The 230686-nt window shown below is 66.6% G+C and carries 203 protein-coding genes, 1 tRNA gene and 3 pseudogenes (2 of these 207 running past the window's edge); 122 read left to right on the top strand and 85 right to left on the bottom strand.

Going from position 1 to position 230686, the window contains the following annotated elements:
* From K4043_RS01535 to K4043_RS01525, 3 genes are all read right to left on the bottom strand, one after another.
* On the bottom strand, nt 1-834 hold the 5' portion of the coding sequence (locus K4043_RS01535) for an alpha/beta hydrolase-fold protein (RefSeq protein WP_123729255.1). Its footprint begins 174 nt before the window's first position; only the first 834 of its 1008 coding nucleotides appear in the window; the start codon lies at nt 832-834; the stop codon falls past the left edge of the window.
* An 82-nt stretch (nt 835-916) separates the two neighbouring features.
* Entirely contained in the window at nt 917-1672 is a 756-nt protein-coding gene (locus K4043_RS01530) for a hypothetical protein (protein WP_265307916.1), read from the bottom strand.
* 104 nt (nt 1673-1776) lie between these two features.
* Nucleotides 1777-2337, bottom strand: coding sequence for a TetR/AcrR family transcriptional regulator (locus tag K4043_RS01525; protein WP_265307915.1), 561 nt, complete (start codon nt 2335-2337; stop codon nt 1777-1779).
* Nucleotides 2338-2460: 123 nt separating this feature from the next.
* Between K4043_RS01525 and K4043_RS01520 the strand changes: the two genes are divergently transcribed.
* The gene (locus K4043_RS01520) at nt 2461-3081 is read left to right on the top strand and encodes an NAD(P)H-dependent oxidoreductase (protein WP_265307914.1); all 621 of its coding nucleotides are present in this window, start codon (nt 2461-2463) and stop codon (nt 3079-3081) included.
* Between the two features lie 113 nt (nt 3082-3194).
* Complete coding sequence (locus K4043_RS01515) at nt 3195-5357, top strand: glycoside hydrolase (protein WP_265307913.1); 2163 nt, start codon at nt 3195-3197, stop codon at nt 5355-5357.
* A 59-nt stretch (nt 5358-5416) separates the two neighbouring features.
* Here K4043_RS01515 and K4043_RS01510 read toward each other — a convergent pair whose 3' ends face one another.
* Nucleotides 5417-6862, bottom strand: coding sequence for an amidohydrolase family protein (locus K4043_RS01510; protein WP_265307912.1), 1446 nt, complete (start codon nt 6860-6862; stop codon nt 5417-5419).
* A gap of 125 nt (nt 6863-6987) precedes the next feature.
* Nucleotides 6988-7593, bottom strand: a complete 606-nt coding sequence (locus K4043_RS01505) for a glutathione S-transferase family protein (protein ID WP_265307911.1) — start codon at nt 7591-7593, stop codon at nt 6988-6990.
* A gap of 96 nt (nt 7594-7689) precedes the next feature.
* Here K4043_RS01505 and K4043_RS01500 point away from each other — a divergent pair, with 96 nt between their 5' ends.
* Entirely contained in the window at nt 7690-8688 is a 999-nt protein-coding gene (locus K4043_RS01500; RefSeq protein ID WP_265307910.1) for a WYL domain-containing protein, read from the top strand.
* A 74-nt stretch (nt 8689-8762) separates the two neighbouring features.
* Nucleotides 8763-9656 carry a LysR substrate-binding domain-containing protein gene (locus K4043_RS01495; protein ID WP_265307909.1) on the top strand — a complete coding sequence of 298 codons (894 nt, stop codon included), beginning with the start codon at nt 8763-8765 and terminating at the stop codon, nt 9654-9656.
* Here the strand turns inward: K4043_RS01495 and K4043_RS01490 are convergent.
* The 6 genes from K4043_RS01490 to K4043_RS01465 all read right to left on the bottom strand — a co-directional run bounded on the left by K4043_RS01490 (nt 9649) and on the right by K4043_RS01465 (nt 16960).
* Nucleotides 9649-9921: a hypothetical protein gene (locus K4043_RS01490; protein ID WP_019184750.1), complete on the bottom strand. Its 273-nt coding sequence runs from the start codon at nt 9919-9921 to the stop codon at nt 9649-9651. The genes K4043_RS01495 and K4043_RS01490 overlap by 8 nt on opposite strands.
* A gap of 97 nt (nt 9922-10018) precedes the next feature.
* Entirely contained in the window at nt 10019-10417 is a 399-nt protein-coding gene (crcB, locus tag K4043_RS01485; RefSeq protein WP_265307908.1) for a fluoride efflux transporter CrcB, read from the bottom strand.
* Complete coding sequence (locus K4043_RS01480; protein WP_260232189.1) at nt 10417-11718, bottom strand: replication-associated recombination protein A; 1302 nt, start codon at nt 11716-11718, stop codon at nt 10417-10419. The genes crcB and K4043_RS01480 overlap by 1 nt, the downstream gene beginning before the upstream one ends.
* A gap of 95 nt (nt 11719-11813) precedes the next feature.
* Nucleotides 11814-12452, bottom strand: coding sequence for an outer membrane lipoprotein chaperone LolA (gene lolA, locus K4043_RS01475; RefSeq protein ID WP_123729244.1), 639 nt, complete (start codon nt 12450-12452; stop codon nt 11814-11816).
* Between the two features lie 107 nt (nt 12453-12559).
* Nucleotides 12560-14524, bottom strand: a complete 1965-nt coding sequence (locus K4043_RS01470) for a DUF3857 domain-containing transglutaminase family protein (RefSeq protein ID WP_265308520.1) — start codon at nt 14522-14524, stop codon at nt 12560-12562.
* A gap of 78 nt (nt 14525-14602) precedes the next feature.
* A complete protein-coding gene (locus K4043_RS01465) occupies nt 14603-16960 on the bottom strand; it encodes a DNA translocase FtsK (RefSeq protein WP_121036781.1) in 2358 nt (785 codons plus the stop codon).
* 255 nt (nt 16961-17215) lie between these two features.
* On the opposite strand from K4043_RS01465, the gene trxB reads away from it, so the two are divergent.
* A complete protein-coding gene (trxB, locus tag K4043_RS01460; RefSeq protein WP_265307907.1) occupies nt 17216-18178 on the top strand; it encodes a thioredoxin-disulfide reductase in 963 nt (320 codons plus the stop codon).
* 118 nt (nt 18179-18296) lie between these two features.
* On the opposite strand, the gene K4043_RS01455 is transcribed toward trxB, so the two are convergent.
* The gene (locus tag K4043_RS01455) at nt 18297-19826 is read right to left on the bottom strand and encodes an N-acetylmuramoyl-L-alanine amidase (protein ID WP_265307906.1); all 1530 of its coding nucleotides are present in this window, start codon (nt 19824-19826) and stop codon (nt 18297-18299) included.
* A gap of 195 nt (nt 19827-20021) precedes the next feature.
* On the opposite strand from K4043_RS01455, the gene K4043_RS01450 reads away from it, so the two are divergent.
* The 4 genes from K4043_RS01450 to K4043_RS01435 all read left to right on the top strand — a co-directional run bounded on the left by K4043_RS01450 (nt 20022) and on the right by K4043_RS01435 (nt 22792).
* Nucleotides 20022-21158 (top strand): GNAT family N-acetyltransferase, encoded by a 1137-nt coding sequence (locus tag K4043_RS01450; RefSeq protein ID WP_265307905.1) that lies wholly within the window; start codon nt 20022-20024, stop codon nt 21156-21158.
* Nucleotides 21155-21904 (top strand): leucyl/phenylalanyl-tRNA--protein transferase, encoded by a 750-nt coding sequence (gene aat, locus K4043_RS01445; RefSeq protein ID WP_265307904.1) that lies wholly within the window; start codon nt 21155-21157, stop codon nt 21902-21904. The genes K4043_RS01450 and aat overlap by 4 nt, the downstream gene beginning before the upstream one ends.
* Before the next feature lie 86 nt (nt 21905-21990).
* Nucleotides 21991-22209: a translation initiation factor IF-1 gene (gene infA, locus K4043_RS01440; RefSeq protein WP_005409596.1), complete on the top strand. Its 219-nt coding sequence runs from the start codon at nt 21991-21993 to the stop codon at nt 22207-22209.
* Nucleotides 22210-22423: 214 nt separating this feature from the next.
* Nucleotides 22424-22792 (top strand): hypothetical protein, encoded by a 369-nt coding sequence (locus K4043_RS01435; RefSeq protein WP_265307903.1) that lies wholly within the window; start codon nt 22424-22426, stop codon nt 22790-22792.
* 77 nt (nt 22793-22869) lie between these two features.
* On the opposite strand, the gene clpA is transcribed toward K4043_RS01435, so the two are convergent.
* Both clpA and clpS read right to left on the bottom strand, forming a co-directional pair.
* Complete coding sequence (clpA, locus tag K4043_RS01430; RefSeq protein WP_265307902.1) at nt 22870-25149, bottom strand: ATP-dependent Clp protease ATP-binding subunit ClpA; 2280 nt, start codon at nt 25147-25149, stop codon at nt 22870-22872.
* 376 nt (nt 25150-25525) lie between these two features.
* Nucleotides 25526-25858, bottom strand: coding sequence for an ATP-dependent Clp protease adapter ClpS (gene clpS, locus K4043_RS01425; RefSeq protein WP_123729237.1), 333 nt, complete (start codon nt 25856-25858; stop codon nt 25526-25528).
* Between the two features lie 95 nt (nt 25859-25953).
* Here clpS and K4043_RS01420 point away from each other — a divergent pair, with 95 nt between their 5' ends.
* The 7 genes from K4043_RS01420 to K4043_RS01390 all read left to right on the top strand — a co-directional run bounded on the left by K4043_RS01420 (nt 25954) and on the right by K4043_RS01390 (nt 31081).
* Nucleotides 25954-26418 carry a hypothetical protein gene (locus tag K4043_RS01420; RefSeq protein WP_259260889.1) on the top strand — a complete coding sequence of 155 codons (465 nt, stop codon included), beginning with the start codon at nt 25954-25956 and terminating at the stop codon, nt 26416-26418.
* Nucleotide 26419: 1 nt separating this feature from the next.
* Nucleotides 26420-26881: an NUDIX hydrolase gene (locus K4043_RS01415; RefSeq protein WP_265307901.1), complete on the top strand. Its 462-nt coding sequence runs from the start codon at nt 26420-26422 to the stop codon at nt 26879-26881.
* Nucleotides 26878-28017, top strand: a complete 1140-nt coding sequence (mnmA, locus tag K4043_RS01410) for a tRNA 2-thiouridine(34) synthase MnmA (RefSeq protein ID WP_259260891.1) — start codon at nt 26878-26880, stop codon at nt 28015-28017. Before K4043_RS01415 ends, mnmA begins: the two co-directional genes overlap by 4 nt.
* The gene (hflD, locus tag K4043_RS01405; RefSeq protein WP_259260892.1) at nt 28014-28628 is read left to right on the top strand and encodes a high frequency lysogenization protein HflD; all 615 of its coding nucleotides are present in this window, start codon (nt 28014-28016) and stop codon (nt 28626-28628) included. Before mnmA ends, hflD begins: the two co-directional genes overlap by 4 nt.
* Before the next feature lie 164 nt (nt 28629-28792).
* Nucleotides 28793-29983: a methyl-accepting chemotaxis protein gene (locus K4043_RS01400; protein WP_259260893.1), complete on the top strand. Its 1191-nt coding sequence runs from the start codon at nt 28793-28795 to the stop codon at nt 29981-29983.
* Between the two features lie 156 nt (nt 29984-30139).
* Nucleotides 30140-30364, top strand: a complete 225-nt coding sequence (locus tag K4043_RS01395) for a hypothetical protein (protein WP_265307900.1) — start codon at nt 30140-30142, stop codon at nt 30362-30364.
* A 60-nt stretch (nt 30365-30424) separates the two neighbouring features.
* Entirely contained in the window at nt 30425-31081 is a 657-nt protein-coding gene (locus tag K4043_RS01390) for a crosslink repair DNA glycosylase YcaQ family protein (RefSeq protein WP_265307899.1), read from the top strand.
* Nucleotides 31082-31150: 69 nt separating this feature from the next.
* Here K4043_RS01390 and K4043_RS01385 read toward each other — a convergent pair whose 3' ends face one another.
* Nucleotides 31151-33934, bottom strand: a complete 2784-nt coding sequence (locus tag K4043_RS01385; RefSeq protein WP_259260896.1) for a bifunctional diguanylate cyclase/phosphodiesterase — start codon at nt 33932-33934, stop codon at nt 31151-31153.
* 147 nt (nt 33935-34081) lie between these two features.
* Between K4043_RS01385 and K4043_RS01380 the strand changes: the two genes are divergently transcribed.
* Both K4043_RS01380 and K4043_RS01375 read left to right on the top strand, forming a co-directional pair.
* Complete coding sequence (locus K4043_RS01380) at nt 34082-36187, top strand: PAS domain S-box protein (RefSeq protein ID WP_259260897.1); 2106 nt, start codon at nt 34082-34084, stop codon at nt 36185-36187.
* A gap of 4 nt (nt 36188-36191) precedes the next feature.
* Nucleotides 36192-37943 (top strand): EAL domain-containing protein, encoded by a 1752-nt coding sequence (locus K4043_RS01375; RefSeq protein WP_259260898.1) that lies wholly within the window; start codon nt 36192-36194, stop codon nt 37941-37943.
* Here K4043_RS01375 and K4043_RS01370 read toward each other — a convergent pair whose 3' ends face one another.
* The 4 genes from K4043_RS01370 to flgA form a co-directional block, all read right to left on the bottom strand.
* Nucleotides 37944-39167 carry an ATP-binding protein gene (locus tag K4043_RS01370; protein WP_265307898.1) on the bottom strand — a complete coding sequence of 408 codons (1224 nt, stop codon included), beginning with the start codon at nt 39165-39167 and terminating at the stop codon, nt 37944-37946.
* 85 nt (nt 39168-39252) lie between these two features.
* On the bottom strand, nt 39253-39591 hold the full coding sequence (locus K4043_RS01365; RefSeq protein ID WP_123729227.1) for a flagellar protein FlgN: 339 nt from the start codon (nt 39589-39591) through the stop codon (nt 39253-39255).
* On the bottom strand, nt 39588-39890 hold the full coding sequence (gene flgM, locus K4043_RS01360) for a flagellar biosynthesis anti-sigma factor FlgM (RefSeq protein ID WP_265307897.1): 303 nt from the start codon (nt 39888-39890) through the stop codon (nt 39588-39590). Before flgM ends, K4043_RS01365 begins: the two co-directional genes overlap by 4 nt.
* A 109-nt stretch (nt 39891-39999) precedes the next feature.
* Nucleotides 40000-40647, bottom strand: a complete 648-nt coding sequence (flgA, locus tag K4043_RS01355) for a flagellar basal body P-ring formation chaperone FlgA (protein ID WP_265307896.1) — start codon at nt 40645-40647, stop codon at nt 40000-40002.
* Nucleotides 40648-40752: 105 nt separating this feature from the next.
* On the opposite strand from flgA, the gene K4043_RS01350 reads away from it, so the two are divergent.
* The 65 genes and pseudogenes from K4043_RS01350 to K4043_RS01030 all read left to right on the top strand — a co-directional run bounded on the left by K4043_RS01350 (nt 40753) and on the right by K4043_RS01030 (nt 110569).
* On the top strand, nt 40753-41697 hold the full coding sequence (locus K4043_RS01350; RefSeq protein ID WP_259260901.1) for a chemotaxis protein: 945 nt from the start codon (nt 40753-40755) through the stop codon (nt 41695-41697).
* Between the two features lie 287 nt (nt 41698-41984).
* A complete protein-coding gene (flgB, locus tag K4043_RS01345; protein WP_123729224.1) occupies nt 41985-42380 on the top strand; it encodes a flagellar basal body rod protein FlgB in 396 nt (131 codons plus the stop codon).
* Between the two features lie 3 nt (nt 42381-42383).
* Entirely contained in the window at nt 42384-42791 is a 408-nt protein-coding gene (flgC, locus tag K4043_RS01340; RefSeq protein ID WP_088435081.1) for a flagellar basal body rod protein FlgC, read from the top strand.
* 26 nt (nt 42792-42817) lie between these two features.
* The gene (locus K4043_RS01335) at nt 42818-43504 is read left to right on the top strand and encodes a flagellar hook capping FlgD N-terminal domain-containing protein (protein WP_259260902.1); all 687 of its coding nucleotides are present in this window, start codon (nt 42818-42820) and stop codon (nt 43502-43504) included.
* A gap of 31 nt (nt 43505-43535) precedes the next feature.
* The gene (gene flgE / locus K4043_RS01330) at nt 43536-44759 is read left to right on the top strand and encodes a flagellar hook protein FlgE (protein WP_259260903.1); all 1224 of its coding nucleotides are present in this window, start codon (nt 43536-43538) and stop codon (nt 44757-44759) included.
* Nucleotides 44760-44794: 35 nt separating this feature from the next.
* Nucleotides 44795-45550: a flagellar basal body rod protein FlgF gene (locus tag K4043_RS01325; protein WP_259260904.1), complete on the top strand. Its 756-nt coding sequence runs from the start codon at nt 44795-44797 to the stop codon at nt 45548-45550.
* A 105-nt stretch (nt 45551-45655) separates the two neighbouring features.
* The gene (gene flgG / locus K4043_RS01320; RefSeq protein ID WP_123729220.1) at nt 45656-46441 is read left to right on the top strand and encodes a flagellar basal-body rod protein FlgG; all 786 of its coding nucleotides are present in this window, start codon (nt 45656-45658) and stop codon (nt 46439-46441) included.
* A gap of 22 nt (nt 46442-46463) precedes the next feature.
* Entirely contained in the window at nt 46464-47156 is a 693-nt protein-coding gene (gene flgH / locus K4043_RS01315) for a flagellar basal body L-ring protein FlgH (protein ID WP_259260905.1), read from the top strand.
* Between the two features lie 7 nt (nt 47157-47163).
* Entirely contained in the window at nt 47164-48348 is a 1185-nt protein-coding gene (locus K4043_RS01310) for a flagellar basal body P-ring protein FlgI (RefSeq protein ID WP_265307895.1), read from the top strand.
* A 1-nt stretch (nt 48349) separates the two neighbouring features.
* A complete protein-coding gene (flgJ, locus tag K4043_RS01305) occupies nt 48350-49567 on the top strand; it encodes a flagellar assembly peptidoglycan hydrolase FlgJ (RefSeq protein WP_265307894.1) in 1218 nt (405 codons plus the stop codon).
* 8 nt (nt 49568-49575) lie between these two features.
* Nucleotides 49576-51456, top strand: a complete 1881-nt coding sequence (flgK, locus tag K4043_RS01300; RefSeq protein WP_259260908.1) for a flagellar hook-associated protein FlgK — start codon at nt 49576-49578, stop codon at nt 51454-51456.
* The gene (flgL, locus tag K4043_RS01295) at nt 51453-52655 is read left to right on the top strand and encodes a flagellar hook-associated protein FlgL (protein WP_265307893.1); all 1203 of its coding nucleotides are present in this window, start codon (nt 51453-51455) and stop codon (nt 52653-52655) included. The genes flgK and flgL overlap by 4 nt, the downstream gene beginning before the upstream one ends.
* A gap of 360 nt (nt 52656-53015) precedes the next feature.
* Nucleotides 53016-54191 carry a flagellin gene (locus K4043_RS01290; protein ID WP_265307892.1) on the top strand — a complete coding sequence of 392 codons (1176 nt, stop codon included), beginning with the start codon at nt 53016-53018 and terminating at the stop codon, nt 54189-54191.
* Nucleotides 54192-54263: 72 nt separating this feature from the next.
* Nucleotides 54264-55505, top strand: coding sequence for a flagellin (locus tag K4043_RS01285; protein ID WP_265307891.1), 1242 nt, complete (start codon nt 54264-54266; stop codon nt 55503-55505).
* Between the two features lie 81 nt (nt 55506-55586).
* Entirely contained in the window at nt 55587-56819 is a 1233-nt protein-coding gene (locus K4043_RS01280) for a flagellin (protein WP_265307890.1), read from the top strand.
* A gap of 80 nt (nt 56820-56899) precedes the next feature.
* The gene (locus tag K4043_RS01275; RefSeq protein WP_265307889.1) at nt 56900-58129 is read left to right on the top strand and encodes a flagellin; all 1230 of its coding nucleotides are present in this window, start codon (nt 56900-56902) and stop codon (nt 58127-58129) included.
* Between the two features lie 451 nt (nt 58130-58580).
* Nucleotides 58581-59963 carry a flagellar filament capping protein FliD gene (gene fliD / locus K4043_RS01270; protein ID WP_123729211.1) on the top strand — a complete coding sequence of 461 codons (1383 nt, stop codon included), beginning with the start codon at nt 58581-58583 and terminating at the stop codon, nt 59961-59963.
* Between the two features lie 128 nt (nt 59964-60091).
* Nucleotides 60092-60508, top strand: a complete 417-nt coding sequence (gene fliS, locus K4043_RS01265) for a flagellar export chaperone FliS (RefSeq protein WP_123729210.1) — start codon at nt 60092-60094, stop codon at nt 60506-60508.
* Nucleotides 60505-60801, top strand: a complete 297-nt coding sequence (locus K4043_RS01260) for a hypothetical protein (RefSeq protein ID WP_123729209.1) — start codon at nt 60505-60507, stop codon at nt 60799-60801. Before fliS ends, K4043_RS01260 begins: the two co-directional genes overlap by 4 nt.
* Nucleotides 60798-61379 carry a PilZ domain-containing protein gene (locus K4043_RS01255; protein ID WP_123729208.1) on the top strand — a complete coding sequence of 194 codons (582 nt, stop codon included), beginning with the start codon at nt 60798-60800 and terminating at the stop codon, nt 61377-61379. Before K4043_RS01260 ends, K4043_RS01255 begins: the two co-directional genes overlap by 4 nt.
* A gap of 87 nt (nt 61380-61466) precedes the next feature.
* Nucleotides 61467-62099, top strand: a complete 633-nt coding sequence (locus K4043_RS01250) for a response regulator transcription factor (protein ID WP_259260918.1) — start codon at nt 61467-61469, stop codon at nt 62097-62099.
* A gap of 263 nt (nt 62100-62362) precedes the next feature.
* Nucleotides 62363-63772, top strand: a complete 1410-nt coding sequence (gene rpoN / locus K4043_RS01245) for an RNA polymerase factor sigma-54 (RefSeq protein ID WP_265307888.1) — start codon at nt 62363-62365, stop codon at nt 63770-63772.
* A 14-nt stretch (nt 63773-63786) separates the two neighbouring features.
* Nucleotides 63787-64167, top strand: a complete 381-nt coding sequence (locus K4043_RS01240; protein ID WP_123729727.1) for a response regulator transcription factor — start codon at nt 63787-63789, stop codon at nt 64165-64167.
* Nucleotides 64160-65656 carry a sigma-54 dependent transcriptional regulator gene (locus tag K4043_RS01235; RefSeq protein WP_265307887.1) on the top strand — a complete coding sequence of 499 codons (1497 nt, stop codon included), beginning with the start codon at nt 64160-64162 and terminating at the stop codon, nt 65654-65656. Before K4043_RS01240 ends, K4043_RS01235 begins: the two co-directional genes overlap by 8 nt.
* Nucleotides 65657-66067: 411 nt before the next feature.
* Entirely contained in the window at nt 66068-66430 is a 363-nt protein-coding gene (gene fliE, locus K4043_RS01230) for a flagellar hook-basal body complex protein FliE (protein ID WP_265307886.1), read from the top strand.
* 12 nt (nt 66431-66442) lie between these two features.
* Entirely contained in the window at nt 66443-68083 is a 1641-nt protein-coding gene (gene fliF / locus K4043_RS01225) for a flagellar basal-body MS-ring/collar protein FliF (RefSeq protein WP_123729203.1), read from the top strand.
* 10 nt (nt 68084-68093) lie between these two features.
* The gene (gene fliG, locus K4043_RS01220) at nt 68094-69080 is read left to right on the top strand and encodes a flagellar motor switch protein FliG (protein WP_123729202.1); all 987 of its coding nucleotides are present in this window, start codon (nt 68094-68096) and stop codon (nt 69078-69080) included.
* On the top strand, nt 69077-69715 hold the full coding sequence (locus K4043_RS01215) for a FliH/SctL family protein (protein WP_265307885.1): 639 nt from the start codon (nt 69077-69079) through the stop codon (nt 69713-69715). Before fliG ends, K4043_RS01215 begins: the two co-directional genes overlap by 4 nt.
* Complete coding sequence (locus K4043_RS01210) at nt 69712-71091, top strand: FliI/YscN family ATPase (RefSeq protein WP_123729200.1); 1380 nt, start codon at nt 69712-69714, stop codon at nt 71089-71091. The genes K4043_RS01215 and K4043_RS01210 overlap by 4 nt, the downstream gene beginning before the upstream one ends.
* 3 nt (nt 71092-71094) lie before the next feature.
* Nucleotides 71095-71553 carry a flagellar export protein FliJ gene (gene fliJ / locus K4043_RS01205; RefSeq protein ID WP_123729199.1) on the top strand — a complete coding sequence of 153 codons (459 nt, stop codon included), beginning with the start codon at nt 71095-71097 and terminating at the stop codon, nt 71551-71553.
* Complete coding sequence (locus K4043_RS01200; protein WP_265307884.1) at nt 71550-72713, top strand: flagellar hook-length control protein FliK; 1164 nt, start codon at nt 71550-71552, stop codon at nt 72711-72713. Before fliJ ends, K4043_RS01200 begins: the two co-directional genes overlap by 4 nt.
* Nucleotides 72714-72827: 114 nt before the next feature.
* Nucleotides 72828-73343, top strand: coding sequence for a flagellar basal body-associated FliL family protein (locus tag K4043_RS01195; RefSeq protein ID WP_123729197.1), 516 nt, complete (start codon nt 72828-72830; stop codon nt 73341-73343).
* Nucleotides 73344-73352: 9 nt separating this feature from the next.
* Nucleotides 73353-74360 carry a flagellar motor switch protein FliM gene (gene fliM, locus K4043_RS01190; protein ID WP_123729196.1) on the top strand — a complete coding sequence of 336 codons (1008 nt, stop codon included), beginning with the start codon at nt 73353-73355 and terminating at the stop codon, nt 74358-74360.
* The gene (gene fliN, locus K4043_RS01185) at nt 74357-74710 is read left to right on the top strand and encodes a flagellar motor switch protein FliN (RefSeq protein ID WP_123729195.1); all 354 of its coding nucleotides are present in this window, start codon (nt 74357-74359) and stop codon (nt 74708-74710) included. Before fliM ends, fliN begins: the two co-directional genes overlap by 4 nt.
* The gene (gene fliO / locus K4043_RS01180; RefSeq protein WP_123729194.1) at nt 74707-75108 is read left to right on the top strand and encodes a flagellar biosynthetic protein FliO; all 402 of its coding nucleotides are present in this window, start codon (nt 74707-74709) and stop codon (nt 75106-75108) included. The genes fliN and fliO overlap by 4 nt, the downstream gene beginning before the upstream one ends.
* A gap of 2 nt (nt 75109-75110) precedes the next feature.
* The gene (gene fliP / locus K4043_RS01175) at nt 75111-75893 is read left to right on the top strand and encodes a flagellar type III secretion system pore protein FliP (RefSeq protein WP_121036736.1); all 783 of its coding nucleotides are present in this window, start codon (nt 75111-75113) and stop codon (nt 75891-75893) included.
* A 39-nt stretch (nt 75894-75932) separates the two neighbouring features.
* On the top strand, nt 75933-76202 hold the full coding sequence (locus tag K4043_RS01170; RefSeq protein WP_019184809.1) for a flagellar biosynthetic protein FliQ: 270 nt from the start codon (nt 75933-75935) through the stop codon (nt 76200-76202).
* Between the two features lie 10 nt (nt 76203-76212).
* A complete protein-coding gene (gene fliR / locus K4043_RS01165; protein ID WP_123729193.1) occupies nt 76213-77004 on the top strand; it encodes a flagellar biosynthetic protein FliR in 792 nt (263 codons plus the stop codon).
* A 203-nt stretch (nt 77005-77207) separates the two neighbouring features.
* A complete protein-coding gene (locus K4043_RS01160) occupies nt 77208-79352 on the top strand; it encodes a bifunctional diguanylate cyclase/phosphodiesterase (protein WP_265307883.1) in 2145 nt (714 codons plus the stop codon).
* Between the two features lie 150 nt (nt 79353-79502).
* On the top strand, nt 79503-80633 hold the full coding sequence (gene flhB, locus K4043_RS01155; protein ID WP_123729191.1) for a flagellar biosynthesis protein FlhB: 1131 nt from the start codon (nt 79503-79505) through the stop codon (nt 80631-80633).
* A 23-nt stretch (nt 80634-80656) separates the two neighbouring features.
* The gene (gene flhA, locus K4043_RS01150; protein WP_265308519.1) at nt 80657-82738 is read left to right on the top strand and encodes a flagellar biosynthesis protein FlhA; all 2082 of its coding nucleotides are present in this window, start codon (nt 80657-80659) and stop codon (nt 82736-82738) included.
* Between the two features lie 149 nt (nt 82739-82887).
* Nucleotides 82888-84537: a flagellar biosynthesis protein FlhF gene (gene flhF / locus K4043_RS01145; RefSeq protein WP_265307882.1), complete on the top strand. Its 1650-nt coding sequence runs from the start codon at nt 82888-82890 to the stop codon at nt 84535-84537.
* The gene (locus tag K4043_RS01140) at nt 84524-85411 is read left to right on the top strand and encodes a MinD/ParA family protein (protein WP_123729189.1); all 888 of its coding nucleotides are present in this window, start codon (nt 84524-84526) and stop codon (nt 85409-85411) included. The genes flhF and K4043_RS01140 overlap by 14 nt, the downstream gene beginning before the upstream one ends.
* Nucleotides 85408-86154, top strand: a complete 747-nt coding sequence (locus K4043_RS01135; RefSeq protein WP_123729188.1) for an RNA polymerase sigma factor FliA — start codon at nt 85408-85410, stop codon at nt 86152-86154. Before K4043_RS01140 ends, K4043_RS01135 begins: the two co-directional genes overlap by 4 nt.
* A 16-nt stretch (nt 86155-86170) precedes the next feature.
* Nucleotides 86171-86563: a chemotaxis response regulator CheY gene (cheY, locus tag K4043_RS01130; protein ID WP_184997074.1), complete on the top strand. Its 393-nt coding sequence runs from the start codon at nt 86171-86173 to the stop codon at nt 86561-86563.
* Complete coding sequence (locus tag K4043_RS01125) at nt 86563-87177, top strand: protein phosphatase CheZ (protein ID WP_265307881.1); 615 nt, start codon at nt 86563-86565, stop codon at nt 87175-87177. Before cheY ends, K4043_RS01125 begins: the two co-directional genes overlap by 1 nt.
* A gap of 5 nt (nt 87178-87182) precedes the next feature.
* Complete coding sequence (locus K4043_RS01120; RefSeq protein ID WP_265307880.1) at nt 87183-89021, top strand: chemotaxis protein CheA; 1839 nt, start codon at nt 87183-87185, stop codon at nt 89019-89021.
* A gap of 79 nt (nt 89022-89100) precedes the next feature.
* Nucleotides 89101-89841 carry a flagellar motor protein gene (locus tag K4043_RS01115; protein ID WP_121036725.1) on the top strand — a complete coding sequence of 247 codons (741 nt, stop codon included), beginning with the start codon at nt 89101-89103 and terminating at the stop codon, nt 89839-89841.
* A gap of 1 nt (nt 89842) precedes the next feature.
* A pseudogene (gene motD / locus K4043_RS01110) lies at nt 89843-90715 on the top strand (flagellar motor protein MotD); the annotation flags it as partial.
* A gap of 140 nt (nt 90716-90855) precedes the next feature.
* A complete protein-coding gene (locus K4043_RS01105) occupies nt 90856-91638 on the top strand; it encodes a ParA family protein (protein ID WP_265307878.1) in 783 nt (260 codons plus the stop codon).
* Nucleotides 91635-92675: a chemotaxis protein CheW gene (locus K4043_RS01100; protein ID WP_265307877.1), complete on the top strand. Its 1041-nt coding sequence runs from the start codon at nt 91635-91637 to the stop codon at nt 92673-92675. The genes K4043_RS01105 and K4043_RS01100 overlap by 4 nt, the downstream gene beginning before the upstream one ends.
* Before the next feature lie 77 nt (nt 92676-92752).
* Entirely contained in the window at nt 92753-93061 is a 309-nt protein-coding gene (locus tag K4043_RS01095) for an STAS domain-containing protein (protein WP_123729183.1), read from the top strand.
* Nucleotides 93058-93423: a response regulator gene (locus K4043_RS01090; protein WP_038688521.1), complete on the top strand. Its 366-nt coding sequence runs from the start codon at nt 93058-93060 to the stop codon at nt 93421-93423. Before K4043_RS01095 ends, K4043_RS01090 begins: the two co-directional genes overlap by 4 nt.
* A 46-nt stretch (nt 93424-93469) precedes the next feature.
* Nucleotides 93470-95440, top strand: a complete 1971-nt coding sequence (locus tag K4043_RS01085) for a chemotaxis protein CheA (RefSeq protein WP_265307876.1) — start codon at nt 93470-93472, stop codon at nt 95438-95440.
* A 367-nt stretch (nt 95441-95807) separates the two neighbouring features.
* Nucleotides 95808-98066 carry a methyl-accepting chemotaxis protein gene (locus K4043_RS01080; protein WP_265307875.1) on the top strand — a complete coding sequence of 753 codons (2259 nt, stop codon included), beginning with the start codon at nt 95808-95810 and terminating at the stop codon, nt 98064-98066.
* A 194-nt stretch (nt 98067-98260) separates the two neighbouring features.
* Complete coding sequence (locus tag K4043_RS01075) at nt 98261-98737, top strand: hypothetical protein (protein ID WP_265307874.1); 477 nt, start codon at nt 98261-98263, stop codon at nt 98735-98737.
* A 5-nt stretch (nt 98738-98742) separates the two neighbouring features.
* Nucleotides 98743-100926 (top strand): methyl-accepting chemotaxis protein, encoded by a 2184-nt coding sequence (locus tag K4043_RS01070; protein WP_265307873.1) that lies wholly within the window; start codon nt 98743-98745, stop codon nt 100924-100926.
* 139 nt (nt 100927-101065) lie between these two features.
* Entirely contained in the window at nt 101066-101845 is a 780-nt protein-coding gene (locus K4043_RS01065) for a flagellar brake protein (protein ID WP_265307872.1), read from the top strand.
* Nucleotides 101846-102009: 164 nt separating this feature from the next.
* On the top strand, nt 102010-102504 hold the full coding sequence (locus tag K4043_RS01060) for a chemotaxis protein CheW (protein WP_123729178.1): 495 nt from the start codon (nt 102010-102012) through the stop codon (nt 102502-102504).
* 171 nt (nt 102505-102675) lie between these two features.
* Nucleotides 102676-103059 (top strand): hypothetical protein, encoded by a 384-nt coding sequence (locus K4043_RS01055; RefSeq protein WP_123729177.1) that lies wholly within the window; start codon nt 102676-102678, stop codon nt 103057-103059.
* 96 nt (nt 103060-103155) lie between these two features.
* Nucleotides 103156-105519 carry a methyl-accepting chemotaxis protein gene (locus K4043_RS01050; protein ID WP_123729176.1) on the top strand — a complete coding sequence of 788 codons (2364 nt, stop codon included), beginning with the start codon at nt 103156-103158 and terminating at the stop codon, nt 105517-105519.
* A 222-nt stretch (nt 105520-105741) separates the two neighbouring features.
* A complete protein-coding gene (locus K4043_RS01045; RefSeq protein WP_265307871.1) occupies nt 105742-107994 on the top strand; it encodes a methyl-accepting chemotaxis protein in 2253 nt (750 codons plus the stop codon).
* Between the two features lie 54 nt (nt 107995-108048).
* Nucleotides 108049-108912: a CheR family methyltransferase gene (locus tag K4043_RS01040; protein ID WP_265307870.1), complete on the top strand. Its 864-nt coding sequence runs from the start codon at nt 108049-108051 to the stop codon at nt 108910-108912.
* Nucleotides 108909-109505 carry a chemoreceptor glutamine deamidase CheD gene (gene cheD / locus K4043_RS01035; protein WP_265307869.1) on the top strand — a complete coding sequence of 199 codons (597 nt, stop codon included), beginning with the start codon at nt 108909-108911 and terminating at the stop codon, nt 109503-109505. The genes K4043_RS01040 and cheD overlap by 4 nt, the downstream gene beginning before the upstream one ends.
* A complete protein-coding gene (locus K4043_RS01030; protein ID WP_265307868.1) occupies nt 109502-110569 on the top strand; it encodes a chemotaxis response regulator protein-glutamate methylesterase in 1068 nt (355 codons plus the stop codon). Before cheD ends, K4043_RS01030 begins: the two co-directional genes overlap by 4 nt.
* A gap of 143 nt (nt 110570-110712) precedes the next feature.
* Here the strand turns inward: K4043_RS01030 and K4043_RS01025 are convergent, their stop codons facing one another.
* Together K4043_RS01025 and K4043_RS01020 are read right to left on the bottom strand one after the other, a co-directional pair.
* Nucleotides 110713-111207 (bottom strand): hypothetical protein, encoded by a 495-nt coding sequence (locus K4043_RS01025; protein WP_265307867.1) that lies wholly within the window; start codon nt 111205-111207, stop codon nt 110713-110715.
* Nucleotides 111208-111755: 548 nt separating this feature from the next.
* The gene (locus K4043_RS01020; protein ID WP_265307866.1) at nt 111756-112118 is read right to left on the bottom strand and encodes an energy transducer TonB; all 363 of its coding nucleotides are present in this window, start codon (nt 112116-112118) and stop codon (nt 111756-111758) included.
* A gap of 203 nt (nt 112119-112321) precedes the next feature.
* Here K4043_RS01020 and K4043_RS01015 point away from each other — a divergent pair.
* A pseudogene (locus K4043_RS01015) lies at nt 112322-112423 on the top strand (transcriptional regulator); the annotation flags it as partial.
* Nucleotides 112424-112484: 61 nt separating this feature from the next.
* Here the strand turns inward: K4043_RS01015 and K4043_RS01010 are convergent.
* From K4043_RS01010 to K4043_RS00990, 5 genes are all read right to left on the bottom strand, one after another.
* Nucleotides 112485-112991, bottom strand: a complete 507-nt coding sequence (locus tag K4043_RS01010) for a hypothetical protein (RefSeq protein ID WP_265308561.1) — start codon at nt 112989-112991, stop codon at nt 112485-112487.
* Nucleotides 112992-113455: 464 nt separating this feature from the next.
* Nucleotides 113456-113914 (bottom strand): hypothetical protein, encoded by a 459-nt coding sequence (locus K4043_RS01005; protein WP_265307865.1) that lies wholly within the window; start codon nt 113912-113914, stop codon nt 113456-113458.
* A 613-nt stretch (nt 113915-114527) separates the two neighbouring features.
* Nucleotides 114528-117113: a bifunctional aconitate hydratase 2/2-methylisocitrate dehydratase gene (gene acnB / locus K4043_RS01000; protein ID WP_265307864.1), complete on the bottom strand. Its 2586-nt coding sequence runs from the start codon at nt 117111-117113 to the stop codon at nt 114528-114530.
* A 49-nt stretch (nt 117114-117162) separates the two neighbouring features.
* On the bottom strand, nt 117163-117561 hold the full coding sequence (locus K4043_RS00995) for a type II toxin-antitoxin system VapC family toxin (protein WP_123729168.1): 399 nt from the start codon (nt 117559-117561) through the stop codon (nt 117163-117165).
* A gap of 7 nt (nt 117562-117568) precedes the next feature.
* Nucleotides 117569-117793 (bottom strand): AbrB/MazE/SpoVT family DNA-binding domain-containing protein, encoded by a 225-nt coding sequence (locus K4043_RS00990; protein ID WP_123729167.1) that lies wholly within the window; start codon nt 117791-117793, stop codon nt 117569-117571.
* Between the two features lie 200 nt (nt 117794-117993).
* On the opposite strand from K4043_RS00990, the gene bamE reads away from it, so the two are divergent.
* The 4 genes from bamE to K4043_RS00970 all read left to right on the top strand — a co-directional run bounded on the left by bamE (nt 117994) and on the right by K4043_RS00970 (nt 124322).
* Nucleotides 117994-118371, top strand: a complete 378-nt coding sequence (bamE, locus tag K4043_RS00985; RefSeq protein ID WP_123729166.1) for an outer membrane protein assembly factor BamE — start codon at nt 117994-117996, stop codon at nt 118369-118371.
* A gap of 245 nt (nt 118372-118616) precedes the next feature.
* Nucleotides 118617-121373: an aconitate hydratase AcnA gene (gene acnA, locus K4043_RS00980; RefSeq protein ID WP_265307863.1), complete on the top strand. Its 2757-nt coding sequence runs from the start codon at nt 118617-118619 to the stop codon at nt 121371-121373.
* Between the two features lie 244 nt (nt 121374-121617).
* The gene (locus K4043_RS00975; protein WP_265307862.1) at nt 121618-123294 is read left to right on the top strand and encodes a long-chain fatty acid--CoA ligase; all 1677 of its coding nucleotides are present in this window, start codon (nt 121618-121620) and stop codon (nt 123292-123294) included.
* Between the two features lie 158 nt (nt 123295-123452).
* The gene (locus K4043_RS00970) at nt 123453-124322 is read left to right on the top strand and encodes a crotonase/enoyl-CoA hydratase family protein (RefSeq protein ID WP_123729163.1); all 870 of its coding nucleotides are present in this window, start codon (nt 123453-123455) and stop codon (nt 124320-124322) included.
* 50 nt (nt 124323-124372) lie between these two features.
* On the opposite strand, the gene K4043_RS00965 is transcribed toward K4043_RS00970, so the two are convergent.
* The 5 genes from K4043_RS00965 to K4043_RS00945 form a co-directional block, all read right to left on the bottom strand.
* Nucleotides 124373-126547 (bottom strand): ATP-binding protein, encoded by a 2175-nt coding sequence (locus K4043_RS00965; protein WP_265307861.1) that lies wholly within the window; start codon nt 126545-126547, stop codon nt 124373-124375.
* A 1-nt stretch (nt 126548) separates the two neighbouring features.
* Nucleotides 126549-127688: a two-component system response regulator gene (locus tag K4043_RS00960; protein ID WP_123729161.1), complete on the bottom strand. Its 1140-nt coding sequence runs from the start codon at nt 127686-127688 to the stop codon at nt 126549-126551.
* A 201-nt stretch (nt 127689-127889) separates the two neighbouring features.
* Complete coding sequence (lysS, locus tag K4043_RS00955) at nt 127890-129407, bottom strand: lysine--tRNA ligase (protein ID WP_123729160.1); 1518 nt, start codon at nt 129405-129407, stop codon at nt 127890-127892.
* Nucleotides 129408-129533: 126 nt separating this feature from the next.
* Nucleotides 129534-130659, bottom strand: a protein-coding gene (gene prfB / locus K4043_RS00950; RefSeq protein ID WP_123729159.1) for a peptide chain release factor 2 whose coding sequence is annotated in 2 segments (ribosomal slippage) — nt 129534-130583 and nt 130585-130659 — 1125 coding nt in all. Because the reading frame shifts where the segments join, the coding sequence is not laid out codon by codon here.
* Between the two features lie 97 nt (nt 130660-130756).
* Nucleotides 130757-131626 carry a LytTR family DNA-binding domain-containing protein gene (locus K4043_RS00945; RefSeq protein ID WP_265307860.1) on the bottom strand — a complete coding sequence of 290 codons (870 nt, stop codon included), beginning with the start codon at nt 131624-131626 and terminating at the stop codon, nt 130757-130759.
* A gap of 164 nt (nt 131627-131790) precedes the next feature.
* Here K4043_RS00945 and K4043_RS00940 point away from each other — a divergent pair, with 164 nt between their 5' ends.
* The gene (locus K4043_RS00940) at nt 131791-133083 is read left to right on the top strand and encodes an acyltransferase (protein ID WP_265308518.1); all 1293 of its coding nucleotides are present in this window, start codon (nt 131791-131793) and stop codon (nt 133081-133083) included.
* On the opposite strand, the gene K4043_RS00935 is transcribed toward K4043_RS00940, so the two are convergent.
* The gene (locus tag K4043_RS00935; protein WP_265307859.1) at nt 133022-135901 is read right to left on the bottom strand and encodes a VIT domain-containing protein; all 2880 of its coding nucleotides are present in this window, start codon (nt 135899-135901) and stop codon (nt 133022-133024) included. The two genes, K4043_RS00940 and K4043_RS00935, sit on opposite strands and share 62 nt — an antisense overlap.
* A 148-nt stretch (nt 135902-136049) precedes the next feature.
* On the opposite strand from K4043_RS00935, the gene K4043_RS00930 reads away from it, so the two are divergent.
* Nucleotides 136050-137099 (top strand): DUF1176 domain-containing protein, encoded by a 1050-nt coding sequence (locus K4043_RS00930; protein ID WP_265307858.1) that lies wholly within the window; start codon nt 136050-136052, stop codon nt 137097-137099.
* 39 nt (nt 137100-137138) lie between these two features.
* On the opposite strand, the gene K4043_RS00925 is transcribed toward K4043_RS00930, so the two are convergent.
* The 11 genes from K4043_RS00925 to K4043_RS00875 all read right to left on the bottom strand — a co-directional run bounded on the left by K4043_RS00925 (nt 137139) and on the right by K4043_RS00875 (nt 149369).
* Complete coding sequence (locus tag K4043_RS00925; RefSeq protein ID WP_265307857.1) at nt 137139-137783, bottom strand: hypothetical protein; 645 nt, start codon at nt 137781-137783, stop codon at nt 137139-137141.
* Nucleotides 137776-139440, bottom strand: a complete 1665-nt coding sequence (gene recJ, locus K4043_RS00920; RefSeq protein WP_265307856.1) for a single-stranded-DNA-specific exonuclease RecJ — start codon at nt 139438-139440, stop codon at nt 137776-137778. The genes K4043_RS00925 and recJ overlap by 8 nt, the downstream gene beginning before the upstream one ends.
* A gap of 157 nt (nt 139441-139597) precedes the next feature.
* Nucleotides 139598-140518, bottom strand: coding sequence for a phosphoglycerate mutase (locus tag K4043_RS00915; RefSeq protein ID WP_265307855.1), 921 nt, complete (start codon nt 140516-140518; stop codon nt 139598-139600).
* 5 nt (nt 140519-140523) lie between these two features.
* On the bottom strand, nt 140524-140988 hold the full coding sequence (greA, locus tag K4043_RS00910; protein WP_183073734.1) for a transcription elongation factor GreA: 465 nt from the start codon (nt 140986-140988) through the stop codon (nt 140524-140526).
* Nucleotides 140989-140996: 8 nt separating this feature from the next.
* A complete protein-coding gene (gene carB, locus K4043_RS00905; protein ID WP_265307854.1) occupies nt 140997-144239 on the bottom strand; it encodes a carbamoyl-phosphate synthase large subunit in 3243 nt (1080 codons plus the stop codon).
* A 54-nt stretch (nt 144240-144293) separates the two neighbouring features.
* A complete protein-coding gene (locus tag K4043_RS00900; RefSeq protein ID WP_123729150.1) occupies nt 144294-144848 on the bottom strand; it encodes a hypothetical protein in 555 nt (184 codons plus the stop codon).
* Nucleotides 144848-145978 (bottom strand): glutamine-hydrolyzing carbamoyl-phosphate synthase small subunit, encoded by a 1131-nt coding sequence (gene carA / locus K4043_RS00895; RefSeq protein ID WP_265307853.1) that lies wholly within the window; start codon nt 145976-145978, stop codon nt 144848-144850. Before carA ends, K4043_RS00900 begins: the two co-directional genes overlap by 1 nt.
* A 229-nt stretch (nt 145979-146207) precedes the next feature.
* Nucleotides 146208-146948 carry a 4-hydroxy-tetrahydrodipicolinate reductase gene (gene dapB / locus K4043_RS00890; RefSeq protein WP_265307852.1) on the bottom strand — a complete coding sequence of 247 codons (741 nt, stop codon included), beginning with the start codon at nt 146946-146948 and terminating at the stop codon, nt 146208-146210.
* 53 nt (nt 146949-147001) lie between these two features.
* On the bottom strand, nt 147002-147256 hold the full coding sequence (locus tag K4043_RS00885) for a DUF6587 family protein (RefSeq protein WP_265307851.1): 255 nt from the start codon (nt 147254-147256) through the stop codon (nt 147002-147004).
* Nucleotides 147256-149115 carry a ferrous iron transporter B gene (locus K4043_RS00880; protein ID WP_265307850.1) on the bottom strand — a complete coding sequence of 620 codons (1860 nt, stop codon included), beginning with the start codon at nt 149113-149115 and terminating at the stop codon, nt 147256-147258. Before K4043_RS00880 ends, K4043_RS00885 begins: the two co-directional genes overlap by 1 nt.
* A complete protein-coding gene (locus K4043_RS00875) occupies nt 149112-149369 on the bottom strand; it encodes a FeoA family protein (RefSeq protein WP_123729145.1) in 258 nt (85 codons plus the stop codon). Before K4043_RS00875 ends, K4043_RS00880 begins: the two co-directional genes overlap by 4 nt.
* A gap of 114 nt (nt 149370-149483) precedes the next feature.
* On the opposite strand from K4043_RS00875, the gene K4043_RS00870 reads away from it, so the two are divergent.
* From K4043_RS00870 to K4043_RS00840, 7 genes are all read left to right on the top strand, one after another.
* Nucleotides 149484-150272, top strand: coding sequence for an enoyl-CoA hydratase-related protein (locus tag K4043_RS00870; RefSeq protein WP_123729144.1), 789 nt, complete (start codon nt 149484-149486; stop codon nt 150270-150272).
* Nucleotides 150273-150283: 11 nt separating this feature from the next.
* Nucleotides 150284-150670 (top strand): VOC family protein, encoded by a 387-nt coding sequence (locus tag K4043_RS00865; RefSeq protein WP_123729143.1) that lies wholly within the window; start codon nt 150284-150286, stop codon nt 150668-150670.
* A 168-nt stretch (nt 150671-150838) separates the two neighbouring features.
* Entirely contained in the window at nt 150839-151732 is an 894-nt protein-coding gene (locus K4043_RS00860; protein WP_265307849.1) for a hydroxymethylglutaryl-CoA lyase, read from the top strand.
* Complete coding sequence (locus tag K4043_RS00855; protein WP_265307848.1) at nt 151729-154317, top strand: EAL domain-containing protein; 2589 nt, start codon at nt 151729-151731, stop codon at nt 154315-154317. Before K4043_RS00860 ends, K4043_RS00855 begins: the two co-directional genes overlap by 4 nt.
* Nucleotides 154318-154369: 52 nt before the next feature.
* Nucleotides 154370-155140, top strand: a complete 771-nt coding sequence (locus tag K4043_RS00850; protein ID WP_123729140.1) for an SDR family NAD(P)-dependent oxidoreductase — start codon at nt 154370-154372, stop codon at nt 155138-155140.
* A gap of 68 nt (nt 155141-155208) precedes the next feature.
* Nucleotides 155209-155775: an elongation factor P-like protein YeiP gene (gene yeiP / locus K4043_RS00845; RefSeq protein WP_121036675.1), complete on the top strand. Its 567-nt coding sequence runs from the start codon at nt 155209-155211 to the stop codon at nt 155773-155775.
* Entirely contained in the window at nt 155765-156226 is a 462-nt protein-coding gene (locus K4043_RS00840) for a hypothetical protein (RefSeq protein WP_265307847.1), read from the top strand. The genes yeiP and K4043_RS00840 overlap by 11 nt, the downstream gene beginning before the upstream one ends.
* Nucleotides 156227-156285: 59 nt before the next feature.
* Here K4043_RS00840 and K4043_RS00835 read toward each other — a convergent pair whose 3' ends face one another.
* The 4 genes from K4043_RS00835 to K4043_RS00820 all read right to left on the bottom strand — a co-directional run bounded on the left by K4043_RS00835 (nt 156286) and on the right by K4043_RS00820 (nt 160690).
* Nucleotides 156286-157026, bottom strand: a complete 741-nt coding sequence (locus K4043_RS00835; RefSeq protein ID WP_265307846.1) for an MliC family protein — start codon at nt 157024-157026, stop codon at nt 156286-156288.
* Nucleotides 157027-157129: 103 nt separating this feature from the next.
* A complete protein-coding gene (locus K4043_RS00830) occupies nt 157130-158944 on the bottom strand; it encodes a DUF4105 domain-containing protein (protein ID WP_265307845.1) in 1815 nt (604 codons plus the stop codon).
* Nucleotides 158944-159240, bottom strand: coding sequence for a DUF2388 domain-containing protein (locus K4043_RS00825; protein WP_123729721.1), 297 nt, complete (start codon nt 159238-159240; stop codon nt 158944-158946). The genes K4043_RS00830 and K4043_RS00825 overlap by 1 nt, the downstream gene beginning before the upstream one ends.
* A 61-nt stretch (nt 159241-159301) precedes the next feature.
* Entirely contained in the window at nt 159302-160690 is a 1389-nt protein-coding gene (locus K4043_RS00820) for an FAD-binding oxidoreductase (RefSeq protein ID WP_265307844.1), read from the bottom strand.
* A 205-nt stretch (nt 160691-160895) separates the two neighbouring features.
* Here K4043_RS00820 and serA point away from each other — a divergent pair, with 205 nt between their 5' ends.
* Nucleotides 160896-162137, top strand: coding sequence for a phosphoglycerate dehydrogenase (gene serA, locus K4043_RS00815; RefSeq protein WP_123729136.1), 1242 nt, complete (start codon nt 160896-160898; stop codon nt 162135-162137).
* Nucleotides 162138-162179: 42 nt separating this feature from the next.
* On the opposite strand, the gene K4043_RS00810 is transcribed toward serA, so the two are convergent.
* Nucleotides 162180-162761, bottom strand: coding sequence for an NUDIX hydrolase (locus K4043_RS00810; RefSeq protein WP_123729135.1), 582 nt, complete (start codon nt 162759-162761; stop codon nt 162180-162182).
* A 186-nt stretch (nt 162762-162947) separates the two neighbouring features.
* On the opposite strand from K4043_RS00810, the gene K4043_RS00805 reads away from it, so the two are divergent.
* From K4043_RS00805 to mtnC, 5 genes are all read left to right on the top strand, one after another.
* On the top strand, nt 162948-164426 hold the full coding sequence (locus tag K4043_RS00805) for an amino acid permease (RefSeq protein WP_123729134.1): 1479 nt from the start codon (nt 162948-162950) through the stop codon (nt 164424-164426).
* Nucleotides 164427-164494: 68 nt separating this feature from the next.
* A complete protein-coding gene (locus K4043_RS00800; protein WP_121036665.1) occupies nt 164495-165919 on the top strand; it encodes an amino acid permease in 1425 nt (474 codons plus the stop codon).
* Between the two features lie 112 nt (nt 165920-166031).
* Nucleotides 166032-166673, top strand: a complete 642-nt coding sequence (locus K4043_RS00795; RefSeq protein ID WP_123729133.1) for a methylthioribulose 1-phosphate dehydratase — start codon at nt 166032-166034, stop codon at nt 166671-166673.
* 117 nt (nt 166674-166790) lie between these two features.
* Entirely contained in the window at nt 166791-167354 is a 564-nt protein-coding gene (locus tag K4043_RS00790; protein WP_123729132.1) for an acireductone dioxygenase, read from the top strand.
* 3 nt (nt 167355-167357) lie between these two features.
* Complete coding sequence (gene mtnC, locus K4043_RS00785; RefSeq protein WP_265307843.1) at nt 167358-168056, top strand: acireductone synthase; 699 nt, start codon at nt 167358-167360, stop codon at nt 168054-168056.
* A gap of 117 nt (nt 168057-168173) precedes the next feature.
* Here the strand turns inward: mtnC and K4043_RS00780 are convergent, their stop codons facing one another.
* The 6 genes from K4043_RS00780 to K4043_RS00755 form a co-directional block, all read right to left on the bottom strand.
* Complete coding sequence (locus tag K4043_RS00780) at nt 168174-170816, bottom strand: glycoside hydrolase family 2 protein (protein WP_265307842.1); 2643 nt, start codon at nt 170814-170816, stop codon at nt 168174-168176.
* An 89-nt stretch (nt 170817-170905) separates the two neighbouring features.
* Nucleotides 170906-172099 carry an AGE family epimerase/isomerase gene (locus tag K4043_RS00775; RefSeq protein WP_265307841.1) on the bottom strand — a complete coding sequence of 398 codons (1194 nt, stop codon included), beginning with the start codon at nt 172097-172099 and terminating at the stop codon, nt 170906-170908.
* Nucleotides 172096-173091: a carbohydrate kinase gene (locus K4043_RS00770; protein ID WP_123729128.1), complete on the bottom strand. Its 996-nt coding sequence runs from the start codon at nt 173089-173091 to the stop codon at nt 172096-172098. Before K4043_RS00770 ends, K4043_RS00775 begins: the two co-directional genes overlap by 4 nt.
* 7 nt (nt 173092-173098) lie before the next feature.
* Nucleotides 173099-174409 (bottom strand): L-fucose:H+ symporter permease, encoded by a 1311-nt coding sequence (fucP, locus tag K4043_RS00765; RefSeq protein ID WP_123729127.1) that lies wholly within the window; start codon nt 174407-174409, stop codon nt 173099-173101.
* Nucleotides 174410-174453: 44 nt separating this feature from the next.
* On the bottom strand, nt 174454-175497 hold the full coding sequence (locus K4043_RS00760) for a LacI family DNA-binding transcriptional regulator (protein ID WP_265308516.1): 1044 nt from the start codon (nt 175495-175497) through the stop codon (nt 174454-174456).
* 58 nt (nt 175498-175555) lie between these two features.
* On the bottom strand, nt 175556-177955 hold the full coding sequence (locus K4043_RS00755) for a GH92 family glycosyl hydrolase (RefSeq protein WP_265308515.1): 2400 nt from the start codon (nt 177953-177955) through the stop codon (nt 175556-175558).
* A gap of 655 nt (nt 177956-178610) precedes the next feature.
* On the opposite strand from K4043_RS00755, the gene K4043_RS00750 reads away from it, so the two are divergent.
* Entirely contained in the window at nt 178611-181676 is a 3066-nt protein-coding gene (locus tag K4043_RS00750; RefSeq protein WP_265307840.1) for a TonB-dependent receptor, read from the top strand.
* A gap of 162 nt (nt 181677-181838) precedes the next feature.
* Here K4043_RS00750 and K4043_RS00745 read toward each other — a convergent pair whose 3' ends face one another.
* The 15 genes from K4043_RS00745 to hisS all read right to left on the bottom strand — a co-directional run bounded on the left by K4043_RS00745 (nt 181839) and on the right by hisS (nt 195715).
* Entirely contained in the window at nt 181839-182573 is a 735-nt protein-coding gene (locus K4043_RS00745; protein WP_265307839.1) for a copper homeostasis protein CutC, read from the bottom strand.
* A complete protein-coding gene (locus tag K4043_RS00740; RefSeq protein ID WP_265307838.1) occupies nt 182570-183568 on the bottom strand; it encodes a N(4)-(beta-N-acetylglucosaminyl)-L-asparaginase in 999 nt (332 codons plus the stop codon). The genes K4043_RS00745 and K4043_RS00740 overlap by 4 nt, the downstream gene beginning before the upstream one ends.
* Before the next feature lie 33 nt (nt 183569-183601).
* On the bottom strand, nt 183602-184594 hold the full coding sequence (locus K4043_RS00735) for a glucokinase (protein WP_321160132.1): 993 nt from the start codon (nt 184592-184594) through the stop codon (nt 183602-183604).
* Nucleotides 184595-184748: 154 nt separating this feature from the next.
* Nucleotides 184749-186347, bottom strand: a complete 1599-nt coding sequence (locus K4043_RS00730; RefSeq protein ID WP_265307836.1) for a calcineurin-like phosphoesterase family protein — start codon at nt 186345-186347, stop codon at nt 184749-184751.
* Nucleotides 186348-186440: 93 nt separating this feature from the next.
* Nucleotides 186441-187067, bottom strand: coding sequence for a bifunctional phosphoribosyl-AMP cyclohydrolase/phosphoribosyl-ATP diphosphatase HisIE (gene hisIE, locus K4043_RS00725; protein ID WP_265308513.1), 627 nt, complete (start codon nt 187065-187067; stop codon nt 186441-186443).
* Between the two features lies 1 nt (nt 187068).
* The gene (gene hisF, locus K4043_RS00720) at nt 187069-187845 is read right to left on the bottom strand and encodes an imidazole glycerol phosphate synthase subunit HisF (RefSeq protein ID WP_152150670.1); all 777 of its coding nucleotides are present in this window, start codon (nt 187843-187845) and stop codon (nt 187069-187071) included.
* Nucleotides 187839-188573, bottom strand: a complete 735-nt coding sequence (gene hisA / locus K4043_RS00715; protein ID WP_265307835.1) for a 1-(5-phosphoribosyl)-5-[(5-phosphoribosylamino)methylideneamino]imidazole-4-carboxamide isomerase — start codon at nt 188571-188573, stop codon at nt 187839-187841. Before hisA ends, hisF begins: the two co-directional genes overlap by 7 nt.
* The gene (gene hisH / locus K4043_RS00710; RefSeq protein WP_265307834.1) at nt 188570-189172 is read right to left on the bottom strand and encodes an imidazole glycerol phosphate synthase subunit HisH; all 603 of its coding nucleotides are present in this window, start codon (nt 189170-189172) and stop codon (nt 188570-188572) included. Before hisH ends, hisA begins: the two co-directional genes overlap by 4 nt.
* Nucleotides 189169-190242 (bottom strand): bifunctional histidinol-phosphatase/imidazoleglycerol-phosphate dehydratase HisB, encoded by a 1074-nt coding sequence (gene hisB / locus K4043_RS00705; RefSeq protein WP_123729115.1) that lies wholly within the window; start codon nt 190240-190242, stop codon nt 189169-189171. The genes hisH and hisB overlap by 4 nt, the downstream gene beginning before the upstream one ends.
* Nucleotides 190239-191327, bottom strand: coding sequence for a histidinol-phosphate transaminase (gene hisC, locus K4043_RS00700; protein WP_265307833.1), 1089 nt, complete (start codon nt 191325-191327; stop codon nt 190239-190241). The genes hisB and hisC overlap by 4 nt, the downstream gene beginning before the upstream one ends.
* Nucleotides 191324-192619, bottom strand: coding sequence for a histidinol dehydrogenase (gene hisD / locus K4043_RS00695; RefSeq protein WP_265307832.1), 1296 nt, complete (start codon nt 192617-192619; stop codon nt 191324-191326). The genes hisC and hisD overlap by 4 nt, the downstream gene beginning before the upstream one ends.
* Complete coding sequence (gene hisG, locus K4043_RS00690; protein ID WP_121036643.1) at nt 192616-193527, bottom strand: ATP phosphoribosyltransferase; 912 nt, start codon at nt 193525-193527, stop codon at nt 192616-192618. Before hisG ends, hisD begins: the two co-directional genes overlap by 4 nt.
* A gap of 11 nt (nt 193528-193538) precedes the next feature.
* Nucleotides 193539-193859: a YerC/YecD family TrpR-related protein gene (locus K4043_RS00685; protein ID WP_259261016.1), complete on the bottom strand. Its 321-nt coding sequence runs from the start codon at nt 193857-193859 to the stop codon at nt 193539-193541.
* 168 nt (nt 193860-194027) lie between these two features.
* Complete coding sequence (locus K4043_RS00680; protein WP_265307831.1) at nt 194028-194294, bottom strand: hypothetical protein; 267 nt, start codon at nt 194292-194294, stop codon at nt 194028-194030.
* A gap of 23 nt (nt 194295-194317) precedes the next feature.
* Complete coding sequence (hisS, locus tag K4043_RS00675; protein ID WP_259261018.1) at nt 194318-195715, bottom strand: histidine--tRNA ligase; 1398 nt, start codon at nt 195713-195715, stop codon at nt 194318-194320.
* 141 nt (nt 195716-195856) lie between these two features.
* Between hisS and K4043_RS00670 the strand changes: the two genes are divergently transcribed.
* Complete coding sequence (locus K4043_RS00670) at nt 195857-196618, top strand: helix-turn-helix domain-containing protein (RefSeq protein WP_019183011.1); 762 nt, start codon at nt 195857-195859, stop codon at nt 196616-196618.
* 7 nt (nt 196619-196625) lie between these two features.
* Here the strand turns inward: K4043_RS00670 and thrC are convergent, their stop codons facing one another.
* From thrC to K4043_RS00645, 5 genes are all read right to left on the bottom strand, one after another.
* Nucleotides 196626-197918 carry a threonine synthase gene (gene thrC, locus K4043_RS00665; protein ID WP_265307830.1) on the bottom strand — a complete coding sequence of 431 codons (1293 nt, stop codon included), beginning with the start codon at nt 197916-197918 and terminating at the stop codon, nt 196626-196628.
* Nucleotides 197919-197949: 31 nt separating this feature from the next.
* Entirely contained in the window at nt 197950-198867 is a 918-nt protein-coding gene (locus K4043_RS00660) for a homoserine kinase (RefSeq protein ID WP_265307829.1), read from the bottom strand.
* A gap of 11 nt (nt 198868-198878) precedes the next feature.
* Complete coding sequence (thrA, locus tag K4043_RS00655; RefSeq protein ID WP_265307828.1) at nt 198879-201401, bottom strand: bifunctional aspartate kinase/homoserine dehydrogenase I; 2523 nt, start codon at nt 201399-201401, stop codon at nt 198879-198881.
* A 347-nt stretch (nt 201402-201748) separates the two neighbouring features.
* The gene (locus K4043_RS00650; RefSeq protein WP_265307827.1) at nt 201749-202696 is read right to left on the bottom strand and encodes a DMT family transporter; all 948 of its coding nucleotides are present in this window, start codon (nt 202694-202696) and stop codon (nt 201749-201751) included.
* Nucleotides 202697-202762: 66 nt separating this feature from the next.
* Nucleotides 202763-203452, bottom strand: a complete 690-nt coding sequence (locus tag K4043_RS00645) for an AraC family transcriptional regulator (protein WP_265307826.1) — start codon at nt 203450-203452, stop codon at nt 202763-202765.
* A 110-nt stretch (nt 203453-203562) separates the two neighbouring features.
* On the opposite strand from K4043_RS00645, the gene K4043_RS00640 reads away from it, so the two are divergent.
* The gene (locus K4043_RS00640; RefSeq protein WP_265307825.1) at nt 203563-204030 is read left to right on the top strand and encodes a GNAT family N-acetyltransferase; all 468 of its coding nucleotides are present in this window, start codon (nt 203563-203565) and stop codon (nt 204028-204030) included.
* A gap of 54 nt (nt 204031-204084) precedes the next feature.
* Here the strand turns inward: K4043_RS00640 and K4043_RS00635 are convergent, their stop codons facing one another.
* The 9 genes from K4043_RS00635 to K4043_RS00595 form a co-directional block, all read right to left on the bottom strand.
* Nucleotides 204085-204372: a hypothetical protein gene (locus K4043_RS00635; RefSeq protein ID WP_046272599.1), complete on the bottom strand. Its 288-nt coding sequence runs from the start codon at nt 204370-204372 to the stop codon at nt 204085-204087.
* A 159-nt stretch (nt 204373-204531) separates the two neighbouring features.
* A complete protein-coding gene (locus tag K4043_RS00630) occupies nt 204532-204981 on the bottom strand; it encodes a PA2169 family four-helix-bundle protein (RefSeq protein ID WP_019183020.1) in 450 nt (149 codons plus the stop codon).
* Between the two features lie 193 nt (nt 204982-205174).
* Nucleotides 205175-205888 carry a glycosyltransferase gene (locus tag K4043_RS00625; protein ID WP_265307824.1) on the bottom strand — a complete coding sequence of 238 codons (714 nt, stop codon included), beginning with the start codon at nt 205886-205888 and terminating at the stop codon, nt 205175-205177.
* Entirely contained in the window at nt 205885-206472 is a 588-nt protein-coding gene (locus tag K4043_RS00620) for a nodulation S family protein (RefSeq protein ID WP_265307823.1), read from the bottom strand. The genes K4043_RS00625 and K4043_RS00620 overlap by 4 nt, the downstream gene beginning before the upstream one ends.
* Nucleotides 206469-207218, bottom strand: a complete 750-nt coding sequence (locus tag K4043_RS00615; RefSeq protein ID WP_265307822.1) for a PIG-L family deacetylase — start codon at nt 207216-207218, stop codon at nt 206469-206471. The genes K4043_RS00620 and K4043_RS00615 overlap by 4 nt, the downstream gene beginning before the upstream one ends.
* Complete coding sequence (locus K4043_RS00610; RefSeq protein ID WP_123729101.1) at nt 207215-208207, bottom strand: acyl-CoA dehydrogenase; 993 nt, start codon at nt 208205-208207, stop codon at nt 207215-207217. Before K4043_RS00610 ends, K4043_RS00615 begins: the two co-directional genes overlap by 4 nt.
* A gap of 1 nt (nt 208208) precedes the next feature.
* Complete coding sequence (locus K4043_RS00605; protein ID WP_265307821.1) at nt 208209-209372, bottom strand: zinc-dependent alcohol dehydrogenase; 1164 nt, start codon at nt 209370-209372, stop codon at nt 208209-208211.
* Nucleotides 209373-209555: 183 nt separating this feature from the next.
* Nucleotides 209556-209795, bottom strand: a complete 240-nt coding sequence (locus K4043_RS00600; protein WP_265307820.1) for a hypothetical protein — start codon at nt 209793-209795, stop codon at nt 209556-209558.
* Nucleotides 209796-209886: 91 nt separating this feature from the next.
* Nucleotides 209887-210375: a YetF domain-containing protein gene (locus K4043_RS00595; protein ID WP_265307819.1), complete on the bottom strand. Its 489-nt coding sequence runs from the start codon at nt 210373-210375 to the stop codon at nt 209887-209889.
* Between the two features lie 155 nt (nt 210376-210530).
* Here K4043_RS00595 and K4043_RS00590 point away from each other — a divergent pair, with 155 nt between their 5' ends.
* From K4043_RS00590 to K4043_RS00550, 9 genes are all read left to right on the top strand, one after another.
* On the top strand, nt 210531-210902 hold the full coding sequence (locus tag K4043_RS00590; protein WP_265308560.1) for a hypothetical protein: 372 nt from the start codon (nt 210531-210533) through the stop codon (nt 210900-210902).
* Nucleotides 210903-211180: 278 nt separating this feature from the next.
* Nucleotides 211181-211257, top strand: a tRNA-Arg gene (locus tag K4043_RS00585).
* Nucleotides 211258-211440: 183 nt separating this feature from the next.
* Entirely contained in the window at nt 211441-212973 is a 1533-nt protein-coding gene (locus tag K4043_RS00580; protein WP_265307818.1) for an aldehyde dehydrogenase family protein, read from the top strand.
* Nucleotides 212973-213758 carry an SDR family oxidoreductase gene (locus K4043_RS00575; protein WP_265307817.1) on the top strand — a complete coding sequence of 262 codons (786 nt, stop codon included), beginning with the start codon at nt 212973-212975 and terminating at the stop codon, nt 213756-213758. The genes K4043_RS00580 and K4043_RS00575 overlap by 1 nt, the downstream gene beginning before the upstream one ends.
* A 50-nt stretch (nt 213759-213808) precedes the next feature.
* Nucleotides 213809-214093, top strand: coding sequence for a DUF4190 domain-containing protein (locus tag K4043_RS00570; RefSeq protein ID WP_123729095.1), 285 nt, complete (start codon nt 213809-213811; stop codon nt 214091-214093).
* Between the two features lie 7 nt (nt 214094-214100).
* On the top strand, nt 214101-214871 hold the full coding sequence (locus tag K4043_RS00565; protein WP_265307816.1) for a class I SAM-dependent methyltransferase: 771 nt from the start codon (nt 214101-214103) through the stop codon (nt 214869-214871).
* 9 nt (nt 214872-214880) lie between these two features.
* Entirely contained in the window at nt 214881-215936 is a 1056-nt protein-coding gene (locus K4043_RS00560) for a quinone-dependent dihydroorotate dehydrogenase (protein ID WP_123729093.1), read from the top strand.
* 8 nt (nt 215937-215944) lie between these two features.
* A complete protein-coding gene (gene murB / locus K4043_RS00555; protein ID WP_123729719.1) occupies nt 215945-216982 on the top strand; it encodes a UDP-N-acetylmuramate dehydrogenase in 1038 nt (345 codons plus the stop codon).
* Nucleotides 216983-217014: 32 nt separating this feature from the next.
* On the top strand, nt 217015-217902 hold the full coding sequence (locus tag K4043_RS00550; RefSeq protein WP_265308512.1) for a DMT family transporter: 888 nt from the start codon (nt 217015-217017) through the stop codon (nt 217900-217902).
* Between the two features lie 11 nt (nt 217903-217913).
* Here the strand turns inward: K4043_RS00550 and K4043_RS00545 are convergent, their stop codons facing one another.
* The gene (locus K4043_RS00545; RefSeq protein ID WP_265307815.1) at nt 217914-219080 is read right to left on the bottom strand and encodes a nucleotide sugar dehydrogenase; all 1167 of its coding nucleotides are present in this window, start codon (nt 219078-219080) and stop codon (nt 217914-217916) included.
* Between the two features lie 232 nt (nt 219081-219312).
* Here K4043_RS00545 and K4043_RS00540 point away from each other — a divergent pair, with 232 nt between their 5' ends.
* The 3 genes and pseudogenes from K4043_RS00540 to K4043_RS00530 all read left to right on the top strand — a co-directional run bounded on the left by K4043_RS00540 (nt 219313) and on the right by K4043_RS00530 (nt 224197).
* Nucleotides 219313-219663, top strand: a complete 351-nt coding sequence (locus K4043_RS00540; RefSeq protein WP_265307814.1) for a helix-turn-helix transcriptional regulator — start codon at nt 219313-219315, stop codon at nt 219661-219663.
* Complete coding sequence (locus K4043_RS00535; protein WP_265307813.1) at nt 219660-220967, top strand: HipA domain-containing protein; 1308 nt, start codon at nt 219660-219662, stop codon at nt 220965-220967. The genes K4043_RS00540 and K4043_RS00535 overlap by 4 nt, the downstream gene beginning before the upstream one ends.
* A 133-nt stretch (nt 220968-221100) precedes the next feature.
* Nucleotides 221101-224197: pseudogene (locus tag K4043_RS00530) on the top strand (discoidin domain-containing protein).
* Nucleotides 224198-224200: 3 nt separating this feature from the next.
* On the opposite strand, the gene K4043_RS00525 reads toward K4043_RS00530, so the two are convergent.
* A complete protein-coding gene (locus K4043_RS00525) occupies nt 224201-224836 on the bottom strand; it encodes a cupin domain-containing protein (RefSeq protein ID WP_265307811.1) in 636 nt (211 codons plus the stop codon).
* Nucleotides 224837-225161: 325 nt separating this feature from the next.
* On the opposite strand from K4043_RS00525, the gene K4043_RS00520 reads away from it, so the two are divergent.
* The 4 genes in view from K4043_RS00520 to K4043_RS00505 are tightly spaced (at most 33 nt apart) and all read left to right on the top strand, a layout consistent with a single transcriptional unit that may run on beyond the window.
* Entirely contained in the window at nt 225162-227144 is a 1983-nt protein-coding gene (locus K4043_RS00520) for a serine hydrolase domain-containing protein (RefSeq protein ID WP_265307810.1), read from the top strand.
* Nucleotides 227145-227177: 33 nt separating this feature from the next.
* Nucleotides 227178-228176 (top strand): dipeptide epimerase, encoded by a 999-nt coding sequence (locus tag K4043_RS00515; RefSeq protein WP_123729085.1) that lies wholly within the window; start codon nt 227178-227180, stop codon nt 228174-228176.
* Nucleotides 228173-230170: a serine hydrolase domain-containing protein gene (locus K4043_RS00510; RefSeq protein WP_265307809.1), complete on the top strand. Its 1998-nt coding sequence runs from the start codon at nt 228173-228175 to the stop codon at nt 230168-230170. Before K4043_RS00515 ends, K4043_RS00510 begins: the two co-directional genes overlap by 4 nt.
* A gap of 19 nt (nt 230171-230189) precedes the next feature.
* On the top strand, nt 230190-230686 hold the beginning of the coding sequence (locus tag K4043_RS00505) for a peptide MFS transporter (protein ID WP_265307808.1). The gene runs 802 nt beyond the window's last position; the window shows 497 of its 1299 coding nt (coding positions 1-497); its start codon is at nt 230190-230192; the stop codon falls past the right edge of the window.

The following is a 230686-nucleotide window of genomic DNA, read 5'->3' as shown; positions in this document are numbered from 1 at the left end:
GGGGGTGGCGCCACCAATGCGGCGCAGATGCGCGACTACGCGCGGATTGGTCATGTCTCGCACGCCGCGGTTGCCGGTGCGCTCGTCGCCACCGAGCATCACCGTGACCTGTGCCGGCTGGCCTTGGGCGTTGGCGATGAACTGGCGCTCCATGTCGCCCAGCGGGGCGCCCTGGCTCCACCACAGTGACGGGCTGGCGGACACGTAATGCTGGAACGCGGCCGGGCGGGTATACAGCGTGCTGACCACGAACAGGCCGCCGAGCGAATGGCCCCATAGTGACTGCTGCTGCAGATCGATGCTGGCGCGGCGCTGCACTTCCGGCTTGATCCGGCGCTCGATCAGATCCAGGAACGCATACGCACCACCACCGCTGGACTGCGACGTGCCGTTCTCGTCGTCAGCGGTATCGATCCACGCGGTGTAGTCGCGGGTACGCGCCGGCGAATCGATGCGCAGATCGTTGTCGTAGCCGATGAACACCAGCACCGGCGCGGCATGTGCGGCCAGATCGGTAAGCATCGCCTGGTCGAGCACCATCGCCGCGGCATTGCCATCCAGCATGTACAGCACCGGTGCCGGCGTCGCCGAGGCCTTGGCCGGCACGCCGACATTCACCCGCCAGCGGCGGGCCTTGTCGGGGCTGTCGAGCACGAAATGCTCGAAACGATAGCTCTGCGCCGGCTGATCCAGCACCGTCTCACCGACCTTCTGCTCGGGATTGCGCTGCTGCGCCGAGGCGGGCGACAACGCCGCCATGCCGATGGCGGTCGCCACGCCCAGCGTGCGCAACCACGGCGATACGGAAGAGATCAGCGACGACGAAACAATCATGACTACCCGGAGCGAGGGACGGTGCTATCGCGCCAGTGTAACTCAAATGAGAATGGGTATCACTGACGTTGCGCCACCCGGTTCAGCGCGCGCAATCGCCCGAGGCCTTGCGCGCGGCACCCACCGTTGCACCGCCCTTGCCACTGGCCGACATCCAGCCCTTCAAGGACATGCCGTCCGGCACGGACGCTCCCATCGGCGCTGCGGAGATCACCAGCTCGCGCGCGGTGCCGACCGGCTCAAGCTCGGCCAGGCGCGCCGCCTTGTCACCGTCGGTGCTGACGATGTCATCCGGCCCCGACGATGGGGTGCTCGTGGTGTTTCCCGTCTTGGCCACCCTGATCCGCAGCTCCCCGTCGGCCCCGTTACTTACCGTCACCGCGTACTGCTCCTTGCCATAGGCCCACGGAGTCTCGCGCTGCACCGTGGAGGCCTGCCCTTCGGCCGGCAGCTCCAGCGTGTCGCCCGCAATGCTCTGCGCCATCGCCATGCCGCCCATCACCGCCATGTACAGGCCATACGCACGCATCTGCTTCTCTTCCTGCGTCTTCGCCGCAGGCGCGCCGGGCCAGCTCGCGTCGAGATTCATATGCGCCTTGCCATTGCACAGCGTCAGCACCAGCGGCTCACCTTCACCCTCGCCGACCCGGATCAAGCTGTCGCCGTTCTGGAACTGCTGCACGCGGCCAAGCAGTGACGCGCCACTCGGCGGCACCTGGTTCACCTGGACAGTCGATGCATTCTTGAGGCGCTCACTCAACGACAGTGCTGCAGCGCTGGTGGGCACTGCCGCAGCGATAGCAGCAGTAAGTACTGCAACGGTGACAAAAGCGCGCATGGCATCCAGTCCAGAAGGGCGGGACATCATACGCGCCCGATCACGCCCGCTTCGCGGCCAGCGCATCGCAGCCGTGCCGCACTTCATGCCAGCCTGCGCAGCACTCAACCACGCATGACCATCGCCTCGATCGTCGCGGCAAGCTCCTGCTCGGCCTGTGCGGGCGTGATGTCACCGGCAGTCGCCGCAGAACAGAGCCCTTCGGCGGCACCCAGCATGCCCCACAGCCCGGCCTGACCCAGAGTACTTTCGGGCGCGAACGGAGACAGCAGCGCGCGACACTGATCGAGAAACACGACGTCATACTCGCGCTTGATACGCGCCAGCTCCGGTGAGCCGGCCAGCGCAGCAATCACGCCGGGAATCTCGCGCCCCTGCTTCATCACGCAGGCCACGTAGGCCTCGGCGATGACCTGCGCTTTCTCCGCGAGTGTCGGGCCGCTGCTGGCAAACAGCGTCTCCATCACCACGCCCTGCCGTGCGTCGAAATCACGATACAGCGCGGCCAACAGACCCGCCCGCGTACCGAAATGGTCATACACCACCGGCTTGGTGACCCCGGCCTGCTCGGCCAGCCGCCCCAGCGTCAGGGCGTCGGTGCCCTCTTCGCGTATCAGCCGCCACGCCGTCTCCAGCAACTGGCGAAGGCGGTCGTCGCGCGTCATCCGGCGCCGGGTCGGCACCGAGGCAGCAGGATCAGATGGGCTTGACATAGCTATATACCAATCGTAACTTACGAAGTGTAACTTACCGAAAGTATACAGCCTCCCCTATCCCCTTGGACTCCGATGCACACCCTGATCGTCACCGCTCACCCCCATCCCGACGCACTGACCCACACCGTGGCCCGCCACATCGCCGAGGGCATCACCTCGACAGCTGCCGGCGCCACGGTCGAACTGGCCGACCTGAGTGCCGAGGGCTTCGACCCGCGCTTCAATCAGGACGACATGCAGGGCCATCAACGCCTGGCGCCCTTTCCCGCTGATGTACTGGCCGAACAGGCCCGACTGGACCGCGCCACTGCATTGGTGCTGGTCTTCCCTGTGTATTGGTGGAGCATGCCGGCCCTCATGAAGGGCTGGATCGACCGCGTGTTTTCCAATGGGTGGGCTTATGACGACAGCAGTGGCCAGGGGGTGCTCAAGAAACTGGGGCATCTGTCCATTCACCTGGTCAGCCTCGGCGGTGCTGACGAACGCACGTGGCAGAAGCGTGGCTATACCGACGCGATGAAGACCCAGATCGAGACCGGCATCTTCGACTACTGCGGCGCGCCGGTGCTGTCGTCCACGCTGCTGCTGGAAACGGACTCGGGCGACGTGCAGGCCCACCTGCAGACTGCATTCGCACTGGGCGAATACATGGCAACCGCGTCCATGGATGCCAACGCATCTCACATTTCATGATTCACAGCAGCGCCATGCGCGCAACTGTGACGTACAGCCGACGCGAGCGCCGTCACGCGCTTTAGGCTTCGGCAACTGATCGGCACTACATGCCACATTCGCCAAGGTTCTGCATGAAGTACTTATCCGTTCTGTTGCTGCTGCTCTCCGCAACGCAGGCGCAAGCGCTGACGTTGACCAACGCGCACTGGCGCGTCCATATCGATCCCGCAACGCTGGCGGCCTCCATCACCGCTGCCGACGGCACCACGACCCAGGTTTCCTCCGCGGGCGATGTCGGCACGGTGTCAGCGCTGGTGCAGACCCGCGACACCGGCCATTGGCAATGGGGTGAGACAACCGAAGTGCGCGCTGCACTGGCGGGCGATACGCTGCAGATGACGTTCCAGCGAAGCACCATCGGCAGCATCCACTGGCCACGACTGCCAGCGGGCCCACACGCCTTGCTGCTGCCACTGCACGAGGGCTACTACCTTCCCGCCGACGACACCGTCTGGCGCGATGAGCTCATCGACGCTTACGGCGAGATCAACACCACCGAAGACCTCACCCTGCCCGTGATCGGCTTGGCGTGGCAGGATCGCGTGCTGTCGATCCTGTTCGCCACACCGTTCAACAACACCGTGCGCTTCAGCCCGGACGGGCCGGGTGTCGCAGTGGCCGCCGAGCACCACGTCAATGCCCTCAACCAGGCCGACCCGTATACCGTCATCGTCAGCCTGGATGCGCCGGATTGGCTGGCCCCGGCCAAACGCTACCGGCACTGGCTGCAGGCGCAGGGCGGCTTCGTACCACTGAAGGACAAACTCGCCCAGCTGCCCGACGGTCACAAGCTGATCGGTGCCAGTCACCTTTATCTGTGGGGCGATCGGCTGCTGGTCGAACAGGACGTGCGTGACTGGGCCGCTCTGAAATCACTGCTGCCGCGGGCATGGATCACCAAGGACGCCGAAGCGCTGCAGGCGCTCACCGCCGAATACAGCGGCCCGTATGTACAGCAGGTGTTGGTGGCCGCCATCAATGCCGCGCTGGCGGAACAGTTTCCCGGTGACACGGCCGAGTCCCTGCAGCAGCGCAGGCAACAGTTGGACGTAACGCTGGGCAAGGCGCTAAAGCCCGACGCGCTTCGGGGCGACAGCGCATCGCCGCGGATGATCCATGCCCTGCAGGCTGCCGGCCTGCCACGCCTCTGGCTCGGGCTGCCGGACTGGACCGCCGGTTGGGCGAGCCCTGACGCCGTGGACGCCGCCGCGAAGGCCGGGTATCTGGTGGCACCTTACGACTCCTATGACACCGCCCTGCCCGACGGCAACGACAATCCTTCCTGGCTCTCAGCACAGCTGGGGCAGGACGCATTCGAGCGCTGCGGGATCATGAAACCCGACGGCGAGCGCATCAAAGGCTTCCAGGGCAACGGGGTGTACACCAACGCGGCCTGCATCCGCCCGCTGATGGAACGGCGCGTGCGCACCCTTCGCGCCGACGCGCCCTACAACAGCTGGTTCCTGGATGTGGCCGCGACCGGCATGTTGTTCGATGACGTGGATCCAGCCAAACCGACCTCACAGGCCCAGGACGCCGGCAACCGGAACGCAGCACTGGCCTGGCTGGCCGATACCCAGAAATTGGTGGTCGGCTCTGAAGTGGGCTCGGCCGTCGTCAACCGCCATATCGCGTTCGCCCACGGCGCACAGACCTCCGGCTTCGGCTGGGCCGATCCGCAGATGCGCCGGGAGCGCGCCTCCCCCTACTACCTCGGCGCCTGGGCGCCAGAGCACCAGCCCGCCTTCTTCTTCAGACAGAGCCAGCTCAAACCGCGGTACCAGCAGCTCTATTTCAACCCGGCCCGTCGCCTGCCATTGCTGCAGGCTGCCTTCCACGACAGCGTGGTCAGCACCCATCACTGGACCCTGGACAGCCTCAAGTTCCGCGAGAGCCGCAGTACCACCGAGCTGCTGCAGCAGCTGTACAACGTGCCACCGCTGCTCAACCTCAGCGTCGCGACCGCCGCATCACGGATCGCCTACCTGCGCCATCTGGACGCCTTCTTCCGGCCGCTGCATCAGGCCCTGTTCGATCAGGCACTGGTCGACTTCCGCTGGCGCGATACCGCCGGCCAGGTGCAGCAGACTACGTTCACCGACGGCAGCGTGATCGTGGCCAACTTCTCCGATCAACCGCAGCAGGTCGATACGCACACCCTACCCCCGCGCAGCGCGACCGCGCGGCTTGCAGATGGCCGAACGTTCACCTTCACCTCGCCGACATCGCCGTAGACCGGCTCACTGTCCAGCCCCGTGCGCGCCCACCACACCGGTGAGCGCGCCCGAATCCATTACTCTTTCGTTTCTTCCGCCTTCCACGCCGCGACCTTCGCCTTGGTCTGCTCCAGCAGCGCATCGAGCGCTTTGCGGTCATACCCCTGGCCGCGCAGGACCACGTACTGGATGTCACGCGTGGCCTCGATGTCCTCCAGCGGATTGCGCTCCAGCAATACCAGATCGGCGGCCTTGCCTGGCGCGACCGCACCGTATCGGTCCAGCGTACCGAACCAGGCCGGGCCCGCGCGCGTCGCCGCCGAGAGCGCCTGCGCCGGGCTCAGCCCTTCCTTGACGAACAGTGACAGTTCGTCATGCAGGCCGATGCCCGGATAGTTGAACGAGTTGAGGAAGCCCGCATCGGTGCCGGCCATGATCGTGACCCCGGCCTGCTGCAGCATCGGCAGTACCGCAGCGACCTGGTGGTACTCCTGATGCCGGGCCTGGATCTGTGCCGGCGTCGCCTTGGCCGCACGCTCGACGCGCCAAGCGTAGGTGGCCTGCAGCTTCGGACCGATGTAGGCCAGATAGGGATCGTCGTGATGGTCGTCCTGGTCCAGGAAGTCCAGGATGCGTCCGCCGTTGAGTGTCGGCGTCACGAATACGCCCTTGGTCGCGAAACCGCGATAGGCGGCCATGGCAGTGTCACGGTCGAAACCCGCATCCAGTCGTGCGTTGGCCTGGGCACGATCAATCCGCTTGGCCGCGAAGTCCGCGGCAATGGCCGCCTCATCCTTGACCCCGGCCTTGTAGGCGTAGTCCAGGTGCTCGATCGAGCTGATACCGGCATCGACGGCCTGCTGCACGGTCAACGCCATCGGGATGTGGCCGGAGGCACGCAGCCCATTGGCGCGCGCGCCGCGCACGGCAGCCAGGAACAGCTCCGGGGTCAGGGTGCTGTCGGTGATTTTGACGAAATCGACGCGGTCGCGTTTGAGGCGCACGAACGCCGCATCCAGATCGGCCTGCGAGCCCACTTCAATGGTGCCCTTCCAGACCGGCTTGACGCCTTCGATCTTTGCCCCGGAGGTGAACAGCTGCGGGCCAGCCAGTTGGCCGCTGGCGATCTCACCGCGCCACTGCAGTACCTGCTCGGGCAGATCTCCAGAAGCATCACGGATGGTGGTGATGCCATGGGCGATGTACAGCGGGAGCAGCGCCTTGTTCTCGTCGATGAGCGCCGGGCCGCCGCCGAAATGCACGTGCATGTCCCACAGCCCGGGAATCAGATAGCGCCCCTTGCCATCGACGTCCTGCCTGGCTCGCCACGCTTTGCGCATCGCCCGGTCATTGCCGACCGCGACGATGTCCTGGCCACGTACCACGACCGTCTGATCGGCCACCGTCGTGGCGCGCTCGACGTCGACCACGGTGGCATGGCGGATCATCAGATCGGCCTGCTCGGCTGCGAACGCGGAAGGGGCCAGTGCAAGCAGCACCGGGATCGCAAGACGGAAGGACATGGAGATCGCACCGGAAAAAAGAGAACCGGGCCACCTTACGGTCAGGCCCGGCACATTCACCAGTTAAATTTCAGCATGATGCGCATGCACAATTGCAATGGAGCCTGTTGCAATACGCAGCAGCCTCAGTTCTCGCCCTGCATGGCCGGGCGGGCCTGCACCTGCTGCAGCCAGGCTGCAACCGCCGGATGCGCATCCACCACCGCCCCCAGATGGGTGCCGTAGCCCACCACCTGGCCAACCACCAGATCCACCAACGAGTATGCCTCGCCAACCATCCACGGCTGCTGCGACAGGCGCGCCTCCAACAGATCCAGCAGTTCGTTGGCGGCACGGATGCCCGCCGCCGCATGCTCCACGCTGCGCAGCGCATCGTCCACGGTCGCCAGCCATACCCGCCCCAGCACCGCTGCGTAGGTAACGTACGCCCACGTGCACCAGGACATCGCCTCCAGTCGAGCCGGGGTCCCCGCCGCCGGCCACAGGCCCTGGCCCACCCCGTACTGCTCGCCCAACCACAGGTGGATGGCCAGACCTTCATACAGGGGCGTGCCGTCCACCACCAGGCACGGGACCTTGCCGTTCGGATTGATCGCCAGATACGCAGGCGTGCGCTGCTCGCCGTTGCGGATGTCGATCTTGACCCGGTCGTGCGGGACGGACAGCTCGGCCAGAGCGCACGCGACCGGGGTGGCGCTGGACATGGGGTGCCAATAGAAAACCAGTGACATTGAAGAACTCCTTGAAAGGGGCGGAAAGGTCCGGCGGAACAGGTGCTGCACCGTGCCCTCAAGACTAGGCAGCATTGCGGACAGAATCGGCCCGCAATGGCTGTTACGCTGGCGCGCATGCTGACCGCCTCCGCCCGCCTGCTGAGCCTGCTTTCGTTGCTGCAATCCCGCCCGCACTGGGCCGGCGGCGAGCTGGCCGAGCGCATGGCCATCCACCCGCGCACGCTGCGGCGGGACATTGATCGCCTGCGCCAGCTTGGCTACCCCATCCACGCCAGCACCGGCATCGCCGGCGGCTATGCGTTCCGTCCGGGGCGCGCATTACCGCCACTGCTGCTGGATGACGAGGAAGCACTGGCGGCCGCTGTCGCGCTGCGCACGGCCGTGACCGGCACGATCAGCGGCATCGAGCAGACCGCGATCACGGCGCTGGTGAAAATCGAACAGGCCATGCCGCCGCGACTGCGCCCCCGGCTGGCCGCGCTGCGCTCGACGCTTCTCCCCGCCAGCCCGATCGGTCCGCAGGTCGATGCGGGGCGGCTGACCACCCTCGCCTGCGCCTGTCGCGACCAGGTGCAACTCCGCTTCGACTACACCGACCGCGAGGGTGTCTCCAGCGCCCGCCAGGTCGAGCCCCAAGGCGTGGTGCATACCGATCGCCGGTGGTACCTGGTCGCCTGGGACACCGGGCGCAATGACTGGCGCACCTTCCGCATCGACCGGATCGCCAGCGCACCGCTGGTGGGCGCGCACTTTGCACCCCGCGCAGGCCCAGGCGACGGTGACCTGCGCCAATGGGTCGCCCGCTCGCTCTCACTGGGCCAGTACCACGACGAGGCCCGGATCATCCTGCATGCGCCGCTGTCGGTCATGCGCCAGCAGATACCGGCATCGGCCGGGGAGCTGGAAGCGGTCGATGATCTGCGCTGCCTGCTGCGCTGCGCCGCCAACCCCTTGGGAACGGTGGTGTACTGGCTGTTGGCGCTGGGTCTGGACTTCGAGGTGCTGGGACCCCCTGCGCTGCATCAGGCCATGCGCGAGGCGCGCGAGCGGATCACTCGCAGCCTGGCCCGTAGCGAACCGTCGGACGCCTAGGCAGGCACCAACAGCACCTGACCGCATGCGCGTCGACATTGGCGCCGACAGCCATTGCGATTCAGAATGACGGCATGACCGCAAGTGAAAAACCGAATCGCACCCTGTTCGACCTGGACCTGCTGCGCGCCATGGTGATGGTGGCCGACTGCGCAAGCTTCACCACGGCGGCGGCGCGTCTGCACTCCACCCAATCCACCATCAGCCAGAAGATCCGTCGGCTGGAGGAGATGGCGGGCCATCCACTGCTGGTGCGCGGCAACCGCGACGTGCATCCCACCGATGCCGGGCAGCTCGTGCTTGGCCATGCCCGCCAACTGCTGGCGCTCAATGACCAACTGCTCGAAGCGCTTGCCGGCACCACGGTGGCCGTCACCGTCCGGCTGGGTGTGCCGGAAGACTTCGTCAGCGCCGCGACCACCCAGCTGCTCGGCGCCTTCAACCGCGAGCACCCCCAGGTCAAGCTGGAAGTCACCAGCGGCCTCAGCCGCGACCTGGCCAATGGCTACGATCACGGCGAACTCGATCTGATCCTGGTCAAGCAGCGCCGCAACAGCCGCGCCGCCATGGCCTGCTGGCCGGAGACCATGGTCTGGATCGACAGTGCCCGCAATGGCTGCATCGGCCTGGATCCGGTGCCATTGGTCACCTTCCCGCCGCGCGGGCTGTATCGCGACGACATCATCGATGCCATCGAAGCACTCGGCCGCCGCTGGCGGATCAGCTTCACCAGTTCCAGCCTGAGCGGCATCCAGGGCGCCGTCGCCGATGGCATGGGCATCAGCCTGCTGCCGGCGCGCGCCCTGAGTCGCGAGCACACCGTGCTGGGTCCGGAACAAGGGTTGCCGCCCATCGACACGTTCGAGATCGCGCTGCTTCACCGCACCACAGCCGACCCGCTGGTCAAAGCCCTGGCCGTGCGCCTGACGGGCCTGCTCGATCAGGAACGGGCGGGTGCGCTTACTTGAGCTGCAGCGGGTAGCGCTGCCAGAGCACGTGTACCAGGAAGCCGGTCAGTTCCGGGTCCTTGCTGGTGATCGAGGCGCGGATCTTGTCCAGCAGCACCATGTCGCTGCAGTTGCGCACATCGGCATGCCCGGCCTGCCCGGCGCGGCGCGCACGGTAACGGGCCGCACGCTGTGCATCGGTCATCGCGTAGCCGAACGTGGGCGGACGGCCGCGCTTGCGCGGCAGCGTCAGTTCCAGTGTTCCGGGGTCTTGTTCATCGCGCATGACGGACGAGGATGCAAACGGGGGCGCGCACGATATCGTGAGACATCACTTTAATCCAGCGTTTTGCGTGGATTTCTGCGATGGCAGCGTGTGAACCTCAGCGCCACGCCTCGGCCACACGCGCGCCAGCCCACACCAGCAGCATGCCACCGAGCAGACTGATGCCCAGATACAGCGGCACCATCAGGCTTCGATCCGCGCGGGTAAACACCAGCGACTCCAGCATCATCGACGAAAACGTGGTCAACCCGCCCACGATTCCCACGATCAGAAAGGCGCGCCAGTACACCGCGGCCGTGCCACGACTCTGCAGCCAGATCATCACGTAACCCGCCACGAACGCGCCGACCAGGTTCACCGTCAGCGTGCCCCACGGGAAGCCAGTACCGAACTGGCGCAGCATCGCATCGCCGATCATGAAACGCAGCGCCGCGCCCAGTGCGCCGCCGGCCATCACCAGCCCGAGCTGCTGCCACCACAGGCCAATGCCGTCCATCAGTCCGCGCCCTTCTCCGCACGCGCCTGTTCCCGGGCGGCACGCAAGCGGTCCAGCTTCTCTTTCAGCTTGATCTCAAGCCCGCGCGGCACCGGCTCGTAATACACCCGCTCGCCCATCGCATCGGGGAAACCGGTCTGGTCCAGCGCGATGCCGCCGTCGGCATCGTGATCGTACTGATAGGTCTTGCCGTAGCCCAGCTCCTTCATCAGCTTGGTCGGCGCATTGCGAAGGTGCAGCGGCACCTCCTGGGTACCGGTCTCGCGCACTTCCTGCTTGGCCTTGTTGAAGGCGGCATAGCCGGCGTTCGACTTGGCGGTACTGGCCAGATACAGCACCAGCTGCGCGAACGCGAGCTCGCCTTCCGGGCTGCCCAGCCGCTCGTAGATGTCCCAGGCTTCCAGCGCCATCGACTGCGCGCGCGGATCGGCCAACCCGATATCCTCGATCGCCATCCGGGTCAGGCGACGTGCCAGATACGACGGATCACAGCCACCATCGAGCATGCGCGTCAGCCAGTACAGCGCGGCATCCGGGTTGGAGCTGCGCACGGATTTGTGCAGCGCCGAGATCTGGTCGTAGAACTGCTCGCCGCCCTTGTCGAAGCGACGCGTGCGGTCTGCCAGCACCTGCACCAGCATCTCCGGACTGATCCGCCCGCCGTCGCCACTGGCCAGCTCGGCCGCGATCTCCAGCAGGGTCAGGCCGCGTCGCACATCGCCATCGGCGGCGGTGGCGATCTCCAGCAACGCCTCCGGCGCCACCTGCAGCTGCTCCGCGCCCAGGCCACGCTCGGTGTCCTGCAGCGCACGCTCCAGCGCCTCCACGATGTCCGCCGGAGACACCGACTCCAGCACGTGCACGCGGCACCGCGACAGCAGCGCCGAGTTCAGTTCGAACGAAGGGTTTTCGGTGGTGGCGCCCACGAACACGATGGTGCCGCGTTCGATATGCGGCAGGAACGCATCCTGCTGGGCTTTGTTGAAACGGTGCACTTCGTCCACGAACAGCACCGTGCGACGCCCTTCGGCGAAGCGCTGCGCGGCTTCGGCCAGCACCTGGCGCACCTCGGGCAGACCGGACAGCACGGCCGAGATCGCACGGAACTCGGCATCGGCGTAATGCGCCAGCAGCAGCGAGAGTGTGGTCTTGCCGCAGCCTGGCGGGCCCCACAGGATCATCGAGTGCACATGGCCGGACTCGACGGCCCGGCGCAGCGCGCTGCCCGGTGCGAGCAGGCGCTTCTGGCCCACCATTTCATCCAGCGTCTGCGGGCGCATCCGCTCGGCGAGCGGACGCATGTTGTCCCGATCCACGGTCAGCAGATCGGGCCCATTGAATGTCGTTCGGTTTCTGGCCACGTCTGTATTCTATCGCGGCCGAACGCCCGCGGCCGTTACTCGCCGATGACGTCCACACCCTTGGCCGGGGTGAAGCTGAAGGTGCCGGCAGCAAAGCTCGGGTTGCGCTTCCACCCGGTGAAGTTGATCACCGTGCGCTGACCCACCGCGTCCACCACTTCCATGCGGGCCAGACCCTGGCCGTTGAAGCCCAACGCGGCGTACTGGAAGGCGGTGTCGGTCTCACGCTTCGGGCTCAGCGACAGCCACTGCAGGCCATCGCGCACGGCGGCCTCTTCGCTGACGTCGTATTGTTTGTCCAGCAGCGCCGGATTGATCAATGCGGTCAGCGGGCTGTTCTGCTCTTCCTGGCCCTGCGGGCGCACGCTGGCCTGCTCCAGGTCCGGCTCATACACCCAGACCTTCTTGCCATCGGCCACGATCAGCTGTTCGTGCGGCTTGATGTACTCCCAACGGAACAGGCGCGGCGCGGACAACGCAACGCGGCCGCTGGTGTTTTCCTTGACCTTGCCCTTGCTGTCGAACACCTGCTGGCTGAACTGTCCGTCCAGGCCCTTCAGGCCCTGGGTGAAGCGGTTGAGTTCATCACGGGCGCCTGCCCAGGCCGAAGCCGAGCCGACACTGGCCACGACCAGGGTGGCGGCAAGCAGGGAGCGGCGGAAGGTGGTGTGCATGCGAGGTATCCAGGCGAATGGGAAGGATGGGAGGCAGTGTGCCCATTCAATCCTGAATGGGCGATCAGGGCCACATTATGCGCTGGAACCCGCTTGCCGAACGCGGTTTACGGCCCGGCCTGCACCGTCTTGAGGTCCCCATACACCACCTGCCCGCGGAAGCCGCGACGGACCTGCTGGTACAGCTCGCGGAAGGCGGCGTAATCCTGCGGCTGGCACAGTGCATCCGCCCCGCGTACGGCCCGCTGGTGCAGCCGATGGTGCGCGGTGATCAGCTGCCCCTCGCGCGTCCAGTCCACCTGATACTCACCCGCCGCATTGGCGAAGTGCTGGCTGCGCGGGATCGCTACGATCGGCACGTTCGCCGGGAAGGTCAGCTGGTAGCGCTCATCGCGCAGACTGTCGTTGCAGTAGAACGGCGTGGCGTTTTCCGGCGCCGACGTGCTGGCATACAGGTCACGGAACGATTGGCTGCCCGGTGCGTCAGGCAGCACCATCCCTCCGACCACGCCAAAATCGACGTAATCGCTGGCCAGGAAGTCATAGCGGAAGTTGAACGGCCGGGTCAGATCCTGCGGGTCACCCAGCAGCGTCAGTGCGCCACTGCCGTCGAAGCCGGACGCGGCCATCATCGATTCTTCGGCACGCGCCCGGTTCTGCGCGTTGAGCCGTGCGAAGGCGCCGCGCATGCCAATTTCGGTCACGCCGCTCGGTTGGAGCACGGTCCGGCCAGACAGATTGCCCGCCGCATCGAACCGGAACGTTGCCTCGATCCCGGTGCCGTTGCGCGACGCATCGTTGGCCGGGGTGCGCGCCACGACGGCCTGGCGGGTGTGCAGCACCGGCGCGCCAAGATCCCCCTCGGGCAACTGGCCAACACGCGCATAGGGCGCGGTCGAGTCCAGGTACAGGTCGAACTCGGGGATGTAGGTGATGGCGTGGTCGAAACGGCCCAGCAGCGGAATCGCCGGCAGCGTCGGCCCACCGCCGGCACCGATCAGCACCGGCGTGCTCTGGATGCCACGCGCAGCCAACAACGCCTCCAGGATCACGACATGGTCTTTGCAGTCGCCGTAATGGTTGTCGAGGATGCTCTGCGCCGGGTTGGGTTCCAGCCCGCCATTGCCCAGGTAAACCGCCACGTAGCGGATGTTCTGCGCCACCCAGCGATACAGCACGGCGGCCTGCTCGCGACGGTCGGCAATGCCCCGGGTGAGCTCGTCGGCCAGCGCCTGGATCTGCGGCGTGACAGCGGCGGCCTCGCCGCCCTTGAGCTGGTAGGCCTGCGCCACCTGCGACCAGTCACGGTACGTACTGGCCATGATGGTGGGGCTGTACTCCCACGCGGCGGCGGACCAGTTCTGCGCCTTCAGCGGATCCGTGCGCCGGTACGTCCACTCCCAGCGCGCCATGCCATTGCGCACACGCGGCGTCTGGCTGCCCTGCACGCCCCGCTGTTCCACCTGCATGGGCAGATCGGCAGGCGCGCTCAGGGTCACGCGGGCATCGTCGTACTGGGTGAACACGCTGAAGGTTTCCCATAGGCCGAAGTAGCCCGGGAAGTACGGCGTGTTCTGGGTGCGGCGGGTCTGGTAAACCACGCGCGTGCCGGGCGCCAGATTCGGGAAGACCACCACGCGCACCTTGCGGTCAGCGTACATCGCCGCTGCCGCGCTGGAATAGCTTTCCTGCGTGTAGATGCGGTCGGCCGGCACGTCCCGACGCTGGCCGTCCGCCGTCAACGTGTAGGCCTGCAGCACCTCCAGCGTTTCCATCTTCTCGCTGTAGCTCAGCCGCACCTGGCTGAACTGCTCGACCGCCGATTTGGTCTTGAGCAGGATCTCGTACTCTTCGGTCTGCGTATTGCCCGCATCCGGGCGTACCACGTAGTCGGCGCGATAGCGCACGAAGCTGAAGTTGTTGTTGGCCTGCGCTTCAGCGCCCGCGGCCGGGCCGCTCTGCCCGCCCGGGCTGGGCGGTGCCACGGGTGTCACGGGTGCCGGCACGGGCTGGGCATCGGCCCACGCCACTACCGGCGCGAGCGTCATGGCGCCCAGCATCGTCCAGATCATCGGCTTCATTGCAGGTTCCTTGTGCTCGGCAACACCCGGGCCGCGCCCGGGTTCTACGCAGCCAGGCCGGGCCCGGCGTTACTTGGGCGGGGGCGGCGCCAGCACGCTGCGGTCGCCGTTGTGCTCGGGCGGGCTGACCACGCCAGCCGCCTCCATCGCTTCGATCAGGCGCGCGGCACGGTTGTAGCCGATCTTCAGACGACGCTGCACGCCGGAGATGGAGGCACGACGGGTTTCGGTGACGATGCGCAGGGCCTCGTCGTACAGCGGATCGGACTCATCGCCGCCACCGCCGCCCGCCTCGGGCAGGCCACCGGGGCCGACCACGACGCCATCGCCCATCATCTGCACTTCGTCCAGCACGCCGGTGATGTAATCGGTCGGGCCGCTGGCCTTGAGGTGCTCGACCACGCGGTGAACTTCTTCATCGGAGACGAAGGCGCCATGCACACGGTCCGGCAACGCGGTGCCCGGCGGCAGATACAGCATGTCGCCGTGGCCCAGCAGCGTTTCCGCGCCGGACTGATCGAGGATGGTGCGCGAATCGATCTTCGAGCTGACCTGGAAGCCGATACGGGTCGGGATGTTGGCCTTGATCAAGCCGGTGATCACGTCCACCGAGGGGCGCTGGGTGGCCAGGATCAGATGGATGCCGGCCGCACGCGCCTTCTGCGCCAGGCGCGCGATCAGCTCTTCCACCTTCTTGCCGACGATCATCATCATGTCCGCAAATTCGTCGATGAAGATGACGATGAAGGGCAGCGTCTCCAGCGGACGCGGGGCCTCGCCGAGTTCCGGGTTGGGCTTGAACAGCGGGTCCATCATCGGCTGCCCGGCGTCCTGGGCATCCTTGACCTTCTTGTTGAAGCCGGCCAGGTTGCGCACGCCCACCGCGCTCATCAGCTTGTAGCGCCGCTCCATTTCGGCCACGCACCAGCGCAGGCCGTTGGCGGCCTCCTTCATGTCGGTGACCACCGGCGCCAGCAGATGCGGGATGCCCTGGTAGACGCTCAGCTCGAGCATCTTCGGGTCGATCATCAGCATGCGCAGGTCTTTCGGCGAGGCCTTGTACAGCAGGCTCAGCACCATCGCGTTGACCGCCACGGACTTGCCCGAGCCGGTGGTGCCGGCCACCAGCAGATGCGGCATGCGCGCCAGGTCGGCCACGGTCGGGCGGCCGGCGATGTCCTTGCCCAGCGCCAGGGTCAGCACGCTGGCGGACTTGTCATATTCCTTGGAGCGCAGCAGCTCGGAGAGATAGATCATCTCGCGGGTGACGTTGGGGATCTCCAGACCCACCACCGACTTGCCCGGGATCACATCGACCACGCGCACCGATTTCACCGACAGACCGCGTGCGATGTCCTTGTCCAGCGAGCTGATCTGGCTGACCTTGATGCCCGGGGCCGGCTCGATCTCGAAACGGGTGATCACCGGGCCGGGATAGGCACCGACCACCTGCGCATCGATGCGGAAATCCTTGAGCTTGAACTCGATCTGGCGCGAGAGCGTCTCCAGCGTGCCCTCGTCGTAACCCTTGGGCTGCGGCTTGGGATCGTCCAGCAGTGCCAGTGGCGGCACGTCCGAGCCATCGCCGTTGACCCCACGGAACATCGGAATCTGGGTCTCGCGCTTGGCGCGATCACTCTTCTCCAGCACCGGCTCCGGCCGCGGCTCGATCTTGACCGGCTCGCGCTTGGCGCGGACTTCGGCGTCGACCTTGCGCACTTCCTGGCGCTCCTCGCGCATCGCGCGGGTCTGCTGCCACTCGGTGGCCTGCTCTTTCTTCTTGTTGAACAGCGGCGGCAGTGCCAGCACCCAGTTACCAATCTTCTCCATCACCACGAACCAGGAGATGCCCGTGGCCAGGGTGATCGAGGCCAGCAGCAGGACCAGCACGAAGAGGTTGGCGCCCAATGCGCCGAAACCGACGCTGAGCGAGCTGCCTACCAGCTTGCCGAGGATGCCGCCGGCATGGGCCACATCGGCCACGAACAGGCGCAGATGCAGGAAGCCGGTGCCGGCGATCAGGAAGCCGACCAGGCCGACCAGGCGCAGTGCCGGATCCAGGTCATGCTCACCCTTGGCCTCGCGCTTCAGCCCGAACATCGCGATCCAGGCCAGTGCGCCCAGCACGATCGGCAGCACGAAGGCCATGTAGCCGAACAGCTGCAGCAGGACGTCGGCGATCCAGGCACCGGCGCGACCGCCCATGTTGTGCACCGGCGCGACCACGCTGCCGGTATGCGACCAGCCGGGGTCGGTGGCCGAGTAGGTGAACAGACTGGCGACCAGATACAGCAATGCCGGGGCGACCGCGATCAACCCCAGATCGCGCCACAGGCGCTGCCGGCGCGGATTGTCCTCGCCGGCCGGTTTGCGCGGCGCTGCCTTGCTGTCGGACGCCTTGGCTCGTTCCGGGACCTGTTTCGCCACCTTAGACCACACCTTGGGAATGCACTGTTAGTGCTTGATAATAAACGACTGGACCCCACCCCGGTAGGTGCCGGCCGCTGGCCGGCATGGTCAGCGTCAAAACTCCGGCACCGGAATGGGCGTCGTGCTTCGCGGGTCGCCGCGTTCCACTGCGCGCCTTGAATCGCCCCGCCCCTGCCGCCACTCTATGACTTCGCTCGGACGCCGCGCAATCACCCTGCCAGCGTCCCGCCCTACCTTCTATTGCGAGCTTACATGAGCAACTCCAAGCACTCCCGCCTGTTGATCCTTGGTTCCGGCCCGGCCGGCTGGACCGCCGCCGTCTACGCCGCGCGCGCCAACCTCAAGCCCGTCGTGATCACCGGCCTGCAGCAGGGCGGCCAGCTGATGACCACCACCGAGGTGGACAACTGGCCTGGAGATGCACACGGCTTGATGGGCCCGGACCTGATGACCCGCATGCAGGCGCACGCCGAGCGCTTCGAGACCGAGGTCATCTTCGATCACATCCACACCGCCGATGTCTCCCAGCGCCCGTTCAAGCTGATCGGTGACAGCGCCGAGTACACCTGCGACGCCCTGATCATCGCCACCGGCGCCACCGCCAAGTACCTGGGCATTCCCAGCGAAGAGGCGTTCAAGGGCCGCGGCGTGTCTGCCTGCGCCACCTGCGATGGCTTCTTCTACCGTGACCAGGACGTGGTCGTGGTCGGCGGCGGCAACACCGCCGTGGAAGAGGCCCTGTACCTGTCCAACATCGCCCGCAAGGTCTACCTGGTCCACCGCCGCGACACGCTCAAGGCGGAAAAGATCATGCAGGACAAGCTGTTCGCCAAGGTCGAAGCCGGCAAGATCGAGACCGTGTGGCACCACCAGGTGGACGAAGTGCTGGGCAACGAGGCCGGCGTGACCGGCGTGCGCGTGAAGTCCACGCTGGACGGCAGCACTCGTGATATCGAGGCCCATGGCTTCTTCGTGGCGATCGGCCACCACCCCAACACCAGCCTGTTCGATGGCCAGCTGACCATGAACAACGGGTACCTGGACATCCGTTCGGGCCTGGGCGGCAACGCCACCCAGACCTCGGTGGAAGGCGTGTTCGCCGCCGGCGACGTGGCCGACCAGCACTATCGCCAGGCGATCACCTCGGCCGGCTTCGGCTGCATGGCCGCGCTGGATGCCGAGCGCTATCTGGATGCGAAGGGCAAGCTGGACTGAGGCAGGCTGGACCTGGGAAGTGAAAAAAGGGCCGGCGAGGTTTCGCTGGCCCTTTTTTCGTCGGGCGGTCGCGCGGATGCCCATCATCAGCATGCGCACAAGCGGCTACGCGGGCAGCCTACCCGGCAACAGCAGCTCCCTCCGGGATGGATTCGCCCGAAACGGCCCGCCCGGCATTGCGGATGCACACAACAGAATGCCGAACGGGTGGCGATTTCACCCCATCCGCATCGACCACCGAGGTGTGCCAGACGACGGGGGCGGTGCCGACGTTCTCGCACCGAATGGTGATCCTGTGCGGCTGGTCGCCCGGTGCCTGGATGCGGACCAGACCGTCCCGGCACGTCCACGTTGGCGGGCACGCGATGTTGGTGGTGACCAGCTCGATCGGGTATTGCGGATAGCCCTCAAACGGGACATCCACCTCTTCGGACATACCTTGAGGTAACTGGAGGCCCCTTATCGGCCCCGCCTTGAGCGGTGCGCAATCCTTGCCCTCGCGATGGAGGCGATAACCCTTCTCCACCCCTTTCATCGCGGCGGTGCGAAACACGGGATCCTGCAGCGCGATCGCGTCCGACGGATTGGTGTGAAAGCCGGCCTCCACAATGACCGAAGGCATCTGGGCGAGCCGGTTTTCGCCATGGCTTCCCGCCTCCGGTGCCGCAGGCACCACGTAGGAAGCATACCCATCCTGGGCTGTAATCAGCTCCTTCATGTAGCACAGAATGCTACGACCGAGCCTCTCATCCTCCCCCCGCCCGCGCTCAAAGAAGACCCTGGCTCCTGTCGCCGATGGCCCCGCAGCGTTTGTATGCAGATGAAGCAGCGCTGCGGCGTTGATGTCATTGGCGTAAAGGGGGCGACTGCGGATGTCCTCGTCACGCTCTCGAAGCGCGTGTGTAGACCCAGGAAGCGAATTCCATATCTGCGGCTGCCCCGGAAAGGACGCTTGGAATCGATAGCGCGCCGCCATGCGCCACCATGCCTGGAGGCTGCCCTCATGGCTGTCAGCAGCCCTGGACCTTGCCGTACGCACATCCACCGAACTCCGGGTCATTAGCCAGTGCCGCAACTCGTCGGCATACCCAGGTGTAATCTCATCTTCGATTATTCCGTCCGATGGATCACGCTGCGCCCGCCAATCCCGGAACCGGTGATGAAAGTACCAGCCATGCCCTGCCGACACCACGACAGGGCCTGGCAGGGAAAGGCGTCGTAGCGAGAGAGGAGCGCCTGCCCCCTCTTCCGGATAGTGCTCTTCGAGACGTTTACCGTTGTAACGGAACTCGACGCCAGAAGCGGGATGGATGAGGCGGGCCTGATCAAGAACTTCATTCATCAGCTCGCCCTGAATGTCTTCCAGCTCGGCCCCTCCAGTTTCCGGCAACCACCCCCGAAGATCGACCGTGACGCTTCCAGTCGACACGTCAAACCGGGCAACGGCCTGATTGGGGGCCTGAAGGCCTGCTTTCACCCTGTACTGGTCGAGCGCCCGCTGAGCAGCTCTTGATAACAAAGCATCAAAAGCCACCTCTGCTTCGCTTTCGAGAGATCCTGACGAGGGTAGCCCACGCCCATCCGACGCAGCGGGTGCAAAAAGAAACAGAGCGTAAACGCCCCATGCCCACGGGCTTGTCCACTTCATGCCTTCTCCTCGGATGGGTGCTGATGCCGCCACCATTGGCGACACCACCAAGCTTCCTCATCCGAGAGAGATCGTTCCAAGCATCACGTCTCAGTGCGTCATTGAACCCAAAACGTAGTTCCGATCTCACCTTGAACCCCGATAGACGGCATCTGGAGCGCGCACGCGCCGGAGATCCTGACCTATCCTTACGACATGCCAACGAGCCGCTTCCTTCACAATCTGCAGGCAATCCCTCCCGGCGCTTGGGACGCCCTGCACGACGGCCGCAACCCCTTTCTGTCGCATGCCTTCGTGGCCGGCCTGGAAGAACACGGCTGCCTGCGCCCGGAGTGGGGCTGGCGCCCGCGCCACTTCACCCTGTGGGACGCGGACACATTGGTCGCGGCGATCCCGGGTTATCTCAAGGACAACTCGCACGGCGAGTTCGTGTTCGACCATGCGTGGGCGCATGCCTACGCCCAGCACGGGCTGGACTACTTCCCCAAGTGGCTGGGCGCGGTGCCGTATTCGCCGGTAACCGGCCCGCGCTTGCTCGCCGGCACCACGCAAGATCGTGGCGCACTGCTGGCATCGCTGGCGGCCGAAGTGGCACGCATGGGCTGGTCCTCGGCCCACATCAACTTCCATCCCGCCGATGAAGACCCCGCCTTCAGCCCGGACTGGCTGCTGCGCGAGGACATCCAGTTCCAGTGGCACAACCCCGGTGGCTGGCAGACCTTCGACGACTTCCTCGGCGCGATGGACCACAAGCACCGCAAGAACATCCGCCAGGAACGCGCCAAGCTCGCGCGCAGTGGTGTCACGTATCGCATCGTGCATGGCGATGAGGCGACCGAGGCCGACCTGCGCGCCATGCATGGCTTCTACCTGCAGACCTTCGCCGAATACGGCAACTCGCCCGCGCTCACGCTCCCGTTCCTGCAGCATCTGGCCCGCACGATGCCGCGCGCGCTGGTGATCTTCCTGGCCGTACTCGACGGCGTGCCGGTCGCCGGCGCGCTGTGCCTGCGTGGCACGGACACGCTCTACGGGCGCTACTGGGGCGGCGCCACCCTGCCCGGCCTGCACTTCGAGACCTGCTATTACCAGGGCATCGCGTACTGCCTGCGCGAGGGACTGGCCCGCTTCGAGCCCGGCGCCCAGGGTGAGCACAAGTTGGCCCGCGGCTTCCTGCCGCACCCGGTGCGCAGCCGCCACTGGATCGCAGAACCGGCCTTTGCCGAAGCCTTGGTGGCGTGGTGCGCGCAGGAACGCGCCGAGGTCGCCCACTATGCGCGGGTGCTGGCGGCGCACAGCCCGTTCAAGGTCGACAAGGTCGACCCGGCGTGACCCGCCACCTGCCCTGGCGCCTGGATGACGCGCCCGATGCCCCGTTCCCGCCCGCCGAGGCCGCGTTGCGCGATCCCGACGGCCTGCTGGCGCTCGGCGGCGACCTCTCGCCGGTGCGGCTGCTCAATGCCTATGCGGGCGGCATCTTCCCGTGGTTCTCCGAGGGCCAGCCGCTGCTGTGGTGGTCGCCGGACCCGCGCATGGTGTTCCGCACCGATGGTGTGCACCTGTCCAGCCGCTTTCGCCGCTCGCTCCGGCAGAGCACCTGGACGCTGGGGGCAGACACCTGTTTCGAGCAGGTGATCGATGCCTGCGCGGCCAGCCCGCGCCCCGGCCAGGACGGCACCTGGATCACGCGTGACATGCGCGATGCGTATGTCGACCTGCACCGGCTCGGCTTCGCGCACTCGGTGGAGGTATTCGATGGCGATGCCTTGGTCGGTGGCATCTACGGGGTGGCGATCGGACGGATGTTCTTTGGGGAAAGCATGTTCAGTGCGGCATCGGGCGGCTCCAAGGTCGCCCTGGCCGGGCTGGCCCATCGGCTGGCCAGTTGGGGGTGGCCACTGATCGATGCGCAGGTCGAAAATGACCATCTGCTGCGCATGGGCGCTGAGCACTGGCCGCGGCAGCGCTTTCTCGCGCTGGTCCGTGAACAGGTCCAACAGCCAGTCGCCGCAGGCGATTGGGTGGATTTGTTCGGCACGCTGTCGGCCGCCGAAATCGCTGATCCGGACCGGTCTTAACCAAAACTTTGCATCAAACGCCCGACGCGCGTAAAATGCCCGCTCTTCAGGCCAGCTCGGCCGGTTACAGAACTGCACAGGACTACATGTCGAAAGACGACTCCATCGAGTTCGAAGGCACCGTCAGCGAGACGCTGCCGAACACCACTTTCCGCGTACGACTGGAAAATGGGCATGAAATCATCGCCCACATCTCCGGCCGCATGCGCAAGAACTACATCCGCATCCTGACGGGCGACCGCGTCAAGGTCGAAATGACCCCGTACGACCTGACCAAGGGTCGCATCACCTACCGCATGAAATAAGCGGTCCGGGGGTTGTTCCCGCCAGAAGGCCAGCCAGGTGCTGGCCTTTTCGCGTGGGCGGCATTCAGCCGGCGGCGTCCTTACCCTGCCAAGCGACACCCTGACCCAGTGCACCCTGACGTCGGTCAGGATGCCTTGATGCAGATTCGCCCTTGCGCGCAACGGTCCACGATGTCTCTCGATCCAATCCGGATCCTGCCCGATGGCCCCCGCCATGAAGCGCTTGTTCTCCCTGCTCCTGCTCGCCTCCTGCGTCGCCACCGCTGCGTCGGCCCAGGCCGCCGAGCCCGCCGCACCCACGGACTGCATCACCCTGTCCTCCGACCAGCAAGTGGTGCGCAACCGCGCCGATCGCGATGTGCTGCTGCGCAATGGCGATCAGCATTACCTCGTGCGCTTTGAACGCTCCTGCACCAGCGCCGCGATGTCCCCGAAGCTGACGTTCGCCACCCCCGGCCAGGATGGGCAGCTGTGCGGCGCCGGGGTGACCAAGCTCCAGACCAGTTCACAGAGCTGCGCCGTGGCTGCGGTGGAGCCCCTGAGCGCCGAAGAATTCGCCCGCAAGGCACGCATGCGCCGTTGAGCAAGCCGCGGGTCCGCGCACAAAAAAGCCCCCTTGCGGGGGCTTTTTCGATTTCATCACCGCGGTCGAGGCCGGCGTTACACCGTGGCCGGCAGCAGACGCTCCGGCTCGGCCTCGGTCTCCACGAACAACTGGTCGTCGCGGACGTCGATGCTGACCTTACCACCGTTGACCAGCTTGCCGAACAGCAGCTCGTCGGCCAGCGGACGCTTGATCTTGTCCTGGATCACGCGAGCCATCGGGCGCGCACCCATCAGCGGGTCGAAGCCATGGTGGGCCAGCCAGTCGCGCGCGGTCGGGGTGGCCGACAGGCTGACGTGCTTTTCCTGCAGCAGCATTTCCAGCTCGATCAGGAACTTGTCCACCACGCGCAGGATGTGCTCGAAGCCCAGCGCCTGGAACTGCACGATCGCATCCAGACGGTTGCGGAACTCCGGCGTGAAGCTCTTGCGGATGACTTCCATCGCGTCGGTGGCATGGTCCTGGCGGGTGAAGCCGATCGAACGCCGCGAGGCCTGGGCCGCGCCGGCATTGGTGGTCATCACCAGCACCACGTTCTTGAAGTTCGCCTCACGGCCGTTGGTGTCGGTCAGCACACCGCGGTCCATGACCTGCAGCAGGATGTTGAAGATGTCCGGATGGGCTTTTTCCACCTCGTCCAGCAGCAGCACGCAGTGCGGGGTCTTGACGATCTTCTCGGTCAGCAGGCCGCCCTGGTCGAACCCGACATAGCCCGGAGGAGCACCGATCAGACGGCTGATCGAATGCGACTCCATGTACTCGCTCATGTCGAAGCGGACCAGCTCGATGCCCAGTTGCAGCGCGAGCTGCTTGGTCACCTCGGTCTTGCCCACGCCGGTCGGGCCGGAGAACAGGAAGTTGCCGATCGGCTTTTCCGGATTGGCCAAGCCCGAGCGGGCCAGCTTGATCGCCGAGGACAGTGTCTCGATGGCCGGGTCCTGGCCGAAGATCACCATCTTCAGGTTGCGCTCCAGATGCTGGAGCACGTCCTTGTCGGTCGCGCTGACCTGCTTGGCCGGGATCCGAGCCATCTTGGCGACGATGGTCTCGATCTCCTCGATGTCGATCAATTCCTTGCGCTCACCGTCCGGCAGCAGCCGCTGGCGGGCACCGGCCTCGTCGATCACATCGATCGCCTTGTCCGGCAGCAGCCGGTCATTGATGTGCTTGACCGACAGATCCACCGCGGCCTGAAGCGCGTCATCGGCGTAGGTCACGCCGTGGTGGGCTTCGTACTTGGGCTTGAGGCCCTGCAGGATTTCGTAGGTTTCGCCCACGGTCGGCTCGACGATGTCGATCTTCTGGAAGCGGCGGGCCAGGGCCCGGTCCTTCTCGAAGATGCCGCGGTATTCTTGGAACGTGGTCGAGCCGATGCAGCGCAGCTCGCCCGAGGCCAGGGCCGGCTTGATCAGGTTGGAGGCATCCATGGTGCCGCCCGAGGCGGAACCGGCACCGATGATGGTGTGGATCTCATCGATGAACAGCACTGCGTTGGGCAGCTTCTTCATCGCGGTCAGCACGCCCTTCAGGCGCTTCTCGAAATCGCCGCGGTACTTGGTCCCGGCCACCAGGGCGCCCAGGTCCAGCGAGTAGATCACCGCATCGGCGAGCACGTCCGGCACCGAGCCTTCCACGATGCGCTTGGCCAAGCCTTCAGCGATGGCGGTCTTGCCCACGCCGGCCTCACCCACGTAGAGCGGGTTGTTCTTGCGGCGGCGGCACAGGACCTGGATGGTGCGCTCGATCTCATCGGCACGGCCGACCAGCGGGTCGATCTTGCCGTTGCGGGCCTGATCGTTGAGGTTGCTGGCGAACTCGGCCAGGGCATCGCCCTTGCCTTCGCCCTCGGCCCCCTCCGCACGCCCTTCGCCATCGGCGGCAGGCGGCACTTCGCCCTCCTCGCCCAGCTTGGCGATGCCATGGGAGAGGTAATTGACGATATCCAGCCGGGTGACGTCCTGCTGGTTGAGGTAGTACACGGCGTGCGAGTCTTTCTCGCCGAAGATCGCGACCAGCACATTGGCGCCGGTGACTTCCTTCTTGCCCGAGGACTGCACGTGGTACACCGCGCGCTGCAGCACGCGCTGGAAGCCCAGCGTCGGCTGGGTATCGCGCCCATCATCTTCGGCCAAGCGCGAGACCGAGGCCTCGATGGCCTGCTCCAGTTCCTGGCGCAGGCGGTCGGCATCCGCGCCGCAGGCCTTGAGGACGGCTTGGGCGGACGGGTTGTCGAGCAGTGCCAGCAGCAGGTGTTCCACCGTCATGAATTCATGCCGGGCCTCACGGGCGCGCTTGTAGCACTGTCCGATGGTGTGTTCGAGGTCTTTACTGAACATGATTAACTCCGGCGGCAGTTAGGAACAATATGCGGCCAACCTTCACGATTTCCATCACCCTAGCGGATCGGTGCGTTCAGATGGCGTTAGCACTTGCCTGATCGCTCCGTCCATTCGACGAGCCTCCATCATGCACGATCTTCCGGCCACGAAATGGCAGCTTGGCCGTGATGGCACTGTCACGGTCAGCCGAGGATGTGGCGGCGGACGGGCGCTCGCGCGGAGAAGGGCGTGGCGCGGCTGCCATGGCCGGACCGCCAGGATGGGCTTCGCAGCAGGTACGGCGCAGGGACACGCCGGCCGCTGAGGGCCGGATGTCATTGTGGGTGGAACAGTGCGGATCGCGGGCGCACGCAGTGCTGGCCCGCGCCAACGGTCAGCCGCTGGTCTTTTCCATCGTGCACAGCAGCGGGTGCTGGTTCATGCGCGAGAATTCATTGACCTGGGCGACCTTGGATTCGGCGACCTCGCGGGTGAACACCCCGCACACGCCGCGGCCGCGGGTATGCACGTGGAGCATCACCTGGGTGGCCTTGTCCAGATCCATCGAGAAGAAGTGCTGCAGAACCGTCACCACGAAATCCATCGGAGTGTAGTCGTCGTTCAACAGCATCACCTGGTACATCGGCGGTGGCGCGACCTCGGGGCGTGCAGGCTCAAGCAGCACGCCGTGGTCGTGATGAGTTTCGTGGGAAGTCTCGCGGGGCATCCCCACATTATAGGGCCCTGCTCCGCCGGATTGGACGTTGCCCCCCACCGCCCTTCACAATCTGCACTCTCCAACCAGACTTTCACAGGGATTTCATGAAAAGGATTGCTGCCGCACTGCTGCTGGCCATCACTGCCACCAGCGCCCATGCGGCCGAAGCGGACAAGGCTGTCGGGCGTGCTCTGGACACGCTGGAGTACACCTACGAGGTGGACGAAGACGGCGACTACAAAATGGTCTTCGACATGGATGATGGCCGCAGCCAGCTGGCTTTCGTGCGCTCCACCGTCGAGGAATTCGGCAAGCACAAGATCCGCGAGATCTGGTCGCCGGCCTACAACTCGCCGGGCAAGCAGTTCCCGGCCGCCGTGGCCAACCGCCTGCTCGAAGACTCCCAGGATGCCAAGATGGGCGCCTGGGTGAAGCAGGATCAGCTGGCGATGTTCGTGGTCAAGGTTGACGCCAATGCCACCCCCGAGGCACTCAGCGACGCCATCGATGCGGCCATCCGCACCGCCGATGCGATGGAGCTGGAGCTGACCGAGCAGGACGAATACTGAGGTGAATGACGTGCAGGAACCGCGCTGGGCGCCCCATGTCACCGTGGCCACGGTTGTGGTCCGCGACGGGCGGCTGTTGCTGGTCGAGGAAGCCATCGACGGCCGCCAAGTGCTGAACCAGCCGGCTGGGCACCTGGAGCCGAACGAGACCCTGGCCGCCGCCGCGGTCCGTGAAACGCTGGAGGAAACCGGCTGGACGGTGCGCCTGAGCGCCTTCATCGGCACCTACCAGTGGACCGCACCGGATGGCACGCCGTTCCTGCGCTTTGCCTATGCGGCCGAGCCGCAGTCGCACGATCCCGACCGTCCGCTGGACGACGGGATCCTGCGCGCTCTGTGGCTGACACCCGCCGAACTGAGGGCCGACCCTACCCGCCTGCGCAGCCCGCTGGTGTGGGAGGTGGTGGCCGACTATCTGGCCGGCCAGCGCCACCCGCTGTCGATCGTGCGGGAGGCCCGATGAGCACCCCGCGCGTGATGGTAGGCGTCTCCGGGGGCGTGGATTCCTCAGTGGCCGCCTGGCGGCTGGTCCAGCAGGGCGAGCCGGTCGCCGGCCTGTTCATGCAGAACTGGGCCGATGACGGCAGCGGCGACTGCCGCGCCGAGGACGACCGCCGCGATGCCGTGGCGGTCTGCGGCCTGCTGGGCATTCCGTTCCACTTCCGCGATTTCTCCGGCGAGTACTGGCAGGGCGTGTTTGAACACTTCCTGGCCGAGTACGCCGCCGGGCGCACGCCCAACCCGGACGTGCTGTGCAACCGCGAAGTGAAGTTCAAGCATTTTCTCGACGCCGCGCGCGAGCTTGGCGCCGAGCGCATCGCGACCGGGCACTACGCCCGCATCGCGCAGATCGACGGACGCTGGGCCCTGCTGCGCGGCGCCGACCGCAGCAAGGACCAGAGCTATTTCCTGCACCAGCTGGGCCAGCAACAGCTGGCCGCGACCCTGTTCCCGATCGGCGACCTGCAGAAGAGCGATCTGCGCCGGATCGCCCGGGATGCGCGCCTGCCGACCCATGCCAAGAAGGATTCCACCGGCATCTGCTTCATTGGCGAACGCGACTTCCGCGAGTTCCTCGGCCGTTACCTGCCAGCCAAAAGCGGCGAGATCCGCGATCCGGATGGCGCCCTGATCGCCGAACATCCCGGCGTGTTCTATTTCACATTGGGCCAGCGCGAAGGCCTGAACATCGGCGGCGTGCGTGGCCGGCCGGCGGCGCCGTGGTACGTGGTCGGCAAGGATGTCGCCAGCAATGTGCTGTATGTCGACCAGGATCGAGAGAGTCCGTGGCTGCAGTCGACCCGGCTGCATTCCGAGACCGCCCACTGGATCGCCGGCGCACCGCCCGCGCGCCAGTTCGACTGCACCGCCCAGACCCGTTACCGCCAGCCCGACGAGCCGTGCACCGTCACCGTGCACGACGACGGCACCCTGGCGGTGCGCTTCGCCCGACCGCAGCGTGCCGTCACCCCCGGTCAATCGCTGGTGTTGTATGACGATGAGGTCTGCCTGGGTGGCGCCGTCATCGCCGCCACCGACGCTCCGCTGGAACAGCGCCTGCGCGCCACCCCTTCTCCTTTCGAGGTATCTGCTGCATGAGTTTTTCCGTCGACGACCGTGTTCTTGCTCTGGCCGGCATCGCCCAGGCCCTGCAGCAGGTGCGCCGCATCGCCGAAACCGGCCACTCCGAAGCCGCCGTGGTCCGTACCGCGGTGGACAGCGTGTTCCGCATTGACGCTGCCACCCCGCAGGAGATCTACGGCAGCGCCAGCCATGTCGCCCCCGGGCTGCGCCTGCTGCACAACTACCTGAGCAGCCAGGGCCAGGACGAGCACCTGCCGCGGCTGGCGCTGTCGGTCCTGCAGCTGGAGCGGCGCTTCGTGCGCGAGCACGAGATCGTGGCCAAGGTCAGCACCGGTATCGAGCGCGCCCAGTCCCAGGCCACCGAGCTGGGCGACAGCGCCCATCCGGACGTGCTCGCCAGCTTGGGCGGCCTGTACGCCGACACCATCAGCAATCTCAAGCCGCGCGTGATGGTCCAGGGCAACCCGCATTACCTCGGCCAGGCCGGTGTGGTGGCCGAGATCCGCGCGCTGCTGCTTTCGGCGGTCCGCTCGGCCGTGTTGTGGCGCCAGACCGGCGGCCAGTACTGGGACTTCCTGTTCTCGCGCAAGGCGATGCTCGAAGCGGTTGCCCGCCAGCTGCGCTGAGGCCAACGGCCTGGAATTCCGGTCGCCAGGCCCGTACGCGGGCCGGCGCCGGGGCGTGCGGAGGGTTACGGGCGGACCACCGTGATGCATCAAAATTCAGCGGACGGCTAAAGCAAACCGGGGTACGGCCGATACAGCATCCGTGCACCTCCCCGAGAACGTCCATGTACTCACGCCTCTTCATCCGCTTGGCCGCCCCACTGGTCCTGACCCTTCTGCTCCCCGTTGCCATCGGCTTCGAGTGGCCAGCCGCCCTTCGCTGGGCGATCCTGACCACGATGACGCTCAGCTGGCTGGGCTTCGCCTGGTGGACGGCTCGCGCCCAGAACCAGCGGTCGCCCGAGCAGGCCCGCATCCTGCGTGAGCAGGACCAGTTGCTGAGCGAGCTGCGCTCGTTCGTCGGCAACGAAATCGAAGGCTCCCGCGGCGAAGTCGAACGCGCCCGTGACCTGATCCGCCACGCCGTCAGCGGCCTGGGTGGCAGCTTCGATGCCATGAACCGCAAGTCCCGCCAGCAGAGCCAGGCCTTGGCCCGCATCGTCGACCGCGCCGGTGAAGACGGTGGCGCCGGCGTCGACGTGGCCCGCTTCGCCCAGCACGCCAGCCACCGCATGGAACAGCTGGTAGAAGCGCTGGAACAGGTCAGCGGCCAGAGCAGCAACACCGTGCAGCACATCGATCAGATGGCGCAGCACCTGGATGGCATCTTCGCGCTGCTGGAAGACGTCAAGTCGATTGCCGACCAGACCAACCTGCTGGCCTTGAACGCCGCCATCGAAGCTGCCCGTGCCGGTGAAGCCGGTCGTGGGTTCGCGGTGGTCGCCGACGAAGTCCGCAACCTGTCCGAGCGCTCGACCACCTTCAACGAGCAGATCCGCAAGCTGGCCCACAGCTCCAAGGATGCCATCGCCAAGGTCCGCGAGACGGTCTCGCACATGGCTTCCCGCGATATGGACCGGTCCCGCGAAGCGCGCCAGGAAGCGGCGGCGATGCTCGACAACGTGGCCCAGATCAATGCCTCGCTGGGCGATGGCATGCGCGAGATTTCCGAGTGCGGCCGGGCGATCGACAGCAGCGTGGCCGAAGCGGTCCGCGCCCTGCAGTTCGAGGACATCGCCACCCAGGCCCTGGGCGGCGTGCATACCCACCTGGACCGCCTGACCGCGATCAACCGCGAAGCGGTGGCCCTGCAGGAACTGCTGCAGCGCAATGGCGGCGTGATCGACGAAGAGATCGTCACTGCCCTGCAGCGCACCGGCAACCGCCTGCGCGACATGCGCAGCGAATGGGAGCGTCCGCCGCACAAGGCCGTCGCCCAGCAGAGCATGGCCGCCGGCGCGGTCGAACTGTTCTGATCCAGCGGTACCGTGCCGCCCCCGGCACACCCTGCGGCCCCGGCTCACCCCGGGGCCGTTGCGCTTGCACTACCCGCCTCGCCTGCAGATGATCGACCCATGTTGAATGCGTCCATGTTGTCCGTTGCATCCGTAGCACCCACCAACCTGGAGCCCGTGGCGCAGATTGCCGACGGCGCCCTCCAGGCAGCCATCAAAGACCACACTCCCCTGCAGGGCCGCGCCCTGATCGCGCATCTGGAGCAGCTTGCTCGGCAGGAGCTGGCGAAACTGGCCAACCAACCCATTGATCCGGGCACCACGCCCATCGATCCGGCCCTCGCCGGCCTGGCGTGGGACCTGGGCCTCAGTGGTGATGATCTGGGCGCTGCTGCGCGCTGAGCGTGGGCCGGTGGTCCGGCCAACCCGGGTATTCTTCAGCGTCACACAAGGTGAGTACGCATGAAGGAATGCCTGAAACAGGTGGCATTGCATGCCCAGGGGATGGGTTCGGCCCCGCTGTTCAACGCAGGGGCCGATGGAGCCCTTAATGCCATCTCTCACCTCGGCTACGTCCAGATCGACACGCTGTCGGTCATCGAGCGCGCACATCACCACGTGCTGTGGAATCGTGTCCCGGAATACGACCCGGCGTGCTTGAACCATCTCGTCAGCGAAAAAAAGCTCTTCGAGTACTGGTTCCACGCCGCTGCCTACCTGCCGATGCGCGACTATCGCTTCGCGCTGCCCCGAATGTCGTCGATACGCACAGGGGAAAGCCGCTACTTCTGCAACGGCGATCCCTGCCTGATGAAGGTCGCAGAGCGCTGCCTGCCGGATGGTCTGGACCTGGGCATCCCGGATGATCACGAGTACGCCGTCCATCTTTTCGAGACCACGCTCAGGGCACACGGCGTCTTCACCGCGACCCAGCTGCTGCATCTCCGGAGCGGGAAGGCGCTCCGCACCGCCATGCGTGAGGTTGTCCACGATCGGATCACTGCTGGCAGCATCCAACTGGTCATCCACCGTGATCGCCTCAGCGCGCTGTTCGGCTTCGCCCTGAGGCAGCGCGCAGGTCGGTCGAGGTTGCCTCAACAGGGCTGGCGGCGCCCTTGACACCGTCTCCGCCTGGCCGTCAGTGCCATGCCAGGTGCACGGTCGCTCAGAAGGCTACGTAGGCCGTCCTCAGACGCTTTGCGTCACCGCGACATAGCTCTCCCGCGGCGGCGTCTGCAGGCCCTGCTTCAACCACAGCGCCAGATCCCGCGGGGCCAGCGGACGCGAGTACAGGTAACCTTGGATCTCGTCGCAGCCCTGGCGGCGCAGCATGGCCTCTTCCTGTTCGGTCTCCACACCCTCGGCCACGACCTTCATGCCCAGCGCATGGCCCAGATGCACGATTGCCTGGGTCACTTCGGCGGTACCGGCGTCGTGCAGCATGCCCTGGACGAAACTGCGGTCGATCTTCAGCCGCCCGACCGGGAACCGGTTGAGGTAATGCAGGTTCGAGAAGCCGGTGCCGAAGTCATCCACCGCGAGCGGAACGCCGTGACGCTCCAGCACATCGAAGCAGTGGCGCAGCACGTCGGTGTCACGGATCAGCGCCGACTCGGTCAGCTCCAGCTCCAGCCGCTGCGGCGGCCAGCCGTGCGCATGGCAGATGTCGATCACGCGTTCGGCAAAGCCGCGGTCACGCAGCTGCACGGCCGAGACATTCACGGCCACACGGTCGAACTCCAGCCCCGCTGCATCCCAGGCGGCGGCCTGGCGGCAGGCCTCGGCCAGCACCCAGTCGCCGATCCGCACGATCTCGCCGCACTTCTCGGCGATCGGGATGAACTCGGCCGGGCTGCAGTAGCCGATCCCGGGCCGATGCCAGCGCAGCAGCGCCTCGATGGCCGGCGGCTGGTCGTTCTCGGCATGCATCAGGGGCTGGTAGGCCAGGGTGAACTCTTCGCGTTCGATCGCACCGAGCAGTGCGTGTTCGATCTCCAGCTTGCGCTGGATCTTGGCCAGCGCGTCCTGGCTGTAGTACTGGTAGGTATTGCGTCCGGCTTCCTTGGCCGCGTACATCGCCGCATCGGCGGCGCGCAGCAGCGATTCGAAATCCTGACGGCTCTCATCCAGCATCGCAATGCCGACACTGGCGCCGACCTTGAGCGTGGTTTCACCGCGGTGCAGGGGTTCGGCCAGCGAGGCGATCAGCTTGCGTGCCACATGCCCGGCGTCTTCCGGTGCGGCCAGGTCGCGCAGCACGACGATGAATTCGTCGCCACTGAAACGGCCGAACAGGTCGTTGTTGCGCAGGCTCTGGTGCAGGCGCGAGGCAGCCGCCTTGAGCAGCGCATCGCCGGTGGCGTGGCCGAAGGTGTCGTTGATGGTTTTGAAGCCGTCCAGATCGATGAACAGCATCGCCAGCGGGCTGCCGCGATCGCGTGCTTCCTCGATCGCATCGGCGGTCTGCTCGCGCAACAACATCCGGTTGGGCAGGCCGGTGAGCAGATCGTAATGGGCCAGCAGCTCGATGCGCTCGTTGGCTTCGCGCTCGCGGGTGATGTCACGGAACAGCACTACGAAGCGTGTCGGCAGACCATCGCGACGGTCCAGCTCGATCAGCACCTGCACCCAGATGCGCAGACCGGACTGCCGGTAGAAGCACAGGTCCAGCTGCTCGGGCAGCCCCCCCTCGGCGATCCGGACCAGCGCCGCCTCAAACGCGTCGCGCGAGTCCTGGGTGTACAGGCTCAGCGCCTGGTCCAGCGTGATCGGCTCCTTGCGCAGGCCGTGGATGCGGTAGCACTCCTCGGTCCACTGCATGAGCCGGGTCGCCACCTCGATCTCGCAGCCGCCAATGCGGCCGAGCGCGGAGACGCGGTTGAGCAGCTCGGTGCGCCAGCGGATCAGCGCATCGGTCTGGTGCTGCTCGGTGATGTTCTGCACCTGACCGAGCAGGCGCTGGATGCGCCCGTCGGGGCCGACCAGCGGCTGCATCCACACCCGCAGGTACAGTGCAGCGCCTTTGCTGCGGATCAGCTCCAGTTCCAGGGTCGCTGCAGCGCCATCGCGCCACATGCGGCGCCACGCGCGACGCAGGCGCCCACGCGATTGCGGCTCCATCTGGCGCAGCCAGTGGCGGCGACCGTGCATGGGGTCATCGCCGGTCTCCAGCAGGGCCCGGAACTCGGGCGACCACCAGAACTGGCGCGCCTCCGGGTCCCACGACCAGCTGCCCATGCTGGCGATCCGCTGCGCCTCACGCAGGTGGACCTGCTGCTCAAGCAGCAGCGACTCCATCTGCTTCTGGGCCTGGATGTCGGTATGGGTACCCACCATGCGCAGCGGCTGGCCGTCGGCGGTGCGGGTGACCACGCGGCCGCGGTCCAGCACCCAGCGCCACTCGCCATCGGGGTGGCGGGCGCGGAACTGGGCGGTGTAGGCCGCACTCTCGCCACGCAGGTGCGCGTCCAGAGCGGCACGAACGGCCGCCTGGTCATCAGTGTGAACGTATTCCAGCAGCGCGCTCACGCCGGCACGGGCGTGCGACTCCTCGATCGGCTGGCCATCCCAGCGCCGCGAGCGGCGCACACTGTCACTGGGCAGGTCCCAGTCCCACAGCCCGTGGCCCGCGTGATCCAGCGCCACTTCCCAGCGGCTGCCGGCGACGCTGGCGACCGGCTCGGGCACGCTCACGGTAAAGGCCAGCAGGTGGCCATCCGGATCGTGCACGGCGCGCATCCAGCCATCGAGTCGCCCGGCCGGGCCGCCCGGCAGCTGGCAGGGAATCAGGCCGCCATCCGCGGCGAGCAGGCGCAGGTCCTCCAACATCTCGCCGTACGCGGCGATCGTCGCCGGCAGGCCGTGTTCACGCGCGGCCGGATTGGCCGCGAGCGGGCGACCAGCACGGTCGAGGATGACCAGCGCCGACGCCAGCGGGTGCTGCAGCAGACTCGCGATAATCCCTTGATCCACGCCTGTAACTCCGATAACGCACCCGACAGCCGGGAACGCAATCGTTAGCGGCGGGTTTTGCGGATTATTGAGCGTTCCGGCCACCTGCATCCCCACCGCGGACAGGTAAGATGACGCTCGCCTTTCCCGATCGGCCCGCCCTGCCCCATGCCCACCGACCTGCCAGGCCACCCCGAACCCGCCGCCGCGACCTCGCTGGCCCGCGATCTGCGCCGTGACCGCTGGCGTGTGGTGGTGGCTTACCTGGTGCTGGCGCTGGTCTGGATCCTGTGCAGCGATGCCGCAGTCAAAGTGGTCGCCGGCGATATGCAGACCGCCGCCCAATGGCAGACCATCAAGGGCACCTTCTTCGTGCTCTCCAGTGCCGCCCTGATCTATCTGCTGCTGCGCCCGCTGGCCCAGCACGTCCTGAGCACCCATGCCCGCCTGGAGTCCTCGGAGACCCGCCACCGCCAGATGTTCGAAGGCAACCCCGGGCCGATCCTGGTCTATGACCTGGACTCGCTGGCGATCCTGGACGTCAATCCCGCCGCTGCCAGTTTCTTCGGCTACAGCCGTGACGCCTTCACTGCGATGCCGATCAATGCGCTGTGGCCGCCTGGCGATGTCCCCGCGCTGGAGGTCAAGCTGGCGCAGATCCGCGAGAATCCCGACCAGCTGTGCGTGATCACCGCCGATCTGTGCCTGAGCGATGGCAGTACCCGGCGCATGGAGATGCGCAGCAACCTCATCAGTTATGGCGGCCGCCGTTCGCGACTGCTGATCGCGATCGACCGCACGCGCGAAGACCAGGCCCTGCAACGTCGCGATCAGGCGCTCGCCCGCGTCGAGGAAGCGCACGAGATGGCGCGGATCGGCGCCTGGGAAATCGATCCCGCCACCGGGCTGGGCCGTTACGCCAACCAGGTCTATCGGCTGCTTGGCCGGCGCCCGCCCGAAGCGCGTCGCTGGCATCGCTTCGATGAGCTGCTGGTACCGGCCGACCCGGCCACCGCCGCACTCAGCGAGCAGCTGCTGCAGGACATGACCTCCGGCGAGCCGGTGCAGATCGATGTCCTGCTCCCGCTGCTGGCGATGGATGGTCGTGCATTGATGGTGCACCTGCGCGCCGAGAGCGGCCAGGACGATGCCGGCCGGCCACGCGTGCTCGGCACCCTGCAGGACGTCACCGAACGCGAGCAGTCGCGGCGCCTGCTGCGTGAACGTGAGGAACAGTTCCGCGAACTGGTGCGGGTGCTGCCCGATGGCGTGGTGATCCTCTCCGAAGAACATGTGCTGTACGCCAATGCCTGCGCCGCGGCGCAGTTCGGCTACGGCCAGCACACGCTGCTGGGCGAACCGCTGGCGGCCCTGGTCGCCACCGACGACCTGCCGCGGGTCCGCGGCCAGCTGTTCGCCCAGGTGCCGCAGCAGAGCGTCAGCGCCGGTGAGGTGATCGGCATGCGGCGGCTCAATGGCGAGCGTTTCCAGGCCGGGCTGGCCGTCGGTGACGTGCGGTATGGCGGGCGCAACTGCAAGCTGCTGATCGTGCGCGACCTCAGCGAGCCCGAGCGCATCCGCGAGGCACTGGAAACCAGCAACCGCGAGCTGCAGGCCATGGCCGGGCGCCTGTTCTCGCTGCAGGAAGACGAACGGCGGGCGATCTCGCGCGACCTGCACGACGATATCGGTCAGGCCATCACCGCGATGAAGTTGTCGGCCTATGCGGCGCAGGACGAGCAGGACGCCGCGCGCCGTGACGAGGACCTGGCCCAGATCATCCAGCTGGCCGACGCCACCGTGGGCAAGCTGCGCGACATCTCCACCCTGCTGCGCCCGCCACAGCTCGATGCACTGGGCCTGGAAGCGGCGCTGCGCTGGCAGGCCGGCGTGCTGTTCCGCTCGGCGGCGATCGACCTGCTGCCGGACATCCAGTCACTGCCACGGCGGCCGGCCGGTGATATCGAGCAGGCCTGTTTCCGCATCGCGCAGGAAAGCCTCACCAATGTGCTGCGCCATGCCCGCGCCAGCCAGGTCAATCTGCACCTGCGCGATGTCGACGACCACGGCCTGCACCTGCAGGTCCGCGATGACGGCGAAGGCTTCGACCCGGAAGGCCCACGCGGCCTCGGCCTGATCGTGATGCGCGAGCGCGCGCAGAGCGTGGGTGGCACCCTGCGCATTGAATCGGCGCACGGCGCCGGTACCCTGATCGACCTTTACCTGCCGTATCGCGCCTCGGGCGCGACGGCTCACGACTCTCTGGAACACTGAGCCCATGTGGAACCCTTCCCTGCCCCTGGTCAGCATCGAGGACGCGCCGCCCCGCCTGGGCGCCGGCAACCCTGAGCTGCAGGCCATGGTGACCGAGGCTGCCTCCGGCGGCACGCCGCTGATGCTGATGCACGTGGACATCGACCACTTCGCCTCGGTCAACGAGAACATGAGCGCCGAAGTGGGCGATCAGGCCCTGGTACTGGTCGCCCAGCGCCTGCAGCACCACCTGCGCGGGCGCGGCAAGCTGTGGCGCCACGGCAGCGATGAGTTCCTGCTGGCCGTCCCGCGCACGGCCGAGATGCCGCTGCCCGAAGACCTGGCCGAGGAAATCCGCCAGCAGCTGGAGCTGCCGCTGTCGGTGCTGCCGTACACGCTGTTCATGACCGGCAAGCTGGGCGTGAGCCTGTGCCCGGAACACGCCACCGGCGTCTCGCGCCTGCTCGATCACGCCGAAGACGCGCTGTACCAGGCCGCCCGCGAAGGCGGCAATGCGGTGCGCATCCATGCGGTGGATACGCCCTCCAGCGCGCACAGCGAGAGCATCATCGCGCGCCAGATTGTCGACGCGATCCCCAATGGCGAGCTCAAGCTGCGTTACCAGCCGCTGGTCAGCGCCCGCGATGGCCACGTGGTCGGCATGGAGGCGCTGCTGCGCTGGCAGTCGCCCACGCTGGGCATGCTGGTGCCGGAGCGCTTCATGCGCACCGCCGAGCGGCTGGGCATCATCGTGCAGATCGGCACGTGGGTGCTGGAAGGCGCCTTGAAGCAGGCCAAGCTGTGGCGCGACCAGGGCTTCGACGATTTCACCATCGCGGTCAACGTCTCCACACTGCAGCTGCTGCGCCCGAACTTCTTCGCCGAGGTGATGTCGCTGCTGCAGGCCGCTGGCGTGCCGGCGCACATGCTCACGCTGGAGATCAACGAAAGCGCGCTGACCAACAACGTCAACTTCGTCCACGAGACGCTGGTCAACCTGCGTAACGAAGGCATCAGCCTGAGCCTGGACAACTTCGGCACCGGTGATTCCAGCCTCAGCGCGCTGGTCCGCTACCCGGTGGACAAGCTGAAGATCGACCGCAGCTTCATCAAGAGCGCACCGGCCGGCAACCGCGAGGCCGCGATCGCGCGCGCGATCATCGCCATGGGCCACCAGCTGGGCATGACGGTGATCGCCAACGGCGTGGAGTCGCAGGCACAGCTGGGCTTCCTGCGCCGCAACGACTGCGATGTGTTCCAGGGCTATCTGTTCGGTGAGCCGATGTCGGCCGATGCCGCCGGCATGACCCTGCGCCGTCGCTACCTGCGCCCGGAAGCATTCGCCGAGACCCGCCCGGATCGCACGCTGTTGCTGCTGGACGACGAGGAGAACGTACTGCGCTCACTGGTGCGTCTGTTCCGCCGCGACGGTTACCGCATCCTGGCGGCCGGCAACGTGCGCGATGCGTTCGATCTGCTGGCCATCAACGACGTACAGGTGATCCTGTCCGATCAGCGCATGAGCGACATGAGCGGCACCGAGTTCCTGGGCCGGGTGAAGATGCTCTACCCGGACACGATCCGGCTGGTGCTGTCCGGCTACACGGACCTCAACACGGTGACCGACGCGATCAACCGCGGCGCGATCTACCGGTTCCTGACCAAGCCGTGGAACGACGATGAGCTGCGCAAGCACATCCACCAGGCGTTCCGCACGCACGAGGAACAGCGCCGGGCCAACACCGCGCCTGCGGTGGCTGCCCCGGCAGACGACTGATCAGCGCGGCTGCTTGATCGGCAGCACCACGCGGAATTTCGACCCCACGCCCGGCGTGCTGTCCAGGTCGATGCGGCCGTGGTGCTTGTTGATGATGCTGTAGGAGATCGACAGGCCCAGGCCGGTGCCGCTGCCCACGGGCTTGGTGGTGAAGAACGGATCGAAGATGCGCTGGCGCAGATCCGGCGAGATGCCCCCGCCGGTATCCTCGAACTCCACCCAGACCGTGTCGCCGTCCACGCCGGTACGCACGTTGATCGTGCCGCGGTCGGCGATGGCATGGCCGGCGTTGAGCAGCAGGTTCATGTAGACCTGGTTCAACTCCGACGGCAGGCACTCCACCAGCGGCAGCTGGCCGAACTCGCGGTGCAGGGTCACCTTGTACTTGAGCTCGTTCCAGATGATGTTGATCGTGGATTCCAGACCGGCATGCAGGTCGACCAGCTTCCACGACTCATCGCGGCCGGAATACGAGAAGTCCTTCAGATCGCGCACGATGCGCGTCACCCGCTCGATGCCCTCGCGCGATTCGGCCATCAGCTGCGGCAGATCGCGGCTGATGAAATCGATGTCGAAGCGCTGACGGATGTCGTCGATCTCCGGGATCAGCGCCTTCGGATCGGGCGCACGCAGCGCACGCTCGTACGCTTCGATCACGGTGAACAGACTGCGCAGGTATTCCTGCAGGCTGCCCAGGTTGGAGTGCACGTAGCCGATCGGGTTGTTGATCTCGTGCGCCACACCGGCCGCCAGCTGGCCGATGGAGGCCATTTTCTCGGACTGCAGCAGTTTTTCCTGGGTGCCGTTGAGGCGCAGGTACGCCTGGCGCAGCTCGGCATGACGCTGCTGCAGCTCGCGCTCGTAGTCTTCCTGGCCTTCGATACGGCGGAACAGCGCCAGATAGTGCCGCTGGCCACCATCGTCGTGGTGGTAGACGTGGGCGATGACCATGCGCTCACCGACCGGCAAGCTGCCATTCCAATGGCCGTTGAGGCGTGCCTGCTCCAGCGCATCGGGCGGTAGCAGCTGGCGCAGCCATTGCGCGGGGGTCAGCTCGGCATCGCGTTCGGCCTGGCCGAGAATCTCACTGACCGCGGTGTTGGCCAGCGCGACGCTGCCGTCCTCACGAAACAGCAGGACCCCTTCCTTGATCCGCTCGAACAGGGCAAGCAGAACCGGATGCGGGGGCAACGGGGCGGTGACAAGGGAGGACGTTACGGTCACGGTCACATCGGGCGGCTGGAAAACAGGCGCCCAATATACGCGGTGACGTCATCGTCGGCAGCCTGGGGCCGCCGGATCGGGCTGCTCAGGCGACCGCGAGCGGCCGCCGGGTGTGCAGCGTGTGCGACTGGCCCTTGGCGTCGTACGCCGAGGAATCCTCGCTGCGGCCGAGTTGGCGCAGCGCCCAGTTGACCTCGCGGCGGCGCCGCGACAGCAGCACGCCGTTGGCGCGATTGCGCTCGGCCAGCTCCTGCACGCGCTCGGCCTGGCCGAGCGGCAATGCGGCCTCGAGGGCCCGCAACGCCTCCAGCTTGGCACCGGTCGCGCGGATCAGGGCCTGCACGTCATGCTCGACCAATGCCTGGCGTTCGACGTCCAAGGCATCGCTGAGGCGCTGCAGCGGCTCGCTCATCGCCAGCTTCATCCCTGCAGCTGCTGGTCCAGCTCAAGCATGCGCGAGGCGATCGCGTCGGGATTGATCTTGTAGGTGCCGTTCTGCAGCGAATCACGCACGGCCTGGACGCGGTTGGCATCGATTGCCGGAGCCGTGGACAGTTCACGCTGCATGGCCTGCAGGCTGGTGGCTTCGCCAGTCAGGCGCAGGCTGTCGGCAGCCTCCACCGGGCGCGCCGGGGCATCGGTGCTGACGCTGGGCTTGTTGCCGAGCGCAACACTGCGCATATGGGCGGTGGCCTGCAGGTTGCCGTCGATTTTCTGGCTCATGGATTTGTCCTGGAAGTACGGTTCACAAGGGATAACGGCCAGTCAGCCGCCATCTTTAGGGGAATATTGCAGGTTTTGCGGTAAAAGTGGCCCGTATTCACAATTCTGGTCAGCGCGCCACTAAAACGTCACCGCTGGCCGCGACGGTGCCCTGCACGATCTTGCGCGAAGAGAGGTTCTCGACCGAGACCCGCTCATTCTCGCCCGCGTCGGCCATGGCGCGCCCGGCAACCCGGACCTCCACCCCGCCGCGCCGGGACACCAGGGCGACACTGTCGCCGCGCCGCACCAGCCGCTGAGCGACCAGATCGTTGGCCGACAGCAAGCTGCCGGCACTCAGGGTCCTGCGCGCCACCCGGCCAACCGCCGCCGCCGGATCGGCCAGCGCAGCACCGGCGATCCGTGCCGCATCACGCTGGCCAGTGGTGATATCGGCCGCGGCCAGGGTTTCTCCAGCGGCCACCCCTCTATTGAGAATGAGCACGGTCTGGTTGCGCCGCACCTTTACCGGTACGAACAAACGCCAGCCGCCCGCGTCGGGGCAGCTCACCTCCACTGTACTGGTCCCGGTGGGCTGGGCGGCCAGCGGTTGACCACACGCCGGCAGGCGCAGTGCCGAGTCCAGGGTGGTGTCACCTTCGCTGCCGGGCGGCAACGTACCCAGCGCCGCCTGGCGGATGCTGTCCACGGGTTGCCAGCCCCCCGCGGCCCAGGCGGGCGCGGCCAGCAACAGTGCGGCAAAGAGAACAGAACGCATGGGCACTCCACGGGCAAGGATCATGCGCAGCTCGATGCAAGGGTCATGCCGAACTCCTGCGCGCGGGGCGCTCAAGTCGCCGCCGGTGCCGCCGATACCAAGTCCATGTCCCATGACCTGCTCAACCGCATCGACCAGCGTACGCGACTGGCCGGCCACAATCGTCTGGCCCTGCTGCTGTTCCGGCTGGGTGGACGTCAGCTTTTTGGCGTGAATGTCTTCAAGGTTCAGGAAGTGCTGCGGCGCCCGGATCTGTTCCAGGTGCCAGGGCTGCCCAGCCAGTTCGCCGGTGTGGCCGATGTCCGTGGCCGCTCGGTGCCGGTGCTGGACCTGGGCCTGGCGATCGGCCACCCCGAGCGTGAGCCCGATGCCGACAAGGCGCCGGGTTACCTGGTGGTGACCGAGTTCAACCGCTCCATCCAGGGCTTCCTGGTCAGCGGTGTGGAACGCATCGTCAACATTGCCGTCGAAGACATCCATCCGCCGCCGGAACTGGGCGCCGAGTCCAGCTATCTGACCGCAGTCACCCGTTTCCAGGGCGAACTCATCCAGGTGATCGACGTGGAAAGCGTGCTGGCCGACATCGCCGAAGTCCGCGGTGAGGCCGTGCTGGATCCCTCGATGGCCCTGCCCGCCGACGCCCCGCCGATGCAGGTCCTGGTGGTGGACGACTCGCGCGTGGCCCGCCAGCAGATCCGCAGCGTGCTGGACCAGCTGGGGGTCGGGGCGACCCTGCTCTCGGACGGCAAGCAGGCGCTGGACCACCTGCTGCAGATCCACGCCTCCGGGGAGAACCCCGCCGAGCGCTACGCGATGGTGATCTCCGATATCGAGATGCCGGCGATGGACGGCTACACCCTGACGACGGAAATCCGGCGTCACCCGGGCCTGGCCGGCCTGTACGTGCTGCTGCACACCTCCCTGTCGGGCGTGTTCAACAACGCGATGGTCGAGCGGGTCGGCGCGAATGCGTTCGTGGCCAAGTACTCGCCGCATGAGCTGGCGGACTTCCTGCTGGACCGCCTGAAGAAGGTCGCGATGGCGGCGTAAGGGGCGGCCGGCCCTGGCGCCGGCGTCCTTCCCCCGGTGGGTTTACGGCATCCGTGCGTCGCGTGGATGCACACCCGGGGTATGGCTTGCTCATCCACGCATGGCGTGGATCTACCTTGGGGCTTGGCCCTTTTATCCACGGATGGCGTGGATCTACCCCGGGGGTATGGCCCCCTTACCTTGGCGTGGTGAATTCCCTGGCGTGAACATGCCGCCGGGCACCGACGCGCCCTGCCCTCTGGCACGCCGCTTGCACTGCCCCTGGCATCGTCCCGTGGGAGTGCGCCATGCCCAATCTGATTTCCAACTATCTGGGTGTCCATGCCCAGGCCATGCCGTTGCGCGAGCAGCGGATGAAGCTGATCGCCAGCAACCTGAGCAACGCCGATACCCCCGGCTACAAGGCCCAGGACCTGGATTTCGATGCCGCGTTGCGTAATGCCCAGGGCCTGGATGCAAACGGCCTGATGAAAACCACCAACGAACAGCATTATGAGATCGGCGGCGGGCTGAACCCGTTCCAGATCGCCAAAGAAGGCGTGCAGCCCAGCATCGACGGCAACACCGTCGACCCGGATGCCGAACGTGCCGCCTACGGCCGCGCCGCGCTGGAGTACCGCGCCTCGCTGAGCTTCGTCGAATCCAAGGTGCGCTCGATGCTCACCGCGATCACGGGGCAATAAGCCATGAGCAACCTGCCCATCTTCGATATCGCCGGTTCCGCGCTGCAGGCGCAGTCCGTGCGCATGAGCACCATCGCCTCCAACCTCTCCAACGCCGACACCGTCGCCGGTTCGGCCGATGCGGTCTACAAGCCGCTGGAGCCGATCTTCCAGTCGGTTACCAGCCGCACCGACCCGAACATCACCACGGTGCAGGTCAAGGAGATCAGCCAGAGCAACGCCGCGCCGATCCAGCGCTACGAGCCGGGCCACCCGCTGGCCGATGCCGATGGCTACATCTACCAGCCCGACGTGGACCCGGTCGCGCAGATGGTCAACCTGATCTCGACCTCGCGCAATTACCAGGCCGGCGTGGAGATGCTGACCACCGCCAAGGAACTGGCGCTGGCCACGCTGACCATGGGTCGCTGACCCTCACTCCCCAGGAATCGACCCCCATGAGCACCACCAACGGCGTTGGCCAGAACAGCAGCGACATCTACACCGCGCTGGGCCTGAACGCACCCAACAGCGACACCAGCAAGAAGAAAAGCACCTTGGACCAGGCCGACTTCATGCGCCTGATGACCGAGCAGCTGCGTCACCAGGATCCGCTCAAGCCGATGGACAACACCCAGATGGTCGCGCAGATGGCGCAGCTGTCGCAGGTCCAGGGCATCACCGACCTCAACAACACGGTCAAGGGCTTCCAGGATTCGATGTCCAGCGACCAGATCCTGCGCGGCGCGGCCCTGGTGGGTCACGAAGTGCTGGTGCCCTCGGAGAAGCTCGCGCTGGAGAAGGACGGCGACGTCACCGGCATGGTCGCCGCGCCCGGCGCCGGCTTCGTGACGGTGGACATCACCGATGCCAACGGCGTGAAGGTCAACCAGATCAGCGTGGAAGCCAAGGCATCCGGCGAAGTCACCTTCGATTGGGACGGCAAGGATGCCAACGGCAACCGCATGGCCGAAGGCACCTACACCATCGTCGCTTCGCATACCGACACCGCTGGCGCCAAGACCAAGCTCAACACCTATGTGCAGGCCCCGGTAGAGAGCGTCACGGTCGGCACGGATGGCCTGTACCTCAACCTCAAGGGTCTGGGCACGGCCCCGATCGACTACGTGCTCCGCATCAGCTGAGCCGCACCACCCGAATCCACAGGAGCAACCCATGGGCTTCAACGTCTCGTTGTCCGGCATCAACGCAGCCAATGCCGATCTGAACGTCACGGCGAACAACATCGCCAACGTCAACACCACCGGCTTCAAGCAGTCGCGCGCCGAATTCGCCGATCTGTTCTCGGCCACCAGCTACGGCCTGTCCAAGAACGCGGTCGGCTCGGGCGTACGCCTGACCAACGTCGCCCAGCAGTTCTCGCAGGGCAACAACGAACAGACCGGGCGCAGCCTGGACATGGCCATTTCCGGTGAGGGCTTCTTCACCATGACCATGAACGGTGCGCGTGTGTATTCGCGCGCCGGCAACTTCCAGACCGACCAGGCCGGCTACGTGATCAACCCGCAGGGTGCACGCCTGCAGGTGTTCGCACCCAACGCCGACGGCACCAACTTCGATGCCGGCCGCCTGACCGACCTGCAGCTGCTGACCACCGACAGCCCGCCCAAGCAGACCACCGGCGTCAACATCAGCTTCACCCTGCCGGCCAACGCCAAGACACCGACGGTCACCGACTTTGATCCGGCCGATTCGAACAGCTACAACCATTCGACCGGTGGCATCACCGTGTACGACTCGCTGGGCGTCAGCCACACCCAGACCTCGTACTTCGTCAAGACCGCAACCACCAACCAGTGGCAGGTCTACAACTTCGTCGACGGCCAGCAGGTTGGCGCCGCAACGCCGATGGCCTTCAACGAATCCGGTGCACTGACCAACCCGGCCAACGGCAAGATCGCGTTCACCGCGTTCAGCCCGACCACCGGCGCCGGCGATCTGTCGCTGACCCTGGATATCAGCGGCTCGACCCAGTACGGCGAGAAGTTCGCCCTGCGCAACACCCAGCAGGACGGCTACGCGGCCGGCAAGCTCAACGAAATCACCGTGTCTGAAGAAGGCGTCGTCTACGCGCGCTACTCCAACGGCGATGACCGCCCGCTGGGCCAGGTCGCGCTGACCACCTTCAACAACGCGCAGGGCCTGGAAGCCAAGGGCAACAACCTGTGGGTGGAAACCTTCAACTCCGGCACCCCGCGTACCGGCGCGCCGGACAGCTCCAACCTGGGCAAGGTCCAGGCCGGTTCGCTGGAAGCCTCCACGGTCGACCTGACCGAGCAGCTGGTCAACATGATCACCGCCCAGCGCAACTTCCAGGCGAACTCGCAGATGGTCTCCACGCAGGACCAGATCACCCAGACCATCATCAACCTGCGTTGATGAGCCACTGACCGCAACACGGGACTACACCACCGATGGACAAGGCACTCTACGTCGCGATGACCGGTGCACGCGCCTCCCTGCAGGCGCAGGGCACGCTGTCGCACAACCTGGCCAACACCGATACCCCCGGCTTCAAGGAGGCGCTCGCCAATACCGAGGCCTACCCGGTGAAGGGGACCGGCTACGCCTCGCGTGTGGATGCGATGCACGTCGACGCCGGCTTCAACCGCCGGATGGGCGCACAGCAGCTCACCGGCAACCCGTTGGATCTGTCCCTGCAGGCCGGCAACTGGCTGGCCGTGCAGGCGCCCGGTGCCGACGGTGGCGAGGCGTACACCCGTGGTGCGGCACTGTCGATCACGCCCAATGGCCAGCTGGTCACCGCCGGCGGCCATCCGGTGCTTGATGAGAACGGCAATCCGCTGGCGGTGCCGCCGCACCAGGCCATGGATATCGGCAACGACGGCACGATCTCGATCATCCCGCTGGGCGAAGGCCCGCAGACCATGGCCAACATCGGCCGCATCCGCGTGGTGCAGGCCGAGGACGCCCGGCTGGAGCGCGGGCTGGACGGGCTGATGCGCAACACCGATCCGCAGCAGCCGTTCGTGCAGGCCCAGGGCAAATCGCTGGAAAGCGGGCAGCTGGAAGGCAGCAACGTCGATGCCGCCGGCGCACTGGTGCAGATGATCCAGCTGCAGCGCCAGTACGAAATGCAGGTGAAGGTGATCAAGCACGGCGACGACAACGCCCGCAGTGCCAACAGCCTGCTGCGCCTGGGCGGCTGATCACCGCCCGTGACGTAATCCCGGCGCAGTTGTGGCACGCGCCATGCATTGCCCTTCACAAGGGCCGCACCACGCGGCCATCCGCTACAACACAGGAATCACGCCATGAACCAGGCATTGTGGATCGCCAAAACCGGACTGGATGCGCAGCAGACGCGCATGTCGGTGGTTTCCAACAACCTCGCCAACACCAACACCACCGGTTTCAAGCAGGACCGTGCCAGCTTCGAAGACCTGCTGTACCAGCAGGTCCGTCAGCCGGGTGGCGCGTCCTCCGCCCAGACGCAGCTGCCCTCGGGCCTGCAGCTGGGTACCGGTGTGCGCGTGGTCGCCACCGCCAAGAATTTCGAGCAGGGCAGCCAGCAGCAGACCGGCCGCGCGCTGGACGTGATGGTCAACGGCCGCGGCTTCTTTGAAGTGCAGATGCCGGACGGCTCCTCGGCCTACACCCGCGATGGCTCGTTCCAGCGCAACCAGGATGGCGAGCTGGTCACCAACAGCGGTTACCCGGTGCAGCCGGGCATCCAGATTCCGGAAGGCGCGCAGTCGCTGACCATCGGTACCGACGGCACCATCAGCGTGAAGATGGCCGACGACGCCGCCACCGTGGAAATCGGCGCGCTGACCCTGACCGACTTCGTCAATCCGGCCGGCCTGCAGGCCCGCGGTGAAAACCTCTTCCTGGAAACCACCGCCTCCGGCCCCGCGCAGAACGGCAATCCCGGCCTCAACGGCCTGGGCACCGTGGTCCAGGGTGCGCTGGAAGGCAGCAACGTCAACGTGGTGGAAGAGCTGGTCTCGATGATCGAAACCCAGCGCGCCTACGAAATGAATGCCAAGGCGATCTCCACCACCGACGCCATGCTCGGCTACCTCAACCAGAACGTCTGATCGGTCGAACCGGGAACCTGCCATGTCGCGTCTTGCCCCTACCCTCCGCCTGCTCGCCGCCGCCGTCCTCGTCGCCACGCTGAGTGGCTGCGTGATCGCCGGCGATGTCCGGCCGTACCCGGCCATGGCGCCGGTCATGCCGGTCATGCCGCCGTCCGCCGAAGCCACCGCCGGGGCGATCTACGCCGCCGGCCCCGGGCTGCAGCTGTACTCGGATCGCCGGGCACGCGATGTGGGCGACCTGCTCACGATCACCCTGACCGAGAACACCACCGCGCAGACCACTGCCAACACCTCCACCTCGAAAGAGTCGGAACTGAGCATCGGCACGCCGACGATCTTCGGCGCGCCGGTCACGCTGGGCGGCAAGGACATCCTCAGCGCCAGCGCGGCCGGGTCGCGCGACTTCACCGGCAAGGGCACCAGCGCGCAGAGCAACCGCCTGCAGGGCAACGTGACCGTCACCGTGATCCAGCGCCTGCCCAACGGCAACCTGGTGGTACAGGGCGCCAAGAACCTGCGCCTGAACCGCGGCGATGAGCTGGTGCAGGTGCAGGGCATCGTGCGCGCGGCGGACATCTTCCCGGACAACACCATTCCCTCCAGCCGTGTGGCCGATGCCCGCATCGTCTACGGCGGCCGTGGCCCGATCGCCCAGTCCAACGCGATGGGCTGGTTGAGCCGCTTCTTCAACTCGGCGCTGTCGCCGTACTGAGCCTGACATGACCTTCTTCCTTTCCCTGTTCGGGCAGCGACGCATCGCGTCGCTCTACACGTCGAAGCAACGAGGCGTGGTGTCGCACGGCGCGGCGCGCGCGCTGCTGGCGCTGCTGGCCGTGTTCGCGCTGGTTGCACCCGCCTCCGCCGAGCGCATCAAGGATCTGGCGCAGGTTGGCGGCGTGCGTGGCAACGCGCTGGTCGGGTACGGCCTGGTGGTCGGCCTGGATGGCAGCGGCGACCGCACCAGCCAGGCCCCCTTCACCGTGCAGAGCCTGAAGAACCTGCTCGGCGAGCTGGGCGTCAACGTGCCAGCCAACGTCAACCCGCAGCTGAAGAACGTGGCGGCCGTGGCGATCCACGCCGAGCTGCCGCCGTTCGCCAAGCCGGGCCAGCCGATCGACATCACCGTCTCCTCGGTGGGCAACGCGGTCTCGCTGCGCGGCGGCTCGCTGCTGATGGCGCCGCTGCGCGGTGCCGATGGGCAGGTCTACGCGATCGCCCAAGGCAACCTGATCGTCGGCGGCTTCGGCGTGCAGGGCAAGGATGGCTCGCGCGTCTCGGTCAACGTGCCCAGCGTCGGCCGCATTCCCAACGGCGCCACTGTCGAACGTGCTCTGCCGGACGTGTTCAGCGGCGGTGGCGACATCACCTTGAACCTGCACAAGAACGACTTCACCACGGTCTCGCGGATGGTGGCGGCGTTGAACAACGCCTTTGGCGAAGGCGCTGCCCGTGCCATCGATGGCGTCACCGTCTCGGTGCAGTCGCCGTCCGATCCGGGCGCACGCATCGGTCTGTTGGCGCGTATCGAGAACCTGGAACTCACCCCCGGCAGCGCGCCGGCCAAGGTGGTGGTCAACTCGCGTACCGGCACCGTGGTGATCGGCTCCCAGGTCCGTGTGGGCGCGGCGGCGATCTCGCATGGCTCGCTCACCGTGACCATCAAGGAGAACCTCAACGTCAGCCAGCCGGGCGCCTTCAGTGGCGGCCAGACGGCGGTCACGCCCCAGTCGACGATCACCGCGACCGCCGATGGCAGCCGCATGTTCAAGTTCAATGGCGGGACCACCCTGGATGAAATCGTGCACGCGGTGAACGCCGTCGGCGCGGCCCCTGGCGACCTGATCGCCATCCTGGAAGCCCTCAAGCAGGCCGGCGCACTGAGTGCCGAGCTGGAGGTGATCTGACATGCGCATTCAACCTGCGCTGGAACTCAACCCCGCCCAGCCCAACAGCCCGGCCAAGGTCGACAAGGTCGCCCGCCAGCTGGAGGGCCAGTTCGCCCAGATGCTGATCAAGAGCATGCGTGAGGCCAGCTTCGGCGATTCGCTGTTCCCCGGCGAAAACACCATGTTCCGCGAGATGTACGACCAGAAGATCGCCGACGCGATGACCCGCGGCCGCGGGCTGGGCCTGTCCAGCATGATCGCGCGCCAGCTCGGTGGCGGCGAAGGCGAGACCGCCAAGCCGGTGGATACCTCGCTCAACCCGGCCGCCGCACTGCGCGCCTATCGCCTCAATGCCCCGGCCGCCGCTGGCCTGCCGATGCCTGCGGCGACGGCGCCGGCGGTGCCCAGTGAAGTGGATCTGCTGCAGCAGCTGGGCGGCAGCGAGCCGTCGGCCGTCCTGCAGCCGATGGAGCGTGCGCTGGACCTCATCGCCGGGCGCGAGAGCAGCCAGATGCACGAGGCGATCGGCAGTCGTGATCCCTACGCCGCCGCTGCCGAGGCCGATCCAGCCAGCGCCAACTGGGCGATGGCCGACGACCGTTGGCAGGACGTCAACCGCACGGCCGCCACCGGCCCCAGCGCGGTCGACAACCTGGCCGCCTCCACCGCGGCTGCGGAACTGGGCCCGCACACGCCGGCCGGCTTCGTCGCCAGCATCTGGGGCCATGCCCAGCAGGCCGCCCGCGAACTGGGCGTGGACGCCAAGGCGCTGGTCGCCCAGGCTGCTCTGGAGACCGGCTGGGGCCGCAAGCTGGTGCGCCGCAGTGGCGGCGACAGCTCGCACAATCTGTTCGGGATCAAGGCCAACGGTTGGCAGGGCGAGCGCGCCACCAGTGGCACCCACGAGTACGTCAATGGCGTACGCCGTAACGAAACCGCCAGCTTCCGCGCCTACAACTCGGTGGGCGAGAGCTTCGCCGACTACGTGCGCCTGCTGAAGACCAGCCCGCGTTACCAGAACGCCCTCCAGGCCGGCAGCGACGTCCGCAGCTTCGCGCAGGGCCTGCAGCGCGCCGGCTATGCCACCGACCCCACCTATGCCGCCAAGATCGCCGCCATTGCCGGCGGCCCGACCATCGAACGCGCCGTCGCGGCCGTGACCGATGCCGGCCAGCGCCTGGGTCGCACTTTTGCCAGCACCGCCAGCCCGACCGGGCTGGGTGTCATCCGTCGTTGAGGTAATCCATGTCCAGCGTTCTCTCCACCGGCACCAGCGCCCTGCTCGCTTTCCAGCGCGCCCTGGCGACCACCAGCCATAACGTCGCCAACATCAAGACGCCGGGCTACAGCCGGCAGAAGGTGGATTTCGCCACCGCCAACCCGCAGAACTACGGGTATGGCGACGTCGGCAACGGCACCCGCATCACCGATGTGCGCCGTGTCGCCGACCAGCTGGCGATCTCGCGCCTGCTCGACGGCAGCGGTGAACTGGCGCGCCTGAAGCAGCTGTCCACCATGGCCGACCGCGTGGACGCCATGTTCTCCGACACCGCCACCAACGTCGCCGGTGTGTGGTCGAACTTCTTCGACTCCGTCAGCGGCCTGTCCTCCAATGCCTCCGGCAGCGCCGACCGCCAGAACGTGCTGGATGCCGGCAAGACCCTGTCCGGCCGCTTCCAGCAGCTCAACACCCAGCTCAACAACCTCAACGGCGAGGTCAACAACGGCCTGATCGCCGGCGCCACCGAGATCAACCGGCTGGCCAAGGAAATCGCCCAGCTCAATGGTGCGATCGGTGGCAATGCCGCCACGGCGGCGCCGGATCTGCTGGACCGCCGTGACGAACTGATCGCCAACCTGGTCGGCTACACCGGCGGCAACGCGGTGATGCAGGACGGCGGGCTGATGAACGTCTACACCGCCGGCGGTCAGGCGCTGGTGGTGGGAACCACGGCCTCCAAGGTCACCACCGTCACCGACCCCTACCAGCCCGAGCGCCTGCAGTTGGCGCTGGAAAGCCAGGGCCAGAAGATCACCATCGAGCCCAAGACGCTCGGCGGCCAGATCGGCGGCCTGCTGGAGTTCCGCGACACGGTGCTGACACCGGCCCAGGCCGAACTCGGCAAGCTGGCGATCGGCATGGCCAGCAGCTTCAACGACGTGCACCGCCAGGGTGCCGATCTTTACGGCCAGATGGGCGGCGACTTCTTCAACATCGGCAACCCGCGCATCACCGCCAACAGCAATAATGCGGGCACCGCCCAGATGACCGCGCGCTTCGGCGATCTGGCCAAGCTGGACGGCCAGAACATCGTGATGAAGTTCGACGGCACCCAGTGGCTGGCCTCGCGGGCGGACACCGGCGCGAGCATCCCGATGACCGGCACCGGCACCGCTGCCGACCCGCTGGTGCTCAACGGCGTCGAGCTGGTCATGACCGGCACCCCGTCCACCGACGACCGCTTCCTGCTGCAGCCCACCGCGGGCGTGGCCGGCAGCATGGCAGTGGCGATCACCGACACCTCCCGCCTGGCCGCTGCCGCCCCGATCAAGGGCACCGCCGCGATGGCCAATACCGGCACCGGCAAGCTGACCGGGGTCAAAGTGACCGACGCGGACAACGCCGCGCTGCGCACGCCGGCGGCGATCGTGTTCATCAGCGCCACCGAATACACCATCGATGGCGGAGCACCCAACACCTATACCGCTGGCCAGACCATCACCGCCAACGGCTGGAGCTTCGTCCTCGACGGCGCGCCCAAGACGGGCGACACGTTCAACATCGGACCGACTCCGGCCGGCTCCTCGGACAACAGCAACGCGCTGCTGCTGGCCAAGGTCGAGCAGGCCAAGGCGTTCAACGAAGGCACGGTCACCCTCAGTGGCGCGCTTGGTGGCCTGACCACCCAGGTCGGTGCGGCCGCGCGTTCGGCGGAATACTCTCTGATGGCCCAGCAGGTGATCACGGACCAGGCGCAGGCCGCCCGCGACTCGATCTCCGGGGTCAACCTGGATGAAGAAGCCTCGGACATGCTCCGCCTGCAGCAGGCCTACCAGGCTGCCTCGCAGCTGATCTCCACCGCCGACACCATGTTCCAGACGATCCTCGGAGCCGTACGCTCATGAACAATCGTATTTCCACCGGCATGATGTTCAATCAGTCGGTGTCGCTGATGCTCGCTTCACAGGCCAAGATGAACCACCTGGAGCGGCAGATCGCCACCGGCAGCAAGATCGTGTCCGCCAAGGACGACCCCGTCTCGGCCGGCAGCGCGGTCGGCCTGGACCGTACCTTGGCCTCGCTGGACCGCATGCAGCTCAACGCCGGCAACGTGCAGAACCGGCTGGGCATCCAGGAAAACGCCCTGGCCCAGGTCGGCGACATGATGGGCCGCATCACCGAACTGACCATCTATGCCAACAACCCGGCGCTGGCCGCGGCTGACAAGCAATCCATGGTCACGGAAATCGAGGCGATCCGCGGCAATCTGCTGGCGGTGGCCAACAGTACCGACGGCACCGGCCGCTATGTATTCGGTGGCACCGACGACGGCAGCCCGCCCTTCAGCCAGATCGATGGCCGGATCGTCTACAACGGCGACCAGAACCAGCGCCAGGTCGAGGTCGGCCCGGACACCTACGTGCTCGACGCCCTGCCCGGCAGCGAAATCTTCATGCGCATCGTCACCGGCGATGGGCATGTGGATGCCGCGGCGGCCGCCGGCAACACCGGCACCGGCGTGCTCACCAACGTCACCCGCAACGGCGATGGCAGCTGGAATGGCGAGGGCTTCAGCGTGCGCTTCACCGCCGCCGATGCCTACGAACTGGTCGATGCCGGCGGCACCGTGGTGTCCGCAGGGAGCCTGAAGACCGGGGACGACATTGTGGTCAACGGCGTGCGCCTGCATATCGACGGCGTTCCAGCGGCAGGTGACACCTTCGAGGTGAGCCCGTCCTCCAGCCGCGACATCTTCGGCACCCTGGATTCGCTGATCGGCGCACTGAAGATGGACACCGGCACCCCTGCCCAGCAGGCAGCCCAGCAGAACCTGCTGCAAAGCGGCCTGCGCGACGTGGCGCGCGCCTCGGAGCGGATGATCGACTCCCGCGCCTCCGGCGGTGCCCAGCTGAAAATGCTGGACAACGCCGCGGACATGCGCGAGGCGAATGTCGTGACCCTCAAGAGCACGCTCTCGCAGATGCGTGACCTGGACTACGCCGATGCGTTGAGCCAGTACCAGCTGGAAAAGACCGCCCTGCAGGCGGCACAGACGTTGTTCTCGCAGATGCAGTCGATGTCGCTGTTCAACACGATCCGCTGACCGCCCCTACAACCTGGGTTGGCCTGAAGGCCGCGATGCTTTGAGCATCGCGGCCTTTTCGTTTTGGGCCCTGTTATAGGCATCGACGCCGGGGACGGCTCTGGCGCCCGCGCGCGTTTCCACGGCGCCTTTACTGCCCGCAGCCCCCCCTCCTGTCACCCTCTGCCCGGGCAAAAGCCATATGGGCCCGTGAATTCCGCCCTATCGGGGCTCCCCGGCAATTCCAGCCACATCTCCGCCTAAAGGTTGTTGACAAAGCGCCGTTATTGATTTGGCAACAGCGAAGCACACAGCCAAAAACAAAAAAACGGCGGCGCTTCGTTCCTTTCACCACCGGGATTCCAATAAGGGAGACGACCCATGGCACAGGTAATCAACACCAATACGATGTCGCTCAACGCTCAGCGCAACCTGAGCACCAGCGGCAGCTCGCTCGCTACCACCATCCAGCGCCTGTCGTCGGGTCTGCGCATCAACAGCGCAAAAGACGACGCCGCTGGCCTGGCGATCTCCGAGCGCTTCGGCACCCAGATCCGCGGCACCGACGTCGCCATCCGCAATGCCAATGACGGCATTTCGCTGGCCCAGGTCGCCGAAGGTTCGCTGACCGAAGTCGGCAACAACCTGCAGCGTATCCGCGAACTGGCCGTGCAGGCCTCCAACGCGACCAACTCCGCCAGCGACCGCAAGGCGCTGCAGGCCGAAGTCGAGCAGCTGGTCAGCGAAATCGATCGCGTCGCCAAGCAGTCCGACTTCAACGGCACCAAGCTGCTGGACGGCAGCTTCACCAGCCAGCTGTTCCAGGTCGGCGCCAACGCCGGCCAGTCGATCGCCATCAACAACGTCGTCGATGCCAAGGCCGATGCGCTGGGCAACGCCAAGTTTGCTGCCGCCTCCACCGGCGCCACCATCACCGTCGCTGAAGCGGCCGCTGGGCTGAGCGGTGTCGTCATCAACGGTGCAGCCATCGGTGACATCGCGGCAAAGGACAACACTGCGGACTTCTCGGCCGCTGCCGCCGCCGCGATCAACAGCAAGATCGGCGAGACCGGTGTGTATGCCGAGGTGGTCACCACCGCCGGCACCCCGGACACCCACGCCCTGAAGCTGACCTCGGTCGAAGCGGATCGCGACCTGGTGATCACCGGCACCCCGGCGCCGGGCTTCACGCTCTCCACCGTTGCCGCCCCGACCGCTGCGGCCGCCGCCGCCACCGGCCAGTTCGTCAAGGACCTGAATGTCTCGTCCTACGTCGGCGCACAGCAGGCCTTGGAGATCGTCGACAAGGCGCTGGAATCGGTCAACAGCGTCCGTGCCGACCTCGGCGCCATCCAGAACCGCTTCACCTCGGTGGTCGCCAACCTGCAGACCTCCTCGGAAAACCTGTCGGCCTCCCGCAGCCGCATCCGCGACACCGATTTTGCCAAGGAGACGGCCGAGTTGACCCGTACCCAGATCCTGCAGCAGGCCGGCACGGCAATGCTGGCCCAGGCCAACCAGGTGCCCCAGAACGTGCTCAGCCTGTTGCAGCGCTGACATGAGCCGCTCCTGAAGCACGTCAGGGGCGTCTAACCCAACTCTCGTGCAACTGCTCAAGGACCTCTCCTCATGGCACAAGTCATCAACACCAACACGATGTCGCTCAATGCTCAGCGCAACCTGAGCAGCAGCGGCGCCTCGCTGGCCACCACCATCCAGCGCCTGTCGTCGGGCTCGCGCATCAACAGCGCCAAGGACGATGCGGCCGGCCTGGCCATCTCAGAGCGTTTCGGCACGCAGATCCGCGGTACCGACGTTGCCATCCGCAACGCCAACGACGGCATCTCGCTGGCCCAGGTCGCCGAAGGTTCGCTGACCGAAATCGGCAACAACCTGCAGCGTATCCGTGAGCTGGCCGTGCAGTCGTCGAATGCCACCAACTCGGCCAGCGACCGCAAGGCGCTGCAGGCCGAAGTAACGCAGCTCAAGAGCGAAATCGACCGCGTTGCCAAGCAGTCCGAGTTCAACGGCACCAAGCTGCTGGACGGTTCGTTCTCCAGCCAGCTCTTCCAGGTCGGCGCCAACGCAGGTCAGGCGATCGCCATCGATAAGGTTGTCGATGCAAAAGCCAATGCGTTGGGAAATGCTGCGTTTGATGACCGCGCATTGAGCATCACGGCGACGGGCATTGTCGCGGCTGACAAGGGCAAGGCAATCTCCTACGACGGCTTGACCATTGGTGGCGGCAGCTTGGCCGCAGGCATCAAGATCGACAAGGTCGAGATCACTTCGACCGGCGTCATTGCCGACGATCAGAAAGCTCTCGTCGCGGCGGTAACTACCGCTATCAATGCAAAGATCGGCGAAACCGGTGTCTACGCTGAAGTGGGTGAAACGGCGGGAGAAATCACGCTGACCTCTGTCAAGGAAAGCATCGACAGCGATGGCGTTTTTAGCGGCATGACAGTGACCGCCGGTACCGGCACGATGGCTGCCCCGACCGGCACCGTCGCAGTAGGCAGTGTTGCACTCACCGCTGGCGCTGCCAAGGACGGCAAGATGCTGTCGGAAGTGAATGTCGATAGCGTCAAGGGCGCACAGCAGGCGCTGGAGATCGTCGACAAGGCACTGGGCGCCATCAATAGCACCCGTGCTGACCTCGGCGCCGTGCAGAACCGCTTCACCTCGGTGGTGGCGAATCTGCAGACCTCGTCGGAAAACCTGGCCTCTTCGCGCAGCCGTATCCGCGATACCGATTTCGCCAAGGAAACCGCGGAACTGACCCGCACCCAGATCCTGCAGCAGGCCGGTACGGCCATGCTGGCCCAGGCCAACCAGGTGCCGCAGAACGTGATGAGCCTGCTGCGCTAAGCAGCGATCTCCATGCCTGTGCCCACTTGAACGGCGCAGGTTACCACGGCAAAAACTGACGTATCGAAAGAGGAAAACACCATGGCACAAGTCATCAATACCAACACGATGTCGCTCAATGCTCAGCGCAACCTGAGCAGCAGCGGCGCCTCGCTGGCCACCACCATCCAGCGCCTGTCGTCGGGCTCGCGCATCAACAGCGCCAAGGACGATGCGGCCGGTCTGGCCATCTCCGAGCGTTTCGGCACCCAGATCCGCGGTACCGACGTTGCCATCCGCAACGCCAACGACGGCATCTCGCTGGCCCAGGTCGCCGAAGGTTCGCTGACCGAAATCGGCAACAACCTGCAGCGTATCCGTGAGCTGGCCGTGCAGTCGTCGAATGCCACCAACTCCGCCAGCGACCGCAAGGCGCTGCAGGCCGAAGTAACGCAGCTCAAGAGCGAAATCGACCGCGTTGCCAAGCAGTCCGAGTTCAACGGTACCAAGCTGCTCGATGGTTCGTTCTCCAGCCAGTTGTTCCAGGTTGGTGCAAACGCCGGCCAGGCCATCGCAATCGATAAGGTTGTGGATGCCAAGACCAGCTCGCTGGGTACTGCAAACTTCGCCAATGTCTACACTGGCACCCGCCTCTACACCGAGGCAACCGCCGGCCCGCCGGCCACCGACGCGGTTGACACGGATAAAGCCACTGCCGACATGAATGTGTCCAAGTTGACCATCAAAGTCACGGACGCGGACAACAAGGTCACGGATGTCGTGTTGGACGCATTCACGGTGAAAGCCGGTGAATCAATCACCAAGGCAACTGCTGCTGCGATCAACGCAAAGATCGGCGAGACCGGTGTCCAGGCCAGCGTCGACGATCGCACCATCAGCCTGACGTCGGTGCGAGCCGGCCAGACGTTTGCCCTGAGCGCCGCCACCGCAGGTGATATTGGTGCGACTGGCCTGACAGAGACCAGCGATGACGGCGGCACCATGGTGGATGTCACCTCCAGCAAGCTCGCAGATGTGGACGTCTCGAGTGTCTCGGGTGCCCAGCAGGCGTTGGAGATCGTTGACAAGGCCCTGAATTCGATCAATAGCACCCGTGCTGACCTCGGCGCCGTGCAGAACCGCTTCACCTCGGTGGTGGCGAATCTGCAGACCTCGTCGGAAAACCTGGCCTCTTCGCGCAGCCGTATCCGCGATACCGATTTCGCCAAGGAAACTGCCGAACTGACCCGCACCCAGATCCTGCAGCAGGCCGGTACGGCCATGCTGGCCCAGGCCAACCAGGTGCCGCAGAACGTGATGAGCCTCCTGCGCTGATCCAGCTGAGCACGCGGCGCCGGATATGACCGGCGCCGCACCCCACACGTTACGTCTTATTACTGCCTGAGGGAATATCCATGGCACAAGTCATCAACACCAACACGATGTCGCTCAATGCTCAGCGCAACCTGAGCAGCAGCGGCGCCTCGCTGGCCACCACCATCCAGCGACTGTCGTCCGGCTCGCGCATCAACAGCGCCAAGGACGATGCGGCTGGCCTGGCCATCTCCGAGCGTTTCGGCACGCAGATCCGCGGTACCGACGTTGCCATCCGCAACGCCAACGACGGCATCTCGCTGGCCCAGGTCGCCGAAGGCTCGCTGACCGAAATCGGCAACAATCTTCAGCGTATCCGTGAGCTGTCTGTCCAGTCGTCCAACGCCACCAACTCTGCCAGCGACCGTAAGGCCCTGCAGTCCGAAGTGACCCAGCTGGTCAGCGAAATCGACCGCGTTGCCAAGCAGTCCGAGTTCAACGGCACCAAGCTGCTGGACGGCTCGTTCTCCAGCCAGTTGTTCCAGGTGGGCGCCAATGCTGGCCAGGCCATCGCAATCGACAAGGTTGTAGACGCGAAGTCCGACGCGCTGGGCAATGCACTGTTCGACAAGCAGACCATAACCATCGCAGCCGGCACGGATGCGGCCGCGGATAAAGGCAAGACCATCAAGTTCTCCGGCCTGGAGATCAGTGGTGGCAGTCTGACGCAGGGCATCAAGATTGATGACGTGGAGGTGACGGCTACTGGTGTCGCTGCCGATGACCGTCAGGCCTTGGTCACTGCTGTCACCACCGCCATCAACGCCAAGATCGGTGAAACGGGCGTGTATGCAAAGGCGGGCACCGCCGGTGCCATCGAACTTACCTCCGTGAAAGAAAGCGTCGACAAGGACGGGGATTGGAGTGCGATGAAGGTCACTGCTGGCCTCACGAGCGGTGTTGTCGGCTACACGACCGGTGCCGTTGCCGGTACCGCCACTGCTCCGGCAAAGGGCGAAATGCTGAAAGACGTCAACATCGAGGACGTGGCGGGCGCCCAGCAGGCCCTGGAAATCGTCGACAAGGCACTGAACGCCATCAACAGCACCCGTGCTGACCTCGGTGCCGTGCAGAACCGCTTCACCTCGGTGGTCGCGAACCTGCAGACCTCGTCGGAAAACCTGGCCTCCTCGCGCAGCCGTATCCGCGATACCGATTTCGCCAAGGAAACCGCCGAACTGACCCGCACCCAGATCCTGCAGCAGGCCGGTACGGCCATGCTGGCCCAGGCCAACCAGGTGCCGCAGAACGTGATGAGCCTCCTGCGCTGATCCAAAGAAGTACCGCTCCCGCCGCCGGCTTCAGCCGGTGGCGGGAGCATCCCGAAGCATCGCAATCGTCACGCAGGAACGGGCCATGGCCATGAGCCGGACTCTCTCCCGGTCGCCACATCTTCGTGGCCATGGCCCGCCCCTGCGGCAGAACTGTTATCAGCGCTGGTTGTTTGACTGAACACCTCGGGTGGCTTCGTCTCCCCCCGTTTTTCAGTAGCCTGACCCCTCCTCTGCATTGGAGGAGGGTTTTTTACAGACCCTCTGGCATGAGCGCACATCGCCGCCCTGCCCCGAGCTACCTGCAACCGCCGTGCCAAATCCGGCGCCAGGTTGCTGGCACAACTCCTGCATCAACGAGAGTTCTAAAGACCCGGCGGCTACGGCCGCTAATTTCGTTGATGGCATCGCCCTGCACCATGTGGCAGTGGCAACACACAGGAGATACAACGTGGCGGACTTCGGTTACGGCGGCATCGGTTCAGGACTCGATATTTCCGGCATGGTCAGCAGCCTGGTGGCTGCCGATCGCAAGCCGGCGGACAATGCACTGAACCTGCAGCAGTCCAAGGCCAAGATGCAGCTTTCGGCGATCGGCACGGTCAAATCCGCGTTCGACACGCTCAATACGGCGCTCAAAGCGCTGAAGGCCGAGACCGCGTTCGATGCGCGCACCGTGAGCGCCAGCAAATCCGGTACCGACGAAATCTTGACAGCGACCGGTACCAACCTGGCCGCCGCCGGTACGCACACCATCCATGTGGAACAGCTGGCGACGGCGCACAAGTGGATCGCCGACACCTCCCTGCCCAAGACGGATACGTTCGGCGCCGGAACCCTGACGCTCACCGTCGGCGTCGGCGACAAGCAGAAGACGCTCAACATCGACGTCGCAGCCGATGACACGCTCAGCTCGATCCGGACCAAGATCGAGAAGGCCGGTCGTGCCTCGGGCGTGCAGGCCACCCTGATCACCTCCGGCGACAATCAGTTCCTGTCGATCTCCCAGGGCAAGTCCGGCACGGCCAATGCGATCAAGCTGACCGCCGACCCGTCCAACGCCAAGTTGACGGCACTGGCCGACAGCCTGAGCGAGCGCACCCCGGCGACCGATGCCAAGCTGACCATCGACGGCGTGGCCGTGGTCAGCAGCGAAAACACCGTGACCGATGTGGTGCCGGGCCTGACCCTGAACCTGAAGAAGGAAGGCGACAGCACCGTCACCATCACCACCGATGCCGCCGCAGCGCGCAAGGTGATGCAGGACTTCGTGACCGCCTACAACGGCGCGATCGCCGCGATCAACACCGCGACCAAGTACGACATCGAGAACAAGTCCCCGTCTTCGCTGACCGGCGATGCGCAGATGCGCGGTGCCTCGAGCCAGTTGCGCGGCCTGATGGGCGGCATTCTCAAGGACCTGGCCGCCAACGGGCTGGACCCGAAGACGCTCGGCCTGCAGACCCGCGGCTATCCCAATGCCGACGGCAGCCTGGTCCTGGATGCCGCCAAGTTCGACGCGGCCCTGGTCAACCAGGGCGGTGCAGTCCGTGAGGCGCTGACCGGCGACGATGGCGCGGCGGCCAAGCTGTTTGCCGTGGTGGATGGCTACGTCAGCACCGCCGTGGGCAAGGAAGGCGCGTTCGTGTCGCGCACCAAGAGCATCAACAGCACGCTGACCGATATCGACAAGCGTCGCAAGGCGCTGGACGTGCGCATGGAAGGCGTGTCGGAACGCTACAAGAAGCAGTTTCTGGCGCTGGATTCGCTGATGAGCAAGATGAGCCAGACGATGTCCAGCCTGACCACCCAGCTCTCGCAGCTCAACGGCTGATCGATCACGGCAGCGGACTCAAGTTGAACCGGTCCGCTGCCGATACCACACGCAGGACACCCCGCAGGCTCCACCCGGTGCCGACGATGTCGCGAACCTCGCGGCCCCGAACGAAGGAGACATGATTGATGTACGGTTCCAACCGTCAATTCACCGAGCAGTACCGCCAGGTCGGCGTACAGAGCGCCATCACCGATGCCGACCCGCACAAGCTGGTCGCGCTGCTGCTCGCCGGTGCCTGCGAACGACTTCGACTCGCCCTGGCCTGCCTGGAACGCGGCGACCAGGCGCGCAAGGGCAAGGCGATCGGCGAGGTCTGTGCGATCGTCGGTCACCTCAACGGCTCGCTGGACCATGAAGCGGGTGGCGAGATCGCCGGCAATCTGTCCTCGCTGTACGACTACGTGATGCAGCGCCTGACCGAAGCCAATCTGCACAACGATCCGGCCGCGCTGACCGAGGCGCTGGAACTGCTGGGCGAGATCGATGCGGCCTGGAATGCCATCCCGCACCAGCAGCGCCACGCTGAGCAGGCCACCCCATGACGTCGCTGGGCTCGCTCAACGCCCGTCTGGACGCCCTGGAGACGGCGCTGCAGGAAGAGAACTTCGATGAGGCCGGCCTGCAGCTGGATGCCCTCGATGCCGCCCAGACCACCTACCTGGCCGGCCCGTCGGCATTGTTCGACGTCCCGGGCCTGTCTTCCCTGCAGGCACGCCAGCAGCGCATCATGCTGTTCATGATGCGTCAGCGCGAAGAAGCCAGCCGGCATCTCCACAACGGCCGCCAGTCACTTCGCGCCGCGCATGCGTACCTGACCGCAGAATCCTTGTCATGACCGACCTTCGCGCCAGCGAGATCCATCACCCCGCCGAAAGCGAGCTGTTCGATGAGACGCTGAGCTGCGAACTGGCGCTGCCGGCCGAGTTCCGCATCGGCAGCGCGGTGATCCGCCCGGGCACCGCCGAAACCCTGCTGCGCAGCGTGGCCCTGGTGGAAGATGCCCGCAGCGATGACGGGCACGATGACCGCAGCGACGCCACGCTGCAGGTGCAGCGCCTGGAAGCCAAGCTGGACCTGGTGATGGTGCTGCTGGGCCGACTGGTCCGCCAGAGCGCCCAGGATCTGCCACTGCGTCCGCTGCGCTGGTCCCGCCGGGGTATCCGGATTGAACAGGGCATGCGTACCGGCGCCGCGGCTGGCAGCCAGGGCGTGATCCGGCTGCAGCCCTGCGATTGGCTGCCCGACCATATCGATCTGCCCGTGGTGATCGTGGCCGAGACCGCCAATGGCGCCGGCGCGCATTATCTGTGGCTGCGCTTCGAGGGCCTGAGCGACGCGCTGGAAATGGCACTGGAGCGGCATTTGTTCCGCCTGCATCGCCGCCAGATTGCCGAAGCGCGGCGTCTGCGCTGACCATACGGTACCGACTGTGACCCAGTCGGCTTGGCGCTGGCCCGCCACTCCGTTAAGGTTACCGCCTCCCCGCTCCCCTAGTAGCCTGTGCGCGTACTCATTGTCGACGATCACACCCTGGTCCGTGCCGGCCTCAGCCGCCTCCTGCAGGGCTTCACCGACGTGGACGTCGTCGCCGAGGCGAGCAATGCCGAGCAGGCCCTGCAGCTGAGCGTGCAGCATGCGCCGGACGTGGTGCTGATGGACCTCTCCCTGCCCGGCCGTACCGGGCTGGAAGCGCTGAGCGACATTCTGCTGCGTACCCCCGGCTCACGCGTGGTGATGATGACCATGCACGATGACGCCGTGCATGTGCGCGATGCACTCGACCGTGGCGCCGTCGGCTTCGTGGTCAAGGATGCCGCCCCCCAGGAACTGGAACTGGCCCTGCGCGCCGCCCATGCCGGCCAGGTGTTCCTGAGCCCGCAGATCTCGGCAAAGATGCTGGCGCCGATGCTCGGCAAGGAGAAGCCGGTGGGTGTGGCGGCCCTGTCGCCGCGTCAGCGCGAGATCCTGCGCCAGATCGGGAAAGGCGAGAGCAACAAGGAAATCGCCGCCGACCTGGGCATCAGCGTCAAGACGGTGGAGACCCACCGTGCCCGCATGATGGAGTCGCTGGGCTGCCGCCGCGCCACCGATCTGGTGCTGCTCGCCGCGCGCCACCAGCACGAGCTGGAATGATCGGCGACGGTTCGGTGGCGCTTTTCGGCCACGGACTGGCTCCCACGTCAGGATTCTGATGCGGCACACGGCCGCCAGGCCGCTGCCATGGGGGGCTGCACCAGCAAATGCGTCAAAATGACGTGTCGGTGTAGTGGTTTTCCCTACATGGTGTCGGGGATTTGACGACCCCGCTCAGGAACCCCCTGATTCCGGTGCCACCGGAACAGAAGCAAGATGTGTTCCATAACGCGCCGGGGACTCGGCGTGATCGGGGAAACGCCTTGAAAGCCTCCATGTCGACCCAGATGGGTCAGCAGCTTCACCTCACGCCGCAACTGCTGCAGTCGATCCGTCTGTTGCAGCTCGATGGCATGCAGCTGGAGCTGGAAATCCGCCGCGCATTGGAAACAAACCCGCTGCTGGAGATCGAAGAGGCCCCCGAGCCCGTCGCTGCCGACACCGCCGAGGCCGTCACGGCCCAGGACGTGGCCGCCTTCGACGAGCTGCCCGAGAGCACCATGTGGGACGTGGCCGGTGCCGGTTGGCAGGACGGCGATGATGACCGCATGCAGCGCGTCGCCGCCGGCGAATCCACCGACCCGCAGCTGCGCGTCCTGCAGCGCCTGGCGATGGAACTGGACGATCGCGAACTGGCCGTCGCCGGTTTCTGGCTGGAACACTGCGATGACACCGGTTATCTGGATGCCCCGCTGGCGCAGCTGACCCTGCTCGCCAGCGCGCATTGCGACGTGGATGCCGCCGGCGTGGAAGCAGTCCGGCAGCGCATTCTGCACGGCGACCCGGCTGGCCTGGCCGCCCAGAACCTGCACGAATGCCTGAGCGTGCAGCTGCGCACCCTGCCCGGTCGCGTGCCGGCCCGGCACTTGGCCCAGCGCGTGCTCGACGATGGGCTGGCCGCGCTGGCCACGCATGACTACGCCGCGCTCGCCCAGCAGCTGGACGCCGAAGTCGCCGACATCCACGAAGCCGTCCGCCTGATCCTGTCGCTACAGCCGCGCCCGGGTGAGAGCCTGCTGCCCGATTCCAATGGTGTGGTGATCCCCGACGTGGTCGCCTGGCATGCCGATGGCCAGTGGCGCGTCGCGCTGAACCCGGCCACCAGCCGTCGCCTGAGCATCAACCCGCATTACGAACAGGCCCTGGCCGAGACCAGCGAAGCGGCGCAGCCACTGCGCGACATGCTGCAGGAAGCCCGCTGGCTGACCCGTGGCCTGTCGATGCGCTATGACACCCTGCTGCGCACCGCGCGGGTGATCATCGAACGGCAGTCCGGCTTCCTGACCCGTGGCGAGGAGGCGATGGCGCCACTCACCCTGAAGGAAGTGGCCGATGAGATCGGCATGCACGAGTCGACCGTCTCGCGCATCACCACCGGCAAATATCTGCAGACGCCGCGCGGCACGCTGGAACTGAAGCACTTCTTCGCCGTGCGCCTGGAAGGTGCGAGCGTCTCCGGCCAGGCCGTCAAAGCCATGGTGCGTCGCCTGATCGAGTCCGAGCCGGCGGCCCGCCCGCTGGCCGATGAGGCCATCGCCGGCCTGCTTTCGCGCCAGGGGGTGAACATTGCCCGCCGGACCGTTGCAAAATACCGCGAACAACTGGACATCGCTCCGGCGCGCGAACGCCGCCGCAGCCATGCCAGCACCCCGCAATTGGCCCGGGTGGGCTGAAGGAAATGGACGACATGAACAAGCTCACCGTGCTGCTGGTCGACGACCACGAGGGTTTCATCAACGCTGCGATGCGCCACTTCCGCAAGGTCGATTGGCTCGATGTCATCGGCAGCGCTGCCAACGGCCTGGAAGCAATCGAACGTTCCGAGTCGCTGCGCCCGCAGGTGGTGCTGATGGATCTGGCCATGCCGGAAATGGGCGGCCTGCAGGCGACGCGCCTGATCAAATCGCAGGATGACGCGCCGTACATCGTGATCGCCAGCCATTTCGATGATGCTGAACACCGCGAACACGCCCTGCGCGCCGGGGCGGACAACTTCGTCAGCAAGCTCTCCTACATCCAGGAAGTGATGCCGATCCTGGAAGGCCTGAAGGAACCAGGCCATGAGTGAATCGCGCATCCTGGTGGTGGACAACGACGCGGTCCGGGCTGAGCGCACCGTCGCGCTGCTGGAGTTCATGGACTTCAACCCGCGCTGGGTGGCCGATGCCAACGATTTCGACGTCACCCGCCACCGCCCCAATGACTGGATGGCTGCCATCATCGGCAGCCTGGACAATTCCGACCGCAGCGATGCGTTGTTCGCGTGGCTGGGCAAGGGCGCCCTGCCCCCGCCGGTGATGTTGATCGACGGCGATACCACCGCGTTCGCACAGCAGCACGGTCTGCACGAAGCCAACGTCTGGCCGCTGGAGGCGCCGCTGCGCCACGCCCAGATGGAAGGCCTGCTGCGCCGCGCCAGCCTCAAGCGCCTGGATGCCGAACACCAGGCCGGTGCCGTGCAGGACCAGGGCCCGACCGGCGAAGGCGTTGCGGTCACCCAGCTGCGCCGCATGATCGAGCAGGTCGCCGCCTTCGACACCACCGTGCTGGTGCTGGGCGAATCGGGCACCGGCAAGGAAGTCGTCTCGCGCTCGATCCACCAGCGCTCCCCGCGTCGTGATGGGCCCTTCGTGGCGATCAACTGCGGCGCGATCCCGCCGGACCTGCTGGAAAGCGAATTGTTCGGTCACGAAAAAGGCGCTTTCACCGGTGCACTGAGCGCACGCAAGGGCCGTTTCGAAATGGCCGAAGGCGGCACCCTGCTGCTGGATGAGATCGGCGACATGAGCCTGCCGATGCAGGTCAAGCTGCTGCGCGTGCTGCAGGAGCGCAGCTTCGAGCGCGTCGGCGGCAACCAGACCATCCGCTGCAACGTGCGCGTGATCGCCGCGACCCACCGCGATCTGGAAACGCGCATCGCCGACGGCAAGTTCCGCGAGGATCTGTTCTATCGCCTCAACGTATTCCCCATCGATGTGCCGGCCCTGCGTGAGCGTAGCGAAGACCTGCCGGCGCTGGTGACCACCATTGCCGGCCAGCTGGCCCGCACCGGCCGCGGCGAAGTGCGCTTCACCGCCGAAGCAATGCAGGCGCTGGCCAGTTACGAATGGCCGGGCAACGTGCGCGAGCTGACCAATCTGGTCGAACGCCTGGCCGTGCTGCACCCCAGTGGCAACGTGCGCGTGCAGGATCTTCCGGCCCGCTACCGCGGTGATTTCGCCATCACTGCACCGGTGGCCGCCGCAGCACCGGCGCCGCTGGCCGATGAACGCCTGGACCTGCGCAGCTTTTCGTTCCACACCCCGGGCAGCCAAGGCACCACCTCGGCGGAGAACGGCGGCGCTCCGGCCAACCGCGCTGCGGCCCTGCCCGACGACGGCCTGGACCTGCGCAACCACATGGCCAACATCGAGCTGACCTTGATCAACGAAGCGCTGGAGCGCACCCAGGGCGTCGTCGCGCATGCGGCCCAGCTGCTCGGCCTGCGCCGCACCACGTTGGTGGAAAAACTGCGCAAGTACGGCATCGAACGCGACCAGACCGAACTGACTGGCTGAGCAGAACGCCACAAGGAAACCAGAAGCCCGGGCATGTCCCGGGCTTTTTTGTGGATCTGACGGGTGGCCGCCAGCAGCCTCGACACGGTGGGTCGCGATGCCCTTGTGGGCGAAATAAAGGAGGAGGGGTCGGCCGCAGGCCGGCGCCGGGGGACATTCGCCGGCAAGGGCATCGTGGCCCACCGCCCGACCGACCCGCCGGTTTTCCGGCGTCGACTCTCCGGCACGTCAGCGCGTCAAACCGTCACTGGGTCAGGCAGCCGCACCTCACGTACACCACGGCCACCCCCGCCGGAGACGCTGACCCCGCAAACCCCCGCCACCGTTACGAAACTGAATCACTCATCACTTTCGGCACGGCACTTGCAACGTATTCACTCGAAACCCATCCCCTGCTTCGGAACGTTCCAGATGTCGCACTCCGTCACCTCGATCCTTTCTCAGATCCGCACCTTCCAGACCCAGATTGGGCAGCCTGCCGTCAGCCCGCTGACGGAGGTGCCGCGCAGCAATGCCATCCAGGGCCTGGTATCCCCCCAGGAGATCCAGGGCCCCAGCTTCACCGAAACCCTGCGTGGCGCCATCGCCGGCGTCAACGATGCGCAACAGAAATCCGGCGCCCTGGCCAAGTCCTTCGAACTGGGTGAGCCCGGTGCGGACCTGGCCAAGGTCATGGTCGCCTCGCAGCAGTCCCAGATCGCCTTCCGCGCCACCGTGGAAGTCCGTAACCGTCTCGTCCAGGCTTATCAGGACGTGATGAACATGCCGCTGTAAGGATAGAAACGCATGGCCCTGTCGCTCTCCAAAGAATCGCTGAACACCGAAAAGGCTGGGCAGTGGTTCGACCGGCTGCAAAGCCTGCAGATCACCCGTCGGCTCGGCCTGATGGCGATGATCGCCGTGGCTGTGGCGGCAGGCCTGTTTGTGTTCTTCTGGTCGCAGAAGCCCGGCATGGTGCCGCTGTACACCGGGCTGGACCAGAAGGCCACAGCCGAAGCCACCGACCTGCTGCGCGCCGCGCAGATTCCGTTTGAACTGGACCAGGCCACCGGTGGCATCACCGTGCCGGAAAAGAACCTGCACGATGCCCGCCTCAAGCTGGCCAGCTCCGGGCTGACCGACAGCGGTCGTCTGGGCTTTGAGCTGATGGAGCGTGACCCCGGCTTCGGCGTCAGCCAGTTCATGGAGAACGCCCGCTACCAGCACTCGCTGGAAACCGAACTCTCGCGCACCATCAATACGCTGCGCCCGGTCCGCGATTCGCGCGTGCACCTGGCCATTCCCAAGCCCAGCGCCTTCACCCGCCAGCGCGATGTCGCCAGCGCCTCGGTAGTGCTGGAGCTGCGCGGCGGCCAGCAACTGGAGCGCGGCCAGATCGATGCGATCGTGCACATGGTCGCTGCCAGCATTCCCGACCTCGCCCCGGAACGGGTGACCGTGGTCGACCAGAGCGGTCGCATGCTCAGCGTCTCCGACCCGAACAGCGAGGCGGCGATGAATGCCGCGCAGTTCGAGCAGGTGCGTCGCCAGGAAACCTCGTTCAACCAGCGCATCCGCGAACTGCTCGAGCCGATGACCGGCCCCGGCCGCGTCAACCCGGAAGTGAGCGTGGACATGGACTTCTCGGTGATCGAGGAAGCCCGTGAGCTCTATAACGGCGAGCCGCAGAAGCTGCGCAGCGAGCAGATGAGCGAAAACAGCACCAACGTGCCCGGCCCGCAGGGCGTGCCTGGTGCCGCCAGCAATACCCCGCCCGGCCCCGCTGCCGCACCGGCCACCGCGCAGGCACCGACGGAAAGCTCCAAGAACGCGACCCGCAACTACGAGCTGGATCGCACCCTGCAGCACACCCGCCAGCCGGCCGGTCGCATCAAGCGCGTCTCGGTGGCGGTGCTGGTGGACAACGTGCCGCGCGCCGGTGCCAACGGCAAGATGGCCGACCAGGCCCTCTCCGCTGCCGAACTCACCCGCGTCGAAGCGCTGGTCAAACAGGCGGTCGGCTTCGATGCCGAGCGTGGCGACACGGTCTCGGTGATGAATGCCCCGTTCGTGCGGGAAGTCACCCCGGTCGAAGGCCCGAAGTGGTGGGAGCTGCCGCAGGTCCAGGACGCACTGCGTCTGCTGCTCGGCGCGATCGTGGTGCTGGCCCTGGTGTTTGGTGTGCTGCGCCCGGCGCTGCGCTCGATCACCGGCCAGAACAAGGGCAAGGAAGAAGAGCTGGAACCCCACACGGCCGACGTGCAGCTGGTCGACGATGACGAGGGCTTGCCCGCCATCGGCAGCGAACGCCTGAACGCGGCTGGACATGAACCCCTGGCGCTGCCGGTGGACTCTTACGAGGAACGACTGCGCATGGCGCGTGAAGCTGTAAAGACCGATTCCAAGCGCGTGGCCCAGGTGGTCAAGGGGTGGGTGGCCAATGACTGAGAACGTGCCCCTGACCGGCGTTCAACGCGCTGCCGTGCTGCTGCTGTCGCTGGGTGAACTGGATGCGGCCGAAGTGCTGCGCCACATGGAACCCAAGGAAGTGCAGAAGATCGGCATCGCCATGGCGACCATGACCGACATCACCCGCGAACAGGTCGAGCGGGTCATGGACCAGTTCGGTGCCGAACTGGGGTCCAAGACCTCGCTGGGCGTGGGCTCGGACGACTACATCCGCAACATGCTGGTGCAGGCGCTGGGCACGGAGAAGGCCGGTAACCTGATCGACCGGATCCTGCTCGGCCGCAACACCACCGGCCTGGATGCCCTGAAGTGGATGGATCCGCGCGCCGTCGCCGATCTGGTCCGCAACGAGCACCCGCAGATCATCGCCATCGTGATGGCTCATCTGGAAACCGACCAGGCCGCCGACGCGCTCAAGCTGCTGCCCGAGCGTACCCGCGTGGATGTGCTGCTGCGCATCGCGACCCTGGATGGCATTCCGCCGAACGCGCTCAATGAGCTCAACGAGATCATGGAGCGCCAGTTCGCCGGCAACCAGAACCTGAAGTCCTCCAACATCGGCGGCGTGCAGTGCGCGGCCAACATTCTGAACTTCATGGACAGTGGCCAGGACCAGGCGATCCTGGGCGAGATCGCGCGCATCGATGCGCCGCTCAGCGGCCGCATCCAGGACCTGATGTTCGTGTTCGACGATCTGGTGGATCTGGACGACCGCGAACTGCAGCTGGTGCTGCGCGAAGTCAGCGGCGAGCGCCTGGGCCTGGCCCTGCGCGGCGCCGACATCAAGGTGCGCGACAAGATCACCCGCAACATGTCCCAGCGTGCGGCCGAGATCCTGCTGGAAGACATGGAAGCCCGTGGTCCGGTGCGCCTGTCGGATGTGGAAGTGGCGCAGCGCGAGATCCTGGCGATCGTCAAGCGCATGGCCGATGAAGGCACCGTCACCATTGGTGGCAATGCGGAGGCCATGCTGTGAACGCTGCCGTGCGCTGGCTTGCCCCCGATCTGCTGGCGGTGCCCGAGCCGGCGCCGGAAGAAGAGAACTTCGACCTCACCGAGCCGGATCCGGAGCTGGAACCGGAGCCGTTGTTGCAGCTGCCGACCCTGGAAGAAATCCAGGCGATCCAGGACAACGCCGAGAAGGATGGCTTTGACCAGGGTCACGCCGATGGCCTTGCCCAGGGCCAGGCCGAGGTGCGCCGCCTGGTCGCACAGATCGAAGGCATCCTGGACAACTTCAGCCGGCCGCTGGTGCGGTTGGAAAACGAGGTGGTCGCCGCGCTCGGCGAACTGGCCGTGCGCATTGCGGGCAATCTGGTCGGCCGCGCGTATGAAGCCGAGCCGGAGCTGCTGGCGCAACTGGTCAACGAAGCCGTCGACGCCGTCGGCGGCGCCGCCCGCGAGGTCGAAGTGCGTCTGCACCCGGACGACATCGCTGCGTTGACCCCGGTATTGAACCTGTCCCCGAACCAGCGCCTCACCCCGGATCTCAGCCTGAGCCGCGGCGACCTGCGGGTCCACGCCGAGACCGTGCGCATTGACGGCACCCTGGACGCCCGCCTGCGCGGCGCGCTCGATGCGGTCATCCGCAAGGCAGGAACCACGCCATGAACACCGATACCCTGCCCCCGCCGGCCGATTGGACCGCCGTCCGCAACCTGCGGCTGGCCTCGCGCCTGGACAACATCCGCCCGGATACCGCGCATGGCCGTGGCCTGATCCGCGAAGGCGTGCTGCGCCGCGCGGTTGGCCTGACCCTGGAAGCGGTCGGCTGCGAAGCGCCGATGGGCGCCAGCTGCAAGGTCGAAGTCGCCGACGGTGGCTGGGTGGATGCCGAAGTGGTCGGCTTTGCCGGTGAACGCACCTATCTGATGCCCAGCGCAGAACTGCATGGCCTGCTGCCCAATGCGCGGGTCGTGCCCGCCCTGGGACGCGGCGGTGTGGAAGTGGGCGAAGGCCTGCTCGGCCGCGTCATCGACAGCGACGGCGTGCCGCTGGATGGCAAGGGCCCGATCCGCGCTGAAGGCACCGTCGGCATGGCCGGCGTGTCGATCAATCCGCTGGCCCGTGAGCCGATCACCCAGCCGCTGGACGTGGGCGTACGCGCGATCAACGCGCTGCTGCCGATCGGCCGCGGCCAGCGTGTCGGCCTGTTTGCCGGTTCCGGTGTCGGTAAATCGACCCTGCTGGGGATGATGACGCGCTACACCGCCGCCGACGTGATCGTGGTCGGCCTGATCGGCGAACGTGGCCGCGAAGTCCGCGACTTCGTGGAAAGCACGCTGGGCGAAGAAGGCCTGCGCCGCGCGGTGGTGGTGGCCAGCCCGGCCGACCGACCGCCGCTGGCGCGCCTGCACGGCGCCTACCGTGCGACCGCGATCGCCGAATGGTTCCGCGACCAAGGCTTGAATGTCCTGCTGCTGATGGACTCGCTGACCCGCTTCGCACAGGCCCAGCGCGAGATCGGCCTGTCCGTCGGTGAGCCGCCGACCACGCGCGGCTATCCGCCGTCCGTGTTCGCCAAGCTGCCGGCCCTGGTCGAGCGCGCCGGCAATGGAGCCAAGGGCCGCGGTTCGATCACCGCGTTCTACACCGTGCTGACCGAAGGCGATGATCCGCAGGATCCGATCGCCGATGCCGCCCGCGCGATTCTGGACGGCCACATCCTGCTCTCGCGGCGCGTCGCCGACAGCGGTCTGTACCCGGCGATCGACGTGGAATCGTCGGTCAGCCGCGTGGTCACGGAAATCGCCGACGAGCCGTGGCGCCTGCGCATCCGCAAGCTCAAGCGGCTGGTCTCGGCGTACTCGGCCAACCGCGATCTGATCGCGATCGGCGCCTATCAGCGCGGCAATGACCCGGCGACCGACGAGGCGCTGGAGCGCTGGTCGGACATCGTTGAATTCCTCGGCCAGGACGTCGGCAAAGCCGCCGACCTGCCGCACAGTCAGGCCGCCCTCAAGCGGCTGGTGGAACCAGAGAGTTAAGCCATGATGCAATCCAAGCGATTCGACCCATTGCTGAAGCGCGCCCAGGACCACGAGGACGAGGTCGCGCGCGACCTCGCCGAGCGCCAGCGCTCCCTCGACACGCATGTGTCGCGGCTGGATGAGCTGCGCCGCTATGCCGACGAATATGCTGGCGCGCAGATGGCCGCGACCAGTCCGGCGCAGCTGATGAACCGGCGCGCGTTCCTGGATCGCCTGGACAGCGCGGTGGCCCAGCAGCGGCAGACCGTGGACAACAACCGCGAGAAGGTCGAGGCCGAGCGCGCGCGTCTGATCCTGGCCAGCCGTGACAAGCAGGTCCTTGAACAGCTGGCCGCCAGTTACCGCGCGCAGGAGAAGGTGGTCACCGATCGCCGCGACCAGCGCGAAATGGATGATCTGGGTGCACGCCGGTCGCGCCAGGCGCAACGCGAAGACAGCGAAAACGGAGGCACGCCATGACGCCGTCAGCCCTGCTCGGCGGCACCGCGCCGGCACAGTCCAGCACTGCCGGCGCCTCCGGCAGCCGTCCCGATGCATCCGGCGGCAGCGACCGTCGGGAGTTTGACGCGATGCTCAAGCCCGGCCGCGATGCGGCTGGCCCGGAGGCATCAAGCAAACCCGCCGGCCGCCGCGAGGCGCCTGCGGGCAAGGACGCCGCCACGCCGGATACCGGCAAGGACACCGCACCACGCCCCGGCAGCGCCAGCAGCAAAGACACCGCCGAGACGCCTGCCACGACCGATACCAGCACCGCGCCGCCCGCCACCGCCGACAAGCCGGTGGCCGAGGCGGCGGACGACGATGCAGCGTGGCCGCCGTTCGGCCTGGCCGGCTTGGCGTTGAACGGGCTGCCGGTTGCGGTGCCCGTGCCGGTCGCGCCAGCGCCTGCCGGGACCGCCGCCGGTGCTGCGCCCACGACGGCGGCGCTGCCGACGCTGGCCACCGCCACTGCGGACACCACCGCGCCGGCAGCGGGCCCGCTGTCGCCGGCGGCACCTGCGACAGGCGGCATCGCCCTGCCCGCCCTGGCGGCCGACGCCGCCCCAGCCGACGCCGTGCCGCTGTTGAAGACCTTCACCGAGGCAATGAGCGCTGCCGCCAGCGAGGGTCCGGATGCACCGGCCACGCCGGTGCTGCACGCCCTGCAGAGCATCGTCGACGCCAAACCGGCAGCGGCCACGCCCTTCACCGGCTCGCCGACCGCCACCCCGCAGCTGGGCGCTGGTGATTTCGATGATGCCGTCGGCGCCCGCGTCAGTTGGTTGGCGGACCAGAAGATCGGCCACGCCCATATCAAGATCACCCCGAACGACCTGGGCCCGATCGACGTGCGACTGCATCTGGACGGTGACAAGGTCCATGCGACCTTCACCAGCGCCCATGCCGATGTGCGCCACGCACTGGAAAGCAGTCTGCCGCGCCTGCGCGACATGCTCGGCGAACAGGGCTTCCAGCTCGGCCAGGCCGATGTCGGCCAGCAGCACACCGCGCAGGATGGCGGCCGTGGCGATGGTGGCCGGAGCGGCGCGGGCGATGACGGCGAGGCGTTGATGGCCGAGACCACGCTGTCGCCCTCGCAGTTGATCCGTCAGCGCGGGCTGGTCGACGCCTACGCGTGATCAACGGGTGCGACGCCGCTTCGGCGGCGCCGCCAGAAACCCGACACCCGCCCTCTTCGGCATTCAGGCACAGCCTTTGCATGTAGTCAGGAAGCAATCCTCTGGAGCTTCCTCGTGGCCGCAGCCGCCGACAAAACCAAGAAATCCGCCGACAAGGACGCCACGGCCAAGCCGCGTCGTCCGATCCTGATCACCGCCCTGGTCGCGGTGCTCGCTGCCGGTGCCGCCGGTGGCGGCGTCTGGTATTTCACCCAGTCCCAGCACGATGACAAGGCCGCCAAGCCGGCCGCCAAGGCCGCGGTGCCCGCACCGGCCCAGTACTTCGGTCTGGAGCCGCCGTTCGTGGTCAACCTCAACAGCAGCTTCGACGGCCCGCGCTACCTGCAGGTCGAAGTGCAGTTGATGAGCCGCGATCCGGCCGCCATGGAAGCGATCAAGCTCCATGCCCCGGCGATCCGCGCCAAGCTGCTCATGCTGTTCTCGCAGGTCGAGCCGACCGACATCGCCGACCGCGCGGGCAAGGAACGCCTGCAGGCCACCTCGCTGGCCGAAGTGCAGAAGCTGCTCAAGGCCGAGACCGGCAAGCCGGGTGCCGACGAATTGCTGTTCACCAGTTTCGTCACCCAGTAAGGGCCGACCATGAATGACCTGCTTTCCCAGGATGAGATCGATGCGCTGTTACACGGCGTGGACTCCGGTGCGGTCGAGACCGACATCGATGCTGCCACGCCCGGCGAGGCGCGCTCGTATGACTTTGCCAGTCAGGACCGCATCATCCGCGGCCGCATGCCGACCCTGGAAATGGTCAACGAGCGCTTCGCGCGCCTGTGGCGCATCGGCCTGTTCAACCTGATCCGGCGCTCGGCAGAGCTGTCCGTGCGCGGCATCGAACTGATCAAGTTCAATGACTACATGCACTCGCTGTACGTGCCGACCAACCTCAACCTGATCCGCTTCAAGCCGCTGCGCGGCACCGGGCTGATCGTGTTCGAGCCGACGCTGGTGTTCGCGATCGTGGACAACTTCTTCGGCGGCGACGGCCGCTACCCGACCCGTATCGAAGGCCGCGAGTTCACCGCGACCGAAATGCGCGTCATCCACCTGCTGCTCAAGCAGACCTTCGCCGATCTGCAGGAAGCCTGGGCGCCGGTGATGGATGTGGAGCTGGAGTACATCAACTCCGAAATCAATCCCCACTTCGCCAACATCGTGACGCCGCGCGAGTACGTGGTGGTCTGCCGCCTGCATGTCGAACTTGACGGCGGTGGCGGCGACATCCACGTCACCCTGCCCTACTCGATGCTCGAGCCGATCCGCGAGCTGCTCGACGCCGGCATCCAGAGCGACCGCAACGACCGCGATGCCAGCTGGGGCGTGATGCTGCGCGAACAGCTCAACATCGCCGAAGTCACGCTGTCCAGCGTGTTGGCCAGCAAGCGCATGACCCTGCGTGAACTGACCGGCCTGAAGGTCGGCGACATCCTCTCGATCGACATGCCGGCGCAGGTGCCGTTGTGCGTGGAGAACATCCCGGTGTTCACCGGCGAGTTCGGCATCGCCAACGGTTGCAACGCCATCAAGATCACCGCCACCCATCCCCCGGGCACCCGCCCACGCGTTCCCGTACTCCAGGAAGTCTCGAAATGAACGATATCGAATCCAACGAACCGCTGTCCCCGGCGGAACCGGCACCGGCGCAGTTCACCACGCTGCAGTCCGATGAGAACCTCGGTCCCGAGCTGAACCTGGATGTGATCCTGGACGTACCGGTGACCCTGTCGCTGGAAGTGGGCCGTGCACGCCTGCCGATCCGCAACCTGCTGCAGCTCAACCAGGGCTCGGTGGTGGAACTGGAACGCGGCGCCGGCGAATCGCTGGACGTGTTCGTCAACGGCACCCTGATCGCCCATGGCGAGGTGGTGGTGATCAACGACCGCTTCGGCGTGCGCTTGACCGATGTGGTCAGCCCGAGCGAACGGATCCGGAGACTGCGTTGAGCACCGGGCTGCTGATCGCAGCCGGTGCGTCGACCGTCAAGGTCGGTCAGCATGCCGCCGCTGCACCGGGCATGTTCGGTGCGGTACTGGCACTGCTGGGCGTGCTGGCGTTGATCGTCGGCCTGGGCTGGCTGCTCAAGCGCATGCCCGGCAGCGGCTTCCGCCCGGCCGAAGGCCTGCGGGTGGTTGCCAGCCTGACCGTCGGCGCGAAAGAGCGCGTGGTGGTGGTCGAGGTCAATGGCACCCAGCTGCTGCTGGGTGTCACCGCCGGTGGCATCAACACCCTGCATCAGCTGCCCGAGCCGCTGCCGACCCCGCCGCCGGCGCGCCTTCCCGATTTCAAACACCTGCCGAATTTCGCGCAGCTGCTGCAACAGCGGCTGCGCAAGGAATCCTGAACATGCGTGGCCCCCGTACCTCCTGGACCCGTTACCTGCCGCTGTTGTTGACTGCCCTGCTGTGCGCGCTGCCGGCCCTGGCCTGGGCCGCGCCCGGCGTGCCGGGTGTGCCGGCGCTGCCTGACGTGAACGTCGGCAAGATCGGCGGTCAGCCGGTCAGCCTGCCGCTGCAGACGCTGCTGCTGATGACGGCGATCACCCTGATCCCCTCGATGCTGCTGGTGCTGACCGCCTTCACCCGCATCATCATCGTGCTGGGCCTGCTGCGCCAGGCGCTGGGTACCGGCCAGACGCCGTCCAACCAGGTGCTGCTCGGCCTGGCCCTGTTCCTCACCGCGATGGTGATGCTGCCGGTGTGGCAGAAGGCGTGGGGCAGCGGCATGGCGCCCTACCTCAACGGCGAGATCGACTTCCAGACCGCCTGGACCCTGACCACCCAGCCGCTGCGCGCCTTCATGCTGGCGCAGATCCGCGAGACCGATCTGATGACCTTCGCCGGCATGGCCGGTCACGGTACCTACGACAGCCCGGATGCCATTCCGTTCCCGATCCTGGTCGCCTCGTTCGTCACCAGCGAGCTGAAGACCGCCTTCGAGATCGGCTTCCTGATCTTCATCCCGTTCGTGATCATCGATCTGGTCGTGGCCAGCGTACTGATGTCGATGGGCATGATGATGCTCTCGCCGATGCTGGTCTCCGCCCCCTTCAAGATCCTCTTGTTCGTGCTGGTGGATGGCTGGGTTCTCGTGGTGGGCACCTTGGCTGCCAGTTTCAATGCGGTCTGACCGCCCCGCCCTGTTGATCGATACGGACCCGAGACTGACATGACGCCCGAACTTGCCCTGACCGAACTGCGTGGTGGCCTGATCACCGTGTTGTGGGTCGCCGGCCCGCTGCTGCTCACCGTGCTGATCGTCGGCGTGGTGGTCGGCGTGGTCCAGGCGGCCACCCAGCTCAACGAGCCGACCATCGCTTTCGTGGCCAAGGCCGCGGCCTTGACGGTGGTGTTGTTCGCGCTCGGCAGCCTGTTGATCGGCCATCTGGTCGAATACACCACGCTGCTGTTCCAGCGCATTCCACATCTGATCGGCTGAGGCAGCCGCCGTGGATTCCGCGACCCAGATGGCCGCCGACGGCCTGCAGGCCTTCGGCATGATCGGCACGATCCTGTGGACCATGCTGCGCATCGGCGCCATGATCATGGCGATGCCGCTGATCGGCACCCGCGCGGTGCCTTCGCGGGTACGCGTGATGCTTGCCGGTGCACTGGCGATCGCGCTCTCGCCGATGCTGCCGCCGGTACCGGAATGGACTGGCTTCGATGCAGCCACCGTGCTGACCATCGCCCGCGAGCTGGCCATCGGCATCTCGATCGGTTTCCTGCTGCGGCTGGTATTCGAAGCCGGTGCGATGGCCGGTGAACTGGTCGCACAGGGTACCGGCCTTGCCTTCGCGCAGATGAGTGATCCGATGCGCGGTGGCAGCTCCGGCGTGATCGGGCAGTGGTTCTATCTGCTGTTCGGACTGCTGTTCTTCGCGTCCAACGGTCACCTGGCGCTGATTTCATTGTTGATGGACAGCTACAAGGCATTGCCGATCGGCACCGCCCTGCCCGATCCGCATGCGTTCTTCGCCATCGCCCCCACGTTCCTGCTGCAGGTATTCCGTGGCGCGCTCACGCTGGCGCTGCCGCTCACCGTCGCGATGCTGGCCATCAATCTGGCCTTCGGCGTGCTGGCACGTGCCGCGCCCGCGCTCAACCCGATCCAGCTGGGCCTGCCGGTGGCCCTGCTGCTGGGTCTGTTCCTGCTGACTGTGCTGGCCGGCGAGATGGGGCCGCCGGTACAGCGTCTGTTCGATGCCGCCTTCGACGCGGCCGACAGCGTCAGCCGCTGACCCGGGACACACCCGGGACAGCGCGGAAGCTGGCCGAAAGCGGGCCATTCGTCACTTGCGGCGCCCCCCGGTCGGGTTGTTAGTCTGGCCCTGCGTTCCGCTGCGCCGTCGCACGGCGATGACGAAACCTTCACCCGCTGTCTGCGGTGATGGCGTGGCGTTCTGTCGTATCGCTCAGGTGTTGACCAGGGAGAGAGTCATCCATGCTGATCGGCAGCTACACCCCGTGGTTGGTCGTTGTCTCGTTTCTGGTGGCCGTGCTGGCCTCCTTCACTGCGCTGGACATGGCCAGCCGGGTCACCACCGCGGCCACCCGCCGCTCCACCTGGTTGTGGCTGATCGGGGGCGGAGGCGCGATGGGGCTGGGCATCTGGTCGATGCACTTCATCGGCATGCTTGCTTTCCAGCTCCCGATCCCGCTCGGCTATGCGCTGGGCCTGACCACCGTCTCGCTGTTGGCCGCCGTGGCCTCCTCCATCTTCGCGCTGTGGCTGGTCTCACGCCCGACCCTGCCGAACGGCCGCCTCGTGCTCGGCGCGGTATTGATGGGCAGCGGCATCGCATCGATGCACTACCTGGGCATGGCCGCGCTGTACATGCAGCCCGGGATCGACTATCACGCCGGCTGGGTGGCGCTGTCGCTGCTCATCGCAGTGGCCGCCTCCTGGGCCGCGCTGTACATCGCCTTCCGCCTGCGCAGCAGCCATCGGCGTCTTCGTGATCGCATCGCCCCGGCGCTGGTGCTCGGCGCGGCCATCGTAGGCATGCACTACACCGGCATGGCCGCAGCACGTTTCCCCGCCGGCAGCCTCTGCGGTGCCGCCGCGGGTGACGGCCTTCAGGCACAGTGGCTGGCGCTGGTGGTGCTGGTGCTCACCATCGCGATCCTGGCCATCGTGCTGATCGTCTCCTGGCTGGACCAGCGCATGGAGGCGCAGCTGCTGCGTCTGCGCAATACGCACCTGACCAGCTCACTGGACGATGCGCAGGCCGAGTTGACCCAGGCAGCCCTGCACGACCCCCTGACCCGTCTACCCAATCGCCGGCTGCTGCAGCAGCGCATCGAACAGGCGCTGGCGGAGGCCGAGCAGCGCGGCAGCCGGTTCGCGGTGATGTTCATGGATCTGGATGGCTTCAAACAGGTCAATGATGCCTACGGACACCAGACCGGCGATGCGTTGCTGGTCGCTGTCGCCGATCGCACCCGCAAGCTGCTGCGGCCGGCGGACATGATCGCGCGGCTCGGCGGCGACGAATTCGTGCTGGTGGTGCCGATCGAGAACGACGAGGATGTCGCCACGCTGGCCAGCCGCATCATCCAGACCGTGGGCCGCGAACCATTGCTGCCGCATCAGGACCTGCAGGTGACCGCCAGCATCGGCATCGCCATCTGCCCCGACCACGCCGTCAGTGAGCGTCAGCTCATGGCCTTCGCCGATGCGGCGATGTACCAGGCCAAGGAAGCCGGCCGCAATGCCTATGTGCGCTTCGCCGACTGGATGAACGACAGCGCCGAGCAGCAGTTCCAGCTCCTCGCCGACCTGCGCCGGGCGATCGGTACCGAGCAGCTGTTCCTGCACTACCAGCCCAAGACCCGCGTGGCCGGCCAGTCGGTCAGCGGGGCCGAAGCGCTGATCCGCTGGCGTCACCCGCAGCAGGGCCTGATCCCGCCGGACCGCTTCATCCGCCTGGCCGAGCGCAGCGGCGTGATCAACGACATCGGCCGCTGGGCGCTCAACGAGGCCTGCCGGCAGCTGCGTGTGTGGCACGACGCCGGGCATGACGGCTGGACGGTCTCGGTGAATCTCTCACCGATCCAGTTCGCCTCGCCCAATCTGCTGCAGGAAGTGCGCGAGGCGCTCAAGACCCATCATCTCCAGCCACGCCGGCTGATCCTGGAAATCACGGAAAGCACCGTGATGCGTGACACCGAGGCCAGCCTGACCCTGTTGCAGGCCATGGCCGCGCTGGGCGTGGGCATCTCCATCGATGATTTCGGCACCGGGTATTCCAGCCTGCTGTACCTCAAGCGGCTGCCGGCCACCGAGATCAAGATCGACCATGCGTTCGTGCGCGATCTGGAAAACAGCTCCGAGGACGTGGTGATTGTCTCGGCGATCGTGGCGCTGGGGCATGCCCTGGACATGGACATCGTCGCCGAAGGCGTCGAGACCGCCGGCCAACGGGCTTACCTGGAGCGGCTGGGCTGCGACTACCTGCAGGGGTATCTGCTCGGCCGGCCAGTGGACCCGGAGCGCTTCATGCAGCTGCATGACCTGCCCCGCCCCAGAGTGGAGGTCTCGGCAGGCTGGAAGGCCCAGCCGCGGCCAGGGGCCTCGGCGGGGTGATGCTGGATACCCGGTAGTGCCGGCCGCTTGCCGGCTCCTCAGAACCCAGCAGGCATCGCCTGGAGCCGGCCAGCGGCCGGCACTACCTTCTCGTAGCCCGCGGAACGGTTCTTGCACGGACCCGGGTATCTCCTCCCGTGTCGTGCCCTGATGTCCGAGAACGAACAAGCCGGCGAAAAAACCGAATTACCCACCGAAAAGCGCCTGCGCGATGCCCGGGAACAGGGCAACATCCCGCGTTCGCGTGAACTGGCCACGGCGGCCGTGTTCGGTGCCGGTGTTCTGGCGCTGATGGCGTTTTCCGGCACCATCGCCCGCAACACCAAAACCTGGATGCAGTTCGCGCTGAGCCCCGAGCCGGCCCTGTGGCTGCACCCCAAGGCGCTGTTCGGGCATTTCGGCGAGCTGCTGCTGCGCCTGATGCTGGCGATGTGGCCGCTGATCGTGATCTGCCTGCTGGCCAGTTTCCTGTCACCGGTGGTGATGGGCGGGCTGCGCTGGTCGAACAAATCGATGATGCCCGACTTCAAGCGCATGAGCCCGATGGCCGGCATGAAGCGCCTGTACGGCCCGGAAGCGATCGCCGAGTTCACCAAATCCCTGCTGCGCATCGCCTTCGTCGGTACCGCGGCCGGGCTGGTGGTCTGGCACGGCATCCGGCCCCTGCGCGATCTGCTCAACCAGCCGCTGGAAACCGCCATGGTCCACGGCCTGGGCTTCACCCTGAAGCTGATGCTGGCCACCGGCGGCGCGATGATGCTGCTGGCCTTCATCGATGCGCCGTACCAGCGCTGGAACTGGATGCGCAAGCTGAAGATGACCCGTGAAGAGCTGCGCCGGGAAATGAAGGAGAGCGAGGGCAGCCCGGAGGTCAAGGGCCGCATCCGCCAGCTCCAGCAGCAGCTGGCCAACCGCCGGATGATGGAAGCGGTGCCCACCGCCGACGTGGTGGTGGTCAACCCGACCCACTACGCGGTCGCCCTGAAATACGAGGGCGGAAAGATGGGCGCCCCCACCGTGGTGGCGTTGGGCGTGGATGAAACCGCCCTGCGCATCCGTGAAGTGGCCGACGGCAACAAGGTCGCCATCGTCTCCGCCCCGCCTTTGGCACGCGCCTTGTATCGGGAAGGTCAACTTGGAAAGGAAATTCCCGTGAGACTGTATTCGGCCGTGGCCCAGGTCCTCTCCTACGTCTACCAGCTGCGCAGCTGGCACACCGGCCCGATGCCGGCCAGCCCCAGCATCGACATCGATGAATTCGGCAAGGGAGCCCGCTCATGAGCGCACAGCCCGCTGCAGGCGGCATGAACGTCCGCCGCGCCCTGGACATGATCCGCAACGGCCTCGGCGCCCCGCTGATCGTGCTGGCGCTGCTGGCCATGGTGGTCGTCCCGCTGGCCCCGCCGGTGCTCGATGCACTGTTCACCTTCAACATCGCCATCTCGCTGATGGTGCTGCTGGCGGTGGTCTACGTGAAGCGCCCGCTGGACTTCACCATCTTCCCGATCGTGCTGCTGATCACCACCATGCTGCGGCTGGCGCTGAACGTGGCCTCCACCCGCGTGATCCTGCTGCATGGCCAGAACGGCCACGAGGCCGCCGGCAAGGTGATCGCCGCGTTCGGTGAGTTCGTCATCGGCGGCAACTACGCGGTCGGCATCGTGGTGTTCGCAATCCTGACCATCATCAACTTCGTGGTGATCACCAAGGGTGCCGGCCGCGTGTCCGAAGTAACCGCGCGCTTCATCCTGGACGCCATGCCCGGCAAGCAGATGGCCATCGATGCCGACCTCAACGCCGGTTTGCTGACGCGTGAAGAGGCCAAGGCCCGCCGCGAAGAAGTCCGCGAGGAAGCCGACTTCTACGGCGCCATGGACGGCGCGAGCAAGTTCATCCGCGGCGATGCGATCGCCGGCATCCTGATCCTGTTCATCAACTTGATCGGCGGCCTGGCCGTCGGCGTACTCCAGCACGGCATGCCCTTCGGCGATGCCGCGGCCACCTACACCCTGCTCTCCATCGGTGACGGCCTGGTGGCGCAGCTGCCGGCGCTGCTGGTGTCCTCGGCGGTGGCCATGCTGGTGACCCGTGCCTCGCGCTCGCAGGACATGGCCCAGGCCATGATGGGCCAGGTGTTCGGCCAGTACCGCGCACTCACCATCGCCGCGGCGATCATGGGCGTGGTCGGCCTGGTGCCGGGCATGCCCAACGTCGCCTTCTTGACGCTGTCGGCGATCCTCGGCGTCGTTGCCTGGAAAGCCTGGAAGAAGAGCGTGGCCGCTGCGCGCGCCGCCGAGTCCCCCGCTGCCAGCCGTCCCGAAGCACTCGGCCTGCCCGGCGCCACCCCCTCGTCCACCGCCGAACTGACCTGGGACGAACTGCGCCCGGTCGATCCGCTCGGCCTGGAGGTCGGCTATCGGCTGATCCCACTGGTCGACAAGAACCAAGGGGGCGAGTTGATGGCGCGGATCAAGGGCGTGCGCCGCAAGCTCACCCACGACATCGGCTTCCTGATTCCCTCCGTCCACATCCGCGACAACCTCGAACTGCCCGCCACCGCCTACCGCCTGCTGATCCACGGCGTCCCGGTAGCCACGGCCGAGATCCACCCGGACCGCGAACTCGCACTGGACCCGGGCAGCGCGCTGGGCACGCTGGAGGGCATTGCCGGCAAGGATCCCGCCTTCGGCCTGGACGCCACCTGGATCCAACCGCACCAGCGCGCCAACGCCGAAACGATGGGCTACACGGTGGTCGATCCGGCCACGGTGGTCGCCACGCATCTGTCGCACCTGATCCGCGAGCACGCCCCGGAACTGCTCGGCCATGAAGAAGTGCAGCAGCTGCTGGCCAACCTGGCCAAGAGCGCCCCGAAGCTGGTCGAGGATCTGACGCCCAAGTCGCTGCCGCTCTCGGCCGTGGTGCGCGTGCTGCAGAACCTGCTGATCGAACGCATTCCGATCCGCCAGCTGCGCAAGATCGTCGAGTCGCTGGTCGAAAGCGCCCCGACCAGCCAGGACCCGGCGGTGCTGACCGCTGCCGTGCGCAATGCGCTGGGCCGTTTCATCGTGCAGGAGATCGCCGGAATGTCGGCGGAGCTGCCGGTGTTCACCCTCAACCCGCAACTGGAACGCGTCTTGCAGGAGTCCACTCAGGGCAACGGCGCCGCGCTGGAACCCGGACTCGCCGAGCGACTGCATCAAAGCCTGGCCGAATGTGTCGGCAAGCAGGAAGCGAAGAACGAGCCGGCGGTCGTGCTGGTGCCTGGCCCGGTACGGGCCGCGCTGGCACGGCTGGTACGCCACAGCGTCCCCTCGCTGTCCGTACTCGCCTACAGCGAGGTGCCCGAGGACAAACGGTTGAAGCTGGTCGGCACGATCAGTTGAGCCAAGCGCCCGACGGCACCGCGACAGAAAACAGACACCCCACTCGAATTCACCGCAGCAGGAAATAAAGGGAATCCCTGACCGTGCAGACCACCGACAACCAGCGTTTCCCTTCCACCACTCCGCCGCCCCAGTCCCGGTACCACAGCATGAAAATCAAACGCTTCGTCGCCTCCGATATGCGCTCGGCCATGAACCTGGTGCGCAAGGAACACGGTCCTGACGCAGTGATCCTGTCCAACCGCCGGATCGCCGAAGGTGTCGAGATCGTGGCGGCGGCGAACTACGACGAGGGCGCGGTGCAGCGCGCTCTGGAAGCGGCCCGCAAGGATGTCGCCCCGCCGCCGGCCCCGCGTCCGCGCAGCGCCGCCGATGCCGTGATCGCCGCCGTGACCCGCCGCAAGACCCCGGTGGTCACGCCCGAGCCGGTGGCCGCCACCACCTCGGCCGTTGCCGCCCTGGCCCGCGCCGCTGTCGGCGCGACCGGTCGCACGCTCGATACCGCCAACGAAAGCGTGCCCCAGCGCGGCAGCGATGGCTTTGCCGCCACCTTGGCCCGCGCCAGTGTCAGCGCCGCCGTCAACGAACCGTCGCTGCCGGAGCAGATCTTCGCGCCGTTCAATGTCGAGCAGGCTGCTGCCGCTTCGCCCGCCGCACCGGTGGAGGCTGTCGCGGCCCCGGCCCCGATCAACCGCGCCCGCTTCGTGATCGATCCGCCGCTGGACGACGCCGACGAACCGGCACTGCCGGCCGCCGCGGTACTCGCCCCGGCCGCGATCGTGGCCAGCGCGGTACCGCCGGCACTGCCGCTTCCGGTGACCACCGCGGCCGCCGCCAACGAACCGGCACCGGTCGTGGCCAGCGTGCCGGAGCTGAGCCTGATCCCGCGCGACGACGAAGAACTCCGCCAGTTGCGTCACGAAGTGGCTGGCATGCGCCACGTCATCGAGCGCGAGATGCACCGCTTCACCGACGAACGCCTGCGCGGCTCGCCGGTCCGTGCGGCCGCGTTGGACCTGATGGACGAATACGGCTTCGACGCCGGCATCAGCCGCGACGTGGCCATGCAGATTCCGCTGGATACCGAAGCCCACCGTGGCCGCGGCCTGATGCTCGGCCTGCTCTCCAGGAAGCTGCCGATCGCGCCGGTCGATCCGCTGGAAGCCGGCGGTGTGATCGCCCTGGTCGGCCCCACCGGCGCCGGCAAGACCACCACCATCGCCAAGCTGGCCTCGCGTTTCGCCGAAGCCCATGCCGCCCGCGATGTCGCCCTGGTCACCACCGATACCGGCCGCATCGGCGCCCGCGAGCAGCTGTACGGTTTCGGCCGCCAGCTTGGCATCGCGGTTCACGAAGCCAGCAGCGGCAGCGACCTCAACCAGCTGCTGGAGCGCCTGAAGGACTACAAGCTGGTCCTGATCGACACCGCCGGCCTGGGCCCGCGCGACCGTGCACTGGCCGCCCAGCTGCAGTGGCTGCGGGCCGCCGAGCAGATCCGCACCCTGCTGGTGCTGCCGGCCAACACCAGTTTCGGCGACATGGAAGAGGTGGTCCGCCGCTTCAGCGCCGCCAACCCCCAGGGCGTGGTGCTGAGCAAGCTGGATGAGACCGGCCGCTTCGGTACCGCCCTGTCGGTGGCCGTCGACCACCGCCTGCCGATCACCTGGATCACCGATGGCCAGGACGTTCCTGAAGACCTGCACCGTGCCAGCGCGGCCAATCTTGTACTTCGCCTTGAAGATTTGCGCCGCGCGGCCGATATGCCCTGCAACCCGGAGTTGAACCATGCCGTCGCGTGAGTACGCCAAGCTGACCCAGACCTTCCCGTTGTCGGCTACCCGAAGCCAGCCGCTGGGCCCGGTCCGCACCATCGCCGTCACCGGCGGCAAGGGCGGCGTGGGCAAAACGAACGTTTCGGCCAATCTGGCCGTGGCGCTTGCCAGCATGGGCAAACGTACCCTGCTGCTGGATGCCGACCTGGCCCTGGCCAACGTCGATGTGATCCTGGGCCTGAAGCCGACCGTGACCCTGGCCGACCTGGTCGCCGGGCGCTGCACGCTGGAGGAGGTCATCATCGAAGGCCCCGGCGGCGTGCTGGTGGTGCCGGCGGCCTCGGGCCGCCGCAACATGGCCGAGCTGCAGCAGGCCGAGCACATCGGCCTGGTCAACGTGTTCTCCGAGCTGGAGCGCGAACTGGACATCATGGTCGTGGACACGGCCGCCGGCATCACCGACGGCGTGCTGACCTTCTGCCAGGCCGCCCAGGACACCGTGGTGGTGGTCTGCGACGAGCCGGCCTCGATCACCGATGCCTACGCCCTGATCAAGGTCCTCTCGCGCGAACGCGGCGTGGACCGGATCCAGGTGGTCGCCAACATGGTGCGCGACCCGAATGAAGGCCGGGTGCTCTACGAGAAGCTGACCCGCGTCTGCGAGAAGTTCCTGGCCGATGTGTCGCTCAACTACCTCGGCTGTGTGCCACAGGACGACTGGCTCCGCCTGTCGGTCCAGCGCCAGCAGCCGGTGGTGAAGGCCTATCCGTCCAGCCCGTCGGCGCTGGCATTGACCGAGATCGCACGCCGTACCGCACGCTGGCAGGCCCCGACCGAGCCGCGGGGTGGTGTCGAGTTCTTCCTGGAACGCATCCTCAAGCAACGCGGGGTGACCGCATGAAAGGCGCCGCACAATACAAAGAGGTCCAGCGGGTCGCAGCCAACGAGTGCATTGCCCAGCACTCGGACCTGGTCCGCCGCATCGCCCACCATCTGGCGGCACGTCTGCCCGCCAGCGTGGAGGTCGACGACCTGATCCAGGCCGGCATGATGGGCCTGATCGAAGCGTCGCGCAGCTATGACGCCGACCAGGGCGCCTCGTTCGAGACCTATGCCTCGATCCGCATCCGTGGCTCGATGATCGATGAGATCCGCCGCGGCGACTGGGTACCGCGCTCGGTGCACCGCCGGGCCCGCGACGCCGCCGCCACCATCCGCCGGCTCGAACAGAGCACCGGCCGTGCCGCCAGCGCCACGGAAGTGGCGGCCGCGATGGACATGCCGCTGCCGGACTATCTGCGCCTGATGGAAGATGCCTCGCGCGGCCAGGTGCTGAGCCTGGAATCACGGATCGAAGACCAGGGCGAACTGGACACCGTCGCCCAGGGCGGCCCGACCCCGCAGCAGGTACTGGAGCGTGGCGAGTTCGGGCGCGAGCTGGGCAACGCGATCGGGCTGCTGCCCGAGCGCGAACAGCTGGTCCTGTCGCTGTATTACGAGCAGGAACTGAACCTGAAAGAGATCGGCGCCGTGTTGGGCGTCAGCGAATCGCGCGTGTGCCAGATCCATGGCCAGGCCGTGCTGCGCCTGCGTGGCCGACTGAAAATCTTCGAGGCGGCCGACGCCGGCCTCGAGAACCATTAAGACCGAGGAAAGAGCTTTGGACAAGAACATGCGTATCCTGATCGTCGACGATTTTTCGACCATGCGTCGTATCGTCAAGAACCTGCTGGGCGATCTGGGCTTCACCAACACGGCCGAAGCCGAGGACGGGCATGCCGCGCTGATGCTGTTGCAGAGCCAGCCGTTCGACTTCGTGGTCACCGACTGGAACATGCCGGTGATGACGGGCATCGACCTGCTCAAGGCCATCCGCGCCGACGCCAAGCTCAAGACGCTGCCGGTGTTGATGGTGACCGCCGAAGCCAAGCGCGAGCAGATCATCGAAGCCGCCCAGAACGGCGTCAACGGCTACATCATCAAGCCGTTCACCGCCCAGACCCTGGAAGAAAAGCTCGGCAAGATCTTCGAGCGTCTGGCGGCGAGCGCCTGATGGAAACCCTGAGCGACAAATCAGCGCTGGTGCAGCGCCTGCAGGATGCGCTGGCCGCGCTGGAATCGGGCAACGAAGCCGAATGGCGTCGGGAAATCGACGCACTCGCTGCGCTGCGCACCCAGCCGATGATGGCCGGGTTGAACCGGCTCGCCCGCGAACTGGGCCAGGCACTGGGCGAGCTGCCCAGCCTGCCCAGCGAGGCCGGCGAACTGGACGACGCCTGCGCGCGTCTGGATCACGTGGTGGCGATGACCGAACAGGCCACCCACCGCACCCTGGACCTGGCCGAAGAATGCCGCACGCTCACCGAGCAGCTGCGCGCCAATGGCTTGACGGCCGACCAGGACCAGCAGCTGGACCGCATCCGCCACAACCTGACCGAGATCGCGCTCACCCAGAGCTATCAGGATCTCACCGGGCAGATCATCCGCCGCGTGGTGGGCATCGTGCGTCGCGTGCATGAGGGCTTCAGTGCCCTGGGCCTGCCGCCGCAGGACGACACCGCGCACAAGCGCGACAACGGCTTGGCCGGCCCGGCCGTGACCGGTCTGGACCGCCACCAGGTTTCACAGGTCGACGCTGACGACCTGCTCTCCGATTTGGGACTTTAACGATCATGAGTGCTGTTCCAGACGATATCGCTGCCGACTTCATCCTCGAGGCCCAGGAGATCCTGGATCGCCTCGGCGAACAGCTGGTGTCGCTGGAGCAGGCGCCCCAGGACGGTGACCAGCTCAACGCCGTGTTCCGCGGGTTCCACACGCTCAAGGGCGGCGCGGGCTTCCTCGGCATTCAGGCGATGGTCGAGCTGTGCCACGCCGCCGAGGAAACCCTCGGCATGGCCCGCTCGGGCCAGGCCACGCTGCAGGCCCATCACTTCGATGCCGCCCAGCAGTCGCTGGACTACCTGCAATCGATGCTGGATTCGGTCTCGGCCGGCACCGAGCCGGGCTATGCCCCGCCCGAGCTGATCGCACAGTTCGACGTGAACGGGCCGGCGACCCCGGCGGCTGCCACCAGCGCCGCGGCCGGCGCCAGCAGTGGTGAGCTGATCACCGACGATGAATTCGAAGCGCTGCTCGACCAGTTGCATGGCGGTGCCGCACCGACCGTGGTCGCCGTCAAGAAAGACGACGGCATGATCAGCGAAGACGAGTTCGAATCGCTGCTCGACCAGCTGCACGGCGGCGCGGCACCCGGTGCCAAGGCCGTGGCCGTCGCACCGGCCCCGGCGCCGCGTGCCGTGGCCGCACCGGCCGCATCGGCGGCCAGCAAGCCCGCGCCCAACAAGCCAGTCGCCGAGGCCGAGCATACCGTGCGCGTGGACACCAAGCGCCTGGATGCGATCGTCAATCTGATCGGCGAGCTGGTGCTCTCGCGCAACCGGCTCAAGACGCTGCGTGCGCGCCTGCACGATGAAGAACTGGACCGGGCCGTCTCCACGCTGGACATCGCCACCGCACGCCTGCAGTCGGCGGTCATGCGCACCCGCATGCAACCAGTCGGCAAGGTGTTCTCCCGCTTCCCCAAGGTGGCCCGCGATGTCGCGCGCTCGCTGAAGAAGGAAGTGGAGCTGGAACTGATCGGCGCGGAAACCGAGCTGGACCGCAACCTGGTCGAAGCACTCGCCGATCCGCTGGTCCATCTGGTCCGCAACGCGATCGATCACGGCGTGGAGATGCCGGAGCTGCGTGAAGCACAGGGCAAGCCGCGCAGCGGCCACGTGCGCCTGTCCGCGCAGCAGGAAGGCGACTACGTCAGCATCGAAGTGCAGGACGACGGCGCGGGTATCGACCCGGAACGTCTGCGCCAGAAGGCGCGCGAGAAGGGCCTGATCGATCCGGAAGCCGCCGCCCGCCTGAGCAGTGAGGAATGCCTGCACCTGGTGTTCCTGCCGGGTTTTTCGACCAAGCAGCAGGTAACCGACATCTCCGGCCGCGGCGTGGGCATGGACGTGGTCCAGTCCCGCATCCGCGAGCTCAGCGGCCAGATCCAGATCCAGTCCGAACTGGGCCGTGGCAGCCGCTTCATGATCCGCGTGCCGCTCACCCTGGCGATCCTGCCGACCCTGCTGGTGCAGGCCGGCGAGGACGTCTATGCCCTGCCCCTGGCGCGCGTGATGGAGGTGCTGCATGCCCCCAACACCTCCCTGGGCTGGTTCGACGGCCGTGCCGTGCTGGACCGCAAATCGCACACGCTGGCCCTGGTGGATCTGCGTCACTGGCTGGATGTGGAGCCGATGCCGTCCTCGCTGCTGACCATCGTGGTGCTGCAGGCCGGTGAAGCCCGCTTCGGCCTGGTGGTCGACCAGGTCCGCGGCCGCGAGGAAGTGGTGATCAAGCCACTGCCCAAGGCCCTGCGCGGACTGCGTGGCTATGCCGGTGCAACCCTCATCGGTGATGGCCGCATGGCGCTGATCCTGGACGTGGACGGGCTGCGCACCCACCACGATTGACCGCGTGAACGTGTGACCGCCGCATCACTGGATTCCTTCGGCGTCTCAAGTCCCATTCACACAAGCCGATAACGGACCCATGGACAGACTCAGCCTCATTGGACTTTTCCTCGCGCTGGCCTCACTGGTCGGCGGCAGCATCCTCAAGGGTGCCGGTCTGGCGTCGCTGTGGTCGCCGGCCGCCTTCGTGATCGTCATCGTCGGCACCATCGCCTCGATCCTGCTGCACACCTCGCCGGCGGTGTTCAAACACGCCTTCAAGATCGTGAAGTGGGTGATCCTGCCGCCGAGCAGCGACCGCCGCCACCTGATCCAGCAGATCGTGGAGTGGAGCAACATCGCCCGCCGCCAGGGCCTGCTGGGCCTGGAGGCCCAGGTCGACGCCCAGGACGATCCGTTCCTGCGCAAGGGCCTGCAGCTGCTCGTGGATGGCGTGGAGCCGGAGACCATCCGGCACATGATGGAAATCGAGCTGAGCAGCCAGGAGAGCCAGGACCTGGCCGCCTCCAAGGTGTTCGAGGGCATGGGCATCTATGCGCCGACGCTGGGCATCATCGGCGCCGTGCTCGGCCTGATCGCGGTGATGAAGAACCTCGCCGACCCGAGCAAGCTCGGCCACGGCATCGCGGCGGCGTTCACCGCCACCATCTACGGCATCGCCTCGGCCAACCTGCTGTTCCTGCCGGTCTCGGCCAAGCTCAAGAGTGTGATCCACCACAACAGCCGTGACCGCGAGATGATCATCGAAGGGCTGATCTCCATCGCCCAGGGTGAAAACCCGCGCAACATCGAAACCAACCTGTCCGGGTTCCTGCACTGACATGGCCCGCCGCAAGCACCACGAAGAACATGCCAACCATGAGGCCTGGGCGATCCCCTACGCCGACCTCATGACGCTGCTGCTCGCCTTCTTCGTGGTGATGTACGCCATCTCCTCGCTCAACGAGGGCAAGTACCGGATCATGGCCGATGCGTTGACCACCGCCTTCGGTGGCGCGCCGCGCACCATCAACCCGGTGCAGGTCGGCAACCAGCAGGTCCAGGGCGGCGGCTGGGACAGCCCCTCGGTGATCAAGGCCGGCACCAAGGTCGGCCCGTCCGCGCCGGCGCCTAGCAACGACCCCACCCTGCTGCCGGCGATGGCCTCGCAGATGCGCATGCCCGTCTCCATGCGCAACCAGGAACAGCTGCAGCGCGCCGAGCGCCAGCTCAACGGCATCGCCGACAAGCTCACCGCCACCCTGGCCCCGCTGATCGAGCGCGGCATGATCACCGTGCGCCGTACCGAGCTGTGGATCGAGGTGGAGATCAACAGCGACATCCTGTTCCCGACCGCCTCGGCGACGCTGGACGTGCACGCACGCGACACCCTCTCCACGCTCGCCCAGGTGCTGCGCGATGCGCCCAACGGCGTGCGCGTGGAAGGCCACACCGACAACATTCCGATCGCCACCTCGCTGTTCCCCTCCAACTGGGAACTGTCCGCCGCGCGTGCGGCCAGCGTGGTGCATCTGTTCGCTGATCAGGGCCTGCAGCCGGCGCGGCTGGCGATGGTCGGGTACGGCCAGTTCCGCCCGCGCGAAAGCAATGTCAGCGCCGAAGGCCGCAACCGCAATCGGCGGGTGATGGTGATCATCCTCGCCGACACCGCCGCGAGCGTCGATCCGATCACCGACCGGCTCAGTGCCGATGCCGAGGCGGTCGACACCGCCGCAGCGCCCAGCGCCACCCGAACCCCCCCTGTTACCCCCATCGCACCGGTGCAGTTGCCACCGGTGCCGGCCGGCAGCCGTGTTGGCGCCGCCGTTCCGTCTGCAATGAAGGAGTGAACCGCATGCGTATCTGGGCTGTTGCCAATCAGAAAGGCGGCGTGGGCAAGACCACCACGACGCTCGCGCTCGGCCGTGGTCTGGCCACGCAGGGCCACCGCGTGCTGCTGATCGATCTGGATCCGCATTCGTCGCTCACCCGGGCCTTCGGCGTGCCGCTGGATCCACCGCCGCAGGGTGTCCTGGAGCTGTTCGGCGCTCCGCCGTCCGAGCTGATCACGCTGGCCCATCACAGCAGCATTCCCGGCTTGGACTACGTGTGCGCGCAGGCGGCACTGGCCACGCTGGAGCGCCGCAGTGCGAACCAGCCAGGCCTCGGCCTGGCGCTGCAGAACGCGCTCGCCCGCCACCAGGGCCAGCACGACTACATTCTGCTCGACTGCGCCCCCACCCTGGGCCTGCTGATGATCAACGCACTGGCCGCGGCCGACCGCCTGATCATCCCGACCCAGGCCGAACCGCTGGCGCTGCATGGCCTGGATGGCATGGTCCGCACCGGTGAGATGGTCGAGCGCTCGCGCCGCCGTCCGCTGCCGATGTCGATCCTGCCGACCCTGTTCGACCGCCGCACCCGCGCCGGTAACGAAACCGTCAAGCTGATGCAGGACAAGCACGGCCAGCGTGTCTGGGAAGATGCGATTCCGGTCGACACCCGCATCTGCAATGCCGCCAGCCTGACCGTGCCACCGCAGTCCGAGGATTACCCGGGGCGCGGCCTGGCCGCCTATCGGCGCGCGCTGGAATGGATCCTGGCCGACGACGCGCAGCAGATGGAGCGCGCGGCATGAACACTGCCGGCGTACTGGATGATTACCTGGAGCAACTGCTCGGCGACGCCGTTCCGGCACCGGCGGATGCACCGGCCCCGGTGGCGACCCTCGATGCAGGCACGACGCCGGGCGTCGACGCCGATGCCGTTGTCACCGACACGATGCCCGCTGCCGTGCTCGACGACCTGCTCGACGAGGTCCGCAATGACCCCTCACTGAGCGGCGCGATGACGCTGGCAGAAGATGAACAGCGCCCCAGTTGGGACGACCTGCCAGCGGAGGTCGTGTACGAAACCGGGCCGGTGATCGCACCTGCTGCAGTGCCCGCCCCTGGCTTCGAGGACCTGCTGGACGAAGTCCGCAACGACCCGTCATTGAGCGGCCTGATGACCGTCGACGCGGACGTGGCGCCCTCCGCGCCTGCACCACCGCCGGCTCCCGCACCCGAGCCCGAGCCCACCCCTGCCGCCCCACCGGCTCCGGCCGCCCGCGCCATGCCCGCCATGCCACTGGCCCCCAGCATCCGCGCCAAGACACCTACGTTGGCCCAGAGCCGGCCCGGCAGCTGGGAAGAACTGCAGCGCCAGGCCCGCGATCCCGCCTCCAGCCCACGCGAGAACCGGCGTGCCAGCGAGCGCACCTCGCGCTGGCTGCGCCTGCGCTGCGGTGTCCAGGCGTATGCGCTGGAGCTGCTCAAGGTCCAGGAAGTGGTGCTCCCGGTGCCGCTGCTGCCGTTGCGCGGCACGTCGCCAGCAATGCTGGGCATCATGAATCTGCGCGGCCAGGTCGTGCCGGTGATGGACCTGGGCATCCACCTGGGCAGTGGGCCGGCCGACAACGATCCGAACACGCGCATCGTCGTGCTGGAAGAGAACGGTGAAACCATGGGTCTGCGTGTCTCGGCCGTGGAAGACGTCGCCAACCTCACCGACTCCCAGATCGAGCCGCCCGATACCGCCCGCATCTGCCAGATTTCCAACGACCTGTTCCGCGGCGTCGCCCGGGTCAGCGCCCAGCCGATGATCCTGCTGGATGCGACGCAGCTGTTGAACTGACCGGGAACCGGCGCCTCCCCTAAAGCTTTGTTGGTTTAGGCCGTTATAGACCTCGGAACCGTTTGTCCGGAGCAAAGATGAGCACTGTCGCACTGGGTGATGATCTCGGTATCGAGACCAGCACCGAGCTCAAAACACGTTTGGCCCCCCTGGTGGACCAGGAAGGCGATCTGACGCTGGATGCCAGCCAGGTCGGCCGTATCCATACCGCCTCGGTGCAGGTGCTGTGCGCATTCGTCGAGGCCCGCCGCAAGGCCGGGCATCCCACCGGATTCCACGGTTGCACCGCAACCTTCCGTGATGCCGCGCGTCTGCTCGGCGTCACCCAGGCCCTCGGCCTGGAAGCACCCCATGACAACCTGAAATCTGTGGAGAACGCTGCATGAGCGCACGTATCTTGGTGGTGGACGATTCGGCGTCGATGCGCCAGATGGTCTCTTTCGCCCTCACCTCGGCCGGTTTTTCCGTCGAAGAAGCCGAGGACGGCGCCGTCGCGCTGGGCCGTGCGAAGGGCCAGCGCTTCAACGCGGTGGTGACCGACGTCAACATGCCCAACATGGATGGCATTTCGCTGATCCGCGAACTGCGCCAGCTGCCGGACTACAAGTTCACCCCGATGCTGATGCTGACCACCGAATCGGCGGCCGACAAGAAGTCCGAAGGCAAGGCCGCCGGCGCAACGGGTTGGCTGGTCAAGCCGTTCAACCCGGAACAGCTGGTCGCCACCGTCCAGAAAGTCCTGGGCTGAGTCTCGCTCCACCCTTCCCTCCCCTCGCAACTGGACACCCCGCACCATGAGCATGGATCTGCAACGTTTCCACGCCACTTTCTTCGAAGAGAGCCGCGAGGGGCTGGACGCGATGGAAGCTGGCCTGCTGGCGCTTGAATCGGGCCAGCAGGACCCGGAAATCATCAACTCGGTGTTCCGCGCTGCGCACTCGATCAAGGGCGGTGCCGGCACCTTCGGCTTCGACGCGATCGCCTCGCTGACGCATGTGCTGGAAACGCTGCTGGACGAACTGCGCGCCGGCAAGCGCGCGCTGGAGCCGGCCGCGGTCGACGCGATGCTGGCTTCGGTGGATGTCCTGCGCGCGTTGCTGCGTGAAGCCGAACACGGCCAACCGGCCGACCCGCAGTCCGTCGCCGACATCAAGGCGCGTCTGGAAGCGGTACTGACCGGCCAGGCCGCCACGGCCGCACCGGTGGCCGCGGCCAAGGTCGATGACACGCCCGAAGCGTGGCAGATCGGTTTCGTGCCGGCGCCGTCGCTGTTCATGAGCGGCAACGACCCGCTGCGCATCATCCGCGAGCTCGAACACCTGGGCTCGCTGCAGGTCGCCGCCCGCATGGAGCGCCTGCCCGGCTTCGATCAGCTCGACCCGCTCGAGGCCCACCTCGCGTGGGACCTGGGCCTGGTCGGCAAGGTCCCGCGCAGCAAGATCGAAGATACCTTTGCCTGGGTCGTGGACGATTGCGAACTGGACATCCGTCCGGCCGCACCGCCGAGCCTGGCCACCAGCGCACCGGTCGAGGCCAAGCCTGCTGCACCCGCAGCACAGGCCGCCGCAGCCGCTGCGCCTGCCGCGGCCCACGAAGCGGAAACCTCGATCCGCGTCAGCGTGGACAAGGTCGATGCACTGATCAACCTGGTCGGCGAACTGGTCATCACCCAGGCCATGCTCAAGCAGGTCTCGCATGCACTGGATCCGGCGCAGGCCGAGCAGTTGCTGACCGGCCTGGACCTGCTGGAGCGCAACACGCGCGATCTGCAGGAAGCAGTCATCGGCGTGCGCATGCTGCCAGTTGACGCGGTGTTCCGCCGCTTCCCGCGCCTGGTCCGCGATCTGTCCTCGCGCCTGGGCAAGCACGTGCGTCTGCGCACCATCGGCGAAGGCACCGAGCTGGACAAGGGCCTGATCGAAAAGATCGCCGATCCACTGGTGCACCTGGTCCGCAACTCGATCGATCACGGCCTGGAAATGCCGGACGTGCGTCGTGAGGCGGGCAAGGACGAAACCGGCACGATCACGCTGGCGGCTTCGCACCAGGGCGGTCACATCGTCATCGAAGTCAGCGACGACGGCCGCGGTCTGAACCGCGACAAGATCCTGTCCAAGGCGCTTGAGCGTGGCCTGAGCGTGCCGGACAACCCCACCGATTCGCAGGTGTGGGACCTGATCTTCCAGCCGGGCTTCTCCACCGCCGATGCCGTCACGGATCTGTCGGGGCGTGGCGTGGGCATGGACGTGGTCCGCCGCAACATCCAGGCCCTGGGTGGTGAAGTCCAGCTGGAAAGCCAGGCCGGCAACGGCACCCGCGTGCTGATCCGCCTGCCGCTGACCCTGGCCATCCTCGACGGGATGACCGTCTCGGTCGCCGGTGAAACCCTGATCCTGCCCCTGGCCTATGTGCTGGAAGCCCTGCAGCCCAAGGGCGACGACATCCGCACCATGGCCGGCGAAGGTCGCGTGCTGCGGGTCCGTGGCGAGTATCTGCCGATCCTGTCGCTCAGCGATTACTACGGCTACGGCGGTCATTCTCAGGAAGAACCCCTGGTGGTGGTCGTCGAAGGCGATGGCCAGAAGATCGCGCTGGAAGTGGACGAGCTGGTCGGCCAGCAGCAGGTCGTGGTCAAGAACATCGAGAACAACTACCGCCGCATCAGCGGCGTCTCCGGCGCCACCATCCTCGGCGATGGCCGCGTGGCGTTGATCGTCGACATCGGCGGTCTGGTGCGCTCGCTGAAGGTGCCACAGGCGGCCTGACCGCCCCTGCCATACGCTGCCTCCTGACGCCGCCGCTCCCCCGGAGTGGCGGCGTTTTTGCGCGCCTGCGCGATCCCGGACGCATCCCGGCGCAACTGTGAACTTCGTCGGCACCCGGCGTGCCTGCGACCGCCTGCGGCCGCCTCAGACAGCACGCACCGCCGCGAAACGCCCGTTTTTGATCGAGCTCACAGAAAAAATGTGAACTCAATGTGACGGACGCTATCAAGTTGTCCCGCTGCAACGCCGTTATCGGCAATAGCGACACCGATAGATGTCGCGCAGCGGTCGCCTCACCTTTCCCCACCACGCCATCTCGCCCAGTTCCCCACGGCTGCGCGCCTACGCCCTGCCCGGAGTTCCCATCATGAAGTGGTTCCACGATCTACCCATCGCCCGAAAGCTCACCGTGGGGTTCGCCCTCACCACGCTGATGACCCTGGCGCTGGGCACCTTTGCCCTGGTGCGCCTGGGTGAGGCCAATGAACAGCTGCGTGCGATGAGCACCAACGACATTCCGTCGGTGCAGCACCTGGGCGAAATCCGCGCCCAGCTCGGTGAATTCCGCACCTACGAAATGGCACAGCTGACCGTGCTCGACAAGCCGGAGTCGGTCGCCGACTACGACAAACGCATGGAAACCACGGGCAAAGTGGTCCACGACGAGATGGCTGCCTACGCCGCCCTGCCGGCCGAGCCGAAGGAACGTGAGCTTTACGAAGTCGTCGCCGCACGCAATGCGGACTACTTCAAGGCGAACGCAGCGATCAAGCAGGCCATCGCCGCCGGCGACAACGCCGGTGCGCAGCAGATCTCCGATGAGCAGTCGCGCCCCGGCCGCCGTGCACTGTTCGCTGCCATGAAGGAACTGGGCGAGTACAGCAACGGCGTGATCGCACGCCGCGTGGAGCGTGCCAACACCATCCACCAGAACAGCGTCTACGCGATCATCGCCTGCATGGTGCTGCTGGCATTGCTGGCCGCTGCCATGGGCGTGGTCATCGCCCGCGCCATCACCCGCCCGCTGGCCCAGGCCGTGCACGCGATCCAGTCGGTGTCGCGTGGCGATCTGTCGGTCAACATCCAGTCCACCAGCAAGGACGAAGCCGGCAAGATGCTGGCCGCCACCCGCGACATGACCGTGATGCTGCGCCGCTTCTCAGTGGAAACCCAGCGCATGGCCGAGATGCATGCCGGCCCGGACATGAGCCACCGCATTCCGCAGGACTTCCCGGGGGTGTACGGGGAACTGGCCGTGGGCATCAACACGATGATCTTCGAGCATCTGGACGCGATCACCGATGCCATCGCCGTGCTCAACCAATACGCCAGCGGTGATCTCTCGCAGAACGCCCGTCGTCTGCCGGGCAGCCGCGCGATCCTGCATGAATCGATGGATGCCGCCAAGGCCAGCCTGCTGGCGATCAACACGCAGATCCAATCCCTGGCCCAGGCCGCTGCGTCGGGCGACTTCACCCAGCGTGGGGACGCGATGCGCTTCGAGCATGACTTCCGGGTCATGATCGAAAACCTCAACACGATGATGGAAGTGGCCGACGGCAACCTGTCCCAGCTTTCGCATCTGCTGCAGTCGATCGCCAATGGTGACCTGACCGCGCGCATGCACGGCGAGTTCCACGGCGTCTTCGCCAGCATGCGTGACGATGCCAACTCCACCGTTGCCCAGCTGACCCAGATCGTCGGTCGCATCCAGCAGGCCTCGTCGAGCATCAGCACCGCCGCCGGCGAGATCGCCTCGGGCAACAACGACCTGTCGCGCCGTACCGAGCAGCAGGCCGCCAACCTGGAAGAGACCGCTGCCTCGATGGAGGAACTCACCTCCACCGTGCGCCAGAACGCCGAGCACGCACGCCAGGCCAACCAGCTGGCCATCGGTGCGCATTCGGTCGCCTCGCAGGGCGGTGATGTGGTCGGTCGCGTGGTCAGCACCATGCACGAGATCGACGCGTCCTCGCGTCGTATCGCCGACATCATCACCGTGATCGACGGCATCGCCTTCCAGACCAACATCCTGGCGCTCAACGCCGCGGTCGAAGCCGCCCGCGCCGGCGAGCAGGGCCGCGGTTTCGCGGTCGTCGCCTCCGAAGTGCGCACCCTGGCCCAGCGTTCGGCCGGTGCCGCCAAGGAGATCAAGGGTCTGATCGATGAGTCCGTCGGCAAGGTGGCCGAAGGCTCGCAGCTGGTCAACCAGGCCGGTGCCACCATGGGCGAGATCGTCGCCTCGGTGCAGCGCGTGACCGACATCATGGCCGAGATCTCCGCCGCCTCGCAGGAACAGTCTGCCGGTATCGAGCAGGTCAACCAGACCGTGGTGCAGATGGACGAAACCACCCAGCAGAACGCCGCGCTGGTGGAAGAAGCCACCGCCGCCGCCCGCGCGATGGAAGAGCAGGCCGGCGACCTCACCGATGCCGTCGCGCTGTTCAAGCTCGACAGCCGCGCGGGCGTGACACCGGTGCCAGCTGCGCGTGCAGCCGTTGCGCGCGCCTCCGCCGCACCGGCACCGCGTGCCGCCGCTCCGGCCAAGCCGAGCAGCGCTGCCGCGCGTCGGCCGATGACCCGGGAACCGGCGATGGTCAACGACAGCGAGTGGCAGGAATTCTGATCCTGCCCCGCGGTCGCCACCAATGACACGACGACACCCCGCTCCGGCGGGGTGTCGTCGTTCTGGCCGCCGGCAGGCCACCGATACGGTCATCTTCCTTACCGAATTCAGCACAATGATGGCGGCCAACCATCAAGTTCGCGGCGGTTCGCGCCGCTATCGGCTCTATCGAGTTGCGCAGGGATGCCAGCAGCATGACCACCGCGATGACACCGGTGTTTCACCCCCCGCAGATCACGACGCCACGCGCCGTGGCGGGCCTGCTCCTGCTCTCACTCTGGCTGGGCTGGGTGCTGCCGGCGCTGTTGCGCTCGCTGCCCACGCCACCACAGGCGATGACCGCCGAGCAGATCCTGGACAGCCTCGGTGGACCGGTCCCTGCTGTCGGCACGCCGATTCTCCTGTTGGCCGCCGGGCACTGTCCGTGCGCAGCAGCGGCCGTCGCCCAGCCGGCGCTGCACGTCATCGACCGTCGTGACCTCGCTGCCGCACTGCCCTATGCCTGGGTGGTGCTGGATGCCTCCCGTCGCCTTGTCTATGCCGGGCCCGCGCAGCTCGATCTCGGCTGCGGGGGTCGCTCGCCCTCGGCCGCGCCTCTTATCCAGCAGTTGCTTGCCCATCCGCAGGCCCCGCTCATTGTTCCCTCCCCCTGCTCATGCCCACAGGAGTGACCCGCATGTCCGCCCACACAACTACCCTCTCGTCGATGGTAGGTCACGAGAAGGTCCCGTACCTGCAGGTCATGGCGGCCGAGGCCGATCGTCTGTTCCTGATGGTGACCGCACTGCTGTCGCTCGCCTCCGTGGTGCTGGCCTTCCGCAGCGGCCTATGGACGCCCTTCCTGGCCATCACCCTGCCCAGCCTGGTGCTGGTCGCCCTGCAGACCCGCTGGCTGCCGGGTACGCGCCTGTCGCGCTGCACCGTCGCGCTGGCGTGGATGGTGCTGGCCGCCACCTTGATCCACCAGACCCACGGCATGCTGGAAACGCACTTCACGGTGATCGTATTGATCGCCCTGCTGCTGTATTACCGCGATTGGCTGCCGATCGTGGTCGCGGCTGCCGCCATCGCCGTGCATCACCTGCTGTTTTTCTACCTGCAGTCACGGGGCACACCGACGCCCGTGTTCGCTGCCGGCAGCGGCTTCGGCGTGGTCGTGCTGCACGCCACCTACGTCATCGTGGAAACCGCCCTGCTCAGCGCCATGGCGGTGCAGATGCGGCGCCAGCTGCTGCTGATCGGCCACGACCCGCGCGCGCTGGCCGCCATGGCACGCGGGGTGGTCAATGACCAGCCGCTGCCGGCCGGGGTACATCCCGACGACTTCCCCGCTGATTCGCTAGCGCACACCCTGGTCCAGACCAGCCAGCAACTGCTGGATCGCCGCCAACGCGAACAGGCCAGCCTTGCCGACACCCTGCGTATCCGCACCGCGCTGGATGACGTCACCACCCACGTCATGATCGCCGACCGCGAGCGCAACATCGTGTTCGTCAATCGCCCACTGCAACACATGCTCAGCGGTGTCGAGCAGGATCTGCGCCGCGACCTGCCGCAGTTCAACGCCCGCGATCTGATCGGGCGCAACATCGATATCTTCCACCGCCACCCCGCCCACCAGGCCAAGCTGCTCGATACGTTGGAGGGCACCTACCGCGCCCAGATCCGTATCGGCGGCCGCGTGATGCGCCTGATCGTCAACCCGATCATCGGCAGCGACGGCCAGCGCCAGGGCTTCGTGGTGGAATGGGCCGACCGCACCACCGAACTGCAGGTGGAAGAGGAACTGGGCCGCATCGTGCACGCCGCCGCCAACGGTGACTTCGCCAGCCGCGTCGAGACCGCCGGCAAGGAGGGCTTCTTCCTGCAGCTGGCCGAGCACCTCAACGGCCTGCTGGATGCCAACGCGAGCAGCATCGAACAGATCTCACAGCTTCTCTCCGCGCTGTCGCGGGGCGATCTCACCACGCGCATGGAGGGCGACTTCCACGGGGTGTTCGCACGCATCCAGGACGATGCCAACGCCACGATCGACCAGCTGACCGGCATCGTGTCCAGCATCCAGTCGGCGTCCAGCAGCCTCAGCGCGGCGGCGAGTGGCATGTCCGAAGGCAACGGCCGTCTTTCCAGCCGCACCGAGCAGCAGGCCGCCAGCCTGGAAGAAACTGCCGCCACGATGGAAGAACTCACCGCCACCGTGCGCCAGAATGCCGAGCATGCCCGCCAGGCCAATCGACTGGCCAGTGGTGCATCGGAGGTCGCTTCGCAGGGCGGTGAGGTGGTCGGCGAAGTCATCCGCACCATGAGCGGCATCCAGGCCTCCTCCCGCCGCATCGCCGACATCATCTCGGTGATCGATGGCATCGCGTTCCAGACCAACATCCTGGCCCTCAACGCCGCAGTGGAAGCTGCCCGCGCCGGTGAGCAGGGCCGCGGCTTCGCCGTCGTCGCCACCGAAGTGCGCACCCTGGCCCAGCGCTCGGCCGACGCCGCCAAGGAGATCAAGACGCTGATCGACGACTCGGTCGGCAAGGTGGCCCATGGCAGCCAGCTGGTCGATCGTGCCGGGGCCACCATGGGCGATATCGTCACTGCCGTGCGCCAGGTCAACGACATCATGGGCGAGATCTCCGCCGCCTCGCAGGAACAGTCGATGGGCATCGAACAGGTCAACCAGAGCATCGCGCAGATGGACGTCAACACCCGCCAGAACGCCGCACTGGTGGAAGAGTCCATGACGGCCACGCACGGCATGGAGCATCAGGCCGGGCTGCTGGCCGACGGGGTGGCGCGCTTCCACCTGGACGACGGCCAGACCTCGGTGCTGCAACGTATCCGCCAGATTGCCAGCGCCAACTGATGGCCCAGGACGCGCCGGCCACGCGCCGGTGCGTCGGTCTCCTGGGCATCTGACCCTACATAATTGTGACCCGCTGCCGATAAACGGACTGAGCCCTGGCATCTGCGGATGTCGTCACCCGCCCAACTCAGCAGATTCCATGTCCGAAGGCAGCCTCGACGCACACGACCCCTCCCATGCCGCGCACGACGACGGTACGGACGACCGCTACCTGGTCCGCAACCCTCGCCAGATCCGGCAGTTGCTGCAGGCGCTGATCGACCAGCGTTCGTTGATCAACGCCCATCTGGGGGGGCGCGACCAATCCTTCCCGACGGCCGTTCTGGAGCTGGACGAGGACGACGACTGGCTGCTGCTCGACGGCAGCCCGTCCGAACCGGCCAACCGCGCCGCGGAAGACGCCGGCCACCTGCTCTGCTTCGCCCAGCTGGACCGGGTGATGGTCCGTTTCCGGCTCGATGGACTGGAGCGTACCCAGAACGACGGCCACGTGGCCTTCCGCGTGCCGTTCCCGGACGAGCTGGTCCACCTGCAGCGCCGCGAGCTGTACCGTCTCGAGACGCCGATCACCGATTCGCCGCACCTGAAGTTCCCGATCAACGAAGACCGCAGCGAGACCCTCCACCTGCGCGTGGTGGACATCAGCGGCGGGGGTCTGGCGGTCACGGTGCCGGTCGACTGCAACGTCTTCTCGCTGCAGAAGCGGTATGCCGCCCAGCTGGACATGCCGGACAGCAGCCCGCTGCAGATCTCGCTGGTCGTGTGCAATCAGCTGGCCGTCAAGCTGCCCAATGGCATCGAGATGAAGCGCATCGGCATGCGTTTCGATGACCTTCCGCGCGGCGGTGACAGCGCGATCCAGCGCTATATCTTCCGCATCGACCGACAGCGTAGTGCCCGGAAAAACGGGGAGATTTGACGGCCACTGAGCTCCAGTTGCTGTTGCTTCTGCTGTTGCCCCAGCCGTTGAGCCACTCAACGTAGTCTGGAGACAGATCTCCTCCCCTAAAGTCGCCCGCAACGAGGCCGATATCCAGCGTGAAGCCGGTTTTTTGACCGCCACGCCCGACCCAGGACCCCTCGATGAACGACAAGAACACCACCGCTGCCAGCGACGGCGGCGAATACCTCAGCTTCACCCTCGGCGCCGAGCACTACGGCGTGGACATCCTCAAAGTCCAGGAAATCCGCGGCTACGACTCCGTCACCCGCGTCCCCGATGCCCCCGACTACATCAAGGGCGTGATCAACCTGCGCGGCACCATCGTCCCGGTCATCGACCTGCGCCTGAAACTGCGCCTGGAAAATGCCACCTACGACGCCTTCACCGTCATGATCGTCCTCAACGTCGAAGACCGCGTCGTCGGCATCGTCGTGGACAGCGTCTCCGACGTCATCCCGCTGGCCGCCGACCAGATCCGCCCGACCCCCGAGTTCGGCGCCGCTGTCGATACCCGCTTCATCTCGGGCATCGGTACCCAGGACGACCGCATGCTCATCCTGCTCGACATCGAAACCCTGCTCGACAGCGCCGACATGGGCCAGACCCATCTGGTCGTTGACGACGTCGCAGCCTGAGACGTCTGTCACAAAAAAGAGCGCTTCTACCCGCGTTTGCAAACGCAACGCGGGTCACGGAGAAAAAGTGCTTCAGTTCCACGATAGCCGGCCGATAGCTGGATTCAGGACCCGGCTGCACTGGATTGCCCACGGCCGGGCCACTTGCCCATATCCCCGGAGAATTTCCCGATGAAGTCCCTGCTTGCCCTGTTCTCGGTCGCTGTGATCGCCACCTCCGCGTCCTCCGCGTTTGCCCAGTCCAACGAGATGATCCCGCCGGAAATGGCCCCGCGCTCGGTCGGCAAGGACGGCATGGTCTGCGGCAAGGTCGAAAAGGCCCGCTACGCCGAAGGCTCCGAAGGCCAGCCGACCTTCCTGTACATGGGCGGCGCCTTCCCGCGCCACACCTTCTCGGCCCGCATCGCCGGCGCCAACCGTGACAAGTTCAGCTTCCCGCTGGAATCGCTGGAAGGCAAGACCGTCTGCGTGATCGGCAAGATCGCCCGCGATGCCTCGCGCGCTGAAATCGAAGTCAGCTCGCCGTCCAGCCTGAAGCTGGCCAACATCAAGTAATCCCCCGTACGCCCTGCCACGCCGGCACTGGCCGGCGTGGCCGCTGCAACCGGTCACGTCGGCCGGACGCGTTTGCCACTGGAGACCGCACCTGCCATGCCGTGGATCAACAACCTCAAACTGATGCCCAAGTTGATGCTGACTTTCGGCGTCCTCCTGCTGGTGATGCTGCTGCAGGGTATCGTGGCCTACCGTGGCCTCCACTCACTCAACAACGTCACCACCGAGCTGGCCGGACACCGGATGGACAGCATCCGCATGGCCGGTGAAATGCGCGGCATGGTCGGTGAGTACCGCAACTCCGCGTACCAGGGCCTCATCCGCGCCAGCGATGACGTCAAGGCCGAAGCCAAGAGCCGCGCTGCGGACCTGCGTACCCAGATCGACGCCTCGATCAAAAAATACCCCGAGCTGATCGACAATCCCCAGCAGAAGAAGCTGTTCGACACCTTTGCCAAGGATTGGGCCGATTCGCTGGCGTCCTACGACGCCGTCACCGAAATGCTCGAGCTGGACCTGCCCGACGATGCCGTGGACACCTTTGTCGGTGAAACCCGCGCCAAGCACCGCAAGGCGTCCTCCGCGCTCGAAGCACTGATCGCCGAAGACAACCGCCTCTCGCGCGCCTCGCGCGAAGAAGCCGAATCCACCTACGCCGCCTCGGCCATGCTGACCGTCATCACCCTGCTCGGCGGCGCCGCCCTGGGCCTGGTGCTGGTGTATCTGTTCGCCCGTTCGCTGGTGGGCAGCATGCGCGGTGCCGTCTCGGTCGCCAACGATGTCGCCAGCGGCAAGCTGGACGGCCACATCGATGTGAGCCGCAAGGACGAAGTGGGCGACCTGCTGCAGGCCATGCAGCGCATGCAGCGCGACCTGCGCGAGCGCACCGAGACCGACCAGGCCGTGGCGCGCGAGAACCTGCGCATCCGGACCGCGCTGGACTACAGCTCCACCGGCGTGTGCCTGACCGACGGCGAGATGAAGATCGTCTATACCAACCGTGCCCTGCAGCAGACGCTCAGCCAGCACGCCGACGAGCTGCACAAAGACCTGCCGGACTTCGACCCGGCCACCGTGCTGGTCGGCAAGTCCGTCCTCGTCCTGGAAAAGAACAACCGCGCCGACGATCGTTTCATGAGCCAGCTGGAACAGCATGGTGTCGCGCATCGCCAGCTGCAGTTCGGCCAGGCGCAGTTCGCGCAGTCGGTGACCTCCATCTTCAACGAACAGGGCGAGACCGTCGGCCACGTCGCCGAGTGGCGTGACCGCACCCCGGAAGCCCTGGTCGAAGCCGAAGTCGCCCGCGTCATCGCGCAGGCAGCGGCAGGCGATCTGTCCGGCCGTATCGTCAGCGAGGGCAAGGACGGCTTCTTCCTGCAGCTGGCCCAGCAGATCAACGGCCTGCTGGACGCCAACTCGGCGAGCATCGAGCAGGTGTCCAACCTGCTGACCGCGCTGTCCCAGGGCGACCTGAGCGTGCGCATGCACGGCGACTTCCAGGGCGTGTTCGCCCGGATGCGCGACGATGCCAACGCGACCGCCGAGCAGCTCAGCAGCATCGTCACCCGCATCAAGGACTCCAGCCAGGCCATCAGCTCGGCCGCCAGCGAAATCGCCACTGGCAACAGCGACCTGTCGCGTCGTACCGAGCAGCAGGCAGCGAACCTGGAAGAGACCGCCGCCTCGATGGAGGAACTCACCTCCACCGTGCGCCAGAACGCCGAGCACGCCCGCCAGGCCAACCAGCTCGCCATTGGCGCACACAGCGTTGCCTCGCAGGGCGGTGACGTGGTCGGCCAGGTCGTGACGACCATGAGCGCAATCCAGATCTCGTCCAAGAAGATCGCCGAGATCATCTCGGTCATCGACGGCATCGCCTTCCAGACCAACATCCTGGCGCTCAACGCGGCGGTCGAAGCCGCCCGCGCCGGCGAGCAGGGCCGCGGTTTCGCGGTCGTCGCCTCCGAAGTGCGCACCCTGGCCCAGCGTTCGGCCGGTGCCGCCAAGGAGATCAAGGGCCTGATCGACGATTCCGTCAGCAAGGTCAACGACGGTTCGGCACTGGTGCAGAAAGCTGGCGCCACCATGGGCGAGATCGTCGCCTCGGTGCAGCGCGTGACCGACATCATGGCCGAGATCTCCGCCGCCTCGCAGGAGCAGTCGGCCGGTATCGAACAGGTCAACCAGACCGTGGTGCAGATGGACGAAACCACCCAGCAGAATGCGGCGCTGGTGGAAGAAGCCACCGCCGCTGCCCGCGCGATGGAAGAGCAGGCCGGCCACCTCACCGATGCCGTGTCCATTTTCAAGCTGGACGAGCATGCGCTGGCGCCTGCACCGGTCGTGGCTGCCGCCGCACCGCGCACCGCCCGCGCACCGGTCGCCGCCGCCCCGGCCCGTCGCCCGGCCTCGCGCCCGGTCGCCACCGAACTGGCCGACGGCGACTGGCAGGAATTCTGATTTCCTGACGCACAGTCGTGTCACACAAAGGCCCCGGCGCTTCGGCACCGGGGCCTTTTTCATGCCCAACTGCCTACCTGAATGGCGAGCGGCTAAATACTCGCCGGAATCGGCCGATAACAGCATTGCCAGACACTTCGTCGCGGCCGGCCAGGTGGGTGAACGTCACCGCGATTTCCCTGGCATCGCCACGTGCTTCCCTGCCGATCAGATGCCCTGCCCATGACTCTATTCCGCCGCTGGAACCAGTACTTCGCCAACCTCTCCGTCCGGCGCAAGCTGAACCTGCTGACGCTGCTCATTGCCCTGGGCGTGATCGCGCTGTCGGTGGTCGCTGCGCGCATGCAGTACGTGGACCTGACCGAAACGCGCAAGACCAGCCTCAAGACCCAGGTCGAGCTGACCTACGGCATCCTGGATCATTACCACGGCCTGGCGCAGAGCGGCGAGCTCAGCGAGCAGGAGGCCAAGCAGAGCGCGCTGGAAGCCCTGGCCCGCATGCGTGCGGACAACAACGCCTTTTACTACAGCGTCTACGACACCCACTACCGCGTGATCATGCATCCGTTCCGCAAGGATCTGATCGGCCAGGACATGAAGGACTTCCGCTCCGAGGACGGCGTCCGCCTGTTCTACGACCTGGTCGGCATGGCCCGGATCGGCGGCGGCGTGGTCACTTACAAGTGGGAAAAGGCCGGCGAGAAGGGCCTGTTCGTGAAATCGGCCTACGCCGGCATGTACCAGCCGTGGCAGTGGGTCGTCAGCAGCGGCGTCTACATGGAGGACGTGCAGCAGCAGGCGCTGGTGTTCACCGGCATCATGACCGCCACCGGTGGCGGCGTGGTGCTGATCGTGCTGGCGCTGAGCTGGTTGATCGGCAACCGCATCACCCTGCCCCTGCGCCAGGCCACCAACGTGGCCGAGAGCATCGCCCGTGGCAAGCTGGACAGCCGCATCGGCGAGCAGGCCCATGACGAGCCTGGCCGCCTGCTGGAAAGCATGGCCCGCATGCAGGAACAGCTGCACGCAGTGATCAGCGGCCAGCGCGAGATGGCGACCCATCACGACGCCGGCAACACCAGCTACCGCATGGATGAGGGCGCCTTCCCGGGCGAGTACGGCCTGATGGTGCATGAGACCAACACCCTGGTCGGCGCGCACGTGCAGACCATGAGCGAAGTGCTGTCCGTCGTGCAGCGCTACGCCCAGGGTGATCTGAGTGCGGATCTCACCCGCTACCCCGGCGAGAAGGCGCAGATCACCGCCACCGTCGATGCGGTCAAGCAGAACCTGGGCAACATCAACGGCGAGATCCAGCGCCTGGCATCGGCCGCCGCGGCTGGCGACTTCAGCCAGCGCGGCGACACCGCCCGCTTCAATCACGATTTCCGCCTGATGATCGCCAACCTCAACGCGATGATGCAGGTCAGCGACGAGAACCTGGGCAAACTCTCCCAGCTGCTGTCCGCCATTGCCGAAGGCGACCTGACCGCACGCATGGACGGCGATTTCAAGGGCGTGTTCGCCACCATGCGCGACGACGCCAATGCCACCGTCGCGCAGCTGACCCAGATCGTCGGCCAGATCCAGACCGCCGCAGGCAGCATCAACCTGTCCGCAGGCGAAATCGCCACCGGCAACAGTGACCTGTCGCGCCGCACCGAGCAGCAGGCCGCCAACCTGGAAGAAACCGCCGCCTCGATGGAGGAACTGACCTCCACCGTGCGCCAGAACGCCGAACATGCCCGCCAGGCCAATCAGCTGGCCATCGGTGCGCACTCGGTTGCGTCCCAGGGCGGCAGCGTGGTCGGTGAAGTCGTGACCACCATGGCCGCGATCCAGACCTCGTCCAAGAAGATCGCCGAGATCATTTCGGTCATCGACGGCATCGCCTTCCAGACCAACATCCTGGCACTGAATGCTGCGGTGGAAGCTGCCCGTGCCGGTGAGCAGGGCCGTGGCTTCGCCGTCGTTGCCTCCGAGGTGCGCACCCTGGCCCAGCGTTCGGCCGGTGCGGCCAAGGAGATCAAGGGCCTGATCGATGATTCGGTCGGCAAGGTCGCCGAGGGCTCGCAGCTGGTCAACCAGGCCGGCGCCACCATGGGCGAAATCGTCGCCTCGGTGCAGCGCGTGACCGACATCATGGCCGAGATTTCCGCCGCCTCGCAGGAGCAGTCCGCCGGCATCGACCAGGTCAACCAGACCGTGGTGCAGATGGATGAAACCACCCAGCAGAACGCCGCCCTGGTGGAAGAAGCCACGGCAGCCGCCCGCTCGATGGAGGAGCAGGCCACACAGCTGGCCGATGCCGTCGCCATCTTCCGCCTGGACAACCAGGTCGCCGCGGCCGTCAGCGCGGTCACCGCGCGTGCCGGTGCGGCGTTGCCGCCAGTGCGCAGCGCCCCCCGCCCGGTCGCAGCCGCCAAGCCCTCGCGCGCCCTGCCCGCCGATGACGGCAACTGGCAAGAGTTCTGAGTCTGCGCGGCGGTCGCACGACCGCCGCACCCCCCTTTTAATGCGAGCCTGCCCGTGTCCACGCCTCCTGCCACCGCCGCATCCTCCAATGGCCGCGAATTCGAGTTCGCCGACCGTGATTTCCGCCGTGTCTGCGAGCTGATCTACCAGCGGGTCGGCATCTCGCTGGCGCCCGCAAAGCGCGACATGGTCTATGGCCGCCTGTCGCGCCGGCTGCGTGCGCTCGGCATGCGCAATTTCAGCGACTACCTGGACCAGCTGGAGTCACATGGCGGCGAGGAATGGCAGGCGTTCACCAACGCGCTGACCACCAACCTCACCGCGTTTTTCCGCGAGCCGCATCACTTCGAGAAGCTCACCGACGAACTGCGCCTGCGCGGCAACGGTGGCGGGACCCTGCAGCTGTGGTCGTGCGCGGCTTCCACCGGCGAAGAGCCCTACTCGATGGCCATCACGGCCTGCGAGACCTTCGGCACGCTCAAGCCGCCGGTGCGCATCCTGGCTACCGACGTGGACACTCAGGTCTTGGCCACCGCCAGCCGCGGCGTCTATGCGATCGACCGGGTGTCCGGCCTGGATCCGGCGATCCGCAAGCGCTACTTCCAGCGCGGCACCGGCCCCAACGAAGGCCACTGCCGGGTTCACCCGGCGCTGCGCGATCTGATCGACTATCGCCCGCTCAACCTGCTGGCCAACCGCTACGACGTCGGCGGCCCGTTCGATGCGCTGTTCTGCCGCAACGTGATGATCTATTTCGACAAGCCCACCCAGCGCGGCATCCTCTCGCGCCTGATCCAGCACATGGGCGACGACGGCCTGCTCTATACCGGCCACTCCGAGAACTACCTGCACGCCGCCGATCTGATCCAGCCGTGCGGGCGCACCCTGTACAAGCGCGCGCCCGGAGCGCCGGTATGAGTCTGCCGATCCGCAACGATGAGGTGATGCGTTACTACGACAGCCGCTTCCAGGTCACCGCCGCCAAGCTGCTGCCGACCCAGTATCTGGCGGTGGACGACAACACCGCGCTGACCACCACGCTGGGCTCCTGCGTGGCCGCCTGCCTGCGCGACCCGGTACTGAAGGTCGGCGGCATGAACCACTTCCTGCTGCCCGAGGGCAACGTCGGTGATGGTGCGCCCGCGCGCTACGGCAGCTACGCCATGGAACTGCTGATCAACGACCTGCTCAAGCGCGGCGCGCACCGCAAGCGCCTTGAGGCCAAGGTGTTCGGTGGCGCCAACGTGCTCAAAGGCTTCACCAGCAACCCGGTCGGCACCCGCAACGCCGAGTTCGTGCGCCAGTACCTGCAGGCCGAGCACATCCCGATCATTGCCGAAGACCTGTGTGGCATCCACCCGCGCAAGGTGTGGTTCTTCGCCGACACCGGCCGTGTGGTCGTGCAGCGCCTGCCGCATGCGCATGAGGCCGAAGTCGCCGCGACCGAATCGGCCGTGCGTGCCCGTCTGTCCAAAGCCCCGGTCACCGGTGGCGTGGAGCTGTTCGAATGACCCACGGTGCACCCTGCAAAGTCCTGATCGTCGACGACTCGGCGGTCGTGCGTCAGATGCTGAGCGAAATCCTCGACAGCGATCCCGGTATCGAAGTGGTCGGCACCGCCGCCGACCCGTTGCTGGCGCGCGAGAAGATCAAGCGCCTGGCACCGGACGTGATCACGCTGGACGTGGAAATGCCGCGCATGGACGGCCTGGCCTTCCTTGAGAACCTGATGCGCCTGCATCCGCTGCCGGTGGTGATGATTTCCTCGTTGACCGAGCGTGGCGCTGACACCACGCTGCAGGCATTGGCGCTGGGCGCGGTGGACTTCGTCTCCAAACCCAAGCTGGATGTCGCGCGTGGCCTGCAGGGCTACGCAGACGAGATCATCGCCAAGGTCAAGATGGCCGCACGCTCGCGTGTGCGTCCGCTGGCGCGCCCGAATCCGCCGCGCATCACCCTCGGCGCGGTGGCTCCCGTCGCGCCGCGCTCCATCCAGTTCCGCACCACCGACCGTCTGATCGCCATCGGTGCCTCGGCCGGCGGCACCGAAGCCCTGCGCGTAGTGCTGGAAGGCATGCCCGCCGATGCGCCGGCCGTGGTGGTGACCCAGCACCTGCCGGCCACCTTCAGCACGCCGTTCGCCGAACGCCTGGACCGCCACTCGGCGATGTCCGTGCGCGAAGCCACCGACGGCGAAGCCGTGCTGCCCGGCCATGCGTATCTCCCCCCGGGCGGCAAGCACCTGCGGATCATCCGTGACGGTGCGCGCTGGCGCTGCCGGATCGACGATGGCCCGCCGGTCAACCGGCACAAGCCCGCCGTGGACGTGCTGTTCCGCTCGGTGGCCGAAAGCGCCGGCGCCAATGCCATCGGCGCGATCCTTACCGGCATGGGCGACGATGGCGCCCGTGGCCTGCTGGATCTGAAGAACGCGGGCGCGCCCACCTTGGTGCAGGACGAAGCGACCAGTGTGGTCTGGGGCATGCCCGGTGCGGCGTTCAAGCTGGGCGCAGCGGAGGAGATGGTGCCGCTGGAGCGGATTGCGGAGCGGTTGATGGCGTTGGCGCGGGGTTGAGGCGGCTGGCCCGCGAGACCCTGCTGCCGCAGATGCTGGCGCGCTTCATCCGTGTGCAGCCGGCTGAGTCGGTTGACGACATCGAGGGGACTGTGCGAAGTCGCTGGGCGACCTGCAACTTCTATCCTACGTCACCGTTCCTGTCACAGCGGCTCCTTCGGCGCTTCGTTTGAAGAACAGGGGTCGGGAAAAGGTGTCGCCGCCGGCATGCTCTCCATGGTAATCGTACCCAACGTCGAGAAGTTTCCGGACGGCGCATCGTCGTAGGTGCCTAGAACGGTTACTGGACAAGGGGATTCGTACTGCCAATCCCCCCGCCCTTTCATCCGATCCATCCTCGATCGAGCGGCGCCAAAAGCGTGTTCATCAGTCTGCACGCCAATGCCGCCTGACGCATTCTGGTAAAGAAAATAGTCCTTGCCTGGATACAGCAACAACTGCCCGAAGCCACTGACAAGGTATCCACTGATCTGCACGGTGCGACCTGCGTACTGCTGGTGGGAACCCCAAAGATCACCGAAGGAGAGCAAACAAATTTCATCCCGACCTTCTCCCACGCATTGCCGCGGCGCCGCTTCCGCCGCACCGATGCTGAGCATCAAGGCAAGCCCGCCAAGAAGTTGAGTGCTTACCCGCATTGATATCTCCGCCGTTCTTCAAGTACGACCAACCTTACATCCTGCCATCGGTCAAACCAACAAAGGCCTCAATGCATCCCCAAGCACGGAAGCGGAGCTGCAGAGCGTCGACACGCTTATCTGGAACTAAAAACCGTCGCTTACCGAGTTCCCCGGAACCGCGCCCTTGTTCATCCCCTGAAAGATCCTGACGCCTATTTCAGATTCATACCTGATGCCCAACGGCATTACAGTGTCGAACCATGCTCTGGCGGCAGCACCAGCGGCCTTGAATTCTCTATTGCGGAGCCCGGAAGTACGCGACGTCGCGCATATTCCGCCGGCATGGCCATGAACCGCCGCGTCCGCGCATGGAATACGGCTCGATGCAGCAACGACGCCGACAACGCGTGACCGTTCCGCTAGCCGAGACGATGATGACGGCAGAAACGGCGCCTGATCATCGTGATCGTGGGGCCGGTTCCCAAACGACCGCCGATACCTGCTCCCGTTGCATTGACGCATTGAGTTCCAAGGAAATCAACACGGCAGACCGCGGCGCCTGCGCGTTACGGCGACTCGGATGAAGGGTAAACGAAAACAAGCGCGAACTCTGTTGCAGCTTCGTTCGAAGGAACTTCGAATCTGTACTTCGTCAAGGTTTCCCGGGCTGCAACATCCATCGACCTGTTTCCGGAGCTTCCATCAATTCTGACATCCATGGGACGCCCGTTCACATCGATCTGGAATCCAATCCTGACACAGGCGTCGGGGTACTTTGAGCCTAGAGGATCCCTTGGGACCTTGAACGGCTGTTTGTAGACAACAAGCTCCTCAGTGTTCTCTACAACCTTATCCCAACCCCCAGACCGGCAATCGCATCCAGATACCGCTGCAGCCGTCATCATCAAGTACGCAGTGATGCCGATCATCTTAATTCCCTCCCACCAAGGGGCCTGGCACCGGAAGTTCAGAGTAATGGGTTCTCAGTGGCATTCCCAAGTATTGCTTGTAGGGGTTCTCCAGGAATCGAACTGCGTTGAACTCGTCAGCATCAGCGTTTGAGGTTGCTGCACTATAACCAAACGTGGCACAAGCCATAGGCGTATGACCAATCTCGTGGGTGCTGATCACCCGGGCCCTGTTGCTGGAAGACGATTGGCTCACCCTGATGTCGCTTGACCAGTTCGTGATCGAACGCCGCGCCGGCCTGCTAATCGAGATCGGCAGCGCTGGCGATGACTTCTTCCTGCATGCGAAGGCACTGGAACAGTTCGCCATGTCCAGCTGGATGAAAGTCATTTGTCCAAGCCTTGCGGCAGCCTGGGCTGCAGGTCAGCGCAGGAGCCAACAAATGGAAGCATCCTTGGGCCGCTTGCAACCGTCACAGTTCCCAACGTCGCAAAGTCTCCAAACGGCTTGTCGGTATAAATGCCCTGCACGGTGATTGGACAGAGGGCCTCGTCCTTCCAGTCTCCCTCGCCAGGGATAGGACGCATCTCGGCAAGTGCGGCCTCCAACATTGCCTGGTCCATTTGCACCGCGATGCCGCCGACTGCCTTCTGGTACAGAAAATAGTCTTTTCCTGAATACAGAACCAGTTGGCCAAAGCCGCGGACCAGGTATCCACTGATTTCGATCCGGCGTCCTGCGTATTGCTCGCGCGAGCCCCAAAGATCACCAAAAGAAAGTACGCAGGTCTGGTCCTTCCCCTCTCCGTAGCATTGCCGCGGTGCAGCAGCTGTTGCACCGAATGCAGACGCGAGAATGAGCCCACCAAGGAGTGGAATACTTAACATTCGCATGGGTTTTGCCACCATTCTGCAGATATGACCAGCCGTGCATCTTACCGTTCGTCAGTCCAACAAACGCTTGGAAACCTAGAGGGACGGATCGACCAGAATTCACCTCTGGATCACTGTTCGCATAGCGATACCTGCTGAACAGCTCGACGGGATGAGACGCCGCGGTCACTGGATAGACCGACAGAAAGGAACCAACTTCGGGGTCGTAATAACGCTGCTGCACGTAGGTCAGACCAGTCGAAGCATCGGAAGCATGGCCCGTGTAGCCCGGTGAATCCTCTGGTCCTTGCCCGATTGAGCCACCTTAGGGTTCATAGGCGAAGCGGGAGATGATCGTTCCTGCCGCATGGCCGTTCCGTTATCCGGCGCGTGGCTGATGGCGCACGTGGGCAACTCGCGACTGCGCAACGAATCTGACCTCGGCTCTTGGCCTCACTTTGGTCCAGGCCAACCAAACCCACCCATCAGTCGTTCTCCAGGACCTTGGAAATTCTGGAGATGTACACATCCGAGAACGAGCCTACGCAAGCGCCATTCACCGCGCCCTCCTTGTACTTACCTTGAATCATCACAAAGTAAACACCGGCAGACAGGCCCGCGGCCGAATCTTCATAGGTAGCACCACGACGGTCAACGTCGACACATGCTATGAAATCGAAACGACGCAGCCCATCCGCCGCGGGTCCGATGACATCTCTGGGCCCGCCTTCATGGAGAAGATATCCAAAGGTTGCCACCGCCTTGCCATCGTAGGACTCCGGGTTCGCCAGCAAGGCGTGGATGGGTACTTGACAGTACTGCACACCCTTGTAAGCACCACTCATCGCCTGGCATCTGCCACCTTGACGCTCCGCCGCGCTGGTCGGGATGAAGCACGTCAGCCCCACAGCGGCAAGGATCGCAAGACTAAATGTCCTTTTCATACCATCCCGCATAGATCACCTCATCTGGCTTTGCGTTCGAAGCTGCCTTTTCCATGCTCGCAGGTCCAGCCATCTTGATGGGCCACTTGGCGGCACGACGTACACATCCACACTCTTCTGTAAAGCCTCCCGTTCTTACCCGACGCGCCTGCCCCTCCCGAGAGCTGGTACCCCTTATGCACCTCAGGATGCGTATGAAGAATGCCAGACCATGTGTGGCTGCCGCCATAAACCGTGACTGGCGCCTCGTTGCGCGCCCAACTCCACTGCTGTGCATAGTCCACGATTTGATAGTCCGAGCCGTGGCGCTCTTCCATGTTGGCGGAAATTTTCCTGTTCGATGCCGCTTGCAGAGGCCGCGCACTGGACCTGACTGAAGCAGCCGCGCCGGTCTTGGTAGCGTTTACCTGCGTTGGAGATTCGGCATTCAGCTTAGCGCACCACCTCCTGCGCACTGGCTGCGAATGCAGAAAGCCCCAGGCAGATGGGGCACATCTACTTCCCAACCGCCTATTCCATCAAAAAAACCCCCGGCTTTCACCGGGGGTTTCTGTTTTCAGCCCATCGACCAACGGTCGATGGCTACCAAGGCCGGGCAGCGCCCGGCGCTGGATCAGGCAGCAACCGTACCGGCCACTTCCTGGTAGTCCTCGATCTGGTCGAAGTTCATGTAGCGGTAGATGTCCTTGCTGCTGGCATCCAGCACGCCGATGTCGGCCATGTACTCTTCCTTGGTCGGGATGCGACCCAGACGCGAACAGATCGCGGCCAGCTCGGCCGAACCCAGGTACACGTTGGAGTTGCGGCCCAGACGGTTCGGGAAGTTGCGGGTCGAGGTCGAGAACACCGTCGCACCCTCACGCACCTGCGCCTGGTTGCCCATGCACAGCGAGCAGCCCGGCATTTCCATGCGCGCGCCGGCGGTGCCGAAGGTGCCGTAATGGCCTTCCTTGGTCAGCTCCGAGGCATCCATCTTGGTCGGCGGGGCCACCCACAGCTTGGTCGGGATGTCGCGCTTGCCTTCCAGCAGCTTGGCGGCCGCACGGAAGTGACCGATGTTGGTCATGCACGAACCGATGAACACTTCGTCGATGGCCGCACCGGCCACGTCGGACAGGGTCTTGACGTCATCCGGATCGTTCGGGCAGGCCACGATCGGCTCGTGGATGTCGGCAAGGTCGATCTCGATGACGGCGGCGTACTCGGCGTCGGCATCCGGGGCCAGCAGCTCCGGGTTGGCCAGCCAGGCTTCCATCTTCTCGATGCGGCGCGCCAGCGAGCGGGCATCCTGGTAACCCTCGGCGATCATCCACTTCAGCAGCGTGATGTTGCTGGTGAGGTACTCGATGATCGGCTCCTTGTTCAGGTGCACCGAGCAACCGGCGGCCGAACGTTCGGCCGAGGCATCGGACAGTTCGAACGCCTGCTCGACCTTCAGCTCCGGCAGACCTTCGATTTCCAGGATGCGGCCGGAGAAGATGTTCTTCTTGCCCGCCTTGGCCACGGTCAGCAGACCGGACTTGATCGCGTACAGCGGGATCGCGTTGACCAGGTCACGCAGGGTCACGCCCGGCTGCATCTTGCCCTTGAAGCGGACCAGCACCGATTCGGGCATGTCCAGCGGCATCACGCCGGTGGCAGCGGCGAAGGCGACCAGGCCCGAGCCGGCCGGGAACGAAATGCCCACCGGGAAACGGGTGTGCGAGTCGCCACCGGTGCCGACGGTGTCGGGCAGCAGCATGCGGTTGAGCCAGCTGTGGATCACGCCGTCGCCCGGGCGCAGCGAGATGCCGCCACGGGTGGAGATGAACTCCGGCAGGGTGTGGTGAGTCTTGACGTCCACCGGCTTCGGGTACGCCGCGGTGTGGCAGAACGACTGCATCACCAGGTCGGCCGAGAAGCCCAGGCAGGCCAGATCCTTCAGCTCGTCACGGGTCATCGGGCCGGTGGTGTCCTGCGAGCCCACCGAGGTCATCTTCGGTTCGCAGTAGGTGCCCGGGCGCATGCCCTGGCCTTCCGGCAGGCCACAGGCGCGGCCGACCATCTTCTGCGCCAGCGAGAAGCCCTTGCCGGTATCCGGCGGATCCATCGGCAGGCGGAACAGATCGGTCGGGGCCAGGCCCAGCGCTTCACGCGCCTTGGCGGTCAGGCCGCGGCCGATGATCAGCGGAATGCGGCCACCAGCGCGCACTTCGTCGAACAGCACGTCGGACTTGACCTTGAACTCGGCGATGACGGCGCCGTCCTTCAGGGCCTTGCCGTCGTACGGGCGCAGCTCGATCACATCGCCCATGTTCATCTGCGACACGTCGAGTTCGATCGGCAGCGCGCCGGCGTCTTCCATCGTGTTGTAGAAGATCGGGGCGATCTTCGAACCCAGGCACACGCCGCCGAAGCGCTTGTTCGGGATGAAGGGAATATCTTCGCCGGTGAACCACAGCACCGAGTTGGTGGCCGACTTGCGGCTGGAACCGGTACCGACCACGTCACCCACGTAGGCAACCAGGTGGCCCTTGTCCTTCAGCGATTCCAGGAACTTGACCGGGCCGCGCTTGCCATCTTCTTCCGGCTCGATGCCATCACGCTTGTTCTTCAGCATCGCCAGGGCGTGCAGCGGGATGTCCGGGCGGGTGGTGGCATCCGGGGCCGGCGACAGGTCGTCGGTGTTGGTTTCGCCGGTCACCTTGAGCACGGTGATGGTCAGGCTTTCCGGCACCTGCGGACGGCTGGTGAACCATTCGGCATCGGCCCAGCTCTGCAGCACGCCCTGGGCGTTCGCGTTGCCGGCCTTGGCCTTTTCCTGCACGTCGTGGAAGGCATCGAACACCAGCAGGGTGTTCTTCAGCGCATTGGCGGCGATGGCACCCACGGCGCTGTCGTCCAGCAGTTGGACCAGCGGCGCGACGTTGTAACCGCCGAGCATGGTGCCCAGCAGTTCGGTGGCGCGCTCGCGCGTGATCAGCGGATTGACCTCGCTGCCCAGGGCGATCGCGGCCAGGTACGAGGCCTTGACCTTGGCAGCGTCATCGACGCCGGCCGGCACGCGGTGGGTCAGCAGTTCCAGCAGGAACTCGGCTTCGCCAGCGGGCGGGTTCTTCAGCAGTTCGATGACGTCGGCCGTCAGCTGGGCGCTCAGCGGCAGCGGCGGGATGCCAAGCGCGGCGCGCTCGGCTACGTGGTGGCGGTAGGCTTCCAACATGACAACTCCCGGGTGATTCTTTGAAAGAATGCGGTTTAAAAGTATGGGCTCAGGCGTGCGGCACGATCAGCTTCAGGCCCTTGAAGTAGTCGCGGTAAAATTTGTCGTTCCAGGTGATCAGGCCGTCGCACTGCAGCAGTGCGTGCGAACCCACCATGAAGTCGTCCAGGCTGCGGCGGCCTTCGCCGCGCTGCCGGTGACGGCGCTGCATCTCGCCTGCACGCAGGGCCGATTTGGCTTCCAGCGCGTTGAAATGGACGCCCATTTCCTCCAGCGCCTCGAGCACTTCGGCACCGCCGCGCAGCGAGGCGCACAGTTCGGCCAGGGTCGCCCCGCAGACCACCACGCGGCCGCCGACCAGGTTCTGGCGCAGACAGGCCTCCACGGCGTCAGCCTGCGGGCCGTTGCTGAGCAGTTCGATCAGCACCGGCGAATCGACGGCGATCATCGCAGGCTCAGTCTTCGTCACGGACGGCCTTCACCGCGGCCTCGGACGACTCGAAGCCGTCCAGCGCGAATTTGCCGCGGGCGCGTGAGATCGCATCGTCCACGCTCTTGCGCAGGATGATGCGGCCGCCTTCCAGCTCGACGGTGAGCTGGGTGCCCTTGGTCAGCCCCAACGCATCACGCACGGCCTTGGGCAGGGTGATCTGTCCGCGCTCTGCAACGGTGGCTTCCATGGGGTACGCCTCAAAAAGTATGTATGAATTGTACGTACTTTATCGTTCAGGGGCAAATCCAGGCGCCGCCTGCCTTGCGGGCGCCGTGGGCCGCGCAAGAAGGCTAGACTGGTCGGGCAGCCACCGCTGCCGCCCGGACGCGGACACTTCCCGTCACCCTGGCGACCCGCACACCCATCGATAGACAAGGACATCCCACGATGCGCGCCACCACCCTCGCCTTTGCCCTGCTGATTGCTGCCCCGCTGGCCCTCGCGGCCCCGCCGGCGCATGCCAACCCGTTTGGCGCCTACACCACCGGCACCGAGATCACCCAGCAGCAGCTGGATGCCGCCGAAGTGGGCAAGACCACCCAGGAGGATGTCCGCGGCGCCTTCGGTGCCCCCAGCCGCCGCGAACAGCTTGGCGACACGCAGGTCTGGTACTACGACTTCGTCAAGATCAAGTCGTTCGGCAAGAACGTCCAGGAAGCCACGGTGTTCGAGTTCGGCAAGACCGGCGTGCTGTCGGCCAAGTCAAAGACCAATGCTGTGGGCAAGACCGGCAATCCGCTGATCGATGCCGCCAACGGCAAGTAAGCGGCCGCCCACCAGCTACTTCCCGACGGGGCGCTCATGGCGCCCCGTCTGCATTCGGGCTCCGGGCGATGACATCGGCACTACACATGCCTGTGTAACCTTCCGTCCTGAGCCCAAGGGCTGGCACGCCCCTGCCGCTGTCGCATACTGCGACGCATCGGCGGGCGCAGCGAGCCCGACGGCAGCCGCAAGCAGGCGCGTTCCGGCGCAGCCCTTGCAAGCCATCCGCAAGAGGAGTTTCTGCAATGAGCGATTCGTTCTCCACCCGCAGCCAGCTGGACGTCGGCGGCACCACCTACGACTACTTCAGCCTGCCCAAGCTCGGACAGACGTTCGACATTTCCCACCTGCCCTATTCGATGAAGATCCTGCTGGAGAATCTGCTCCGGCACGAAGATGGCGGCGTGACCGTCGGCAAGGACCACATCCAGGCCGTAGCCCAGTGGGACCCCAAGGCCGAGCCGGACATCGAGATTGCCTTCATGCCCGCCCGCGTGGTGCTGCAGGATTTCACCGGCGTGCCGTGCGTGGTCGATCTGGCCGCGATGCGCGATGCGGTGGTCAAGCTCGGCGGACGCCCGGAGCAGATCAATCCGCAGATCCCCTCCGAGCTGGTGATCGATCACTCGGTGCAGGTTGATGTCTTCGGTACGCCCGATGCGCTGGACCTCAACGGCAAGATCGAATTCCAGCGTAATCAGGAACGCTATGGCTTCCTGCGCTGGGGCCAGAAGGCCTTCGACAATTTCAAGGTGGTGCCGCCGAACACCGGCATCGTCCACCAGGTGAATCTGGAAAACCTGGCCCGCGTCGTCATGACCGCGGACAAGGATGGCAAGGCGGTGGCGTACCCGGACACCGTGTTCGGGACCGACAGCCACACCACCATGATCAATGGCATCGGCGTGCTCGGCTGGGGCGTAGGCGGTATCGAAGCGGAGGCCGCCATGCTTGGCCAGCCGTCGTCGATGCTGATCCCGCAGGTGGTCGGCTTCAAGCTGACCGGCCGCATGCCCGAAGGCGCCACCGCCACCGATCTGGTGCTGACCGTCACCCAGATGCTGCGCAAGCACGGCGTGGTCGGCAAGTTCGTGGAGTTTTTCGGTGAAGGCCTGCAGCATCTGCCGCTGGCCGACCGTGCCACGATCGGCAACATGGCGCCGGAGTACGGCGCGACCTGCGGCATCTTCCCGATCGATGAGGAATCGCTGACCTACCTGCGCCTGTCCGGCCGCAGCGAGGAACAGATCGCGCTGGTGGAGGCCTATGCCAAGGCCCAGGGCCTGTGGCACGACGCCAACACCGCGCACGCCAGCTACAGCGCCACGCTGGAACTGGACATGGGCGAGGTCAAGCCGTCGCTGGCGGGTCCCAAGCGCCCGCAGGACCGCGTGCTGCTGGAAGACGTCAAGCAGAACTACCGCGAGAATCTGGTCGGCCTGACCACCAACCGCGACAAGCGCAACGATGACGTCTCCACGTTCGTCAACGAAGGTGGCGGCGCGGCGGTCGGCAACGAACAGCTGGCCAAGGGCTACAGCGATGTCGAGCTGGATGGCCAGAAATTCCGTCTGAAGGATGGCGCGGTGGTGATCGCCGCGATCACCTCGTGCACCAACACCTCCAATCCGGCGGTGATGATCGGTGCCGGACTGCTCGCGCGTAACGCCGCAGCCAAGGGCCTGGACCGCAAGCCGTGGGTCAAGACCTCGCTCGGCCCAGGCTCGCGCGTGGTCACCGATTACCTGGAAAAAGCCGGTGTGCTCACCGAGCTGGAGAAGGTCGGGTTCTATGTGGTCGGCTATGGCTGCACCACCTGTATCGGCAACTCCGGCCCCCTGCCCACCGAAGTCAGTGCCGGCATCGCCGCCGGTGACCTGGTGGTGGCCTCGGTGTTGTCGGGCAACCGCAACTTCGAAGGCCGCGTGCACCCGGAAGTGAAGATGAATTACCTGGCCAGCCCGCCGCTGGTCGTCGCCTACGCCATCGCCGGCACCACCGATATCGACCTGACCACCGAGCCGCTGGGCACGGGCAGCGATGGCCAGCCGGTGTACCTGCGCGATATCTGGCCGAGCAACAAGGAAATCGGCGATGTGATCGCCGCGACCATCGGGCCGGAGATGTTCAAGAAGAACTATGCCGACGTGTTCAAGGGCGACACCCGCTGGAACACCATCAAGTCGCCCGATGGCGATCTGTACGAGTGGGACGGCAGCTCGACCTACATCAAGAACCCGCCCTACTTCGAGGGCATGACAATGGACGTCGGCCACATCGATGACGTGCACGGCGCGCGCGTGATGGGCCTGTTCGGCGACTCGATCACCACCGATCACATCTCCCCGGCCGGCAACATCAAGAAGGATTCTCCGGCAGGCCGCTTCCTGCAGGAGCGTGGCGTGCAACCGGCCGACTTCAACAGCTACGGCAGCCGCCGCGGCAATGATGACGTCATGGTGCGCGGCACCTTCGCCAACATCCGGATCAAGAACCTGATGTTCGGCGGCGAAGAAGGCGGCAACACGCTGTACTTCCCGAAGGACGGCGGCGAGCCGCAGAAACTGGCGATCTATGATGCGGCCGTCAAGTACAAGGCCGAGGGCGTCCCGCTGGTGGTGTTCGCCGGCAAGGAATACGGCACCGGCTCCTCCCGCGACTGGGCGGCCAAGGGCACCAACCTGCTGGGCGTCAAGGCGGTGATCGCCGAGAGCTTCGAGCGCATCCACCGCTCCAACCTGGTCGGCATGGGCGTGCTGCCGCTGCAGTTCAAGAATGGCGAGAACGCACAGAGCCTGGGCCTGGACGGCTCGGAAGTGGTGGACATCACCGGCCTGGAGGATGGCGCCAGCAAGTCGGCCACCCTCACCGCCACCAAGGCCGATGGCACCAAGAAGACCTTCGAGGCGCATGTGATGCTGCTGACCCCGAAGGAAGTGGAGTACTTCAAGCACGGCGGCCTGCTGCAGTACGTGCTGCGCCAGCTGGCGGGGAAGAAGTAAGCCAGCCGCCGCGTTGCTGTGGCGTCGGGTCACGCCCACCGGTCGTGGTCCACACGGTAGCCCACGACCATTGGTCGTGGGCATCGACCGGGCATGTCGCAAACAACGCGTCCTGGTGACCCTCTGCGGCCTTTCTTCACGGGCCCTTCGCGTTTTCCATTCGGGACGGTATGCTGCCGAGGCATGAAACGACGGATACTCTCCGTCATCGCGTTACATCATCCACGTTTCCTGGAGGGGGAATATGAGTCTGGAACGACCCTGGCTGCAGAGTTATCCCAAAGGCGTACCCGCCGAGATCGACGTCAACGAGTTCCATTCGGTCTCGGCCGTCTTCGACACCTCGGTGGCCAAGTTCCGCGACCGCCCCGCCTACTCCAGTTTCGGCAAGGTTCTGACCTACGGGGAAACGGACGCACTGGTCGAACAGTTCGCCGCCTACCTGCTCGGTGAGCTGCAGCTCAAGAAGGGCGACCGCGTTGCCCTGATGATGCCCAACTGCCTGCAGTACCCGATCGCGACCTTCGGCGTGCTGCGTGCCGGCCTGACCGTGGTCAACGTCAACCCGCTGTACACCGCCCGCGAGCTCAAGCATCAGCTGGTGGATTCCGGCGCGGCCGTGCTGGTGGTGGTCGACAACTTCTGCGACACCGTGCAGCAGGTCATCGCCGATACCCCGATCAAGCAGGTGGTGACCACCGGCCTGGGCGACATGCTGGGCGCCAAGGGCATCGTGGTGAACTTCGTGCTGAAGTACATCAAGAAGATGGTGCCCAACTACAGCCTGCGCGGCGCGATCCGCTTCAACCAGGCACTCAAGCTCGGCAGCCGCCACACCCTGCCCAAGGTCGAGATCGACCACGACGATGTCGCCTTCCTGCAGTACACCGGCGGCACCACCGGCGTGGCCAAGGGCGCGATGCTGACCAACCGCAACCTGGTCGCCAACATGCAGCAGGCCTCGGCGTGGATTTCCGCCTCGGGGATCGAGATGGGCAAGGAGGTGATCATCACCGCCCTGCCGCTGTACCACATCTTCGCGTTGACGGCGAACGGCCTGGTCTTCATGAAGTTCGGTGGCTGCAACTACCTGATCACCAATCCGCGCGACATGAAGGGCTTCGTCAAGGAGCTCAAGGCGACCCGCTTCACCGCGATCACCGGCGTCAACACGCTGTTCAACGGCCTGCTCAACACCCCCGGCTTCGACGAGATCGACTTCTCCTCGCTGAAGGTCACCCTGGGTGGCGGCATGGCGGTGCAGCGCGCCGTCGCCGAGCGCTGGAAGAAGGTCACCGGCGTGACCCTGGTCGAGGCTTATGGCCTGACCGAGACCTCGCCGGCCGCCTGCATCAATCCGCTCAGCCTGGCCGAGTACAACGGCGCGATCGGCCTGCCGATTCCGTCCACCGACGCCTGCGTCAAGGATGACAACGGTCAGACCCTGGCGGCCGGTGAAGTCGGCGAGCTGTGCATCAAGGGCCCGCAGGTGATGAAGGGCTACTGGCAGCGCCCGGAGGACACCGCGCAGGCGGTCGATGCCGAAGGCTGGCTGCACACCGGCGACATGGCGCGGATGGATGAGCAGGGCTTCTTCTACATCGTGGACCGCAAGAAGGACATGATCCTGGTGTCCGGCTTCAACGTGTATCCCAACGAGGTTGAAGACGTCATCGCGATGATGCCCGGCGTGCTCGAAGTCGCCGCAGTCGGCGTGCCCGACGAGAAGTCCGGCGAAGTGGTCAAGGTGGTCATCGTCAAGAAGGACCCCAACCTCACCGCCGAGATGGTCAAGGACCACGCGCGTGCCAACCTGACCGGCTACAAGCACCCGCGCATCGTGGAGTTCCGCAAGGAACTGCCGAAGACCAACGTCGGCAAGATCCTGCGCCGCGAACTGCGCGATACGCCCGCGCCGTAACGGTTCCCCAACGGCTGCATCTTCACAGGGCCCCTGCCGGCAACGGCGGGGGCCTTTTGCATTGCATGAGATGCCGGGGGTGTAGGATCGCGGCGTGTGGACCCGTCAGGCCCGCCGCCCACCGTCCTCCCAGCGGGCCAGCCTCCGAGGAAATCGCCATGAGCACCATTGAAAAGCTGCCCGTCAATCATCGCTACGCCACCATCCGCACCGCGACCACCGGCAACGACGATGCCCATTGGCTGTACATGCATGCCGATGCCTCCAGCGGCATCCGCCCGTGCTGCCGGAAGGACATGCTCGATGAGATGTGGAATTTCATGAGCGCGATCACCCGCACCCCCGCCGAACGCAACAGCGGCAAGCTGCGCCACTTCGTGCTGGCCTCCGATGCGAACGCCTACAACCTGGGCGGCGATCTGGATCTGTTCACCCGGCTGATCCGCGAGGGCAACCGCGACCGCCTGCTGACCTACGCGCAGCGCTGCGTGGAAGGCGTGCACCACCTGCACACCGGCTTCGGTGGCGACGTGCGCTCGATCGCGCTGATCCAGGGCGACGCGCTCGGCGGCGGCTTGGAGATGGCGCTGGCCTGCCACACCATCGTGGCCGAGGAAGGCTGCGGCATGGGCCTGCCGGAAGTGCTGTTCGGCCTGTTCCCGGGCATGGGCGCCTACTCGTTCCTGTGCAAGCGCGTGGCCCCGCAGCTGGCCGAGAAGATCATCCTGGACGGCCGCGTGTATTCCTCCGAAGAGATGTACGCGATGGGCGTGGTCGACGTGCTGGTGCCCAAGGGCCACGGCGTCAAGGCGGTTGAGGATCTGATCCGTCAGCATCAGCGCATTCCGCACTCGTACCTGGCGATGAATGCCGCGCGCAATCTGGCCCAGGCCGTGCGCTATGACGAACTGCTGGAGATCACCAAGGTGTGGGTCGATTCCGCACTCGCCCTGGGCGACAAATCGCTGCGCACCATGGACCGCCTGATCAAGGCCCAGACCCGCCGCGCCACCCTCGACGTCGCCTGAGTCCTCCCCTCCCCTGTGTTGTTCAAGCCCGGCTGCCGCCGGGCTTTTTTTCAGCGCATGTCGCCGCCGTCGTCGGCCTGCCCCTGCGCCTTGCGCTGGGCGCGTGCATCCAGTGCCTGGCGACCTTCCTTGATGCCGGTCTGGAGCAGGGTCATGCGCTGGCGCCACTCGCTCTTGAGCTGCCAGTCAGCCATGCGCATCAGATCGCCCGCACGGTTCGCCACCCGGACCAGGCCCAGGTTGCTGGCCACGCCCTTGATCGCATGCGCCTGCTCGCGGAAGTGCACCCAGTCGCCGCGCTCGCCATCGGCCAGCGCCACACCGATGCACTGTTCGGCGTCGGCCAGGCATTGGCGGATGAACTCGCGCTCGAAGCCATCGCCCATGCCCAGCGAGGCAAGCTCGTCCAGCACGCCCGGATCGAGCACGCCATCCAGGGCGGTGGCGGTGCGCACGATCGGTGCGCTGGCCTTGAGCTGGCCGTTGGAGGCGATGTCGGCCAGCACGTCCAGCAGCCGCACCGCGACCAGCGGCTTGGCCAGGAAGGTGTGCGCACCGGCCTGGGTGCAGCGCTGGATCGCTTCGGGTGTCACGTCGGCGCTGAGGACCAGCACCGGCGTGCGTGGCCCACCGCCAGCCTGCATCACCCGCAGTTCCTTGAGCATGTCCAGGCCGCTCATGCCGGGCATGTGCAGGTCGACAATGGCCGCATCGAAGTCGCTCTCGGCCATCGCATCGAGCACCGCTTCGCCGCCATTGACGCACAACACCTTGTGGCCGGCCTTCTGCAGCAGCCGCTGCAGCACCATGCGGTTGGCCTCGTGATCATCAGCGACGAGGATCTGCATGCTGCGCACGCGGGCACGATGGCGCAGGAACGGATCGGCAAACGCGATCACATTACCGCTGCTGTCCGGCAGCCCATCGCCGACCAGGGCGGGGGTAACCGTGCCCAGCGGCACGCGGGGCGGCGCGAACGGCACCTCGAACCAGAAGTGGCTGCCCTGCGGTGGATGGTCCTCGTAGCCGATCTCTCCGCCCATGGCCTCGACCAGGCCCTTGGCGATGGTCGTGCCCAGGCCGGTGCCTTCGTGGCGCCGGGCCATGCTGACATCGGCCTGCTCGAACGCTTCGAACAGACGCGGGCGCATTTCAGCGGCGACGCCGATGCCGGTATCCAGGATATCGAAGCGCAGCCGCACGCCGCCGTTGGATTCGGCGTTGAGCACGCTCACCCGGATTTCGACCCGACCATGGTCGGTGAACTTGACCGCGTTGCCGGCCAGGTTGAGCAGGACCTGGCGCAGGTGCCCGACGTCACCGCGCAGCAGCGGCGGCACGGTCTCGGCCACCTTGACCCGGTAGTCCAGCCGCTTGCCCTTCGCCTGTGGCAGCAGGATCAGGCCGATGGCCTGGATCACATCGGCCAGCGCGAAATCCTCGGCGTTGACGCGCAGCTTGCCGGCTTCGATGGCCGAGATGTCCAGCACCTCCTCCACCAGCGCCAACAGGCTGCGTGAGGAGGCCTGGATGGTGTTGACGCACTCGCGCTGCTCTTCATCCAGCTTGGTGGTGGCCAACACTTCGGTCATGCCGGACAGGCCGTTGAGCGGCGTGCGGAACTCGTGGCTCATGTTGGCCAGGAAGCGGCTCTTGGCTTCGTTGGCACGGCGTGCCTCGGCCATGGTCCGGGTCAGCTGGCGCAGCAGCGTGGAGAAATACAGTGGCACCGCGGCCAGGCCCAGCCACAGACCGAACGCCAGGCGTGCGTTCTGCCCCCAGTACGGCGTCAGCAGCGCGGTACAGCCGAAACTCACCATGGCCATCGCCACGGCCACGTAAAGATAGTTGTTGCCGAACCGCATGCCGTTGCCGACGGTCACCCACATCACCACGATGTAGACCCAGGCCAGCGGCTCGCCCATCTGCACCATGCCTGCCGCGATCAGGCCGTAATCAGCCAGCATGCCGGCCACGCGCCGTGGGTCCGAGCGCCCCGGCCGCCAGAGCAGCCAACCAAACAGGCCCAGCGACAGGGTCAGCCCGGTCAATACGATCGCCAGCACGCCGTGGTACTGCGCCGACGGCAGGTCATGGCGCGGGCCGGGCATGAGGACATACAGCAGGATCACCGTGATCAGCGCGATCCGGACGATCGCCTGGCCATGCTCGGAATCCGGGCGTTGCGCCAGACGTTGCTTCAGGCGCGGGTACAGACGGCGCATATCACATCCCCGGGCGGGATGACGCGGTGGAGTGCTGTGCGCAGATGTCCTCGAGCTGGAGACGGCCGCGCATCAGGGCATCGACGCAGCGCGGATCGAACAACCGTCCACGCTGGGCGTACAGATAGGCCAGCGTGGCTTCCATGGTCCATGCTTCCTTGTACGGACGCGGTGAGATAAGTGCATCGAACACATCGGCCACGGCCACGATGCGCGCTTCCAGCGGAATGGCGTCACCGACCAGCCCATCCGGGTAACCGCTGCCGTCGTACCGCTCGTGGTGACGCAGCGCGATCAGCGCGCCCACCTGGATGAAACGATTCTGGCTGCCACTCAACAGTTCATAGCCGATGCGCGGGTGCCGGCGCATGATCGCCTGCTCCTCATCGTTCAACTTGCCCTGCTTGAGCAGCACAGCATCGGGAATGGCGATCTTGCCCATGTCGTGCAGCGGCGCGGCCATCTCGATCAGCTTGACCTCTTCCTCCGGCAGCCCGAGCTGCTCGGCGATCAGGCCGGCCACGTGCGCCATGCGCTCCAGGTAGGCGCTGGTGCCGGCATCACGGAACTCGATCGCACGCGCCAGCCGCGAGAGCGTTTCGCGCTCGCGCTCTTCCACCTCGTGCATGCTGGCCAGCAGGCGCTGCTCCAGCGACAGCGCGCGTTGCTTGACGTTCTCCGACTGCTGGCGCAGCTGCAACAGGTTGTAGCAGCGCGCACGCAGTTCGCGCGGGCGGATCGGCTTGACCAGGAAGTCGATCACGCCGGCTTCCAGCGCGGCTTGGCGGATCGGCTCGTCGCCGACCACGGTAATCAGGATCACCGGGATGTCACGGTGCTTGGGCAGGCGACGGAAACGGCGGGCAAACTCCAGCCCATCCATCTCCGGCATGCGGTAATCGAGCAACAGCAGATCCACGGCATGCGACTCGCACCAGGCGAGCGCCGTCAGTGGATCGCCGAAGTCGTGCACGGACAATTCCGGCGCGATGTCCTCGATGACATGGCGCAGCATGGTACGCGCGGACGTCTGATCGTCAACGATGACAATATTCAAGGCTGCTTCTGCCTTCTTCCTTGACCACACTGGAACATGCTGCGGAGAGGATACTCCGCCGCTCTGGACACTGGCACCTTGCATGGGTCCGCCTCCCGTCATGAACACCCCAGTTCATGATCGTCGTCACAGTGTGATGCCAGTGTAGGCACCTCCTGCAACCCGTCATGGTCCGTGGCCATCACGCCATAGCACCTGGCTAAGGCCACGCAGAAACCATACTCGCGCGGCCACGGGAGCGGAACCCCCATCCGGACGTGCCCCAAGCACGCCCGGACGTACGTCTCAGTTTTCGGGACGCATATACGGGAACAGCAACACGTCACGGATCGAGCTGCTGCCGGTGAGCAGCATCACCAGCCGGTCGATACCGATGCCCAGGCCGCCGGTCGGCGCCATGCCGTACTCCAGCGCGCGGATGTAATCGGCGTCGTAATGCATGGCCTCGTCATCACCGCCCTCCTTCGCCGTGACCTGGGCCTGGAAACGGGCTGCCTGGTCTTCCGGATCATTCAGCTCGGAGAAGCCGTTGGCCAGCTCCTTGCCGTTGATGAACAGCTCGAAGCGGTCGGTATAGCCCGGCTGGTCATCATTGGCACGGGCCAGCGGCGAGACTTCAACCGGGTGGTCGGTGATGAAGGTCGGCTGGATCAAGGTGTGTTCGACCGTGGCTTCAAAGATCTCCAGCAGCAGCTTGCCCCAGCCATAGGACGGCTTGATGCGGATCTTCAGGCGCTCGCAATGGGCCACCAGCGCATCGCGATCGGTGCAGTCGGCCGCACTGATCTCCGGGTTGTGGTGACGCACCGCCTCGTCCATGCGCCAACGGCGGAAGGCCGGGGCCAGATCGATCGTGGCGCCGTCCCATTCCACCGTGGTGGTGCCCAGCACCTTGCTGGCCACGTCACGGATCACGCCTTCGGTCAGGTCCATCACTTCGGTGTACGTGGCGTAGGCCTCGTACAGCTCCATCATGGTGAATTCCGGGTTGTGGCGGGTGCTGACGCCTTCATTGCGGAAGTTGCGGTTGATCTCGTACACGCGCTCCAGCCCACCCACGACCAGGCGCTTGAGGTACAGCTCCGGGGCCACGCGCAGGTACAGGTCCAGGTCCAACGCGTTGTGGTGGGTGGTGAACGGCTTGGCCGTGGCGCCGCCGGGGATGTAATGCATCATCGGCGTTTCGACTTCCAGGAAGTCGCGGTTGTCCAGCCAGGCGCGCATGGCGCGGATGATCCGCGAGCGCTTGATGAACACCTCGCGCGACTCCGGGGTCACGATCAGATCGACGTAGCGCTGGCGGTAGCGCTGCTCCACGTCGGCCAGGCCATGCCACTTGTCCGGCAGCGGGCGCAGCGACTTGGTCAGCAGGCGGATGCTGGTGGCCTTGACCGACAGCTCACCGGTCTTGGTGCGGGTCAGCCCCCCCTCCACGGCGATGATGTCACCCACGTCCCAGCCCTTGAAGGCGGTGTAGGCCTCACCCAGGGTGCTGCCCTGCAGGAACAGCTGGATGCGGCCGGACTCGTCCTGGATCTGGGCGAAGCTGGCCTTGCCCATCACGCGCTTGGCCATCAGGCGGCCGGCCATCTTGACCTGGCGGTCACTGGCTTCCAGTGCTTCGGCGGTCCACTGTTCTGCATCGGCGAACTCGGCCTGCAGGGTGCCGGCGAAATGCTCGCGGCGGAAATCGTTCGGGTAGGCGATGCCCTGCCCGCGCAGGGCGGTCAGTTTCGCGCGGCGCTCGGCGATGAGGCTGTTCTCGTCGACGGGGGGCTGCGGCGCGGCGGTCTGATCGTTCATGGCGTGGGTCTATGTATGTCGGGGGGAGGTACGGTCCCCGCCATCATGCCGATGGTCGGGGCGGAATGCGAAACCGGGCGTGGCCCGGGCACAACGGATCGGGGCCGCACGTGGCGGCCCCGACGGTCAGGCGTCGGTGCGTTTGGCACCCACGGCCAGGCCGGACTTCAGGCTGGCTTCGACGAATTCGTCGAGGTCGCCATCCAGCACCTTCTGCGTATCGGAGCGTTCGATGCCGGTGCGCAGGTCCTTGATACGGCTCTGGTCGAGCACGTAGTTGCGGATCTGGCTGCCCCAGCCGATGTCGGACTTGGTGGCTTCCACCGCGTCGCGCTCGGCGTTGCGCTTCTGGATTTCCAGCTCGTAGAGCTTGGCGGCCAGCATCTTCATCGCGTTGTCGCGGTTCTGGTGCTGGCTGCGGCCGGTCTGGCAGGCCACGACCGTGTTGGTCGGGATGTGCGTGATACGCACCGCCGATTCGGTCTTGTTGACGTGCTGACCACCCGCGCCGGAGGAGCGGTACACATCGGTACGCAGGTCGGCCGGGTTGATGTCGATTTCGATGTTGTCGTCGACTTCCGGCGACACGAACACCGAGGTGAAGCTGGTGTGGCGGCGGTTGTCCGAATCGAACGGCGACTTGCGCACCAGCCGGTGCACGCCGGTTTCGGTCTTCAGCCAGCCATAGGCGTAATCGCCTTCCACGCGCAGCGTGGCCGACTTGATGCCTGCGACGTCGCCGCCGGAGACTTCCATCAGCTCGGTCTTCCAGCCACGCGATTCGCACCAGCGCAGGTACATGCGCAGCAGGATTTCGGCCCAGTCCTGGGCTTCGGTACCGCCGGCACCGGCCTGGATGTCGACGAAGGCCGCCGCAGTATCCATCTGCCCGGAGAACATGCGCTGGAATTCCAGCTGTTCGACGTGCTTCTGGTACTTGTCCAGATCACTGACCACGGCCAGGGCGGTTTCTTCGTCCTGTTCGCTTTCGGCCAGTTCCAGCAGTTCGCCCGACTCGGTCAGGCCGTCGAGGATCGTGGCGATGCCGCCGACGGTCTTCTCCAGATTGGCGCGTTCGCGGCCAAGGTTCTGGGCGTACTCGGCGTTGTTCCAGATATCCGGGTTTTCCAGTTCCCGGGTTACTTCTTCCAGACGCTCTTTCTTGGCGTCGTAGTCAAAGATACCCCCTGAGCGAGAGCACGCGATCGGTGAGATCGGTGATGCGCTGGCGGACAGGATTGAGCTCGATCATGTCGGCGATTAATGCATGCGAAAAGACTGTGCATCATAGCCTATCCGGGCCTTGCCCGGCCAAGCCCGCGGGGTGCCGGCCCCCGTGCGCATTGACCTCACGCCGCCCCCTGCACGGCCAGCGCCTGCCGGAACGAGGGCAGCTGGCGGCGGCTGCACGGCACCCGGCCGCCATCGTCCATGTGCAGCAGGGCCTCGCCCCCGTCCAGCGGCTCGATCGAGACCAGGTGCCGCACGTTCACCAGCCAGCTGCGGTGGGCACGCACGAAGATCCCCGGATCCAGTCGCTCTTCCAGCGCCGCCATGGTGCTGCGCAGCGGGTAATCGTGCCCGCGCACCCGCAGATTGACGTAGTTGCCAGCGGCCTGGGCGTACTCGATATCACCGGTGGCGACCAGGAAGTCGCGGCCCAGCTTGCGCACCAGGAACCGCTCCGGACGCTCCACGGCGTCCACCGGGGGAGCATCGTCCGGCGCGGCCAGCAGATGCGCTTCGCCCTGCCGGCGCCGCCCGAACCAGCTGAAGAAGTGCTCGATCGCCACGAAGGTGAAGAAGGCACGGACATCCTTGAGGTACTCGTACAACAGGCGTACCGGCCAGGTGGCATCGTCCTGGTAGTGGTAGCCGAGCGCGGCATAGGCGAGATGGCGCAGCCCCATCATCCCGGTGACATGCACCAGCGACCACGCCACGCTGGCCAACAGATACAGCGGCAGCCGCCGCTTCCAGGTATCGGCGTGCAGCGGCCAACGCTGGCAGCCCCACCACAGGACCGGCAGCGTCAGCAGGATCATCGTGACGCTGCTCAGCTCCCAGATCATCGGCTGCCACAAGCCCAGGTCCTCGCCACGGCGACCCGCATCCATCACTTCCACCAACGCATTGGCTACCGCGGTGGTCAGCAGGATCACCGACCACACCAGCATCCGCGCACCCGGCCGCCACCGCGCGGCACGTCCGTTCGCCATTGAATCATCCATTTGCAAAGGGTCGTCAGGGTGTCTCATCCCCGCATGGTAGTGCGCCCCACCCGTCCCTTGGCGACCGCCATTCGTCACTTGGCGCCGACGGCAGCTCCCTTTGGCATGGCGGACCGCGCAGCGTGGACGCTCCTTCCTTCGCTGTCTCGACCATGCCACGCCGCCACGACATCGACGCCCTGCGCGTGCTCGCCTTCGCCCTGCTCATCCTCTATCACACCGCCATGGCCTACGTGGATGGCTGGGGCTTCCACCTCAAGAGCGAGTACACCGCCGAATGGCTGCAGTGGCCGATGCTGCTGGTCAACCGCTGGCGGATGCAGCTGTTGTTCCTGCTTTCGGGTATCGCCATCGCCTTGATGCGACCAGAGGTGCACATCGCGCGCTTTGCCGTGCTGCGCACGTGGCGGTTGGTGCTGCCGCTGCTGTTCGGAATGTTCGTCGTGGTGCCGATCCAGCCTTACGCCGAGGCGCTCACCAACGGGCATATCGAACCCGGCTTCGGCGCCTTCCTGCTGCGCTACTGGCAGATGCCGGCCTGGCCCCAGGACACGTTCGCCGGGTGGCAGCTGCGCATCACCTGGAACCACCTGTGGTATCTGGCCTACCTGTGGGTGTACACACTGCTGCTGGCGCTGCTGATGCCGGTGCTGGCGACCCCTGCGGTGCGCCGCGCGGTGGAGCGCTTGGCCCGGGCGCCGGCGCCGATGCTGATCGGATTGCCCTCGCTGCTCTCCTTCGGCTGGGTGGCCTGGCTCGATCCCCGGTTTCCCTCCACCAACCTGCTGTTCGGCGATTGGTACCAGCACGCCAAGTACGGCACGGTATTCCTGGCCGGCTATCTGCTTGCCCGCGCCACTCCGTTCTGGGCACGCGTGGTCGAGCTGCGCCGGCTCACCCTGGGGGTGGCGGTCTTTGCGGCGTGCTGGTACTTCGGCATCCGCATCCTGGGGCGGGTGTTGCCGGCCGATTCCCTGTTGCGGCACTGGCCGGACAGCATCTGGACGGTGCAGGTGATGGCCAGCCAGTCGCTGTACCTGTGGGCCGTGCTGCTGACCCTGCTCGGCTGGGCCAAGGTGTACCTGGATCGCCCATTCCGCTGGCTGCCGTACTGCACCGAGGCGGTGTATCCCTGGTACATCCTGCACCAGAGCCTGATCATCGCGCTGCTGTTCTGGCTCAAGCCGCTGCATCTTGGGCCGTGGTGGGAGCCGCTGCTGGTCGTGGCCGGGACGGTGGCGGGCTGCCTGCTGCTGCACGAAGGGCTGATCCGTCGCGTCGCCTGTTTGCGCCCTCTTTTCGGACTGCGCCGGCAGCGGTTGCAGGGCCAGAGTCCCACCGCCGTTGGAGCAGCAGCGGGATCGCCGCGGGCCGGCCAGGCGGCTACTTCACCTCGAACTCCCCGACCAGCACCGTCTCCGCCCGGTCCTTCAAGCGCAACGTGACCTGCTGGTCGCGCTGGTCGCGGCTGCCCCACCTGGTGCTCAGGCGCAGCATCAACGTGGTGGCGCCGGTGACCAGCTGCTCGCGGCTGCCGAAGTAGTTCGCTTCGATCTTGTAGGTGCCGGGCTTGGCATCACGCAACGAGAACTGCTCCGGGCCATAGCCGCCGGTGAAGTCCTGCGACATCTGCCCGCCCTGGTAGGTCAGCCGGTTGCCGTAATACGCGCGCTCGCCATTGGGATCGGTGACCCACAGGTCCATGTCGCTGTTGTCGCTGTCCCAGCTCAGCACCACGCGCAGGTCCAGCGGCATCGCGCGGCGCAGGCGCGGGTCGATGGCCGAAGCGTCGACGCGCTCGCGTGCGATCAACCGGGTCAGTTCATCCAGCGCGATCAGCGAGATGCCGTCGAAGCGACCCTCCCACGGGCGCACCACCACTTCATACAGCGATGCCACCGCCGCCTGGTACTGCCCGGCTGCTTCCAGCGCCAGGCCGAGGTCACGGAAACTCTGCGGCTCCTCCTCGCCCATCGCCAACACCTGCCGGAACACCGGCACAGCCAGCGCCGGCGCCTTGGCCTGCATCAGGCGATAACCGAGCACGCGCAGCACGTGGCGGTTTTCCAGGTCCATCTCGGCGAGGTTGGAGAGCACGCGCAGCGCGAGATCACGCTGTCCGCTGGCCAGCAGCAGATCGGCCACGTCCAGATAGAAGGCGCTGCTGCCGGCGTGCTGTTCGCGCTCCTGCAGATACAGCGGATACAGTTGCGCCGGCGTGGCATCGCGCAGGCGGCGTGCATAGGCCGAATCCGGTGCCCACGGCGCCAGGGTCAGGGTGATCTGACCGCTGTTGGCTTTGGGGGCCGATTTGGCGAAGCGCGCGCTCGAGGCGTCGGCCTGGCCTGCGACCAACGAAGCCGTCATCTCCACCCTGTCCAAGGCCATCGAAGCCGAAGGCGCCGGCGGTGGCGGCGCCATCGCCATGGCGACCGGTGCGGCGACGGACCGCGATTCCGGCTTGGGCCGCGGCGGCGCATCCTTGGGCCAGCGCGTGTTCCACCACTGTTCGCGCTCGGCGAACTGGCGGGCGATGCCATCCAGGCGGCGCTTCTGCTCGGTGGCCACGTCGGCCACCGTCAACGCATGGCGCTGGTCGTAGGCCGCGCGCAGCGGTGCCGGCGGGCGGATGCCGTAGCGCAGGTAATCCTCCAGCGTCTCCAGCACCAGCAAGGACGTATCGGCGGTCACCACGCCGAACCGCTCCGCCAGCGCTTGGGCGTCCTGCGCCCTCGCGGGGTCCGCCGCCAGGGCCGCCAAGCGGGCATTCGCCCACGCGTGGGCGACCAGGCCGCCTTCCGCCCCCCGTGCGTTCGCGACGTTGAGGGTGATCGGCTGCGGATCGCTGCCGCCACCGCGCAGAGACAGCAGCACCGTTGCATCGGGACGCAGCACACGGCCGGTGACACGGATCCAGCCCTGTGTGGCGCTGGAGACATCCACGCCCACGTCCTCCACGCCACGTCCCACGACATCGGCCACGTCGACCGGTTGCTGGAGCAGCAGCGGCATCACGCTTGGCACCTCCGCCTCGCTACTCACCTGCAGCAGCTGACCGTGATGGGCGCTGGTCCAGGCGCGCAGGCGCGGGGTGTCGGTCTTCGCACCGGCGCTGCTCAGCGCATACAGGCGTTGATTGGGCGACAGGGTGGGCAACGTCTGGCTGCCGTAGTTGGCGAGGCCATCGCTGACCAGCAGGTACTCGCCGATGGCCGGGTTCGGCATCCAGTCGCCCAGCGCACTGGCGCCATCGTTGGGCAGTGCCTGCAGGTTCTCGCGCAGTGCTGACCAGTCGCCCTTGTTGACGGTGAACTCCCGCGGCGTTTCGCTGCGGTCACGCAGCACGGTCAACTGGACCTGACCGGTGCCGAGGGCGTTGAAGTAGCGATCCAGCACCGCCAGTTCGGCCGCGCGGTCGCGTGACCCTGCCGAGCCCGACGCGTCCCAGAGCAGGCCGATGCGCCGAGGCAGAACTCGCGGCGCAGTGGACGCACGCACCGGCACGCTGGCCAGCAGATAGCGCTGCCCCTCATGCAGGCCGGTGACCACGTCAGTGCTGCGCGCGAGCGGAAGGCTCCATTGCAGCTGTGCAGGCAGATCCGCGCCGCGCCCCTGCCACTGCGCCGCATAGGCGCCGGTCTTCACTGTGAATCCCAGTGGATTGGCGCCCACGGCGACCGGCTTGCCCGTCCCGCTGGCCTCGAGCTTCACCGTCACCTGCTCGGCCTGGCGTGCGAAGAACACGGGCAGTGACCACTGCAGGCCCTGCGGAACGGTCGGCAGGCTGTCGCGCAGCACCAGACGGACGCGACGCTCACCACGCGCCGGGATGGGATAGAGCCGCAGCCGGAACTGATTGCCGGCGGTCTGTTCCAGCAGCCCCGGATCCACCTGGCGGCGCTCGATCGCCTCGAACACCTGGCGGCCCTGCGCCTTGGGGACCGGCACCGCGTCGCGCAGCTCACCGTCGATATCCAGTGCGAACCCGGCCACCTGTTGGCCCGCGGCCAGCGGGAATGCCAGCTGCCCTTCCAGCACCCGCGCGTTGGGATTGTGGAAGGTCAACTCGATCGTGGTTTCACCCAGCCCCGCCATGACACGGCTGTCGATACGGGCCTCGGTCAGCCGCACCGGCACCTCGGCGCCGGCCACCTGCAGGATCGGTGGTCGTGGCGGCGGCAACCGCCGCGGCTGGGCGTGCACGCTGGGCAGCTGCCAGCACAGCAGCGCGAGCAGACCGATACTGCGCAGTGCGAGTCCCATGTGACGCTCCTGATCCGATGACACCTCATTGAACGCACGGCGCACGAGAACGGGGTTGAGCGGCGGCAATCGCCTGTTCCGGTCATGGACGCCTCATCCGTGCTGGGCCAAGATCGCCCTCCACGGATTGATGGACCAAGGATGCCGCATGCGCCTGTTGTTGACCGCCCCGCTGTTGATGGGGCTCACCCTGCCCGGTTACGCCGCCGCCCCCATCGAGGGCGTGACGTTCACCCACCACGACTGGACGCTGGCCTGCGACAACACCCGTACCTGCCGCGCCGCCGGTTATCAGGCCGACGACAATGGCGGCGACCCGGTCTCGATCCTGCTCACCCGCGCGGGCGGGCCGGACCAGCCGGTGCAGGCTGAGCTGATGCTCGGCCAATACGACGACAACACCGCCACCCGGCGGCTCAGCCTGCAGATCAACGGCACCTCGCTGGGCCCGATGCAGTTCGACGCCGCCGATGGCACCGCCACCTTTTCCGCAAAGCAGCTCGCTGCCCTGCTTACCTCGCTGACACGCAACAGCCGCATCGAGCTTGTCGGCGACGATGGCGCGCGCTGGACGGTCTCTGATCAGGGCGCCTCGGCCGTGCTGTTGAAGATGGATGCGTTCCAGGGTCGCCTTGGCACACCCGGCGCGTTGATGCGCAAGGGCACCCTCGCCGAATCCTCGGTGCCGCCTGCACTGCCGGTGCCGGTCGTGCAGCTGGGCAAGCCGGTGGCAACCCGCCCGGCGGACACCGCGCTGGCCGCATCGCCGGCGCTGCGTGCCGCCCTCACAGCAGTGACTTCAGCCGACGATTGCGAGGCGCTGGGACCCAGCGGCAGCCTGTCACCCGGCGAGGAAGCCGAAGCGCTGACGGTGCAGCGGCTCAGCGCCGACAAACTGCTGGTCTCGCTGAGCTGCTGGCGCGGCGCGTACAACACCGGTGACGGCTATTGGGTGATCAACGACCGCGCGCCGTACCAGCCGCGGCTGGTCACCACGGCAGCGGTCGGTGATGAGGTCCGCACCATCCAGGAGGCGCACAAGGGCCGTGGCCTTGGCGATTGCTGGTACTCCACCACCTGGGGCTGGACCGGCACGCAGTTCGTCAGGACCGCCGACAGCAGTACCGGGTTATGCCGCCTGGTGTCCGCCGGTGGCGCCTGGGAAATGCCGACGCTGGTGACCAAGGTGCAGGAGTAAACCACTCGATCGACGCGATCACCGTTGGTCCGGCGATGCTCAGTCGTCGCCGTCTTCCCAGCCGTCGAACGGGAACAGCGCGGGCAGGATCGTCTCCATGACCGCCATGCTCTGCATCACGGCGTGGTCGGCCGAGTACGGGCGCGAGAATACGGCGTGATGTGCGTGCACAGGCCTGTCCGGTGCGCTGGACAGGTGTTCGACGTAGGCCGCCAGCAGGCGTTGCGCGGCCTGTTGGCGATCCGAGCCATCCGGCGCCACGCGCAGCGCTGCATGCACGGGACGCAACGCGGCGGGATCGGGCAGCTGGCAGGTATACGCCAGCGTACCGGTCTGATCGTCGGCATCCCGGTAGTCGTCCGGGTCGTCCGAAGCCTGGTAGGCCGTGGCCACGCAGCGGGTCCTGCTCAGCCGCGCCATCACCGCGGCAACCGCATCGTCGACTGTGATCGGACCGGAGGACGCGCCGTCTCCGCCCTCGATCCGTGCGGCCAGTTCCTGCCGCAACAACCATGCCACGCTCTGGCGCGAGCCTTCCAGGTCGGGGAATTCGAATCCCTCGCGGGCGGAGAGTTCGGTGCGTGCGGTCTGGTCACCCTGCAGCACGATGCGGCTCTGCAGATCGAAACGTTCGATGGGCGACAGGCGCAGGTGGGTCTGCGCGGTGCGGCTCAGGTCAGGCATCCGCGCAGTGCTCCACGATCAGCTGGATCGCGCCGCCGCCCCGATAGTCATCGCTGACCAGCCGGTAGGCAATATGCACCTCGTTGGCCGGCGCATTGCCGGTCCACCCACTGAAGTGGATGGCGCTGACCGGCTCGGCACGGCCCGGCACGCGCAGACTCAGCTTCAGGTGCTTCTCTTTGAGCACCTGCCAGCGCGCGACCTGGAAGTGACCATCGAACAAGGGCTCCGGGAAGCCCTGGCCCCACGGCCCGGCCAGACGCAGCGCCTCGGCATGGGCGAAATCCAGCTCCTGCGGCAACAGCTCGCCATCGGTCAGCAGCAGCTGCTGCAGCGACAGCGGATCCAGCGTGCGCTCCACCACGTCCACGAAGGCCTGCTCGAACGCGGCCAGCTGCGCGTGCGGCAGGCTCAGGCCCGCAGCCATGGCGTGGCCACCGAATTTGTCGATCAGGCCCGGGTGCGCCGCGTTGACCAAGGCCAGCGCGTCGCGGATATGGAAGCCGGGAATCGAGCGCGCCGAGCCACGCAGCGAGTCGCCGCCGGGCTCTGAAGGTGCGAACGCGATCACCGGCCGGTGCAGCCGATCCTTCATCTTGGACGCCACCAGCCCGACCACGCCGGGATGCCATTCGGCATCGAACAGGCAGGCCGCAACCGGGCGCACGCCCTCGGCGCTGAGCACTGCACGGGACACTGCCAGCTCCGCGTCGTCGGTCATCAACTGCTGGACCGCACGGCGCTCGGTGTTGATCGACTCCAGCGTCGTGGCGATCTCACGCGCGTGGGCGCGGTCTTCGGTGAGCAGCAGCTCGATGCCCAGCGCCATGTCTTCCAGCCGGCCAGCGGCGTTCAACCGCGGGCCGAGCGCGAAACCGATGTCGCTGCCGGTCAGCCGCGAGGCGTCACGCCCGCTGGCTTCGATCAGCGCCTGCAGGCCGACGCAGCCCTTGCCGCTGCGCAGCCGGCGCAGGCCGGCCGAGACCAGGGCGCGGTTGTTGTCATCCAGCGCGACCAGATCGGCGACCGTACCCACCGCGACCAGGTCCAGCAGGGTCAGCAGGTCCGGCTCTGGTGCCGTGGCATACGCACCCTGCTCGCGCAGGTGGCGGCGCAACGCCATCAATACATAGAAGATCACCCCGACGCCGGCCAGTGCCTTGCTGGGGAACGCATCGCCGCTGATGTTGGGGTCGACGATGGCATCGGCCGGCGGCAGATGTTCGCCCGGCAGATGGTGATCGGTGACCAGCACCTTCCAGCCCAGTGCCTTGGCCGCGTTGACGCCAGCGTGGCAGGCGATGCCATGGTCGACTGTGACCAGCAGGCCTGGATTGAGCGGGGCCAGTTCGGCCACCAGCGATGGCGACAACCCATAGCCATGCAGCATGCGGTTGGGCACCGCGTGCACCACATCGCGCGCGCCGAGCATGCGCAGACCGCGCACCCCGACCGCACAGGCGGTGGCACCATCACAGTCGAAATCGCCGACGATCAGGATGCGTTCGTTGGTGGCGATCGCATCGGCCAGCAGCGTTACCGCGGCCTGCATGCTGCCCAGCAGATCCGGCGCATGCAGCTGGGCCAGCTTCGGCTGGGCCTGCGCGGCATCGGTCACCCCGCGCGCGGCGTACAACCGCTGCAGCAACGGCAACATGGATGACGGCCACTCGCTGACGGCGGCGGCAGGACGGCGCTGGATACGGGGTGCTTCAGACTGGGTCAAAACAGGCTCGATCGATGACGTTCGCGAGCATGATACCGCCCCGCTACCGGTAGAGCCGGCCACTGGCCGGCTGTCCTTCGCGACGCACTCAGAGGTCGTGCAGCTGCACCGGCTTCTTCCAGAACCGCCAGCGCTGGGTCTTGTCGATCTCCACGCGGGCGCCGTCCTCGAAATCCAGCACCAACCGCATCAATTCCCCGCGCGCGATCGCCGCCAGCAACGGGCGGATCGCCTCATTGCCCAGCTGTTCCAGCGAACGCAGCTGACGCAGGTCCACCAGGGCATCCACGGTCTGCTCGCCATCGGCCTGCAGACCCGCAGCCTTGGCCAGCGCCTGCAGCAGCGCATCGCGGCTGCGGACCTGGGCATGCGCGGTGGTCACACGCTCGGGCAGCTCGCCGCCGCCCCAGAACCACAGCGAGTTGATCGCACGCTTGCCGTCGGCCACGCGCTGCTGGTTCCACTCGTGCTGGTGCAACACCACCTGCGCTTCGGTCAGCAGAGCGCGCCAACGGCGGCCCGCATCGCCTTCAGGCAGATGGGCAAACAGATCGTCGCCGAGCACTTCATCGGGCTCGGCGAAGACGGGCAGCGTGGTGCCTGGCGGCAGGCGCAGATACCAGCGCGACGGCACCGGTGCATCCAGCACGAAGCCGTAGCCGGCAAACAACGGCTGCAACGCGGGCAGCAGCTGCATCACATCGGCCAGATCGGGGCGCAGGGTATCCCCGTGCCCCATCAGGCGTGCGCCATGCATGTCCGGCACCACATTGGCCGGATCCGCCCGCAGCCACACGGATTGGTCGGCATCGCCGACATCCAGCTCACGGGTCAGGGCTGCCGCGGACCACGCGTCCGGCTGCGTCTGGAAATGCCGACGCAGCTGGGCGCGTTCGCCTGCCTCGGCGCTGCGGCGCTGCGCACGCCCCAGCGCCTTGGCGACGTCATCGGGCAACGGCGCCGCCGGAAACCGGCTGCGCGCCGGCAGCAACAACGTCGCCGTGGCCATCGCCGTCAGTCCAGGTACTGGACGCTGACGATTTCGTACTCGCGCTGGCCGGCCGGTGCGTCGATGGTGACCGCATCGCCTTCCAGCTTGCCGATCAAGGCACGGGCCAGCGGCGAGGAGATCGCGATCAGGCCCAGCTTGATGTCCGCTTCCAGGTCGCCAACGATCTGGTAGCGCTTCTCTTCATCATTCTCCACGTCCGACAGCTCGACCGTGGCGCCGAACACCACCTTGCTGCCGGCGTTGAGCTTGGTGATGTCGATGATCTCGGCATGCGAAAGCTCACCTTCCAGCTGCTTGATGCGGCCTTCGATGAAGCCCTGCTCTTCGCGCGCGGCGTGGTACTCGGCGTTCTCTTTCAGATCGCCGTGCTCGCGCGCTTCGGCGATCGCCGCGATGACCTTCGGGCGCTTGACCGACTTCAGGTGGTCAAGCTCTTCGCGCAGACGCTGCGCGCCCTTCAGGGTGATCGGTGCTCTCATGCGTTCAACTCCTTGTGCAGTTCCTGCAGCGACCAGACGGGGCCGGTACCGCGGAATTCCAGTGATTGCACCAGCGCCATGGCGCCGGCGATGGTGGTCGAATAGGTCACGCGATGCTGAAGCGCTTCGCGACGGATCGAGAACGAGTCATTGATCGCCGCACGACCTTCGGTCGTGTTGACGATGTAGACGATCTCGCCGTTCTTGATCGAATCGACGATGTGCGGACGGCCTTCGACCACCTTGTTGACGATTTCGCAGGTCATGCCGTGCTCCTGCAGCCACGCGCCGGTGCCACGGGTGGCGACCAGGGTGTAGCCGCGCTCGACCAGTGCCTTGGCGACCGGCAGCACGCGCTTCTTGTCCGGATCACGGACCGACACGAACGCCTTGCCCAACGGCGGTGCCTTGATGCCACCGGCTTCCTGCGCACGCGCGAAGGCGGCGCTGAAGCTGCGGCCTACGCCCATCACCTCACCGGTGGAGCGCATCTCCGGCCCGAGGATCGGATCGACGCCCTGGAACTTGGCGAACGGGAAGATCGCTTCCTTGACCGAGTAGTAGCCCGGCACGATTTCCTTGGTCGCGCCCTGCTCGGCCAGCGTCTTGCCGGCCATGCAGCGCGCGGCGATCTTGGCCAGCGGCATGCCGGTGGCCTTGGAGACGAACGGCACGGTGCGCGAGGCACGCGGGTTCACTTCCAGCAGGTAGACGATGTCTTCGCCGTTCTCACCCGTCTGGATCGCGAACTGGGTGTTCATCAGGCCGACCACGTTCAGGGCCTTGGCCAGCTCGACCACCTGGCGACGCAGCTCGGCCTGGGTTTCAGCCGACAGCGAGTACGGCGGCAGCGAGCAGGACGAATCGCCCGAATGCACGCCGGCTTCTTCGATGTGCTCCATCACGCCGCCGATCAGCACGTTGCCGTCCTTGTCGGCAATGATGTCCACGTCCACTTCCACCGCGTTGTCCAGGAAGCGGTCCAGCAGCACCGGCGAATCGTTGGAGACCTTCACCGCGTCGCGGACGTAGCGGGCCAGATCGGACTCACCGTAGACGATTTCCATCGCGCGGCCGCCCAGCACGTAGCTCGGGCGCACCACCAGCGGGTAGCCGATCTCGCGGGCCAGCAGCAGGGCTTCCTGGTCGTTGCGGGCGATGCGGTTTGGCGGCTGCTTCAGGCCGAGCTTGTCGACCAGCTGCTGGAAACGCTCGCGGTCTTCGGCCAGATCGATGGAGTCCGGCGAGGTGCCGATCACCGGCACGCCGTTGGCTTCCAGCGCGCGCGCCAGCTTCAGCGGGGTCTGGCCACCGTACTGCACGATCACGCCCTTCGGCTGTTCCAGCTCGACGATTTCCAGCACGTCTTCCAGCGTCAGCGGCTCGAAGTACAGGCGGTCGGAGGTGTCGTAATCGGTGGAGACGGTTTCCGGGTTGCAGTTGACCATGATGGTTTCAAAGCCATCATCGCGCAGCGCCAGCGCGGCGTGCACGCAGCAGTAGTCGAACTCGATGCCCTGGCCGATGCGGTTCGGACCGCCGCCCAGGATCATGATCTTGTCGCGGTTGCTCGGCGCCGCTTCGCACTCGTCCTCATAGGTCGAGTACAGGTACGCGGTGCTGGTGGCGAACTCGGCGGCGCAGGAATCCACGCGCTTGTACACCGGGCGCACCTTGTGGGCACGACGCAGCGCGCGCACGGCCGCTTCGTTGGTGCCGGTCAGTTCGGCCAGGCGGGCGTCGGAGAAACCGGCGCGCTTGAGCTTGCGCAGGCGCACGGCGTCCAGCGCATCGATGCCGTCGGCGGCCACCTCGGCCTCGGCCTGGATGATTTCTTCGATCTGGTCCAGGAACCACGGGTCGATGTGCGACAGCGCGAAGACGTCTTCCACGCTGAAGCCGGCGCGGAATGCATCACCCACGAAGAACAGGCGCTCCGGGCCCGGGGCCTTGAGCTCGCGCTTGATGGTGGTGATGTCGTCTTCGTTGCACAGGTCCAGACCGGTCGGGTCCAGGCCGATCTTGCCGGTTTCCAGGCCACGCAGCGCCTTCTGCAGCGACTCCTGGAAGGTGCGGCCCATCGCCATCACCTCGCCCACCGACTTCATCTGGGTGGTCAGGCGCGCATCGGCCGCCGGGAACTTCTCGAAGGCGAAGCGCGGGATCTTGGTGACGACGTAATCGATCGACGGCTCGAACGAGGCCGGGGTCAGGCCGCCGGTGATTTCGTTCTTCAATTCGTCCAGGGTGTAACCCACGGCCAGCTTGGCCGCGACCTTGGCGATCGGGAAGCCGGTGGCCTTGGAGGCCAGCGCCGAGGAACGCGACACGCGCGGGTTCATTTCGATTACCACCACGCGGCCGGTGGTCGGGCTGATGCCGAACTGCACGTTCGAGCCGCCGGTATCCACGCCGATCTTGCGCAGCACGGCGATGGAGGCATCGCGCAGGCGCTGGTATTCCTTGTCGGTCAGGGTCTGGGCCGGGGCCACGGTGATCGAGTCACCGGTATGCACGCCCATCGGGTCCAGGTTCTCGATCGAGCAGACGATGATGCAGTTGTCGGCGGTGTCACGCACCACCTCCATCTCGAATTCCTTCCAGCCCAGCACCGACTCTTCCACCAGCACTTCGGTGGTCGGCGACAGTTCCAGGCCGCGGGTGACGATGTCGATCAGCTCTTCGCGGTTGTAGGCGATGCCGCCACCGCTGCCGCCCAGGGTGAAGCTGGGGCGGATGATGGTCGGGTAGCCGACGCGGGTCTGGATGTCGATCGCTTCTTCAAGCGTGTGCGCGACCGCAGCGGACGGGCACTCCAGGCCGATTTCACCCATGGCCACGCGGAACAGCTCGCGGTCTTCAGCCATGCGGATCGCATCGCGCTTGGCGCCGATCAGCTCGACGTTGTACTTCTCCAGAACACCGTTGTCGGCCAGGTCCAGCGCGCAGTTCAGCGCGGTCTGGCCACCCATGGTCGGCAGCAGCGCATCGGGCTTTTCCTTGGCGATGATCTTCTCGACCGTCTGCCAGTTGATCGGCTCGATGTAGACGGCATCGGCCATCTCCGGGTCGGTCATGATGGTGGCCGGATTGCTGTTGACCAGCACCACGCGGTAACCCTCGTCGCGCAGTGCCTTGCAGGCCTGCGCGCCAGAGTAGTCGAACTCACAGGCCTGGCCGATGACGATCGGGCCAGCACCGATGATGAGGATGGTTTTAAGGTCAGTGCGCTTGGGCATTGTCTTCTCTAAGTCTGGACAGCGAGGCAGAGGGGGGTGATCGCACGCTGTCGATCAGGAAATATCGTCGGGGTTCAGCGCGATCCGGCACTGGTCCTGCAGTCCTTTCGCCAGCTGCACGCCGATGTCGTCGGGCAGCTCCGATTCGATATCGAGCGTGGCGATGAAGCGGGTGTAGGCCGGGCTGCCCAGGAACGCAGCCACCTCGGCGCGCTCCTTTTCACTCAGGTCCACGTTGGCCTTTTCGGCGATGGTCGATGGATTCGCACCGGCGAAGGCCGAGGACAGACCCTTGCCCGCCGGGGTAGCCAGGAAGCGGGACCACTCGGCCATGACCTGATCGCCATCATTGCCGAGACCGTCGATCACCGAACGGCGGAACTGCGCGTCGAGCAGCGTCTGGATCGGGGCATGCGCGCACTGGCGATCGGCCTCGGGCAGCGCATTGAGCGCCGGCACGTTATCGACCATCAGTTTGGCCATATCCGTGCCCAGCGTGCCCAGGCTCAGCTTCTGTACGACCGCCTGCACCTGCGCATCGGTCGCCGGCGCGGCCTGGGCCACGCCGGCAAGGCACAACAGCGAGAGCAGCAGCGCGGGGCTGCGCATCACGCCTTGGCCTCGGCCATCAGAGTCACGAAACGGTCGAACAGCGGACCGACATCGTGCGGGCCCGGCGAGGCTTCCGGGTGACCCTGGAACGAGAACGCCGGCACGTCCGTGCGCGCGATGCCCTGGTTGGTGCCGTCGAACAGCGAACGGTGGGTCACGCGCAGGTTGGCCGGCAGCGAGGCCTCATCGACCGCGAAACCATGGTTCTGCGAGGTGATCATCACGCGGCCACCGTCCAGGTCCTGGACCGGGTGGTTGGCGCCGTGGTGGCCATGGCCCATCTTGACCGTCTTCGCACCGGAGGCCAGCGCCAGCAGCTGGTGACCCAGGCAGATGCCGAAGACCGGCACCTTCTTCTCAAGGAAGGTCCTGATCGCGGCGATGGCGTAGTCGCACGGTTCCGGATCGCCCGGGCCGTTGGACAGGAACACGCCATCCGGGTTCATCGCCAGCACTTCGGCAGCCGGGGTCTGCGCCGGCACCACGATCAGCTCGCAGCCGCGCTCGGCCAGCATGCGCAGGATGTTCAGCTTCGCGCCGAAGTCATAGGCCACCACCTTGAAGCGCGGTGCGGCGTTGACGAAGGCGTTGCTGTCCAGATCCAGCTGGCCCTCGCTCCAGGTGTAACGCTTGTCGGTGCTGACCACCTTGGCCAGATCCATGCCCTTCAGGCCCGGGAATTTGCGCGCCGCTTCCAGCGCCGTCTCCACGTTCAGCCCGTCGCCGGCCATCAGCGCGCCGTTCTGGGCGCCGCGCTCGCGCAGGATGCGGGTCAGCTTGCGGGTATCGATGCCGGAGATGGCCACCACGCCGCGCTGGATCAGCCAATCCTGCAGCGACACCTGGCTGCGCCAGTTGCTCGGGCGGCGCGGCACATCGCGCACGATCAGGCCGGCCGACCACACCTTGGCCGCTTCATCGTCCTGGTCGGTCATGCCGGTGTTGCCGATATGCGGGTAGGTCAGCGTGACCATCTGCCAGGCGTAGGAAGGATCGGTCAACACTTCCTGATAGCCGGTCATGGCGGTGTTGAACACCACCTCACCGACGGACAGGCCGGGCGCGCCTACGGATTCGCCCTCGAATACGGTGCCGTCTTCGAGGACGAGGATTGCGGCTTGGGTCACGGAAATCTCACTTTGGCTACCGAGGGGTCACCGAAGTCACGCCTGCGCTTCACGAAAAAGCGGCTGCAAAAAAGCGCGGACTGCGGTTCTGGACCGGTCCGGCTGTCGTGATTCGGCGAGCGGGAATTGTAAAGGGAAGCCGGGTGCGACGCCAGTATCCGCGTGCAATTGCCCTGTTCAGGCTGACGGAAGGCGCAGTGCCGGTTCAGGCGCGCGCCTTCCTGCCCATTCAGACGGCAGGCGGCGGCGTGGCCCCGTCCAGCAGATCGCGGACCCGGTAGCTACCCGGCGCGCGGCCCGGCAGCTGGCTGGCGGCGAACAGGGCGCCACGGGCGAAGATGTCGCGGTTGGTGGCCCGGTGGGTCAGCTCGATGCGCTCCCCCAGTCCGGTGAACTGGACCAGGTGCTCGCCGACGATGTCGCCGGCACGAAGACTGGCGTACTGCGGCTTCGCGCCCCCCTTCTCCGCCGCCGCACCCAGGGTCAGGGCCGTGCCGGAGGGCGCGTCCTTCTTCTGGGTGTGGTGGGATTCGACGATGTCGCAGTCCCAGCCGGCCAGTGCGGCGGCGGCCCGCTCGACCAGCTCATCCAGCACGGCCACGCCCAGGCTGAAGTTCGAGGCCCAGACCAATGGAATCCGGCCCGCCGCCTGGATCAGCGCCTGGCGCTGCGCCTCGCTGATGCCGGTGGTACCGGACACGAAGCCCGCGCCCCGCTCCACGCACAGCGCCAGCACCGGGTCGAAGCCCTCGGGCAGGCTGAAATCGATGGCGACATCGAACTGGGGGGCACCGGCCAGCTCGCTGCTGGCGAAATGCGGCACGCCCTCGACCACGCGCTGGGCCGGTGAGCGGCGGTTCACTGCGGCGACAACCTGCAGAGCGGGGTTGTCAGCAGCAAGGCGGAGCAGCGCCTGGCCCATGCGGCCGGAGGCACCGTGGATGAGCAAACGTAGGGGAGTGGTAGTCATGCCCGCAGGCTAGCGGGTGGCGGCGAGGATGTACAAGGGGTTTTTGGCGCGGCTCAGTGCTGCTTCGGCGGCGTCGGCCCGCAGCTGTCACAACCACCGCACGCACCACCGCCACCCGTGGCAGGTGGCGCGATCCTGCGGCCCAGCGCCTGCAGCCAGGCGGCGCGCTGCGGCTTGACCAGTCCGAGCGCGATCGCCCCGCGCGCCTTGCGCACGGTGCCCGGGAACTGCTTCTTCATCACCACCCACGCACTGACCACCACGGCCAGCGCGATCACGACGTACTGCAGCAGCAGCCCGGTCTCCATCAACCGCCGCCCAGTGCCACGGTCACCTGGTAGGTGATCAGCGAGGCGATGTAGGCGGCCGCGAACAGGTAGAACGTGGCAAAGCCCATCTGCTTCCACGAGTTGGTCTCACGCTTGATCGTGGCCAGCGTGGAGATGCACATCGGGGCGTAGATGTACCAGACCAGCAGCGACAGCGCGGTGGCCAGCGACCAGCCATCGCTGATCAGCGGGGTCAGCGCCTGGCTGGCGGCATCGTCATCGGCGGCGGACAGCGCGTACACCGTGGCCAGCGAGGCCACCGCCACTTCACGCGCGGCCAGGCCCGGGATCAATGCGATGCAGATCTGCCAGTTGAAGCCCAGCGGCGCGAAGAACACCGCCATCGCATGGCCGATCTGACCGGCGAAGCTGTAGTCGATCGCCGGCATGGTCGCGTTCTCCGGCGCCCCCGGGAACGACAACAGCACCCACAGCAGGATGGTCAGCGCGAGGATGATGCCGCCCACACGCTTGAGGAAGATCATGCCGCGCTCGTACAGACCGACCGCCAGATCACGCGGATGCGGAATGCGGTAGGACGGCAACTCCAGCATCAGCGGATGCTCGCTCTTGTCGCGGCGCCACTTCTTCATGGTCCACGACATCAGCAGTGCGCTGAGGATGCCGGCGGCATACAGCCCGAACAACACCAGGCCCTGCTGGTTGAACACGCCCCAGATCTGCTTCTGCGGGATGAAGGCGCCGATCAGCAGCGCGTACACCGGCAGGCGCGCCGAACAGGTCATCAGCGGCGCGACCAGAATGGTGGCAAGCCGGTCGCGCGGATCCTGGATGCTGCGGGTGGACATGATGCCCGGCACCGCGCAGGCGAAGCTGGACAGCAGCGGGATGAACGAACGCCCGGACAGACCGGCCGCGGCCATCATGCGATCCAGCAGGAAGGCCGCGCGCGGCAGATAACCGGATTCTTCCAACGCCAGGATGAAGGCGAACAGGATCAGGATCTGCGGCAGGAACACGATCACCCCACCCACGCCGGCGATGATGCCGTCGGTCAGCAGGCTGTTGAGCGGGCCTTCCGGCAGCGCGCCACCGATCCAGCCGCCCAGCGCCGCCGTACCGGCCTCGATCAGATCCATGACCGGCGTCGCCCAGGCGTAAACCGCCTGGAAGATCAGGAACATCACCACGGCCAGGGTCAGCAGACCGAACACCGGGTGCAGCAGCCAGCGATCCAGCGCGTCATCGATCTTCGCCGTACGTGTCGGCATGCTCACCGAAGCGGCCAGGATGTCGCGCACCTGGGCGTGGTAATCGGCCTCGGCGGCAGGCACCGTCACCGGGGCCTGCAGGTGCGGCACCATCGCATCCAGGCGCTCGACCAGCTTGGCCGCGCCGTTGCGGCGCACCGCCACGGTTTCCACCACGGGCACGCCCAGCGCCTGCTCCAGTGCCTGCACATCGATCTTGATGCCGCGGCGCTCGGCCGCATCCACCATGTTCAGCGCCACGATCATCGGCTTGCCCAGCTCGCGCAGTTCCAGCGCGAAGCGCAGGTGCAGGCGCAGGTTGGTCGCATCGATCACGCACAACAGCACGTCCGGCGCGGCCTCGCCCGGGTAGAAGCCCCGGCACAGGTCGCGGGTGATCGCCTCGTCCAGGCTGGCCGGCTGCAGGCTGTAGGCGCCCGGCAGATCCAGCACGGCGAACTCACGGCCAGACGGGGCGCGCAGGCGCCCCTCTTTACGCTCGACGGTCACGCCGGTGTAGTTGGCTACCTTCTGGCGACTGCCGGTGAGCTGGTTGAACAGCGCGGTCTTGCCACTGTTCGGATTGCCCACCAGGGCGATGCGCAGCGCGTTGGCCACAGCGCTCATGCGTGGGCCTCCCGGGCCTTCAACGCGGTCACCACGATGCGGGCCGCCTCACTGCGGCGCAGCGCGAAGCGCGTGAACCCGACCTGCACCAGCAGCGGCTCGGCGCCGACTGGACCACGGGCTACCAGACGCACCTCTTCCCCTTTGACGAAGCCAAGCTCCTTCAGTCGGCGGGCGATCGCATCGTTTGCGTGTAGTTCCTGTACGGACTCCACCAGGGCGGAGTCATACAGCGCCAGATCGGACAACGTCACGGAGCGCCTTCTCGATGATAGGAATGGTTATCAATTCTACCATCGCCGCGTCGCGTCATTGCCCGTGACCGATGGCCCGCTATGATCTGTACATGTTATGGAGCAAGCCGACCCATGAGTGATGCACTACGGATTGAACGCAGCGCCTCGGTGCTGACCCTGTGGTTGAACCGCCCCGCCCTGCACAACGCGTTCGACGCCTCGTTGATCGCCCAGCTGACGGCCGCCCTGGAGGCCGCCGGGCGCGACGACCACGTCCGGGCGGTGGTGCTGGCCGGCGAAGGCGCCTCGTTCTCGGCGGGCGCGGACATGCAGTGGATGCGCGGCATGGCGGCCGCCAGCGAGGAGGACAACCGCCAGGACTCCCTCGCCCTGGCCCGCCTGATGCGGACCCTGGACGAGCTGCCCAAGCCGACCATCGCCCGCGTGCAGGGCGCAGCCTTCGGTGGCGGGGTCGGCCTGGTGGCCTGCTGCGATATCGCCATCGCCAGCACCAGCGCCCGCTTCGGCTTGACCGAAAGCCGCCTGGGCCTGCTCCCGGCGGTTATTTCACCGTATGTGATCGACGCGATCGGCCCGCGCCAGGCCCGCCGCTGGTTCGCTACCGGAGAGCATTTCGACGCCGAGACCGCGCTGCGCATCGGTCTGGTCCACCAGCTGATCGAGCCCGAACGCATCGACGAGGCTGTGCAGCGCCAGCTGGGCCTGCTCGACAAGGCCGGCCCGGTGGCCTCGTCCTCGGCCAAGGCTCTGGTCCGGCGCGTGGCGCTGGGTCGCGACCGCGACGCCACCGACCGCGACAACGCGGCACTGATCGCCCGCCTGCGGGTCTCGGCCGAAGGCCAGGAGGGCCTCGGTGCCTTCCTCGACAAGCGTTCCCCCCTTTGGGTTACCCAGGACTGAGGAGAGAGGTCATGCTCGACCATGTGGGCATCCGCTGCGCCGATTTTCCGCGCAGCCTGGCGTTCTTCCAGCAGGCCCTGGGCCCGCTGGGCATCTCGGTGGTGATGCAGGTATCGGCCGCCCAGACCGGCGACCATGACCATGCCGGCTTCGGCCGCACCGGCAAGCCGGACTTCTGGATCGGCAACGCCCCGGGCGCCCATGGCGGCGTGCACATCGCCTTCAGCGCCGCCAGCCGGGCCGACGTGGATGCCTTCCACCGCGCCGCACTGGCAGCCGGGGGCACGGACAACGGTGCCCCCGGCATCCGCGAGCATTACCACCCGGACTATTACGGGGCGTTCGTGCTCGACCCGGATGGCAACAACATCGAGGTGGTCTGCCACCACCCGGGCTGACCGCCCACCGCCGCAGGGATGGCCGCTTTGCCCCCCATCCCGCGTATCCCCTTTTCGTGGCCCGCCGGGGACCGTGGGCCGCCTTTCGTCTGTCAGGAACCTCCGTGATCTCTACCCCACCCCGCTCCCTGCTGGCCGTCCGTCACTCCGTTCGTGGAGGGCTGGCGCATGGATGATTTCGTCCGCATCGTCGAGGTCGGCCCGCGCGATGGGCTGCAGAACGAAGCACGCCCGGTCGACACCGCTGACAAGATCGAGCTGATCCGTCAGCTTTCGCTGACCGGTCTGCGTACCATCGAAGCGACCAGCTTCGTCAGCCCGCGCTGGGTGCCGCAGCTGGCCGACGCCGCCGAGGTCTATACCGGCATCACCCGTGCCCCGGGCATCGCCTACCCGGTGCTGGTTCCCAACGAACAGGGCTACGACCGCGCCCTGGCGGTGGGAGTACAGGAAGTTGCGGTGTTCACCGCTGCCTCGGAGACCTTCAACCGCACCAACACCAACGCCGGCATCGATGAGTCGCTGGCGCGCTTCGCGCCCATCCTGGAACGTGCCAAGGCCGATGGGGTCAAGGTGCGTGGCTATGTGTCCACCGTGCTCGGCTGCCCCTACCAGGGCGAGGTTGCGGTGAGCGAGGTGGTCCGCGTCGCCCGCGCGCTGCATGAGTTGGGCTGCTACGAAATCTCGCTCGGCGACACCATCGGCGTCGGCACGCCGCGCAAGGCGCGCGCGATGCTCAAGGCCGTCGCCAGCGAACTGCCGATGGCCGCGCTGGCCGTTCACTTCCACGACACCTATGGCCAGGCCCTGGCCAACATCGATGCCTGCCTGGAAGAAGGCGTGCGGGTGGTCGATTCGGCCGTCTCCGGCGCGGGCGGTTGCCCGTATGCCAAGGGTGCCAGCGGCAACGTGGCCAGCGAGGATGTGGTCTACATGCTGCACGGCATCGGCATGCGCACCGGCATCGATCTGCCAGCGCTGGCCACCACCGGGCGCTGGCTGGCCGCACGCCTGGGCCGCGAGACCGGCAGCAAAACCGGCAAGGCCCTGGCGGCGACATGAAACAGAGCGGCCCGCGCAAGGACGCTGCGGTCGGTGATCACCTCACCGCACACGTCCACGCGCTGGCCGCCCTGGATCGCGCACTGGCCCAGTCACCCGGCCAGCTGCATGGCCTGCTCGAAGCGGCCCAGCAGGCCCTGCAGGAAGCCATGGACGAACGCCAGCTGGCCCTGCGTCGCTACACCGCGCTGTTCGATGCGGTTCCCGATCCGGTCAGCATCCTCAGCGAGGACGGCGTAGTACTGGATCTCAACAAGGCCGGGGTGCGCGCGTATGGCCGCCCACGCGAAGAGATCATCGGCCAACCGATCGAGCTGTTGAACCCGGACCTCCCCAGCGATCATCTGGACCCGGTCTGGGAGGCGTTGCGCCAGGGCGAAACCTACGTCATCGAAGTCACCAACATGCGCGGCGACGGCAGCCGCTTCCCGGTGGAAGTGCATTCGGCCGGGTTCGAGCATCAGGGCGACCACTGCATCGTGGCCGTGGCGCGCGATCTGAGCAGCCGCTGGCAGGCCGAGTCGCGCTATCGGCTGCTGATGGAGTCCATCGACAAGGGCGTGATCCTGTTTGACCGCCAGCTGCGGGTGGTTTCCGCCAACCCGGCCGCCCACCGCATCCTCGGTATCGCCGGCAACGGCGGCAGCCTGCAGGCGATGCTGGCGCCGGAGGACTGGATCAGCGTGGACGAGCACGGCCACCCGCTCACCCGCGAACAGTGGCCGGCCAGCGTCTCGCTGCAGACCGGGCGCATCGTGCGCAGCACCATCGTCGGCCTGTACCATCGCCCGCGCGGCAGGATGATCTGGATCTCCACCACCAACGTGCCGGTGTACGGCAATGGGCGCGATGCGCCGGACCACGTGTTCGGCCTGTTCAGCGACATCACCGAACTCAAGCGCAACAACACCCTGTTCGACCGCGCGCAGTCGCTGGCGCACATCGGCGGCTGGGAATGGGACCGGGGCCTGCAGCGTCTGTACCTGACCGACGAGGCGACCCGTATCCTCGGCCAGGCGTTGCCGATGCGCGACATGGCCGAGCTGCTGGAGTGCCTGCGCGTGGATGACCGTGCGCAGCTGCAGCAGGCCCTGCTGGATGTGATCGACAAGCAGGTCTCCTTCGAGCTGGAGCTGCAGGGCCAGCGCAGCGACGGCCACTCGTTCTGGGTGCGGATGATCGGCGAGGCCGAGGCCGGCGATGTCGACGCCGCGCGCATCGCCGGCACCGTGCAGGACATCACCGCGCGCAAACAGGCCGAAGAGACGCTGCGGATCCAGGCGCGCACCGATCCACTCACCGGGATCATGAACCGCGACGCGGTGCTCAATGATCTGGCCACGCGCATGGCCAACCCGACGCACTGCCGGGTTGCGGTGCTGTACATCGATCTGGACCGCTTCAAGATCGTCAACGACCTGCTCGGCCATAATGCCGGTGACGAACTGCTGATCGACGCCACCCGGCGCATCGCCACCGCGATCGGTACCGAGGGATTGCTGGCCCGGTTCGGCGGTGACGAGTTCCTGGTGGTCTGCGATACCCGCGACCAGCCCGACCAGCCCGAGCGGCTCGCAGAGGCGATCACCCGTGCCTTCAGCACCCCGTTCCGCTTCGGTGCCGACGAGTTCCCGGTAACCACCAGCATCGGCATCGCGCGGGCGCCACAGGACGGGTTGCGCCCTCAGCAGCTGATCCAGAACGCCGACATCGCCATGTACGACTGCAAGCGACGCACCCGTAACGGCTGGCAGGTGTTCTCGCCGGAACTGGCCCAGCGCCAGCATGACCGCCTGCAGATCGAAAGCCGCCTGCACCGCGCCCTGGACGATGACGAGTTCCATCTGGTCTACCAGCCGCAGGTCAACCTGCACAGCGGCCAGCTGGTGGCGGCCGAGGCCCTGATCCGCTGGCGCAACACCCAGCTCGGCGAGCTGCGCCCGGATATCTTCATCGCCCATGCCGAAAGCACGGGCGACATCGTCCGGATCGGCCTGTGGGTGCTGCGCGAGGCCTGCCGACAGGTGCGCCAGTGGCAGGACGACGGGCTGGGCATCGTGCGGGTGGCGGTCAATGTGTCCTACCGGCAGTTCGTCGGCGAAGACCTGGCCCGGCATGTGCGCGCCGTGCTGGACGAGTTCCACCTGCCCGGCAGCGCACTGGAACTGGAGTTCACCGAGCGGGTGTTGATCGAGGATGCCCCGGACACCCTGCAGACCTTCGCCCGGCTGCGCGAGATGGGCGTGCTGCTCACCATTGATGACTTCGGCGAGGGCTACAGCGCCCTGAACTACCTGCGTCGGCTGCCGATCCATGGGCTCAAACTGAGCCAGCTGTTCGTGGAGGGGGTACCGGGCAACCGTTCGGACGTGGCGGTCTGCGAGGCGGTCTGCGGGATCGCCCGCAGCCTCGGGCTGGGGCTGGTTGCCGAGGGCGTGGAATCGGAGGCGCAGCGCCAGTTCCTGCAGACGCTGGGGGTCTCTGTCGGCCAGGGCTTTCTGTTCGCGCCGGGGCTGGCACCGGATGAGTTTGCCCGCCGCCTGGCCCTGCGCGCAAAGGTCGCGGTGGGCAGTGCACAACGGTGATCGCGAGCGCTTCCGTTAGAATCGGCGGTTCTTGAACCAGCGGGATCATGCAATGCAGCTGTCTTCTGTCCGCGCCGTCATCACCGGCGGTGTCTCCGGCCTCGGCCTGTCCGTGGCCCAGCACCTGGTCGCCAACGGCGCCAAGGTGGCCTTGTTCGATCTCAATGACGACAAGGGCGCGGCCGCCGTGGCCGAGCTTGGGGAGGCCAACGCGCGCTACTACAGCACCAACGTCAGCGACGAAGCCGCCGTCGCCGCGCAGATCGATGCCGCCTGCGACTTCCTGGGGGGGCTGAACACCGCGATCAACTGCGCTGGCATTCTGGGCGCCGGCCGCGTGCTCGGCAAAGAAGCGCCGATGCCGCTGGCCAACTTCCAGGGCACGGTGATGGTCAACCTGGTTGGCAGCTTCAACGTCGCCAAGGCCGCCGCCAACCGCATGCAGCACAACACCCCGGGCGACGACGGCGAGCGCGGGGTGATCATCAACACCGCCAGCGTGGCGGCCTACGAAGGCCAGATCGGCCAGGCCGCGTATGCCGCCTCCAAGGGCGGCGTGGTCAGCATGACCCTGCCGATGGCCCGCGAGCTGTCGCGCTTCGGCATCCGTGTGATGACCATCGCCCCGGGCATCTTCTGGACCCCGATGGTCGATGGCATGCCGCCGGCCGTGCAGGAATCGCTGGCCGCCTCGATCCCGTTCCCGCCCCGCCTGGGCAAGCCGGAGGATTTCGCCGGCCTGGTCGCCTATATTCTGGGCAACACCTACCTCAACGGCGAGACCATCCGCCTTGACGGCGCCGTGCGTCTGGCGCCGAAGTAAGCGAGCACGCAACCCGATGGGTGCCCGGTTCCGGCACCCGCCACCTCCACGAACCGACCTTCATTCCCATGAAAGCCAGCGACATCAAGAAAGGCAACGTCGTCGAATTCAACAACGGCGTCTACCAGATCCGCGACATCGAACGCAGCTCCCCGCAGGGCCGCGGCGGCAATGTCCGCTTCCGTTTCATCATGTACAGCGTGCCCGGCGGCAACAAGCTTGATTCCAGCTTCGATGCCGACGACAACCTGCCGGAAGTCGAGCTGCTGCGCCGCCAGGCGACCTATTCGTACATGGATGGCGACGCTTTCGTCTTCCTCGATGACGAGGACTACACCCCGTACATGGTCGATGCGGACGTGCTCGGCGATGATGCCGGCTACATCACCGATGGCCTGACCGGCATCTATGTGCAGGTGATCGACGAAACCCCGGTGGGCGTGCAGTTGCCGACCAGCGTGGTACTGGAAGTCGTCGAGACGCCGCCGGAGCTCAAGGGCGGCACCGCCACCAAGCGCCCGAAGCCGGCCAAGCTCAGCACCGGCATCGAGATCATGGTGCCGGAGTACATCGCCAACGGCGAACGCGTGCTGGTCAACACCACCACCGGTGAATTCGCCGGCCGTGCCGACTAAGCGGTCCGCACTGATCGTCCTGCTCCTGCTGCTCGCGGCGTGCTCGCCGCGGGCAGTGGAGAGTGAGACGCTGGATGCGCCGGCCACGGATGCGATCTCCGACAGCAGCAACGGCAATGCCCGCTGCGAGGTGCCAGCGCAGGTGTTCGTGGCCGAGGACATCCGCATGTACTGCGCGATGCCCGGCGACGTGCAGGCCTTCCTGACGCGCGAAAGCGCCTGCCAGCACTTCGCTGGGGAAGAAGCGTACGACGAAGACCGTGCGCGCGAATTGGCCTACGCGATCCACGAAAGCTGCGACGACCGTGCCCGGCGCTTCAATCAACTCCTGCAGCGCCATGCCGACAACTGCCTGGTGCACACCGAGCTGATGCTGCTGGGCACCCGCAATGAGCTGATCCTGGATGCCGACAGCCGGGCGCTGCCCAACCCCTGCCCGCGCGGCATGTGATCGTTCACCGGACGCGCATGCGCGCATCCGGTGCCTTCAACTGGATCGAGCTTGCGGGATCAGGGCTTGGCCGCCAACGATGGCGCGCCGGCAAAATCACCACAGCCGTGGTACTGGCGCGCGCCGACCGTGAGCATCGCCGTGGCACCGAAGGCCTGGCCGCTCATGTCGTCCTGACACACCGTGCGCTGGAAGGTCAGCTTGACCGGGGTGCCATCGGCGGCGGTACCGGACCACCCGTCACGGCCCTGCGTGGGGCTGGCAATCTCGAGCTTGCGCTCGCCGTAGTCCATCTCGATGTGCAGCGCCGGCGTTGCACCCGCCGCCACCTGGGCCAGCCAGCCCGGCTCGTTGCCGGTCGCTCGGAAGCCGCCTGCAGCACCAGGATCCGTTGCCTCAGCCGTGGCGTTGGCCGGCGGTGCTTCGCCGCCCTGCTCGCCGGTGCCGGTGCAGGTGCGGTCCGGCTCGCCATTGAGGATCAGGCTGCCTTCGGTGGTGCCCTTGGTCCAGAATTCGTTGCCTTGCCCATCGCCATACTTCGCGCCGGACGCTGCAGGCTGCGAGGACATCGGGAAGGTGCGGTCGCCCACCACTACTGTTGCCGAATCCTGACCACGATAGGTGGCATGCACTTCCAGCTCCCCACAGCGGAACGCATACGCGCGCTCTTCAGCCGTGGAAGCATCGATCGGCGGGGGGGCTTCACTGCCATCGGCGGCGGGGCTGCTCTGACTGGCCGGCTGGCAGGCGGCGAGTGCGCCGGTAATGGCCAGGCTCAACAACCAGGGAGATGCGCGCATGAGGGACTCCTTGCGATTACGTCAACAACACGTGATCGTACCTGCCGCGCCGTGAGAGCAGGTGAAGCAACGCTGACCTTTCGGGCATCGCTGAACACGCGGTTCAGTGCGGTGCGACCCGTCCTTCGTCCTCTCGCGCCAGCGCACGCATGCGCGCGCCAAGCCGTGCCAGGTTGCTGTCGATCAGGGCCAGTTCGCGTTGCTGTGCCTGTGGCAGGCGGTGTTTGAGCTGTGTCTGCAACGCCTGCCAGGCCGGCACACCCCGGGCGCTGAGCTGCGCCGCCGCCGCGCTGGCCTGCACCCGCTCGTCCGCCGAAGGCAGCCCGTAGCCGTCCCCCTGCACAAGCGCGGCCGGACTGATCAGCTGGCCGGTGTCTTCCAGCAATGCGCGCAGCGCGTCGCGCGCCGTGCCATCGGCGTTGCCCGGATCGCCCAGCAGCCGTTTCAGCACATCGCGCGCACGCAGTTCCTCGCGGCGCAGTGCTGCCTGTTCCAGCAACAGCAGGGCGGCCGTCGCGCGCAGATCGCCCTGCTCTACCCAGCGTGCACGCTCGCTGGCCGGTTGCCGCAACCAGTGGCCGACGTCTGCCGTGCCCAGCGGCAGCTGCTGGCGCGCCGCATCGAACAACTGCTGGTAGTGATCTTCGGCAGAGGCAAAGTAATAGCCCTGTCGCGTCGCCTGCCCGCGATCGGCCAGCACGCTGGCATCCGCCACGCCCAGGCGCTCCAGACGGGACAGCAGCCCGCGCGGCGTGAGCCGGTTCAACCCGGGCGATGCCAGGCGTGGCACGCCTTCCTGCAGCAGCTTCCCGGTCTCTACCGCGCAGTTGTTGCTGACGAACAGATAGCGGCCGTCATAGCTCCAATGCACCTGCGCGACACGCTCCAGCAGGCTGGCGATATCCGGCGCCTCCAGCGCCAGCGGGACAGACGAGAGCCCGCGCAGTTCCACCTGGGTGTATTCGTTGATGACCTGGTTGAGCGGCAGCACGAACAGGCGCGAAGGATAGGCGCCGGTCAGCCCGCGCCAGCTGGAGATCTGCACATCGCCGACGAAGGCGCGGTAGGACAGCACGCGGTGATGGGAAAGATCCATCCGGCACGCCGGCCCGCGGGGTCGTCCCGGCGCGCAGATCACCAGCCGCAGCATGCTGTGGCCCCAGCGGCTCATCAGCTGGTCATTGCCTTCGGCGAGCAGGTAGTCGACGCCGTAAACCCGCGCCGGATCCAGCTCGAGCAGCGTCGCAGCGCCCGCGTCCTCTTCGGCCTGCATCAGCGGCAGACGGGTGTCGCAGTCGACCGCGTGCACGATCGGCCCCAGGTGGTCGGCGAACCACGCGGCGACGGCCGGTCGACGGCAGGCGTAATCAGGATCGAGCAGCAGGTGCTCGGCGTTGACCGCCAGGAACTCGGCCGGGCTGGCACGCTCGTAATCATCGGGGCTGCGCCCGCTGAAGGCGTTGCCGGTGCGGCCGAGTCTCCACGGGCGTCGTTGCCAGCCGGCCAGGTCGCGCAGCCGCGCGTCGCGTGACCAGCCGCCCTGCGGCGAACGGTCCAGCACGTGGGTCAGTTCATGGATCAGTGCCGCCTCGAGCGGGCGCGGCAATGGTTGATCCTCCTGCACGCTGTCGAGCAGTGCGCGCTGCAGGGTGATCGTGCCGTTGCGGGCACGGCCGTGCACATGGGCCGGCAACGTGTCCGACCAACGGACCTTCACCGGCTGCTGGAAGCGTCCCTGCCACGACGGCGGCATGCGCATGCGTACCTGCTGCAGCGCACGCTCGGCGGCCACGCTCTGCGCAGCGCTCAATCCCTGCGGCTGCAACTCCAGCTGCAGCGCTGCCTGTGCGAACGGCGCGGCGAGCCACGCGATCAGGACCGCCCAACGCCAGCGGCGGACCTGACCCAGCGTTCGCATCAGCGGGCCAGCAGGGTCCTGGCCAGCACCATGTCGCTGGCCTGCTGCTGCGCAACGCTCTGCTCGCGCAGGTGCAGCAGCGCTGCCTCCAGGCGTGCACCGCGGATCGCACCGTCGCTGGCCACGAAGGCCGCGGCGTCATCGCGTGCATCGAGCACGATCTTGTCATCGCCCGAGCTGGACGAACCGGCCGAGGACGCACCGGACGCGGAGCCGGCAGAGCTGCCGGCAAAACTGGAGGCCATCGCCGACAACGGCAGGGCGAGCACGGCAAGAAGCAGGATCGGACGCATCATCGGGGTGTTGTTCGCGGTGGAAAGCACAGAGCGTATAGGCTGCGTGAAATCCTGTCTTGCCTCAGAGGTCAAAGACCTTGCCGGGATTCAGCAGCGCTTGGGGATCAAACGCACGTTTGACCGCCTTCATCAGCGCGATTTCCGGCGCGCTGCGCGTGCTGTCCAGGTAGCCCTTTTTGACCAGGCCGATCCCGTGTTCAGCCGAGATGCTGCCGTCAAAACGGGCCAGCACTCCGGCGAGCAGTTTGGTGACGTGCTCGCACTGGGTCAGGAACTCCGCATCGGCGGTCTCGTCCGGCTTGAGCACGTTGATGTGCAGGTTGCCGTCGCCGATGTGCCCGAACCAGACCACCTCGAACTGCGGGTACGCCTGCCCGATCAGCGTCTGGGTTTCGGCAAGGAAGGCCGGCATCGCCGAGATCCGCACCGAGACATCGTTCTTGTAGGGTTTGTAGCGCGCCACCGCTTCGGTGATGCCCTCGCGCAGGCGCCACAGCTGCGCGGCCTGGGCATCGCTCTGGCTGACCACGCCATCGCTGACCCAGCCGTGCTCCATGCAGTCTTCGAACGCGGCCATCGCGGCGGCTTCCTGCGCCTCGTCGCCGGCAGCGAATTCGGTCACCACGTAGTACGGATGGACCTCGTCGAACGGTGCCTGCGCGCCATGCGCCAGCACGTGCTCGAGCGCGCGGTCGGTGAAAAACTCGAAGGCCTGCAGCTGCAGCCGCTCGCGGAAGGCGGCAAACACCTGCATCAATACCTCGAACGAGGGCAGCGCCAGCAGCATCACATTGCTGGCCGGCGGCGGATCGGTGAGCTTCAAGGTGGCTTCGACGATCACGCCGAGCGTGCCTTCCGAGCCGATCAGCAGCTGGCGGAAGTCATAGCCGCTGGAATTCTTGATCAGGCCCTTGTTGAGCTCGACCAGCTCACCGGCCATCGTGACCACCTTCAGGCCGGCGATCCACTCGCGGGTATTGCCGTACCGGATCACCCGGATGCCCCCGGCATTGGTGGCGATGTTGCCGCCGATCGAGCACGAACCACGTGCGGCGAAATCCACCGGATAGATCAGGCCGTGCTCGAGCGCGGCGTTGTGCACCGCCTCCAGTGCCATGCCGGCCTGTACGGTCAGCGTGCGGTCGACGGCATCGAAGGCCAGCGGCTTGTTCATCCGCTCCAGGCTGAGCACCAGCTCGCCGTGCGCTGCCACCGCGCCACCGGACAGGCCGGTGCGGCCGCCGGAGGGCACCACGGCCACGTGCTGGGCACTGGCCCAGCGCAGGATTGCCTGCACCTCCTCCACTGTGCCCGGCAGCGCGATCGCCAGCGGCGCGGGGGTCCAGCGCCGGGTCCAGTCGCGGCCGTAGTGCTCCAGATCGGCCGGATCGGTCTTCAGGCGCAGGCCGGGGCAAGCGTGCAACAGCGAATCAAGGCGCGGATCGGTCATGGGACGTCTGGCGGTGCCGGGGGAGCCCGCAAGCCTGCCAGCCACCACCGGCCGCGTCCAGTAGCAGCCGCACCGGTGACGGCCTCCCGCAGTCACGGTAAATAGGTGCATCTGAAACCGTTCGGACGTCGATTGGCGCACCGCACCATCGCGGCCGGCTTCTGGCATAGTTGGGGGCTCCACCGCCATACGTCGCACGCCGCCCATGTCGCCGAAAAAGACCTCGTTCCCGAAGCAGGATATCCGCGTACTGTTGCTCGAGGGGGTCAGCCAGACCGCGATCGACGTGTTCACCGCGGCCGGCTATTCGCAGATCGAACTGCACAGCAAGGCGCTGCCCGAAGACGAATTGAAGGCCCGCATCGCCGAGGCCCACATCGTCGGCATCCGCTCGCGCACGCAGCTCAGCGCGGACGTGCTGGCGAGCGCCAAGCGCCTGATGGCGGTCGGCTGCTTCTGCATCGGCACCAACCAGGTGGACCTGGAGGCAGCGGAACTGGCCGGCATCCCGGTCTTCAATGCCCCCTACTCCAACACCCGCAGCGTGGCCGAGCTGGTGATCGCCGAAGCGATCATGCTGACCCGTGGGATCCCGCAGAAGAACGCCGAGTGCCATCGCGGCGGCTGGTCCAAGTCGGCCGCCGGCAGCCATGAGGTGCGCGGCAAGACGCTGGGCATCATCGGTTATGGCCACATCGGCACCCAGGTCGGCGTGATGGCCGAAGCGATGGGCATGCAGGTCATCTTCCACGATGTGGAAACCAAGCTGTCGCTGGGCAATGCCCGCGCGGCGATCAGCCTGGATGACCTGCTGTCGCGCGCTGACATCGTGACCGTGCATGTGCCGGAAACCCCCGCCACGCAATGGATGATCGGTGCCGATGAACTGGCGCGGATGCGTCCCGGGGCCCACCTGATCAACGCTGCACGCGGCACCGTGGTCGACATCGACGCACTGGATGCGGCGCTGCGCTCGGGCCACCTCGGTGGTGCGGCGCTGGATGTGTTCCCGGTCGAGCCCAAGGGCAACGGCGATGCCTTCGTCTCCCCGCTGACCGCGCACGACAACGTGATCCTGACCCCGCACGTAGGCGGCAGCACGCTGGAAGCGCAGGACAACATCGGCGTGGAAGTGGCGGCCAAGCTGGTGCGCTACAGCGACAACGGCAGCACCCTGTCGGCGGTCAACTTCCCGGAAGTGACGTTGCCCGAGCACGCCGAGAGCCTTCGCCTGCTGCACATCCACCAGAACGTGCCGGGCGTACTGTCCAAGGTCAACGAGATCTTCTCGCGCCACAACGTCAACATCGACGGCCAGTTCCTGCGTACCGATGCCAAGGTCGGCTACGTGGTGATCGACATCACCGCCAGCGAAGCCCAGGCCGGCGCCGTGCGCGACGAACTGGCCGCGATCCCGGGCACGCTGCGCACCCGCGTTCTTTATTAACGGGGACGGGGGTAGTTAATAACTACCCCCGTCCCCGTTAAATCACCGCGCCAGCCAGCGTTTGGCCATGCGCGGCAGCGAATCATCCCCATCGGGGGTCTCGATCGCCGCGTTGGCCACGTCACGGATCTCGCGCCAGGCCAACGCCAGCGATTCCTCGCTGATCGCGAACTGCTCACTGCCCAGCGCCCGCACGACGTAGCGGGCGTCGTAGTGCCAATGCCCCGCGACGTCCTTGCGTTCGGGAATCCAGTGCTTGTCGATGTCGAACAACTCGCCATCTTCCAGCACCAGCGCGGTCAGCCCGGATTCCTCCTCGGCCTCCTTCAGCGCCACCTGGGCCAGATCGCGCTCGCCATCAGCGTGCCCCCCCAGCTGCAGCCAGCGGTCCAGCTTGCGGTGGTGGGTCAGCAGCACGCGCTGCCCATCGGCACTGACCAGCCACGCGCTGCCGGTGAAGTGCCCGGCCAGGCGCTCGCGCAGGAACGGGTTCTCGGGATCGTCCAGCACTGTGCTGAATTCGTCAGCCAATGCCGCGTGCTCCGGATGTCGGCGGGCGTAATTGTCAAGCTGACTGCGCAGGGCGGCGTCAGGAATGGCAACGGATTCGGGGTTCAGCGACATGGCAGGTGCAGGCATCGTGCGGATTTGGCCGATTATCGCTCGACCATGCTGCATTTGTGCTTGTACAGCGGCTTCAGCTTTGGCTAAGGTACAGCGGGCCCCGCACCGCTGGGGCGCCCAGTCGCCATCAGGGCGTGCGGCAATGTACCGCGCGCCTCACCTTTGTTCATTTTAGGGAAGCACTGCATGCTGAAGTCTCTGTTGAGGGTCAAGCCGGTCGAACCGGCCGGCCACGTCGATGCCGGCGAACCCATCGAAGGCAGCCTGGACGGCGAAGTCACGCTGAAACGGACCCTCACCGCCAAACATCTCATCCTGCTCGGCATTGGTGCGGTGATTGGTGCAGGCATCTTCGTGCTGACCGGCCAGGCTGCGGCCAACCATGCCGGTCCGGCCGTCATGCTCTCGTTCGTGTTCGCCGGCTTCGCCTGCGCACTGGCGGGCCTGTGCTACGCAGAATTCGCGGCGATGATGCCGGTCTCCGGCAGCGCCTACTCCTACTCCTACGCCACCCTCGGCGAAGGCATGGCCTGGTTCATCGGCTGGTGCCTGGTGCTGGAGTACCTGTTCGCCTCGGCCTCGGTCGCGGTGGGTTGGTCGGCGTACCTGATCAGCTTCATCACCACGACGCTGAACATGCCGTTCCCCGATGCGCTCAGCGCTGCGCCCATCGCCTGGACCGGCCATGAGTTCATCTCCTCCGGCAAACTGTTCAACCTGCCGGCAGTACTGATCGTGGCGGCCGTCTCCGGCCTGCTGTACGTCGGCGTGACCCAGTCGGCCTTCGTCAACGCGATCATCGTCGCGATCAAGGTCACCGTGATCTGTCTGTTCATCGGTTTCGGCGCGGCGCACCTGGATACGGCCAACTGGACCCCCTTCATTCCGGAGAACACCGGCGTGCCGGGTGAGTTCGGCTGGAGCGGCGTGTTCCGTGCGGCAACCATCGTGTTCTTCGCCTACATCGGCTTCGATGCGGTCTCCACCGCCGCCGGCGAAACCAAGGACCCGCAGCGCAACATGCCGATCGGCCTGCTCGGCTCGCTGGCCGTGTGCACCATCGTCTACATCATCGTCTGCGCCGTGCTGACCGGCATGATGCCGTATCACCTGCTGGGCACGGATAAGCCCGTCGCGACCGCGCTGGAGCCCTACCCGACCCTGTCCTGGCTGAAGACCGCGGTGGAAATCGGTGCGATCGCCGGCCTCTCCTCGGTGGTGCTGGTGATGATGATGGGCCAGACCCGCATCGCCTACACGATCTCCCGTGACGGCCTGCTGCCGAAGATCTTCGGCAAGGTGCACAAGCGCTTCCGTACCCCGTACTGGAGCACCATCGTTGTCGGCGCCATTGCCGCCACCCTGGCCGGTACCGTGCCGCTGAACGTCCTCGGCGAGCTGGTCTCGATGGGCACCCTGCTGGCCTTCGCCACCGTCTGTATCGGCGTGCTGATCCTGCGCTACACACGGCCGGAGCTGGAACGCCCGTTCCGCGTACCGATGGTATGGGTCATCTGCCCGCTGGGCGCCCTGGCCTGCCTGTTCCTGTTCTACCAGGCGTTCGTGGTGCATTGGCACCTGTTCGTGGCCTGGACCCTGCTGGGCCTGTGCATCTACTTCGGCTACGGCATCCGCCACAGCAAGCTGAACAAGAAGAACGCCTGAGTGCTGCCGGGCCGGCCCAGTGCCGGCCCGGTCGTTTGATACGTCGCGCCTGAGAAGACATCCAAACCATGTTCAAGCAACTGTGGGCCACCAAGCATCCGCACGCCGCCCATGAAGACGCCAACGGCCTGAGCCTGCGCCGTACCCTCGGCCCCTGGGGCCTGACCGCGCTGGGCATCGGCGCGGTGATCGGCGGCGGCATCTTCGTGATCACCGGCCAGGCCGCGGCCAACCACGCCGGCCCGGCCATCATGCTGTCCTTCGTGCTGGCCGCGATCTGCTGCGCGTTCTGCGCGATGGCCTACGCCGAGTTCGCGGCGATGGTGCCGGTCTCCGGCAGTGCCTACACCTATACCTATGCCACCTTCGGCGAGCTCTCGGCCTGGTTCATCGGCTGGATGCTGGTGCTGGAATATGGCGTCTCCGCCTCGGCCGTGGCGGTCAGCTGGACCGGCTATTTCCTGAGCCTGCTCAGTCATTTCGACATCCATCTCCCGGCCGCGCTGGTCAGTGCGCCACTGGATGGCCAGCTGCGCCCGACCGGCGCCATCGCCAACATCCCGGCCGCGGTGCTGGTGCTGCTGCTGACCTGGCTGTGCTACGTGGGCATCAGCAAGTCCTCGGCCATGAACATGGCGATGGTGGTGCTCAAGACCGCGTTGATCGTGCTGGTGATCGTGGTCGGCTGGAAATACGTGGACCCGGCCAACTGGACCCCGTTCATTCCGGAGAATGAAGGCCCCGGCAAGTACGGCTTCGACGGCGTGCTGCGCGGTGCGGCGATGGTGTTCTTCGCCTATATCGGTTTCGAAGCGGTGTCGGTCGCCGCGCAGGAATCGCACAAACCGCAGCGCGACATGCCGATCGGCATGCTGCTCTCGCTGGTGATCTGCACCGTGCTGTACATCGCGATGGCCGCGGTGATGACCGGGCTGGTGCCGTACCAGCTGCTCGGGACCGATGAGCCGGTGGTGACCGCGGTGGCGGCGCATCCGCAGCTGGGCTGGTTGCGCGTGGTCGTGGAGATCGGCGCGCTGATCGGGCTGTCCTCGGTGGTGCTGGTGATGGTGATCGCGCAGCCGCGCATCTTCATGATCATGGGCCGCGACGGCCTGCTGCCGCCGCTGTTCACCAAGATCCATCCGAAGTACCGCACCCCGCACATCAACACCGTGATCACCGGCATCGGCATCGCGCTGCTGGCGGCGGTGTTCCCGCTGGACGTTCTCGGTGAGCTGACCTCGATGGGCACGCTGATCGCGTTCGCGGCGGTCTGCGCGGGCGTACTGATCCTGCGCCGCACCCAGCCGGACCTGCCGCGTCCGTTCCGGATGCCGATGGCGTGGCTGATCTGCAGCCTGGGTGTGCTCAGCTGCATCGCGCTGCTGACGGCGATGACCGCCCACAACTGGATGCTGATGGGCTTCTGGACGCTGGGCGGTTTCGCGATCTACTTCTGTTATGGGTATCGCCATAGCCGTCTGCGCAAGTAGTGCCGGCCGCTGGCCGGCTCCACGTGCACCCAACACGCTCATGAGGAGCCGGCCGGCGGCCGGCACTACCGCAGAGCGCGCGAAATCGATGGAAGCGCCGTAAAATAGCCCCATGAACACCCCCACCTTCCCCTACGACACCGCGCGCCTGAGCGAACTGGCCCAGCTGCTGATCGACAACGTCCGCGAGCTGGCCCACGCCGGCTGGACCCCGGCCACCAGCAGCAACTTTTCCCACCGCCTGGATGACCGCCACGCGGCGATCACCGTGTCCGGCAAGGACAAGGGCCGGCTGGTGGAGGACGACATCATGGTGGTGGATTTCGACGGCCAGGCCGTCGGCCGCCCGCTGCGCCCGTCCGCCGAGACGCTGCTGCACACCCAGCTGTACCGCCGTTTCCCGGAAATCGGCTGCGTGCTGCACACCCATTCACCGGTGCAGACCATCGCCTCGCGCCTGTATGCGCCGCAGGGCCATATCCGCCTGGAGGGCTACGAGCTGCTGAAGGCCTTCCACGGCAACAGCACGCACGAGATGGCGGTCGACGTGCCGGTGTTCGCCAATACCCAGGATATGGACGTGCTCTCGGCACAGGTCGATGCCCTGCTCGACACCCAGCCGCTGTGGGGCTATCTGATCGACGGCCACGGCCTGTACGCCTGGGGCCGCACCATGGCCGAGGCACGCCGCCACATGGAAGCCTTCGAGTTCCTGCTCCACTGTGAGCTGGAACTGCGCAAGCTGCGCGGCTGATCGCGCTCAGATTCCTGAAGAGAATCTGTATTCCGCGCATCGGCATCAGTGCGTCGCCCCCACTCTGGCGCCGCACTGGTACCCTTTCCTTCCCCTCTTCGCCTCGATGCTGCCGCCATGAGCCGACTCCGTATCTTTGATGACACCGCCCCGGATGTCCCGCTGTTCGACAGCCGGGATGGCGAGGCGATCGCCGCCGAGCTGAAGCCGATCGGCGTCACGTTCGAGCGCTGGCAGGCGACCCACGAGGTCGCGCCGGGCGCCAGCCAGGACGAGGTCTTCGCCGCCTACAAGGTCGATATCGACCGTCTCGTCGCCACACACGGTTTCAAGAGTGTGGACGTCGCGTCGATCGCGCCGGACAACCCGAACCGCGCCGAGCTGCGCAGGAAGTTCCTGGACGAGCACTTCCACAAGGAAGATGAAGTCCGCTTCTTCGTCGCCGGCTCCGGGCTGTTCACCCTGCACGTGGACGGCAAGGTCTACGAGATCGAGTGCGTCAAGAACGATCTGATCGCCGTGCCCGATGGCATCACCCATTGGTTCGACATGGGCGAGGAACCGAGTTTCGTGGCGATCCGCTTCTTCACCGAGCCGGACGGCTGGGTCGGCCATTTCACCGGCAGCGACATCGCCCAGACCTTCCCGCGTTACCACCCCGCACAGCACCAGGCCGACTGATCCATGCCGCAACCGACCGTCATCCTCACCGATATCGAGGGCACCACCAGCAGCATTTCGTTCGTCAAGAACGTGCTGTTCCCGTATGCGCGCAAGGCACTGCCGGCGTTCGTCGCCGCGCATGGCCAGGAGCCGCAGGTGCGCCGCTGGCTGGACGCGGTGGCGGTGGAGATCGGTGGTGCCTGCCAGGACAGCCTGATCGTGGAGACGCTGCAGGGCTGGATCGACCAGGACCGCAAGCACACCGCGCTCAAGGCGCTGCAGGGCATGATCTGGGAAGCCGGCTACCGCAATGGCGATTACAAGGCGCACTTCTATCCGGAAGTGGCCGCCGTACTGAAGGGCTGGCACGCCGAGGACAAGCCGCTGTACGTGTATTCCTCCGGCTCGGTGCCGTCGCAGAAGCTGTTCTTCGGCTTCAGCGAAGCCGGTGACCTGACCGGGCTGGTCTCGGGCTGGTTCGATACCGAAGTCGGCGGCAAGCGTGAGGCCGACAGCTACCGCCGTATCGTCGAGGCGATCGATGTGCCGGCCGCGCAGATTCTGTTCCTGTCCGACGTGGTGGAAGAGCTGGATGCCGCGCGCGACGCCGGCCTGCAGACGCGTCTGATCGACCGCCTGGACGATTACCCGCTGCCACGCAGTGGTGAGGCCACACACGGCCACGACCGCGTCGAGAACTTCCAGCAGATCACGCTGTAACGGGTGGATCCACGCCACGCGTGGATCCTTTCCGCTCGTGATTCAAGGTAGATCCACGCCATGCGTGGATGCCTTTCGCGCGATTCGGGTACCACGCCAGCCACGCATGGCGTGGCCCTACCTCGGGATATCTGCCAAGGAGTGCAGGCGCAACGCGCTGCGCAGCGTCGCCAGATCCGCCTCCGCGCGCAGCCGGATCGTCACCGTTTCACCCGGCACCAGGTCCAGCGCGTTGTCACTGAGCGCGGCGTCCAGCCCATCGAAGTCGATCCACAGCGCCCGCACCAACGTGGGCGAGCGCAGCGTCAGCAGGTAGCCGTCGCCATCCGTGCGCAGCTCACTGTCGATCTTCGCCGGTGACAGCGCCAACGCTTTGGCCGGCACGAAATACACCACCTGCTGCGACAACCGCGTCGCGCCATCGAACAGCTCGACCACCGCCACGGTGCGGGTTGGATCGGCGCCCTTCAACAGGTCCGCGTCGGCAAATCGCCCCACCTCCAGCGCGGACAGCGGCGGCACTGCCACGGTGTGCCGCTGCTCACTGCGCTGGGTGCCATTGAGGTCGATCACGCGCAGCCGCCACGTGGCCTGCAGGCCCTGCTGACGATCATTGAGCAGGCTCACCCGTGTCACCCCTTCATCGCGCAGTGCCGCCACCGCGTGGTCGGCGAAGAAGCGCTTGGCGTGGAAATGCAGCGCCTTCCAACGCCCGGCGTAATCGATGCTGGACCACGACGCCCCCGGCCATACATCGTTGAGCTGCCAGTACAACGAGCCCATCGTGTACGGCCGCGAGGCCCGGTGATGCAGGGCAGCGAGCTGGATGCCATCGGCCTGCATGACCTGGCTCAGGTAGACGAACGTGGGGAAGTCACGCGGCGTGCCGTACTCCTCCTCGATGTACTTGAGCAGGCGCTGGTTGCCCTCGCCCGCCATGAACTTCTGGTGCGCGCGTACCGTCGGGCTGTCGACCTGCTGCTCGGCGGCGGGAATGATGCCGTCCAGCGTGCGCAGCGCCGGCCAGGCCTGCAGCCCGTACTCGGACATGAAGCGCGGTGTTTCACGCAGGTAGGCGGTGACCGGCAGCGCCGGGTTGCCCCACACCTGCCAGTAGTGCTTGTCGCCGCGGGTGGAATCGTTGGCCTTCTCGTCCAGATCATTGCTCGGCGAGCTCGACCAGTACGGCACGCCCAGCCCTTCTTCGGTCACCACCTGGCGCAGGTCGTTGCCGAACAGGTCCACATACCCCTGCCAGACCTTCGCGGCGAAGGCAGGATCGGCAGCGGTCAGGTCACGGCCATGGCCCCAGTCCTTCCATGCAGTCTCTTCTTCGTTGTTGCCACACCACAGCACCACGCTGGGGTGATGGCGCAGACGGCGCACATTGTCGCGCGCCTCATGGACCACGCTCGCGCGGAACGCGGGATCGTAGCCTGGCTGCATCCCGCCACCGAACATGAAATCCTGCCAGACCAGCAGCCCCAGCTCGTCGGCGATATCGAAGAACGCATCGTCTTCGTAATAGCCGCCGCCCCAGTTGCGCAGCATGTTCATGTTGGCATCGCGCGCCGCGGTCAGCTCGCGCCGGATCCGCGCCGCGTCCACACGCGCGGGGAACATGTCGAACGGAATGACGTTGGCGCCCTTGGCAAAGATCGGCACACCGTTGATCACGAATGCGAAGCCCTGTCCGCCGTTGCGGTCCACTTCGCGGCGCAGCTCGACGGTCCGCAGGCCGGTGCGCTGCTCGATGTGCGTCGCCTCCGCCGTCTCAGGCGCCAAGGTGGCACGCACAGTGTAGCGGGCCTGCTCGCCCTGCCCGGCCGGCCACCAGCGCCGCGGCTTCTGCAGCGCGACCGGCACCGCAATGCGGTTGTCACCGGCCTTGAGCATCGTCTTTTGGTCGATGCGCGCCACGCGCTTGCCGTCCGGATCCAGGACATCCACCTGCACGGACGCAGAACCAACCACCGCGCTTTCCACCTCGACCGCGATCTCAAGGTCCGCCTTGGCCGCGTCCAGGCTGCGGGTCTGCACCACCAGAGCGGTCAGGCGCTGTGCGTCCCAGCTCTCGAGCTTCACCGGCCGCCAGATGCCGGCGGTCACGTAACGCGGGCCCCAATCCCAGCCGAAGTGATAGCCCGGCTTGCGCACGAAATTGCCGACCATCGCGTCTTTGGGCTCATCGCCATAGGGCGAAGGGTAGTTGCCGGCGATCTTGTGCGGCATCGCCTGCACGACCGGCAGCAGGGTGCGGATCGGCGAACGCAGCACGATGCGCAGCTCATTGCCGCGGGGCCGCAACTGGCCATCCACCCGCGCCCGCCAGGTGCGGTGGCTGTTGTCGGCCTGCAGGAGGGGCTGGCCGTTGAGCGTGACGGTGGCGAACGTGTCCAGCCCTTCGAACGCCAGCTCGGCATGCGCGCGCGCCAGCGTGGCCGCATCCACATCGAATCGTGCGCGGTACTCCCAGTCGGACAGGCCGATCCACTGCAGCCCGGCTTCCGGCGCACCCACGTAAGGATCGGGAATCTGCTCCTGCGCCAGCAGATCGGTATGCACGGCCCCGGGCACCTGCGCAGCACGCCACTCGCCCAGCTGCGGGTGGGCACGAAGCTGGGCATCACCGGGCAACAGGCGCAATGACCACTCCGCCGTCAGCGGGGCGGCGGCCACGGGCAGTGCCCATGCTGCCAGCAGGACCAGCCACAGCCAGCTGGCCGGTGCAACGACATGGAGACGGCTGTGCGCGCGCATGAGGACCTGCCTGGCTGCGGGAGCAGCCGACCAACGGTCGGCTCTACCGGGATGTTGGGGCAGCCGACCGACGGTCGGCTCTACCGGATTCAACGCACTACGTTGAGCACTTCGTAGCAGGCGCCCATGGTGTGGTAATCGGTCTTGCCGGCCGGGCTCTTTTCATCGCTGTACTTGCGGTTGTCCGCATCCAGGATGCGGAACCACGCGCCGTACTGGTGATCGACCATATGCGCCCACGCATACGCCCACAGACGGTCGTACCAGTCCCAGTACACGGCATCGCCGGTGCGCTTGGCCAGCAACGCCGCGGTGGCCAGCGACTCGGCCTGCACCCAGAAATACTTGTCGTCATCGCAGACGCTGCCATCCGGCGCGAAACCGTAGTACAGCCCGCCACGCTCGGCATCCCAACTGCGCTCCACCGCCACATCGAACAGATGGCGCGCGGTCGGCACCAGCCAGTCGGCCTGTACGTGGCGGTCCAGGATCAGCAGCAGCTTGGCCCACTCGGTCTGATGCCCCGGCTGGAAGCCCCACGGGCGGAACAGGTGCTTGGGATTGTCGCGGTTGTAATCCCAGTCGATCTGCCACTGGGTGTCGTAGTGCTCCCACACCAGGCCATCGCCCTGCGCGGCCTGGCGGCGGGTCATGTGGTCGGCCAGCAGCAGCGCACGATCAAGGTAGCGCTGCTCACCACTGGCCTCGAACGCAGCCAGCATCGCCTCGCACATGTGCATGTTGGCGTTCTGGCCGCGGTAGTCGCTGAAGTTCCAGTCGGCATCGGCTTCGTCCTTGTACAGGCCGAACGCCGGTTCCCAGAAGCGCGTTTCCAGCAGCTGCCAGGTCTCGTCCATCCACGAACGCGCCTCGGCAATGCCAGCTTTCAGCGCGCAGCTGTAGGCCAGCAGCACAAACGCGACGCCGTAGCAGTGGTTGGTCGCATCTTCGACCACGCCATCGCGCAGCGTCCAGGCGTAACCGCCAGTGGCCGGATTGCGATGTATCTCGCGCAGGTAGCGCACGCCATGCTCGACCGCCGCCAGGTCCTCGGGCTTGCCGAACTCGCGGTAGGCCATGGCGTGGTTGAACACAAACCGGGTACTGCTGACCAGATGACGGTGGCTGGCGTCGTACACGCTGCCATCGTCACGGAAGTAGTGGAAGAAACCGCCCTTGGGGTCGATTTCATGCGGCTGATAGAACGCCATCGTCCGCGCGATGTGGGCGCGCAGGAAATCCGGCGAACGGAAATCGGGCTGGGATGCGGTGGAGGTGCTCATGCGGCGGTTTCCTGTTGTTGCTGCAGCAGTTGCTGGACTTCCCCAAGGCTGGGCATCGCGGCGAACGCCCCCTTGCGGGTGACCGCCAGGGCACCGACAGCCGCACCGAAGTGGATCGCCTCGAGCAGGCCGGCCTGTCCCGCGCAGAACGCGGGGAACGCCGTGCCATCACCGCCGCGTTCGCCGATGCCGAACAGCAGGCCGCCCACGAACGCATCGCCGGCGGCGGTGGAATCCACCGTCGTCACCTGGAAGCCCGTGAGTACGCCGTTGCCGTGGCGGGTGTGCCAGCGGATCGGCGCGGCGCCGTCGGTGATCACCACCGCCTGCGCCTGCGCGCCGAGCAGGCGCTCGACCACCGCAGCGTCGCCACCGGGCACCGAGCCCGCCAGATACTCCAGTTCCTCGCGCGACAGCTTGACCAGCTCGGCCAGCGACAGCGCTTCCCACAGGCGCGGCAGCGGGTCGACACCGGTCGGCCACAGCGCCGGGCGCAGGTTGAGGTCGATGCTGACCATCGCGCCGGCCTGACGGGCGCGGCGCATGCCTTCCAGCGTGGCCTGCGCGATCTCCGCCTCGGTCAGGCTGTTGGAACACACGTGGAAGCTGCGCGTGCCCTCGAAGCAGTTCGGGTGGAAATGCGTGCTACGGAACAGCAGATCCGCCGCCGGCGGGCGGTAGAAGCTGAAGCTGCGCTCGCCACTGGCATCGAGTGCGACGAACGCCAGCGCGGTCTTGGCTTCATCCGTGCGCACGATGCAATCGGTCGCCACGCCGGCATTGGCCAGGCTCTCGGCGAGGAAGTCGCCGAACATGTCCTTGCCCAGCATGCCGGCGAAATGCGTGTCCGCGCCCAGCCGTGCGGCCGCCACAGCTACGTTGGCGGGCGCGCCGCCGGCGTACTGCAGGAAGGCACGGGGGGTATCGGGAGACGCCGGAGGTTGGGCAAGTAGATCGATCAAAATCTCGCCGAAACAGACAATTTTGGACATCTTGGCCTCAATTTCCCTGGCGGATTCCAACGGCCGGGCGCGAACCCCACAGGCCGTAGAAGATGATGTAGCCGTAGCACAGCAGCGGCAGGATGAAGGACGGCTGCAGGCCGATATGGTCGGCCAGCTTGCCCTGCAGGACCGGGATCAGCGCCCCGCCGACGATCGCCATGATCAGCAGGCTCGAGGCCTTGGTGGTCAGCGTGCCCAGGCGTTCGATGCTCAGCGCGAAGATCGTCGGGAACATGATCGAGTTGAACAGGCCGATCGCCACCACCGAGTACAGCGCTACCTGCCCCTGGGTGAGCATGGTCAGGGCCAGCAGCGCCACGTTCATGCTGGCGAACAGGGTCAGCAGCAGGCGCGGCGAGAAGCGGGTCATGATGGCCGAACCGGCAAAGCGGCCGATCATCGCCATCGTCCAGTACGCCGAGACGTAATGCGTGGCCTGCTGTTCGCTGAAGCCGCCGATGTTCGGCAGCGACAGGTAGTTCACCAGCACGCTGCCCACCGCCACTTCCGCACCCACGTAGAAGAAGATGCCGAGCACGCCGAACCGGACGTGGCGGTGACGCAGCGCCTCCATCAGGGTGTGCTTGTCGCCACCGTTCTGCTCGGTCGTCTCATTCAGTGCCGGCAGGCGGAACAGATACACGAACACGGCAAGCAGGACCAGCGCGATCGCCAGGCCGACATACGGGCCCTGCACGGACTGGGCTTCCTGGGTGCGATAGGCCAGCTGTTCGGCCATCGGCAGCACATTGATCTCGTCCGCGCTCTTGACGGTGTTGCCCAGGATCAGCAGGCCACCGAAGATCGGCGCGATCGCCGTACCCAGCGAGTTCAACGCCTGCGCCAGCGTCAGGCGGCTGGAGGCCGTCTGCTCCGGGCCCAGCAGGGCGACGTACGGATTGGCCGCCACCTGCAGCACGGTGATGCCTGTGGCCAGCACGAACAGCGCGCCCAGGAAGGCTTCATACACCCGCAGCTCGGCCGCCGGCCAGAAGCCGAGCGCGCCCACTGCGGCAATGGCAAGGCCGGCCACGATGCCGTTCTTGTAGCCCAGCCGTGCGACCAGGCGACTGGCCGGCACCGACATCAGGAAGTACGCGCCGAAGAAGGTGAACTGCACCAGCATCGCGCGGGCGTAGGTCAGGTCGAACACGGCCTTCAGATGCGGGATCAGGATGTCATTGAGGCAGGTGAGGAAGCCCCACATGAAGAAGATCGTGGTCGCCACGGCCAGCGCGACACGCGTGTTCACCACGGGCGCAGCAGAGGATGAGGACGGGAGACGGGGCGTTGGGGAAATGGGCATTCAAGTACGCGCCTCATTGCGCGAGCAGGTGAAAAGGGGCGGAATCAGGCGACAGTGCTGCCGCTGCTTTCGCGGATACGGAGTTGGACCGGTGCAACAGTACGCTGTACCGCCGCCTCCGGGTGATCGAGTCGCTGCAGAAGCAGCTCCGCGGCCTGCCGCCCGCGCTCGCGCGGGTTGACCGTCAGCGTGGTCAGCGGCGGCGATGCCACCGAGGCCTCGGAAATATCATCGAAACCGGTCACTGCGAAGTCGCGGCCCGGCTGCACCCCGCGCGAGGCCAGGCCCAGCATCAGGCCCAGCGCGACGCTGTCGTTGTAGCAGACCGCTGCGGTCGGCACTGCACCCAGCGCGAACAGCTCACCGGTGCGGGCGGCTGCATCCAGGCGGCTGGGCGAGGTCTCGATCAGCCACTCCGGCTGCACCGGCATCCCCGCCTCCACCAGCGCCTGTGCATAGCCGGTACGGCGCTGATGGCACGAGCTGGACACGGCATGACCCCCATAGAACGCGATACGGCGGTGGCCCTGCTCGATCAGATGGCGCGTCGCCAGGTAGGCGCCCTGCTGGTTGTCCAGCGTCAGGAAATCCCATTCGGCGCCGGGCAGTTCGCGATTGAACAGCAGCACGTTGGCATGACCGAGCACCTGGCGCAGCTGCCCCGCATCGCTGCCTTCGGCCGGCGACAGGATCAGCCCGGCCGGCATGTGCTCCATCAGCGTAGCCAGCACGGCCTGCTGACGCTCCGGCGATTCGCCGGTGCTGCCGAGCAGGGTCACGAAGCCCTTGCCGCCCAGCGCTTCATCCACCCCGGAGGCGAATTCGGCGAAGAACGGGTTGGACAGATCATTGATCACCAGCGCCACGCTCGAGGACGTACGCCGACGCAGGTTGGCCGCGCCGCGGTTGTACACATACCGCTGGCGCCGCAGTTCGGCTTCCACCTTGGCCCGGGTGTCGACGTTGACCAAGGGGCTGCCGCGCAGCACCAGCGACACGGTCGCGCGCGACACGCCGATCGCTTCGGCGATGTCGGTCACGGTGACCGCGCGCGTACCTTTGCCGGCAGGGGTGGCCTTGTCGTTCATCGGGTCGTCGGTTTCCTCAAGCAAGGTGCAAGCCTAAACGATCGCGCTGACCTGCTGCTCATTCCAGTACCGCGCCCGGGGTGGCGCAGAACGAGGCTGGCAGCGCCTCGGCCTGGGTACCCCAGCCGTTCTCCGGCGCGGTGCCGCCCAGGGCGAAGGCGATGGTGCCACCGCGCTGCAGCTGGGCCCAGTCCAGCCACACCGGCGCATGCGCGCGGCCATCGACCTGGACATTCTGGACATACTGCAGTTGGCGGCCATCCGCGCCCGGCGCCTTCAAGGTCAACGTTTTACCCTGGCCCAGATCGATCTCGGCACGAGCGAAGCGCGGCGTGTGCAGCAGGAACTCGCCGCTGCCCGGTACCGCCGGGTACAGCCCCAGCGCACTGAACAGGTACCAGGCCGACATCGTGCCCAGGTCATCATTGCCGGTGACGCCATTGGGTGCATTGGTGAACAACTGCTGCGCGGCGCGCACCACGGTGGCGGTCTTCCACGGCTGGCCGATCAGCGTGTACATCCACGGCGCGTGCAGGTCCGGCTCGTTGTTGGGGTTGTAGCGGAACTGGTTGTAGTAGCTGTACGGCCCGACCACCCATTCCTTGCGGGCGGCGGTCAGCGGCGATGTAACGAGGGCGTCGTAAGCGAAGAAGGTATCCAGTCGGCGCGCGGTCTGTTCGCGGCCGTGCATGGCCTGGACCAGGCCCGGCACGTCCTGCTGCGCGAGCCACTGGTACTGCCATGCGGTGCCTTCATGGAACCCGTGATGCGAGCGCGGGCTGTACTTGCCATCGGCCGGCAGGTACCACGCGCCATCCTCCATGCGCGGCCGCGGGAAGCCGTTGAAGTCGCCCTCCTCGTCACGCACCGACGGATCCCACACCTTGTGCCAGTTGCGGCCACGCTCGCGCAGCACGCCGGCATCGGCGGCATGGCCGAGGCCATCGGCCATCTGCGCCAGCGCGCAGTCGGCCAATGCGTACTCCAGCGTTGCCGAGCCCCCGTGGTGCGGGTCCACATCCATGCCCTTGGAGGGGAAGGCGCGGTCGTACTGCACATAGCCGTTGGCCAAGTAGTTCGGGTTGCCCGAGCGCCCGGCGTGACGCGAGTTCATCGGCGGCACCTGGAAGGCGTTCTTGCGCAGCGCGGTGTAAGCCTCACCCTCGCGGCCGTCCAGCGCGCCGAAACGCCACAGATCCACCAGGAACGGCGTGACCGGGTCGCCGGTCATGATGTTGGTTTCGAAGTTGGCATAGCCCCAGCGCGGCAACCAGCCGCCCTGCGCTTCAATGGCCAGCAGGGTCCGGCCGATGTCACGCGCGACGTCGGGCTTGGTCAGCGCCAGCCACTGGTTCTGCGCACGGTAGGTATCCCACAGCGAGAAATACTCGTAGTAGGTCCAGCCATCGGCGCGATGGATGTTGTCGTCGTAGCCACGGTAGCGGCCATCGGCGTCGCTGCCGGTCAGCGGCTGCAGCAGCGCGTGGTACAGCGCGGTGTACAGCACGGTGCGGTCGTCGCTGTTGCCGCCCTGCACACGCACGGCCGCCAGTTCCTTGCGCCACTGCTGCTGCGCCATCTGGCGCATCTGATCGAAGCCGAGCAGGCGATCGCCCCGCATGCCATCGCTGCGCAGATTGGCGCGCGCGCCTTCGGCATCCACGTGCGAAATCGCGCTGACCGCGGTCACCGCACGGCCCTTGGCCAGATCGAAGCTGAGCCAGGCGCCGCTCGGCTTGAGTTCGCCTTCCATGCCGTGGCGTGCGCCGGGCAGGCCCCCGCCCTCGCCCCAGGTCCCGAACGCCTTGAACGGGCGGTCGAACTCGATGCGGAACCAGGTGGTGTACTGATGCCCACCGCAGAAGCTCTTGGTGACCAGCTTGCCTTCCACGGCACGGTCGCCGACCACGTCGACCACACTGCCGATCACCGAATGGCGCTCGTTGGCCTGGCCAAGGTTGACCAGCACGTGGCCGGTATCCGCATCGGTGGCAAAGGTGTAACGCTCGGCTGCGGCACGGGTGCGTGCGGTGGCCTCGGCATCGATGCCGCCGTAATTGGTCAGGCGTACCTTGTAATACCCGGCCTGGCCGACTTCACCGTCGTGGGTATAGCTGGACGCGTAGCGCTTGTGGTCGAAGCTCTTGGCGTCGTCGGTATTGAAGTCACCGCCCGGACCGATGCTGCCGGTCACCGGCAGTACCGAGACCTGCCCGCCCTGCTCCCAGCAGCCGGCACCGGACAGGAACGAATGCCCGAAACCGCGGATCTTGGGGTCGTCATAACGCCAGCCGGCATAGTGCTCGCCGATCGGGCTGACCTGGATCAGGCCGAACGGAGCCGAGGCGCCCGGGAAGGTGTTGCCGTCATCCTTGCTGCCGATGAAGGTGTTCACCTCGCGCTCCAGTGCGGCGGGTGCGGCCTGCAGCACCAGCGGCGCGCAGCTCAGCGCCAGCAGGCAGGCCAGGCCGGCGAGCGGACGACGGCGGACCGGGCGAACGCCGGGGGTAGCAGCAACAGCAGGATGTCGGGAAAAGCGGGTCACGGACACGGACTCCTTGGCGGACGTGGCGGCGGCGAGAACCAGCGGCGACCGGGGTCGGCGGTTCCTGGGACGGGATGACCCAATCCACGCCCCGGTGAATTTAGATCGATTTAAGTAAAGCACGGAGATTTCGGCGGATGCATTCTGCGCTGCAACATGCACGCGTCCTCCGCCAACGCGCGCCGCGCGCCGTGCCGCGCGGAACGCCCGTCGCCCACCAAGGTGTCCAGGAAACGATCGCGGCAAGTGCCTGTATGCGAGGTGTAGAGGGAATCCCCTGTTGCGCTGGCTCGTAGCGCCCGCACTGCGGACGGTCGCTCATGGTCCATATTGCGGAGCAGCATGCTTCCCGGCGCCGGTCGTGTTAAAAATTCGCCGCCAATCGTTTAGATCGATCCAACTTAAAACGGTCACGATTGCCGGAAGTGGGGAGCCGGGGGACTGCCCCACGCGATGCATGCGGGACGCGCCAGGCAACTCGACGCCCGAGATGATTCGCCTTCAACATTAGATCGATTCAAAGAATTCGTATCGCCACCGTTTCAATCCAGGAGAGGGAGAGAGTGGAATGAAGATGTCACGCATGCACCGCCGCGTCAGGTTGTCCGCGGCCATCGCCAGTGCCTTGGCCACCGCCGTCGTGCCGGCCAGCGCATTCGCGCAGCAGGCCAGCCCGGCGACCGGCACCCCTGATGCAACCACGCTCGACAGCGTGACCGTCACCGGCTACCGCTACGCCATCGAAAAGAGCCTTCAGCAGAAGCGCGATGCGAACGCGGTGGTGGAAGTGATCACCGCCGAGGACGTGGGCAAGTTCCCCGACAAGAACGTCGCCGATGCGCTGCAGCGCGTGCCCGGCGTGGTGATCACGCGCAGCGGCGGCGAAGGCAAGAGCGTCAGCGTGCGCGGCCTTGCGCCCGACCTCACCCTCACCCAGTTGAACGGCAATTACGTCGCCACCTCGGAAACCAACAACGAGGCGTCGCGTTCGTTCAACTACACGCTGCTGCCGTCCAACATGCTGTCCAGCGCGGAACTGTTCAAATCTCCCGAAGCGCGCATCGACGAAGGCGGCATCGGCGGCACGGTGATCCTGCATACCCGCCGTCCGCTAGATATGGAAGCCAACTCGGGTTACGTGAACCTGGAAGGCACCTCGTCGGATACCAGCCACGACATCGATCCGCAGGCCTCGGCGCTCTACTCCTGGCACAGCAAGGACGAACGTTTCGGCGTCCTGGTGGGCGTGACGCAGCAGAAGCGCACCAGCCGCACCATGGAAGCCAGCACCGAGGACTATCAGTGGTATGGCGCCGGCGACGCGCGCGATGCCAACGGCAACGTCCTGGCGCAGGATGGCATCCACTACTGGTGGGGGCAGTCCGGTTTCAACAACCAGACCGGCGGCAACTACAGCGACTTCTTCATGCCGACCTCGGTCAACTTCGCGGTGAAGGAAGAAAAGCGCGAACGCAAGGGTGGGCAGCTGACCTTCCAGTTCAAGCCGCTGGACAACCTGACCCTGACCGCCAACTACTTCCGCTTCGAGCTGCAGGGTGATTACACCCAGAACATGCTCAAGGTGCCGGAGTGGAGCATGGCCCGCTTCAACGGCGACGGTAACTGGGCCGGCGGCCGACTCCTCAACGGGCTCGATTTCGATCCCAGTGGCACCATCGTGACCGGCGCGCAGTTCGAGAAGCTGCCGGGCAAGGCCTACATCTGCAGCGAAGAACAGGCCGCAGCGGCTGGCCTTGCGCCGGGCGGCTGGGGTCCGGATGACTGCACCCTGCCCACCCCGCAGCTGACCGGCGGCTACAGCAAGGAAAAGGCGCTTTCCCAGACCGCCGATCTGGCCGTCGAGTGGGACATCAGCCCGCTGTGGAAGGCCTCGTTCACCGGTGGCCGTACGTGGTCCGAGGGCGGCCCGTCAATGAACTTCCGGATGTCGGCCAAGCCGCGCCGCAAGGTCGGTGCGGACTATCTGTCGGGTAACCAGTACACCGCATGGGACCTGACCGGCACGCCGTCGGTGCAGTTCTCCCCGGACCTGCAGGACCAGTTGATGGCCGGCATTGCCGAGGTCGACACCGGCTCGACCGACTCGTCGTGGATGCAGACCGAGGTTGAACAGAACTACTTCCAGGCCGACTTCACCAAGCTGTTCGAAGCCGGCTGGCTGGACTCGATCCAGTTCGGCACCAAGTACCGTGACGGCAAGGTCCACCGCAACACCGGCAACACCTATTGGGTCTGCCAGGGGCTGGATCCAGCCGACTACGATAACAACCGTTACCAGGCCGGCTGCGATTCCACCGCCGGTGATGCCCAGCCGGGCTTCTTCCTGTCCAGCCCGATCAGCAACATCGCCGGCGGCTTCAACGCCAATGTGTTCCCGGGCGTCAACTACCCGGCCTACATCAATTACCTCAACCAGACCTACGGCGGCTCGCACAACCGGACCGAAGAAGACTTCGTCTACGACGTCAACGAGAAGATCTACTCCGGGTACTTCCAGGCCAACTTCCGGACCGAGCGCGTCCGCGGCAACGTCGGGGTGCGCGTGGTGCGCACGCAGCAGTTCGCCCAGTCCAGCGATTCGGTCGAGCGTTTCAACGACTACTTCGTGGACAACGCCAACGGCTCGCCGATGAGCTGCGATGATCCGGCGGCCGATCCGGCCCTGCGCTGCCAGGGCGGCTTCGTGCGCCTGCCGGACAATCAGGTCCGCGACAAGGTGTACACCCTCAGCTCGCTGGACAAGACCTATACCGACTTCCTGCCCAGCTTCAACATCGCCTGGGACATCACCGACAGCCTGGTGCTGCGCGGCGCGGCGTCGAAAGTGATCGCACGTCCGGGTTACACCAGCATCGCCTACCCGGGTGGCCTGAGCTACATCAGCGAGGAATACAGCAACGACCGCCGTGTCGCCGGCGGCACCGACACCCCCGGCTGGTACGGCTCGGGCAGCAACAAGAACCTGGAACCGTTCGAAGCCGTCCAGTTCGACCTGGGCCTGGAGTGGTACTTCAAGCCGGGCTCCGCCGCGGGCGTGGCCCTGTTCCGCAAGAACGTGGACAACTTCACCGTCCCGGTGGTGCGCGACCAGCAGATGACGGTCGGCGGCCAGACGGTCACGGTGCAGAAGTACGCCACGGAAGCCAACGGTCGCGATGGCGTTTCGCAGGGCGTGGAGGTGTACGGTCAGTACACGTTCGACATGGGCTTTGGTGTCCAGGCCAACTACACCTACAACGACACCAACCTCGCCTCGATCGTGCTGGATGGCGAAGAAATCGGTGCCTCGCCGCTGGTCGGCAGCGCCAAGAACCAGGCCAACGTCACGATCTTCTACGAGAACGACAAGCTCCTGGCCCGTGCCTCGTACAACCGCCGTGGCGAAGTGGTCGGTGGCCTGAACAACGGACTGACCACCTACACCAAGCCGTACGACCAGCTCGACCTCAACGTGGCCTACAACATCACCCCGGACTGGACGGTGACCGCCTCGGTGCTCAACGCCACCAAGTCCGAGCTGCAGAGCTACATCGGCAATGACAGCCAGGCCCGCCTGCTGTCCAACATCTATGCCGGCCGCCAGCTGTATTTCGGCGTGAACTGGAAGTTCTAAGAGCGGTCCTCCACGGCAGCTGCGCTTGTACAGGCGGCTGCCGTTTCTTTTAACGGGGACGGGGGTAGTTAATCGTGTTATCCGTAGAGCCACCCCATGGGTGGCTGCACGTTGCAGGATCAAAGCGCAGCCACCCATGGGGTGGCTCTACCCGCGGGCTTCTCAGCGATCCAGCGCCGCGCGCAGTGCGCTGACCTGCGCCACGTCGGTGGCGGTCCAGTCCGGCGACAATCCGGTCAGTGCTGGATTGTGGTGGCGCATTGCCGACCGCTGTGTGGCCTTCGCCGAGGCGTGCAATTCAATGCACCCACTGCGTTCGGCGACCTCCACGACATTGGCCGCCGTGATTCCCGCACCGGCCATCAGCGAAATCCGATCGCCTGCCTGGGCCACCAGTGCGGCCAGGACATCGGCACCGGCCAGCGCGCTGGCCTGCCCCCCCGAACTCAGGATGCGCTGGCAGCCCAGCGTCACGATCTGCTCCAGCGCCGTCCCCATATCACGCGCGGCATCGAAGGCGCGGTGGAAGGTGATACCGAGCGGGCCGGCGGCGGACACCAGTTCGCGGCACAGCGCCATGTCGATGCCGCCGTCGGCCTCCAGGGCACCGATCACCACGCCATCGCAGCCGAGCGCACGGCAGTGCGCGACATCACGCAGCATGATTTCAGCCTCCTGCGCGGTGTAGAGGAAATCGCCGGGACGCGGCCGGATCAGCACGAACAGTGGAATCCGCAGGCGATCACGGGCGACGGCGATGCTGCCCTGCGATGGCGTGGTGCCGCCCTCGGCCAGGTTGTCGAACAGTTCGATCCGATCCGCGCCCCCCTGCTGGGCGGCCACCGCAGAGGCCACCGAATTGGACGCGATCTCCAGTACCCGACGCGGCCCGCTCACGTCTGTTCGCTCGTGTACACCGAGGCGGAATCGCGCAGATCGTCCTGCCGGTTGGTGTCGCAGACCGCGTAGACGAAGCCGCGATGCAGTGCGTAGGCGCCTACCTCACCGTGCTTGTTCAACGCGAGGAAACACACCTGCAGGGTCTTGCTTGCCTCCGGACGCTTGCGCACCACCCGGGCGATCGCCTCGCGGCAGGCGTCGGCCGGTGAGCGGCCCTGGCGCATCAGTTCGACCACCAGGAACGAAGCCGCGTTGCGGATCATTTCCTCGCCGACGCCGGACGCGGTGGCCGCCCCGACCTCGTTGTCGACGTAAAGGCCGGCCCCGATGATCGGGCTGTCGCCGACGCGGCCGTGCATTTTCCAGGCCATGCCACTGGTGGTGCAGGCACCTGCCAACCGACCCCCGGCATCGATGGCGAGCATGCCCAACGTGTCGTGGTTGCTGCTGTCGCCGGGGCGGCTGCGCCGTTCGGCATTGATCTCAGGGGTGTACTGCGCGGTCTTGAGCCACTCGCGCCACGCTTTTTCAGCGTCCGGTGTAAGCAGCTTCCTGCGTTCGAAGCCCTGCTGCACCGCGAACTGCTGCGCGCCCTCCCCGACCAGCATCACGTGCGGGGTCTTTTCCATCACCCGCCGCGCCACCGAGACCGGGTGCACGATATCGCTCAGCGCTGCCACCGATCCACAGCGGCCATCGCCGTCCATGATGCTGGCATCCAGGCTCAGCACGCCATCACGGTCAGGATTGCCGCAGCGCCCGACGGTGGGATTGCACAGGTCACTCTCGGCCCATCGCGCACCGGCCTCCACGGCATCCAGCGCGGAGCCGCCGGCCGACAAGGTCTTCCACGCCACCTGGTTGGCACCCACGCCAAAATCCCAGGTAGACACGACCCGTGCGCCGGACGCGCTCCGTGCCTGCAGCGTTGGCAATGCCAGCGCACCGGCGGCCAACGCGCTCGCCTGAAGGAATCGTCTGCGGTCATTCATCGGTGCACCTCCAGAGAATCGACAACGATCGAACTACGCAGCGGACCGGCGATGCTCCACATGCCAGACCGCCGCCCCAAGCACGCCGAGCTCACCATGGTCCACGCGCCAGATCGGCACCTGGCGCAGCACGTCGCGCATCACCCCCTTGGCCAGGAAGCGCTCGCGGAAGCGGCCGTCGCGCAGGAAGCGGTCCACGCGCGTGGAGATGCCGCCGGCCAGATAGACCGAGCGTGCACCGAAGGTCGTGGCCAGATCGCCCGCCAGACTGCCAAGCCAGGCACAGAACACGTCCAGCGTCTCCACCGCCACCGGATCGCCGCCCTCATGCGCGGCCGCAATCAGGGCCTCGGTGCTGGTCCAGCGCGGCGTGACGCCACGGATATCGCACAGGCAGGGATAGAGGTTCATCAGGCCGCCGCCGGACAGCACGCGCTCGTTGTCCACGTGTTCCCAGCGCTGCAGCAGGCGTGACAGCACGTCCAGCTCCAATGCATTGCAGGCCGTCAATGCGGCATGGCCGGCCTCGCTGGCAAGCGCCGGCCGCTCGCCACCTTCAAAGCGCAGGGCTGCCCCCAGGCCGGTGCCCGGGCCGAGCACCAGCGCCGGCCAGCGCGGGGTAGCATCGGCGTCCCCGTTGAGGGCGACCAGCGTGTCCGGCGCCACATGCGGAATCGCATAGGCGACCGCTTCGAAATCGTTGATCAGCGCCAGCGAGGCCAACCCGGAATCCTGACGAGTCCGCGCCACCGACACCGGCCACGGCAGGTTGGTGTTCACCAGATGATCGCCATCGAGCAGGCCGGCGATCGCGACCACCGCCGCGGCCGGCGGCGCAGGCAGCGTGCTCACGAAATCGGCCAGGATCGCGGCAAGGCTGACATGATCGGCGCAGGCGTAACGGCGCAGGCCATGCAACGTCGGCGCGGTGCCGGCGCGCACGGTGGCCAGGGCAACGCGGGCGAAGGTACCGCCCACATCGGCCACGATCAGCGTTTCTTTCTCAGTATCCCGGTGGGCCGCAATGGGCGACCTCTCAGGTTGGGCCGGATCCGGTACCGCTGCGCTCACTCGCTTGCCTTGATTGAATCAATTGAATCCCGGCGATTCTCAGGCATCACCGGGGGATTGCAAAGCCGCGCCCGCCATACAGTGGCGTACTGAAGGGCGCGCAGGTAGATCAGGGCTTGGCGGTCTGCAGGCGGTAGCTGGTGCTGGCCGTGGCGGTCGGGCCATCCCCCTGCACCGCACGCACCTCCACTCTGTGCTCGCCTACCGGCAGGTTGGTCGGCAGCGCGCCGCGCCACAGGTGCGGCGACGGCGTAGCTTCCGGCGAGCGGTCGAAACCACGCAGGCGCTCGGCGGTATCGTCGGCGACGTTCTCCTGCAGCAGCCGCGGATCGGGCTGCTCGACACGCTTCATCGGCTGCCAGGCGCCATCGTCCACGCGGTACTCGACCAACGAATCGGCCTGACCCATGAACACGTTGGCGTATACGCCCCACGCCGGATACGCGCCCTGGCGCAGCACCTTCGGCGCATGCAGGGCGATCTGGTAATCGTCCGGCGCACGCGCCACGTAATAGCGCAGGCCGTAGTCGCCACCGGGCTTGACCGACAGCACCGCATAGCCGTTAGGGGTGCCATCGCTCATGGTCGCATCGGGAATGCCGTTGCTGTCCTTCACCCCCGACCAGAACGCCCCGCAGGCCGCGCCCACGTTGTACTCGTGCAGCGGCTTGCTGCCCTGCCAGCCTTCGGCCGCACCGTGGTAGTAGTGCTGCTGGGTGTGGCTGTGGCCGCTGAGCACCAGCACGTTCGGGAACTCCTTGAGCAGCGCGAACAGGCGCGTGCGGTCCGCATGGCGGAACGTCTCACGGCCCGGCGCCGCATCAAACAGCGGAATGTGCATGCCGAGCACGATCAAGCGATCACGTTGCAGGCCCTTCAGGTAGTTGGCCAGGAAGGTGAACTGGTCCGCGCGCAGACCGCCCACGTAGCTCGGCTTGGCCTTGGGATCGTAGACCACGTCATCGAGGAACACGAAGCTCGCGCCGCCCTCTTCCACCGCATAGGTGTCCGGGCCGTACACGGCGCGCCAGCTGTCCAGCGAGTGCGCGTCGTTGCCTGCGTCCATGTCCAGATCGTGGTTGCCCGGCACATGGAACCATGGCACCTGCAGCTGCGCGGTGACCTTGTTGATGTCCGGGTACAGGCTCAGGTCGTCGTTGACGATGTCGCCCAGGGTAGTGCCCAGCCGCGCCGGGTGCTTGCCGATGATCGGCTCAACGATGGCGCGCTGGTAGTAACCGATGTCCTGGCGGCTGGCGGTCTGCGAGTCACTGAACACCAGCATCTCGAAACCGTTGCGTGCCGCATCGGTGCCCTTGGCCGGTTCCAGCGCGAAATCCCAGTTGCGGGTGCCGCCGCCGGTGGCGCGGATGCCGTCGTACTTGAGCGTGGGCGAACCCTGCGGTGCGTAGTGGCGCCAGTACGAGGGCAGCCCGTTGGCGGCGGCCGGGAAGCGGTACTCGTCGGGCTTGATCACGAACACGGTCTGCCCCTCTCGCACCGGCAGGCTGTAGCTGCCATCGGCAGCGGTACGCACGATCGTTTCCCCGTTGGAGACCTGCACACCGGCCAGGCCGGGATCGGTCGGGCCGCGCCCGGGCTTGCCGTCGCGCTCCTGATACACCTTGCCGGTGACGGTCGTTTCAGCAGCCCAGGCAGGCGAAGTCATCAACAGCAGGCAAGCCAGCCAGGCGGCAGTACGGGTCATCGGGGGCGGTCCGGTCGGGGGCGGGGAAGTGTAGAGCCGCACATCATCGCCTGCACCGCGTTTCACCGACGTTAAACGATGTGCGGCCCGCGCTTACCCCGCGTGGCGCGCCGCCAGCACCGCGACCGCATCATCCAGCGACAGCCCACGCGCACGCAGCAGCACGGTCAGATGGAACAGCAGATCGGCCGACTCGCCCAGCAGCGCCTGGTCATCCTGTACCACCCCTGCCAGCGCGGTCTCCACACCCTCCTCGCCCACTTTCTGCGCGATGCGGCGGATGTCGCCGTCGAACAGCGACGTGGTGTAGCTGCCGGCCGGGCGCTGCTGCTCGCGCTCGCGCACCACGGTATCCAGCCGGCCCAGGAAGTTCCCCGGTGCCAGCGGGAAGCAGCTCTCGCTGCCGGTGTGGCAGGTCGGCCCGGCCGGGCGCGCACTCACCAGCAGCGTGTCGTTGTCGCAGTCAACCCGCACGGCGGTCACCGCCAGCACGTTGCCGGAGGATTCGCCCTTGGTCCACAGCCGCTGCTTGCTGCGGCTGAAGAAGGTCATGTGGCCCGTGGCCAGCGTCTGCTCCAGCGAGGCCGCGTTGGCATAGCCGAGCATCAGCACGCGCAACGTGTCGGTGTCCTGCACCACCACCGGCAACAGTCCATCGCCCTTGCTCCAGTCCAGCTGCGCCAGCGCCTCGCGCGACGGCTGCACGTCAATGGAATCCACCTCAATAGACATCTCGAACCTCGATCTGCTGCTCGCGCAGGAACTGCTTGAGCGCGGGAATGGCAATGGCGCCACTGTGGAACACGCTGGCGGCCAGTGCGCCGTCAACATCGGCCTGGTCGAACACATCGGCGAAGTGCTGCATCTCGCCAGCGCCGCCGGAGGCGATCAGGGGCACCTGGCACAGCGCACGGGCCTGGCGCAGCTGGGCCACATCATAGCCGCGGCGCACGCCATCGCTGTCCATGCAGTTGAGCACGATCTCACCGGCACCCCGACGCTGTGCCTCCACCACCCAGTCCAAGGTACGGACCGCCACCGCCTGGGTCTTGTCCGGATCGCCGCTGAAGCGGCGCACGCGCCATTCGCCGTCCGCCTCGCGCACCGAATCGATACCGACCACCACGCACTGGACGCCGAAGGCATCGGCCAGTTCTTCGATCAGTTCGGGCCGACCGAGAGCCGGCGAGTTGATCGAGATTTTGTCGGCACCGGCATGCAGCACGCGCCGCGCGGTCTCCACATCGCTGATCCCGCCGGCCACGCAGAACGGAATGTCGATCAAGCGCGCGATGCGCTCGATCCAGGCCACGTCCACCGCGCGCCCTTCCGGGCTGGCGCCGATGTCGTAGAACACGAGTTCATCCGCACCCTGGTCGCGGTAGCGCATCGCCAGTTCGGCGATATCGCCCATGTCCACGTGATCGCGGAAGCGCACGCCCTTGACCACGCGACCATCGCGCACATCCAGGCACGGAATCAGGCGGCGGCTCAACATGCCAGCGCTCCTTCCAGGGTCATGCGCCCTTCCAGCAATGCCTTGCCGAGGATCGCCCCGCCGCAGCCGACCGCCTTGGCCTGGGCGACATCGTCGGCATCACGCACGCCGCCAGAGGCCTGTACCGCCACGCCGGGAAGCAGCGCGGCCAGATGCTGGTAGAGATCGATGTTCGGCCCGGACAGCATGCCGTCGCGCGCGATATCCGTGCACAGCAGGTGCTGCATGCCCGCCTCGGCGTAGCGCTGGGCCAACACGTCCAGGGTGTCCTGGGCGGTCTCGGTCCAGCCATGCACCGGCAACAGCCAGCGGCCATCCTCGGCCTGGCGCGCGTCCAGCGCGATGGTCAGCCGTTCCGGACCGAACTCGCGCAGCCAGCCGATCACGGTGTCGGGCTCACGGACCGATACCGAGCCGACCACCACGCGGGTGGCACCGGCATCGAGGATGCGCGCGACGTCATCGCGCGAGCGCACACCGCCGCCGGTCTGCACCTTCAGGCCGGTCTGCGATGCGATCGAGGACAGCAGCGGTGCCAGCGTGTAACCACCTGCGCGGGCCGCATCCAGATCCACCAGATGCATCCAGCTCGCGCCCGCCGCAGCAAACGCCTGCGCGCGCGGCAGCGGGTCATCGCCGTAGGTGGTCTGCTGCGCGTAGTCACCCTGCAGCAGCCGCACCACGCGGCCTTCGCGGATATCCAGGGCGGGATAGACGATGAAACTCATGTCGGTTCGTTCTCGACGAAATTGCGCAGGATGCGCGCGCCGGTATCGGCCGAGCGCTCCGGGTGGAACTGGGCGCCACTGTGCCGGCCGCGCTGCACGACGGCCGCGAACAGCCCGCCGTGATCGCAGGCCGCGACAGTGTCTTCGCCCAGGGGCGCGGCGTAGCTGTGGACGAAATACGCGCTGGCCCGCGCCGGCACGCCGGCCAGCAGCGCTGACTCGCGCAGGGGCAACAGCCGGTTCCAGCCCATGTGCGGCACACGGATGCCGGTGGCAGGACGCAGGTGGCGCACGACCCCGGGCAACAGGCCCAGGCATTCGACGTGGCCTTCCTCGGAGCCATCGAACAGCAGCTGCATGCCCAGGCAGATACCAAGCAGCGGCACCTGCAGCTCGCGCAGCGGCTGCACCAGACCCTGCGCATGCAGACGCGCCATGCCGTGCGGGGCCGCACCAACGCCGGGCAGGATCACCCGCGAGACACCTTCGAGGCCCTGCGCATCGCGCACCAGCCGCACCTGCACGCCCAGACGTTCCAGCGCATAGCGGACCGAGCCGAGGTTGGCGCCACCCGCATCGATCAGCGCAACCTCGGTCACAGTGCCCCCTTGGTGCTCGGCAGCGCAGTGCCCTGCCGCGGCAAGGCCTGGCGCAGCGCGCGCGCCAGCGCTTTGAAGCAGGCCTCGACCTTGTGGTGGTCGTTGTCGCCGCGCACGCTCAGGTGCAGGTTCAACCCGGCCGCATCGCACAGGGAGCGGAAGAAGTGCGGCACCAGCTCGGTCGGCATGTCGCCCACCCGCTCGCGCTTGAACTCGCCTTCGAAGACGAAGTACGGGCGGCCGCTGAAATCCAGCGCGGCACTGGCCAGGGTTTCATCCATCGGCAGGGTGAAGCCGTAGCGACCGATGCCGCGCTTGTCGCCGAGCGCCTCACGCAGGGCCTGGCCCAGCGCCAGACCGGTATCTTCAATGGTGTGGTGCTCGTCGATGTGCAGGTCGCCCTCGGCCTGCACGCTGAGCGCGAAGCCGCCGTGCTTGCCGATCTGCTCCAGCATGTGATCGAAGAACGGCAGCCCGGTGTGGGTCTGCGGCTCGGCGGTGCGATCCAGATCGACCTCGACCCGGATCTTCGTTTCCTTGGTATTGCGCTGCACGGTGGCCCGGCGCGGCGCATCGGCCAGCTCATGCGCGATCGAGGTCCAGTCCCAGTCGCCGCCAAACTGCTCGGTGCGCAGCTGGAAGCCACGGATCTTCATGTTCTCGGCGAACTGGATATCGGTCAGGCGGTCACCCACCATCGCCGAGCGCGACCAGTCGATGCTGCGGTCCTGCAGGTAGGGCAGCATCAGGCCGATACCCGGCTTGCGGGTCGGTGCGTTGTCCTGCGGCCAGGTGCCGTCGATCAGCACGTCACGGAAGGTGATGCCCTGGCTGGCGAAGATCTGCAGCATCAGGTCGTTGGGGCCATCGAAGCTCGCCTGCGGATAGCCTTCGCTGCCCAGGCCATCCTGGTTGCTGACGATCACGAACTGATAACCCGCGTCGCGCAGCTTGAGCATCGCCGGGATCACATCGCGCACGAAGCGCAGCTTCTCGTACGCGTCGATCTGGAAATCGGCGGGCTCTTCGATCAGGGTGCCGTCGCGGTCGACGAACAGAATCGGGGTCATGCGGCAGCCCTCCGGGCCATCAGGGCGGCGAGTACACGGTCGTTCTGTTCCGGGCTGCCGATAGTGATGCGCAGTGCATCGCCCAGCTGCGGCGCGGCACGCTGGTCACGCACCACCACACCGGCGGCGAGCAGCGCATCGAACGCGCCCTGTGGGTCGGCAAAGCGGGCCAGCAGGTAGTTGCCCTGCGAGGGATAGACACGCACCACACCGGGCAGCGCGGCCAGGCCGGACTGCAGGCGGGTACGTTCAACCTTGATCTGCGCGATGCGCTGGATGGTGATGGCCAGGCTCTCGGCGCCGAGACCGGCCAACGCCAGCTCGGCACAGGGCGCGGGTACCGGATACGGCGCCTGGCAGCGGCGCAGCAGCTGGATCAGCGCAGCATCGGCGATCAGGCTGCCAATGCGCGCGGCTGCCAGCGCATGCGCCTTGGACAGCGTGCGCAGCACCGCGATGTTCTCGTAACGGCTCAACAGCGTGGTCGCGGACGGCTGCTCGGCGTACTCCCCGTAGGCCTCATCCACCACCACCAGCGCCCTGCCCTGCAACGCCGCGGCCACACGCTCGATCTCAGCCATCGGGATCACACTGCCGGCGGGATTGGACGGTGAGCACAGGAACACCAGCTTGGCGTTACCGCCCAGCGCAGCGGCGATCACCGCATCGGTATCGGCGACCAGCGCATCGCCCTGATCGACCAGGGGCACCTCGATCAGCGGCGCGTTCTGCAGGCGGGCGCAGACGGCATACATGCCGAACACCGGCGGCGTGGTCACCACTGCATCGCGGCCCGGCTCGCACAGCGCGCGCACCAGCAGATCGATGGCCTCGTCACTGCCACGGCCGATCAACAATTGTTCGGCACAGCAGCCGTACAGCTCGGCCAGCCGATCGCGCAATGCTGCCGGCTGCGGGTCGGGATAGCGCCGCGCGCCGCCAGCGACGTCGGCCGGATTGGCCCACGCCGATTCATTCGCGTTGAGCCAGACATCCCCGACCAGCACACTGCTGCGCGCTGAGGAATAGCCGGCAAACGCCTGCAGGTCGGCACGGACCAGGGACAGGAGGGAGCCAGTGCTCATGCGGCCGCCTCCATGCGCAGGGTCACCGCGTTCTCGTGGGCATCCAGGCCTTCAGCGCGGGCCAGCACACGGGCACACTCGCCGATCGCCGCGATGCCGGCGGCGGTGGCCGACTGCACGCTGATCAGGTTCTGGAAGCTGGCGACGCTGACGCCGCTGTAGGCACGCGCGGCACCGGCAGTGGGCAACACATGGTTGGTGCCACTGCAGTAATCGCCGAGCGCTTCGGGGGTGTAGTCGCCGAGGAACACCGAACCGGCCGCTTCCACCTTGTCCAACCAGGCCCGCGGCTCGCGCAGCGCCAGGATCAAGTGCTCCGGGGCATACCGGTTGCTGATCGCGAAGGCGTCGTCCAGCGAATCAACCAGGATCAGCCGCGAGGATGCCAGCGCCTGCGCGGCGATCTGCGCACGCGACAGCTGTGCCAACTGCGCCTCCACGGCCGCTTCAACCTGATCCACCATTCCCGCATCGTCGGTCAGCAGCAGCACCTGCGAGTCCGGACCGTGCTCGGCCTGCGAGAGTAGATCGGCGGCCACGAACGCGGGATTGGCGCCGGCATCGGCAATCACCAGCACTTCGGACGGCCCGGCCGGCATGTCGATCGCCGCAGCGCCGTCCTGGGCGACCTGCTGCTTGGCTTCGGTCACGTAACTATTGCCCGGGCCGTACAGCTTTTCGCAGGCGGGAACGCTGTCGGTGCCATACGCCATCGCAGCGATCGCCTGCGCGCCGCCCAGCTTGAACACGCGGTGCACGCCGGTCAGGCGCGCGGCCACCAGCACCGCAGGATCGGCACTGCCGTCCTTGCGCGGCGGCGTGCACAACACGACTTCACGACAGCCGGCCAGCTGTGCGGGCACGCCCAGCATCAACGCGGTGGACGGCAACGGCGCGCTGCCAGCCGGCACATACAGACCCACCCGACCGATCGGGCGCACCACGCGCTCGCAACGCACGCCGGGCGCGGTCTCGACCGCATAGCCTTGGCTCATGCCGGCCTGGTGGAAGGTACGGATGCGCGCGGCCGCATCGATCATCGCCTGACGCAGTTCGGCGGAGACGGCCTGCTCGGCGGCGGCAAACTCCGCCTCGCTGACCTCGAAGGTCTCCGGTGCCACCCCGTCGAAGCGCAGGGTGATCTCGCGCAGTACGGCATCGCCGCCTTCGCGCACCGCCGCGATCAACGCGGCAACGGACTCACGGGTGCGCGCCGCCACGGCCTGGACCGGGCGCTGCAGCGCCTGCGCCTGGGCGCCGGCATCCAACTGGGACCACGTCAAACGATTCATGCCAGCGACCGCTCCACACTCAGCACCATCAATCCCTGCGCGCCCGCGCGCTCCAGGTCCTCCAACCGCTGCCAGGTCAACGCACCGTGGCACATGGTCTGCAAACGCAGGTGGCCGCCATCATCGGGCAGCTGCACCAGCGGATCGGCATCGGGCAGCAGGCGGGTCAACTCGGAGACGCGGTCCAGCGCGGCGCGGAACATCAGCAGCTTGCTGTCCTGCACCTTCACCACGCCATCAAGACGACGCAGCAGCATGGCCATCAGCCCGGCGCGGGCGTCATCGGGGGTGCGGACCGGGCCGGCCAGCACCGCTTCGCTTTCCAGCAGGGTTTCGACCGGCTTGAGCTGGTTGGCAGCCAGGGTGGCGCCGCTGGAGACCAGATCGCAGATCAGATCGGCGGTGCCCAGGCGTGGGGCGATTTCGACCGAGCCGGACAGCTCGACCACCTGGGCATCCACGCCGCGCTCGGCCAGCCAATCGGCCAGGATCGCGGGGTAGCTGGTGGCGATGCGCTTGCCGGCCAGTTGCTCCACGCCCGTCCACTCCCACTCCTCCGGCACCGCCAGCATCAGCCGGCACTGGCCGAAGTTGAGCCCGCGCAGCGCCTGGTAGGCATCCGGCAGGCCGATCCGGCGGCGGGCGGCGCCCTGCTCGTCGAGCTCGTTGCGGCCGACGATACCGAAGTCGCACACGCCATCGGCGATCAGGCCGGGGATATCGTCGTCGCGGACCAGCAGCAGATCCACCGGCAGCGATTCGCCGTAGCAGAACAGCTTGTCGCGGCTCTGCCGCCAGCTCAGCCCGCAGGCGGTCAACAGGCTGCGGGCGGGCTCGGCCAGCCGCCCGTTCTTCTGGATGGCGATACGCAGCCGGTCACGTGCCGGGGCGGTCTGGGTTGCACTCATGGGGGAGGTCTCTACTCGGATTCGGGGGAGGTCGGCGTGGCGGCGATGGCGGCGGCGTAACCGCCGTGGCCGTGGTCCAGCGAGCGCGCCACGCGCCCGGTGGTGGTCACGCTGACCCCGGTCAACTCATGGATCTCGCGATACGGAACGCTTTGCTGCAGCAGCGGCACCACCTTCCAGCGGTCGGACAGCGCTTCCAGCTCGGCGGGGGTGCACAGGTCGCGCAGGAACGCGGTCACCGCGACCGGATCGGACAGGGCAGCAAAGGCACGCGCCAGCGAGGCCAGATCGGCCTGGGCGTCTTTCTCGCGGGGGACGGGACGTAGTTTCATCGTATCAATGTAATAGCGTGCTATTACATTAGCGCAAATGAAGGCATACGGTCAAACCGCCGCCGCAGGCGGACTGGGCCGGTTCAGGGTCTGGAAACGCGCAACGCCCGCATTGGCGGGCGTTGTGATGCGTATCCACAAGGAGGCGTGCCAACCCACGGTCGGCACCTACCGGCAGCGGACCTCGGCACGCAGTGCGCCACTGCGAAGGCATTCGCCGAGCAGGCTGCCCTGGCGACTGGCGAGTGACTCAACGGCCTCCAGAGGTCCGGCGCCGCCGGGACACTGGTTCCCGGCCAGCTCGCGCAGGTCGTGCTCAAGCTGTTCCCGATCGATCACATGGCAGCGATCGACCGAGAGCTGGTAGTGCCCCGGGCCGATCCGCTGGCTGCGCAGCGCCGGATCACTCTGGCAGGCCGCGAGCAGGAGCACCATCAGCGCCCCTGCCCCAGGCCGCTTCATGCCATCGCCTTGGCCTGCTCCAGCTCGACCTGCAGCGCGCTGGCCAGCTCGTCGCGGGCAACCTCGAACTGCTGCTCGCGCAGCAGATCCTTGACCGCCACCACGCCACGCGCCAGCTCATCTTCACCGGCCAGCACGACGAAACGGATGCCGGCCTTGGCCGCGTACTGGAACTGCTTGCCGATCTTCTTCGGCTCCATCTGCACTTCGGCGTTGATGCCGCCCACGCGCAGGCGACGGGCGATATCCAGCGACTCGGGCAGGCCGTTGTCATCCATCAGGGCCACCAGCGCATGCACGCTGCTGTCCTCGATACCGGCGATCAGGCCCGCTTCGCGCAGCTGCCAGAACAGGCGGGTCAAGCCGATGGAGATGCCCACGCCCGGCAGCTTGGACTTGCTGTAGTGGCTGGCCAGGTCTTCGTAACGGCCACCCGAGCAGATCGAGCCGATCTGCGGGTGGTCGGTCAGCGTGGTCTCGTAGACGGTGCCGGTGTAGTAATCCAGGCCGCGTGCGATCGAGAAGTTCAGGCAGTACGCGGTTTCCGGCACGCCCAGCGCCTTGACCAGCTGCAGCACTTCGCGCAGTTCGGCCACGCCTTGCTTGAGCGTCTCGCTGGCGGCGCCGTCGACCAACAGCGCGTCCAGCTGCGCCAGCGCGTCGGCATGGCTGCTCGAACGCACGGCCACGAAGGCCAGGATGCGCTCGACCTGCTCGGCCGGAATCGCAAAGCCCTCGCCCACCAGCGTCTCGCGCACGTAATCGGCGCCGCGCTTGTCCAGCTTGTCCACTTCGCGCAGCACGGCCAGCTGGCGCTCGCCATCGGCCACGCCCAGGCTTTCGAAGAACCCGCGCATCAGCTTGCGGTTGTTGAGCTGCACCGAGAAATCACCGATGCGCAGCTCCGCGAACACCGCGTGGATGACCGCCAGCACTTCGGCGTCATAGCGGGTGCTCAGCGCGTCCTTGCCGATCACATCGATGTCGCACTGGTAGAACTCGCGGAAACGGCCCCGCTGGGCGCGCTCACCGCGGTACACGCGCTGCATCTGGTAACGGCGGAACGGGAAGGTCAGGTCGTGCTCGTGCTCGGCGACGTAGCGCGCCAGCGGCACGGTCAGATCGAAGCGCAGTGCCAGCTCGGGCAGCGCTTTTTCTTCGGCTTCGGCGGCATTGGCCAGCGCGCCGGTCGACTGCACGAAATACACCTGGCGCTCGGTCTCGCCACCGGATTTGGTCAGCAGCACATCGGACAGCTCGAACACCGGGGTTTCCACCGGCAGGAACCCGAACCGCTCGTAGTTGCGGCGGATGACGTCCAGCATGCGCTGGAACGCGATCTGCTCACGCGGCAGCAGTTCCATGATGCCGGGCGGCGTACGGGGCTTGATCACTTGCGGGACTCCTGCGGAAACGGGGGGATGAGCGAGCGGCATATTCTAGCCGCAGCCAGCGCAACGAGCCGCATCCGGGCATCGGGACCGGGCCAATGGCGGCATGACGTATCATAGGCAGGTCCCGCTTGCTGACCTGACATGACCCGGCCCCACTCCGGTACCGCGCTTTCCGCTGTTGAAGACCCCGCCGCCCCCGGTTGCTCGCCGCTGCGCGACTGCCTGCATTGCTCGGTACGGCATCTGGCGGTCTGCTCGGCGCTCTCGCCGGATGAAGTGCAGGCGCTGGAACGCGTCACCGTGTCCCAGGCACTGCCGCTGGGGTCCACCCTGGCCCGTGCCGGTGAGCCGCGCCAACATGTCTATACGATTACCGCCGGTGCGCTGCGCCTGGTCCGCACGCTGGCCGATGGCCGCCGCCAGATCAGCGGGTTCGTGCTGCCTGGCGACTTCCTGGGCTTGAGCGGCAGCGATCATCACCGCTACGACATCGAGGCCATCGCCGACAGCCGGGTCTGCCGCGTGGCCCTGCCGCAGATGAAGGACCTGCGCTCGCGCTTCCCGCATCTGGAGCGCAAGCTGCTGCAGCGCGCCTGCCAGGAGCTGGATGCCGCGCAGGATGCCGCGATGGCGCTGGGCCGGCTGCAGCCGGCCGAGAAGGTCGCCGATTTCCTGCTGCGCCTGGCCGCGCGCGAAGCGCTGCTCGGTGAGCCGGGGCTGCGCGTGACCCTGCCGATGGGTCGTGGCGACATCGCCGACCATCTCGGCCTGACCATGGAGACTGTCAGCCGCACCTTCACCAAGCTGCGCCAGCAGGGCCTGATCGCCCTGCCCCATCTGAACACCGTCGAGATCCTGGACGAAGCCGGCCTGCAGAAGCTCTCGGCCGACGAGTCGTACTGACCCCGCCTCACCCGCGCAACAGCACCTCATGCAGCGCCCCATACGCCGGTGCGCAGGCTTCGGCCTGCGCCGGCCGCTCCAGCAGCGCGGCCAAGGCCGGCGGTACGTCCAGCGCCTGCCCGATCAGCGGTTCCACCACCGACTCGAACTTGGCCGGGTGCGCCGTCGCCGCGACTGCCCAGTGACCCTGCGCACCCGCGGCCCGCAGGTGCTCCAGGCGCGCCACCGCCGTCGCCGTATGCGGACAGAACACCTCGCCATGCAGATCATGGCGCCGCTTGATGAGTTCGCGGATGGCCGCGTCATCCACCGCTTCGGCAGTGAACGCGCCCCGCAGTGCCGCGTCGTCGTCGTTGTAGAGCCAGCGCAGCCGCTCGAAGTTGCTCGGCGCCCCTACATCCATCGCATTGGCGATGGTGGCGACGCTGGTCTGTGCCTTGTAGGCCTCGCCGTGGAAGTAGCGCGGCAATACATCGTTGGCGTTGGTTGCCAGCGCGATCTGCCCCAACGGCAGGCCCATCGTACGGGCCAGGATCGCCGCCATCGCATTGCCGAGGTTGCCGGTCGGGATCACCAGGTTGAGCACGTGCCCGGTCTGTGCCTGATGGACCAGCGCGGCGTGTGCGTAGTAGCTCATCTGCGGCAGCCAGCGCCCCAGGCTGATGCTGTTGGCCGAGCTCAGCGGCACCGCGTCCTGCAGCTCGCGATCGCCCAGCGCCTGCTTCACCATCGCCTGGCAATCGTCGAACGACCCGGCGACGCGCAGCGTGTGGATGTTGTCGCCGAAGCACCCCAGCTGATGCGCCTGACGTGGCGAAACCCGGCCGTCCGGGTACAGCACCACCACCCGGATTCCCGGCTGCCGGTGGAAGGCCGCAGCGACGGCCGCCCCGGTATCGCCGGAGGTGGCGACCACGATCGTCAGCGGACGCTCCCGGCCTTCCTGCAGACGAGCAAGACACGCCGCGAGGAAGCGCGCACCGAAGTCCTTGAACGCAGCCGTCGGCCCATGGAACAGCTCCAGCACATGGTCATCGGCGGTCGCCACGGGGCGCAGTGGCGCATCGAAGTTGAAGGCCTGCTCGCACACGTCGGGCAGCGCCTTCTCCAGGGCATCGTCATGGAAATACGGTGCCAACACGGCTGCAGCCGTCTGCGCAAAGGACGCCTGCGCCGACCAGTGCTGCAGGCGCGGGCGATGTTCGGGGACATACAGACCACCATCCGGGGCAAGGCCAGCGGCGAGCGCCTGGCTCAGTGAAACGGCGGGTGCAGCGTGACGCGTGGAAACGAACTTCATCGGACATCCCAAAGTAGAAAGAGTGGACGCGTCACAGCAAGCGCGCGGCGGGCGCATTCAAGGGCGACACCCAGCCCTGGCTGTCAAAGCCGGCCTCGGCAAATGCCTGTTGCACGGCTGCCTGCGCGGCAAGGGCGGCATCACGCTGCTCGAACCAGGCAAACACGCTTGGCCCTGCGCCGGAAATACTGGCGCCCATCGCACCGGCCGCGAGCGCCGCGTCGCGCGCGGCCGCAAACCCGGTGATCAGACCCGCACGGCGCGGCTCGACCAGCACATCACGCAGCCCGGCACGGACCAACGCGGCATCAGCGGTGTAGCAGCCACTGAGCACCAGCGCCAGATTCGCGCTCTGCGCGACGAACTCGCCCAAGGCGTAATGCCCCTGCAGCGCGGCGCGCGCGCGGCGGGTCTCCAATACCGCCTCGGGATGGACCAGCAAGCTGTGCCAGGCCGCGGGGACCGGCACCGGCACCAGCCGGTCCGCGGTACTCAGTACCAAGCCACCCAGCAGCATCGGCCCGAGGTTGTCGCCATGGCGGCCACCGCTGGCCACCGCCTCGCCGGTCAACGCGAACGGATACAGCGCCTCGCGCGACAACGGCTGCGGCAACAGCGCATTGGCCGCGACCAGCGCCGCCACGCACGACGCGGCCGAGCCGCCCATGCCCGAGCCCAGCGCGATGCCCTTGTCGATCTCCACCTCGAAGCCGAACGGCAGATCCAGCGCGGTATGCAGCGCGATCAACGCCGCGCCGGCGGTGTTGTCCTCGGCCACCAACGGCAGGTCCACCGTGGTGCCGCGGATCGCGCGGATCTGCACCACGCGCGCTTCAATGCGCCGCACCGTCACGGTATCGCCAACGCCCTCGATGGCGTGGCCCAGGATGTCGAACCCGACCCCCACGTTGCCGACCGAGGCCGGCGCAAACGCGCGTGCTTCCGTCATGCTGCCCTCACTCACAGACGTGCTCCTTCACCCACCGCCACGCGCAGCACATCGGCGAACACACCGGCGGCGGTCACCTCCGGCCCGGCGCCCGGCCCCTGCACCACCAGCGGGTTGTCGCAGTAGCGGCGCGTGGTGAACTGCACCACGTTGTCGGTCAGGCGCAGGTTGGCGAAGGCATGCCCGGCCGGCAGTGCGACCAGACCGACTTCGGCACCGTCAGAGGTCAGGCGCGCGACGTAACGCAGAACTGCGCCGTCAGCCTTGGCGACCGCCAGGCGCTCTGCAAACACCGCATCGATCTGGGGCAGGCCCGCCATGAAGTCGTCCACGCTGGCCTGGCGCAGCGCCTCAGGCACCAGGCTTTCCACGCGCACCTGCTCCAGGCTGAGCTCCCGGCCCGCCTCACGCGCCAGGATCACCAGCTTGCGCGCGACATCCACGCCGGAGAGGTCATCACGCGGGTCCGGCTCGGTGTAGCCCATGCCACGTGCCTGGCTGACCAGCTCGGAGAACGGCACCTGGCCGTCGTACTTGTTGAACAGCCACGCCAGCGTGCCGGAGAAAATGCCGTCGATCGCCAGCACCTCATCGCCGGTATCGACCAGGTCGCGCAGCGTGGTGATCACCGGCAGCCCGGCACCCACCGTGGCTTCGTAGCGGAAGCGCGCGCCACTGCCGGCCGCCGCCTCGCGGATGGCGTGATAGCGCTCCAGCGGACCGGCACCGGCCTGTTTGTTCGGGGTGACCACATGGATGCCCGCCGCCAGCCAGCCGGCATAGCGGTCGGCCACGTCGGCGCTGCCACTGCAATCGATGATCAACGCGTGCGGCAGATGGGCGGAGAGCAGATGCTCCGTGAACGCCTCCAGATCACTCGGCTGCGCCGGGCCGGACAGCGCCGCGCGCCAGTCACCTTTCAGGCCGCGCTCGTCCAGCACCATGCGCGTGCGCGAGGCCACCGCACGCAGACGCAGATCCACATTCGCGCGGCCGAGCAGCTGCACCTGGGCCGCCTGCAGCTGATCGAGCAACGCCGCACCGACGTTGCCCGGGCCGATCACACCGACCGAGAACGTCTGCGGCGACAGCCAGAACCCGGCATGCGCCGCGCGCAGGGCCTTGGTCGCATGGCGGCTGTCCACCGCCACCGAGATGTTGCGCTCCGACGAGCCCTGCGCGATCGCCAGGATATTCACCTGCGCGCGGCCCAGCGACTCGAACAGGCGCGCGGCCACGCCGGGCTGGCCGGCCATGCCATCGCCCACGGCGGCCAGCACGCTCACGTTGTCGGTCAACTGCACGCGCTGCACCTGGCCCAGGCTCAACTCATGCGCGAACGCCTGCAGCAGCGATTCACGCGCCCGCACGGCCTCGGCCTGCTTCACCACGCAGCAGATCGAGTGCTCGGAGGAGCCCTGCGAGATCATCACCACCGACACATGCGCATTGCGCAGCGCCGCGAACACCCGCTCGGCCGTGCCGGGCACACCGATCAGGCCGGTGCCTTCCAGGTTGATTACCGCCAGGTCCGGGCTCAGGGTCAGGCCCTTGATCGGACCCGAAACGGTGCGCTCGGCGGTGATGCGCGTACCCGGATGGTCCGGATGGAAGGTGTTGCGGATGATGATCGGCAGGCCGCGCTCGATCGCTGGCGACATCGTCTGCGGGTGCACCACTTTGGCGCCGAAATAGGCCAGCTCGCAGGCTTCATCGTAGCTCAGCGCTTCCAGCTTGACCGCCTCGGGCACTACCTGCGGGTCGGCCGAGAGTACGCCGTCCACGTCGGTCCAGATGTGCAGCTCGTCGGCATTGAACAAGGCGGCGAAGATTGCGCCGGAATAGTCGCTGCCGTTGCGGCCCAGCGTGGTGATGCGGTCCTGGCGGTCGCGGGCGACAAAACCCGTTGCCACGATGCGCGATTGCGGATGCTGCAGGCGCCACTGGGCCAGTCGCTCGGCGCTGCGCACCCAGTCCACATCCACGCCCAGTTCGCCGCGCTCTATCACCAGCACATCGCGCGCATCCAGCACCGCGCAGTCTTCGCCCAGCGTCTGCAGGTACTTGCCGAGCAGCTGGGCCGAATACACCTCCCCCATGCCCTGCACGCGATCCAGCACTTCGGTGGGCAGACCACCGATCACCGCCAGCGCGCCCAGCACCTCGGCCAACTGGTCGAAGCGCTGGTCCAACCACTCCACCGTTGCCCCGGCGTGTTCGCCCAACAAGGCAACCGCCGCACCACGATGGCGTGCCCGCAACGCGTGCCACTGCTCCCGCCAGGCCGAGCCATCTTCCGCCGCCAACGTGGCGACGCCGATCAGCGCATCGGTGACGCCCTTCATGGCCGAGACCACGGTGACCTGCATCGCTTCCTCGCGCGCCAGCAGCAACTGGGCGACGTGGCGATAGCGCTCGGCATCGGCCACCGAGGTCCCACCGAACTTGTGGACCACGGTGCTCACGCCGGCCCGCGATGCAACGGAGACGGCGGGCTGGGCGGAGGGTGGAGCGGAAGCGGCGACAGAAGACATGCTGACCTCGATGGGAGGCCCCGCGTCATATCAGATGTGAGAGTTTCCCCCGCCACCTGATCTGGGTGCGGGGCCGTGGTTTTCGGAAATTACGCGAAGACGACGGGCCGCACCGGGCGAGTGGTGGCGGTGGTAATGATGGTGGTACCGGTCGACACGGCCTGGCCGCCCGCGGAGGCGGGAAGGAGCAGGCTGACGTGGGCGGCGGGGGTGACCATGGGGCAAGAAAACTACGTCACCGCCCTGCTTGTCAAGTGCTGCGCTGCAAAAGATGGCGGCACGTAAACCGCTGCGATCGTCGGCCAAAAAGTTGCGAATGACACCATCCAGACAGCACAACGCCTGCCCTACCCCACATGCTCCGCCACCGCCGCAGGTGGCCGATGCGCGTGCGCACACATCAGCACGCCCGACACCAGGCAGACGATGGCGACCGTTTCCATCAGCGTCGGCCAGCGCTGCTGCCAGGCGAAGCCATACAACAGCGCAAACAACGTTTCGAAGACGATCATCTGCCCGGTGAGGGCCAGCGGCAGGTTGCGGCTGGCGCGGTTCCAGCAGGCATTGCCGAGCACCGAGGCGACCACCGCCACGCCCGCACTGATCAGCCAGAACTCCAGCCATTCGCCGGACGGATGCACCGTCGCGCTGGTCAGAAACGCACTCGGCACCAGCACCAAGGCGAGTCCGCCGGTGGTGATGCCGGTCAGCAGCGACCAGTCATGGCCAGACAGATCCGGGCGGCGCGCCAGCCAGCGGCTGTTGCCGATGGAATACACCGCCCAGGACAACAGCGCACCGACCGCGCACAGCAGCCCGAGCAGACGGCGCCCCGCCGAGCCCTGCGCGTGTTCGGCCATCAGGGCCTCATAGCCCACCAGCGCCACACCCAGCAGGCACAACAGCAGCGCCGGTGCCAGCCGCCGAAGCGGCACGGCACCCTCCTCGCGTACACCCGCCAGTGTCACCACGACCGGAATCAATCCCACGATCAGCGAGGCAGCCGCACCACCGGCCCACTGCACGGCATTGGCCAACAGCAGGAAATAGACCAGGTTGCCGGCCAGGCTCAGCCATAACAGGCCTCGCCACTCGGGCCAGCCGAGCCGGTCCTTGAGCTGCCGCCAGCGCGGCGCGAGCAGAATCACGGCAATCAGGCCGTAGATCAGATAACGGCCCGCTGAGAGTTGCACCGCAGTGAAGGTGTGCAGCATCGCCGGGGCGAGGAACACCACGCCCCACAGCGCGCCGGCGGCAATACCGTTGGCGATGCCCACTCCCATTGATCGTTTCATTGCGGCTCGTGCGTGTGCATTGGCCGCGCAGTGTAGGAGCAGCGTGCCACGGCGTCTTGACCCAGACTACTGCCTGCGGAAGGCCTGCGGGGTCAGCCCGGTTTCCCGGCGCAGGGCACGGGTCAACGCACTGTGCTCGGAGTACCCGGCATCCAGCGCGATGGCAGCGATGCTGTCGGTGCTGGTGAGCAGCCGATGCTTGGCCCAGCGCAGCCGGCAGGCACTCAACCAGGCCTGCGGCGGCACCCCGAATTCCTGGACGAACGCCGCGTGCAGGCGGCTGCCGCTGATACCGACCCGTGCCGCCATGCGGGCCACGTTCCAGTCCGCGCCGGGGTTGGCCGAAAGCTGCGTGCACAGCGCATGCAGGCGTGCGGCGCTGCCGGCAGGTGCGTACTGCTGAAGCAAGGTTGCGAGCAGATCGTCGCTGACGTGCGCGGGCGCCCCGGCCAAGCGTTGCCGCAGTTTCATCGGCAGTGCCAGCCACCGCTGGCGGCGCAGATGCTCGAGGGTGTGGTCATCGATCAGCCCGGCCGGGCAATCGACGATCAGCATCAGATGATCGCCATCGCCGGTCTGCGCGTGTCCTTCCCCGGGTGCAACAAACGCCCCCTGCATGACATCCAGCCGACCGCCAAACGCATCCACGTCGAAATCCAGATCCCCGCGCAGCGGCAGCACCCACTGCGCAAAGTCATGCCGGTCCACATCACTGGACGTTCCGTAACACCGCAGGTGGCAGGCGCTGGCGTGCATGGCGATAGTCTGCGCGCAGAGCGAAGAGCACCGCAAGCCGCGGCTACGAGTACCATGGCAGCCGACCCGTACAACATGGAGCGTTCGCCGTGGCCTGCAGCATCGTCCCCTTGAGTGATCGCCCCGAGCTGTTGCCGGTCATCGCCGCATGGTATTTCCAGGAATGGGGCAGCCACGTTGCCGGAGTCACCGTGCTGGACGAGCAGCAGCGATTGGAAGTCTTCCTGCAGGACGACGAGCTGCCCCTGCTGCTGGTGGTACTGGAGGGCGAGGTCCCGGTCGCTGCCGCGCAGCTCAAATTCCATGAGCGCACGGAGCGCCCCGAACGGCTGCACTGGCTGGGGGGCGTCTATGTCCACCCGGACCATCGCGGCCGCGGCCTGGCCGAGGCGGTCATTGCCGAACTGCTGGCGCGCGGCAGGACCCTTGGCGTGCGGGACATCTACCTGCAGACCGAAGCCGATGATGGCGGCCTGTATCGCCGGCTGGGTTGGGCACCGCTGGAATCGCTGCAGCATGCCGCGGGCATGCCGGTCCGGATCATGGTCCGCAGCGTGGCCGCCGACCGCGTCGACTGAACACGCGGTCGCGGGATGTTGGATCGAGAATGAATGTGACGCCGTTGACCGGCGTCAGCGGAAGCGCACCGGCTGCGGCGCCGGGCGGTCGGCCAGCGATCCCAGGGTGAAGGTGTAGCCAGCCTCTTCCAGCAGCTTGCGCATGCGCAGTTCCGCACGCTTGGGATAGGCCAGCGAGGTCGGTGCATGCAGTGCGTAGGAGGTGGACTTGCCGGGCAGCGTTTCGCGCGTCACCGAGGACTGATTGGTCTCGCACGCGTTGGCCCACAGGTCCATCAGCACCTTCGGGCCGATGGATTGATTGTTGCTGAGACGAAGCGTCAGCCAACGCATGTGTTCCATGTCAAATCCAAGCGGCTCTTTGTCCCGAGTATGCACCAAATCCCCTACTACCGTTCGGCCCCGTCCGGGGCGTGGTCCTCACCCGTCCTGCCGGCCACAAACAGACAACCCCGGCAGTGCCGGGGCTGTCTCGATGCTGCTCCAGGAAGCGACTGAAACTCAGTGCTTCATGGCGTGCTTGCGGTCGCGCATCACGGCATGGCATTCCTGCACCTGCGGCAGCAGACGCTGGACTTCCTGGCGCGCGGCCGGCGAGGTGTCGGCGTCGGTCAGGGTGTCCTTGAACGCCTTGAGCAGGCGATCTTCGGATTCTTCCAGCTCGGCCACGTAGCCATACTGCTTGTCGCCCAGGGTGGCGCGCACCTTGCCGTAGAACTGCTGCATGGAACCGACGAAGGTGCCATGGTCGGCCGGCTTGCCGCCGGCGGCGACAACGGTGGCGCTCAGCGAGCGGACGATCTCATTCTTGACGCCGGCAATACGGGTGAAGAGCGCCGCCAACTCGGCATCTTCGACCTTGCCTGCGGCCTCGGTGTAGAACTCCTGGCCATCGCGGGCGATTTCGATCAGGTCGTTCAAGTTATGCGCGGTCTTCGATTCGGTATTCACTGCGATGTACTCCTGTTGGTCCGGTTTGACCCGTGTGTTTTTGACCCGTGTGTTGTTGTCGGGGTGAGTCGACTTTTCCGCATCGGCCATGAAGTCGGCGTGACACTGAAATGCGAGTGTTCAGCGACCTCAACGTGCTGCGCGACAGATGTGCACGGCGCGTCGTCGAAGCGCGAAATGCGTGTTACTTCCTTCAGCGCGCCTGCAACGAAATGGGGACGACGTCGCTCACAACATCGCCCGTCGCGAAGCCCACACGCTGCTCAAGGCGGCGCAGGAAGTCACTGAAACCGTGCGGCGCACGTGCATGACGGCGGGCGCTGGTCATCACCCGGGGGCTGGCCAGCCGCGCGACGCGCATGCCTGCGCCGTGCATCGTCTGGATCAGGGCGACGTCCTCTCCGGTCGTCAGTGGCGCGAAGCCACCGGACTGACGATACGCCGCAGCGCTGAAGCCCATGTTGGCACCGTGTACATGCGGGTGGCCATCCACCGCCTGCTCGCCCTGCAGGAACTGCTCGCGCACCGCCTGCGGATAGTCCAGCCAGTCGCCGACGGCTACCACCCCGCAGAACGCATGCGCACCACACTGCAGCTGGCGCGCCAGCCAGTCCGGCGGCACCACGCTGTCGGCGTCGGTGCAGCCGATCCAGCGGGCACCGAGCGCCAACGCACGTTCACTGGCGGCTGCCCGGGCAATGCCGACGCAGCCCGCGTCCACGTTGACCACCTCCACCCCCATGCGCTGGCAGATCCACTCGGTGGCGTCACTGCAGCGATCGAGTGCCACCACGATCACCACGGGTTCGTCGCGCAGCGCGGGATGCAGGGCCGCCACCTGCAGTGATTGCAGACACACCGCAATAAGCTGTTCTTCGTTGTGCGCGGGAAGGGTAACAGCGATCATCGCAGCCCCTCACGTGCGGCCACCGAGGTGGTATCGGTGGACCACCCCTCCAGCAGCATGTCCTCGTCGCGATAGGAAAAAATACGGGGCAGGCAGGCATCCAGTTGCCCGTGAACAAATGCAGCGCTGCAACGCGCCTGCTCGAACGGCACGCGCCAGTGGCAGGCAATCACCACGCCCTGCGGTGCAAGCGAGGTCACCACCTGCGCGGCCGTCTGATGCATGTCTTCAGGTGCCAGGTAATAGCCCATCTCGCCGAGAACGATCAGATCGAACCGTCCCGCTGGCCATGCCTGCGGATGACGGGCCTGTTCGATGCTGACGTGGGTCTGCCCCCGCGTCATCGCCCGGGCGGCCAGCACCGCCCCCTTGCTCAGGTCGGTGGCAAGCAGTTGATCGCAGCGTTCGGCCAAGGCTGTGGTCAGTACACCATTGGCACACCCCAGCTCCCAGCCCCGGGCAAAGCGCTCGCGCGGCAGGCTGGCCAGGGTGAGCGCGCGCTTGCGCTGCTCATACCAGCGGGTGCGGTACTGAAAGGGATCCTCTTGCTCGTACAGCGCATTGAAATAGGCGACATCGCTCATCCGATCACTACCTCGTAGTTGCGTTCGAACCGCTGCAGCACATCGGCAGGCAGGATGGGCTCGCACTCCAAGCCCTCCACCGCACCGGTCTGAGTCACGAATTGCTGGATCGCATCGCGCTTGCTGCCCACCAGTTCGTCATCCAGCGCATAGCGTGTGGCCGACGCCCAGACCGTCGCTGCCGCCGCCGGATCCAGCCAATGCCAGCCCCACACGGGGTATTCCTTCACTGCGGCGCCGCGCGCGGTGCAGGCCTGCACGCAGGCACGCGCGACCGCTTCATGGTCCGGATGCCCGTCCAAGCGCCATGGTGCCAACACCAGATCATCCGGCTGCAGCAGGCCCACCAACTGCTCGCCAATCCATGCCTCGCTGGCTGTCACTGCGCCATCGCCGATGTGCCAGGCGATCCGCGCTGCACTCGCCAAGCCCAGGCAACGCAGCGCGTCGTCCAGCTCAGCGGCACGGGCCACGCGCAGCCGCTCGGGCGACCACGCAGGGTGATCGGGATAGCAGGCCTCGCCGTCCGTCACCGAGATCACCGTGACGGGCAGCCCCGCCTGGTGCGCAAGCGCCATCAGGCCACCGCAGGCCAGCACTTCATCGTCGGGATGCGGCGACACCACCACCAGCCGTCGCGCATCGCCGAACAGCGTTGCAGGGGACACGAGCGGCAGTGTCTGCAACCACGGCGATGCCGCCCACTGCGCCTCGGTCACGCCGCCGCCTTCAATCTGACGATTCACAGTGTCCACGTGCGTCCCTCGCGGTGCATCAGATTGCCGAGGTGCTGCCAATCGCGGTCGGCGTGGCTCTGGCGGATGAAGACGGTCAGGTCTGCCCAGCGCAGGGCGTGTGCCGGGTCCATGCACATCGGCCCGGGCCCAAGCGCCCTGCCCACCCGGTCCAGCGTCAGGGTGGCGGCGCGCTCCACGGCGCTGCGCGCCCGCACGATCTCGCGCTGATGGGGTTCGTCGGGCTGCGCATCGATCAGCGCGGCCAACTCGCGCAGCAGGGAGGCGCACGGCGACAGCGCCAGATCAATCTCACCGAGCAGGCCGGATGCCGTGCCCGGTTCATCGGCACGCGCGCTGCGCAGCAGCGGCTCGGCCAGGGCACTGGCCCCGCCAAACCAACAGGCCGCGATGCCCGCGCCGCCATGCCAGAAACCGGGGCGCTGCAGATAGGCGTCGGCCGCACCGATTTCGACGGCCGGCACCTGGTCGAAGCGTGCTGTGCCACTCGGGACCCGCCCCATGCCCGTCGCCTGCCACGTCTGCGGCAGGAAACTCACGCTGGCGCGGCGCACCGGCACCAGGAACAGCCGCGAGCGGTCGTCGTCGCGCACCGTCACCAGCGCATGGTCAACCCAGCTGGCGCCGGAGCACCACGGCTTGTCACCGGAGAGCGTGCCGCTGGCCCGATCGAAGCGAAGGGTTGCTGCCGGCCCTTCGGCTGCCCATACCGCGCCCAGCCGATCGCGATCCGGCCTGGCGGCGCCCAGTTCCTCCAGGATCGCCTGCGCGTCGTAATGCGCTTCAAGCACCTTGGCCAGGCAGAGATCACGCGCCGCCATGTGTGCCAGCGCCTGCCAGCGCAGCAACGTATCCCCGCTGCCGGGACGCGGCAACGTGGGGTGATGTTCGATCCACGCGCGGGCCTGCGCCTGCAGGTCGTCGCCATCGGTCACCGGCTGCGGTGCCGTCGACGGTACCAGAGAAGCCACGGCATTCATGTCAGGGCGTCAGGATCACCTTGCGGCAATCCTCCTCTTTGCGGTCGAAGATCTCATAGCCACGTACCGCGTCTTCCAGCGACAGCCGGTGGGTCACGATCACACCCGGATCCAGCCGGCCTTCGCCGATATGGTCGAGCAGCTCGGGCATCAGCTTCTGCACGTGGGTCTGGCCCATCTTGAAGGTCAGGCCCTTGTCGAACGCATCGCCGAGCAGGAAGCCGTGGATGAAGCCCGCATACACACCCGGGATGCTCACCGTGCCGCCGCGACGCGTCGCGGCGATGCACTGGCGGATCGCCACGCCGCTGCTGCCTTCCACCTTGAGCGTGGTCAGCGCCGACTCCAGCGCACTGCCCTCCGCTTCGAACCCGACGGCCTCGATCGAGGCATCCACACCGCGGCCATTGGTCTGGGTGATGATGTACTCCGCCGGATCCTCCACCTTGGTGAAGTCGATCGGCGTCACGCCGTAGGTCTGCTGCGCGAACGCCAGGCGATACGGCAGGTGATCGACCATGAAAATCGTCTCCGCACCGAGCAGGCGACAGCACGCGGCACTCATCAACCCGACCGGGCCAGCACCGAAGATCGCCACCGTGGAGCCCGGTTTGACGCCTGCATTGAGCGCGGCCTGGTAGCCGGTCGGCAGGATGTCGGAGAGGAACAGCACCTGCTCATCGGAGAGCGCATCCGGAATACGCAGCGGCCCGACGTTGGCCTTGGGCACGCGCACGAACTCCGCCTGCCCGCCGGATACGCCACCATAGAGATGGCTGTAACCGAACAGTGCCGCCGGCGGGCGGATGCCTTTCTGATTCACTGCCGCGCCCTTGCCGGTATTGGTGGTCTCGCAGGCCGCGAACTCGGTGAGCCGGCAATGGAAGCACTCACCGCACGCGATCACGAACGGAATCACCACGCGATCGCCCGGGCGCAGATCCATCACGCCTGCACCCACCTCCTCCACCACGCCCATGAACTCATGGCCGAGCACATCGCCGGTGTGCAGGTCGGGGATCTTGCCGCGGTACAGATGCAGATCCGAGCCACAGATCGCCGTGGCGGTGACCCGCAGAATGATGTCGTCCGGGGCGGCCAGTGCGGGATCCGGCACGGTATCGACCCGTACGTCCTTGCTGCCGTGGTAAGTCAGTGCGCGCATAGCAAACTCCGTGTCCAAGTACCTCTGTGGTACGTGGTACGGCGTGGCAGCGTCGTGACCGCACCGTGTGCGGGGCGTTCATCCCGCCACTTTGCAGGCTGATACTCCCGCCACGCGGAGCGCTTGCCCTCGCGTGAGGCATGAATCATTCATTCTGCCGGTGCGCTGTCGGCCGGCAGCGTGTTACTCCACTGAAGGCGCCGAAGGCGTCTCCGGATCCGGCGGCAGCTCCTGCGGCGGCGATGCAGGCGCGGGATCACCCTCCGGCGGTACCTCCTGCGGCGGCTCCTGCGCCGGTGGATCGCCTCGGCCGGGTTCTTCCACCGGCGGCGCGGGCGGCATGGGGTCCGGGGTCGGGTACGGCACCTGGGCGATCGCATCATCGCGTGGGGTCATCGCTTCACTGTCCAGTGGCATGTACATCGCACGTTTTCCTGTTGTGGGGCGGCTTCGACGCTACGCGGCCTCCCGTCAACATCCAGCGAGGGCGGCGCCGCCGGGCGCGACCGGCGGATCAGTCGTGGCCTTCGGAACGGCGTTTGTGCACCGTGATCTCGCCCGAGGTTTCCAGCACGGCCAGCTCGACCTGCCCGAAGCCCTCACAGCCGTTCGCGCGCATCGCCACCTCCAGATCCGCCGGACTGACATTGCAGCGTTTTACCTGCTCCCAGTAGATGGTGCCGTGCCGTGCCAGCACCACGGGAACGCCCTCCACGATCTCGTTCAGGCGTCTGCTGCGCGCACCCAGGAAGCCGACGAACCAGTTCAGGCCGATCAATGTGGCCGCCAGAATCAGGCCGCCCGGCAGTGACGTGTCTTCACCGATCAGCGAGTTCTGCACGGCCGTGCCCAGCAGCACGATCACCAGGATGTCGAACGGCGTGGACTGGCCCATGGACCGCTTGCCACTCAACCTGGTCAGCAACAGGACCACGACGTAGACCGCGACCGCGCGGAACACGAACTCCCACCATTCCATCCCCAACTCGAACATCTCATGCATCGCGGCAGCCTCCGTGTGGCGAGGCCTGGACGATAGGAATTACCAGGTGAAGCCGGTGGGAGCACCCGCCCTTCACGGCACCCCCGCTCCTCCGTAACAGCGGCAGGGCTAGCGTCGAGCCATACCGCCCTACCCGTTCGCGCAGGAGACACGCCATGCAGCACGACAAGACCCCGCCCGCCTCCGCCGAAGACGCCCACGCCACGCACAACTGCCCGCCGGCGGACGGCACCGTCGACAAGGAGCGCACGTCGGAGAATCACGATGAGGCGCTGGAAGAGACCTTCCCGGCCAGTGATCCGATTTCCCCGTTCGTCGCGGCCAAGCCACCGAAGGACGACAAGGACGCGAAAGATCCGGATGCGGAGCACCTGAAGACCGAGAACGAGGGCTACAACCAGCACGGCCACGGCAAGGGAGGCAAAGCCGGTGAAGGTGAGCCGGACGGCGTGCGCGAGGACGACGGCATTACCCAACCAGACTTCGGCCAGCACGGTACGGCCGGCAAACAGACGCTGGATCGCTGATCAAACCAGGACGTGTCATGACTACTGCACCGCGAGCACCGGCGACCAAAGAAGATGACCAGCAGAAGAGCCATACCCCGGACAAGCTGAGGAACGATGACGCCCGGTGGAAGGACAGGGACATGCCCGAGGCGGAGCATGGGGCAACGCCTGAGGATTACGAGCGACCGCCAGCAACGTAGTTTGCGCGGCGCCCCCCGGCTGGGCTGGCGATAGGCTCTGGAACGATGTCCGGCTGCAGAACCAACCTGTTTGCCTGTATCCTTGCAGGCCGTTTTGGCCCCGTAGCTCAGCTGGATAGAGCGTCCCCCTCCTAAGGGGAAGGTCGCCCGTTCGAATCGGGCCGGGGTCACCAACATCGGATGCTTTCGCGCCATTGCCTGCCGGGTGGATTACTGCCGCCGCGGGGTGTGCCGGGTTGTGCGCTGCATCGCCAGATGAGGCATTGCGCCCCTCTGTTACCATTCGGGGCTGAGCTTGCCGCCCCCCACCCTGCCAGCGGCCAGCGCCTTACAAACGCAACGCAACAGGAGTTTGCATGTCCTCTGACCTGCTCAAGGCCCTCGGCCTCGACGCGACCAACGCTGGCACCTACCTTGGCAACGGCGAGTGGTCCTCGGCCACCGATGCCGGGGTGATCACGCCGGTGAACCCGACCACCGGCGAAGCCATCGCCCAGGTGTACGCGACCACCGACGCCGACTACGAAACCATCGTGGCCCGCGCCCAGGAGGCCTTCAAGGTCTGGCGCACCACCCCGGCCCCGCGCCGTGGCGAAGCCGTGCGCCTGTGTGGCGAAGCCCTGCGCGCCAACAAGGACGCCCTGGGCTCCCTGGTCGCGCTGGAAATGGGCAAGAGCAAGCCCGAGGGCGATGGCGAAGTGCAGGAGATGATCGACATCGCTGACTTCGCCGTGGGCCAGAGCCGCATGCTCTATGGCTACACCATGCACTCCGAGCGCCCGGGCCACCGCATGTATGAGCAGTACCAGCCGCTCGGCCTGGTCGGCATCATCAGTGCGTTCAACTTCCCGGTCGCGGTGTGGGCATGGAACTCGTTCCTGGCCACGATCTGCGGCGATATCTGCCTGTGGAAGCCCTCCAACAAGACCCCGCTCACCGCGATCGCCTCCATGCGCATCTGCAATGAAGCGCTGCGTGACGGCGGGTTCCCGGACCTGTTCTTCCTGATCAACGATGCCGGCACCGAGCTGTCGCAGAAGATGGTGGCCGACAAGCGCGTGCCGCTGATCAGCTTCACCGGTTCGACCCAGGTCGGCCGCCAGGTCGCCGAGAAGGTGGCGCATCGTCTGGGCCGCTGCCTGCTGGAGCTGGGCGGCAACAACGCGATCATCCTGGATGAAACCGCCGATCTGAAGCTGGCGATCCCGGGCATCGTCTTCGGCGCCGTCGGTACCGCCGGCCAGCGCTGCACCACCACGCGCCGCCTGATCGTGCACGAATCCATCCATGACGACGTGCTGGCCACGCTGATCAAGGCGTACAAGCAGGTGGAAGGGAAGATCGGCGATCCGACCGACCCGGCCAACCTGATGGGCCCGCTCAACAGCGACGGCGCCGTGCAGCAGTTCCTGGCCTCGATCGAGAAGGCCAAGGCCAGCGGCGGCACCGTGCAGACCGGCGGCACCCGCATCGACCGCGCCGGCAACTTCGTGCTGCCGGCCATCGTGACCGGCCTGGAGAACAGCGACGAGGTCGTCCAGCACGAGACCTTCGCCCCGATCCTGTACGTGATGAAGTACAGCACGCTGGACGAAGCGATCGACATGCAGAACGGCGTGCCGCAGGGCCTGTCCTCCTCGATCTTCACCACCAACCTGAAGACCGCCGAGCGCTTCCTCTCGGCAGCCGGTTCGGACTGTGGCATCGCCAACATCAACATCGGCACCTCGGGTGCGGAGATCGGTGGGGCGTTCGGTGGCGAGAAGGACACCGGCGGTGGCCGTGAGTCCGGCTCGGATGCCTGGAAGGTCTACATGCGCCGCCAGACCAACACCATCAACTACTCCGATTCGCTGCCGCTGGCCCAGGGCATCAAGTTCGACCTGTGATGGACCCCGCGTCCCACCTGTCGGCCGGCCCGCGCCTGGAGTTCACCGGGCGCCGGGTGCTGATTGCCGGCGGCAGCAAGGGCATCGGGCGCGCAATGGCGCTGGCGTTTGCTTCGGCAGGCGCCCGCGTCTCGGTCTGCGCACGCGGTGAGGCCGGTCTGGCCGCACTGCGTGCGGATGCCGGAGCGCTCGGCCTGGCCGTGCATACCGCCAGCGCCGACCTCTCCCAGTTGGACGACATCGGCCGCTGGCTGGCCGATGCCGCTCAGGCCTTGGGCGGTATCGATGTGCTGGTCAACAATGCGACCGGCTACGGCATGGGCGACGATGAGGCGGGCTGGGAAACCAGCTTGAACGTCGACCTGATGTCGGCCGTGCGCGCCTCGCGACTGGCCCTGCCCTGGCTGACACAGTCCAGTGATGCCTGCATTCTCAACCTGGCCTCGATCGCTGCCCAGCAGCCGCGCCCGGGTGGCGCGCCATACGCGGCGGCCAAAGCGGCGCTGATGCACTACACCACCTCACAGGCCCTGGCCCTGGCGCCGCAGCGGATCCGCGTCAATGCCATTGCCCCGGGCTCGATCGAGTTCGAGGATGGTTTGTGGGCACGCCGGCGCGAGCAGGACCCAGAGCTGTATCGAAACACCCTGGCGAAGATCCCGTTCGGCCGCTTCGGCGAGCCGGCGGCCGTCGCCAACGCCGCGCTGTTCCTGTGCTCGCCGCTGGCGGGCTGGATCACCGGGCATACCTTGAATGTGGATGGTGGCCAGGTCCTGATGGGATAAACCCGCCGCTGGCCCTATCATCGAACCACCCCACCGCGACCAGGACCTGCATGAGCCTTCCGCCCCGACAAACCAGTGCCATGGCCGTGGTCAGCCTGATCATGGGCATCCTCGGCTGGACCGCCCTGCCCTTCATCGGCAGCATCGCCGCGATCGTCACCGGCCACCTGGCCCGCGCCGAGATCCGGCGCCGCCCGCTGGAGCTGGAAGGCGACGGCATGGCCTTGGCCGGCCTGATCCTGGGCTGGATCATCGTGATCGGCAGCCTGCTCGCGCTGGTGGTGGTGCTGTTGTTCTTCGGCGGACTGGCCTGGTTTGCCGCTACCCAATCGTGAGGTGCACATGAGCCGCTCGGATTCGACCGAACGCTTCAGCAGTCGGGTTGCCGACTACGTCCGCTACCGTCCCGACTATCCCCCGGCATTGCTGGATTGGCTGCACCAGGACATCGGTGTTCCCACCGAGACCCTGGTCGCCGATATCGGCGCCGGCACCGGCATTTCCACCCGGCTGTTCCTGGCCGCCGGCCACCCGGTCATCGCGGTGGAGCCGAATGCGGCCATGCGTGAGGCGGCCGTGCAGCTGCTCGCACCGGACTACCTGCGCCTGAAGGTCGCCGATGGCACCGCCGAAGCAACCGGCCTGGCCGACAACAGCGTGGGTCTGGTCGCTGCGGCGCAGGCCTTCCACTGGTTTGACACCGCTGCGGTGCGCCACGAATGGGCGCGCATCCTGCAACCCGAAGGGATGGCGCTGGTCTTCTGGAACTCGCGCCTGCTCGATGCCTCGCCGTTCCTGATCGGCTATGAGCAATTGCTGCTCGAGTTCGGCACCGACTACACCGAGGTGGCCGAGCGCTACCAGGATGATGACACCATGCGCGCATGGTTCGGCGAGGGCCTGCGTGGCATGGCCCGGCTGCCGAACGTGCAGCGCATGGACCTGGATGGCCTGCGTGGCCGCCTGCTCTCCTCTTCGTATGCACCGCAGGCCGGTCACCCGCGCCACGCGCCGATGCTGGCCGCGCTGCAACAGCTGTTCGACGCCCATGCGGTGGACGGCCAGATCGCTTTTGAATACCAAACCCGTGCCTTTGTCGGCACGCTGGACTGATTGAACGCCATGTACTCGTTTGCCCGCCCCTTCCTGTTCGCCCTCGATGCAGAACGCGCCCACGGCCTTGGCCTGAGCGCGCTGGACCTGGCCTATCGCACCGGCACCACGCCGCTGATGGGCCGCCGCATCGACCCGCTGCCGACCAACGCGTTCGGAGTGACTTTCCCGAATCCGGTGGGCCTGGCCGCCGGCCTGGACAAGAACGGCGAGCACATCGATGCGCTGCTGGCCCTGGGCTTCGGCTTCGTGGAGATCGGCACGATCACCCCGCGCCCGCAGGCGGGCAACCCGAAGCCGCGCCTGTTCCGGCTGCCGGACCACCAGGCCATCATCAACCGCATGGGCTTCAACAATCTGGGCGTGGATGCGCTCGTCCGCAATGTCGAGCGCGCCAAGCGCCGCACTGGCCTGCTCGGCATCAACATCGGCAAGAACAAGGACACCCCCAACGAGCAGGCGTTCGACGATTACCAGCACTGCCTGCAGAAGGTGTATCCGCTGGCCGACTACATCACCGTCAACATCTCCTCGCCGAACACCGCCGGCCTACGCGAGCTGCAGGAAGAGACCGCGCTGCGCCAGCTGATTTCGCAGCTGCGCGAGAGCCAGGAAAGCCTGGCGGCCAAGCACGGCAAGCGCGTACCGATGCTGGTCAAGGTCGCCCCGGACCTGAGCGACCGCGATATCGACGCCGCTGCCCGCGTGCTTGGTGAGCTCAAGGTGGACGGCGTGATCGCCACCAACACCACCATCGACCGCAGTGCCGTGGCCGGTGACCCGCGTGCGAACGAGGCCGGCGGCCTGTCCGGTGCGCCACTGCTGGGCCAGTCGACCCTGGTGCTGCGCCGCCTGCGTGCGCGCCTGCCCGAATCGATGCCGTTGATCGGCGTGGGCGGTATTCAATCCGGTGCGGACGCGGTAGCCAAGATGGCGGCCGGTGCCGCACTGGTGCAGTGCTACAGCGGCCTGATCTTCCGTGGCCCCGAGCTGGTGCATGACTGCGTGGAGGCGATCCGCCGCCGCAGAGAGGCGCCCAGCCGCGGCGCGGTGGCACCGCTGTGAACGACGCCATGACTGCCTGGGCCATCACTGAAAACGCCTCGCTGAAGGCGCTCAACACCTTCCACGTCGACGCCACCGCCGCGCAGCTGCTGGAGGTGTTCGATCCTTCCGTACTGCCCGAAGTACTTGCCCTGCCGCGCGTCGCCGACCAGCCGCTGCTGGTGCTGGGCAGCGGCAGCAATGTGCTGATCGCCGACAACGTGGACGGCACCGTACTGGTGTTCGCCAACCGCGGCATCGAGATTCTGGAGCACCGCGCCGACCACACCATCGTGCGCGCCGGTGCCGGCGTGAACTGGCATGGGCTGGTGATGTGGTCGCTGCAGAACGGGCTGTCCGGGCTGGAAAACCTGGCCTTGATCCCCGGCACCGCCGGCGCCTCGCCGATCCAGAACATCGGCGCCTATGGCGCGCAGGTCGGCGAGTTCATCCAGGCTGTGGATGCCTGGGACCGACACGAAAACGACTGGGTGCGCTTCGATGCGGAAGGCTGCCAGTTCGCCTACCGCGACAGCATCTTCAAGCACGACCCGGACCGTTACCTGATCACCGCGATCGAACTGCGTCTGCCGTTGCTGCATGGCCTGCGCCTGGGCTACGCCGGGATCGCCGAGGAAATGGAGGCGATGGGTGTGGAGCTGCCGGTGGCCGCCGATGTGGCCAACGCGGTGATCAACATCCGCCGTCGCAAGCTGCCGGATCCGGAGGTGCTCGGCAATGCGGGCAGCTTCTTCAAGAACCCGATCCTGCCGCTGGAACAGGTGGAGGTGCTGCTGCAGCACTTCCCCGAGCTGCCGGTGTTCCCGGCCGACGACGACAGCCGCCGCAAGATTTCCGCCGCCTGGATGATCGAGAGCTGCGGCTGGAAGGGCTATCGCGATGGCGATGCGGGCGTGGCGCCGAGCCATGCGCTGGTGCTGGTCAACCATGGTCAGGCCACCGGTGAAGAACTGCTCGCGTTGGCGCGGCGGATCTCCGCCTCGGTCCTGGAGAAGTTCGGCGTGCCGATCGAACCGGAGCCCAGGCTGATCGGCGCACAGTGGTGACCCCCGCCCCCGCGTTACCGGTGGCCACGCCGTTGCGGGCCGCCCTGCTGATGCTCGGCAGTACCTTGGCCTTTGGCCTGATGGCGATCGCGATCCGCTACGCTACCCGTTACGTGCCCACCCAGGAAGTGGCGTTCTTCCGCAACGCCTTCGGCCTGCTGGCGCTGCTGCCGATGCTGATCCGCCCGGGCAGCGCACCGCTGAGGACACAGCAACTGCCGCGCTACTTCCTGCGCAGTGCGATCGGGCTGGCCTCGATGCTGTGCGCGTTCTGGGCGATCGGGCATCTGCCGATCTCCCAGGCGATCTCGCTCTCCTACTCCACGCCGCTGTTCGTCACCATCGCTGCCGTGCTGTGGCTGGGCGAAACGGTGCGCATGCGGCGCTGGGCGGCGGTGATCATCGGCTTCATCGGCGTGCTGATCATCGTGCGCCCGGGCTCGACCAGCTTCACCCCCGGCACCCTGGTCGCCGTGGGCGCCGCGGTACTGAGTTCGCTGGTGGCGATCCAGATCAAGCAGCTCACCCGCGTGGACAGCGCCGATACCGTGGTGTTCTACACCTATGTGTTCTGGGTCCCGCTGTCGCTGGTGCCGGCGCTGTTCGTGTGGGTCTGGCCCACCGGCGTGGCGTGGGTCTGGCTGGTCGCGACCGGCGTGCTCGGCACGTTGGGCCAGCTGCTGTGGACACGCGCCCTGCGCCTGGGCGAGGTCTCCGCGTTGACCCCGATCAGCTTCATGCAGCTGCCGCTGGTGAGCGTGCTCGGCTGGCTGCTGTTCAATGAGGCGCTGGACCGCTGGACCGTGATCGGCGCCGGCATCATCCTCGGCGCAAATGCCTACATCGCCCACCGCGAAGCGGTACTGGCACGCCGGGCGAAGTCGCAGGCCGTCACCGCGGCCGCCAAGCCGGGGGAATAGACCCGCGGGAATCAATCCGACCCGAACAGATCCCGCGTGTAGACCTTGTTTGCCACGCCCTCCAGCTCCGGCGTCAGCCGGTTGGCGACGATGATGTCCGCCTCGTCCAGGAACGCCACGAAATCATTGACCACGCGGGAGCGGTAGAAGGTCGGCTCGGTCAGCACCGGCTCGTACACGATGACCTCGATGCCCCTGGCCTTGATCCGCTTCATCACGCCCTGCACCGCCGAGGCGCGGAAGTTGTCCGAGCCGGCCTTCATCACCAGCCGGTAGATGCCCACCACCTTCGGGTTGCGGGCCACGATGTCATCGGCGATGAAATCCTTGCGCGTGCGGTTGGACTCGACGATGGCGTGGATCAGGTTCTGCGGTACCTTGCTGTAATTGGCCAACAACTGCTTCGTATCCTTCGGCAGGCAGTAACCGCCGTAACCGAAGGAAGGGTTGTTGTAATGGCCGCCGATGCGCGGATCCAGGCTGACGCCTTCGATCATCTGGCGCGTATCCAGCCCGTGCGAACTGGCGTAGGTATCCAGTTCGTTGAAGTACGCCACCCGCATTGCCAGATAGGTGTTGGAGAACAGCTTGATCGCCTCCGCCTCGGTCGCGTCGGTGAACAGCACCGGCACGTCCTTTTTGATCGCGCCTTCCTTCAGCAGCTCGGCAAACACCGCCGCGCGTTCCGAACGCTCGCCCACGATGATCCGGCTCGGGTGCAGGTTGTCATGCAGCGCGCGGCCTTCGCGGAGGAACTCCGGCGAGAACAGAATGGCGTCGGTGTTGAACTTGGCCCGCAACGCGGCCGTGCAGCCGACCGGCACGGTCGACTTGATCACGATGACGGACGATGGATGGATCCGCACCACATCGGCGATCACTGCCTCAACGGAGCCGGTGTTGAAGTAATTCGACGTAGGGTCGTAATCCGTCGGCGTGGCGACGATGACGAAGTCCGCACCTTCATAGGCCTGCGCAGGATCCAGCGTGGCGGTGAGGTTCAGCGCGCGATGGGCGAGGAAGTCCTCGATCTCGGCATCCTCGATGGGCGACTGCCGGGCATTGATCATCGCCACCTTGGCCGGGTCGATGTCCAGCGCGACCACCTCGTGATGCTGCGCGAGCAGCACCGCGTTGGAGAGGCCCACGTAGCCGGTACCGGCGACGGCAATCTTCATTCAGGATCCTCTGCGTACATCGTCCAGAGTCGAAGGGCGAATGTTAGCAAACGCTGCGGAGTTAGTGCCACAAACGCATTTCATTAGGCGTCATCTTTGGCGCCTTACTCCTGTAAATCGATATAAAGCGCCATAGGTGGCGCTTTAGTGAAATCCAACATAAATGTAGTAAACCGCCAAACTTGACGCTTTATGGCAATAGTGCGATACAAAGCGTCAGGAGGGTCACCTTATGACGATCACACATCTGATGACGGACGATGCTGTCCTGGCTGAGCTGGGGCAACGTCTCGCCCGCGTGCGGCTTTCACAGGGCGTCACTCAGGAGCAGCTGGCCGAAGCTGCGGGCGTCTCCAAGCGCACCGTGCAGCGGCTGGAAGACGGCACGCCCGCCCAGCTGGCGAATCTGATCCGTTGCCTGCGCGCCCTCGGCAGGCTGGATGCGCTGGACGTGATGCTGCCCAGCGACGGCCCCAATCCGATCGATCTGCTGGAGCGCCGCGGCCACCCGCGCCAGCGCGCGCGACCGGGGGTGGCAGAGCCCGCACCGGCCAAGCCCTGGACCTGGGGCGATGAGCAATGAGCACGACGGCCGAAGTGCGCCTGTGGGGCAGCCGGATCGGTGCGGTGACGCTGGCCGACGGCGAGCGGATCGCACAATTTGCCTACGACCCGGCCTTCGCACGGTCCAGCATCGAGGTCGCGCCGCTGACCCTGCCGCTCGCGGCGGATCGGATCTACAGCTTCCCCTCCCTCAACCCGGCAAGCTTCCATGGCCTGCCCGGCCTGCTCGCCGACGCCCTGCCGGACAAGTACGGCAATACCCTGATCAACGCGTGGCTGGCCACCCAGGGCCGCACGCCGGACAGCTTCAATGCGGTGGAGCGGCTCTGCTACACCGGCACACGCGGCATGGGCGCGCTGGAGTTCTCGCCTGTGCAGGGTCCGCGCGTCCGCACGGCACACAAAATTCAGATCGATGCCCTGGTAGCGCTGGCCACGGAGGTCCTGAGCAACCGCGACAACCTGCGCGCCTCATTCGGCGATGAAGAACGCGCCGATGCGCTGCGCGACATTCTGCGCGTGGGTACCTCGGCCGGTGGCGCACGGGCCAAAGCCGTGATCGCCTGGAACGAGGGCACCGGCGAGGTCCGATCGGGCCAGGCCGCGGCAGCGCCAGACTTCAGCTACTGGCTGCTCAAGTTCGATGGCGTCCAGAACAACCGCGACAAGGAACTCGCGGACCCCAAGGGCTACGGCGTGGTCGAGTACGCGTACGCACGGATGGCGCGTGATGCGGGCATCCAGATCAGCGAGTGCCGGCTGCTCGAGGAAGGCGGCCGCCGCCACTTCATGACCCAACGCTTCGACCGCACCGATGCAGGGGGCAAGCGGCATATGCAGTCGTTGGCGGCGATGGCCCACGTCGGCTTCAATGATCCTACGGCCTACTCCTACGAGCAGGCCCTCCTGGTCATGCGCCAGTTGCGCCTGCCCATGGCGCAGCTGGAGGAACAGTTCCGGCGGATGGTGTTCAACGTGATCGCACGCAACCAGGACGACCACGTCAAGAACATCGCCTACCTGATGGATCGGCAGGGTCAGTGGTCGCTGTCGCCGGCGTTCGACATCACCTGGGCGTACAACCCGGACGGCGACTGGACGGCCCGGCACCAGATGTCGATCAACGGAAAACGCGAGGGGTTCGATCTGGCCGACCTGGCCGCCTGTGCTGCGACGGCCTCGATCAATGCCCGCCGCGCCCGCGACATCATCGAGCAGGTCCGGCAGAGCGTGCTGCGCTGGCCGCACTTTGCCGACGCGGCCGGCGTCGCCGAGGTTTGGCGCGATCAGATCCGCGGCAGCCTGCGCACGGACATTCGATGAGTTGCACGAGCAGTTCGCAAATCCGTTCACCCGAGGGCGTGGTCGATATTGCGATGCGTCATGTAAACGGTTACAGCCCCTGCTAGCGTGAGCTTCACCCCGACGTCGGGGACGTTGGATCAGGAGCACGTTGATGGGGCTGCATGCTGACCGTTCGACTGTTGTGCACCGGCCCCGCCGCGTCCTGGCCGCCACCCTGCTTGTCTCCACCCTCGCGCTGGGCCTGTCCGCGGCTGCCCAGACCCTGCCGCCGCGCAACCAATGGCAGGCCAGCAGCTCCTCGCAGCAGGTCCCGGCAATGGCGGTCAGCCACCTGATCGACGGCGACCCGAAGACGGTCACCGGCGGAGCCTTCAGCCCCGGCCACTGGTTCCAGGTGGACCTGGGCAAGCCGAGCACGCTCAGCGGCGCGCAGATCACCTGGGATGTCTCCAATCCCGAGGGCTACACCCTGCTGACCTCGCTGGACGGGCAGCAATGGCAGCCGGCCTACACCATGCGCGATTCGCTCGGCGGTATCGAGACGCTGTTCTTTGCGCCGCGCAACGCCCGCTACCTTCGCCTGGCCAGCCCGGAGCGCACGTCGGACTGGGGCGTGTCGATCTTCGAACTGGAGCCATTGGACAGCACCACCAGTGCGCGCGTAGCCGGTGTGGATGCAGCCCACGCGGCGGCGCTGTGGCAAGGCGGCAGCGCGGTCACGATTCCGCGTGGCAAGGACGGTACGCACATGCTTGAGATCACGCTGCCACGCGCGGTCGCCACCACCGGGCTGGCCGTGGACTGGACAGGCGCGCATGGCGCCGCACGGCTGCAGGCGCGCGATCCGCAGGGCCATTGGATGGAGCTTGCGCGCGATCCGCAGGCCGGTGCACGCCAGCAGAGTTGGCTGGCCGGCACTGCGGCCGTGACCGCCACGGCGCTGCGGCTGACGGTGGAGGGAGATGCACCGCAGGTCGACCGCCTGCGCCTGCTGGGGCCAAAGGCGGTGATGACGCCGATGAAGCGCTATCAGATCACCGCCAGTGGCGCGCAGCGCGCGTTGTTCCCGGCCTCGCTGCACCTGCAGCAGACCTACTGGACTGCAGTGGGCATCCACGCCGGAGTACGGCAACCTCGAGGCCTTCAAGGGCGCGCCGCTGGTGCAGCCGATCTGGCGCACTGCCAACGGTGTTGCCGCAGGCGCCGCCGACCAGACGGTGCAGCACGCACTGCGCGATGGCTGGAAGCCGATGCCCTCGGCGACGTGGTCGCCACAACCCGGGCTTGAACTGCAGAGCGAAGCGTTCGCCGTCGAGCTCGGTGGCCAGCCGGTGACCTTCGTGCGTCACCGCCTGCGCAACACCGGCAGCGCGCCCGTCGACGGCACCTTGACCCTGGCGGTGCGGCCGATGCAGATGAATCCGCCGTGGCAGAACGGTGGCCTGTCACCGATCCGCGAGGTCGCCATCGAGGGTCAACGCGTACGCATCAATGGTCGCGCCCTGCTGCAGTCGCTGACGCCAGTGGATGCTGCCGGTGCAGCACCGTTCGGCCCGGACGGCAGCAGCGAGATCACCGCGGCGATCGCCAGCGGCACCTTGCCCGCCGCCACACAGGCACGCGATACCGACGGACTGGCTTCGGCGGCGCTGGCCTACCGCGTGCAGCTCGCCCCCGGTGCCAGCCGCTCGGTGGTGGTCGCCTTCCCGCTCGGCACCGCGGCAACAGCCAAAGACGGCTCCCTGCCGGATGCGCCCGCGCTGGATCTGTCCGGCACACCCCGTGCACCCGATGCGGCCTACGACGCCCTGGCCAAACGTGCATCGGACGATTGGCAGGCACGCCTGGGCCAGGTCGGGCTGCGTCTGCCCGATCCCTCCCTCGTGGACATGCTGCGCGCGCAGGCCGCCTACATGCTGATCAACCAGACCGGCCCTGCGATGCAGCCCGGCCCGCGCAACTACAACCGCTCCTTCATCCGCGATGGCATGGCTACCTCGGCGGTGCTGCTGCGCATGGGCGAATCCAAGGTCGCGCGCGACTACCTGGCCTGGTACAGCGAGCACGGCGTGCACGCCAACGGCCTGGTCTCGCCGATCCTCAACGACGACGGCAGCGTCAACACCGGCTTCGGCTCGGATATCGAATACGACAGCCAAGGCCAGTACATCAGTCTGGTCGCCGACGTCGCGCGGCTGGATGGCGGACCGGAGTCGGTGCGCGCCTATCTGCCCAAGGTGAGGGCGGCGATGCGCTTCCTGCAGGAACTGCGCGAGCGCACGCTGGTGCCCGGCTACATGGCCACCCAGCCCGCGCCCGAGCGCTTCGCCGGCATCCTGGCACCGTCGATCAGCCATGAAGGCTATCCCTCGCCCACGCACAGCTACTGGGACGACTACTGGGGCCTGAAGGGCTGGCATGACGGTGCATGGTTGGCCGAGTCACTGGGCGATCACGAAACCGCTGCATGGGCGCGCGGACAGTACACCGCCCTGCACGATGCGCTGGCTGCCTCGATCCGCGCCACGATGGCGTGGAAGGGCATCGACTTCATTCCCTCTTCGGCCGACCTTGGCGATGGCGACCCGACCGGTGTGTCGATCGCGCTCGACCCGACCGGCGCACAGGATGTGCTGCCGGCCGAGGCACTGCGCACCACGTTCGCCCGCTACCTGGACGATGTCCGCAAGCGCAGCGCGCCGGACGCCCTGTACGCCTATACGCCGTACGAAATCCGCAATGTGCTGAGCTACGTGCATCTGGACCAGCCCGAGGCGGCCGATGAACTGCTGCAGGGACTGCTGCATGACCGCCGCCCGCTGGAGTGGCAGGTGCTGGCCGAGGTCGTGCATTCGCGCTTGCGCTTCCCGCGCTATCTCGGCGACATGCCGCATACCTGGATCGGTGCGGAGTACGGGCGCACGCTGTTCGGAATGCTGATGCGCGAAGACGATGACGCGCTGTCGCTGCTGCCCGGTGCCCCACCGTCATGGGTGGCCGGCGACGGGTTGGCAGTGGATCGGCTGCCGACCGCCTACGGCACCCTGGCGATGCAGGCGATGCAGCGCGATGGCACGCTGCAGGTCACGCTGGGCAAGGGGCTGCGCAAGGACACCGCGGTACGCGTGTGGTGGCCAAGCCGCACGCGCCCGACCGCCGTCACGGTGGATGGGCGCAGCGTGAGTGACTACGACGCACGCGGTGTGCTGCTCAAGAAGCCGTTCCGCAGGTTGGAGGCGACGTGGTGAGCGTCAGACACTCCCCTCGTGCTCATGGAGGGTGATCAACGATTCCATCAGGTCCTCGTCCGCACTCGCGCACACGGCCAGCAGCACGGCTTCTTCGCAGCCTGTATCGACGATGTAGCCATGGCCCATCTGGCTGTCGATATAGATGCCCTGCCCCGTCTCCAGCACCACCGGATCATAGAACTCGGTGTGGACCTGGATACGGCCTTCCAGCACGTGCACGTATTCCTCGCCCGGGTGGCGGACCAGTTCACCGAATTCGGCGGTGGTCTTGGCGCGCACCTTGGTCAGGATCGGAATCATCCGCTTGCGCCGCAATTCGGTGCACAGATAGTAGTAGTCGTAGTTGTCGGTCTGGACCCGCAGCGCCTTGTCCAGCGAGCCGAGGCTGCGCCGGGCGGTGACCGGCTTGGGCGCGCTGTCGTTGTCCGGCTCGGAGAACAGCTCGGACATGCGCAGGTTCAAGCGCTGCGCCAGGTGCTGGAGCTTGTCGTAGGTCAAGGTCAAGCGATCGTGCTCGATCTTGGACAGCGTGGACAGGGGGATTTCGGTGTGCTCGCTCATTTCCTTGAGCGTCCAACCCTGGCGCGTGCGCAGACCGCGCAGCAGGGTTCCGAGCGTCGGGCTTTTGGGGCTCATCGACAGGACCTTTGGGCTATTGCTGGTGAAGTAGTGGATACGATACTACGTAGAGATGAATGCCATCCTGATCAGGATGGTTTCTTGTCGCGTTCGTCTCTCATTTCGCCGTTTCAGGCACTGAAAACGTTATCAATGGCGGAGGAACGCCGCCTGTAGGCCCCGGAATCCGTTCAATGTGCGCACGAGGCGGTGGCCCCGGAAGGATCACGCGCATTTGACATTTCTCTGATCAGGAATATTGTTGTCTGATTGAGATTGTTTTGGGCCCTCTGACGCAATTGCCTCGGGTGCCCCGTCTTCCAGTTCGCAAGGGGATCGTCACATGCGTGCGTTGTCAGGCTTTGTCGCGTTGTGTTGTGGGCTGTTGTTGACCTTCCAGGCGGATGCCCAGCAGCCGCCGCCCTCTCCCCCGGCCGCGCCGGTACCGCAGGCCGATTCCGTTGCCCGGCTGACTGCCGACGATGCGACTACCTGGCTGGATGGCTTCATGCCGTATGCGATCGCACGTGGCGATATCGCCGGTGCGGTGGTGACCGTGGTCAAGGACGGCCAGATCCTGGTCCGTCGCGGCTACGGCGTCTCCGATGTGGCCAAGCAGACGCCGGTGGACCCGGACCGCACCCTGTTCCGGATGGCCTCGGTCTCCAAGTTGATGACCTGGACCGCGGTGATGCAGCTGGTGGAAGCGGGCAAGCTGGATCTGGACGCGGACATCAACCAGTACCTGGATTTCAAGGTGCCCGAACGCGGCCTGCCGATCACGCTGCGCCAGCTGATGACGCATACCGGTGGCTTCGAGGCCAACATCAAATACATGTGGACCAGCGAGGCGGTTGCCGAAGCCGGTGGCATTGCACTGGGGCCGTACCTCAAGCGCCGCGTGCCGACGCAGATCTTCCCGCCGGGCACCGTGCCGGCGTATTCGAACTACGGCACCAGCCTGGCCGGCTACATCGTCGAGCGCGTGTCGGGCCAGCCCTTCGCCGAGTATGTCGAGCAGCACATCTTCGCGCCGCTGCAGATGCAGCACGCCAGCTTCCGCCAGCCGCTGCCGCCGGCGTTGCGTGCCCTGGTCACCCAGGGCTATGCACTGGGCTCGGGCAAGCCGCGTGCGTTCGAAGTCACCCCGTCCGCCCCGGCGGGTGCGCTGTCGGCCACCGGCAGCGACATGGCGCGCTTCATGATCGCGCACCTGAGCGCGGCGGGCGGTCATGACACGGCCATCCTGAAGGCGGCGACCAGCCAGCTCATGCTGACGCCGCAGACGCGCTTCGCGCCGCCGCTCAACACCATGGCGCTCGGGTTCTATGAGATCGACGTCAACGGCCAGCGCGTGGTGTCCCACGCCGGTGACACCTACTCCTTCCACTCGCAGCTGTTCCTGTTCCGCGACCACGATGTCGGCCTGTTCGTCTCGCTCAACAGCGCCGGCGCCAATGGGATCACCGGCCCGATCCGGCGTGAGCTGCTGGAGAACTTTGCCGATCGCTATTTCCCGGCCGCCGCTCCGGCCCCGGCCGTGGCTGCCGACGCCGCACTGGCCAAGCAGCAGGCACGCCTGCTGGCCGCGCCGAGCTATCTCGATTCGCGCCGTGCCGAAACCGGCATCGGCCGCACCGGCATCCTCACCCAGACGCGCCTGGAAGCCCTCGACGATGGCAGTCTGCGTCTGCCGCGCCTGAAGCAGCCCAACGGGCAGCCCACCACCTTCAAGCCGGTCGCTCCGTGGCTGTGGCAGGCGACCAACAGCGAGCTGCGCCTGGCCGCCATCCTCAAGGACGGCAAGCCGGTCGGCTTCGCGGTGGATTCGTCCTCCCCGTTCAACGTGTTCCTGGCCGCGGAAGGCTACCGCTCGGCGCTGTGGCTCAAGCCGTTGCTGATGGCTGCCGTGAGCGTGCTGGCGCTGTCCGCACTGGCCTGGCCCATCGCGGCGTTCGTGCGGCGTCGTCATGGCCGCGTGCTCGGCTGGCCGCGCAGCACCCTGCTGGCCTATCGCCTGAGCCGCGCCGCCTGCTGGTTCATGCTGCTGGTGCCGGCCGTGGCCATCGCCGTGATGGCCTGGGCGTCGGCGGATTTCGCCCGCCTCGACGATCGTCTGGATCCGGCGGTGATCGGGCTGGGCATCGGCTCGGTGATCGCCATCGTCGGCGGCATCGGCGCGACGGCCTGGAATCTGGTGCAGACCTTCCGTGCCGGGCGCAGCTGGCTGGCGCGCGTGTGGGCGGTGCTGCTGCTGATCGCCGCCTGCGTACTCGCTTACGCCCTGGTCCTGATGGGCCTGGCCGACTTCGCACTCAACTACTGACCCGTAGCCCCACCACGGGGCTGGAGACATCCTGTGAAACTGACCCTGCAGATCGACTCGCTTGCATTGCTGGCCCCGTTCCGGATCAGCGGCTACGTGTTCGAACACGCCCCGGTACTGCGCGTGGAACTGGAAGACGGCGGCCATCGCGGCCGTGGCGAAGCCAGCGGCGTGTACTACTTCGATGACACGCCTGAGCAGATGCTGGCCACCCTGGAACTGCTGCGTGCGCGGATCGAAGCCGGCATCACCCGCGCCGAGCTGCAGCAGCTGCTGCCGCGCGGTGGCGCGCGCAACGCGCTGGACTGCGCACTGTGGGACTTGGAAGCAAGCCGCACCGGCAAGCACGCCTGGGCACTGGCCGGCCTGTCGCAGACCCGGCCGCTGCTGACCACCTGGACGCTGGGCGCCGATGACCCGGCGACCATGCAATCGATCGCGACGGGCCGCTATGCGCCGGCCAAGGCACTCAAGCTCAAGCTCAGTGGCGATCTGGATATCGACATCGAACGTGTGCGCGCCGTGCGCAAGGTGCGCCCGGATGTGTGGATGGGCGTGGATGCCAACCAGGGCTACAGCGTGGATGTGCTCGATGCGCTGATTCCGGTGCTGCTGGAGAACGACATCAAGCTGCTGGAGCAGCCGCTGCCGCGCGGCCGCGAGGCCGAGCTCAAGGGCTTCGCGCGGCCGCTGCCGTTCGCCGCCGACGAAAGTGTGCAGGACGTTTCAGAGATCGAAGCGCTGGCAGGCCTGTTCGACGTCATCAACATCAAACTCGACAAGGCCGGCGGGCTCACCGAAAGCCTGGCGATGGTCGGCAAGGCACGCTCGTTGGGCATGCAGGTGATGGTCGGCAACATGATCGGCAGCAGCTGGGCGATGGGCCCGGCCTTCATCGTGGGCCAGCATTGCGACGTGGTCGATCTGGATGGCCCGCTGTTCCTGAGCGATGACCGGGTGCCGGGCCTGCGCTACGACGACGGACTGGTGCATTGCGACGATGCCGTATGGGGCAAGGGAGTGCACGCATGAGCATGTTGCGCACCTTCGCTTCCGGCATGTTGCTGGCATCAACCGCGGCGTTCTCGCCGCTGCATGCGCAAGCGCCGACGCCGGCTGCTGCACCAGTGCCCGCGACCACCGAGTCGCCTGACAGCATCACACCCGCGCAGTCCCCCACCGGCACGCTGGATGCGGCGCGCGTGGACACCTTCCTCGATGGCCTGGTGCCCTACCTGATGGCGCAGGGCGATCTTGCTGGCGCCGTTGTCACGGTGGTCGAGAACGGCAAGGTCGTCACCGAGCGCGGCTTTGGCTTCTCCGATGTGGAAAAGCGCACGCCGGTGGATCCCAAGACCACCCTGTTCCGTCCCGGCTCGATCTCCAAGCTGTTCGTCTGGACCGCGGTGATGCAGCTGGTCGAACAGGGCAAGCTGGACCTGGACACCGACATCAACACCTACCTGGACATCAAGGTCCCGGCCAAGGGTGAGCCGGTCACGCTGCGTCAGATCATGACCCACACCAGCGGTCTGGAAGAGCGCATGCGCTACCTGATCGTGCTGGGTCCGGACCATCCGGCCAACCGCGACAACTACCTCAAGGACTGGGTGCCGAACCAGATCTCCGCGCCGGGCACCAAGCCGGCGTACTCCAACTACGCCACGGGCATCGCCTCGTACATCGTCGAGCGCGTCAGCGGCCAGCGCTTCGAGGATTACGCTCGCCAGCACATCCTCCAGCCGCTGGACATGCAGTACGCCAGCTTCGAACAGAAGCTGCCGGCCGAACTGCTGCCGCACGCCGCCAAGGGCTACCTGCTGGGCTCGGGCAAGAGCTACCCGGCCGAGAAGAACACCGCGCCAGGCGTGGGTGGGCTGTATGCGTCCGGCGCGGCAATGTCACGTTTCATGATGGCCGCGCTCAATCATGGTGAGCTTGATGGGCAGCGCATCATGCGTGCCGAGACCAACGCGCAGATGCTGACCCCGCAGGCCGCGATCCTGCCGCATCTGCCGCGCATGACGCTGGGCTGGATGGCCTCGGACACCGGCGGCTACGAGACCCGCTCGCACGGCGGCACGATGCTGTTCTTCTATTCGTGGCTGTGGATGATCCCCGAACGCAACATCGGCGTGTTCGTGTCGACCAACAGCGTCGGCCGTGATGCGGCCGGCTCGGCCCTGCGTGCGCAGGTCTGGGAACGCTTCGTGGAGAACTTCCTGCCGACGTTGCCGATCGAAGCGGCGGGTCCGGGCGTGGATGCCGCTGTCGCGCGCGAACATGCCGCAGCGCTGGCCGGCGTGACCTGGCAGAGCACGCGTCGCTCGGACAGTTCGTACCTGCGCATGCTCTCGCTGTTCGCGCCGACGCGCGTGCACCCGCAGGACGACGGCACGATCACCGTCGATGGCCAGAAGGGCCTGAACGGTCAACTGCTGCGCTGGCGCGAGGTGTCGCCCTGGTTGTGGCAGCAGGAAAACGGCCGCGGCCTGTTGGAAGTGAAGGTCGAGGATGGCCGGCCGGTGTACTTCTCCGGCGGCCCGTTCGCCTCGGTGTTCGGCTTTGAACCGATTCCGGGCTGGCGTTCACCGGCGTGGCTGCGCCCTGCGCTGTTTGTCGCACTGGGGTTGCTGACGCTGTCGGCCGTGCTGCGCATCGGTGGCGTGTTCGTACGTCGTTACTACCGGGTCAGCGCACCGGCAGAAGGCCGCGGCCTGCGCTGGCTGCAGACGTTGTCGATCACCACGCAGCTGGGCACCGTGGTCGCCTGGGTGCTGTACGTGAAGTCGATCGCTGCACCAGGCGGGATTTCCGGTTACAGCAATGGTCCGCTGATCCTGATGCAGGCGCTGTCCTGGCTGAGCGTGTTCGCAGCCGTGGCCCTGGTGTGGGTGGCGGTCCGTGCGCCGGCCAGCTGGCCCCGCGTGCGCCGCTACGGTGCCTGGGTGGTCGCACTGGCCGGCGTGGTGGTGGCGTTCGTCGCCATCACCCAGCGCCTGATCAGTACCGGCCTGCAGCTCTGACCGACGGACGCCCCGCCCGATGATGATCGATGCACCGCGCAAGGCCTGGTTCGGGCAACCGCCAGGCCTGACCATCCTGTTCCTCACCGAGATGTGGGAGAAGTTCTCCTACTACGGCATGCGGGCACTGCTGGTCTATTACATGACCAAGCAGCTGCTGTTCTCACAGGAACAGGCCTCGATGGTCTATGGCCTGTACACGGCGCTGGCCTACCTCAGCCCGGTGTTCGGCGGCATGCTCGCCGATCGCTGGCTGGGCAAGCGACGTGCGGTGATCCTGGGCGGGGCGATCATGGCGTTCGGCCATTTCCTGATGGCCTTCGATGCGCTGCTGTATCCGGCCCTGCTGGCGATCGTGCTGGGCAACGGCCTGTTCCTGCCGACCCTGCCCGGCCAGGTCGGCGATCTGTACCAGCGCGATGATCCGCGTCGTGGCTCGGCGTTCAACGTGTACTACGTGGGCATCAATCTCGGCGCGTTTCTCGCCCCGCTGATCTGCGGCACGCTGGGTGAGGT

Source organism: Stenotrophomonas sp. SRS1, from assembly GCF_026130205.1.
Classification (GTDB): Bacteria; Pseudomonadota; Gammaproteobacteria; order Xanthomonadales; family Xanthomonadaceae; genus Stenotrophomonas; species Stenotrophomonas rhizophila_B.
Note: the sequence above shows the minus strand (reverse complement) of the source record. Positions and strands in the feature narration are given on the sequence as shown.

Excerpts from the sequence above, each read along its gene's own strand:
- K4043_RS01530 (WP_265307916.1), bottom strand. The coding sequence starts at position 1,672 with ATGCGCGCTTTTGTCACCGTTGCAGTACTTACTGCTGCTATCGCTGCG.
- K4043_RS01525 (WP_265307915.1), bottom strand. The coding sequence starts at position 2,337 with ATGACGCGCGACGACCGCCTTCGCCAGTTGCTGGAGACGGCGTGGCGG.
- K4043_RS01520 (WP_265307914.1), top strand. The coding sequence starts at position 2,461 with ATGCACACCCTGATCGTCACCGCTCACCCCCATCCCGACGCACTGACC.
- K4043_RS01515 (WP_265307913.1), top strand. The coding sequence starts at position 3,195 with ATGAAGTACTTATCCGTTCTGTTGCTGCTGCTCTCCGCAACGCAGGCG.
- K4043_RS01510 (WP_265307912.1), bottom strand. The coding sequence starts at position 6,862 with ATGTCCTTCCGTCTTGCGATCCCGGTGCTGCTTGCACTGGCCCCTTCC.
- K4043_RS01505 (WP_265307911.1), bottom strand. The coding sequence starts at position 7,593 with ATGTCACTGGTTTTCTATTGGCACCCCATGTCCAGCGCCACCCCGGTC.
- K4043_RS01500 (WP_265307910.1), top strand. The coding sequence starts at position 7,690 with ATGGCTGTTACGCTGGCGCGCATGCTGACCGCCTCCGCCCGCCTGCTG.
- K4043_RS01495 (WP_265307909.1), top strand. The coding sequence starts at position 8,763 with ATGACCGCAAGTGAAAAACCGAATCGCACCCTGTTCGACCTGGACCTG.
- K4043_RS01490 (WP_019184750.1), bottom strand. The coding sequence starts at position 9,921 with ATGCGCGATGAACAAGACCCCGGAACACTGGAACTGACGCTGCCGCGC.
- crcB (WP_265307908.1), bottom strand. The coding sequence starts at position 10,417 with ATGGACGGCATTGGCCTGTGGTGGCAGCAGCTCGGGCTGGTGATGGCC.
- K4043_RS01480 (WP_260232189.1), bottom strand. The coding sequence starts at position 11,718 with ATGCGTCCGCTCGCCGAGCGGATGCGCCCGCAGACGCTGGATGAAATG.
- lolA (WP_123729244.1), bottom strand. The coding sequence starts at position 12,452 with ATGCACACCACCTTCCGCCGCTCCCTGCTTGCCGCCACCCTGGTCGTG.
- K4043_RS01470 (WP_265308520.1), bottom strand. The coding sequence starts at position 14,524 with ATGATCTGGACGATGCTGGGCGCCATGACGCTCGCGCCGGTAGTGGCG.
- trxB (WP_265307907.1), top strand. The coding sequence starts at position 17,216 with ATGAGCAACTCCAAGCACTCCCGCCTGTTGATCCTTGGTTCCGGCCCG.
- K4043_RS01455 (WP_265307906.1), bottom strand. The coding sequence starts at position 19,826 with ATGAAGTGGACAAGCCCGTGGGCATGGGGCGTTTACGCTCTGTTTCTT.
- K4043_RS01450 (WP_265307905.1), top strand. The coding sequence starts at position 20,022 with ATGCCAACGAGCCGCTTCCTTCACAATCTGCAGGCAATCCCTCCCGGC.
- infA (WP_005409596.1), top strand. The coding sequence starts at position 21,991 with ATGTCGAAAGACGACTCCATCGAGTTCGAAGGCACCGTCAGCGAGACG.
- K4043_RS01435 (WP_265307903.1), top strand. The coding sequence starts at position 22,424 with ATGAAGCGCTTGTTCTCCCTGCTCCTGCTCGCCTCCTGCGTCGCCACC.
- clpA (WP_265307902.1), bottom strand. The coding sequence starts at position 25,149 with ATGTTCAGTAAAGACCTCGAACACACCATCGGACAGTGCTACAAGCGC.
- clpS (WP_123729237.1), bottom strand. The coding sequence starts at position 25,858 with ATGCCCCGCGAGACTTCCCACGAAACTCATCACGACCACGGCGTGCTG.
- K4043_RS01420 (WP_259260889.1), top strand. The coding sequence starts at position 25,954 with ATGAAAAGGATTGCTGCCGCACTGCTGCTGGCCATCACTGCCACCAGC.
- mnmA (WP_259260891.1), top strand. The coding sequence starts at position 26,878 with ATGAGCACCCCGCGCGTGATGGTAGGCGTCTCCGGGGGCGTGGATTCC.
- hflD (WP_259260892.1), top strand. The coding sequence starts at position 28,014 with ATGAGTTTTTCCGTCGACGACCGTGTTCTTGCTCTGGCCGGCATCGCC.
- K4043_RS01400 (WP_259260893.1), top strand. The coding sequence starts at position 28,793 with ATGTACTCACGCCTCTTCATCCGCTTGGCCGCCCCACTGGTCCTGACC.
- K4043_RS01390 (WP_265307899.1), top strand. The coding sequence starts at position 30,425 with ATGAAGGAATGCCTGAAACAGGTGGCATTGCATGCCCAGGGGATGGGT.
- K4043_RS01380 (WP_259260897.1), top strand. The coding sequence starts at position 34,082 with ATGCCCACCGACCTGCCAGGCCACCCCGAACCCGCCGCCGCGACCTCG.
- K4043_RS01375 (WP_259260898.1), top strand. The coding sequence starts at position 36,192 with ATGTGGAACCCTTCCCTGCCCCTGGTCAGCATCGAGGACGCGCCGCCC.
- K4043_RS01365 (WP_123729227.1), bottom strand. The coding sequence starts at position 39,591 with ATGAAGCTGGCGATGAGCGAGCCGCTGCAGCGCCTCAGCGATGCCTTG.
- flgM (WP_265307897.1), bottom strand. The coding sequence starts at position 39,890 with ATGAGCCAGAAAATCGACGGCAACCTGCAGGCCACCGCCCATATGCGC.
- flgA (WP_265307896.1), bottom strand. The coding sequence starts at position 40,647 with ATGCGTTCTGTTCTCTTTGCCGCACTGTTGCTGGCCGCGCCCGCCTGG.
- K4043_RS01350 (WP_259260901.1), top strand. The coding sequence starts at position 40,753 with ATGTCCCATGACCTGCTCAACCGCATCGACCAGCGTACGCGACTGGCC.
- flgB (WP_123729224.1), top strand. The coding sequence starts at position 41,985 with ATGCCCAATCTGATTTCCAACTATCTGGGTGTCCATGCCCAGGCCATG.
- flgC (WP_088435081.1), top strand. The coding sequence starts at position 42,384 with ATGAGCAACCTGCCCATCTTCGATATCGCCGGTTCCGCGCTGCAGGCG.
- K4043_RS01335 (WP_259260902.1), top strand. The coding sequence starts at position 42,818 with ATGAGCACCACCAACGGCGTTGGCCAGAACAGCAGCGACATCTACACC.
- flgE (WP_259260903.1), top strand. The coding sequence starts at position 43,536 with ATGGGCTTCAACGTCTCGTTGTCCGGCATCAACGCAGCCAATGCCGAT.
- K4043_RS01325 (WP_259260904.1), top strand. The coding sequence starts at position 44,795 with ATGGACAAGGCACTCTACGTCGCGATGACCGGTGCACGCGCCTCCCTG.
- flgG (WP_123729220.1), top strand. The coding sequence starts at position 45,656 with ATGAACCAGGCATTGTGGATCGCCAAAACCGGACTGGATGCGCAGCAG.
- flgH (WP_259260905.1), top strand. The coding sequence starts at position 46,464 with ATGTCGCGTCTTGCCCCTACCCTCCGCCTGCTCGCCGCCGCCGTCCTC.
- K4043_RS01310 (WP_265307895.1), top strand. The coding sequence starts at position 47,164 with ATGACCTTCTTCCTTTCCCTGTTCGGGCAGCGACGCATCGCGTCGCTC.
- flgJ (WP_265307894.1), top strand. The coding sequence starts at position 48,350 with ATGCGCATTCAACCTGCGCTGGAACTCAACCCCGCCCAGCCCAACAGC.
- flgK (WP_259260908.1), top strand. The coding sequence starts at position 49,576 with ATGTCCAGCGTTCTCTCCACCGGCACCAGCGCCCTGCTCGCTTTCCAG.
- flgL (WP_265307893.1), top strand. The coding sequence starts at position 51,453 with ATGAACAATCGTATTTCCACCGGCATGATGTTCAATCAGTCGGTGTCG.
- K4043_RS01290 (WP_265307892.1), top strand. The coding sequence starts at position 53,016 with ATGGCACAGGTAATCAACACCAATACGATGTCGCTCAACGCTCAGCGC.
- K4043_RS01285 (WP_265307891.1), top strand. The coding sequence starts at position 54,264 with ATGGCACAAGTCATCAACACCAACACGATGTCGCTCAATGCTCAGCGC.
- K4043_RS01280 (WP_265307890.1), top strand. The coding sequence starts at position 55,587 with ATGGCACAAGTCATCAATACCAACACGATGTCGCTCAATGCTCAGCGC.
- K4043_RS01275 (WP_265307889.1), top strand. The coding sequence starts at position 56,900 with ATGGCACAAGTCATCAACACCAACACGATGTCGCTCAATGCTCAGCGC.
- fliS (WP_123729210.1), top strand. The coding sequence starts at position 60,092 with ATGTACGGTTCCAACCGTCAATTCACCGAGCAGTACCGCCAGGTCGGC.
- K4043_RS01260 (WP_123729209.1), top strand. The coding sequence starts at position 60,505 with ATGACGTCGCTGGGCTCGCTCAACGCCCGTCTGGACGCCCTGGAGACG.
- K4043_RS01255 (WP_123729208.1), top strand. The coding sequence starts at position 60,798 with ATGACCGACCTTCGCGCCAGCGAGATCCATCACCCCGCCGAAAGCGAG.
- K4043_RS01240 (WP_123729727.1), top strand. The coding sequence starts at position 63,787 with ATGAACAAGCTCACCGTGCTGCTGGTCGACGACCACGAGGGTTTCATC.
- K4043_RS01235 (WP_265307887.1), top strand. The coding sequence starts at position 64,160 with ATGAGTGAATCGCGCATCCTGGTGGTGGACAACGACGCGGTCCGGGCT.
- fliE (WP_265307886.1), top strand. The coding sequence starts at position 66,068 with ATGTCGCACTCCGTCACCTCGATCCTTTCTCAGATCCGCACCTTCCAG.
- fliF (WP_123729203.1), top strand. The coding sequence starts at position 66,443 with ATGGCCCTGTCGCTCTCCAAAGAATCGCTGAACACCGAAAAGGCTGGG.
- K4043_RS01210 (WP_123729200.1), top strand. The coding sequence starts at position 69,712 with ATGAACACCGATACCCTGCCCCCGCCGGCCGATTGGACCGCCGTCCGC.
- fliJ (WP_123729199.1), top strand. The coding sequence starts at position 71,095 with ATGATGCAATCCAAGCGATTCGACCCATTGCTGAAGCGCGCCCAGGAC.
- K4043_RS01200 (WP_265307884.1), top strand. The coding sequence starts at position 71,550 with ATGACGCCGTCAGCCCTGCTCGGCGGCACCGCGCCGGCACAGTCCAGC.
- fliM (WP_123729196.1), top strand. The coding sequence starts at position 73,353 with ATGAATGACCTGCTTTCCCAGGATGAGATCGATGCGCTGTTACACGGC.
- fliN (WP_123729195.1), top strand. The coding sequence starts at position 74,357 with ATGAACGATATCGAATCCAACGAACCGCTGTCCCCGGCGGAACCGGCA.
- fliP (WP_121036736.1), top strand. The coding sequence starts at position 75,111 with ATGCGTGGCCCCCGTACCTCCTGGACCCGTTACCTGCCGCTGTTGTTG.
- K4043_RS01170 (WP_019184809.1), top strand. The coding sequence starts at position 75,933 with ATGACGCCCGAACTTGCCCTGACCGAACTGCGTGGTGGCCTGATCACC.
- K4043_RS01160 (WP_265307883.1), top strand. The coding sequence starts at position 77,208 with ATGCTGATCGGCAGCTACACCCCGTGGTTGGTCGTTGTCTCGTTTCTG.
- flhB (WP_123729191.1), top strand. The coding sequence starts at position 79,503 with ATGTCCGAGAACGAACAAGCCGGCGAAAAAACCGAATTACCCACCGAA.
- flhA (WP_265308519.1), top strand. The coding sequence starts at position 80,657 with ATGAACGTCCGCCGCGCCCTGGACATGATCCGCAACGGCCTCGGCGCC.
- flhF (WP_265307882.1), top strand. The coding sequence starts at position 82,888 with ATGAAAATCAAACGCTTCGTCGCCTCCGATATGCGCTCGGCCATGAAC.
- K4043_RS01140 (WP_123729189.1), top strand. The coding sequence starts at position 84,524 with ATGCCGTCGCGTGAGTACGCCAAGCTGACCCAGACCTTCCCGTTGTCG.
- K4043_RS01135 (WP_123729188.1), top strand. The coding sequence starts at position 85,408 with ATGAAAGGCGCCGCACAATACAAAGAGGTCCAGCGGGTCGCAGCCAAC.
- K4043_RS01125 (WP_265307881.1), top strand. The coding sequence starts at position 86,563 with ATGGAAACCCTGAGCGACAAATCAGCGCTGGTGCAGCGCCTGCAGGAT.
- K4043_RS01120 (WP_265307880.1), top strand. The coding sequence starts at position 87,183 with ATGAGTGCTGTTCCAGACGATATCGCTGCCGACTTCATCCTCGAGGCC.
- K4043_RS01115 (WP_121036725.1), top strand. The coding sequence starts at position 89,101 with ATGGACAGACTCAGCCTCATTGGACTTTTCCTCGCGCTGGCCTCACTG.
- K4043_RS01105 (WP_265307878.1), top strand. The coding sequence starts at position 90,856 with ATGCGTATCTGGGCTGTTGCCAATCAGAAAGGCGGCGTGGGCAAGACC.
- K4043_RS01100 (WP_265307877.1), top strand. The coding sequence starts at position 91,635 with ATGAACACTGCCGGCGTACTGGATGATTACCTGGAGCAACTGCTCGGC.
- K4043_RS01095 (WP_123729183.1), top strand. The coding sequence starts at position 92,753 with ATGAGCACTGTCGCACTGGGTGATGATCTCGGTATCGAGACCAGCACC.
- K4043_RS01090 (WP_038688521.1), top strand. The coding sequence starts at position 93,058 with ATGAGCGCACGTATCTTGGTGGTGGACGATTCGGCGTCGATGCGCCAG.
- K4043_RS01085 (WP_265307876.1), top strand. The coding sequence starts at position 93,470 with ATGAGCATGGATCTGCAACGTTTCCACGCCACTTTCTTCGAAGAGAGC.
- K4043_RS01080 (WP_265307875.1), top strand. The coding sequence starts at position 95,808 with ATGAAGTGGTTCCACGATCTACCCATCGCCCGAAAGCTCACCGTGGGG.
- K4043_RS01075 (WP_265307874.1), top strand. The coding sequence starts at position 98,261 with ATGACCACCGCGATGACACCGGTGTTTCACCCCCCGCAGATCACGACG.
- K4043_RS01070 (WP_265307873.1), top strand. The coding sequence starts at position 98,743 with ATGTCCGCCCACACAACTACCCTCTCGTCGATGGTAGGTCACGAGAAG.
- K4043_RS01065 (WP_265307872.1), top strand. The coding sequence starts at position 101,066 with ATGTCCGAAGGCAGCCTCGACGCACACGACCCCTCCCATGCCGCGCAC.
- K4043_RS01060 (WP_123729178.1), top strand. The coding sequence starts at position 102,010 with ATGAACGACAAGAACACCACCGCTGCCAGCGACGGCGGCGAATACCTC.
- K4043_RS01055 (WP_123729177.1), top strand. The coding sequence starts at position 102,676 with ATGAAGTCCCTGCTTGCCCTGTTCTCGGTCGCTGTGATCGCCACCTCC.
- K4043_RS01050 (WP_123729176.1), top strand. The coding sequence starts at position 103,156 with ATGCCGTGGATCAACAACCTCAAACTGATGCCCAAGTTGATGCTGACT.
- K4043_RS01045 (WP_265307871.1), top strand. The coding sequence starts at position 105,742 with ATGACTCTATTCCGCCGCTGGAACCAGTACTTCGCCAACCTCTCCGTC.
- cheD (WP_265307869.1), top strand. The coding sequence starts at position 108,909 with ATGAGTCTGCCGATCCGCAACGATGAGGTGATGCGTTACTACGACAGC.
- K4043_RS01030 (WP_265307868.1), top strand. The coding sequence starts at position 109,502 with ATGACCCACGGTGCACCCTGCAAAGTCCTGATCGTCGACGACTCGGCG.
- K4043_RS01025 (WP_265307867.1), bottom strand. The coding sequence starts at position 111,207 with ATGCGGGTAAGCACTCAACTTCTTGGCGGGCTTGCCTTGATGCTCAGC.
- K4043_RS01020 (WP_265307866.1), bottom strand. The coding sequence starts at position 112,118 with ATGATCGGCATCACTGCGTACTTGATGATGACGGCTGCAGCGGTATCT.
- K4043_RS01010 (WP_265308561.1), bottom strand. The coding sequence starts at position 112,991 with ATGCGAATGTTAAGTATTCCACTCCTTGGTGGGCTCATTCTCGCGTCT.
- K4043_RS01005 (WP_265307865.1), bottom strand. The coding sequence starts at position 113,914 with ATGAAAAGGACATTTAGTCTTGCGATCCTTGCCGCTGTGGGGCTGACG.
- acnB (WP_265307864.1), bottom strand. The coding sequence starts at position 117,113 with ATGTTGGAAGCCTACCGCCACCACGTAGCCGAGCGCGCCGCGCTTGGC.
- K4043_RS00995 (WP_123729168.1), bottom strand. The coding sequence starts at position 117,561 with ATGATCGCCGTCGATTCGCCGGTGCTGATCGAACTGCTCAGCAACGGC.
- K4043_RS00990 (WP_123729167.1), bottom strand. The coding sequence starts at position 117,793 with ATGGAAGCCACCGTTGCAGAGCGCGGACAGATCACCCTGCCCAAGGCC.
- bamE (WP_123729166.1), top strand. The coding sequence starts at position 117,994 with ATGCGCGCCACCACCCTCGCCTTTGCCCTGCTGATTGCTGCCCCGCTG.
- acnA (WP_265307863.1), top strand. The coding sequence starts at position 118,617 with ATGAGCGATTCGTTCTCCACCCGCAGCCAGCTGGACGTCGGCGGCACC.
- K4043_RS00975 (WP_265307862.1), top strand. The coding sequence starts at position 121,618 with ATGAGTCTGGAACGACCCTGGCTGCAGAGTTATCCCAAAGGCGTACCC.
- K4043_RS00970 (WP_123729163.1), top strand. The coding sequence starts at position 123,453 with ATGAGCACCATTGAAAAGCTGCCCGTCAATCATCGCTACGCCACCATC.
- K4043_RS00965 (WP_265307861.1), bottom strand. The coding sequence starts at position 126,547 with ATGCGCCGTCTGTACCCGCGCCTGAAGCAACGTCTGGCGCAACGCCCG.
- K4043_RS00960 (WP_123729161.1), bottom strand. The coding sequence starts at position 127,688 with ATGCAAGGTGCCAGTGTCCAGAGCGGCGGAGTATCCTCTCCGCAGCAT.
- lysS (WP_123729160.1), bottom strand. The coding sequence starts at position 129,407 with ATGAACGATCAGACCGCCGCGCCGCAGCCCCCCGTCGACGAGAACAGC.
- K4043_RS00945 (WP_265307860.1), bottom strand. The coding sequence starts at position 131,626 with ATGGCGAACGGACGTGCCGCGCGGTGGCGGCCGGGTGCGCGGATGCTG.
- K4043_RS00940 (WP_265308518.1), top strand. The coding sequence starts at position 131,791 with ATGCCACGCCGCCACGACATCGACGCCCTGCGCGTGCTCGCCTTCGCC.
- K4043_RS00935 (WP_265307859.1), bottom strand. The coding sequence starts at position 135,901 with ATGGGACTCGCACTGCGCAGTATCGGTCTGCTCGCGCTGCTGTGCTGG.
- K4043_RS00930 (WP_265307858.1), top strand. The coding sequence starts at position 136,050 with ATGCGCCTGTTGTTGACCGCCCCGCTGTTGATGGGGCTCACCCTGCCC.
- K4043_RS00925 (WP_265307857.1), bottom strand. The coding sequence starts at position 137,783 with ATGCCTGACCTGAGCCGCACCGCGCAGACCCACCTGCGCCTGTCGCCC.
- recJ (WP_265307856.1), bottom strand. The coding sequence starts at position 139,440 with ATGTTGCCGTTGCTGCAGCGGTTGTACGCCGCGCGCGGGGTGACCGAT.
- K4043_RS00915 (WP_265307855.1), bottom strand. The coding sequence starts at position 140,518 with ATGGCCACGGCGACGTTGTTGCTGCCGGCGCGCAGCCGGTTTCCGGCG.
- carB (WP_265307854.1), bottom strand. The coding sequence starts at position 144,239 with ATGCCCAAGCGCACTGACCTTAAAACCATCCTCATCATCGGTGCTGGC.
- K4043_RS00900 (WP_123729150.1), bottom strand. The coding sequence starts at position 144,848 with ATGCGCAGCCCCGCGCTGCTGCTCTCGCTGTTGTGCCTTGCCGGCGTG.
- dapB (WP_265307852.1), bottom strand. The coding sequence starts at position 146,948 with ATGACTACCACTCCCCTACGTTTGCTCATCCACGGTGCCTCCGGCCGC.
- K4043_RS00885 (WP_265307851.1), bottom strand. The coding sequence starts at position 147,256 with ATGGAGACCGGGCTGCTGCTGCAGTACGTCGTGATCGCGCTGGCCGTG.
- K4043_RS00880 (WP_265307850.1), bottom strand. The coding sequence starts at position 149,115 with ATGAGCGCTGTGGCCAACGCGCTGCGCATCGCCCTGGTGGGCAATCCG.
- K4043_RS00870 (WP_123729144.1), top strand. The coding sequence starts at position 149,484 with ATGAGTGATGCACTACGGATTGAACGCAGCGCCTCGGTGCTGACCCTG.
- K4043_RS00865 (WP_123729143.1), top strand. The coding sequence starts at position 150,284 with ATGCTCGACCATGTGGGCATCCGCTGCGCCGATTTTCCGCGCAGCCTG.
- K4043_RS00860 (WP_265307849.1), top strand. The coding sequence starts at position 150,839 with ATGGATGATTTCGTCCGCATCGTCGAGGTCGGCCCGCGCGATGGGCTG.
- K4043_RS00855 (WP_265307848.1), top strand. The coding sequence starts at position 151,729 with ATGAAACAGAGCGGCCCGCGCAAGGACGCTGCGGTCGGTGATCACCTC.
- K4043_RS00850 (WP_123729140.1), top strand. The coding sequence starts at position 154,370 with ATGCAGCTGTCTTCTGTCCGCGCCGTCATCACCGGCGGTGTCTCCGGC.
- yeiP (WP_121036675.1), top strand. The coding sequence starts at position 155,209 with ATGAAAGCCAGCGACATCAAGAAAGGCAACGTCGTCGAATTCAACAAC.
- K4043_RS00835 (WP_265307846.1), bottom strand. The coding sequence starts at position 157,026 with ATGCGCGCATCTCCCTGGTTGTTGAGCCTGGCCATTACCGGCGCACTC.
- K4043_RS00830 (WP_265307845.1), bottom strand. The coding sequence starts at position 158,944 with ATGCGAACGCTGGGTCAGGTCCGCCGCTGGCGTTGGGCGGTCCTGATC.
- K4043_RS00825 (WP_123729721.1), bottom strand. The coding sequence starts at position 159,240 with ATGATGCGTCCGATCCTGCTTCTTGCCGTGCTCGCCCTGCCGTTGTCG.
- K4043_RS00820 (WP_265307844.1), bottom strand. The coding sequence starts at position 160,690 with ATGACCGATCCGCGCCTTGATTCGCTGTTGCACGCTTGCCCCGGCCTG.
- serA (WP_123729136.1), top strand. The coding sequence starts at position 160,896 with ATGTCGCCGAAAAAGACCTCGTTCCCGAAGCAGGATATCCGCGTACTG.
- K4043_RS00810 (WP_123729135.1), bottom strand. The coding sequence starts at position 162,761 with ATGTCGCTGAACCCCGAATCCGTTGCCATTCCTGACGCCGCCCTGCGC.
- K4043_RS00805 (WP_123729134.1), top strand. The coding sequence starts at position 162,948 with ATGCTGAAGTCTCTGTTGAGGGTCAAGCCGGTCGAACCGGCCGGCCAC.
- K4043_RS00800 (WP_121036665.1), top strand. The coding sequence starts at position 164,495 with ATGTTCAAGCAACTGTGGGCCACCAAGCATCCGCACGCCGCCCATGAA.
- K4043_RS00795 (WP_123729133.1), top strand. The coding sequence starts at position 166,032 with ATGAACACCCCCACCTTCCCCTACGACACCGCGCGCCTGAGCGAACTG.
- K4043_RS00790 (WP_123729132.1), top strand. The coding sequence starts at position 166,791 with ATGAGCCGACTCCGTATCTTTGATGACACCGCCCCGGATGTCCCGCTG.
- mtnC (WP_265307843.1), top strand. The coding sequence starts at position 167,358 with ATGCCGCAACCGACCGTCATCCTCACCGATATCGAGGGCACCACCAGC.
- K4043_RS00780 (WP_265307842.1), bottom strand. The coding sequence starts at position 170,816 with ATGCGCGCGCACAGCCGTCTCCATGTCGTTGCACCGGCCAGCTGGCTG.
- K4043_RS00775 (WP_265307841.1), bottom strand. The coding sequence starts at position 172,099 with ATGAGCACCTCCACCGCATCCCAGCCCGATTTCCGTTCGCCGGATTTC.
- K4043_RS00770 (WP_123729128.1), bottom strand. The coding sequence starts at position 173,091 with ATGTCCAAAATTGTCTGTTTCGGCGAGATTTTGATCGATCTACTTGCC.
- fucP (WP_123729127.1), bottom strand. The coding sequence starts at position 174,409 with ATGCCCATTTCCCCAACGCCCCGTCTCCCGTCCTCATCCTCTGCTGCG.
- K4043_RS00760 (WP_265308516.1), bottom strand. The coding sequence starts at position 175,497 with ATGAACGACAAGGCCACCCCTGCCGGCAAAGGTACGCGCGCGGTCACC.
- K4043_RS00750 (WP_265307840.1), top strand. The coding sequence starts at position 178,611 with ATGAAGATGTCACGCATGCACCGCCGCGTCAGGTTGTCCGCGGCCATC.
- K4043_RS00740 (WP_265307838.1), bottom strand. The coding sequence starts at position 183,568 with ATGAATGACCGCAGACGATTCCTTCAGGCGAGCGCGTTGGCCGCCGGT.
- K4043_RS00730 (WP_265307836.1), bottom strand. The coding sequence starts at position 186,347 with ATGACCCGTACTGCCGCCTGGCTGGCTTGCCTGCTGTTGATGACTTCG.
- hisF (WP_152150670.1), bottom strand. The coding sequence starts at position 187,845 with ATGTTGAGCCGCCGCCTGATTCCGTGCCTGGATGTGCGCGATGGTCGC.
- hisA (WP_265307835.1), bottom strand. The coding sequence starts at position 188,573 with ATGAGTTTCATCGTCTATCCCGCCCTGGATATCCGCGAAGGCCGCGTG.
- hisB (WP_123729115.1), bottom strand. The coding sequence starts at position 190,242 with ATGACCCCGATTCTGTTCGTCGACCGCGACGGCACCCTGATCGAAGAG.
- hisC (WP_265307833.1), bottom strand. The coding sequence starts at position 191,327 with ATGAGCACTGGCTCCCTCCTGTCCCTGGTCCGTGCCGACCTGCAGGCG.
- hisD (WP_265307832.1), bottom strand. The coding sequence starts at position 192,619 with ATGAATCGTTTGACGTGGTCCCAGTTGGATGCCGGCGCCCAGGCGCAG.
- hisG (WP_121036643.1), bottom strand. The coding sequence starts at position 193,527 with ATGAGTGCAACCCAGACCGCCCCGGCACGTGACCGGCTGCGTATCGCC.
- K4043_RS00685 (WP_259261016.1), bottom strand. The coding sequence starts at position 193,859 with ATGAAACTACGTCCCGTCCCCCGCGAGAAAGACGCCCAGGCCGATCTG.
- K4043_RS00680 (WP_265307831.1), bottom strand. The coding sequence starts at position 194,294 with ATGGTGCTCCTGCTCGCGGCCTGCCAGAGTGATCCGGCGCTGCGCAGC.
- K4043_RS00670 (WP_019183011.1), top strand. The coding sequence starts at position 195,857 with ATGACCCGGCCCCACTCCGGTACCGCGCTTTCCGCTGTTGAAGACCCC.
- thrC (WP_265307830.1), bottom strand. The coding sequence starts at position 197,918 with ATGAAGTTCGTTTCCACGCGTCACGCTGCACCCGCCGTTTCACTGAGC.
- K4043_RS00660 (WP_265307829.1), bottom strand. The coding sequence starts at position 198,867 with ATGACGGAAGCACGCGCGTTTGCGCCGGCCTCGGTCGGCAACGTGGGG.
- thrA (WP_265307828.1), bottom strand. The coding sequence starts at position 201,401 with ATGTCTTCTGTCGCCGCTTCCGCTCCACCCTCCGCCCAGCCCGCCGTC.
- K4043_RS00650 (WP_265307827.1), bottom strand. The coding sequence starts at position 202,696 with ATGAAACGATCAATGGGAGTGGGCATCGCCAACGGTATTGCCGCCGGC.
- K4043_RS00645 (WP_265307826.1), bottom strand. The coding sequence starts at position 203,452 with ATGCACGCCAGCGCCTGCCACCTGCGGTGTTACGGAACGTCCAGTGAT.
- K4043_RS00635 (WP_046272599.1), bottom strand. The coding sequence starts at position 204,372 with ATGGAACACATGCGTTGGCTGACGCTTCGTCTCAGCAACAATCAATCC.
- K4043_RS00625 (WP_265307824.1), bottom strand. The coding sequence starts at position 205,888 with ATGATCGCTGTTACCCTTCCCGCGCACAACGAAGAACAGCTTATTGCG.
- K4043_RS00620 (WP_265307823.1), bottom strand. The coding sequence starts at position 206,472 with ATGAGCGATGTCGCCTATTTCAATGCGCTGTACGAGCAAGAGGATCCC.
- K4043_RS00610 (WP_123729101.1), bottom strand. The coding sequence starts at position 208,207 with ATGAATGCCGTGGCTTCTCTGGTACCGTCGACGGCACCGCAGCCGGTG.
- K4043_RS00605 (WP_265307821.1), bottom strand. The coding sequence starts at position 209,372 with ATGCGCGCACTGACTTACCACGGCAGCAAGGACGTACGGGTCGATACC.
- K4043_RS00600 (WP_265307820.1), bottom strand. The coding sequence starts at position 209,795 with ATGTACATGCCACTGGACAGTGAAGCGATGACCCCACGCGATGATGCG.
- K4043_RS00595 (WP_265307819.1), bottom strand. The coding sequence starts at position 210,375 with ATGCATGAGATGTTCGAGTTGGGGATGGAATGGTGGGAGTTCGTGTTC.
- K4043_RS00590 (WP_265308560.1), top strand. The coding sequence starts at position 210,531 with ATGCAGCACGACAAGACCCCGCCCGCCTCCGCCGAAGACGCCCACGCC.
- K4043_RS00580 (WP_265307818.1), top strand. The coding sequence starts at position 211,441 with ATGTCCTCTGACCTGCTCAAGGCCCTCGGCCTCGACGCGACCAACGCT.
- K4043_RS00575 (WP_265307817.1), top strand. The coding sequence starts at position 212,973 with ATGGACCCCGCGTCCCACCTGTCGGCCGGCCCGCGCCTGGAGTTCACC.
- K4043_RS00570 (WP_123729095.1), top strand. The coding sequence starts at position 213,809 with ATGAGCCTTCCGCCCCGACAAACCAGTGCCATGGCCGTGGTCAGCCTG.
- K4043_RS00565 (WP_265307816.1), top strand. The coding sequence starts at position 214,101 with ATGAGCCGCTCGGATTCGACCGAACGCTTCAGCAGTCGGGTTGCCGAC.
- K4043_RS00560 (WP_123729093.1), top strand. The coding sequence starts at position 214,881 with ATGTACTCGTTTGCCCGCCCCTTCCTGTTCGCCCTCGATGCAGAACGC.
- murB (WP_123729719.1), top strand. The coding sequence starts at position 215,945 with ATGACTGCCTGGGCCATCACTGAAAACGCCTCGCTGAAGGCGCTCAAC.
- K4043_RS00545 (WP_265307815.1), bottom strand. The coding sequence starts at position 219,080 with ATGAAGATTGCCGTCGCCGGTACCGGCTACGTGGGCCTCTCCAACGCG.
- K4043_RS00540 (WP_265307814.1), top strand. The coding sequence starts at position 219,313 with ATGACGATCACACATCTGATGACGGACGATGCTGTCCTGGCTGAGCTG.
- K4043_RS00535 (WP_265307813.1), top strand. The coding sequence starts at position 219,660 with ATGAGCACGACGGCCGAAGTGCGCCTGTGGGGCAGCCGGATCGGTGCG.
- K4043_RS00525 (WP_265307811.1), bottom strand. The coding sequence starts at position 224,836 with ATGAGCCCCAAAAGCCCGACGCTCGGAACCCTGCTGCGCGGTCTGCGC.
- K4043_RS00520 (WP_265307810.1), top strand. The coding sequence starts at position 225,162 with ATGCGTGCGTTGTCAGGCTTTGTCGCGTTGTGTTGTGGGCTGTTGTTG.
- K4043_RS00510 (WP_265307809.1), top strand. The coding sequence starts at position 228,173 with ATGAGCATGTTGCGCACCTTCGCTTCCGGCATGTTGCTGGCATCAACC.